A 230,686-nucleotide genomic window follows, 5' to 3' on the forward strand; every position below is an offset into this window, starting at 1 on the left:
CAGATAAACTTGGACTTTCCGCACCTACAAATACGGATGAGCTGTATGAAATGATGCGTGCTTTTACGGTAGATGATCCGGATGGAAATGGTAAAGATGATACGATTGGAATAACAGATCGTGGAATTTTAGGGACGTTTAGCAATTTTGCTACATGGCTTGGTTCGCCAAACTTATGGGGAGAAAAAGATGGTGAATTGTTGCCAGAATTTATGTTTCCTGAATATAAAGATGGAATGAACTATTTTAAAAAATTATTTGATAATGGCTATATTAACAAGGATGCTCCGGTTACAAGTAAAACGGATCAACAAGCGATGATTAAAAATGGGACAGCCGGTGTGTATGTTGGGACGATGGGTGACGTAATCACAATGTATGAAGATGCAAAAACGATAAATCCTGAGATAGAATTTGATGTTCATAATTATATTGAAGGTCCAAATGGAGAATATCGAACACGTTCTATTCCGGGCTATGGAAGTTTAGTCATGTTCCCGAAAGCAGCAGTGAAAACAGAAGAACAATTAAAAGATATTCTTGGATTCTTTGATTATTTAATGACTCCAGAAGGAGCGAATTTGTTAATCTGGGGGACTGAGGGTGAGCATTACGAAGTGATTGACGGTAAAGCCTCTATTATACAAGATAATCTGACAGCTTATGATCGCGAAGTCAGACCGTACACGCCATTTGAAATTGGTGAGCCAGAGACGAATGGAAGATACGACGGATATTTTGAATATGAACCAAGAGCAAAGGCAGATGAAATGTATAAAGATAATGATAATTATTTAGTGAAAGACCCGACGGTACCACTGGAATCAGAAACGTTTACACTTAATTCAGAACGACTAGGACAAATCATTGAGGATGCAACATATAAATATCTCCTTGGTCAAATAGATGAAGCAGGATTTGATGCAGCAGTGGAGAAGTGGAAAAAACAAGGAGGCGATAAAGTAATCGCAGAATTTAACGAATCATATAAAGCTTTGGAGTAAATGATTTTGAAAAATTTATAAAAAACCAAGGATTTTCTCGTAAATAGAAAATCCTTGGTTTTTATTGCAGATTAACGGGCAGTAAAACCTCCATTGCGTGGATTTTCACTTTATGTTGCGGCGTTTAATATACATCTAATCCTAGTTTCTATGATGAAATCTCACTCATTAAAGCATGTATATTGTCTTCTGTATCTTTAAAAAATGCCATCCAAGTTTCGGTTTGCCCCATTTTTGCTACGCGATGAGGTTCATTGATAAAAGAGACATCTTTATTTACAAAGTGTTCGAATGTTTCTTTTATATTTTCCATTTGAAAATATATGACAGAACTTGCATGGGCGAAATCCTCTTTTTCAGGCAGGCTGAGAAGCAAACGAACACCATTACATTCAAAGAATGCCATATTATCATTGTTAAATAGAAGTGGCAGATCTAAAATATCTTTATAAAACACGATTGCTCTCTCTAAATCCTTTACAGGTATCCCTATTTGCCCGATTTTTTGTATTGGTTGGTTTCTCAATATAAACGCCCCTTTATAGTTAAATTCCTTCTATATATCATTCGTGCAAAAGTTAAATTCCCCTTTAAAACTTTTCAAGAGAAAATGAACATGACATGAACTGTACAATTTAAATTGGTGTGCATAATAAAGAATATTCGACAAATTCCGAGGCGTGCCTGGCACCGATTGGTTAGGAAAAGTGATCATGAGGTCGGATTATAGAGTAAATATAGTTAAATATATAGATAACTTGATGAGAGGAATTTTTATGAAGGCATATGCGCTTATATGTTTGAACTTTCAATTTGTATTGATTGCAATATAACCGTAACATTAATAAGTAGCTAATTTGCACTTCTAAATCCTTTCGTTACTCCTCTTCCTTTTTCCCTGAATACGATGTTAATTATTCGTTACATTTTTTTCTAGGAGGATCGCTTGCTGTTTGTAATACATATGTATGTTAAATAAAAAATGATAAAAAAGGAGTTTTAACTTTTTATGCGTAAAATTATGGTTGTACTCTCCATTTGTATGCTTGTCTTATTAAGTGCATGTAGTGGAGGGGTAAGTAAAGACAGTATTAAGGTAATAAAGTTTGCTGATGCTGGTTGGGATAGTATTCGTTTTCATAATAGTGTTGCACAGCTCATTGTTGAGGAAGGATATGGGTACGATACTGAAGTGACAAGTGGAACGACTGCGGCTACCATCCAAGCATTGCAACAGGGAGATATTAACGTTTATATGGAGGCATGGACTGACAATATTAAAGATATATATGAAAAAGCGATCGAGAGCGGAGATATTATTAAAGTCTCAACAAACTTCGATGACAATGCACAAGGATTATATGTCCCAACATACGTCATAGAAGGAGATGCTTCTAAGGGAATTGAACCAATTGCACCTGATTTAAAGACAGTAGAGGACTTAGCGAAATATCCGGAAATTTTTGAAGACCCAGAGGATTCTACTAAAGGAAGAATCATTGGAGCACCTTCAAGTTGGGCTGTAAGTGAGCAATTAGATGAGAAGCTAAAAACATACGGGTTAGATGAGCAATACAATTACTTAGCACCAGGATCTGACTCAGCAATCGTTGCTTCTTTAGCAGGCGCGATCAAAAAGGGTGAGCCGTGGGTTGGCTATTATTGGTCACCGACTTGGGTAACAGCAAGCTTTGATTTAACACTTCTGGAAGACAATCCGTATGAAGAGGAAGTATGGGAGGAAAATCGAGGCACAGCATTTCCACCAAATGATGTGGTTGTAGCTGTTCATAAGGATTTGCCTGATCAAGCCGAAGATGTGGTGGAGTTTTTAAAAAAGTATGAAACAAGTAATGAGCTAACAGAAAGCGCACTAGATTATATGGAGGAAAAAGAAGTAGAAGCGGATGCTGCTGCTATCTGGTGGATGAAAGAATATGAAGATGTATGGACAAAATGGGTGTCAGATGAGGTTGCTGAAAAAGTATTATCAGCAATAAAAGAAAAATAATATAGGGGAGGGAGATAGCTGTAGATGAATTATGCTGCGGCTACTCCCATATTTGTAGCAAGACCCAAAACATAGACTAAAATAGTTTATTAGAGAGGTGAGGAAACGGCTGTTTTCTAACAGTCGATAATGTATGAATGAATTTCCCGATATACGCATACCGATTGGTACCGGCGTGGAAAAGTTTATTGATTTCTTAGCGGAAAATTTCTCCGCATTTTTCGATTTTGTATTTGTGATTGCTTCAGGTTCCATAAAGGGGCTTGAATCTATTTTACTATTTATTCCATGGTGGATCTTTATCATTATTATATTTTTATTAGGCTGGTATTTTACAAGCTTATATGGGGGTTTGTTATTTTCAGCTTTCATATTTTTAATAGGAACGTTCAATTTATGGTCCGAAACGATGACGACAATCTCCGTTGTCTTAATCTCAGTTATTCTAGCACTTTTGATAGGCATACCGTTGGGGATATTAATGACTTTTAATAAAACCTTCTCTAGCACGATGCGACCTGTGTTAGATGCGATGCAAACGATGCCTACCTTCGTTTATCTAATCCCTGTTATTTTCTTTTTCCCTTTAGGAAATGTTCCGGCAGTGATTGCTACGATCATTTATGCTCTGCCACCGGTCAGTAGGCTGACAGAGCTTGGGATTCGTAATGTCGATCAAGAGGTTGTTGAATCTGCCCAATCATTTGGTTCTTCAAGAATGCAAATGTTAATGAAGGTACAGCTTCCTCAAGCATTGCCGACGATTATGGCTGGAATTAATCAAACAACGATGATGGCACTGGCAATGGCGGTCGTTGGGTCAATGGTTGGTGCACAAGGACTCGGCGAGCGAGTTTTATATGCGATAAATCGGATAGATATATCACTAGGTTTTGAAGCAGGAGTTAGTATCGTTTTTCTAGCAATTATTATCGATCGGATTACAGGCGGAATTGCTGAGCGTCTTCAGAAACATAGGAGGAATGTCTCATGACAGTTAAATTGAAAGTTGAAAATGTATCAAAGATATTTGGATCACGAGCAAAGAAGGTCATCCCTATGGTTGAAAAAGGTGAATCCAAAAGTGATATTTTAGCAAAGACAGGTCATACAGTTGGGGTTTATAATGCATCAATGGATATTATGGAAGGTGAGACCTTTGTCATTATGGGACTATCAGGCAGTGGGAAGTCAACATTAATTCGCTGCTTTAATATGTTGAATCGGCCTACAGCTGGTGCCATTTATGTTGATGGTGAAAACATCGTCGAATATAATACGCAGCAACTGAAATATTACCGGCAAAAGAAAATTGCGATGGTTTTCCAGCACTTTGGGCTTTTCAGTCATCGTACGGTATTAGAAAATATCGAATATGGGTTGGAAATAAGAGGAATGTCAAAGGAAGAGCGTCAAAAAATTGCACAGTATCAATTAGAAACAGTTGGTTTAAAAGGCTATGAAGATCAGTACCCAGATGAGCTCTCTGGTGGGATGCGGCAAAGGGTTGGGATTGCTCGTGCATTGGCGAATGATCCAGATATATTATTAATGGATGAGCCATTCAGTGCCCTTGACCCATTAATTCGCAGAGAAATGCAACTAGAGCTCATAGACATTCAAAACCGATTGCAGAAAACAATTATTTTCATTACTCACGATGTCAATGAAGCTTTTAAAATTGGTGATCGCGTAGCAGTCATGAAGGATGGAAAGGTCGAGCAGATTGGTACACCTGAAGAAATTTTAGATCAGCCAGCGAATGACTATATTACGGAATTTATAAGAGATATCGATCGATCTAAAATTCTTCAAGCAGAACATATAATGACCAGACCACATGGTTTAGTCTCACTGAAGGATGGTCTAAATGTGGCGATTAAGGTGATGCGAGAACAAGGCATTTCCAGTGTTTTCGTTACAGACCGTCAGCGTCATCTACAAGGACTTGTAACGATTGATCGTGCGATAGAGGGCTTAAAACAAAGGAAAACCTTACAAGAGGTCTTGGAAATCGATGTTAATACAGTTGATCCAACAGAATACGTTCAGGCCATTATACCGAAAGCATTAGACTCAAAATACCCAATCGTAGTCGTGAATGAAGAGAAACATATTGAAGGAATTATCTTAAGGGTGCATGTATTGGCTAGTTTAATCGGGGAAAATGGTAATGGGGAACAAGATGAGGGTAAAGCAGTAGTAGATAAATAGGAAACATAAATATGAAACCAATAAACCAGGCACATCACTTGATTGAATTGATGTGCCTGGTTTTTGTTTATACAAGGGATGTTTATTACTGTGAGTGGAAAAAAGATGACATTTGTCATTTTATTCTCATGACATAATCTACTGATATTTAGAGATTGTGGAATATAAAATGTAAGTATAGATCAGTGGGGGTGAGCGAATGGAAAGTGTAGTGGAGATAAAACAACTAACGAAAGTGTTTAAAGGGAAGAAAGCGGTTGATCAAGTTTCTTTTTCGATAAAAAACGGTGAGGTTGTTGCTATATTAGGTCCGAATGGTGCAGGAAAGACGACGACGATGTTGATGGTGCTTGGTTTATTAAATCCTACAAGTGGTAAATCAAAGCTATTTAATCAAGATGCAAAAGAAAAAAGTGTCCGTGAAAGAATAGGAGTCATGCTTCAAGAAGTGAGCTTGATGGACGGCTTAAAAGTAAAAGAGATTATTCGACTATTTCGCAGCTATTATCCGAATCCTTTATCAATGGATCAGCTTATTAGTCTTACTGGTCTTAGTGAAGAAGATTTAAATAAGCGCACCGAAAAGCTTTCGGGAGGACAAAAACGGAGAGTTGGGTTTGCGTTAGCATTGGCTGGAAATCCAGACTTATTATTTTTTGATGAACCAACTGTAGGAATGGATATAACGTCGCGCAAAGTGTTCTGGGAGACAGTGAGAGAACTTGCCGATCAAGGGAAATCAATTATTTTCTCAACACATTATTTACAAGAGGCGGATGATATCGCCGATCGGATTATTTTATTCAATAAAGGGACTATTATAGCAGATGGAAAGCCTGCAGAAATAAAAAAGAGTCTGACGAAGCAATCGGTTTCGTTTATTACGTCTCCAAATATCCCGCTGAAAGATGTTCTACAACTACCACATGTATCAGAGGTATATGAGAAAGATGGCAGGACTTTCATTATTACAGACGAGACAGATTCCGTTCTATCTAGCGTTTTTGAGCATAAATGGCATGTAAAAGATATCCAAATTGAGAAGGGACGTCTCGAGGATGCATTCGAGCAATTGACAGAAGAAAGGGAGGAAATGTAAATGAAAATGATGGGGAACCAGTGTAAAGTGGAAGTTTTACGGATGTTTAGAAATCCATATTATATATTTTGGTCGCTTTTCATGCCACTTATTTTTTATATCATTTTCACGAAGGTAGTCAATATAAATGTTCCGGATAAAGGACTTTGGGATGCGCATTATTTAATGTCGATGGCTACTTTTAGTGTGATGGGAAGCGCGATTATGACAATGGGAATCCGGATGGTGCAAGAGCGTGCGGAAGGATGGACATCATTTATCAAGGTTACTCCATTATCGGGTTTTGTCTATTTTTTAGCTAAAATGCTTGGGCAGACACTTGTCCATGTATTTTCCATCTTCGTTATTTTTATTGCAGGAGCTCTGATAAATGGTGTGTCTTTAACAGCCCTCGAGTGGATGATGAGCGGTGGCTGGATACTGCTTGGTTCATTGCCATTTCTTGGTCTAGGCGTATTAGTAGGGACGATGAAAAGAGTGGATACTGCTTCAGGTGTAAGTAATGTTATTTATATGCTTCTAGCCATTACCGGTGGGATGTGGATGCCTATGGAAATTTTACCGAAAACAATCCAAACAATCGGGTCATGGCTACCTGCATATAACTTTGCTAATGGTGCCTGGGAGATTATTCGTGGGCATACACCTGAATTAAAAAATATAGTCCTGTTGGCGGGGTACCTTCTATTATTCATGGTAATATCAACATATATAAGAAGGAAACAGGAAGCGGTGTAATGCTTGAAGAAACTTCAGATTTTTCCTAAACAACTCGGTATGTTTCCCTACGTCTTTTTAATATATTTAGTTATGCCTTTGTTTTATGTGGCACAAGAAACAGGAATAAAAGAAATGATTGGCTATGCCTTAATACTGCTTTTTCTTGTGACATACAGACAGCTATATAGTCCATTACCAATTAAACCATATTCCTATTGGTTGGCAGTACAAATCAGTATTATTGTCATCCTCAGTTTGTGGTATGATCCCAATAATTTGTTTATGGGCTTCTTTCCAGCAAATTTTATTGGTTGGTTCGTAACTAAAAAGTACTTTTATCGTGCGTTAGTTTCTTTTATAGTGGCATTGATTATTACAACAATCATTACAGCGATACAAGGACTAATGGAAAATATGCTATATTTTTTCCCATTCTTAATCGTCATGTTTATATCTCCTTTTGGGATACGATCTATAAATAAACGCATGGAATTGGAAAAAGAGCTTGATCAAGCAAATGCACAAATAAAGGAGTTAATAAAACGCGAAGAAAGAGTAAGAATTGCTCGGGATTTGCATGATACTTTGGGGCATACATTAACTTTGATTACTTTGCAAAGTCAGTTGGTACAAAGATTAGCTGAGAAAAAATCAGAGCAGGCAAAAATGGAAGCAAAGGAAATTGAAATAACATCGCGTTCTGCATTGCGGCAGGTTCGTGAACTTGTTTCTGATATGCGGGCAATTACGATTGCTGATGAACTGGTGGATATGCAGCAAATTTTTATAGCTGCCAATATTTCATTTCAGATTGAAGGAGAATCAAACTTCTCTGAAATCCCATTACTGCAGCAAAATATTCTCGGTATGTGTCTTCGAGAGGCAACAACAAATATCGTGAAGCATAGTGCAGCTGAAAATTGCTTGATTACTTTTTATAAAACAAGAGGTAATTACACAATTGAAATCAAAGATGATGGTATTGGATTGATTGGTAAGGAAAGTATAGGAAATGGTTTGAAAGGTATGAAAGAACGTCTCGCTCTTATTGAAGGCGATCTTACCATCCATACTAAGGAAGGTACAGTACTTACGATGGCGATGCCAGTGATTATGAAGCAAGAGAAAGAAGGGATCTCCCTATGATACGAATTGTAATTGCGGAAGACCAGCGAATTTTAAGAGGCGCTCTCGGTGCTTTGCTCGATTTTGAGGAAGATCTTGAAGTGGTCGGTCAGGCAGGAAATGGTGAGGAAACATTGACGTTGGTAAAAGGGTTTCAACCGGATATATGTCTAATGGATATTGAAATGCCGTTGAAAAGTGGCCTTGATGTTGCGGCTGAACTAAAGCGGAGCGGTTCTAAATGCAGGGTGATCATGTTAACAACTTTTGCACGCCCAGGGTATTTTGAACGAGCAGTAAAAGCTGGTGTCCATGGTTATTTATTGAAAGACGGTGCAATTGAAGATCTTGCTGAATCGATTAGGAGAGTAATGCAAGGGAAGCGGGAATTTGCGCATGAGTTGATCATGAATTCTTATAATGAAGATAATCCACTTACCAAAAGAGAAATGGATATCTTGAAATTAGCTGCAGAAGGAAAAACATCAAAGGAAATATCGGGGGAGCTATTTTTATCAGCAGGTACAGTTAGAAACTATATGTCAGAGATTCTCCAAAAGCTAAATGCAAAAAACAAGATTGAAGCGATAAGTATTGCAGAGGAAAAAGGGTGGATTTAAGGCTGTTCCAAAATGAACAGCCATTATTTTACTAGGAGTAATTGATAGAAGATTAGAACATAAGTATACAAACTTCTAAATAGTCTTTTTAAAAGTCAAATAAGATAGGTAAATGACTTCTAAAATGCTAGTTAATCGCTACATAACAATATAAATAGTTGGAAATACAAAACTGGTAAAGGTGGGTTGAAATTTTTCATCTAGATGGCTTTTGCTTTAATGAAAAACCGATGCTGTTTCACATCAAAATAACCCTTTTCCTGGATTAATTCGTGAATTTTATATAAATTTGTTATGTTTTTTTCCATATTAAAATCGGGAACTTGCCATGGTATTGCTTTTAAATAATAAACTAGTGCCCCAATATCATAAAATCTTTGATTAGGGTACTCCTCCCGACATTGCAAAATATCAAATCCATGTTCTAATAATTCCATTTTAGCGCGTTCTAAGTTCCAATCGTAAAACTCCTCATTAATTGGCAACCCTAAAGCTTGATTGATTTCGTGACAATCATGCCCGCCGACTTGCTGTGTTAAGAATATGGCATTTGTGGACATTATTCTTCTTACTTCTTGATTGGAGTAAGCCTCATGCTTATTTAAAACCAAATCAAAATAGTTCGTCTCTAAAGGAAGACTTTCATCCTCTTCTACTTCAAATACTTTTACCCCAAGTGGTTCAAGGCGCTTTCTAGCAATAGGGACGTTTGGTTTATACGCCTCCGTTGCGAACACTACTTTTGGGAATGGTCTGACCTTCGATATAAATTCTCCTCCACCTGTACCCATATCCAACATGAAGTCAGCATGTTGGATGAGTGGTAATGCCATACTTGCATAAGACCATGTAAGGGGTTCACTATCTAATCTTCCTGTCCCTGTCACATAGGAAAAGTCCCATCCCGAAAAAGGTTGATCTAAGCTTTTGATTAATAATTCGAAATGTTTGTCAGTTAAAATGGTTTAGTCCCCCCAGTTTTTTATATGTACATTGTTTTTAAAAGGAAGTTCACATTGGTCTATATATGTAGGGCGATTCTGAAAATTAATTAGTTATTCGAACATTTTTAATTGGGAAGAATACGAGTTTACTTTTTCCAATAATATTTTTCTCATCGATATACCCCAATAAATTTCTGCTGTCACCACTTTCAAGTCGATTATCACCCATCACAAAATATTGTTTTGCAGGAATTGTTAAGGGGCCGAAATCGCCTGTCAAAAGCATCCCTTTTTTATCTGCAATAATTTTATTTTCCTTTAAATAAGGTTCCTTAACCTTTTTATTATTGATAAATAAAAGATCACTTTTCATTTCTAATACGTCTCCAGGTAAGGCAATCACTCTTTTTACATAATTGTTTTCTGTTCCTTTTATAATGATTATATCGCCTCTTTTGATTTCGCCAATCCAACTGGAGGTCTTACTTACAAAGATCCGCTCTCTATCATGAAGAGTAGGCTCCATTGAAGCGCCATCGACGATAAAGGGGGAAAATATGAAAGTACGAAGGATAAATACAATGACAACTGCTATTAAAATAGACTTTAACCAACTAGTTCCTTGTTCGTGTGTCGATTGATTTAGCATCTTTGTTCTCCTTTCATGTGTTTTGATTATTTACTTAATATTCTCCATGAAAACCGTTATCCCTGCAAGTATGATGGAAATGTATAGATTTGAAAGGAAGGAAAAACAATTGTTAGAGGGAATATTTAAAAAGGTGAAAAACTAGGAGTGGTATGGAAATGAAAAAAGCCATGATTTTCTGCCTTATATTCATTCATATGATTTTAATTGTAATTGGCTGTAATAAAAAAGAAGAACAGCATTTATTAACTCGGGTCGATGTCCAGCAAATAAATGCTGAAAGGGTATCAAGTGATGTTAAAATGATTGTGGAGCAAACGGAATTAACTGAGCTTGAAGATATTTTCAATGAAATAGAATGGGAGTCAAATGTGAAAATAGAAATGTCGCGAAGAGAGGATATCAAAGCAACTTTCTTTTACGAAATAGATAAAAATATGCCAGAAAGATTAGCAGAATATCGCATCTGGTTTCATGAAGAAAGTGGAACAGCGGAATTGACTAGCAATATTGAAAAAGAAAGCTATGGAAAATTGAATCGAGAGAATGCTGAAAAGTTAAAGGCATTGTTTTTACCATAAGCGTATTTATACTCTTGAAATATTTGTATCATTTTGTAGAATGATAGTACGCTTTTGAAAAGGAGAATGTGAAATGTGGGAGGATTTTAAGAAGTTTGCTATTCAAGGTAATGTAATGGATTTAGCGGTTGCAGTTGTAATTGGTGCTGCTTTTGGGAAAATCGTTGGATCATTAGTTAATAATATCATCATGCCACTTGTTGGAATATTGCTTGGTGGAAAAAGTTTTGAAAAACTTTATTATGCATACGAGGATACGAAGATTGAATACGGAATTTTTATCCAAAGCATTGTCGATTTCTTTATTATTGCTATTTCAATCTTTGTTTTTATCAAGATACTCGGTAGCTTGAAACAAAAGAAAGAAGAGGAGATCGAGGAAGAAGAAGAAGAGCCTACAGCTGAAGTCGCGTTATTGGTAGAAATTCGTGATCTGTTGAAAAATCAAAAGTAATATAAAAAACAAACCGGAGGCAGTTTAACTTGCTCCGGTTTGTTTTTTTATGCTTCTTTAGCAGCTTGAATTTCAAGTTGTATTTTTACATCATCACTAACAAGTACGCCACCAGTTTCAAGTGCTGCGTTCCAGTTCAATCCATATTCACTACGTTTTAGCTTACCTTCAACAGTGAATCCAGCTTTTTCTGCTCCGCTCATCGGATCTTTTGCAAGACCTTCAAAAGTAACTGTAAATGTTTCAGGTTTCGTTACACCGTGCAAGGAAACATCGCCTGTAAGGGCATATGTATCTTTGCTTTGTTTTTCAATTTTCGTTGAAGTAAAAGTCAATTCAGGATATTTCTCTACTTCGAAAAAATCAGCAGACCGAAGATGGTTGTCACGGTCCTCATTACGTGTGTCGATGCTAGCTACATCAATTTTGAAGCTTATGTTTGCAGATGTTAGATCGGTTGGATCTGCTTCAACCTTAGCACTGAATTCATTAAAAGATCCTCTTACTCTAGAAACCATCATATGTCTGATTGAAAAATCAACGTTACTGTGTGCAGTATCAACATTCCATGTAGAAATTGTCATGAAAAATCCCTCCAATAATTTTAATTACAAAAAGTAAGTAACTAACATTAATATACATGCCTTTGAAATAAATGTAAAGAACTTATTTTGATTTTGACTTTACCTTCAAAAGAAATGATAATTATGTTAAAGATGATCGCTTTACAATTCCCTAATAATAGCGTGATAAAACAAAATGTTTAAGGGCAAATATAATGTTAGATGAATTTACAGAAGCGGAGTGGATTATAGTGCGCATGGTAGATGTATTAGCGAAAAAACGTGATGGAATAGAGTTATCGACTGAAGAAATTCAGTTTGTTATTAATGGCTATACCAAAGGTGAAATCCCTGATTACCAGATGTCTGCCTTTTTAATGACCATTTATTTTCAAGGAATGACTGCAAAAGAAACGGCGGATCTAACAATGGCGATGGTCGATTCCGGTGATCAAATTGACCTGTCCAAGATTGAAGGTGTGAAAGTGGATAAGCATTCCACCGGCGGAGTTGGAGACACAACTACGCTTATACTTGCCCCACTCGTTGCAGCCGTTGGTGTTCCAGTCGCGAAAATGTCTGGTCGTGGACTTGGTCATACAGGTGGAACATTGGATAAACTTGAAGCTGTACCAGGTTTTCATGTTGAAATAACGGAAGAGGAGTTTATAAACCTTGTGAATACCAATAAAATTGCTGTCATTGGTCAATCAGGTAATTTGACTCCAGCTGATAAAAAAATCTATGGTTTGCGTGATGTGACAGCGACTGTTAATTCAATTCCTCTCATTGCCAGTTCGATTATGAGTAAAAAGATTGCTGCGGGTGCTGATGCGATTGTACTTGATGTAAAGGTGGGTGCCGGGGCCTTTATGAAAGATTTAGATGAAGCGAAGAAGTTGGCAAGCGCCATGGTTGATATCGGTAATAATCTAGGGCGTAAAACGATGGCAGTCATTTCAGATATGAGTCAGCCGCTCGGTTTTGCTGTTGGGAATGCGTTAGAAGTAAAAGAGGCTGTGGAAACCTTGCAAGGAAAAGGACCGGCTGATTTACTTGAATTGTGTTTAGTTCTTGGTAGTAAAATGGTCGTGTTAGCAGGAAAAGCAAATACGGAGGAGGAAGGACGGACGAAATTGCAAGCCGTGATTGCAAATGGAAAAGCATTCGACATGTTTAAGTTATTTTTAGGCGCACAAGGTGGAGACGTATCCGTTATTGATAATGTGGATAAGCTCGCTCAAGCAAAGTACGTGTTTGCAGTAGAGGCACCGGAGAGCGGGTATGTATCAGCGATTATTGCAGATGAGATTGGGATTGCTGCAAGTATGCTAGGAGCAGGACGAGCTACAAAAGAATCGGAAATTGATTTAAGTGTTGGTATTGTTTTACATAAAAAAATTGGTGACCAATTGGGAGCTAACGAGGCCATTGCAACAATCTACAGTAATAATGAGGAAATCAATATTGTAAAAGAACGCATTGTTCAAGCTTATCAATTTTCAAAAGAAAAGCCCGAGCCGTCCGTATTGATATATAAGTGATAAAATCGCATGGTCGAAATTTTAAAGTAGCTGTTTTAGGCTAGGAATTCCTAGTTTAAAACAGCCTTTTCCTTTGTCCAGCAGTATCAGCCAAGTCAGATAATTGTACACAAATTAAAATTGATTTCTTCCAAAAAATAAAAAACTCCACCAAATAAATCATTTCAAATATTCAATGGTTGTCAATGAAAGCAAAAACATGATATGATAAATGAAAATGATTCTCAATTATTGAGAGGCAATAATAGGAGGATATTAATATAATGATTGCAGCTACAACTAAATCGATTGCAAATGTGATTAAAGAAAGAACTTCTGTGAAAGCAGGGTATATTGATAAAGAAGTAAACGAGGATTTAGTATTGTCATTATTGGATAATGCGGTATGGGCGCCAACACATGGAGAACGTGAGCCGTGGCGATATATTTTTGTAGCAGGTGAGCGTAAGGAAGCTTTTATAGAAGCAGTGCTTCAATGTCATCCACTTAATAATCATGAAAATGTACGGAATAAATTTGTGAATGTACCAGCGTTTTTAGTTGTTGTTATGAACGAGGATCCGCGCCAAAAGGTGTGGGAGGAAGACTTTGCTGCGACAGCATCTATGTTGCAAAATCTCCAGTTACTTGCTTGGGATCAGGATCTCGGTATGGTGTGGAAAACACCAAATCATATTTATGATCCGAAGTTCCGTGGCGCAATTGGAGTAGAACGTGGCGAGAAAATCGTTGGTGTATTAAATATTGGATACTTTGACAGAGAGATTGTTGCGAAGAAAGTTCGCAAAAGAACAAATCCTGCAGAGAAAATGACTGCATTTTAAGCTAAATACAATAGCCACCGAGGCTCATCGGTGGTTTTTTGTTTTGTAGACTAAGGAGTTTATGCTAGAAAATAATGAGAAGTGGCTCATAAATTGGTTGAGTGGTTTAAAAAATAGCTGAGTGGCTTATAAATTGGTTGAGTGGTTTAAAAAATAGCTGAGTGGCTTATAAAATAGCTGAGCGGCCCATAAAATAGCTGAGTGGCTTATAAAATAGCTGACCGGCTCATAAATTGGTTGAGTGGCTTATAAAATAGCTGAGTGGCTTATAAATTGGTTGAGTGGCTTATAAATTGGTTGAGTGGCTTATAAATTGGTTGAGCGGCTTATAAAATAGCTGAGTGGCTTATAAATTGGTTGAGTGGTTTAAAAAATAGCTGAATGGCTTATAAATTGGTTGAGTGGTTTAAAAAATAGCTGAGTGGCTTATAAATTGGTTGAGCGGCTTATAAAATAGCTGAGTGGCTTATAAAATAGTGAGTGGCTTACAAAATAGCTGAGCGGCTTATAAAGTTGCTGAGTGGCTTACAAAATAGCTGAGTGGCTTATAAAATAGCTGAGTGGCTTACAAAATAGCTGAGCGGCCCATAAAATAGCCGAGTGGCTCATAAAATAGCTGAGTGGCTCATAAATCGGTTGAGTGGCTTACAAATTAGCTGAGTGGCTTATAAATTAGTTAGGTGTCTCGTAAACTCAGTTGAGTAGGCTGTGATTATAAACTTTTGGCAAATCAAAGCTTGGAATCTATGAAACTTTCATATAAAATAGGCCATTTTTATGTAATGGTAGATGAGCGAGAAGCTGAAAATTTTACAGTAGAAATGGTGGAGGAAAACTAGCAATTCCATTCGCCAAATAGCTAATCGATAGAAAACATTCAGAGAGGAGCTTGTTAGAAACAGCTTCTTCCTGAATGTTTTTTATGTTCAGTTACACATTATTTTCCACTAAGTTTAATGATTCACTTTTCTTTTCCGTTTTGGAAACGGTGACCACCAGTTCAAATCTCCAAGTAATTTCATCAAGGATGGTACAAGCACCATCCGAACGAGTGTGGCGTCGATAAAAATTGCCAAAGCAACGGTGACTCCCATTTGTTGAACAGGCACAATTCCAGTAAATGCAAATGCCCCCGTAATGACGATCATGATAGCGGCAGCGGATGTAATGATTTTGCTCGTGGAGATTAATCCTTCGAGTGTGGCTCTATCATTATCACCTGTTTCTTGATAAATTTCGTATATACGAGAAATCAAAAATACTTCATAGTCCATGCTGAGTCCAAAGACGATACTGAAGGCAAAAATCGGGATCATTAATGCGATATCAGCTGGACTACCTCCGAGATGTCCACCTTGGAATAGCCAAACGACAATTCCGAATGTACAGCTTAAGCTAATGATGTTCATTAATATTGCTTTAAGCGGAATCAGAACCGATCTAAATGCGATAAATAACACAATGTATGTTGATATTAAAATAAACGCTAGGCTATACCAAATTTTATTATAAATCTCATCAAAAATTTCTTGCTGGAATTTTGATGTTCCACCAATCTTTAGATCAAGATTGGTTTTATTATTATTTTCCCAATCTCTAACCCAATTTTTTGCTTCAGTAGAAGACCCTTCTGTATGTAACTGCACTTGTAATAATGCTAAATTATCACTTATTAACTGTTCAAATGCTGGTTCAAGCTGTGTTTTTATTTCAGGCACTTTGAGTGAAGTAATTAATTCCTCAGCGCTCATATCAGTTGCTGAAAAAATCGAATCGACACTTGAGACAAGTGGATCAGCTTCCAATTTCATTAAAAGACTCTCCAGTTTATTGAGAGAGTTAGTTTCTGTCATTCCTTCATCCGTACTAGCGATAATCTGGACGGTTGTCGTGTCATTATCTTGAAATGTTTCCTCAAACTTTTCAAAGGTTGTCCGTGATTCATATGATGTTGGAAGTGCATCCGCCTCGGGAATCACTAGATTCATATTGCTGAGGGGTAATGCGCCAATAATGAGTAAAGCCGTTGTAAGGGCAGACATAATGATCGGTCTTCTCATTACAAATGCCGCAAACCTATGCCAACTGCTCGTTTCTTTTTCTTTTGTTTTAAAAATTGTCCACTTATTGATATTAGGTCCTAAAATGGATAGAAGTGCCGGTAAAAATGTAATAGCTGCTAAAACAGATGTAAACACAACTGCTACACCACCAATTGCAACCGACTGGAAGACGCCAACTTGAATAAATAACATGGCAACTAGACCAAGTAATACACAAAAGCCTGAGAAAATGATTGCTCTTCCCGAAGTAAGCACCGTTTTATTATTTGCTGCTTCTTTTGTACTGCCAGCTAACTCTTCCCTAAAGCGATTTACGAAAAGTAAAGCGAAATCAATCCCGAGTGCAAGACCAATCATAGGTGCCGTATTCAAGACGAAAATAGACAGATTGACCTTTTCTCCCGTGAAATAAAGTAAGCCCATTGCAACGACTACACTGACAAATCCTGTCACTAGAGGAATAAGGGCAGCAACAACACCCCTAAAAGCAAATAAGAGAACGATGATAGCGATCGGAATTCCAATCAATTCGGCACGAACTAAATCATCCTGTGCAGCTTTATTCATATCTTCTTCAATAATTGACCCACCTGTAAGACCGGCAGAAAATAAATCATCGTTTGTGATCTGAGCGCGGATATTCTCGATGTTATCTGCTATTTCATCATCAGATCCATTAAATGCTAGAATGGCATATGCCCTATTGTCTTTCATTAATTCAGGCGATTCTAGTGGAGAAGTAAACACTTCGGAATGTTTCACTTTTTCCACATTGCTAAGCGTTTTTTCGATATAATCTGCGAATTCATCTTGTGCAGCTACTTCATCTTTTTCAAAAAGTAAAATCATCGAGGATGCAGGTATATCGAACTCGGATTCCAAAATATCCTCTACCTCTTGATATGTGCCATCATATTCAAAACCACTGCCATTGAGTACGGATGGCAGTTTTAGCGCAAAGAATCCAAAGAATAAGACGAGAGCTACCCAAAATAATACTACAAGTTTCCGATATTTATATGTAAATAATGCAAGGTTCTTCATGCAATTCCCCATTTCTTCAAGCATTCTGTACCATCATAATCGATAAAAGGTATATTGAAAAATAAATAAGCATCATAGCTACTAAAGGAATAAGGAAGGCATAAGGTGCTAAAAGAATAATGTAATTAAAACGAATACACTATAAACGGGCCATATGGGAAGACCTATCCTGTTTCGCTTTAACGCACCGGGGGTCAGACCCCTCTTAGCCAAATCGCCATTTGTAATGCAAATGCATCTTTGAAGTTTTGTGGATTGTAGCCGCTAATTTCTTGAATTTTATTAAGGCGATAGACAAGGGTATTACGGTGGATATAAAGTTTTTCCGCTGTATTTTTAATATGCAGGTTATTATCAAAAAACGCTTGTAGTGTATCAACATAATTATTTAGAGAGCCGTACAGAATTCTTTCGGAAAATTGTTCCGCAAGTTTGGGATTAATCTGGTGCACAAGTGCTTTTGGTTCTACATCAGTATAAGCTACTATTTTAATAATGGGATCAGTAATAGTTAGTGCTAATTCACATTCGCGATACCCTTGGGCAATACCGAAGATATCATCTACCTGCGGACTATAAGCTAACCGAATGTGAAATTTTTGTTTCTCAAGCTCTTGGAAAAGTGAAAGTAATTTTCTTTCCGTTTTAGAAATGGATGTACTTGAAATGATCAATAAAACTTTATTTACATGAACTAATCCTATAAGGACGTCTATACTATTCATTTTTTCTTCTATGCTATTTAAAAGCGAATGATTAGAAAACGAGGGATCAGTCCTTTCAATGAGAGCAGTGATGAATGGTCCTTCGATTGTCAGATTGAGTAATCCTAGCCAGCGATTAATACGATCAAGTGCTGGGCCATCTTTCAACAACTCTTCCATTATCATATCTTTTGTTCTTTGTATCCATTCTGTTTGTGTTGCCATATAAGCTTGCTTGATCAATAACTCGGCCATCATTTTTACGAGACCTCCCCGATCGCCGATTTCTTCGGGATCGCCAGTGATACCAATCACACCGACGATTTTATCCTGAAAATGGATGGGAAGATTGAGACCAGGTTGGGTTCCTCGCAGTAATTTTTTACTTTTTGTTGTGATTTCCACGTTTTTACTACTTCGAATTACTTCTAACGCACCTTCATGTATAAAATTTAACCGTGCAGGATCTCCAGTGGCTATAATCACTCCTTTTTCATTCATAATATTTATATTTAAGTGCAAAATGGTCGACGTTTCCTTTACAAGCATTTCTGCGATGTCGCGTGTGATCATTTGGATGCTCCTTTTGGAAATTATACTATTTGGCAAGCGTTTTCAAATTTTGAAGTTATAAAAAAGGATATTATTTCAAATTTATTGCGTTTTTTGTACAATGAAACTAACTAATTAAAATTTTTTGGTTGTTAATTTGTATTCTACACATAAAGATATCGCCGGACAATAGATTTATAATAGAAAAAAACAAGTAAGTGTAAACGTTTTCGGAGGGGAGATGGTAAAAATCAAAATTGTTATTGCTCCAGATTCATTTAAAGGCAGTATTACCGCGATGGAGGCGGCATTATCGATTGAAAAAGGCATAAAAAACGCTTTTCCTGAGGCAGAAACAGTGTTGGTTCCTGTTGCAGATGGCGGAGAAGGCACAATGGAAAATCTTGTAGCTGCAACGAATGGACGAAAAGTGTCGGTATTTGTGACAGGACCACTTGGAAAACCAGTTGAAGCGTATTTCGGAATACTTGGCGATAAAACGACATGTATTATCGAAATGGCAAATGCGTCAGGCTTAGATTTAATAAAACGGGAAGAAAGAGATCCTCTGAAAGCAACGACATATGGAACGGGAGAATTAATAAAACTTGCACTAGATGAAGGTTATAGAAAGTTCGTATTAGCGATTGGTGGGTCAGCAACGAATGATGGTGGAGTAGGTATGCTTCAAGCACTTGGCCTGAAGGCTACGGACAATGTAGGAAAAGAAATTGGTTTCGGTGGTGGGGAATTAAATCGTATCGAGAAGATTTCTTTGCAGTATTTTGACCAGCGGATACAGGAGAGCCAATTCTTAATCGCTTCTGATGTTGAAAACCCGTTTGTTGGTATAAATGGAGCTTCACATGTATTTGGACCCCAAAAAGGCGCAACAAAGGAAATGGTTCTACACTTGGATGAAAACCTCATCCATTGGGCGAATATTGTAGAAAAAGAAACGAATATAAGACTACATGAGATGCCAGGAGCTGGGGCAGCTGGTGGAATTGGCGGTGCTTTTCAAGCGTTTTTTCCTTCAACAACGAAACGAGGGGTAGACGTTGTGATGGAATACAGCAAATTAGAAGCAATAATCCAAGACGCGAATCTTGTAATTACTGGCGAAGGACAGGTCGATTTTCAAACGGCATTCGGAAAAACGCCGATGGGGGTCGCGCAGGTAGCTAAAAGCCAAAATGTTCCTACTGTTATTTTAGCAGGGTCAGTCGGCGAGAAAATTCAGGCGCTTTATGAATACGGTGTCATTGGTGTGTACAGCATTATTAACAGGCCAATATCATTGGAACAAGCAATGAAAGAAGCTAGTCTTTTATTAGAGCAATCAGCAGAACAAATATGCCGCACATATTTTTTACATCATGAAGGAGGTACGAAGTTATGAGAATCAAACAAACAATTGAAAAAGTGCCAGGAGGATTAATGGTAGTTCCTCTGATGCTCGGTGCCTTAATAAATACTGTTGATCAATTACACATTCCAGCGGTCATGAATTTCCTGAAATCGCTTGGGGTTGCAAAAACAGCCGATGGTTATTATGAATTATTAAGAATTGGTGGCTTTTCAGAGGAATTATTTAAAAATGGTGCACTTACTTTAATTGCTTTATTCCTATTCTGTGCAGGAAGTCAGATGAATCTTCGAGTTGGCGGAGTTGCCTTGAAAAAGGGTGTATTATTAACAACATCCAAATATTTTACCGGATTAGCGATTGGACTTATCTTTGGATTTTTCTTTGATCCAATGAATGGATTCCTTGGATTATCCACGATTGCAATCATTGCAGCAATGACAAATGGGAATGGTGGTATGTATGCAGCCTTAACAAGTCAATACGGAAACCGCTCAGATGTTGGCGCAGTATCCGTACTTTCACTAAATGATGGTCCGTTTTTCACTTTAATGTCATTAGGGCTTCTTGGTTCGAAATTCCCTGTAATCGCATTCATTGCTGTGCTTCTACCGATCGCAATTGGAATGATCCTTGGAAATTTAGATCCGGAAATACGCAAGTTTTTAAAACCTGGGGAAATTTTGCCGGTACCATTCTTTGCTTTTGCACTTGGTGCAAGTATGAACTTTGCTACTTTCTTCAATCCGAGTGTTGTCGGTGCAGGCTTACTCCTTGGATTTATGACTACAGTATTCACGGGACTAACGGGTGTGCTTGTATTTAAATTGTTTAAGGAAAAAAGTCAAATTGCTCCTGTTGCAGAAGCCTCGACTGCAGGTAATGCCGTAGGAACACCAGCAGCAATTGCCGCGGCAGCATCGGTAGCAGCAGGATCAGGAATGATGAGTACTGCAGAAGCTCAATCTTATGCAGATATTGCAAATTTAGCAACGATGCAAATTTCCATCTCTGTTCTAACGACAGCGATACTCTGCCCAATTGCTGTTATAATGATAGATAAATATCAAAGAAAAAGAGGAATTGATGCTAAGGACGAAAATCCTGGCCAGCCAGCATAAGTAGCATTTTTATTATAAGTGGATGTCCTAAAAGTAGCCAATTGATAATTGATTAATTTGGCATCCTTTGTGAACACACACTTTAAGAATTCCCCTGGCTGAAATCGTCAGGGGTGATTCTGTTTTTAAACTTCATTCAGCAGAAATCCCCCACTTCTATAAGTGAAGGGAGAAATGCGATTTACCCAATTCAGTGGGAGGCAAACTCCGGCTGAAGGAAGTTAAAGCCTCCGGCGGATGTCACAGATTTTCAGAGGAAGTTGTCGAGCGAACTCGATTAAATCTGGACGCAATTCCGCCGAGGCGAAATTGATCTAAAGTTTTGAAAGGAGATTATGATGAAAACAACACTTTTATATGGAAAAGATAATTTAACAATTAATTTACCGAAGGATGCGCATATTCTCGAACCAAAAAATTTACCTGCAGTTGCAGATGAAATGAAGGCGCTTGAGAAGGGGTTACAAAATCCAATTGGTTCTCCACCATTAAAAAAGATGGTAAAAGCAACGGATAAGGTGGCGATTGTTATCAGTGACATTACCCGACCGACACCGAATGAGAAACTCGTTCCCGCATTAATTAAAGAAATGGAGCATGTTCCATTGGAAAACGTTGTCATTATTAATGGAACGGGAACACATCGCGACCAGACAAGAGATGAGTTTGTTGAAATGCTTGGAGAATGGGTCGTTGACAATATTCGCATCATTAATAATCATTGCCATGATAAAGAGACACTTGTAAATGTCGGGCATAGTAAATTTGGTTGTGATGTTTATTTAAACAAGGAATATGTGGAGGCAGACTTCAGAATTGTTACCGGATTTATTGAACCGCATTTTTTTGCAGGGTTTTCTGGGGGACCAAAAGGGATTATGCCAGGAATTGCGGGCATTGAAACAATCATGACTTTTCATAATGCGCGGATGATTGGCGATCCACTATCCACTTGGGGAAATATGGTGAACAATCCATTGCAAGATATGACACGTGAAATCAATATGTTGTGCAAGCCGCACTTTATGTTGAATGTAACATTGAATCGTGCAAAGGAAATCACGAATGTATTTGCTGGGGAACTAATTGAAGCCCATGACAAAGGCTGTGCATATGCAAAAGAGCATGCAATGACGAAATGCGAAGAACGATTCGACGTTGTCATTACTTCCAATTCTGGTTATCCATTAGACCAAAATTTGTATCAAGCCGTAAAGGGCATGAGTGCTGCACATAAAATTGTTAAACAAGGCGGAACAATTATCGTTGCTTCAGAGTGCTCAGATGGGCTCCCTGATCATGGGAACTATGGCGATATTCTACAATTGGCAAGTTCGCCGCAAGAAATATTAGATTTAATTAACGATCCGAACTTTAAAAAGTTTGATCAATGGCAAGTACAAAAACAAGCTGTAGTTCAAGTGTGGGCGGATGTGTACGTGTATTCATTGCTAACGGACGAGCAAGTAACGCAAGCGATGTTAAAACCGTCCCATAATATTGAAGAAACATTGGAAAAGTTAAAAGAGAAATATGGAGAAAATATGACAATTGCAGTGCTACCTTTAGGCCCGCTTACAATTCCATATGTAGATTCTGAAGAATAAAAACTATTTAATTTGACTCCCAAACTTATTATTTAAACTTTGAAGTTAATATGGTATCTTTAAAATAGAGAAAGTGAAGATAATTTGGGAGGAGGCCGGAAGATGTCACAACAGTTTTCGGCTGTATTAATGAATGAGGAAGATAATGTAGCAACAGTTTTAGCTAACTTAGCTGAAGGGTCTAAAGTTAATGCGGTATATGGTGATGTTAGTTATGCGGTTGAATTATTGCAATCGATTCCATTTGGACATAAATTTGCGCTAGATCTAATTAATAAAGGTGAAAAGATTTATAAATATGGGGAAGTGATTGGCGTTGCATCAAGCGACATTTCAAAAGGTGAGCATGTCCATGTTCATAATCTTGAAGGAACGCGTGGTAGGGGTGATTTAAATGCAGAATGATCAGATGTTTTGGGGATATCGAAGGACTGATGGTAAAGTGGGCGTACGTAATCATGTATTAATTTTGCCTACAATTACTTGTGCTACTCAGGCAGCGCATCAAATTACACAGCTTGTTCATGGTACGGTAAGTTTTATCCATCAGCATGGCTGTACGCAAGTTGGCGATGACTATGAGCAAACATTCCGGACGTATCTTGGTATAGGGTTAAATCCTAACGTATATGGTGTAGTCGTTCTTGGATTAGGATGTGAAACCCATCAGGCGAGAAGCGTTGCAGATGAAATTGCAAAAAGCGGTAAACCTGTGGAAGTCGTGTCCATTCAAGAAAATGGGGGAACTCTACAAACAATTGCTAATGGGGCAAAAATTGCTGCGAAAATGGTACAAGATGCTTCAGCTGTTATGCGTGAGCAGTGTCATGTCAGTGAATTGATCATTGGTACGGAATGTGGCGGGTCAGATGCATGCTCAGGCTTATCAGCAAATCCAGCTGTGGGACACGTAAGCGATTTAATTGTTGAAGCGGGTGGTACGGCTATTTTGGCGGAAACGACAGAATTAATCGGTGCGGAGCATTTGCTAGCTAACCGTGCTGTTGATGATAAAACAGTAAAACGTGTATATGATGTAATCAAGCAAGCCGAAGGTAGAGCTCTTATGATGGGCGTCGATATTCGTACAGGAAATCCGACACCTGGAAATATTGAAGGTGGACTAAGTTCTCTTGAGGAAAAGTCACTAGGCGCATCAACGAAGTCTGGTACAAGTCCACTTCAAGAATTAGTAGACTATGCGGAAATTCCGACTAAAAAAGGCCTTGTTTGGATGGATACACCGGGTCAAGATATTGAGCAACTTACAGGTATGGTTGCTGGAGGTGCGCAAGTTGTTTTATTTACAACAGGGCGTGGAACACCAACTGGATCTCCGATCGCGCCCGTGATTAAGATATCAACAAACACAGCGATGTTTGAAAGCATGAACGATAATATGGATTTGAACGCTGGGACAATTATTGATGGAAAAGAAACTGTCCAGACAGTTGGTCAGTCCATATTTGATGAAATAAAATCAGTTTCATCTGGAAAACTAACAAAATCGGAAATTCTAAAACAACATGATTTCGGAATCTGGAGAATTGGACCGACATTTTAATCTAAATAAATTATGTAGGAATTCCAACTTAGGATGCGTAAAACGTCAAAAGACCCGTAATTGAAAGGGTCGATAGGAGGGCGCAAGATGAAACCGACATTGCAACAAAAGAAGGATCAACTAATTAATATTTTGCAAGAAATGGATAATGTACTAGTAGCTTTTTCAGGAGGTGTGGACAGTACTTTCCTACTTGCTGTGGCAAAAGAAGCACTTGGAGATAAATTACTTAGTGTTACTGCGGCATCTGATACTTTTCCAGACAGGGAATTTCAGCTTGCGAAGAGTCTAGCGGCGGAACTTAAGGTTGAGCATATCGAAACGCGAATAAGTGAGCTAACTAATGCGGAATTTGTTAAAAATGATTCCAATCGGTGTTTCCATTGTAAAAATGGATTGTATAATCATTTGTTGGAGCTAATCACCACATATGGAGACCGTTATACGATCATAGATGGATCTATTATGGATGACCTTGGTGAGCATCGTCCCGGAATGGATGCGGCACGTGCACTCGGTGTACGTAGTCCGCTTCAAGAAGCAGCATTTTTTAAAGAAGAAATTAGAGAACTCTCAAAAGAAATGGGCTTAAGAACATGGGATAAACCATCATTCGCATGCTTGTCTTCAAGAATTCCGTATGGCACTGTAATTACGAGAGAGAAGCTGAATCAGCTTGATTTGGCAGAGGATTTCCTTTTGGGGATTGGGTTATATCAAGTTCGCGTTCGCCACCATGATCAAGTTGCTCGGATTGAGGTAGATAAGCAGGATATGCTACGTGTTGTGGAGCAGCATGAAGTAATATCACGCGCGTTGAAGTCATTTGGATTTTCGTATGTTTCCCTTGATTTACAAGGATACCGTTCAGGCAGTATGAATGAAGTGCTACCAGAGGAAACAACTGTATGAGCAATGGTCTGAAAGCTGTTTTAAAACAAGTTGAACAAGGATTACTATCTGTAGAAGAAGCGATGAAAAAGCTTGAACCAGAGGAAGACTTAGGTTATGCGACACTCGATTTGCAACGGGAGGAACGCACTGGCTTCCCAGAAGTCATTTATGGTGAAGGCAAAACGCGTGAACAAATAGTAGGTATTTTTTCAAAGCTGATGGAACATCATCAAAAAGTATTGGCAACAAGAGTTGATATTGAGAAAGCAGTTTATATTTTAGCAGAATTACGTTCGATGTATCCAGAAGACATCTTTCATTATCATGAAGCTGCACGTACATTACACTGGATTGCTTCAGATTTTCAAGAAAGCTGGAAAGAAGGCTATATTGCTGTTGTTTGTGCCGGTACGTCTGATCTACCTGTTGCGGAAGAAGCGGCAATTACTGCGGAATTAATGGGAAATAAGGTGGAACGAATAAATGATATTGGCGTTGCAGGCTTACATCGGCTTTTAAATAAAGCTAAGCTAATTGAAGATGCCAATGTTGTAATTGTCGTTGCCGGCATGGAAGGAGCTCTCGCCAGTGTTGTTGGCGGTCTTGTATCTAAGCCGGTTGTGGCAGTTCCGACAAGTGTGGGTTATGGAGCGAGCATGAATGGACTTGCAGCATTACTTGCCATGCTTTCAAGCTGTGCGAGCGGCGTTTCTGTTGTAAACATTGATAATGGTTTTGGCGCAGGTTATTTCGCAGCTACGATGACAAATACGATTGAATCAGCTGTTCATACAGCATTGACCAGAAAGGGATGTAATGAGTGAAAGTTCTATACATTGACTGTTTTTCGGGAATCAGCGGAGATATGATGGTCGGTGCTTTAATTGATGCCGGCGCTTCTCCCGAACGGATTGAACGTGAATTAAAAAAATTAAATGTATCTGGATATAGCCTTGAATGGAAAAAGGTAATGAAAGAAGGAATCAGTGCGATCAAGTTTGATGTGATTTTGACTGATGAAGTGGCGGATAATAACAGCCATGACCATACACATGATCATCAGCATGAAGACTATCATAGCCACGATCATACCCATCAACACGAACACGGGGATCATGAGCACCATTCTCACGAACATAACCATGACAATCACGCTGATCAACATAGCCATAGTCAACATTCACATAGTCATAGCCCTCATAGCCACTATGCTGATATTATTAAACTAATTGATGAATCGGATCTGGATCAAGGCGTAAAGAGTCGAAGCAAACAAATTTTTGCTCCGATTGCCAAGTCAGAAGCGAAAATCCATGATATGCCACTTGAAGATGTACACTTTCATGAAGTGGGTGCCGTTGATTCGATCGTTGATATCATCGCGACAGCCATTGCACTTGAAGAATTAGAAATAAAAAAAATCGTTACGTCACATGTACCGCTTGGTTCTGGTCATATTCATATTGACCATGGTGTATATCCAGTTCCAGCTCCAGCAACGCTTGACATGATGAAAAATGTGCCGATTGCTCCAAGCAATTTGCCATTTGAATTGACGACTCCTACTGGAGCAGGGATTATTGTAAGCCAAACAGATTCCTTCGGTACGATGCCTGCGATGAAGGTGACTTCTGTTGGGTATGGAGCTGGTACGAAGAATATTCCAGGCCGACCGAATGTCTTACGTGTTATGGTTGGTGAACTTTTACAAGGAAATGAATATAGCTCAGGTCATTCTGAAACGATTACCGTACTAGAATGTCAGCTTGATGATATGACTGGTGAGGCTTTTGGTTATGTGATGGAAAAGTTGTTAAATGAAGGCGCACTTGATGTATATTACACGCCAGTTTTTATGAAAAAAAACCGACCAGGTATACTGATTACCGTGCTTGCTCCTAATGACCAAGAAGCTAGATTAACAGAAGTGCTTTTTCAGGAAACGACGACGCTCGGAGTGAGAAAAAATACTTGGTCCCGAAGCATTTTGGATCGGGAAATAGTAACTGCAGATACTCCTTATGGAAAAATTAAAGTGAAGCAAGCTTTGAAAAAGGGGACAGTAATGCGACAGGTTCCAGAATATGAAGATGTAAAACAGGTAGCACAAGCATTTGGAGCAACTTTTCAGGAAGTATATCAAGCTGCTATACAGGCAGCTAATAATTGAAAGTTTTCTGTAGTAAAATTACAATCGGAATTCTATAATTCTTCATCATACGAATCAAGAAAGCAATTTGCTAACTGTTGATCTTTGATCGGAAAAATAATTAGTCATATTCATGTTTAAACACTCGTCATAAAAGGTAATTGAGTAAGTAAAAGAAATTTTAGGGGCGATAAATATGAGTACAGTTTTTTCAAAATCAAATGAAGATTCGAAAGTAAAAGTTGGATCCAATCTACAGATCAAGGCGTTTATCAAAGGTGAACCATCACCATTTCTGAATCTAGATTATCAGAATACAAAGGTTTATGAACTCACAGATTATACGCTGCGAACACCATTTGAGAAGATGGACGTATTTAATGAATTGTTGCAGCTAGAACAAAATTGTGAGTTAGTAATTTTACCAGTTACGGAAGCGACAACAGCACTTTTGCGTGATATCCCGAAGGATGAAACATATGATAAAACGGCATCACTTTTCAATATGCTTTCGTCAGTCAAAGAAACAATAGAGCGAGATCGGTCGTTTATTATCGCAGAGAATGGAGTTTGTGCTGATCTACTACATAAACTTAAGGCATTAGGCTTTTCTTTAAAAGAGAAAACAGAAGCTGAGCTGAAGGCAATTGAATTAGCTTGATTGAACGAACCGATCTGACTTAAACGAGTTGATCGGTTTTTTGTGAAGTCAGAAAGTGTAAGTGAATTTTGTGTTAGCTCCAACAGATACTACGTACTTTAGTGCCGATACCACTGGTCGAGCGAACTTAGGAGATGTTCGGTAATGCACATATGTAGTGTTGAAGGCGCCTGCATTTTTCTGAAAGAGGGGATCACATGCATGTTGTTATTGCGGGAGGAAGTGGTTTTGTTGGCCAGGTGTTGCAAAATCGATTATTGCATGCTGGATATGAGGTAACAATTTTGACGAGAAGTCCTAATAAAGTGAAGCAAACAGACCGGCTTCATGCAGTTCAATGGCTTGCTGATCAAAGTGAGCCTGAAAATCATCTCACTAATGTAGATGCGATTGTCAATTTAGCAGGTGAGTCAATAAATGGATTGAGATGGACGAAAGCAAAGAAAATTCGAATTTTACAAAGTAGAATGATAGTGACAAAGGAAATTAATCGTATCATCAGTGTGCTTGATCAGAGACCAAAAGTGTTAATAAATGCATCTGCAGTCGGATTTTATGGTATGTCAGAAAAAAACACTTATACAGAGAAGGACGACTCTATTGCAACAGATTTTTTAGCGACTGTTGTGAAAGCCTGGGAAATTGAAGCGCAAAAAGCGGAACAATATGGTGTTCGGACAGTTATGGCTAGGTTCGGGATTGTACTTGGTTATGATGGGGCACTACCGCTAATGGTGCTTCCGTATAAATTATTTATTGGAGGCACTGTTGGAACTGGAAGGCAGTGGGTATCATGGGTACATGTTGCGGATGTGGCTGGATTAATTCAATTTTCGATCGAACATCACACTATTTCCGGACCGCTAAACGTGACTGCACCCGAGCCAATAAAAATGAAAGAGTTCGGAAAAACAATTGGGCATGTCCTTCATCGTCCACATTGGTTACCTGTTCCGAGCTTTGCACTACAAGTGCTATTAGGAGAAATGAGTGAAATACTAATTAACGGGCAACGAGTTCTTCCAGAAAAGGCGATGGAACATGGTTATTCGTATGAATATCCTACTTTGGAGAAGGCTTTAAGTAACTTATGGAATTAGCGTTGAAAGTTATAGAAATAATGGCGAAGGTTATAGAATTATGGATGAAAGTCACCGAAATAATCGTCCTAGTTAGGGAGTGATCAAGAAGAAGTAGATCATTTATCAACATAAGTTTTTAACTGGATTTTAATAATTATTCGTCATTTCAGTAATGGTTATAGCATTTAACTGGTTTATCCCTCTTAATCTGCTATAATGATGAAGGAAATATAAATATGTGAAATGTGGGGGAACCGGTTATGCTGGTTGAGATAGTATCCTTAAGATACTGACCCTTTGAACCTGCTCTGGCTCATACCAGCGAAGGGAACGTCAATTCATTCATTAATGAGTGTTCTTACAGACGCCCGGGTTCTTATCCCAGGGCGTTTTTTCGCATCTAGATCCAGCGTCTAACTAACACCTCGATTCACAAGTAGCTCTGATTCGTGGCAAACCGTGCAGATCATCATTTGCCTGTCAGAGCTGTTCAAGGCGCTTGTGCTTTTGTTGTTTTAGCGGTTCCTTTTCTCTATTTTATAGATTAGGAGGAAATAAGGAATGAAAAAGTGGTTAATTAGTATTATTGGACTGTTTTTATTAGTAGGCTGTGGCTCAGGCGCAGACGATATCAAAGGTAAGGGTGAAGATAATTCGCTAAAAAAAGTATCCCTCGTATTGGATTGGACCCCAAATACGAATCATACCGGATTATATGTAGCGAAAGAGAGGGGATTTTTTAAAGATGAGGGTCTGGATGTAGATATTATTATGCCTGGTGAAGCTGGAGCAGATCAACTCGTTGCCTCAGGTAAATCTGAGTTTGGTATTGGTTATCAAGAAAGCATTACGGAAGCAAGGGTGCAGGATGTACCAATCGTGTCGATCGGCGCTGTGATTCAGCATAATACATCAGGTTTTGCATCGCCTGTTGCTAAAAATATTCAATCACCAAAGGACTTCGAAGGGAAAGTATATGGTGGTTGGGGTGCACCTGTTGAGCAGGCCGTACTATCATCGTTAATGTCTTCAGAAAATGCCGATATTAAAAAGCTTGAAACGATTAATATGGGTGATACGGATTTTTTCACAGCGGTAAAAAGAGACATTGATTTCGCTTGGATATTTTATGCGTGGACTGGTGTAGAAGCTGAACTTCGTGGCGAGGAAATCAACATGATATATTTAACGGATTATACGGATAAACTGGATTATTATACACCTGTCATTACGACGAATGAAAAAATGATTAAAGACGATCCAGAGACGGTAAAAGCATTTATGGCTGCAACTTCCAAAGGCTATGAATTTGCCATTGATAATCCTCAAGATGCAGCGGATATTTTAATAAAAGCTGTGCCAGATTTAGATCCTGAACTTGTGAAAAAAAGCCAAGAATGGCTTGCGCCAAAGTATAAGGATGACGCTCCGAGATGGGGAGAGCAAAAACAAGAAGTATGGAAAAACTATACAGACTGGATGCTCGAAAATAAATTACTTGAAAAAGAGATAGATGTGGAAAAAGCATTTACAAATGAATTTTTACCTAAATAGGAGGGCTTTAATATGGCAAACGCATTAATTAGCATCCAAATTATACCGAAACCAAAGAATGGTGAAGATGTTTATCATTACGTGGATGAAGCGATCAAAATCATCGAGGATTCCGGAGTGAAATATCAAGTCAGTCCATTGGAAACAACAATGGAAGGTGAATTATATGAGTTAATGAATGTGATCGGGAAAATGAATGAGCGAATGACGGAAATGGGTAGTAGCAATGTTGTTTCGCAAGTTAAAATTTTATATCAGCCGACTGGGGTTGAAATGAGCCGACTAACGGAGAAATATCGCTGATGCTGTCTATGTTAAAAAAAGGATGGAAGCCGGTAGCGGTTCTCATCCTTTTATTAATCATCTGGGAGCTAGCAGTAAAATTGGCGGAGATTCCAAAATGGTTGCTGCCAGCGCCAAGCGTTATCTGGCATGAGGCGATTAATGGGTTCGATCAATTTCTACCCCATATACAGTCAACAATCGTGCTAGCATTAGTCGGGTTTATGATTGGTTGTTCGATCGGACTTTTTGTAGCGATTCTATTGCACTTGCTTCCCGGTGTACGAGAGGCCGTTTATCCGTTACTGATTTTATCGCAAAATGTACCTATTATTGTGCTCGCACCGCTGCTTGTTATTTGGTTTGGTTTTGGCCTTTTGCCGAAAATGATCGTCATCACGCTCGTATGTTTTTTCCCAGTGACGATTGCTGCCCTTGGTGGTTTTCGCAATCCACCTACTGAAATGAAGCATTATATGCTAATGGCTGGAGCATCAAAAACACAAATTTTTTCAAAATTGGAATGGCCTCATGCGTTGCCTGCTCTTTTTTCCGGTCTGAAAATATCTGCTACATATAGCATGATGGGTGCTGTAATCTCTGAATGGCTTGGTGCGAAAAAAGGGATAGGGGTATATATGACGCTTGCTTCCTCATCGTTCCGAACGGAGCGTGTATTCGTAGCGATTATGATAATCATGATTTTGAGCATGCTTTTTTTCAGTATCATTACTGCTGCAGAAAGATGGCTTGTAAAGTGGAACGGAAAGGGAGAGTGAGGCTATTTTGGGCACATTAGAAATTAACAAGCTCTCGAACAGTTTTGATGGGCGTGAAATATTAAAAGACATCAATCTTAACATAGAGGAAGGGGGGTTTCTAACAATTCTTGGTCCATCCGGGAGTGGGAAAAGCACATTATTCCATTTGATTGGCGGTTTACTTGAACCTGATCATGGTTCTATTGTTTTGGATGATGTAAACATTACCGGAAAACGGGGACTAATTAGTTATATGCCCCAACAACCTGCGCTATTTCCATGGCGAACAGTTTTACAAAATGTGCTGCTTGGTCAGGAATTGCAAGGGAAAATAGAAATGGATAAGGCTTTAAAAATGATTAAACGTGCTGGGTTGGAAGGCTATGAACAAGCATTTCCAGACGCGTTATCTGGTGGAATGAAGCAGCGAGTTGCGTTTATTCGTGCTTTATTAAGTCCACAGTCCCTCATTTGTTTGGACGAACCATTCTCTGCTTTAGATGATTTTACACGACTGGAAATGCATCAATGGTTGATGTCTATTTGGGCAGAGTATAAAAAAACTATTTTATTTGTTACCCATAATATTGATGAAGCGCTATTTCTTTCGGATCGTATTATAGTCCTGTCTTCTAATCCAGCTCAAATTGTAAATGAATTCGTGATTCCATTCGAGAGACCGCGAAAAGATGAATTAATATTATCTGATGAATTTCTTGAATGGAAACGAAAGCTAAGCAATAGTATTTTTCAAAGGCGGTAATATCATGGATAAAATAATTGATGCTCATATTCATCTGGATCATTATGATGACGATGAAATAGATCGGATTATAGCAACATTGGAACAAGTTCATTGTGATAAGATAATTACTGTTTCCTTTGATTTAGCGTCATGTAAGAAAAATCTGCTATTAGCGGAAAAGTATTCAAAGGTAGTGCCTGCTTTTGGGTTTCACCCGGAACAGGCTATACCTACTGACGTTCAATTTGCAGAATTGCTTGCCTGGATGGAAAAGCACCAAAATAAGATGTGCGCCATTGGGGAAATCGGCTTACCTTATTATTCGCGACCTGTTAGTATTGATCCATATGTGGAGTTGCTAGATACATTCTTGAAATTGGCGAAAAAATGGGACAAACCAGTTGTCCTTCATGCTGTATACGATGATGCGCCAATCGTGTGTGATTTGCTGGAAAAAAATAATATAGAAAACGCACATTTCCATTGGTTTAAAGGTGATGAGGTGACCGTTTCACGAATGATTAACAATGGCTACCATATTTCTGTCACTCCAGATGTTTTATATGAAACAGAAATTCAACAACTCGTACAAAAATATCCGCTTGGACAAATGATGGCTGAAACAGATGGACCATGGCAATTCGAAGACGTCTTTTCAAAGGAAATGACTCACCCGAAGATGATTCACCAATCGATTGCTAAGATAGCTACGATAAAAAAAGAATCATTGACGGATGTTTATCAGGTATTGTACGAGAATACAATAAAATTTTATAATATATAGCGAATGTTTCAACTCTACTTGATAGGGAAAAAGGATAGAAAAGAGTTGGAGGTCATTTGATGAGCCACGAACCAACACAAAATAAGATTAAGCGTGAGGAAACTTTAGCAGAGCGTAATGATAAAGACAAAGCATTTAAGACAGATAAAGAAAAACAAGCACAACGAGATCAGCTGCTCATGCCTATTGACGACATCTCAGATGAACTCATCGAAGAACGGGAGAAAAATGAGAAAGACAAACGTGGATCCGCAGGACTAAAGGATAACTAACAGAGTGACCGACATTACTTACTTAGGGATGTCGGCTTTTTAATGTGAGCGGCTCATAAAAACAGCGAGTGGCCAGTAAACCATGGTGAGCGGCTCATAAAAACAGCGAGTGGCCAGTAAACCATGGTGAGCGGCTCATAAAAACAGCGAGTGGCCAGTAAACCATAGTGAGCGGCTCATAAATACCGTGAGTGACCAATAAACCACTACAGGCTGCCAATCAAGTTGATAATTGTAGCGATTTGATGATTTTATTGCGATTATCCTCTTATGCTCGAATTGCCACATGCAAAATATCAAAAAAACGGTAACATACTAGAGGAGATTACCGTTTTACTCAATTATGAAGCGGATTGTAATTGTCTTCGCAATGCGTGTAATCTTTCTTTTTCCATTTTCTTCCGCTGGAATACATTGTTTAGCAAGAGGGCTGTGACTACGAGGAGCATGCCGATAAGATCATAAACAGTTAACGCGTATCCTTGAATAAAAGTGACTATAACTGTAGTAATTGGAACAAAGTTAATAAAAAGTAGTCCATTTACAGGTTTAATGATCCCTACGCCGATATTCCAGCCAAGTAGTGCGATTACGCCAGGGAAAATGATCATAAATGCAAGATCCCATTTTACCGAGTAAACGGCAGATATAGTTGGAACTTCTACCCACCCAATTACCGTAGCAATAAGTACAATAATCGTTGAAGTGATTGTTCCATATAAACATGTAAGTGTTGAATAACGAAGCGCGGACCAATTAGTGAATTTCCCGCCACCCATTGTATAAACAACCCAACCAATTACTGCAGCGAGAAGAGCAAGAATTGGAACAAGTTGATTGCGCATAGTCAATAAGCTCGACATATCGCCTTTTGTGATGACAAGTATTACGCCGATAAAAGCGATTAATATACAGCTAACAGTGTAAAAGTTAGGGCGTTTTCCTTGAAGCGCCCACAGAATTAGGACGGAGATCATTGGCATGAGTGATTCCATTATGGAAGCTAATAGCACTCCCGATTCTCCAATTGCATCTTGGCCCCAAAAGATGAATAAATTATAGACTGTAAATGCCATTGTGCCAAAGAACCAGAGAAAAAATCCTTTACCATCTGTTTTAAAAGCCTGTTTTCCTTCTTTTATCCACAACATGATTATTAATATAATAGCAACCGGAATATATCGTAAAATAGTAAAATACAAAGGTTCGATATATTGAAATGAATGATGGGCGACAGGAAACATCGCACCCCATGATACACTAGCAATTAAACATAAAAAAGCACCATATATAAAGCTCTTCCTCAATGTGTCCCCTCCTTCGCGTGTTAATTCGACCATAATCTACATACTATTTAACATTAGACTGACTATCATGTAAAATGATTAATAATGATGATGGATATCATTATTAATGATATCCATCATTGCACAAAAAAGATGGATCGAAGGTTTAGTCCCTATTTGGGATGATTAGCACTCAAATCAGTAGCATTATTATTGCTTGATTTCAAATGAATTAGCTATCAATTACGTTTTAACTAGTTTGGGAGGGGATTTTCCATGGAATTAAAAGATTTATATATTTTTATGAAAGTTGCTGAAAGTGGTAATATCAGCAAAGCAGCAAAAGAATTAAATTATGTGCAATCAAATGTGTCAGCAAGAATTCAGAGGCTAGAAGAAAAGTTGAATACACCGGTTTTTCATCGTCATAATCGGGGAATTACATTAACGCCTGAAGGAAAACAATTAATTACCTATGCGGAAAAAATCTTATCTTTGGTTTCCGATATGGAGAAAGCTTTTCAAAATTCGGACATGCCCACTGGGAAACTTGAGATCGGTTCAGTAGAGACGGTTATTCAATTACCATTAATATTGTCAAATTACAATAAAAAATATCAACACATCGATTTATCATTATCGACGGGAGTAACAGAACAATTAATTGATGAAGTGCTAAATTATCGATTAGATGGTGCATTTGTTACGGGCCGTAGTAATAGGGTTCATCCAGATCTAGTTCAGTATGATGTGTTTGAAGAAGAGCTTGTACTGATTTCCGATATAAATCCTGTAACGATTGAACAGTTAAAGGAGAAGCCATTTCTTGTATTTAACTCGGGATGTGGTTACAGGGCAAAATTAGAAGAATGGCTAAGAGATGAACAGGTTGCCACTTCGAAATTCATGGAATTGGGAACTTTGGAAACAATATTGGGAAGTGTATATTCAGGTTTAGGAGTTACTTTTGTTCCGCGCTCTTCCGTAAAGTATCATGAAGAGCGGGGATTAATTCAATGCCACAAGATCCCTGCGGAGTATAGTAAAATAAAGACTGTTTTTATTCGAAATAAAGAAGCATTTCTTACCTCTTCCTTGGAAAAATTTATTGAGACTATTGGAGAATGTAGACAGCAGGAAGCACATGGTTTTCCATTTATGTAGGATCGTACAGGCACAGGTCATGCGCTATAAGACTGTGGTGCTCCTCCTTTCCATGGATATAAATCTGAAGTTACTACGTAAAGTTAGAAAGGAGAGATGTAAAGAATGGTAAGGAAGGTTTCGAAAAAAGTGCATATTTTCGATTATGTACAAGTAATGTTTGGTGCGGGTCTTGTAGGATTAGCATATAATATATTTTTATTGCCTGCACGACTTGCTGCCGGAGGTGTTTCCGGAGTCAGTACGATTTTATACGAACTATACCAATGGAATCCAGCTATGGTGCAAATTAGTTTGAATTTGCCATTATTCCTCGTTGGTTTGCTGTTTCTTGGCAAAGAATTTAGTGCAAAGACATTGGTTGGTACAACGTTTGTTCCATTGGTTATCTGGCTGACACAAGGAATTGACTTACACCTTACTGAACCAATGCTCGGTGCTATTTACGGTGGTATCGTGTTAGGGATTGGACTTGGGATCGTATACCGCGGCGGTGGATCTACCGGTGGAACTGCGATGATAGCACAACTTTTGAAAAAGTATACAGGTTTTTCTAGTGGATTCGCGCAATTACTTGTTGATGGATTAGTTGTAGTAGCATCAGCACTTGTATTCAACTTGGAGCTCGCATTATTTGCTATGATCTCTATTTATGTAACAAGTAAAGTAATTGATTTCGTTCAATTAAATACATCACCAACAAAACTGGCGATGATTATTACGGAAAAGGAAGAAGCGATCCAACGTATTATTCGGGATGAAATTGATCGAGGATTAACGAAAGTAAAATCACTTGGAGGATACTCAAATAAAGAACGATCTATTATATTTTGTGTTGTCGAGCAGTCAGAAGCTGTTTATTTGAAAAAGATTCTCCAAGAAGAAGAACCTACTTCCTTTGTTATTTTTCTCAATGCATCTGAAATATTAGGCAGAGGATTTTCAAAAGAGAAAATATATGGAGGAGGCTAAGTAATGTTATCGGTTCAACCTATAAAAGTTGAAGATACGTATGCCATACGCCATAAGGTACTTCGACCGAATCAAACAATTGTTGACTGTCAATATGATGGAGATGAAGCAGAAAATACTTTTCATCTTGGTGTCTTCCATAAAAAGCAGAAATTGATTTGCATAGGGTCTTTTTTTCAAGAATCCCACCTAGAGCTACAACACCCAGTGCAATATCGTTTAAGAGGAATGGCGACGCTTGGAGAATTTAGAAATCAACAAGCTGGTAGTTTACTCATTTCTGAAGCGGAAAACATTCTCCGTTATAGAGGAGTAAATATATGGTGGTGTAATGCTAGAATAACGGCGAGTGATTATTATATTAAACAAGGTTTATCGCAGCTCGGTGATGTATTTGAGATTCATCCAATCGGACTTCATAAAGTAATGTATAAAATAATCTGTAAATAATACCTTGACATTTTACTCCTGAAAAGTTAAGATGATAAATAATTCTAACTTAATGAATATTTCTGGCAGTGATGAAGAAGAGTAGCTATTTTGTCGCACTTTAGAGAGCCGATGGTTGGTGTGAATCGGTGTGCAGAGATGGTGAATGGGCTTCTGAGCCTCCAAACTGAACCTTGTGAAAGCGAGCAGTAGGATTTGGCGTATATGTCTTGACGTTACTAAAGACGGGCATTTAGTGCCGACAAAGAGAGCTGAATTTCAGCTAATAAAGGTGGTACCACGGGTTCCTCGTCCTTTGGATGAGGGCCCTTTTTGTGTTTAGGCCTACAGGATGTAGGTCACACAGGCGTTGCCACACGACGTGGCGCTCTTAGCCTGTGATCCTATTTACCCAGTGATCCTTATCCAGTATCTTTTGCTTCATGATTATTAATAGGAATTCACGTACTTTAATTAATAAATGAGCGCTATAGGCTTTTATATCTAAATCGTTGAATAAGAATAGTACGCTTTGTTTATCGCTCCAAGAGAGCCGGTGATGGTGGGAATCCGGTGCGAATAGCTTAGGGGAATGGACTTATGAGAGATATCCTGAATGTCAGTAGGGATATCCGGCTTCCACCGTTAACAGGATAGGGTATCGAGTAATTATTCTGTACCCGATGAGATGAAGAATTCTTTTCTTCAATAGAGGTGGCACCGCGAACTAAACGCCCTCTGTAAACGCATATTAATTGTGTTTATGGAGGGCTTTTTCTATTGTCTAGCTTTCAGGCACCAGCGGCCCGAGGTTATAAGCTGAATCGCTGTGATGGCAGAAAAGCTGCATTGCGATTACTTTATTTATCTAACTAGCACATTTCTAATTTTATATAAAAAAGGAGAGATAGTAATGAAAGCATATTTGCAAAAACTAATGGTTGGAGAAAATTTAAGTAAGGATGAGATGATTCAGGTGGCACGTAAATTGTTTACGGGTGATACATCCGAAAGTGAATCAGGTGCTTTACTCGGGTTGCTTGCTCTAAAAGGAGAGACGGCTGAAGAAATTGCAGGGTTGGTTCATGCAATTCGTGAACGATCAACACCGATTAGTGGTATTCATCGTAATGTGACTGATAATTGTGGTACAGGTGGAGATGGTTCGAAAAGCTTCAATATTAGTACAGCATCCGCATTCGTCATTGCAGGTGCAGGAATTACGATTGCAAAGCATGGGAACCGAAGTGTCTCTAGCCAAACGGGTAGTGCTGACGTGCTAGAACAATTAGGTGTATCACTGAATAATAGTCCGGAAGAGACGGCAGAACTTCTCAGTGAAAATGGTATTACCTTCTTATTTGCGCCGAATGTGCATCCGGCAATGAAGGCTGTTATGAAGGTAAGGCAAGACCTTAGAGTGCCAACGATATTTAATTTAATTGGACCACTTACGAACCCGATTCAATTAGAAACACAGTTGCTTGGCATTTATCGTCGTGATAAATTAATGTTAATGGGAGAAGTCCTCAAGCAGCTTGGTCGTAAAAGAGCGGTTATTATTAATGGAGCGAATCATATGGATGAAGCATCACTCGCTGGGGAAAATCACTTGGTTATTTTAGAAAATGGTGAACTGAAGAAAATGACTTTACGACCTGAAGAAGTAGGTCTTCCAACATATACAATTGATGAAATTGCCGGTGGTGACTCAGATAGAAATGCTCGAATTATGATGAGCGTCTTACAAGGTGACGCGGGACCATTTAGAGATACAGTAGTATTGAATGCAGGACTTGGTATTTTTGCGCATGGAAAAGTAGATTCGATCCAAGCTGGAATTCAGCTAGCTAAGGAAAGTCTTGATACTGGAGCGGCATTAGCAAAACTAGAATTCTTAATCGAAAAAAGTAAGCAATCTGCAAAATTAGGAGTGGTTTAATATGACGATACTGGACAGAATAATTGCCCAAAAAGAAATGGAAGTAAAGGAATTAAAAGCAATTTATAGTGCACATCATCAGTTAGAAGCGATTCAAAAAAGACCTTCCTTGTACGAAAGTTTTCAACACGCAGAAAAAATAAACGTCATTGCGGAAGTGAAACGTGCTTCACCATCAAAAGGCGATATTAAAGAAAATGTCGATCCTGTTAGCCAAGCGAAACAATATGAGCAAGCCGGAGCAGGCGCGATATCGGTCCTAACTGATCAGAACTTCTTTAAAGGATCAATGGCCGATTTATCTGCAGTCGCAAAAGCGGTAAAAGTGCCGCTTTTATGCAAGGATTTCATGATTGATCGGATTCAAATAGATGTGGCAAAAGATCATGGAGCCAGTGTGATATTATTAATTGCAGCAGCAATGTCTGAAGAACGCCTTCAGGATTTATACAATTATGCGCGGTCACTTAATCTTGATGTTTTATTTGAAGTTCATAATGAAGAAGAAGCAGAAATAGCATTAAAAATTGGCGCACGAATTATCGGAATTAATAATCGAAACTTAAAAACATTTGAGGTAGATTTGGGTGTGACCGAGCGAGTTTCTACTATTTTGCAAAAAGAAGAGATACTACTAGTAAGTGAGAGTGGTATACGGACACGTGCGGATGTGGAACAAGTAACAGCTGCAGGTGCAAAAGCGATTCTTGTAGGAGAAACATTGATGCGTTCTACTGATATTGCAGAGACGATGGCAGACATCCGGATCCCTTTTCTAAAGGCGGTGAAATGATTGAAGGTTAAAATTTGCGGCATCACAACTGAAGAAGCCGCACGTACTGCTTGCGACTATGGAGCCGACTTGCTTGGATTTGTTTTTGCAAGCAGTACGAGGGAAATAACTGTCGAACGAGCACGCGAGATAATTAAGAAGCTTCCTAGACATGTAAAAACAGTTGGCGTTTTCGTTAATGAAACATATGAAAAAATTATACAAACTGCCGAGATTGCCGGTCTCGATTATATCCAACTTCATGGAGATGAATCAGCAGAGTTTTGTCGGAAAATTGCATTACCTGTGATTAAAGCTTTTTCTATAAAAGATAGTTCTGACCTGGATCCACTTGGTAATTATGATTGTGCATACTATTTACTAGATAGTCCTGGATTAAAGTTCCGCGGTGGAAGTGGGATTCCCATCGATTGGAGCTTGCTGATAGATCAGACAATACCACGGGAAAAGGTTATATTAGCAGGAGGATTAAATGAAGCAAATGTCATGGAAGCGATCAAAAAGGTTCGCCCCTACTGTGTAGATGTTTCTAGTGGTGTTGAAACAGATGGGAAAAAGGATGCTGAAAAAATAGCATTATTTATAAAAAAAGCAAAACATGAGGAGAGTGACAAGATTGACAGTTTACACAGCACCTAATCAAAAAGGCAGATATGGCGAATACGGTGGTAGATTTGTACCAGAAACATTGATGACTGCAGTACTTGAACTAGAAGAAGAATATGGAAAAGCGATAGCTGATCCTGCGTTTATAAAAAAAATGGATTATTATCTTAAGCAATATATTGGAAGGGAAACGCCGCTTTATTATGCTGAAAATTTAACGAAATTTGCTGGTGGTCCGAAGATCTATTTGAAACGTGAGGATTTAAATCATACTGGGGCACACAAAATTAATAATACAATTGGTCAAGCACTCTTAACTTTAAGAATGGGCAAAAAGAAAGTAGTTGCTGAAACTGGAGCAGGTCAACATGGTGTTGCAACAGCAACGGTTTGTGCCCTACTTGGTCTTGATTGCATCGTCTTTATGGGTGAGGAAGATATTCGCCGTCAACAATTGAATGTGTTCCGGATGGAACTTTTAGGTGCAGAAGTAAGAAGTGTATCTCAAGGCAGTGGAACATTGAAAGATGCGGTAAATGAAGCATTGCGCTATTGGGTCGCCAATGTGGAGGATACTCACTATATATTAGGTTCTGTTGTTGGGCCACATCCATTTCCACAAATTGTAAGAGATTTTCAAAGTGTCATTGGTAAAGAAACAAAACAGCAAATACTTGAGCAAGAAGGTAGATTACCTGATGCAGTCGTTGCTTGTATTGGCGGTGGTAGTAATGCTATGGGGATGTTCTATCCGTTTATTGAAGATCAAGATGTGAACATATTTGGTGTTGAAGCAGCGGGATCGGGAATTGAGACAGGCAAACATGCAGCAGTATTGACGGATGGTAAAGCGGGAGTTTTACATGGAACACTCTCCTACCTACTTCAAGATGACCATGGGCAAATCATCAGTGCACATTCAATCTCAGCGGGTCTTGATTATCCCGGAGTTGGACCTGAGCATGCTCATCTAAAGGATTCAGGACGTGTCACATATACTTCTGCTACAGATAAGGAAGCTTTGGAGGCTTTTCAGTTACTTACCAAAATTGAAGGGATCATTCCAGCATTGGAAAGTTCTCATGCTGTTGCATATGCAATTAAACTTGCAAAAGAAATGAAAGAGAATGAAATACTAGTGATCTGCTTATCCGGCCGCGGCGATAAGGACGTAGACGCAGTGAGAGATGTGATTGGAGGAGTGAACAATGGGTAAAAAGCGATTAGATGATTCATTTTCGGTGGTAAAGGATAAAGGCGATAAAGCTTTTGTTCCATATATAATGGCTGGAGACGGTGGACTAAATGCATTAAAGGAGCAAATCTTATTCCTTCAAGAATGCGGAGCAACAGCTGTAGAACTCGGTATCCCATTTTCCGATCCTGTTGCAGATGGACCTGTGATTCAGGAAGCCGGACTTAGAGCACTTGCAAACGGAACAACATTGGCTGGTGTTTTAGAAAACCTAGAAGAATGGAAAGAATCTAGAACGATTCCTATCGTACTTATGACGTATTTCAATTTGATTTTTGCTTTTGGCGTTGAAAAGTTTGCACAGCGTTGTGCTGAAGTTGGTGTCGATGGTTTGATTATTCCGGATCTACCAATGGAGGAAGAAGAGATTGTTGCTCCAGCATTTGTGGACAATCACATTGCATTAATCAGACTCGTATCACCAACAAGCCCAAAGAGCAGAATCGAAAAAATTGCTAAACAAACAGAAGGTTTTTTATACGCTGTAACAGTGAAAGGGACAACTGGTGCGAGGGCAAAATATGAAGAAGGATTATCGGCATACTTGCAGGAACTCCAGGAATTTTCCGCTGCTCCAGTGCTTGCAGGCTTTGGTGTATCTTCGCCTGAACAGGTAAAGGAATTAGGTGCATCTTGCGATGGAGTAATTGTTGGAAGTAAGATTGTGGACTTACTGGCTAAAGGTGAGCGGGATCAAATCGTTGAACTAATTGCTGCTTCTAAACAGAAAATAGAAATAATCAACACTATATCTTAAGGTGTTTTTCCTTTTTGTCTTTGTATTTTAATCTTATTGTCATAGTATTCCAGCTTACTAGTTGAAAAAATTGGGTATATATTATGCAAAGGTTAAAAAAGGAGGCCGATTTCAATGGCTAAAAGATTAAACTCATTACTTGTTTTAGGACTTGGCGTAGTCGGTGCTAAATATTTGTCTAAGCAAGAAAATAGAGCGAAGGCCATGGATGTATACCTCTCAGTTAAGGAAAAGATAATGGGATTGTGGTGCGAACAAAATCCAAGTGCATGTGAAGACCTTTTAGAGAAGGCGGGAAATCCAGATCCATATGATTTAGGTGATGCAAACATGGTTAGTGAAGGTGCTATGTACAGCGTTGATTATTATAACAAAGAGGAGCAACAACAATAATAAGAAAAGATGTCTCCCTTAGTGCATAGAATGCGCTAGGGGATTATTTTTTATTATCATCAAGTGTTATGATATAAGAGGACGTTCGAAAAGTCACCAAATGATAAACGGCGAATTTCTTCGTTGGGCATAGATACGTACTTCTACTAAGAAAAAGGAACCTCTGATAAGGGAAAGAGGAACCTCTGTTAAGGAGAGAGAGGACCCTCTGTTAAGATCGCTCACGTCCTGTGAGCAACACAGAGGTCAGCACGTCGTGTGCAAGTGCGTCCTGTGAGCAACACAGAGGTCAGCACGTCGTGTGCAAGTCTGACCCTCAAAACCTTCTCGCCTCGAACTTCTTCTAATTTGCACCTTTTTGAACACGCACTATAAGTAAAAAAACCATTAGAGGGGAGTTCTTCAATGAAGCGGAAAGGGATTATTTTTATTTTACTTATCGTTGTTATATGGACTTTTTTATATGTGAATAATAATTGGATTCAATCAACCTCATCTACTATTCAATCAAAACGACTTCCTTCAAAATTTGATGGCCTCATCATCGTTCAAATTTCAGATTTGCATGATGCTGTTTTTGGTGATAAACAATCCCGACTTGTAGAAAAAGTGAAAAAGCAAAAACCAGACCTTATTTTTTTAACAGGTGATTTAATTGATAGCAATCGTTATCACTTATCAAGAAGTTTAGATGCTGTGGAGCAGCTTGTTAACATTGCTGATGTGTATTATGTAACGGGAAACCATGAAGTGGCAGTAAATCAAGTTGATGAAATAAAAGATGCATTGGTATCTTTAGGTGCTAAACCACTAACAAATGAGACGGAAATAATTACCCGCGAAGGGGAAAAGATGGCTATTGTCGGCATTGATGATCCCCTTATAAGAGCAACTATTCCCGCTGATAAAACTGTTAATACCTTCGTTGACGAGGCTTTAGTTCATGTTCCAAAAGATATATTTAAGTTGTTGCTATCTCATCGCCCCGAGGTATTTGATGTATATGAGGATAAAGCAATCGACCTTGTTTTCACTGGTCATGCTCACGGTGGACAAGTACGTTTACCCGGAGTAGGTGGTCTTATCGCACCTGGTCAAGGCTGGTTTCCAGCATATACTGCTGGTAAACATGAAAAAGGGCAAACTACAATGGTTGTTAGCAGAGGATTAGGGAATAGTACTATCCCATTTAGAATATTGAATCGTCCTGAAATTATTGTCGTTACTTTAAAAAGACAATAGAGGTAAGGTAGGCATGTTGTTTATGCCAAATTAATTGGTAATGGGGGACAGTTGAGATGTGTGGACGGTATAGTTTATTTGTGAATAGTGAGCAGCTAATGGAACGGTTTAATCTTGATTTATCCGAGAAGTTTATTTTGGAGGAGAGATACAATATAGCCCCTAGTCAAGATGTGTTTGCATTGGTTGGTTCGAATACTGGAAAAAGAGCAGGTAAATTAAAATGGGGACTTGTTCCGTCTTGGGCAAAGGATCCAAAAATTGGCTATAAAATGATTAATGCAAGAGCGGAAACCGTTAATGAAAAGCCAAGTTTCAAAAAGCTGTTAAAAAGGCGTAGATGCATTATTATTGCTGATGGCTTTTATGAGTGGAAAAAAGAAGCGGCAACAAAACTTCCTTACCGCTTTCAGCTAAAGACGAGAGAGCCGTTCGCCTTCGCAGGACTTTGGGATAGATGGGAAAGCGATGGCCAATTGATTCACTCCTGCACAATCATCACAACAGAGGCAAATGCTGTCGTGAAAGATATCCATGATCGTATGCCAGTTATTTTGACAAAAGAAGCGGAAGAAGTCTGGCTTGATCGTTCCTTAGAAGATGACGCCTACTTAAAAGGCTTGCTCCGCCCTTATGCTGCTGAAGAAATGGAAAAATACCAAGTTTCCTCACTGGTCAACAGCCCGAAAAATGACACGAAGGAAATAATAAACTCATTATAAGAAAGCGAAGTTGTTTTTTAATAAGAAATGATAAATTCAATTTACTACAAAATTGCTCGAAATTTACTTTTTCACATGACAAAACCTCCTGTTAATCTACAGTTTTAGAGAAAGGACAAGAGCTTACACTTGTTGAATATAGTTAAGTAACGAAGAAGCAGGAGGGGATTCGATGGATCAGCATACTTTTTCATCCGAGGCAGCAAAGCAGGTAGGGATTGGAGTAAGCACCCTTAGAAATTACGCTGCCGTTTTGGAAAGCAAGGGTTATCAATTTGAACGGGGTACGAATAATGGCCGGATATTTCATAAAATGGATTTGCGTTTGATCACAGCATTGATTGAAAAGGTTACGAAAGAAAGTATGAAGATTGATTGCGCTGCCACGGCTGTATTAAGTGAAGCAAAATGGAAGAGAGAAGATAGCATTCCATTGGAGCAGGAAAAGGAAAAGGAAAAGGACATACAAAGGGAAAAGGATATACAATTGGAAAAATTGTATGAACAAATCAAACAATTAGAAGAACAGCAGATGAAATTTAGTGATATAAACGATAAATTAACACTTCGAGTAGAGCGATTAACTGAAAAGATCGAAGAACGTGAACGCGACCAAGAGTTATTGCAACGCCTCGAAAATACGCGGAATAAGAAGAAAAGAAAAGGAATTGCGCTTTTTCGACCTCTGACGGCGATAGCAGGTAAGAAATAATCATGTTTTAGAGGATGTTAAAAAAGTCACCAATTGATAAACGGCGAATTTCTTCGTTGCTTGGTTTTTCCAGTTCTCACGTATTAAAAGCATACGCTGTGATCCTCAAAACCTTCGCACCTCGAACTTCTTGTTTCTAATTTGGCACCTTTTTGAACACGCACTTTTAGAGTGAGCAATATATTATTGTTCGCTTTTTTTTATTGCAAATTAATGTTGTCTGTTATATTATATATATAACAGATTAGGTGAGAAAGAAGGTAGGTGATTTTGTGATACTAGCACTTGATCTACAATCAGAAACGCCGATTTATATGCAACTGCGTAATAAAATAATAGAAGGTATTGCTTCAAAGGAATTAAAACTGGGTGAGGCACTACCGTCTGTTAGGTCAATGGCTGCTGACCTTGGAGTGAATATGCATACAGTTAATAAAGCATATCAGCTTTTAAAGCAGGATGGATTTATATTGATACATCGGCAAAAGGGTGTAGTGATCAACCCAGATAAGATGCCAGTAATAGATGAGGCATATATCGCTAATTTGCGAGAGCAATTACGCCCATACATCAGTGAAGCTATCTGCCGAGGAATGGAAGAAAGTGAATTTGAAATACTCTGTAAAGAAATATTTACTGAAATTAAACGTTAGGAGTGTTTACTCATGGCATACCTTATGATTTTATTGGTGTTTGCACCGACAATATTCATCATGGCAATTACGCCATATATAACGCGAAGAACCGAGAGTTTTGGCGTGTCCATCCCTGAGGAAATATATGAGCGTTTTGAACTCGTAGAATTCCGGAAAAAATACGCTATCAAAACAAGTTTGTTAGGTGCAATTTTACTTGCTATGATATTGCTATCAGGACAAATTTTCAATGAGAATACGTGGATGTTTATTTTTATGGCAGGAATTATCTTTTTTATCATCGGTTCCTTTTTGATTTATTTTCAATATCATAAAAGGATGAAAAAAATGAAGTCTGCAAGTAACTGGAAGCAAGCTAAAGTTGTGACTACTATTATTGATACTAAATTCAGAAACAGAAAATTAACATATTCAAACGGTTGGTTTATCATTTCATTATTGCTAATAGTAGTTACATTTGGATTGACTATTATTTATTATGATCGGATACCGCTAAAAATCCCGATGCAATATGGGATGAATGGTGAGGTCACAAACTGGGCCGACAAAACATATGGAAGTGTGTTTTCATTGCCGCTTCTTCAAATATTTTTGCTGGGACTTTTCGTGTTTTTGAATGCAATAATCGGTCGCAGCCGCCAACAAGTTGATGTAGCTAATCCAGAAAAATCGATTAATCAAAATGTGATTTTTAGACGCAGATGGTCTATGTTTTCAATACTATCTGGATCAGCTTTAATTATTCTTTTTTCATGCATACAATGGTCCTTCATTTTTCCTTTTAATGTACAGATATTAATGTACGCTTCGCTCATACTTACTGGATGTATGGTTGTAGGTGTAATCATCCTATCTGTCATTACTGGGCAGGGTGGGAGCAGATTAAAAACGGCAGCTGGAAAAGAAGAGGAAATGATTAATCGGGATGAAGATCAGTTTTGGAAACTTGGAGTTTTGTATTTTAATCGTGCGGATCCGGCAGTATGGGTTGAAAAAAGGTTCGGAGTCGGCTGGACGGTCAATATGGCTAAACCACAAGCATGGCTATTTCTTATCATTATCTTGGCAATACCTATTTTAATTACAGTATTCGTATGATAAAAACCGCCTGGTTTAAGGGGATGCCACTGAAAAACATTTGGCTTTTCAAGGTAATTAATAGCAGGATTAAGAAAGGCTGGGCGAACATACCCCAGTCCTTTTATAACTATTCGAATATGAGTGTTGATTTGCGCTCCAGGCACGCCCCCCAGAAAAGCGCCGCATGGAGCGGATATCAACAGTATTCCGTAATAGATGCTTACATTAAATGGGGTTTTTCAGCGCCCTGGTTAAAGGGCGGTTTATTGATACTAATGACTGCTGTTCGCTGCAGCTGAATTCCGTTTAATAATCATATGCACTCCCATTACAACGGTAATCAATTCTGCATTAGTAAATAGTTCTGAATGATTTACTAGTTTAAACGTAGGAGACGCGAAGAAGCCACTCGCTTTTCGAAAATCGGCTGTTAACGCATCGTTCTGATGTAAAGTATATTCCTTTGAAAAAGCTTCTGATTCAATTGATATGACTCCATTATTATAAGATAAGTACTCAAAGTTCTTTTTGAAGAAGCTGAATTTCCGTTTTAACTCTCCAATCTCCGTTCCGTTCTCGCTAATTACCCATTTATTAGAAAATGTTCTAAACTTTCCTTCACAAATAGGATTACCTTCTAGATCTAAGATCGCCAAACTTGATGTAAATGCTGATTTTAAATCAAGATTACCGATAGACTCCTTATTCTCATTATAAATAGTAGTTATCCCTGAAGAGAAAAAGTTATCAGAAAAGTATATTGACTCAGTCACTCGATCAGCTCCTTTCTCTATAATAACAAGTACGCTTTTTACACGATAAAGGTTTCAATTATTGTCCGAAATAATACAAACCTGACTGTATTCAATAGGTTTTCATGCATTAGGAAAAATAAAACGATAGTGGAAATATGGTCATATATGTGCAAAGTTGGACTTGCGCTTAAATGAAGGCAATATACCATAAAAATGAAAATCAAAGGAAAGGTTTCATGTGAATTTTAAAGGGTAAACATTAAGTAATACAAGTTTTGTTTATTCTTTGAGGAGGGTATGTCAATGAGTAACGATGGAAAAAAAGAAAAATTAGAAGGTACATGGGATAAAGTCAAAGGTGAAACAAAATCTACTACTGGTGATCTAACCGATAATGAAAAATTAAAAGCGGAAGGTGAGGTAGACAAAGCAAAAGGTGAAGCGAAAAAGAAGTATGGGGAAGCCAAAGATAAAGTATCTTCTTTTTTTAATAAAGATTAATAATAAAATCAAAATCGTCCATTTTGGGCGATTTTTTGATTTTAAATTAAGATAATTGTTCATTTTTTTATATAATGAGGATAACTTGATTCATATTGGGTATAGTAAATATATATTAGGCTTAAAAGTTGACAAATTAATTACTAATTTGAAAAAGCAATATACAGCGAATAGTAATTAAGGTAAAATATGATTGAGATGTCAAATCTTAAAGAGGTGGTCTTCTTGCATAGAGATCATGATCAATTCAAGAAGTTAATAACAAGTCTGTCGGAGATAGGAGTCAAGATTTCTAAAACGAAATCCCGTCTTGAACTCATCAAGGTGCTAGAGGATGTTAAACCAGTCCAAAAGTATTCGGAACTTCACTCTTAAAGGCGAATAATCCAGGTATGCCATGCATACCTGGATTATTTTTCTGTGTTTTCCATGAAAAGTATGGAGTCTAGTTATTCAGCAATATTTCTTGGGAAATATTAGCGGAATATGCGAGAAAAATGAAGTTTTTGGTAAAGGGATTCCCACAAATAGAAGGTTAATCGTTTTTTTTGACAGCAATCTCACTAATATGCGATCCTTCCATGGTTTTTACATGGAAAATATAATCATCTGCTATAAGTGAGTCACCTTCTTTTAAGTCGTACTTCTGAGTCAAAAGCCAGCCACCTATTGTATCGACATCTTCATCGGATAATTCCGTTCCAAGTAAATCATTTACTTCCTCAATTAGAACTTTAGGATCTAAAATATATTGTTTGTCGGCTAATTTACGCACCTCAGGTATCTCATCTGCATCAAATTCATCTCTAATCTCACCAACAATTTCCTCAAGAATATCTTCTACAGTAATAATTCCTGCAGTTCCTCCATATTCATCAAAAAGTATAGCCAAATGGATGCGTTCTTTTTGCATTTTGACAAGTAAGGCCTGTATAGGAATTGTTTCAATTACTCCAATAACAGGTTTTACATAAGGAGTGATTGGTTCATGACCAATACAGTTATTTCCTATACAGTCTGTCAGAAACTCCTTCACATTTACAATACCAATGATATTATCTTTATCCCCATTAGTTATCGGGTAACGTGTGAAACGTTCATTCTTAATAATAGCGATAATTTCATCAATGGAAGCTGATTTATCTATACTAAAAATTTCAGTACGTGGAACCATGATTTCTTTGGCGATTCGGTTGTCGAATTCAAAGATTCGATCAACGTAGCTGAATTCTGTTTGGTTTATTTCTCCGCTTTTTAAACTTTCCGATAAAATAATTCGCAATTCCTCCTCAGAATGTGCAATCTCAACTTCTGAAGCGGGCTTTACCCCGAACAAGCCTACTATCAGCTTAGCGGCACCATTAAGTAGCCAAATTACAGGATACATGATGTTATAAAATATAATAAGTGGTGAAGCAAATGCAAGTGTAATTTCCTCCGCTTTATGAATGGCAAATGTTTTTGGCGCCAGTTCTCCGACAACTACATGGATAAATGTAATTGAACCAAAAGCAATGATAAAGGATAGTATTGTTGCTAATGATTCAGAGACGTTTAATTTGGTGAATAAAGGAGTTAGTATTACTTGTACAGTGGGCTCACCTAACCACCCCAAGGCTAAAGCTGTAACGGTGATTCCCAATTGTGTGGCAGAAAGGTATCCGTCTAAATTGGACAATAACTTTTTGGCATTTAATGCCTGCCGATTGCCTTCTGCGATGAGTTGATCAATTCTGGAACTACGGACTTTAACAATGGCAAATTCTGATGCAACGAAAAACGCTGTAAGTCCAATGAGCAATATAACGAGAAAAATTCTAAAAAATAGCATGGAGCATCTTGCGAACACTGAAGTAGTGCAGCAAGATTTCACCTCCCCTTTATTTCTGTAAATTAGATATGTATACTTTACCCATAATGAGTGGATATTTATCTCCTTTTTCAAAAAAAACTATTTTTATAGCATGGTAAAAGAAGTTAAATGTGTAACATATTTGATATAGTAAGGTTTTTAAAGAGGAAATTTGTTATGATTAGATTATCGATTGGTCAATATTAGGGGGGCTTTACGTGAATAAACATGATGGTGCTCGCGAGCTGATTTATGTTCATATGAATCATCCAGAGAAATATGTACTTACATACGGAATTGAGTTCCCTGAGTTCTTGAAAGGGTTACCTATTAAGCTTTCCAATCTATTGTTGCTCCGACATAATTTTGACGATGGGCACTTTAATATGCATACAATGCTTGATTATGTTGATTATGAAATGACCCCTAAATTGGCAGCTGAAGATGTATATGGATATGGGGATTTCTGTTGGATTGATTTTGAGGAAGAAGAGAACTTAAATCAATTAAACGGACAGGAAATGGCAGAGTTATTGTACTTAGGGCATTATAAAGACCATTTACGTTCCCCATTTTCCGGAAAAATAAGTAATCAAGTCGTCTATTTAGCTCACGATGATGGTTGGTACAATAAAACGTATTATCGATCATGGAATTATTTTTACTCCATGCTTGGTAATGTCATTTCAGAAAAAATTAATAATAAGAAAGAGAAATTAGTTTTCACTCTAAGGAAAAAGAAAGAAATTCCTGCTGTGCCCGCTGAAATTGTCCAATCTTTTATCAGTCATATGAAGGAAGGTATAGCCTTCTCGATTGAACATGCTGTAAAAAACAGACAGCAAATCGAAATTCCTGTTTGGGTAATGGGAGACTATTATGATATGGATGCGATGTACGAGGAATATGAAATGTTGAATGATCGCACCCCTGACGGGAAATTAGTCTATGATCGGAAAAGTGGAGAATGGCAAGCTTTTGCGAAGTATACATCATCATGAAATCAGCCCCTAGCTGCCTTAAACAAAAGCTAGGGGCTGATTTCTATTTATCAAGCGTTCGTATTTCTAATATTGGAGGTATTAATGGGTTCCTCTTTATCCTTACTAAAACGGTCAACGATAGCAGCAATAGCACCATCACCAGTCACGTTACAAGCAGTACCAAAGCTATCTTGTGCCATATAAAGGGCGATCATTAGAGCTGTCATTGTTGGGCCGAAGCCAAGCATGGACTCTAAAAGTCCAATAGCGGCCATGACTGCTCCACCAGGTACACCAGGAGCGGCAACCATTGTGATACCTAGCATAAGAATAAATGGAAAAAAGCTTGCGAAAGTGTAATTTTGACCTTGCATAAACATAACTGCCATGGAACAGCTAACTAATGTAATTGTGCTTCCAGATAAATGAATAGTTGCAAGAAGTGGTGTGGCAAATTCAGCTACATGTTCTTGTTTAACGATCTTTTTAGCATTTCTTAGTGTAACTGGAATAGTCGCTGCAGACGATTGTGTCCCGAGTGCAGTAAAGTATGCTGGACTCATTGTTTTTAACATGTTCAAAGGATTCTTTTGTTGTACCGAGCCTGCAATAGAAAACTGAAATAATAAATATAATAAATGTAATACAATAATCATGATAAATACTTTAGCAAATACACTCAGAATGGATCCAACTTGTCCAGCATTCGTCATGTTCGCAAAAATTCCAAAAATATGGATTGGTAATATCGGAATAACTACCTTTTCTATTAATAGCTGTACAATGTCTCGAAAATCGTTAACTATTATTAATAATGCATCACCTTTAATCGCTGCAATGCCAATTCCGATGATAAAAGAAATGAGTAGTGCTGACATTACACCCATCAGTGGTGGCATTTCAATAGAAAAGTATGCTTGGGCTAATGACTTTTCGGGATCAGTAAATTCTGCGACTGATAGGTTCGACAGTATCGAAGGATAAAGTGTTTTGGCTGTGAAAAATGCAAGTAATCCTGCACATATTGTTGAAATATAAGCCAATGCAGCCGTCCACCCAAGTAGTTTTCCAGCGCCCCTACCTAAGGCTCCGATCCCAGGGGTGATAAACCCGATAATAATTAACGGGATAACAAATCCAAGAAAATTACCAAATAGGCTATTAAATGTGGCGAATACGCGGACTAGTCTATCTGGTGCAATCATACCGATTACGATACCAAGGACGATAGCAATAATAATTCTTGGTAATAATCCAATTTTTTTCATGTGTTAGTAGCCTCCTAAGAAGTGAAAATGAATATAGAAAATAGTGAAATATTGCGAAAATGAGATGTGCAACATTGGGACACTACATGTCTCTTCAAATATATTAGCATATTTAATATTAAGTAGCTCTTACCAAACTTTTCCTAGCACCCGATGTGCTGGACTCAGAGGATACTTTACCTTAGTTACAAGTACCTAATTACCTACGAGAAATTTGCCGTTTATCATTTGGTCGCTATTTTTTAATCCCATCAATTTTAAATGGTTATCTTTGCATTAATAGGATCGTTATCTTCATGTCATTGGTTATGACTGAATCTGTTCACGCAGTGTTAAGTGACATATATAATGATGTATGCGCATACAAAATAAAAAGTTTAGATTATGCAATCTCCTCGTGGTAAAATAAAAGACATCTGTACATTATGGAGGATTAAAATGAAAATCAATCTTTGTTTATTATATGGAGGAAAATCAGCAGAACACGAAGTATCACTGCAAACAGCTAAGGCTGTTAGCCAAGCGTTAAATACAGATAAATTCGCTGTTTATCCAATTTATATTACTAAAGAAGGTAAGTGGACTAAGGGAAAAGAGTTAACTGAACCGGTCAGAGATGTAAAAGAACTTACATTTATTAATGATGGGGAAGAAATTGTTCCGCATGCATTGAATTCAAAATTAGTGTTAGGCGATAACGAAGATAGAGGATTTGATGTAGTATTTCCGCTGCTACATGGACCGAATGGGGAAGACGGGACAGTACAAGGAATGCTGGAATTGTTAAATATTCCTTATGTTGGGAACGGTGTTCTTTCTTCATCTGCAGCCATGGATAAGGTAATTATGAAAAATCTATTTGCCCAAGAAGGATTGGATCAAGTAAAATTTGTTTGGTTCATTCGCACTGCATGGGAATCGGCTCCGGAAACGGCGTATGAAAAAGTTGAAAGTGAGCTTGGATATCCTTGTTTTGTAAAACCTGCAAACCTAGGTTCAAGTGTGGGGATTAGTAAGTGTGAAAACCGAAATGAGCTTGAAATTGCTTTCTCGGAAGCATTTAAATATGATAGGAAAATTATTATCGAAGAAGGTGTCACAGCTAGAGAGATTGAAGTAGGGGTGCTTGGAAATGATGATCCAGAATGCTCTGTTGCTGGTGAAATTGTTCCGAAAAAAGGATTTTATGATTATCAATCAAAATATGTAGATGGAAATACCGCTCTTGTCATTCCGGCAGATATATCTGTACAACAATATACGGAATTAAAAGATATGGCAGAAAGAGCTTTTAAGGTACTCGATTGTTCTGGACTTGTAAGAGCAGACTTTTTTATCACAAGTGATGGTCGAACAATCATAAATGAAGTAAATACAATGCCAGGTTTCACTCCATTTAGCATGTTTCCACTTTTATGGAAACATACTGGATTGGAATATCCCGAACTGATCGAGCGAATGATTCAACTTGCATTGGAACGTCATCAAGAAAAACAAAATATCATCCATACTTTTTAAATGAAAAAGCGAAAAGCGCTAATCTGGAGGAGCATAAAAACTCGAGCATCTAGCGCTTTTCTTATGAGGAGGATTATTGTGCTTAAAAGAACAGTTAAACAGTTGGCTTCTATGATGAATGTAAAAAATGATGTATCAGGATTCGAAGGGATACAGGTTAAGGGTGTTAGTATCGACACAAGAAATATCTCTCAGGGGAATTTGTTTGTTCCTTTTAAAGGCGAGCATACAGATGGTCATAAGTATGTAGAAACAGCAATTGAAAATGGTGCTGTTGCAGTATTATGGCAGGAAGATGCTCCAAATCCGCCAACACATATACCTGTATTGATTGTCGAGAACACATTGATTGCTTTACAGGAGCTTGCACGTTCCTATCGGAATGAACTTACCGCAAAAATTATCGGGATTACTGGTAGTAATGGAAAAACGACGACAAAGGATATTGCCGCATCCATATTTTCAGAAGCATATAAGGTCCATAAAACAGAAGGGAACTTTAATAATCATATTGGTCTTCCGCTTACTATTCTCGCGATGGATGAGTCAACGGAAATCGCTATTCTCGAGATGGGAATGAGTGGAAAAGGGGAAATATCTTTATTGACGAAGCTTGCGCGACCTGATATTGCAATTATTACGAATATTGGGGAAGCTCATATGCAGGACCTTGGTTCACGCGATGCAATTGCTAACGCCAAATTGGAGATCGTCGCGGGCCTTCCAAAAGGCGGGTTGTTAATTTATCCGGGAAATGAACCACTGCTTATAAAAAAAGTTAGCAACTTAAAACAATTCCGGACATGCACTTTCGGTGAGACATGTGAAAACGACCTATATCCTGAAAATATTGAATTAAATGAATTAGGAAGTCGTTTTTTTGTGCGAGATATAGCAGAGGAACCTCTTTATCTTTCGATTCCTGGGAAACATAATATATTCAATTCATTGGCAGTTATGCTTGTAGCCAAAGAACTTTCTCTAGAGGAGAATGAAATAAGAAACGGATTGAATGCAGTTAAATTATCAAACATGAGAATGGAATGGCTGGATGGCATCAACGGAACAAGGATATTAAATGATGCATATAATTCTAGCCCAACTGCTACTCGCGCAGTCATATCTATGGTTGAAAATCTGGATAGTAAGCGCGAAAAAATACTTGTGCTTGGTGATATGTTAGAGCTTGGTGAACATGAAATAGCTTATCATGAACAAATTGGTGAGGAAATTAATTCCGAAAAAGTTAAATATGTGTTTACATATGGCGACCTTGGAAAATATATTATAGCAGGAGCAAGGAAACATTTTTCGGAAGAGCGTATTTTTCACTTTACTGATAAAGAACAATTAGTGAATGGTATTAAAGAAATAATCAATGGGAATGAAATTATTTTAATAAAGGCATCTCGAGGAATGAAGCTAGAAGAAACAGTTGAGGCACTTACTGTCATTGACCAAATACAATAATTGCAATAAATGAAAGACGAAACAATTGGTCATAATAACATTAATTCTAACTGACCATGGTTAGACTTCAATTGTAATTGTAAACAATTAATGGTAGAATTGGCTTTATCGTTTACAATTTTTCGCAGCAGCTCTGATACCCAGTTTTATTTCTGGGAGAGACATATGTCTCAAATCGAGGTATTAAAAGGAGATTGAGAAGCATTGACGAAGTTTTCAGATTTAAATTTAAGTCAGTCAATTTTAAAAGCCGTTAACAGAATGGGCTTTGAAGAAGCGACACCAATACAAGCAAAGACCATTCCACTAGGGTTGGAAGGAAAAGATATAATCGGGCAAGCACAAACAGGTACAGGTAAAACTGCCGCTTTTGGTATTCCGCTCATTGAAAAACTAGATATTAAAGCATCACATGTGCAGGGAATTATCATTGCACCAACGCGTGAGCTAGCTATCCAAGTATCAGAAGAGCTTTATAAAATTGGTACAGATGCTCGTGCGAAAGTGCTAGCAATTTATGGTGGTTCAGACATTCAACGTCAAATTAGAGCGTTGAAAAAGGGCCCACACATAATTGTTGGTACACCTGGTCGTATTCTTGATCATATTAATCGCCGCACACTGAAATTAGGCAATGTTCATACCCTTATCCTAGATGAAGCAGATGAAATGCTAAATATGGGCTTCATTGACGATATCGAATCGATTCTTGAAACGGTTCCTGCAGAAAGACAAACACTGTTATTTTCTGCTACAATGCCAACACCGATTCGTCGCATCGCATCTAGATTCATGAAAGATCCTGAAGTTGTGAAAGTTGAAGCAAAAGAAATGACAGTTCCTTTGATTGAACAATTTTTTGTAAAAGTTCATGAAAGAGAAAAGTTTGATGTACTGTCACGTCTAATTGATGTTCACTCACCTGAATTGGCGATCATATTCGGTCGTACGAAACGTCGTGTGGATGAACTTGCAAATGCTCTAACACTTAGAGGATATACTGCAGAAGGTATTCATGGAGACTTAACACAAGCGAAGCGTATGTCTGTCTTGAAAAAGTTCAAAGAAGGTAAAGTAGATGTACTTGTGGCAACAGATGTTGCAGCACGCGGTCTAGATATTTCTGGCGTAACACATGTATATAACTATGATATTCCTCAAGATCCTGAAAGCTATGTGCACAGAATCGGTAGAACGGGACGTGCGGGTAAAGAAGGAATGGCTATTACGTTTGTTAGTCCGCGTGAGATGGGTTATTTACGAATCGTAGAGCAGACAACGAAAAAACGTATGCAACCAATGCTTCCACCTACATGGGATGAAGCTTTGGAAGGTCAACAACAAATTACGATTCAAAAGATTGAAGATGCAATTAAAGAAGATAAGTTGGAAGGTTACACTGCAGCAGCAAATGATTTAATCACTCAACATGGTGATACTGTCGCTATCGTTGCAGCTGCTTTGAAAGCTTTGACGAAAGAACCAGATAAAACGCCTGTTCATATTACAGCAGAGCGCCCACTTCCTTCTAAAGGTGAAGGTCAGGGTGGTGGTGGTAACCGCAACAGACGTGGCGGGAAACCAAATCATCAGTCTTCTTATAAAGGAAATCGAAAACCACAGCGACGTACGGGTGGAAAAAGACCATAAATGAAAGATCCGCTCATGCGAAAAGAGCGGAGGCCTGCATGAAGCAGGCCAGGACGGTAGGGCTCACACGAGTGGGTCACGACAACGATGTCACGGATATGGCACGACCTTAGCCGTTCTTCCACTTATTATAAGAGCTCGCTCAAAAAGCGTAAGCGATCATGTATTATTGTACTTTCCATAATGCGTAAAAAAGCAATCGGACATATCGGTTGCTTTTTTTATATCAAAAAGTTGAAACCCTTAATTGGATCATCCGTATACATACTAATTGGCATGCTATAAAAGGACCAAAGATAGACCATTTTAGCCGCGCGTTATGTATTAGAATTGCCTATTCATCGAAACAGCAATCTGAACTTCATTTTTCAATGGACTAATTGAATGAGTTTATTAATATTTTTAATCATATATACATCACATCGGAGGTAAACGGATGAATGGGAAACAACCGAAAAATCAGATTTCAGAAAAAGGTTTAAAAGTTTGGCGCATTGTAGGAATGATTACATCAGGACTATTGTGGATTCCAGTTATTGCTTATGGTATTATATCTTACATTTTTAAATGGTCATTTTTATATCCAGGGATCACCGCAATTGCAGCTGTAATCATTTCCGTGTTATTAATAAAGACGATACCTTCTTTAAGATGGAATCGTTGGCGCTATGAAGTGAGGGAGCAAGAAATAGAATTGCAACGTGGAATCTGGATCATTACACGTACACTAGTGCCGATGGTTCGAGTTCAGCATGTAGATACACTTCAAGGACCGCTTTTGCGCAAGTATAAACTTGCGACAATTGAGATATCAACTGCTGCTACGAAGCATGAAATACCTGCAGTTGATATGAAAGAAGCAGAAGAATTACGACATGCTATTTCCAGATTGGCGAGGGTGGCTGAAGATGATGTCTGATCCGAAAAGACTCCATCCAATTTCTATTTTATTTGAATTTTTATCCTTTTTAAAGCAAGTGATTTTGCCTATGCTTCTTTGGATTTTTATCGCGACGAAGGGGGATGAAAAAACAGGTAAGATACTATGGGATTATGGCCCATGGATCGGTTTGGGAATGATAGTTTTGTTCACCATTGTGTTAAGCATCATTAAATGGTCAAGATATACATACAGGATTGAAGATATGGAATTAAGGATTGAACATGGTTTATTTATAAAAAAGAAGCGCTATATCCCATTCGAAAGGATTCAAAGTCTGGATTTTTCCGAAAGCATTATACATAGGCCGTTTGGACTTGTAAAAGTGAAAGTTGAAACAGCGGGTAGTAGTGATAATAAAGCCGAAGCAGAAATGACTGCAATTAATAAAGAAGCAGCATCTGCCATTAAAAGTATGATTGCTGAAGCGAAAAATAATGGTGATGTAATAAAAAAAGATATTGACGAGGTCCAAAAGGAAACAATTTTATACAAGATAACGCAACAACAATTATTATTTTTTGCATCTACATCCGGGAAAGCTGGATTGGTCATTTCTGCAGTCATTGCATTTGCAGCACAATTTGATGATTTGATTCCATTTGATAAATTATTTAACGAATTGGAAGGAATAGTCCAAGCTGGCTATTTTATTATTGCGTCCCTCGTGTTCATAGGGATTGTGATGGCTTGGGTTTTATCTGTAGTATTGGCATATTTAAAATATAATGATTTTACATTAAAGCAATTCGAAGATGATTTTGTCATTACGCGCGGGTTATTGGAAAAAAGGACAACAACGATTCCGATTCGTAGAGTACAAGCAATCAGAATTACAGAAAGCCCACTACGTCAACCATTTGGCTATGCGAGTGTGGTAGTGGAATATGCAGGAGGATCAAATTTAGACGAAAAGACAGAAGGTTTGCTCATGCCTGTTATTAAGAAAAAGGCCATTGCAACTTTATTACAAGATGCGCTTACAGATTATTCATTTCATGTTGATTTTATTCGTGCTCCAATAAGGGCGAAACGACGTTTTTATTTTTTGAATATAATACAAGCAGCTGTTGTTGTGACCGGGTTATCGATTTGGCTGTGGCCATATGGCGCTTTATCACTACTTTTGCTCCCGTTAGCATGGATTTTAGGCGTATGTCGGTACAGATCGGCTGGGTGGAATATTACCGGTAATCAACTTGCATTCAGGTATAGGGTAATAGGTCAGCAAACCGTTTTGTTGCGGAAAAACAGGGTGCAATCAATGGATGTGACAGTGAATTGGTTCCAAAATCAGGCAGACCTTGCCACAGTAAGCGCGGCGGTCATGAGCGGTGGTGACGCTGGAGCTGGTGTTACCCATATAGAAAAATGTGATGCAGCAACAATCTTTGAATGGTATTTACCAAAAGAACAATCAAAGCATATAGCAGAACCCGAGATAAGTGAGTGAAAAATCTCGGGTTTAGTTTATTTAGTGCCTATCCTGAGAAATCCTAGGTACTCTCTTAATTAAAGTGCATACCCTTCAATTATCATGAATAAGTTTTGTTGAAATCCATTTTTCCCAACTGAATGAGTAGTTTGCCGATAAGTATACCGCTAATTACCCCGAATATATGACCGGTAATATTTACACCTGATTGAAAAAAAGTCATAATTACGCTAATGACTGCGATAGGTATAATAACCTGACGACCTTGCTGAGGCATTGCTTCTTTTTTGAATAAGATGACTGCAAGATAAACGCCGAATAGCCCGAAAATTGCTCCACTCGCACCAATATGAACGTAGTATGGTGGATGAATAAATAATGTCGCGATATTAGCTCCTAGCCCACAAGTGAAATATACAATTAGAAAAGTAATTTTACCAAGTGCACGCTCCAGTGCCGGCCCGAATAGAATAAGTGAGAATGAATTGAAAAATAAGTGGGAAAAACCTACATGCATAAGTATGGGCGTAATTAAACGCCAGTATTCCCCTTCAAAGATAAACACATTCACCCCGGAAAATGATTCAAATATAAGATTATTAGGGAAGAATGGTATACGCATCATTAGGAAAAATACAATCTGAATAGCGATAATGATTGAAATGATAGGATAGTACTTTAGAAATTGTCCAAAACTTTCGGTTCTAACGAACATAATGAAGGCCTCCTTCGATATATAGATTAATGCTTGTACTTAGATTAAAGGAAGAAACCCCTTTGGACAACTATCTAGTTAAATATATGGATATATATATCATATTAGAAGGAGTTGAAATAGATGATTATTGGAATTGGTTTAGATCTTGTGGAAACGGACAGAATTGATAGGCTAAGAAAGAGACAAAAGCGATTTGCAGAAAGGATTCTGACGGAGGTTGAGCTTAGTGTATATGATTCATTAAATGAAAATAGAAAGACGGAATTTTTATCAGGTAGATTTGCTGCGAAAGAGGCGTATTCAAAAGCGGCTGGAACTGGAATTGGCGAAGCGTTATCCTTTCAAGATATTGAAATTATGTCAGATGAAAAAGGGAAGCCATGCATTGTTAAGCCCGCTAGGTACCGAATACACCTGTCGATTACACATACTAAATCACATGCAGCAGCTCAAGTGATCATTGAAACATCAAGGTGACGGTGTTGAATGGAAATGGTGGTGTGTGATCCAAAAATTTTACTATAGGCAATTTTTTTGGGTGCTTTTTATCCTCAGGTCGTTCGTATATAACAGAGCGAATGTCGATACTGTCATAAAAGCTAGTAGATTAATCCTTAACCATATTCACTCGCAGCTAAGTATCTTTTGCTTTTCTTTTTTTTAGGGGTATATTGCGAGTGGTTGTCTCATATATTTTTAATGCGTTAGAAGAGACAAGGTTGGGTATCGATGTGATTGCGACATTGTGCGGAGCGGCTCGCGTATTAACGATGAATTATGGCAATTGCGGTAGCTGCCCTTCTCTCTTCTTTTCATGTTTAAATGAGACAACGAAGGGGTTGAAGGAATGAGAAAGGGGATATGGCTCGTTTGGGCTTTGCTCACTGCCATTGTTGTGCTTTCCGCCTGCGGGACGAAATCGCAGGAAGATGTGACGAAGGGGTTGACTAAGAAAGCAGGAGATATAAAAGGGTATAAGGCTACGGCACAAATGACGCTGACCGTTGGTGAGGAACCGCAGTCTTATGAGATTGATGTCTGGCATAATAAACCAGGAGACTATCGCGTGCTTTTGAAAAATGAAAAGAAGGATCAAAGCCAGATGATTCTTCGTAATAAAAGTGGTGTATATGTGCTCACACCCGCATTGAACAAGAGTTATCGTTTCCAAAGTGAATGGCCGCAAAATAGTAGCCAGGCCTATTTGTATGAGTCTCTTGTAACGGATATTATGGAAGACAAGGGAGCAAAATTTACAGCAACAAAAGAGCATTATGTATTTGAAACAAAGACGAGATATCAAAATAATAAGATGCTCCCATCGCAAGAAATTACTTTTCAGAAAGATAGCTTAGAGCCAGTGAGTGTCAAAGTGATGGATACAGATCATAATGCGGTCATAACTGTCCAATTTTCAAAAGTAGATTTTAATGCGAAATTTGATAAAAATGCTTTCGAGACGAAAAAGAATATGACGAGTGCGCAGTTAGAATTACCTGTAATCGCTAGTAATAATGATAGTGAGTTTATTGTAAAATACCCGATGGCAGAAATTCCGGGAACTACACAGCTTGAAGAGAAAAGGATGGACACTGCAGATGGAAGTCGCGTATTACTTACGTATAGTGGAGATAAATCATTTACACTTGTACAAGAAAAAGCAACGGTACTCCCTTCTACATCCATGCAAGTAGTGGAGAGTAATGGTGAAATGGTAGATCTAGGTTTTGCTATTGGTGCAATGACAGAACAATCTATTTCCTGGAGTGAAAACGGAGTGGATTATTTACTTGCCTCAACCAATTTAACTCCTGAAGAAATGATAACGGTAGCCAAATCTGTACAAGAAGGCAGTGTTAAATAAGATTGTTACGACCTTGCAGCTGCGGGGTCTTTTTTTGTTGTTGAGAGGTAATGGATGTGAATAACCCCCTCCTTAACACCATCGCGGGTTGTTTGAACTACCTGTTTCCCGGACCATTGCGTAATGGTTATCCCATACGTCTTACATTGTCTCCACAGGCGTAGATATTATCCAGCTCGCGAAAAAGGCACGACCGGACCTGGTCATCGGACGCCATTCGAATGCCCCTCCGAGCAAAAAAAGCAGTGCTAAGGTAAATCGGACGCCATTCGAATGCCCCTCCGAGCGAAAAAAGCAGTGCTAAGGTAAATCGGACGCCATTCGAATGCCCTTCCTAGCGAAAAAAGCAGTGCTAAGGTAAATCGGACGCCATTCGAATGTCCTTCCCAGCGAAAAAAGCAGTGCTAAGGTAAATCGGACGCCATTCGAATGCCCCTCCGAGCAAAAAAAGCAGTGCTAAGGTAAATCGGACGCCATTCGATTGTCCTTCCTAGCGAAAAAAGCAGTGCTAAGGTAAATCGGAAGTCATTCGATTGTCCTTCCGAGCAAAAAAAGCAGTGCTAAGGTAAATCGGACGCCATTCGAATGCCCCTCCGAACGAAAAAAGCAGTGCTATGGTCAATTGGACGCCCCGCACTCGAATCAACTTACATTTTTTAAAAGTCAGAGCAAGATGAAAAATCAGCAAAATGCCGTTTTAAGGATTTTCCTACTTATCGGACAGGTCCGTTACATGCTTGAAGAGGGAGACTTCTTTTGGAAAAACGATAAAAGAGACAGGGAGGGGCGCGGTAAACTAATTTTTGCGTATACGTCGACGTGCATAACATCTTCCGCTAAAATAATTGACATATTGCGATGCTGGTTTGATAATTAATAATAGTTGAAAGTGAATGGGGAAGTGACACCTTTGAGTAAGACTACGCATTTTTATCGGGATACATGGGCAGAAATAAATTTAGAATCATTATATGAAAATACTGCAGCTATTTGTGAGCATCTACCAGAGAAAACATATGTCTTTGCAGCGGTTAAAGCGAATGCATATGGTCATGGCGATGTTCAAACAGCACATACGGTTTTAGAAGCAGGTGCTCATGGACTTGTCGTAGCATTTCTAGATGAAGCATTAGCACTTAGAGAAAATGGGATTACTGCACCGATTCTCGTGCTTGGTGTAACAAGTCCAAGTCATGCTGGGATTGCAGCAAAGCACCATATATCTCTTACCGTTTTTCAAGCAGCTTGGTTAAAAGAAGCGCAAGCAACAATTGCGTCTAGTGACCAACTATGTGTTCATATAAAATGTGATACTGGCATGGGGAGAATTGGTCTAAAGGAAGCAATAGAAATCCGTGAAATAGAACGGATTTTACTGACAGCGGATCAATTTGTGTTTGAAGGAATCTATACGCATTTTGCGACTGCAGATCAATTAGATACTAGTTATTATCAAAAACAATTAAAAACCTTTAAAGAGCTTTTAAATGCATTAGAATCAAAGCCAGCATATATACATGCTGCTAATAGTGCTGCAGCTCTCTTTCATACCGATGCCACCTTTAATGCGGTTAGAATCGGAATCGCACTTTACGGACTCTCACCATCAGAAGAAATGAAATCACTTTTTCCATTTCAAAGAAAAGAAGTATTATCATTACAATCGAAAATAACACATATTAAACAATTACGAGCAGGAGAAAGTGTCGGTTATGGTGCAGTCTATACGGCAGCTTCTGATGAGTGGGTCGCCACGATTCCAATTGGCTATGCAGATGGGTGGATCCGGAAGTTACAAGGCCAAGAAGTGATTGCAGAAGGAGAAAGGGTACCGATTGTCGGGCGAATATGTATGGATCAAACGATGATTAAGCTACCACGTTATATGCCCTTAGGTACAAAGGTGACATTGATTGGTGAACAGGCAGGACAATTTATTTCAATAGATGAAATTGCTGAAAAGATTGATACAATTAACTATGAAGTAACATGCATGATTACGCCTCGAGTACCTCGTGTTTACCTCGGTGGGAATCTTCTATAGTAACTTGCAGTTATGTCGAAAAAAAATAATTAATTTAGCGAAAATAGCAGGAGTTTTGCGATAAACGTAGAATTAAAAGTATTAGTAATAGATTTCATGGGACAATATATAGAAGTATTGTGGAATTTACCTTTTCAGAAACGCTGTTTGATGGTATGATTAAGCTTAATTAATAATAGTATTGGCTTGTAGTAATGGTGGAGGTGTGGTTGGTGTCAGAATCCAGCGCAACAACAGAAATTATTATACGACTGCCGCAGCAACTGATCGCGGAATTGGACGGCTATGCCGAACAAGAAAATGTGAATTGCAATGAAATTATTTACCGTGCCACTAAGGTGTATCTTCGCGAACGAAAAAAACGCCAAATCATTGAGTCTATGAGACGCGGATATATGGAGATGGCCAAAATTAATTTGGCGATCTCATCTGAAGCTCTCCAAGCGGAGTACGAGGCAGAAAATACAGTCGAACGGCTTGTAAGCGGAGGGTAAGTCCTTGGCCGTAAAGCGTGGTGACGTGTATTTCGCCGACTTATCTCCAGTGGTCGGTTCAGAGCAAGGCGGCGTCCGGCCAGTGCTGGTAATTCAGAATGACATTGGGAACAGATTTAGCCCTACTGTAATTGTTGCTGCAATTACAGCACAGATACAAAAAGCAAAACTGCCTACTCATGTGGAAATTGATTCGAAGCGTTATAGTTTTGAGAGGGACTCTGTCCTTTTACTTGAACAAGTAAGAACAATTGATAAGCAACGTTTAACAGACAAGATTACACATCTTGATGAGGAAATGATGGCAAAAGTAGATGAAGCCTTACAAATTAGTCTTGGACTCATCGATTTTTAGGGCGCTCTGCTATATTAGCAGCGTCTTTTTTATGTTAGTGAAGTGATATTCTGTGAATATTGCTAATTTTTGATATGCGAAAGGTGTGAAAGCCTTTTTTACTATAAGCAAAGTAGAACGGAGTGGGATCAATGAATAAAGAAGTTGCTTGTTATATGCAGGATCATGAAGAAGAGTTACTTGAAGCCTGGATGAAAGAGATGCAAAAGCATGGTATTGAACGAGAACGGAACATAGTTTCTAATGAAATGTACTATAACACAAGCAAAGCATTCATTAACATTACCATCTCTAATGTCATAGATACAAAAGATATCTATACTAAAAAAATGGACAGCTTCGTTGTGGATATTGTGCAATTGGGCTGGCCGCTTATATTTATAACTAAAGGTTTGAGAGTGCTTAACACGCTTGTTTATGAGCGGATGATTGATGAAAATGAATACACTGCTAAACAAAACAACGAATTGCTACTGGGCATAAATAAATGGATCGAGCCAATTCACGATGAAATGGTAGAAAGATATTCAGCGACTTGGGAGAAGACAGTTTCATTGCAAAAAATAGCTTTACAAGAATTATCCGCTTCTTTAATTCCTGTGTTTGAAAAAATTTCCGTCATGCCGTTAGTTGGAACCATTGATACTGACAGGGCAAGACTCATCATGGAAAACTTATTAGAGGGTGTCGTCAAGCATCGTGCAGATGTTGTGCTTATAGATATAACGGGTGTGCCTGTAGTGGATACTATGGTTGCTCATCATATTATACAAGCGGCGGACGCTGTTAGACTTGTTGGAGCGAAATGCATGTTAGTTGGCATTCGGCCAGAAATAGCCCAAACAATTGTCAATCTTGGGATTAACTTGAATCAAGTTACAACAACCAGCACATTAAGAAAAGGAATTGAGAAAGCATTAGAATTCACAGACAGAAAGATCGTGAAATTGGAGGGTATGCATTGAATATGAGAATACCGATTTTAAAATTAAAAGATTGTTTGTTGGTGTCTATTCAATGGGAACTTGATGACCACACGGCGTTAGAGTTTCAAGAGGATCTTTTGCAAAAAATCCATGCGACTAGCGCAAGAGGTGTTGTCATTGACATTACATCTATTGATTTTATCGATTCTTTTATTGCAAAAGTACTCGGTGATGTAATGGACATGTCTAAGTTGATGGGGGCTAAAGTTGTTGTTACCGGAATTCAACCTGCAGTTGCTATTACTTTAATTGAACTAGGCATCCGCCTAGAAGATGTCATGACCGCATTAGATTTAGAAAACGGTTTGGACAAATTACAAGAAGAACTGGGGGGTTAGCCGATGGAGCTGCAGTCCTGCGTACAAATATTAAATGAATGGGACATCGTAGCTGTTCGCCAATTAGGTAGAAATGTGGCGAAAGAGGTCGGATTTAGGACGGTAGACCAGGCTAGGATTACAACAGCGATTAGCGAATTGGCACGTAATATTTTTTTATATGCTGGTCGGGGAGAAGTTTGCATCAAAAAGGAGTATTTGGACGGTAAAATAGGCTTGATGATTATTGCCAAAGATCAAGGCCCGGGAATAGCGGATATACGTAGAGTGATGGAAGATGGATATACAACATCGGGCGGGTTGGGAGCTGGATTACCAGGGGTAAAACGGTTGATGGATGAATTTGATATTCAATCTAAAGTGGATGAGGGCACGGAGATAACTGCAGTTAAGTGGCTCCGGTAGAAGGAGTGGACTGTGTGGAGTTTAAAGATTTGTTTGAACTGAAATATAGAGAAATTATTAATGGGTATTTAAAAAGTCAAAATGAACAAAGTCTATATCAGGGGCAAAAATTAAGTAGAAAATTAATTGAACATAATATTTCGCCAGAAGATGTTATTAGCTTACATAAGTCGATAATGATTGAAAATGAAGCTACGCAAGAAAAATTAATAGATTCTTTTGATGTTTTACTAGAAGTAATGATTGGCTATGGTCTGGCTTACCGAGAACATCAAAGTTTACGAACAGAACAATTAGCGATAAAAAATGAGATAGGATTAGCGGCGAATATGCAGCAAACACTGCTTAAAACGTCGATACCGCAAATGGATGGCGTGGATATTGGCGCGCTAAGTGTACCGGCGAGACAAATGAATGGGGATTATTATCACTTTGTAAAAGATGAAAGAAATTGTATTGCTATCGCAATTGCGGATGTAATTGGAAAAGGTATTCCTGCCGCATTGTCCATGTCGATGATCAAATATGCAATGGATAATATGCCTAATAACCGACAATCTCCAAGTGATATTCTTGAAAATTTGAATAGAGAAGTAGAACATAATGTAGAACCGGGTATGTTTATTACAATGTGCTACGGGGTTTATGATCCATCAGAATGTACATTCCGTTATGCGAATGCTGGTCATGAACCAGGTTTTTTTTACGACTCGGAAAATCAGCAGTTTCAAGATTTAAATGGAAAGGGATTATTGTTAGGTATTGATAAACAAACTACATATAATGAGTATGAAAATATACTTGCGCCAGGAGATATGGTCATCCTTTTTTCAGACGGAGTAAGTGAATGTCGTACGGATGAGGGATTTTTTGAGCGAGAAGATATTATTGATGTAATGAAAGAATATATACACCTCCCAGCACAAGATATAGTGACGAATGTTTATAAAGACTTGGAAAGAATCCAGGATTTCGAACTTCGAGATGATTTTACGTTAATTATTTTAAAAAGAACGGAATAAAAATGTTTAACGTTATTTACAACCGGGTATATGATAATGGCACTATAAAAGTGTTAAAAGGGGTGGATAAAATTGAATTTATCAATTGATGTGAGAGAAAGTGGTCAAGAAGTATATGTGAAGCTTAGTGGAGAAATAGATGCATATACTGCTCCGCAAGTAAGAGAAGAGCTAATGAATGCCGTAGAAAGTCCAGGAATAAGGATGGTTGTTGATTTATCTGAGGTAACCTATATGGACAGTACAGGCCTTGGTGTATTTGTAGGATTATTTAAATCTTTAAAAGCGAATGAAGGTCAACTGGATTTTACAGGAATGACTGATCGACTAAAGCGCCTGTTCGAGATTACTGGGTTAGCCGATGTGATGGACATTAATACCGAGGTAGAGGGTGGAGTATAATGAGAGAAGCTTTTGACTACGTTGAAATGAAAATCCCAGCAAAAGCGGAGTATGTCGGTGTAATTCGATTAACACTATCCGGAATTGCAAGTAGAATGGGATTTACTTATGAATTAATAGAGGATTTAAAAATCGCTACTAGTGAGGCAGTTACGAATGCAGTTCAACATGCATATAAAGCGAATGAGGGGGGCGAAATAGTTGTTGGTTTTGCCCTGTACGTAGAAAGACTGGAAGTAATGGTATCAGATTCTGGGAAAAGTTTTAATTTAAAAAAGACGCTTGAAGAAACGGGTCCTTACCAAGAAAATACCCGAGTAGAATTTTTGCGTGAAGGAGGCTTAGGCCTTTACTTGATTGAGAGCTTGATGGACGAAGTGAAAGTTCATCAAAATGAAGGGGTAACTGTATTCATGACAAAATACCTCGATGGAGAGCAGGTGGAGAGGGATGTCGAAACAGTCTCAACCTGATCATTTGAAAAGTGATGTGAATAAGTGGATTAAAGCATACCAACAACATGAAGATGCAGACGCTCAAAATCAACTTGTTTTACATTATAAGAATTTGGTCGATTCTATTGCCCGTAAATATTCAAAAGGAAAATCATTTCATGAGGATATATACCAAGTAGGGATAATTGGGCTTCTTGGTGCAATCCGCCGATATGACGAATCATTTGGGAAATCATTTGAAGCTTTTGCTATTCCGACTATAATTGGTGAAATGAAACGATTTTTACGGGATAAAACATGGAGTGTCCATGTTCCACGTAGAATTAAGGAACTAGGTCCAAAAATTAAAAATGCTAACGAAACATTAACGAGGGAATTACAACGATCTCCGCAAATTCATGAGATTGCTTCTTACTTGGATGAATCGGAAGAAGTAATACTTGAAGCAATGGAGATGGGAAAAAGTTATCAAGCCTTATCTGTCGATCATTCAATTGAAGCAGATTCTGATGGCAGTACTGTTACTCTACTTGATATTGTAGGAAATGTAGACACAGGCTATGAAAAGGTGAATCAGCGTCTTGTCTTGGACAAGGTTTTACACGTTCTATCAGAGAGAGAGAAAAACATAATCCAATATACTTATTTGGAAAATATGAGCCAGAAAGAGGCGGGGGAAATGCTAGGTATTTCACAAATGCATGTATCTCGTTTGCAACGACGTGCAATTAAAAAGTTGCGAGAAGCTATTCAGACGGATTCTCTAAATGCGGAGAGCGCTTCTTCATGATTCATATTGAGAATAACTTTGTTGAAGCGCATGGTTTTCAAACTTCCAAGGATGATAATACTTTTTGTGGAGATAGCTTTTATATGAAAGCAACGGATGAGCATTTTCTTTGTGTCGTTGCTGATGGCCTTGGTAGCGGAAAGTATGCTTATGAATCATCTTACGCTGTTACTTCAGTTGTTCAGTCAAATCCTGATGAAAATGTTGATACGCTAATGGCCTATAGCAACATGGAAACGCGGCGAAAACGCGGTGCAGCAGTAGCAATCTTTAAGGTTGATTATGCTCTTAAGCAGTTTGAATACAGTTGTGTAGGCAATATTCGTTTTTATGTGTATTCACCATCTGGAAAATTGACTTACCCGATGCCTGTAACAGGGTATCTTTCGGGCAGACCTCAAAAGTTTCGTACACAAAAATTCCCATATGAATCAAAATCTAAATTTCTTATTCATTCTGACGGGTTTATGAATGTAAATACGAGAGCATTGTTAGGTAGCGGCCTTCCTGTTGCTTCGCTGACTGAACAACTGAAAGTAAAACAAGTGAATGCAACAGATGATATGACATTTATCGTAGGAAGCCTGCTCTGATTTGGTGGGCTTTTTTGTTGTGTGGTTAATATGTTAAAATGGAATAATGATACTGGGAAATGAGGGAAGCTCATGATTCAAATAGAACAACAGGATGATTTGCTTATTAAGCAACTATCTGATGAATTGAAATTAGCAAAAAAACAGGTGCAAAGCGTGATTGAATTACTTGAAGAAGGTAATACAGTTCCGTTCATTGCGCGCTATCGTAAAGAAATGACAGGTGCTCTCGATGAGGTTCAAATTAAATCAATATTGGATAATTGGCAGTATTTACAAAACCTTGAGCAGCGAAAGATTGATGTCATTCGTTTAATTGAGGAACAAGGCAAACTGACAGAGGAATTACAACAAGAGATAGTCAAAGCAAAGAAATTGCAAATTGTAGAAGATTTGTATCGTCCATATAAGCAGAAAAGACGTACAAAAGCTACGGTAGCTAAAGAAAAAGGTCTGGAGCCTTTGGCTGAATGGCTACTAAGCTTATCTGATGAAAGTTCTGTCGAATCAGAGGCCAAGCGATATGTTTCAGCTGAGAAGGAAGTGCTATCGGCAGAGGACGCTATTAAAGGCGCGCAAGATATTATTGCAGAACAGATTTCAGATGATCCAAATATACGTCAATGGGTGCGAAAGGAAACATTCCAATCTGGTAAAATTGCTTCGCTCGTTAAGGATGCGGAAAAAGACGATAAAAGCATTTTTGAAATGTATTATGAATATGAAGAACCAATCAAGAAAATCGTTCCACATCGTATACTAGCATTAAACCGCGGTGAAAAAGAAGATATTTTACGTGTATCATTAAAATTAGATAACCGAAAGGTATTGCAGTACATAAATAAATATTTTATCAAAAAAGAACATGCAAATGCTGCGCCAATTGTAGTTGAGGCGATAGAAGACGGTTATAAAAGGTTAATTGAACCTGCTATTGAAAGGGAACTTAGAAACGAGTTGACGGAAAAGGCAGAAAATCAAGCAATACATATCTTTTCCGAGAATTTAAGAAACCTTTTACTTCAACCGCCATTAAAAGGGAAAGTTGTTCTTGGATTAGATCCAGCGTATCGAACTGGTTGTAAGCTTGCGGTAGTGGATGAAACGGGGAAAGTACTTGAGATAGATGTTATTTTTCCGCATCCACCAAAGGCAAAACAAGCGGAAGCGAAAGATAAAATGATGAATATCATTAGGAAATATCATGTTGAAATTATTGCGATTGGTAATGGGACTGCCTCTCAAGAATCAGAACAATTTACCGTTGATGTGTTAAAAGAACTTCAAACAGACCTTGCGTACCTCATCGTAAATGAAGCGGGGGCGAGTGTTTATTCTGCATCCGACCTTGCAAGAGAAGAATTTCCTCATTTGCAAGTAGAGGAAAGGAGTGCGGTTTCCATCGCAAGAAGATTGCAAGATCCACTTGCTGAATTAGTGAAAATTGACCCTAAATCAGTAGGCGTGGGCCAATACCAGCATGATGTTACACAAAAAAAATTAAATGATTCTCTTTCGTTTGTTGTAGAAACCGCGGTTAACCAAGTAGGGGTAAATGTAAACACTGCCTCATCATCCTTACTTCAATATGTATCAGGACTTAGCAAGACGGTTGCTAATAATATCGTCAAGCAACGTGAGGAGACTGGAAAGTTTGCCAATCGGAAGCAATTAAAAAAGATTCCACGTCTTGGTGCAAAAACATATGAACAAGCCATCGGATTCATGCGAATTTTTGATGGGGAAGAACCGCTAGATTTAACCCCAATCCATCCTGAAAGTTATGGAGAGGTACAACGTCTATTGACGAAACTAGGATTTTCCACGTCGGATCTTGGAACAGAGGCGTTAATAGAAGCGCTCAGGGGAATAAATGTAGATGAATTAGCTGCAGAATTGGATCTTGGGGTATTAACATTAACGGATATCATAGATGCCTTAATGAAGCCTGGAAGAGATCTTAGGGATGAGCAGCCAAAGCCACTTCTTAAAAAAGACTTGCTAAAATTGAATGATTTACTGCCGGGAATGGAACTACAAGGAACAGTCCGGAATGTTGTTGACTTTGGTGCATTTGTTGATGTGGGTGTGAAGGAAGATGGTTTAGTCCACATATCAAAATTGAGTAATCGATTTGTCAAACATCCACTTGATGTCGTGTCTCTCGGTGACGTTGTAACTGTGTGGGTAGAAAAAGTGGATGTGCAAAAGGGACGTCTATCACTAACGATGCTAAAAACAACTAATTAGAATGGAAGTTCATACCATAATAGAGCTTGTAGAGATAGTAACACGCAATTCTACAAGCTATACACTGCTCAAGTTAGCGGTGTTTTTTTCTGTAAAAGAACCAACATTGATTAAGTAATTGGACTTGATGACGATCTTTTTGCATAAATGCTTTCTTTATTTGATTTTGAAACCAGGCAGGCATACAAAGGACCCCCTAGTAAAAGTATTTGTTCATTTTAATGTATGGTAAAATAGGTTGTCATGTTCTGAAAAATTTTCTGGAGGATATCTTCGATGACGAACGAGCAATTACAGCTGTTAACTGAAAGTATTTCTATAAAACTTTTCAACAAAACCTTCAAACACGCTGCATACTTTAATCCTCGTCTACGAACGACGGGTGGTCGTTACATGCTTTCTTCGCATGACATAGAAATTAATAGAAAGTATTATGAGGAACATGGATTAAAAGAAATGGAAGGTATTATTAAACATGAATTATGTCACTACCATCTTCATATTGAAGGTAGAGGTTATAAACATAGAGATAACGATTTTCGAACACTACTAAAAAAGGTGGGAGCACCGAGACATTGCACTCCGTTAGCAGAAGAAATAAAAAGAAAAATGTATGTGCCCCGCATTTATGAGTGTACAAATTGCAGATTTATATTTGAACGTAAGAGGAGAATAAATACAGATCGGTATGTTTGTGGAAGATGTAGAGGGAAGCTTAAAGAAAAGATGTAGCAATGATTCTAAAAAAATAAGAAAAAGACAAATATCTCTTGACAGTTTAGTGATTGATAACTATAATCAGAAGAGTCATTATTCCGCAGTAGCTCAGTGGTAGAGCTATCGGCTGTTAACCGATCGGTCGTAGGTTCGAATCCTACCTGCGGAGTTATATGGAAAAGCGCAAAGCGCCCGTTTAGCGCATGAAACTAGACCTAGACGTGGATTGCTAGTCGATGTGGGCTAGACAAGAAAGACAAAACTGTATATAAATTTTATAAATTTTATAAATTTTATATATTTTCTTATTTTTATGGGGAAGTACTCAAGAGGCTGAAGAGGTGCCCCTGCTAAGGGCATAGGTCGCGTAAGTGGCGCGAGGGTTCAAATCCCTCCTTCTCCGCCATATAAATTTTTATATTGGCCCCTTGGTCAAGCGGTTAAGACACCGCCCTTTCACGGCGGTATCACGGGTTCGAATCCCGTAGGGGTCACCAATTTATTTCATTATCGCGGGGTGGAGCAGTTCGGTAGCTCGTCGGGCTCATAACCCGAAGGTCGCAGGTTCAAATCCTGCCCCCGCAATCATTAATCTTTCAAGATTTAATCTTGAATTGTCTGGTCCCGTGGTGTAGCGGTTAACATGCCTGCCTGTCACGCAGGAGATCGCGGGTTCGATTCCCGTCGGGACCGCCATTTTTACATACTAATAAATATAGTGATTTTAATTTCATGAGTGGGCTATAGCCAAGCGGTAAGGCAACGGACTTTGACTCCGTCATTCGTTGGTTCGAATCCAGCTAGCCCAGCCATGAGCCATTAGCTCAGTTGGTAGAGCATCTGACTTTTAATCAGAGGGTCGCAGGTTCGAATCCTGCATGGCTCATCATTAATTAACTTAAATGCGTGTTGAATATCCTCTATAAAGGAAGTTAAAATGTTATTGACAAGATAATAGTATCTTGATATGATTTAACTTATTCTTTTACAAAGCGGTCGTGGCGGAATGGCAGACGCGCTAGGTTGAGGGCCTAGTGGGGGAAACCCTGTGGAGGTTCAAGTCCTCTCGGCCGCATCATAACTAATCAAACTAAGGAAGCTGGGACATAACTAGCTTCCAAATAGTGAGAAAGGTGAAATTGAGCGCGCTCAATTTCACCTTTCTCTTTTATCGTTTGTTATTTATGTTCGAACCAATGTGTTGACCGTGAATTTTCGTAAATTCACGGCCATTAATGCTAGGCCCATTTCATTTTCGACCTTCGATTTTCCGCGAACTGAAAATCGAGTGAAACACAAATTAGCCTTCAAGAATCCAAAAACTGGTTCTACATCGATTTTGCGTCGACGGTAAATAGAATTCGTTTTTTCTTCTGAAAGCTTCGCTCTCACATATTCTTTTTGTTGTTCCCATTTCTTGTTCACCATTATCTTTCGATGATTTCCTTCTTTTGCTTTCGTACATAATGAACGGAATGGGCAATCTGAACAGTCTTCACACTCATAGATTTTAAATTCTCGCTCGAAACCTGACTTATCTGTACGAACAGAATGATATTTAAAGACAACGCGCTGTTGATTAGGGCAAGTATAGGTATCTTTCTCTTCATCGTAAAGCCAGTTAACTGAATTGAATTCGTTTTGTTTATATTTTTTATTTTGTTCTTTCAAATACATGTTATACGTAATTAACGCTTCTCGTTTACGATTTGAAAGAATATCATCATAATTTTGTTCACTACCATATCCTGCGTCCGCGACAATGTACTTCGGTAATGGAAGATAATGTTGCTCGATTTCATCTAGGAATGGAATTAATGTACGTGTGTCTGTTGGATTCGAAAATAAACTATAGGCAAGTGTATATTGACCTTCGGTCGAAATTTGTACATTATAACCAGGTTTCAATTGACCATTTTTCATATAATCATCTTTCATACGCATGAACGTCGCATCATGATCTGTTTTCGAATAACTATTACGCGTGCCAAAGATTTCAAAATGTCGTTCATATTTCTGTTTACGAACGATGTAATCCAGTAACTGTTTGCGGACCTGTTTTGGGAACTTCCGTTCACTCCTTAACGTTTTTCTTTCTGTATTGTCTGAAGATGCTTCAATCTTTTTGTCATAGTCGTTAATGACATCGTCTGCTTTTTGAACTATGCGGGCGAGTTCCTCAAGGGTTAATTCTTCTTCGCTTTCACGCTCAATTTCGGGTAAAATCTCTTTCTCAAGTAGCTCATTGTAGAGTTGATTTTTCAATTAATCCCTGATGATATTTCTCAATTGATTTTTTCCAGACAAATGTAAATTTATTCGCATTCGCTTCAATTTTTGTACCATCAATAAAAATTGCTTCTTGGTCAATAAGCTTTTCTTGGACTAACTGACAGCGAAATTGTACAAAGCATTGACGAATTAATTCTTTAACTTCAGGTTGCACACGAAAGCGATTAATTGTACGATAGCTCGGTTCGTATCCTTGTACGAGCCACACCATGCGAATACTGTCTTTTAAAAGTGCTTCAATTTTACGACCCGAAAATACAGATTGAGTGTAGCCACATAAGATGATTTTAAGCATCATGCGGGGGTGATAGGCAGGACATCCCTCATTTCGAAGAAATGGTTCAAAGGCTTCCTGCGGGATGCTTTCAACTAAACAGTGAATGTGGAAGGCAATATCGTTATTTTGCAAATTTACTTCTAAATCTAAAGGTAAAACTAATTGATTCATGTTATAATTTTTAAACATAAGGATCCTACTTTCTGATTGGATTTAGTGTGGTAACTTAATTTTATCAGAAGTAGGCCTTTTTTTATTAAAAAAATAATTAAAGCCGGAGAAATTTTACTCATCGTAAAATTTCTCCGGCTTTTTCGTTTCAGAGGTAGGTTTTGTCCCAGCCTCTTTTTTTGTTTTTCCTACTAGGTTTTTTTTTGGAAAATAGCGGGAGCTTCTATTGAGTGGGAATAGGAAGAACAGAATTGGCCAGAGCACATTGAAAAATTGTATATAAGGCAAATAGGACAGATTATGAATGAGCGGTAAATGAAGAAAGGGGTTTTCTGTTTTAGAGCCTGAAGGGATGCTGTCCTTATAAAAAGGTAAGCAAAATAAAAGGATGTCTTGTGTACCTTTCTACAGCTATTGTTTATAATCAAATTTATATAATGTGGGAGGGATTTAACAATATATGAAAAAGGTATCCATTGTATTAATAATAGTTATCGGTTTTGCTGTAATTTCAATTGGAACTTATTCTATTCTAGATACACCAAAAGAAGAGATAAAACAGGAAATAAAACAAGGTAAAGAAAAGGTGGATACGCTAGAAGGAAAAGCGATTGTTGAAGAAGTAAGTGAAGTTGAAACAGATCAGTCTAAAAAAATTGGCGGCATTGAGGTAGAACTTGACGTGAATGTTAACTCGAGTCAAGATCAAGTTCTTGATGTGATGCATAAAATGACTCATCAAAAAATTAAAGCTGAGGATAAATGGGGTGCTGTGCCAATGATCAAGAGCAGCATCGAAGGTATCTATGATATTGTAAGTCAGAGTGATTTTGAAGAAAAATTGGCGTTAATGGAAATTGTAACTAGGTGGAAAGAAGGAGACTTTAGTAAAGTTGACGATGACCATAACTTTTTTTGGGGAATTCAGGGTGGTACACTTGGTAAAGCTTTTGGAATAATGGATGAAACGGAAGAAAAAGAATTCATTATTATTAACTTTGGAGAAAAGTTCGTAACGGAAGTTGATATTCAATAAAAAACTAAGCCTTCCTAACTCTAATAGCTTTAGGGAAACCTTTATTTTTAGATTTAAGGAAGGGTTTATAAATTCGAAGAGCTACTTGAGAATTGTGTGGAATGAACATAAATTCTTATGTGTGGATGTTGTATTTGAAGTAAGTGAAAAAACGTCCCTTGATATGCTCGTAACTATAACGAATGAACAGTGCGAGCAAAATCATATCGGATTACCATATTCATGTGTTATTCAACTATATCATTTAATGAGGAAGGTTCGTATTATATCAGTTTTAGCCAGGGTTTTTTAAAAAAGTCGAGAAATGATGTTGACAGATCTCTTATGATAGTTTAATATAGGTCTAGTCGCTGTTAATTGATAGCGAATGAGAATAATCTATGGTTAATTATATATTACCTACCATTATAAAGCGCCCGTAGCTCAATTGGATAGAGCGTCTGACTACGGATCAGAAGGTTGTGGATTCGACTTCTGCCGGGCGCGCCATTTAAAACGGGAAGTAGCTCAGCTTGGTAGAGCACTTGGTTTGGGACCAAGGGGTCGCAGGTTCAAATCCTGTCTTCCCGACCATGTATCACAACATATTATATTGCGGGTGTAGTTTAGTGGTAAAACCTCAGCCTTCCAAGCTGATGATGAGGGTTCGATTCCCTTCACCCGCTCCAAAAAAAGTGTTGACAGGAACTTTTCGACATGTTATGATATAAAAGTTGCTGTTAGGACAAGCAGATGAATTTGATCTTTGAAAACTGAACGAAACAAAACGTCAAAAAGTAATACATGTAAGACCAGCAAATGAGCTACAAACACTTTAACGAGAGTTTGATCCTGGCTCAGGACGAACGCTGGCGGCGTGCCTAATACATGCAAGTCGAGCGAATGGAAGGGAGCTTGCTCCCGGAAGTTAGCGGCGGACGGGTGAGTAACACGTGGGCAACCTGCCTGTAAGACTGGGATAACTTCGGGAAACCGGAGCTAATACCGGATAATTTCTTTCTTCTCATGGAGGAAGGTTAAAAGATGGCTTCGGCTATCACTTACAGATGGGCCCGCGGCGCATTAGCTAGTTGGTGAGATAACGGCTCACCAAGGCAACGATGCGTAGCCGACCTGAGAGGGTGATCGGCCACACTGGGACTGAGACACGGCCCAGACTCCTACGGGAGGCAGCAGTAGGGAATCTTCCGCAATGGACGAAAGTCTGACGGAGCAACGCCGCGTGAGTGATGAAGGTTTTCGGATCGTAAAACTCTGTTGTCAGGGAAGAACAAGTATCGGAGTAACTGCCGGTACCTTGACGGTACCTGACCAGAAAGCCACGGCTAACTACGTGCCAGCAGCCGCGGTAATACGTAGGTGGCAAGCGTTGTCCGGAATTATTGGGCGTAAAGCGCGCGCAGGCGGTCCTTTAAGTCTGATGTGAAAGCCCACGGCTCAACCGTGGAAGGTCATTGGAAACTGGGGGACTTGAGTGCAGAAGAGAAGAGCGGAATTCCACGTGTAGCGGTGAAATGCGTAGAGATGTGGAGGAACACCAGTGGCGAAGGCGGCTCTTTGGTCTGTAACTGACGCTGAGGCGCGAAAGCGTGGGGAGCAAACAGGATTAGATACCCTGGTAGTCCACGCCGTAAACGATGAGTGCTAAGTGTTAGAGGGTTTCCGCCCTTTAGTGCTGCAGTTAACGCATTAAGCACTCCGCCTGGGGAGTACGGCCGCAAGGCTGAAACTCAAAGGAATTGACGGGGGCCCGCACAAGCGGTGGAGCATGTGGTTTAATTCGAAGCAACGCGAAGAACCTTACCAGGTCTTGACATCCTCTGACCACCCTAGAGATAGGGATTTCCCCTTCGGGGGACAGAGTGACAGGTGGTGCATGGTTGTCGTCAGCTCGTGTCGTGAGATGTTGGGTTAAGTCCCGCAACGAGCGCAACCCTTAATCTTAGTTGCCAGCATTCAGTTGGGCACTCTAAGGTGACTGCCGGTGACAAACCGGAGGAAGGTGGGGATGACGTCAAATCATCATGCCCCTTATGACCTGGGCTACACACGTGCTACAATGGATGGTACAAAGGGTTGCAAGACCGCGAGGTTTAGCTAATCCCATAAAACCATTCTCAGTTCGGATTGCAGGCTGCAACTCGCCTGCATGAAGCCGGAATCGCTAGTAATCGTGGATCAGCATGCCACGGTGAATACGTTCCCGGGCCTTGTACACACCGCCCGTCACACCACGAGAGTTTGTAACACCCGAAGTCGGTGGGGTAACCCTTACGGGAGCCAGCCGCCGAAGGTGGGACAGATGATTGGGGTGAAGTCGTAACAAGGTAGCCGTATCGGAAGGTGCGGCTGGATCACCTCCTTTCTAAGGAAACTGTTGGCCGCGGTGCCAACATAAACAGACGTTTTTGTTTCGTTCAGTTTTGAGAGGTTAAACTCTCTTATTATTCGTTCTTTGAAAACCAGATAAAATGAGAAGCAATAAACCGAGAAACATCACCTTATGGATTGTATCCGTAAGTATGTATGACCTTTTTTATGATCAGGCAATGAGAAGCTGACGCAGCAATGCATCGCTTATCATGGACCAAATGATTAAGTTAGAAAGGGCGCATGGTGGATGCCTTGGCACTAGGAGCCGATGAAGGACGGGACTAACACCGATATGCTTCGGGGAGCTGTAAGCAAGCGTTATATCCGAAGATTTCCGAATGGGGAAACCCACTGCTCGTAATGGAGTAGTATCTATTTCTGAATACATAGGAAATAGAAGGCAGACCCGGGGAACTGAAACATCTAAGTACCCGGAGGAAGAGAAAGAAACATCGATTCCCTGAGTAGCGGCGAGCGAAACGGGAAAAGCCCAAACCAAGAGGCTTGCCTCTTGGGGTTGTAGGACACTCTATACGGAGTTACAAAGGAACGGGGTAGACGAAGAGGCCTGGAAAGGCCCGCCAGAGAAGGTAACAGCCCTGTAATCGAAACTTCGTTCCCTCCAGAGTGGATCCTGAGTACGGCGGGACACGAGAAATCCCGTCGGAATCTGGGAGGACCATCTCCCAAGGCTAAATACTCCCTAGTGACCGATAGTGAACCAGTACCGTGAGGGAAAGGTGAAAAGCACCCCGGAAGGGGAGTGAAATAGATCCTGAAACCATGTGCCTACAAGTAGTCAGAGCGCGTTAATGCGTGATGGCGTGCCTTTTGTAGAATGAACCGGCGAGTTACGATTTCATGCAAGGTTAAGTTGAAGAGACGGAGCCGCAGCGAAAGCGAGTCTGAATAGGGCGAATAAGTATGAGGTCGTAGACCCGAAACCAGGTGATCTACCCATGTCCAGGGTGAAGGTAAGGTAACACTTACTGGAGGCCCGAACCCACGTACGTTGAAAAGTGCGGGGATGAGGTGTGGGTAGCGGTGAAATTCCAATCGAACCTGGAGATAGCTGGTTCTCTCCGAAATAGCTTTAGGGCTAGCCTCATGGTTAGAGTCTTGGAGGTAGAGCACTGTTTGGACTAGGGGCCCTCAACGGGTTACCGAATTCAGACAAACTCCGAATGCCAAAGACTTATCCATGGGAGTCAGACTGCGAGTGATAAGATCCGTAGTCGAGAGGGAAACAACCCAGACCGCCAGCTAAGGTCCCAAAGTATACGTTAAGTGGAAAAGGATGTGGAGTTGCTTAGACAACCAGGATGTTGGCTCAGAAGCAGCCATCATTTAAAGAGTGCGTAATAGCTCACTGGTCGAGTGACTCTGCGCCGAAAATGTACCGGGGCTAAACGTATCACCGAAGCTGCGGATTGACACCTCTGGTGTCAATGGTAGGAGAGCGTTCTAAGGGCTGTGAAGCTAGACCGGAAGGACTAGTGGAGCGCTTAGAAGTGAGAATGCCGGTATGAGTAGCGAAAGAAGGGTGAGAATCCCTTCCACCGAATGCCCAAGGTTTCCTGAGGAAGGCTCGTCCGCTCAGGGTTAGTCGGGGCCTAAGCCGAGGCCGAAAGGCGTAGGCGATGGATAACAGGTTGATATTCCTGTACCACCTTATTTCCGTTTGAGTAATGGGGGGACGCAGGAGGATAAGGTAAGCGCGCTGCTGGATATGCGCGTCCAAGCAGGTAGGCTGGAGTGGAGGTAAATCCTTCACTCTAAGGCTGAGCTGTGATGGCGAGGGAAATTTAGTACCGAAGTTCCTGATTCCACACTGCCAAGAAAAGCCTCTAGCGAGGAAATAGGTGCCCGTACCGCAAACCGACACAGGTAGGCGAGGAGAGAATCCTAAGGTGATCGAGAGAACTCTCGTTAAGGAACTCGGCAAAATCACCCCGTAACTTCGGGAGAAGGGGTGCTCATTTGGGTGAATAGCCCAGATGAGCCGCAGTGAATAGGCCCAGGCGACTGTTTAGCAAAAACACAGGTCTCTGCGAAGCCGCAAGGCGAAGTATAGGGGCTGACGCCTGCCCGGTGCTGGAAGGTTAAGAGGAGCGCTTAGACTTCGGTCGAAGGTGCGAATTGAAGCCCCAGTAAACGGCGGCCGTAACTATAACGGTCCTAAGGTAGCGAAATTCCTTGTCGGGTAAGTTCCGACCCGCACGAAAGGCGCAACGATCTGGGCACTGTCTCAACGAGAGACTCGGTGAAATTATAGTACCTGTGAAGATGCAGGTTACCCGCGACAGGACGGAAAGACCCCGTGGAGCTTTACTGCAGCCTGATATTGAATGTTGGTGCAGCTTGTACAGGATAGGTAGGAGCCGTAGAAACCGGAGCGCTAGCTTCGGTGGAGGCACTGGTGGGATACTACCCTTGCTGTACTGACATTCTAACCCGCAGCCGTGATCCGGCTGGGAGACAGTGTCTGGCAGGCAGTTTGACTGGGGCGGTCGCCTCCTAAAGAGTAACGGAGGCGCCCAAAGGTTCCCTCAGAATGGTTGGAAATCATTCGCAGAGTGTAAAGGCACAAGGGAGCTTGACTGCGAGACCTACAAGTCGAGCAGGGACGAAAGTCGGGCTTAGTGATCCGGTGGTTCCGCATGGAAGGGCCATCGCTCAACGGATAAAAGCTACCCCGGGGATAACAGGCTTATCTCCCCCAAGAGTTCACATCGACGGGGAGGTTTGGCACCTCGATGTCGGCTCATCGCATCCTGGGGCTGTAGTCGGTCCCAAGGGTTGGGCTGTTCGCCCATTAAAGCGGTACGCGAGCTGGGTTCAGAACGTCGTGAGACAGTTCGGTCCCTATCCGTCGTGGGCGCAGGAAATTTGAGAGGAGCTGTCCTTAGTACGAGAGGACCGGGATGGACGCACCGCTGGTGTACCAGTTGTTCCGCCAGGAGCATCGCTGGGTAGCTATGTGCGGCAGGGATAAGTGCTGAAAGCATCTAAGCATGAAGCCCCCCTCAAGATGAGATTTCCCATAGCGCAAGCTAGTAAGATCCCTGAAAGATGATCAGGTTGATAGGTCCGGCGTGGAAGTGTGGTGACACATGGAGCTGACGGATACTAATCGATCGAGGACTTAATCAAATATGAATTAAATCGATGTTTCACACGTTTACCTTCTCATTTATCTGGTTTTGAAAGAATGAAAAGTTCTTTTCAATGATCTTCTGTTAAGATCGCCACGTCATGTGGCAACACAGAAGTCAGCACATCCGTGTGCAAGTCTGGTGGCGATAGCGAAGAGGTCACACCCGTTCCCATCTCGAACACGGTAGTTAAGCTCTTCAGCGCCGATGGTAGTTGGGGGTTTCCCCCTGCAAGAGCAGGACGTTGCCAGGCATATCTAAATACGACACAATTCAAATTGTGTCGTATTTTTTTATAAAGTGTGTATCGTTAACAATTGAAAGCTTACACAAATTAAGATATATAAAGCTTGCTATTTAAAAGCCAGCGGGTTATAATAAAAGATGTTGCTAGTTGGGAAACAATCGTTTAATCGTCGCGGGGTGGAGCAGTGGTAGCTCGTCGGGCTCATAACCCGAAGGTCGTAGGTTCAAATCCTACCCCCGCAATCATTTTTACTCAAGGCATAATGCTATGCCACTAAGGTCCCGTGGTGTAGCGGTTAACATGCCTGCCTGTCACGCAGGAGATCGCGGGTTCGATTCCCGTCGGGACCGCCATAATACTATTTATAACTCAAAACGAAACTTGGTTTCGTTTTTTTGCATTTAAAGAAAGAAATCTCTTTATTAGGCTGTTATTCTGGATATATACCATTTGTTGATGTTCCAATTCGATTCATGGGAATACGCCACTTAAGGGTGATCTTTGTTTTCATTTTTTTGCTCATTTTTTTCATATCATGTACACTGTTTATATGGTAAATAAGAAGGAGATTTTCATGCAAACATTTGATAAATTGTCTAGTAATTCGAGCGAAACTCATGCTATCGCAAAAAAGCTAGGGAATCTGCTTCAAAAAGGTGATGTGGTTTTACTTGAAGGAGATCTTGGCGCAGGTAAAACAACGTTTACTAAAGGTCTTGCTGACGGATTAAATATAAAAAGAAATGTGAACAGTCCAACCTTTACAATCATAAAAGAGTATATGGGAAGACTACCTCTTTATCATATGGATGTTTATCGGGTAGCAGATTCGTATGAAGATCTTGGGCTTGATGAATATTTTTATGGTGATGGTGTCACAGTGGTTGAATGGGCCCAGTTAATTGCAGAACAGCTCCCGGAAGAGCACTTGACCATCTATTTGCATCATGCAGGAGATGATCATAGAAAATTATTATTTAAGCCGGTAGGTGTAAGATACGAAGTCTTATGTAAGGAGTTATGGGATGAAAATTCTAGCGATTGATACGTCTAACGAGGTACTGGGTATCGCAATGTTAAGTGAAAAGGTTATTATTGGAGAGTATATTACGAATTTGAAAAAGAACCACAGTGTTCGACTGATGCCAGCAATTGAGCAGTTTCTTTCAGATTGTGAGACTACTCCGGCTGAAATAGATAAAATTGTTGTTGCTCAAGGGCCGGGGTCATATACAGGGGTCCGAATTGGTGTAACTGTTGCAAAATCTCTTGCATGGAGTCTAGGTATTCCATTGGTTGGTGTATCAAGTCTCGCAGTTCTAGCCGCAACTCCGCGTTTTTTCAAAGGGTATATTTCTCCTTTATTTGATGCAAGAAGAGGATTGATTTATACCGGTCTTTATCGTTATAATCAAGGGATTCTCGAAGCGATTCGACCAGATCGAAATATGTTAGCAGTAGATTGGGCAACGGAGCTAAAGGATTTACAGGAGCCTGTTCTTTTTATTGGAAATGATGTACCAATTCATCAGGAAATTTTTCAATCGGAGTTATTAGAGTTTGCTCATTTTGCCGAAGTTACTGAATGTAATCCACGCCCCAGTGAACTTGGGAAACTTGGTATGGATTTGCCAGCTGAAGATATACATTCCTTTACTCCTAATTATATCCGACTTGTAGAAGCTGAGGCAAAGTGGTTGGAAAAGCAGGAGAGAGAAAATGATGAATAAAACTCCAAGTATATATGATATATCATTTAAACGTGCAACTGAATTAGATATTGATCGACTTGTGGAAATAGAGCAACAGTCCTTCACAGTTCCTTGGCCTGAAGAAGCTTTTTATAATGATATTGTTCATAATCGCTTTGCCGTTTATATCATGGTTGAGTGTAATTGGGAGGTTGCTGGTTATTGCGGTATGTGGCTAGTAATGGATGAGGCACATATTACGAATATCGCCCTTCTTCCACAATTTCGAGGATATAAGCTCGGTGAAGCGCTGCTACGGAAAGTTATGTTCCTTGCCAAGGAAGCAGGGGCGGAAACAATGTCGCTTGAAGTGAGAGTTAGCAATAAACCTGCAAAGTCTCTGTATAAAAAACTAGGCTTTCAAGAAGGCGGTATTCGCAAGAATTACTATACGGATAACTATGAAGATGCTTTAGTAATGTGGGTGAATTTATGATGGAAAAAGAATTAATCGTAATGGGGATTGAAACAAGCTGTGATGAAACGGCCGCATCTGTTGTGAAAAATGGAAAAGATATACTATCCAATGTTGTTGCATCCCAAATTGAAAGTCATAAGCGATTTGGCGGCGTAGTGCCCGAGCTTGCTTCTAGGCATCATGTAGAACAAATCACGCTTGTCATGGAAGAGGCTTTAAATCATGCTAATGTAACATTTAATGATATTGATGCCATTGCTGTAACAGAGGGTCCTGGTCTTGTAGGTGCATTACTTGTAGGAGTTAGTGCAGCGAAAGCAATAGCTTTTGCCCACCAAATTCCTTTAGTAGGTGTACATCATATTGCCGGTCATATTTATGCAAATAGGTTAATTACAGAAATGAAGTTTCCCTTGCTCGCTTTAGTGGTTTCTGGTGGACATACAGAGCTAATATTGATGGAAAAGCATGGATCATTTAGAGTGATTGGAGAAACGCGTGATGACGCAGCTGGTGAGGCCTACGACAAAGTTGCGCGCACACTACAGTTACCATACCCAGGTGGGCCACATATTGATAAATTAGCACATGAAGGCAATCCAGTATTAAAACTTCCTAGAGCATGGCTAGAAGAAGGATCATATGATTTTAGCTTTAGTGGTTTGAAGTCAGCTGTGATTAATACCCTCCATAATGCGGAGCAGCGTGGGGAAAAAATCTCCCCTGAAGATTTAGCCGCAAGTTTTCAAGCGAGTGTAATTGATGTCCTGACGGAAAAAGCTGTTCGTGCTGCTAAGCAATATGGAGTAAATCAAGTCTTGCTTGCAGGCGGAGTGGCAGCTAATAAAGGACTACGGGCATCATTAACTGCTGCATTTGCTGAATTACCTAATATGGAGCTTGTTATTCCACCGTTACACTTATGCACGGATAATGCAGCTATGATAGCAGCGGCGGGGAGTATGTCCTATCAGTTAGGAAAAAGAAGTAAATCAGATATGAATGCCAATCCAGGTCTAGATATAGAAATGGGATAAAACTCCGGGACAACCGGAGTTTTTCGTATGAATATGCACATCTGTATATGTTGTGTATATTCCGCTAAGTTTTTATAAAAAACAGTTTGTGGATAAAATTGTGAATAATATTGGTAATCCACTTTTTTATTGGTATTACTATGTTTATAAGTTGTGGGTAATGTGTATAACTAACTATCTAATTGTGAGTAATGTGGAAAACAACAGAAAACATTATTAAAACACTGTTAATAATGTTGATAACCCTGTGGAAAAGAAAAACACCCATAAAGGGCATTTTTCATGTCTAGAGAAACTATCTAGTAGAGGTTCACATCGGAATTGTCTGACTTTCCAATATTTTACTTGTCCATTTTTCTTAAAGTAGTTCTGATAGTTCTGTCCATTCTTCCAAAAGCTGATTAATTTGTGCATGTAAATTCTCTAAGCTGTGATTGATTTCTAATACACGCTCATGGTCTTCGAAAACATCTGGTAGACATAATAGCTCCTCTTTATTGGCCACTTCCGCTTCCAAATCAGCTAACAAGCTTTCAATGTCCTCCACACGTCTCTTTCGTTGCCTTTCTAACTTTTTTAATTCCTTATCCTGTTGATAAGAATCTTTATTAGAATTTATTATTGTCTGAACATGTAATGACTTTTCTTCTGCTTCAAGTCTAGCAAGTTCGAGCATTTCTTCTTTTTTCTCCACGTAATAATTATAGTCTCCTAAGTACTCCTGCGTGCCATTTTTAGAAAGCTCGATGACTTTTGTTGCAAGTCTATTAATAAAATAACGGTCATGCGATACGAATAAAATAGTTCCTGGATAGTCTATAAGTGCGTTTTCAAGTACTTCTTTGCTATCTAAGTCTAAATGGTTTGTCGGCTCATCAAGGATTAAAAAGTTTGCCTCTTGTAACATCAGGATAGCAAGTGCAACGCGGGACTTTTCACCACCACTTAGCATGGACACTGTTTTTTGTACATCATCACCACTAAATAAAAAATTGCCAAGAACAGTTCTAATTTCCTTCTCCTCTTTATGCGGATAAAGATCCCATAGTTCTTGAAGCACTGTTTTATTAGATGAGAGCTCTGCTTGCTGCTGGTCGTAATATCCAACCTCTACATTTGTACCAAATGCTAGCGAACCTTCTAGCAAAGATAATTTTTTAATGATCGTTTTTAATAAAGTAGATTTGCCAACACCATTTGGACCAACTAACGCAATGCTATCTTTCCGAGAAATATTAACATTAATATTTTCCGAGAGCATATTATCTTTTTCATAGCCAATTCCTGCGTCTGTTATTTTTAAGACATCATTTCCACTGGGACGGTCTATTCCGAATGAGAAGTTAGCAGATTTTTCACCGCTGGTCGGCTTATCTAAAAGCTGGATTTTATCTAGCTGTTTACGGCGACTCTGTGCTCTTTTGGTTGTGGATGCACGTGCCAAATTCCGCTGGATAAAATCTTGCAGTTTCGAAACCTCTCCTTGTTGCTTCTCAAATTGTTTCATCTCACGTTCATATGTTTCAGCTTTATGGATTAAATATTTGCTGTAATTACCATGGAATTTTATCATTTCATGTCTTGAGAGCTCGTACACTTGGTTCACGACTTTATCTAAAAAATACCTGTCATGCGATACGATTAGGATAGCGCCTGCGTAGCCTTGTAAATATTGCTCTAACCAAGATAGGGTTTCAATATCCAGGTGATTGGTAGGTTCATCTAGGATGAGAATATCTGGTTTTGTAAGTAATAGCTTTGCTAGTGCGAGACGTGTCTTCTGGCCACCACTTAAAGTTGAAATTAAAGTATCATAATCTTGTTCATAAAATCGTAATCCATGCAAAACGGATCGAATGTCTGATTCATATTGATATCCACCACTATCTTTGAATGTAACTTGTAGTTGGTCATAATCATGTAAAAGCCGTTCATATTTATCTTCCTGTTTATAGCTGGTGGGATCTGATAATTCTTGCTCGATTTTTCTGATTTCTGTTTCCATCTTCATTAAATCAGTAAAAACGGTAAGCATTTCATCCCAGATGGTTAGTGTTGATTCGAGTCCGGTATTTTGTGCTAAATAACCAATCGATACATCTTTTGGCCTGACTATTTGTCCGGAATCATACGATAAATGACCTGCAATCATTTTTAATAGCGTTGATTTTCCAGCGCCGTTTCTACCGACAAGTGCGATTCGATCTTTTGATTGTATTTCTAATTTTATATTCGATAAAATTAACTCTGCACCAAAGTATTTTGTCAATTGTTGTATTTGTAATAACATCATGTTAATTCACCTCAAGTACTACCTAGTTTAACGCATATTCACTAATTACGGCAATCTTCCTCTATTTTGTTTTGCAAAAAAGACAGTTCGATTGAAATAGTGTATTATAGTGAAGAGGTGTTGGTTGTGAATAAATTGACGCATTTTAATGAAGATGGTCGGGCGAAAATGGAGATGTTAGTGGGAAACCTGAAACTGTTCGGACAGGATGGGGCCTACTTTACTTATAGAAAAAACAGGTGGGGTATCAAGTAATAATTTTCAACGCGAAAGCGGAAGTGGTAAGGGGGACAAATAAATGAGCGAAGAAACAGTTAAAATTCCACATGCAACGGCAAAGCGGTTACCACTTTATTATAGATTTATTAAAAACCTTCATGCATCTGGCAAGCAACGTGTTTCATCCGCGGAGTTAAGCGAAGCAGTAAAAGTAGATTCCGCCACGATTCGTAGAGATTTTTCTTATTTTGGCGCGCTGGGAAAAAAAGGATATGGGTATAATGTGAATTATCTGTTAAATTTCTTTTCCAAAACGTTGGACCAAGATGAGTTAACAAAAGTTGCGTTAATTGGGGTTGGAAATCTGGGAACAGCTTTTTTAAATTATAATTTCCTCAAAAACAATAATACGAAGATTACGATGGCGTTTGAAGTGGATTCGGACAAAGTGGGTACAATGATGGGTGAGGTACCAATATATGATATGCGAGAACTCAAGGAACGTCTTCAAGAGGATGATATTTCGGTCGTGATTTTGACAGTACCTGCGAATGCCGCTCAGCAAATCACTGATGAATTGGAAAAAGCCAATGTGAAAGGAATATTAAATTTCACACCTGCAAGGCTTACAGTTCCATCTTCCGTTCGTGTTCACCATATTGACCTAGCTGTGGAGCTACAGTCACTTATTTACTTTTTGAAAAATTACGCCGATACAGACACGGAAATTTCACAGGAATAGGGTAATTAGAATAGCTAAGTTAGGATCAATCCGTTAAAATAAACAATAAGAGGATGTTCAAAAAGTCACCAAATGATAAACGGCGAATTTCTTCGTTGCTCGGTTTTTCCGGTTCTCACGTAGCTACAGGAAGGATCTTCTGTTAAGCTCGCTCACGTCCTGTGAGCAACACAGAAGTCAGCACATCCTGTGCAAGTCAGATCCTCAAAACCTTCTCGCCTCGAACTTCTTGTTTCTTATTTGGCACCTTTTTGAACACGTACTATAAGGAGGTGGGCGCAATGCCAGGACCGGGTAGTTGGATTTTAATTGCACTTGTTGCTTTATTGATTTTTGGACCTAAGAAATTGCCAGAGCTTGGAAAAGCAGCGGGTAATACATTACGTGAGTTTAAGAACGCGACAAAGGGACTTGCTGATGAAGATGAAAAAGAGAAGAAGCAAGACGCCGACCAATGATAGGATGACATATTATGAGTCAGAATGATATGACGATTTATGACCATATAGAAGAATTAAGAAAACGGCTGATCATTATAGTCGTTTTCTTAATGTTTGCAGTGATCGGCGGATTTTTCCTTGCACAGCCACTAATTAAAATCATACAAAGTGCGGATATTGTGCAAGATTTAACGATGAATGCATTTCGAATCACAGATCCATTTAAAGTATATATGCAAATGGCACTTTTACTTGCATTCATCATTACTTCACCGCTGATTTTATATCAGTTGTGGGCATTTATTAGCCCGGGGCTTCATGAAAAGGAACGTAAAGTAACACTAGGATATATCCCTGTTTCCGTGTTTTTATTTTTATTGGGTATCTCTTTTGCTTACTTCATTTTGTTTCCATTTGTCATCCAATTCATGCTTACGCTTTCGGGGAATATGGATATCCAAACGACAATCGGAATTAATGAGTATTTTCAATTTTTATTCCAAATTACAATTCCATTTGGCATACTATTCCAATTGCCAGTTGTCTTACTGTTTTTAGCAAGGTTGGGAATTGTCACACCATCTTTTTTGTCGAAAATTAGAAAATATGCATACTTTATCTTATTTGTGATTGCTGCATTTATTACACCACCTGATATCGTATCGCATTTATTGGTAACCGTACCGCTCTTTATCTTATATGAAATTAGTATATGGATTTCGAAAATTGGATATAAAAAAGCGCAAGCTGCGGAAAAAAAGTACGAACACAAGCAGAATAAATGATAAAAGAAGAACCGTGGTTTAGAAAAGATGGAAAGTGTCTTAATATCTAGACATGATGATAAATGCATACTTCAAAGAAAAAAAAGAGACTTTCGCTTAAAGTCTCTTATTTTTTCACCTTTTTTAATTTGAAGTGTATAGAAAGTAATCGAAACCCCGCCCCGAAATCAAAGGTAGCGAGAATGACTAGTAAGTAAGCGAAGATATTCCAATCATTTGCTGTAACTTGTTGAATGGCAAAGAAGGTAAAAATAGCTCCTAGGACTATATATATGAATCCAGAGAATAACGGTGACCTCATTAGAATAAACCTCCCATCCAGCTATGCAACAATCCTACTACTTCTTGATTAGTTGGTAATTTAAACTGTCCAATTGTCACTATTGTATTCATGGCTACATGAGAAATAATAGGAACAATAATTCTTCCCGTTTTTACATAAAGGAAAGAGAAAGTAAAGCCCATCGCCGCATAAATAATTAAATGCTTTGGCTCTTGGTGTGCTAAAGAAAAGATTAGTGCACTAATCAATGCTGAAACCCAGAAAGGAAATCGATTATAAAGGGTTCCGAAAATGACTTTACGAAAGACGATTTCTTCTAGTATTGGACCTAAAATAGAACTAGCAATGACAACCATGGGCACAACTCTGATCAAGTTCATGATATTTTGTGTATTTTGTGAACCAGCTTCAATTCCAAGGACCTGTTCTACTAAGACAGCAGCAATTTGTGAGATAAAGGCAAGGAAAATTCCGCCAATTGCCCAATTAATAGATGAGCTAGCGGATAAAGGCTTAGACTTTTCAATTTTCGTGTAAGGAGTTGCTTTCTTTAAAAGTAAAAGCACGATAGCCAATCCGACCGAAAAGCTAATAACAACCCAAAGTCCCGCTGCAAGAACCTTCATATCGTTAAGATCAGCATGGAAAACCTTTGTGCCTATGAGCAATAGCAAAGGAAATCCAATATATGTGGACAGATGCATAGATATAAACGTGATAACGATGTATATATATCTTTTTTTCATAAAATAACATGTTCCTTCCCGACTTATATAAGTAGACAATCTTAATATTACTAATAATCAGGTGTGCATTCAATTAGGAAGGCTTTTTTACAGACTTTGTAGAAGTTTGGCGAAAGGTTTTTAAGGAAAAGAAAGCAGGAGACTTGCAATAAGTTCCCAAATTTAATATTATAATAATTGTGTTAGCACTCGATTAGGTAGAGTGCTAATAATTAAACTACATATTTTATTTAGGGAGGTTGTTTCACTTGTTAAAACCATTAGGTGATCGCGTTATTATTGAACTGGTAGAAGCAGAAGAAAAAACAGCAAGCGGTATTGTACTTCCAGATTCGGCTAAGGAAAAACCACAGGAAGGTAAAATTGTTGCTGTAGGTACTGGTCGTGTTTTAGACAACGGCGAGCGTGTTGCTCTTGAAGTGTCAGAAGGCAATAAAATTATCTTCTCTAAATACAGTGGAACCGAAGTTAAATATGAAGGAACAGAATACTTGATTCTACGTGAATCTGACATATTGGCTGTTATTGGATAATCACTTTTCAAAAGTAAAGAAAGCATCAAGTTAGATGAACAATTATTGAAAAGAAGTCTGTTTATATCTAAATCAAATGTTTTTCTTAATTTCAAAAACGATGAGGAGGTCATTTTAAAATGGCAAAAGATATTAAGTTCTCAGAAGACGCACGTCGTTCACTGCTACGTGGTGTAGATCAGTTAGCAGATGCAGTTAAAGTAACTTTAGGACCAAAAGGACGTAATGTTGTTCTTGAGAAAAAATTCGGTTCACCTCTTATTACAAATGACGGTGTAACGATTGCTAAAGAAATCGAACTAGAAGATGCATTCGAAAACATGGGTGCTAAACTTGTTTCTGAAGTTGCAAGCAAAACGAATGATGTTGCTGGTGACGGTACAACAACTGCAACAGTTCTTGCGCAAGCAATGATCACAGAAGGCTTGAAAAACGTAACAGCTGGAGCTAATCCTGTAGGCGTTCGTAAAGGGATTGAAAAAGCAGTGGCTACAGCAGTTGAAGAACTAAAAGCGATTTCTAAGCAAATCGAAGATAAAGAATCTATTGCTCAAGTTGCATCTATTTCTTCAGGAGACGAAGAAGTTGGTCAATTGATCGCAGAAGCAATGGAGCGCGTTGGAAACGACGGTGTGATTACGATTGAAGAATCAAAAGGATTCACGACAGACCTTGATGTAGTAGAAGGTATGCAATTCGATCGCGGTTATTCTTCAGCTTACATGGTTACGGATACAGACAAAATGGAAGCTGTTCTTGAAGATCCATATATCTTAATTACGGATAAGAAAATTGGAAATATCCAAGAAATCTTACCAGTACTTGAACAAGTTGTTCAACAAGGTAAGCCATTGTTACTGATCGCTGAGGATGTTGAAGGTGAAGCATTGTCTACACTTGTTGTAAACAAACTACGCGGAACATTCAACGCTGTAGCTGTTAAAGCACCTGGCTTCGGTGACCGTCGTAAAGCAATGCTTGAAGATATCGCTATCCTAACGGGTGGAGAAGTCATCACTGAAGAGCTTGGACTTGACTTAAAATCGGCTACACTTGAATCACTAGGACGTGCTTCAAAAGTAGTTGTTACTAAAGAAAATACAACTATTGTTGAAGGTGCTGGAGATTCTGCCAACATTGTTGGACGTGTAAACCAAATCCGTGCGCAAATGGAAGATACTACTTCCGAGTTCGACCTTGAAAAACTTCAGGAGCGTTTAGCTAAACTGGCTGGCGGCGTAGCTGTTATCCAAGTTGGTGCTGCAACTGAAACAGAATTGAAAGAGCGTAAACTTCGCATCGAAGACGCTTTGAACGCAACTCGTGCAGCTGTCGAAGAAGGAATTGTTTCCGGTGGTGGAACTGCACTTGTGAATGTATATAAGAAAGTAGCAGCAATTGAAGCACAAGGCGATGTGGCAACTGGTGTGAAGATCGTTCTTCGTGCACTTGAAGAGCCTGTACGCCAAATCGCACACAACGCTGGTCTTGAAGGATCTGTTGTTGTTGAGCGCTTGAAGAAAGAAGAAATCGGAATCGGCTTTAACGCCGCTACTGATGAGTGGGTTAACATGATCGACGCTGGTATCGTTGATCCAACTAAAGTTACACGCTATGCACTTCAAAATGCAGCTTCTGTTGCAGCTATGCTTCTTACAACGGAAGCAGTTGTAGCTGACAAACCAGAAGAAGGCGGCGCTGGCATGCCCGATATGAGCGGAATGGGTGGCATGGGCGGAATGGGCGGCATGATGTAATAAACTCTTACCACCCTTGATATGTAAGGGTTTGTGAGAAGGTTATTCATGAAATGCTAACTTTTTGCTAACTTTCGGTAATCGAAATAAATTAATAATGAGTTTTTATAAAAGACCTTTCGTGAGTTCACTGAACTTATGAGAGGTCTTTTCTTCGATGTTTTTGGTCATATGAGCATAGATGTTCATTGTTGTGTTGACATCGCCATGACCTAATCGCTCTTGGATTTCTTTTACACCTGCTCCAGCTTCGATAAGAAGGGAAGTATGCGTATGTCTAAAACCATGCGCCGTAATGTGTTTGTCTGTATCCATTCGTTTCATCAATCGTTGCAAACGCAAAGCTACCTGCTTCATGACCCTTGGTTGCCCCGTGTTTTCCGCAAAAATGAAATTCTGATCGTCATAGACCAAACGTTGTTTCATTTTCAACTCCATTTGCTCACGCCTATGTGCTTTGAACAAAGCAATAAGTCTATCGTCAATCATGATTGTCCGGACAGACTTTTTTGTTTTTGGAGTCAAAAGTTCATAACTTATCTTTTTATTACTTGGGTTGTAGTAAGTCTTTGTGATTCTTATTGTTTTCTTTGTGAAATCCAAATCAGACCATTTCAATGCAATCATTTCGCCTAAACGCATACCTGTATATGCCAATGTGACAAAAGATAAATAATCCATATATAGTCCATGTTCTTTAGTGATGGTTAAGAAGTTTTTTAGTTCATCTAACTCAAGAAACTTCTCTTGAATGTCTTCATCTTCAATATCTTCAACAGTTACTTGTTTTTTCGGCATAACAAATCCATCAGTTGGGTTTGCACGTATCAAATCTTGACGGATTGCATGTTTGAAGATCATGTTACCGGTCGTGTGAATACTGTCGATATAGTTTTGGCTAAACTCTTTCCGGGATTGATACATATGTCTTGTAATCCTTTTTAAAGGAAGATGACCCCAAGCTGATACAAGATGCTTCATAGCAATGCTACGTGCTCTAACGCTACTTATTTTAGCTTGTGTTGCATAATAATCCACCCAATCGTTCGTGAATTTCCCAAAAGTGATATTTGATTCTTGAATAAAACTACCTTCTGCAAGAGCTTCTTCAACTTTGTTTGCTGCAAGTTGGGCTTCTTTTTTCGTACGGAAACCTGACTTTGTTAGCTTTGGTGGTCCCCCTGTAACCATGTACTTCGCATTATTGACGACATAAGCCCACTTGTTGCCACGTTTATGGATGTGTGCCATTGATTTTCACCTCCCTTTAAATGTTCCTACTCATTTTTCTAGAAAAAACATATCTAAGAACAATTCAAGTTTTTCAATGTCACGTTCTGTAAAAGGCTTGCCTTTATAAAATTTTAATGCACTATTATCCAATAGTATTTTTTCAAGATCATATCTTTCTTGAACGAAGTCCATATTAGGAAGCGTTAAATAAAGTGCTTCATTATCCAAATACCCTGCTTTTTTCATTAGAACTCCGACATCCATCTTCAATGCGCTGGCTAATTTTTGTAACGTATTGGCCTTTGGTTGCTTTACCCGATTGTTTTCAATCTGCGATAAATAAGACTTTGAAATATCTGTGGTTGCAGATAGTTCTTCTAACGTCATTTTTAAATCCTTTCGCTTTAACCTAATAATAAGTCCAATCGATGAGTCCATCATTTCACCTCCTATAATTACAAGCATAAAGTATGCTTATGATTTTTTCAATAAATAAGTTTAACTAAATACAAACATTATAAACAGGTGTATTCCATTCGATTGTACTGCAAACCACTTGTGGTTTATGGTTTAGTACCACGTATATTTTTTGGTGTGGCATTTAAAAAATAAAACATTTGAGGGGAAAAGGTTTACAAAATATAAACATTGATTTATTATGATTGTAATCTATTGGTTATATATGGTCTGATAGATTGTGATTTTTACTGGAGGTGGGAAAATGATAAGAGTTGAGATTGATGAGCAAGAATTGAAGAATATTTACTTGCAAAAAGTAGAGGAAAGATTAGAAGAGTTGGAGTCGGTAGTGTTTTTTATGAATTCAAAGCAACTATGCGAGTACTTAAACATGTCGTGGAATACGATAGTTGATTCATTCTTATACGATGAAGAATTTCCAAGTTTAAAGGTAGGCACGAAGTGGTTGTTTAATAGAAAAGAAGTGCAAAAGTATATGGAAAAGTATTATGACGAAGTTAAAATTAACGGAAAAGATATTTTGAAATATCGTAGGAAGGGATGAGAAGATGTTTGAACATAAAAAAAGCCCTTTAACTCACGGCAATGAGTTAGAAGGGCATATGAAAATAAACCTATTATCATTTTATAACATACGCTCAACATTCGCAATCACTCCGATTCATGGGAAGTGTTGTGATTGACTGTCTATGAAACATTCCTTGAAGAAGTGAAGGGGTTTGGTATTCCAAACCCTTTCTTCACTAAAGACAATAAGTTATATAGAATAGATGCAAAAAATGATGAAGAACACTTTGTAAGTAGACAGGTTCCATATATTACAAAGTGTTTTGATGACATTGAAAAGAACAACGTACAGTATGAATTGAAGTGGTTTAACGATGGTAAGGTTTATGATGAAGTTGTACCTGCTACAGCACTGGCAACAAAGCGTGAGGTGATTTCATTAGCCAATAAAGGGTTGAGTAGCAATGACCGAAATGCACGCTACCTTATTGAGTATTTTGATTTGTTCCTAGAAAAAAATAGATTAAATCGTTCTCTTGTTGTCAGTCATCTTGGTTACGTAAGTGGGCATTTTATTCATCCATTACTGGAATCAAAGTTTCGTATTGTACCCCCAGATGAAGGAGAATTACAGCGTTTAAATGCCATCAGGTGTAAGGGTACTGTACAAGAATGGATAAACAATGTCTTAGCGCCACTTTACGATAATCCGAAGGCTTTATTCCCTGTAGTGTCTTCGTTTGCATCTGTGTTGTTCAAGCCGCATGATTTAACCCCAATACTTGTAGACATTTCGGGTGTATCCTCAAGTGGCAAGACGAGTGTCCAGAAGGCATGTGCAAGCGTTTGGGGGAAGCCAAGTGAATATATAAGTTCTATGCTAACGACAAAAATAGCAATCGAGCGTATGGCTGCCTTTTTAAATGCTTATCCTTTAATCCTTGACGACACGAATACAGCGCATGATACAAAAGCATTGCAACAGATGATTTATATGTTTGGCAATGGTACAGGTAAGATGAGGGGTAGCTTAGACGGGAGCAGGGGGACAAGTAGTTGGCAGTCAGTGTTCATTACAACAGGAGAAAACAATATTCTGGAGTATACGAATTCACAAGGAAGCGCAGCCCGTGTTATTCCAATGACCAATTTTAAATTCGTGAATAAAAACGCGGATTATTTTGCTTTCTTAAATCAAAACGTGGAAAAGTATTATGGAAGTATTGGGTTGGAATTAATAAAGCGGTGGAAACAGCATGGTAGGCAATTTGACGGTCGTTTTAAGGAGTTGGCTACGTTATATCAATCATCTGCTACAAACAATAATATAATGCGTAGAATCGCTTTACACTACGCCTTCATTGCATTTGTCGCAGAGGTATTAAATGATTTATTTAAAGGAGAGGGGATGGCAATTCCAGTAGACGATTTTGCAGAACTATTTTTGGTTATTTGTTCCGAAAACAGTCACGTGGATCGGGCTAAAAGTGTTCTGACGGAAATACTAGAAGAGTTAGACGCAAACCGAAACCGCATATACGGTGAATTTGAGCCTTCAAACGGCATACATGCCATTGTAAATGCGAACGGACTTTTCTTGACCATTGATTACTTAAAAAATAAATTGCAAGTCGATGCAAGACAAATTAGAGAAGCATGGAAAAATCAGCGATTTACAGTACTTCAAAAGAATAACGGTAAATCGGTTGATTATTTATCAATCACACATAAAGGACAATCCTTTCGTGTTGTACAAGTAAATCAAAAGTTCTTAGAAGAACAAGGCTTTAATTTTTCTAGAAACAGATTTTAAATACTTAGGGGTGTAAAGTGTATTCTTGTAATTTTGTAATTGAGCGCTTATGAAGCTAGTACTATCAATTGATTGATTAATTACAAAGTCAGTGACAACAAAGATGTTGTTAAAAAAAATGACAAATAAAATATGTGGGGATTACAAGTCAAATGACAACTTGTAATTCTCTTTTTTGTGGATATAATAAGGTTTTTTAGTAGTAATTACAAAATTACAAGTTTTCAGGGTATAGAGGTACTTAAAAATTGAAGAGGTAGCATAGAGAAATAGACAAATAATTGTTTTAATTATATTTAACGGTAAAATAGTAGTAGGTACATTTTCACCGTTAACATAACAATGAGTCTAAATGAATTTTAACAAGTATTATTCCTCTAATAAAATACATTGTAAAAGGAGTGCGAAATGAAAATAATAGAGCACATTATTGAAAGTCGCCTAAATAGTACCGAAGAAATAGATGATGAAAGAGAAAGACATTTTACACAGATCAATAATAAAACCAGTAGTGAAATAGCTACTTATTTAACAAATATCCCTCCAGGTGAAATTGGGGGATTAACTGCATTATCGGGATTCTATTATCAATTCTTAGTTACAATAGAATACATTATAGAAATGCTAGAAGGTAAATGGGATTATGTAATTATGGAAGGCCATGATGATGTGGTTGTAGGGAAAAATAATAAAATTAGGTTCATTCAAGTGAAAACTAGTGGGAAAGTAAAGCTAAACGTTACCGAGAGTCCGGCTTCAGCATTGTATAGTAGGGGAACAAAAACCATCAGTGGTACTTCTTTCAAAAGAAATAATAGTTGGGTTGATAAATTATTATCTAATGCTGAATTAGCCCCGAAATCCGAGGGATTTATCACGGAATTTCAGTTATATGCTAGTTACCATTTTACAAAAACGGAAAATTATAATTTTGATATATATACTGATAATAAAAATTACGATAAAGATATTACAAATAAAGACGATTTGTTTAAAAAGATAGTGGTTCCGTCATTTACTATAAAAGGCGAACCTTATGTATATGAGGAAAGATGTGGAGAAACACTAAATAAGTTATTAAGTAGATTGTTTATACGTCCAGGTATAAGTTTGAGTGACATAGATATATATAAGAATCACTTATGCATGAGACTTAATAATTATTTGTTTAAGGATATAGGCGATAATATAACAATGAAGGTGGAAGATCTTCACATGTTAATTGGTGAATTATTCACCAATTGCACTTATAAAGGTAACCAGAAAATATTAATGATTACAGAAGAGTCAGTAGAAAGAATATTAAGTGGAATACGTGCAAAGAGTATAGAGAAGGCTAGTACTTCTGCAGAAAAACATGATAGTGGAAGAGTAATAAATAAGGTTATAGAGGAGTTACTAAATGAGTTTGAAGACTTCGAACATGCTGGATTTATTCAAGACAAGATTTATACTTACAGAGATTATATTTTAAGTTGGATTTCTAATGGAGGAAATATAAGACAACTCTTAGAAAGGTACATAGACGGCACTACCAAAACTCAGATATATGCCAAGATTAGAGATCTTGATAGGTTGAATAGATTGAAGGAATTGTATTGCTCGATAATTATTTTATTTATTGGAAGAGATTCTTTAATAAAATTTGCAGATAATAATGGCATTCTTTCTAAACAATGCGAAACTACAAATGAGATTATTTCTTTTTTAAGTTTAGAAAAAAAGAGAAAATTAGCTGATGGCTTAGAGAAGCTAGAATCCATCATCTATAACAGTGAAGTAGATGAGCAATTATTTTTACTAGATAAAAAATTGCATGTAATTATACAAAATTACAACGATAGAGATTTTAATGTATCAAAGGAGCATGAGATCAATTTAAGACAAGATACAAGCATTACTGAATTTGAAGTTTATTCTAAGCTAAACCAAGTTCCATTAATAGCAAATATTATACCGGGAAATATGTTAAATGCCGATTTTTTGGAGGCTATCGATATTGATGATGATATCCAAAGTAGCCTTCAAGATATTTGGGCAAAATATCAAAGAGGTGAAGTATAATGGATATTTTTAATCTCACAAATAATCGATTAATAGAAATGGGATTTGAGTCTATTGATTCAGAGGGAATAGAGAATATAGGGGGGGTCATTTATAGATCACCTATTAATTATGTAGTATTAAAGAAAGCTTATACCTATGAGGAATTAAAAAATGTTAATACTTATTCAACTGAAATCAGAAAAATAATGCTTGATTATAAGTTGAATATCAACAACACTTATTTGATTTTATGTACAAATATCAAAATAGATTATGAGACTTTTTTCATGATTGAAAGAGATACTAAAGCGTTGAGAAAATATGTAATAAGAAATGAAAAAGATTTAAATAGAATACCATTTTTAGATAATACAGAGGGGAGTAAAGGCGAAAGTATACAGATGAATTATGAGGTTGAGGAAAATGATTATTTAAAAGAAATATTAAATTACATTAAAGAGAACTCAGGACAACATAACAAATTAAATACACAGCAAATTGATTACTCGGTGGAAATGATTATGAAGTTGGTGGGTGAAGAGATTGAGGATTAAGAAGGTTAAAATAAGTAACTTCAAAAATTATTATGGAGAAATTATTTTTGATCTTACTAAACAAATTACAATATTGCATGGTAATAATGGGTTTGGAAAAAGTTCTTTTTTTGACGCGATTGAGTGGTGTTTAACTAATAATATCGATCGTTACAATGGAACTGATGCAGAAATCAAAAAAGATATTATTAATAGAAATTGTGATTTAAGTAATCTGACAGTTTCAGTCGAAATAGAATTTGGAGGAATTAAGTTATTAAGATCCTTTAATGTATTAAATGATGAAGTTAAAAATACACAAGTGATAATTACGAGTGAAGAAGGAGTAGTTTATCGCGGGCAAGAAAATGTGGAAAATTATTTAAAAAAAGAAAATTTTAAGGATGTCAATTTTGGTAAAGGTATTTATGGACAATTAATTAAGCAAACGTATATCCTCTCTCAGGATCAAGTAACAGAGTTCATAAATAGTGAGGATAATGGTGGTCGGTATAGGGCTCTAGCAAATATTATGGGTCTAAAATCAATGTTGAACGAAACAGATAATACTAAAAAAATACTTTCTGCTCTTAAAACAAAAGAAAAGGAAATTGAAGTAGAGTTAGAGAAATATAAAAGTACAATTAAAAGTAAGGAAGAAGTTAAGCGTGTCGTTGATATTTATTCTTTAAACTCAAAATTAACCCGATTAGGAATAACTATTTCAGAAAATAATCTTGATGATGAATGTAGAAAAGTGGAAGAAAATTTAATTAATGAAAGAAACCAAAATGAAAAGTTTTTAAGGCTTTACAAAGAATTCGAATTAGATAATTACACATCAATTGAACTGATGAGAAAACAAGTTTTTCATTACGAGAAGAATGAAAAGAGTCATCGAAATAAAATTAAAAAGCGTGAAGATTTATTATCTGAAATTCAAAAACAAATAAAAGGTCTGGAAAAAGAGAAAGAAGACTTACAAAAATATAATCAAATTAGATCGGATATCAGAGAAAATGAAATGAAGTTAGATGAGTTAGACATAAATGAAAAAAATATCGAAGAAATTAACATTAAATTGGAGTCAAAGAGGGATGATGCTTCAAAGTTAGAATATCAATTATCCGTTAGGAAATTGTTAACTATAAATAATGAAAGAATAAAAGAATTAAAATCTGAGAACGTTATTTTGCAAAAGAAATCTGAAATGTTAATAAGGAGAAGAGCGAAACTTACGCAAATTGAACAAAAGTTGTCGTTATTAGTGGATAGCAGCAAGAATAAGATTATGGCACAATTAATTTCCAGTATTAAAGATATTAAAACTCATGTGAAAAAAAGTGAATTAAAACAATGCCCTGTATGTTCTTCGATACCAGAACAAGACCTTGAAGAATGTATTGATAAAAACATCATTCTTTTAAATGCGCAAGTACAAGAAGATACAAACTATCTGGAAAAATCTATGCATCTTTTAAGGGGAATTGAGCGAAAGGTCGATAAACTTGTAAGTGAAATAAATAAAATATCTTCACGGATCGAAGGCGATCAATTAACTTTAAATAGATTGACTGAAGAAGTTGTTAATATTAAATTAAATGTTTCATATGAATCAAGTCTTGAAGCTTATTCAGATGAAAACATAAACGATAATTTAAATGAAACCCGAAAAAGCATTGGTTTACTCCAAGATAGTTTTAATATTTTATTTAAGTTGAATAAGCTATACGAACAATTAAATAACAAAGAGGAATTTGGAAATCGGATAAATTTAACTGAACATAGAAAAGAAAGTGAAATAGATATAATTTTAGTGAGATTTAACTCAGTAAAGGAAGGACTAGCAAAGCGAATATCAAATAACCAAAAAAAATTAGAAGAAATAAAGATGGAGATGAAAAACTTAGAATCAATAGTATTAAGAGTCGTAGACTGTATTACTTTGGAGGAACATAACAAAAAGTTTATTGATATTTTCTTAATCACAACCAATAATAAAATCGAATTGAATGAAAAGTTATCTATATTATCATATGTAAAAGAGATGTCTTCTGATATGAAGATAAATAAAGAAATAGAACAGCAAATTTCTGAAGTCGAGAAGAAAAAATCAATTCAAGTTAAAACAAAAAATGAAATGAAATTAATAATTGAAGTTTTAGATAATCATTTACAACAAAAGGCTGAAAAATTCGGTAATGAAGCAAAGGACTTCCTTAATAAAGATAACTCATCGATACAGAAGTTCTTTAGATACCTAAACCCATTGCCTTCAAATAGTATTTTGACTTTTGAAGGTATAGATGAAGATTTAAATATAAAGATTGATTTTGATAAGGAATATTCTCGTAATAAGTTAATGAGTAACGCTAAAAATGTATTAAGTTCAGGACAGCTAAATGTACTAGCAATATCAATATTTTTAGCAATAAATGAAGGACAGAAAACACATCCACTTGATTTTGTAGCTATTGATGATCCTATTCAAAACATGGATGATGTAAATCAGTATTCTATTTGCGATGTATTGGGGAGCATCGATAAACAACTAATTTTTTCTACGCACGACTTAGAATTCCTGAAATTATTTATTAAAAAAAATGAACATAAAAAAGAAAATATTCAAGTCTATAGTTTCATGAGCCCTTATTTAAATATAGATAAGGTAAATAAAATAATCTTTACTTAGGATAAATATTTTAATGGTAAGTAATATAGAAGGGATATCTTTTTTTCACAATAAATCAATTTGATTTATTGTACAGTAATGAATGGCGAGTAGTTTACAGCTTCTTGATCATACATCTTGTCATTTTGTATATTTATTTTTCTAATTTGGTTTGTTAATATATTTTGAAAAAAGCATTAGAGAAAACTGTTTGCACTTTACGTGATAGACTACGCAGAGCCTTGTACTTTTTTTGCTGTCAATAGTATAAATCTTGTCACCTTGCTGTGACAGTGCGCTGTATTTCTGTCACAGCAAGGTGACACTTTTGAAAAGAATGGCCCCATAGAAATATCAGGCTCAGCCTGATCCCACACCGAGAGTGGGGGCACATTTCCCTTATGCTCTTTCTACCTAATATTAGCAACCTTGATGTAATGGAAATAAAATAGCGCTCGTGTGGCATTGAAATAAAGTCACGATGATAAAAAAAAGACGCGAAGTTTTGAATAAAGTTGTACCGTTTTCCCCCTTTGGATATGGTTATCTAATGCAAGTTTGAAATAAAGCCGTACTGTTTATAAAAATGATGTACCGTTTTGAAAAAAGATGCACCGTTTTCCCCAATTGGATGTGATTCTGAAGGGGGTTCTTATGGAAAAATGAAGGTTCTATCAGTACTAGATGAAAAATTTTTAACATTGAAAGAGGGTAAACATGATTATTAAAGCAATAATAAAATTTACACTTAAGATTGTTGGTTTTTTATTAATAATTTTAGGACAGGGTTTAATATTACTCGCAACAATTTCAGGCTGTTTAATGAATGTTATTACTGGATTTTTATTTCTTGCGGCAATCATACTTAGTTTTTCAGATTTGACTTTGGGTCAAAAAATTTTTTTCTGGGTTATAGCTATAATTTCCGGTGCCATTTCAACTAACATTTATACAATACCTGAACGACTAGTAGATACAGGAACATATTTAATTAATTATGATTTTAATTAAACGGTCTAAAGACTAAAAAGAATCCATTTTGATCAATCTTTTTTTCAAAACGGATTCTTTTTATTTGCCCTAAAATGTGGTTCTGCGAGATACTTTTGAGCAAATTTTATTTCAAAGCTACATCTAAAGGGGTGTTTTTATAGTGAAAAGGAAAAGAACATCTGAATTGAATGGTGGATTAAGGAACTGTTGAGTTACAATGGAGTTGTTCCTTAAAAGGGCCAGATTCTTAAGTGAGTGTTGTAATGTAATGGACATACTTTGCCCACAATCCACTTTTATATTTTTATAGTTAAAGAAAAATTAATTCAAGTTGAGGAGTGGTCGAATGGATGCATTTCAAGCGAATAGTTCTATTGAACAAATATTAGAAAATACGAATAGAATTAAAAACAAAACCTTATGCACTTTAGTTGATGGAGATTGGGGAATAGGTAAAACAAATCTTATTCAAAATTATTTTGTCCAAGATTTGCGATATGAAGTAATATACGTTTCTATATTTGGTAGGAACTCTGTCAAAGAAATTGAAAATACACTCTTAATGAACTTAATACCTGGGTTTAAGGATGCTAAGGAGCTTGGTGGGGTTTCAAAATTATTGGGAACCTTTGCAAAAGATCTTGCTGAAAAGTTTGCTGGAGTTAATATTGAAGATTATATAAACTCATTTTCAATAGAAGACATTAGAAGTAGTAAGAAAGATAGTGTGAAAAAAGTAATTTGTTTTGATGATTTAGAAAGAAAATCTGACTCAATTAATATGAAAGATATGCTTGGTCTTATAGAAAGAGCGACAGTAAATTTCGATGTGATACTTATTGCAAATACAAAAGAATTCGAAGAAGACGAATTAGTTTTATTTAATAAATACAAGGAAAAAGTAATTGATCATATTATTAAAATCGATAAGTTAAATAGAAATATATTAAATCAAATATTAGAAAGTATAGATGAACTTAATAAAGATGAAGTAATTGATGTATATCTTGAAAATACATTAGGATTTGACTCGTCTTCAGAGGGGTATTTAGCAGAAAAGATAAACAACTTGAGGGTATTTTTAAAATATCTTGAATTAACTTTACGTGCAAAAGAACATATAGGAGTTGAAAATATTGATTTAGAACTTTTAAGATTATGTAAAGCAGTTGTATACGATTACTTTTTCAAAAATAAAACTAAGAAATCTAAGTCGATGAACTTTGACAAATTTAATATATATAATGATCTGAAAAAGCTTTTTTTATTCGAAAAGCTATCTGAGGATTCATTTAAATCTTACATTAGTGAAAGGTCGGAAATTCGACGGGATATAAAAAAATTGTACAACCTATACCGTTTGAATGAAGAAGAACTGAATGTGCTTATTAAGGAAATTGATGAAAAGATTAGAAATGTAGAAATTGAATATTTTATAGATCAAACAAGTATAATCTCTCTTGGGAGTGCATTGGAAGAGAACGGTATGCTTAAAGGAAAAAGATATAAAGAATTATTGCAAATTGCTATAGATATTTATACACCTAAAGAAAACTCTGAGTATGTTTCTATTGATCACACCTCATGGAATGATTTTGATGTGTTCGGAAACGAAATTGAATGTGAAATTGAAATTAAGTCCTTTATTGATGAATTGAATAGTAGATGTAAAGAAAAATATAGTACGTTTTTGAATGGGGAAATTAATGATTGTATTCAAAGGAAAGATTATGACAGAATATTAAACTTACTTAATTATAATGAAATTGTTGAGGTTTCACAGTTTGAAGATATATTTTATTACTATTTTTGTGAATTAGAAAAGCAATATTTGCAGGAAACTAAAGATAAAATTGAAAAGCTTGTTCAGGTAACTAAAAGCGAGGTAATACAGAACTTCTTTGTAGAGGCTGCTAGCAAAGAAAAATCCATTACTAATAAAAAAAAATATCAGCATTTTGAAAGTGTTTTAGAAATGAAAATGTACCATGAATCTCAATTAGAATCTATTTCGAATTATCTAGGGGATAATTCATAAGACGCTTGTAGAGCGTTCTCACTATAGATCCTTTCGAGTGTTTATCTTCATACAATAAAGCCATCAAAAAGAACTTCAACAATCGGGCGCTCTTGTGAAGCAACATAAGTAGAAAAAGAGCAAACTTTTTTATTAAACCGAAACTTAAATCTGCTGGACAAGAATCCATTTTGATTAATTTTTTTTTAAAATGGATTCTGTTTAGTTATAGTGAAATACTGGTTTGTGAGGTATTTCTGATCAAACATTATTTCAAATAAACACTTCGTTCTAAAAATCACTTTTTAGAACGAAGTGCTTATTTAGATTATTACTATTTTCGATCTTGCGCAGTAGTTTCAACTAATTTTAAACATTGTATGCAAAGATTAAGTGCTTGCCGAAGTTCTTCATTTTGTTTTTGCATTGTTTTTTGATGTTCTTTAAGATCATGAGCAATTCTATAAATGGCTACATAGCTATCAGCAAATAAATCTAATGCATTTCCAATGTCATGGTTAATTTTCTTTTTAATATCATCGGCGGTAAACAAATCGAATTCGTTATAATTCATGTTCGTATAGAATCCTTTCTTTGCTTCATCATAGTTATCTTTTCTTGCACTAAACTTTCAGCGTCTGTTAAAAAAACAGGTTTGTGTAAGTCGGTTGTCATGATGTGTTCTATGTTTTGCATTTGCATAAATCCTTGAAGCAATTCAATGAGAATTTGTGTGTTTCGATCTGCGTTGTTTGTTCCAAGACGAACCCGATTCAATTCATTAGAAATTGTTTCATTTACTTGGGTCGCTACGGTATGAGTGATGTATTGGAGATTCCAATTGTTTTTCTTTAACTCTTTATGTTCTTGTAAGATGACATCAAGCGTTTCACTAATATTGCTGAAATCATTCGTAATTTGATAGTCCTCCAAGTACTCATAGTTAACATTTTTTACACGCGCTCTAAATTGATGTTTGGTATTTATGGTAATCATCCTTTCTTTATAAAGTTGCTAGAAAAAAGGGTTACTTATTTCTAGTAAAATAATAAGCGTTCTTATCGACACCGGAATTACTTGGAATCGCATACGTACTCGGTCTACGTTTAACAGAAGTAATGTTTCTTTGTTTTTCGTTAATAGATGTCACTCGGTTAACGGCTTCACTTTGAGTGATAACCTCTATGTCTGTTGGTACAACTGACTGTCCAGTGTGAACGCTGTGAGAACCATTTACAGATTGATTACTACCGGATTGATTTGATGTGTTAATTTGATTAGACCCGGGGTTAACGCCTGATTGAACGTTCCGAATTGTTGTGTTTCCTTGTGTTTGATCTACAATGTTTGTAATGTCTGTATCTGTTTGTGCGTTCGAGTGTTGAACACTTTGCGCTCTTAGGACACTATTTGAACCACTTGTAGTAGGTGCATTAACCCCACTTGTTGAAGCGTTTGCGTGACCTGCTGTGCTTGGTGAAGATGCGCCACCAGAATTAACAATGCTAACCGATGAATTGCCTTGCACTTGATCAGAAATGCTTGTAATATCTGTCTCCGTTTGAATACTCGATTGTTGAACGCCTTGCGTCCTCTGTACACTATTTGAACCATTTGTCGTTGGAGCATTAACCCCACTTGCTATAGCGTTTAAGTGACTTGCTGTGCTTGGTGAAGGTGCGCCACCAGCATTAACATTGCTAACCGATGAATTGCCTTGCACTTGGTCAGGAACGCTTGTAATATCTGTCTCCTTTTGTGCGCTTGGATGTTGAACGCCTTGCGTCCTTTGACCATTGTTCAAACCACTCATGGTTGGTATATTACCAGTGCCACCTTGACTTTTTTGTGAAAGGCTTGCATGTTCAGCATCATTCGGTGAAGGAACTTTTGTTTGTGAAGGTGTTTCTCCTTGCTTGCTGTCCAATTGTGAGGATACACTTGCCGTTCTTCCTGTTCCTATTTCATTAGTTGTTCCAGTTTCTTTCGATTCACCAGATTGCTCATTACTCGAATTACCTTTACTTTTACTATTTTGAATACCTGCAATGCCACCAGAACCGTCTTTAGTTGTCTTATCATCCTTTTCACCATCATCCTTGCTGCCATTAGGTGATGGAGCTTTTTCACTGCCTAGTCTTGATGGTTTTTGTTGTTGGAATTTTGATTCAGCAGAACCATCTTTCATTAAACTACTTAGTCCTTTACCAAGCCCCGAAGCCATTTTTCCACCTGCGTATGCACCTGCAAGGACTCCCCAACCATTTTTAAGCCCTGCATCAATCCCGAAAAGTCGTTCTACGATATTCGGTCCATCCACAACAGCTAGAGAAAATGCAATTAGAGCTATCAGGTAAGGGAGGGGGGAGAGTGTACTCTCTAAATATGCTGTTCCAATCATGTATACTTTCATTGATAGAAAAATTAGGATGGTTGCAAAGAAGGTATTCAAGATGGCTGAAATGATTTTCTTTGTTTTCTGCCCGTCATGAATATCAGCAGGTGCTACGATCAATGCTAAAATATAGTTGAATGTTAGTTCGAAAAACAACTTGGCAAGCTTTAACGCAATTGAGAAGAGCGTGAAGGCAATAATTCCTAGAGTGACGAAAATCGTAAACCAATTAATCGAATATCGGAAATAGTACTCGTTGTTCCACTCTAACCCCGACTGATCAAACTTTTCCGCGCGGTATTCACCAACATTGTTAAGAGATAGCATGTACTTTGAAATGTCTTGTCCTTCACTAGAAATGCCTTCTGTATCTTTTCCGTACTTTTCACGGACATTGATATTCGCAATTCTGCTCGGTGGTGTACTGTTTGGAACGTTTATGTCAGTTGTAGACCAGTTACTTTTATCAATTTCAGTAAGGTCATTTACGTTTCGTTGAATAATTGAACCACTTAAAGTTGATTCATCGTGTGGAAAGAGTGATTCGACCTTTATAGCGTCAATTGCAACGTCTGTAAATTCACTTGCCTTGTCCATTCCAGTGTTTAGCGAAAGAATGATGATGCAGGCTATGAAAAGATTTATTGCGATTCCTTCACGGTTAAACTTCTTTTGAAATATTAGCAAATAGCCTGTATAGAGAAGGGAAAAGGCTAAAAAGATATACAAAATCGGTTTGATTGTATCGACAAAAGCTACAATTTCTGGGTGATTGTAAAAGGATTTAATCCATAATATGTCATCAGTCAATTTTTCGAGAGCGTCAACAATCCATGCCAAAACTTGAACAAACGCCCATGCAATCCATCTAAAAATATCCGTGAAGATGCTCGAAATACTAAGGTAGTCTTGAAATTCTTCAAGTTTACGAGCGATTTCTTCATTACTCATTTGAATCACCTGTAGAGTTCGACATCTTCTTCATAAAGTAAGCCAATTCTTCCTGTTGTCGAATGCCTTCATATACTTCTAGATTAAATTCGTCATACACAGTTCCATCTTTTATATAGTAGATGGCATTTACATGGGGCATTACTGTTCGAAATGGGTTTTTACTTAATCCATCTGTATTTTCATTTTCACCATCATTACGAAATACGTTGAATAGCAAGGCGTTTTCCTTTTTTTCTAGTAATGCTTTTTGAACTTCATCAAGGAAAGTCGCATCTGTTTCATTTGTGATGATGACGAAGCCTGTTTGTTGGTCATCAATTAATTGTTGTATATCTTCGGTTGGTACAATTATTGCTCCGTAGCCATGGCTACAACCTGATACAATCAGTGCTATACTAAAAGCAATAAAAGCCCATTTAATCAACTTCATTCTGCTCACTCCTCACACGATATGCTAACTTTTGTGCTAACTTCTTTTTGCTTTTGATAGCATTTCATGTGATTGTAAAACGAACGAAGCGTTGTTAAATCAACATCTGCCAAGCCCATTCGAGCGTAAAAAACGCTATCATTGATGGGCGGCATGATGTAATAAACATCATAAGAAACAACGCTTAAGAGTAATTAAGTTTACTGTTGGAGTTTATGTTTACTGGAATGTTATGCAAGAGGCTTCATTAAGTGATCAAAACTTAATGAAGCCTCTTTTTTCTGTTTTGTCTCAAAAGGATATTGGTTAGTATATAATGTGGCATACAAATATGGACTATTTTGTACAAAGAAGAAGTACTAAGTGAAGAAATAAGTTATGAAGGGTATGGGAATAACATAAAAGTCCATTATATACATATATCACAATTATCTTTGTTAAATTCCAATCTGTAAGGACCATAGTATAAGTAATGAGTCATGGAATTTATTTCCGTTCTGACATCACGACATAATAGCAAAGGAAGATTTTATGAAAAATACCTGGAATATATTTACTTCCGATGTCAAAAACATAAGTAGGAATTGGGTTGCTGCTGTTCTGATTGGTGGGTTAATTTTTCTACCTTCACTTTATGCATGGCTCAATATCATCGCTTCGTGGGATCCTTATTCGCAGACTGATCAAATGCCGGTCGCTGTCGTAAATGAAGATGTTGGAGCCACGGTGAGAGATAATCAAATCGATGCCGGAGAAGAGCTTGTAAAGACGTTAAAGACGAATAAGGACATGGGTTGGGAGTTTACAAATCGGAAAAAGGCGATGGAAAAACTTGAATACGGTGATTATTTTTCCGTGATTATTATTCCTAAAGACTTTTCTGAGAAGCTAGCCTCCGTTATTTCGGACAAACCTGAGAAGGCAACAATGGAATACTATGTGAATGAAAAAATCAATTCGATCGCACCGAAAATCACAGGAAAAGGTGCAAGTGTCATCGTGGAAAAAATGAGTGGACAGTTTATTTCCACGGTCAATGGTGTCATTTTTGACTTGTTTAATGATCTCGGTATTGAAATTGAAAACGACTTACCAGATATTAAAAGGTTTGAACAGTATATTTTTGATGTAGAAGCAAACCTGCCAGAAATTAATCAGAAGCTAAAGGAATCATTAACAGACGCAACATCCGCACAAAATATTTTACGAAAAGCCCAGAACCTTATGCCAGAGGCTCAGCGCTTAACAAATGAGGGTCTTGGAACGATCAATAGTACAACAGAGTTTCTCACAAAAGCGGAGAATAGGCTGAATGAAATGGCACCGAAAATTAATGAAGATTTGCAGAAGGTACAAAGCATATCTAAGGAATCAAATGAATTTTTAAAAGAAATTCAGTCTGTTGACCTTGATTTTACCGAACTAGAAAATGTAAAAAAACAAATGAACGACAAAATGAGTAGTGCAATTAATACAGTTGAGACAATTGAAGCGGATCTTAAACATTTAAGGGATATAAATAGTGTGGAGCCTTCGACACCGACGGAAGAAGGGGAGAATGAAGTACCCTCTGCTCCGATTGGAGGAGCAGAGCTTGATAGTGCCATTGAGAAAACAGCAGCCTTAAAAGCAACCCTTGTGGAAGTTCAAAGCAATGTGGAAAATGTCAATGGATTAGTAGAAGGGAAACAACAGCAATTGAAGCAAGCGATTGACGACTTGCAACAAATTGCAGCCGGCACTTCTGTCAAATTGGATACGTTCATCAAAGATTATAAAGAAACGATTGAACCTAAGGTGTTTAGTGAAGTGGCAAATGCAAAGAAAACATTGCTAGACGCGAAAGAAGTATTAGTTGGGATACAATCCACTATTCCTGAAGTAGAACGAATCATAAATAATACAGATGGGCATGTAAGTGATGGAACAGAGATGATCGAGAAAATCCTTGGAGAGTTCCCTTATGTGAACGATAAAGTGCGACAACTTGCTGATAGAATCAGGAAAGTCCAAGGAGAAATGGACATCGGCGATATAATAGAGCTACTGCAAAACGATCCACAAGCAGAGCGTTCCTTTTTCGAAGAACCGATTGTTTTGAATGAAAACAAACTGTTCCCGATTGAAAACTATGGAACCGGGATGACTCCATTCTATACGGTGCTTGCGATTTGGGTTGGTTGTCTACTGTTGATTTCCTTGCTTGCTGTCGATGTTAAGCATGAAGGCAACTACTTCGCAAGGGAAGTCTATTTTGGACGCTTATTTACATTTGTAACAATTGGCATTCTACAAACACTAATTGTTACAATCGGCGATATGGTTCTTCTCGGTGTGAAAGTCCAAGAGCCATTCTGGTTTATCTTTTTTGGACTATTCATCAGTCTCATTTTTATGTCTATCGTCTATACATTGGTTTCTGTATTCGGAGATGTTGGAAAGGCACTTGCTATTATCATGCTTGTCTTGCAGATAGCTGGATCTGGCGGTACTTACCCGGTTGCATTACTACCGGAATTCTTCCAATGGATCAATCCTGTACTTCCATTTACGTATGCAATCGATTTAATGCGTGAAGCGGTAGGTGGTATTGTATGGCGAAGAGTAGCTACTGATATTCTATACCTAGCCTGTGTGGGCATAGCGTTCCAACTATTTGGCGCCTTTTTAAAAGAGAAGGTTAATAAACAAACAAATAAACTCTTGAAAAAATCTAAAGAATCAGGTCTATTTCATTAAGACAGGGAAACATCAAGCTATAAAAATGCCTATTATAACAAAAAAGAAGGACAGATGAAGCAAAAATTATGCTTCATCTGTCCTTCTTTTTTTAAATATCTACTATGATTAGTAACTAACACTTTTTTGGTTTTTTCTAGCCAATCCATAAAAAGACAGGAGGGCCAGTGTACTAGCTGAAAAGATAATGACACCCATTGGGACGGCTGTATTTTCTCCGGCAACCCCGACAAGCGGTGCCGAAATCGAGCCCAATATAAATGGGAGCAAACCTAAAAGTGCAGCTGCACTACCAGCCATATTCCCCTGCGAGTCCATAGCTAGTGAAAACGAAGATGTGGAGATAATACCAATTGATGAAACAAAAAAGAAAATTGAAATGACAACTGCAAAGAGTGGTCCATTAAAAAGTACAACAATTAATAAAGCGATACTTGCCAAGCTGGACATCAATAAGCCAATTTTTAAGAAGCGTTCTTCAGAAACAATATCTGCAAATCGACCGACAAGCTGTGTGCCGATCATAATTCCAATTCCGTTCATACCGAATAAAATACTGAATACTTGTGGAGATACACCGTAAATATTTTGGTATACAAAAGGTGTACCAGAAACATAAGCAAAGATACCAGCAGTGATAAAGCCCTGTGTAAGTGCATATCCAGCAAATTGGCGATCCTTAATGAGTGACATGAAATTTCTCAACGTTTGCCCTATATTACTTGGCACTCGCTGTTCTTTTGGCAGTGTTTCTTCAAGTTTCGATGTCACTAGGATTACGAGGAGGATACCAATCGCAGCTAACACGATAAACACACCGTTCCATTTGGTAAATCTAAGAATGCCTCCTCCTGCAATTGGTGCTAATATCGGTGCAAGATTGTTAATGAGCATGAGCAATGCAAAGAACTTCGTTAACTCTCGTCCACTATATACATCACGGACAACAGCACGTGAAATCACAATTCCAGCAGCTGCTGAAAAACCTTGCATAAAGCGGGCACCGATGAACACATAAATAGACGGTGCAAAGGCACAGGCAATGGAAGATATGAAATACAATGTAATAAAAATTATCAGCGGTTGACGCCGTCCCCTTACATCACTCATCGGCCCGATAACCAGTTGACCGATACCAAGTCCAAGTAAACAGGCGGTTAAGCTGAACTGGACAAGAGAGGCATTTGTACCATAGTCATTTGCAATGGTAGGAAATGAAGGTAAATACATATCAATCGTGAGAGGACCGAGTGCTGCAAGCGAACCAAGCAGTAAAGCCAGTCTAAATCGTTTATTATCTATTAATCTATTCAAATATAAGACTCCATTCCTTTAAAAACATAATAATAACAAAATAAAAACGAGAGAGGAACCGATGAAGGTTCTTCTCTCAAGAGATCAGATAGATCTTGAGTGATGTCTTTTTTACTTAACTCATAAAAAGATTTTATATAAATAGTTTATAATAGAAGAATTAATGCCTGAATGTTTATTATACGACAAGAAAACCTGTTTGACATGCAATAAGTCTTAACATGCAGTTTATCTATTTGAACCATGACCATTTGGCGGAAAAGTACGTTTTTTATTCATAATAGTAATTCTTTGTTAAAGACACATATATCGGTTGACAAACATGAGTTCAAAAGGGTTGAAGTTAGTAAAAATAGAACCGGCATTGTTGATTAGAATATTTTAATACGAGAGTAGATATTTATTGTTACAGTCCGTTAGTACTATAAAATGTGGTACATAAAACAAAGACCTAATAGAAAGTGATTTTGATTTGAAGGATAGCAGTTACATATTCGTTAAAAAAGAAGTAATTCACGATGTAAATAAAATAACATATGTAATCAGAAGTTATGCCCTCCGCAAATTTAAGCGAAGGGCATTTTTTTGTCCAATATATAACGAATTACTTCTATAGAAAAAAATAATGCATGTGATGGAAAGACTTTAAGATTTAATCCTTAAAGTATATTAAATAAATTTCGATTTTCATCAAACTTTCATATTGCTTATGTAGTATGGTGGTTGAATAGTTTTGAACTGGGGGGATATCTATCGTATTAGCAAGTGCACAAATATCCATTGCAATTATTATCATAAGTTTGATTGTGGGATGTCTTTCTTTTTATTTAATTAATAATTTGCCAAAAACACAAAGGAAAAAATATATTGGTGAATTGGCATCACAACTTATTAATTTTGTTCTTTTTATTTGGATTGGAAAAATTCTATTAAAATTTCCCGTATTCCTGAAGGATCCATTGGCTATATTAGCCTATCCAAGTGATTCAGCAGCATTTTATTTAGCCGTGTTCTTTAGCGTATGCACAATAGCTGTTAAAACTAAACGACAACAAATTGATGTTCTTGCATTTTTAGATTCATTTATTTATGTATTTTTAATAGCGTCATTTACGTATGAATTCATTCAGATTGTTTGGAATAACAATACATATTCAATCGCATATATGGTTTTCTTGACTTTGCTTATTATTGGGTTTCTATTTGCCCGTGACCGTATAGCAACGAATACGTTAATTTTTATAATGTTAATCTGTTGGGCTGTGGGTTCGTTAGGTTTGACGTTTATTATGCCGTTTATTATGGTATTCGGCTATACAATAGCGCCATGGTTTTTGGGTTTGTTTATGATAAGTTGTTTAACATTACTCATTTTAAAACAAAGAAAGAAGGTGTCGTAATTGGGTGGAATTGAGACGGATACGATGTTGGTGGTAGGGATGTTTCTCGCAGTAGGAGCAGGGGCATTATCCTTCTTTTCACCTTGTGTGCTGCCAATATTTCCAGCATATTTATCGTATATTACAGGAATTAGTGTGAAAGAACTGCAAGGGAATCATGACGTTAAAATACGTAGTAAATTACTGAGTCATTCAGTGTTTTTTCTATTAGGTGTTTCACTTATCTTTATAAGTTTGGGTGTCGGAGCTTCATTTTTAGGTCAATGGATTCAAAAGTTATTAGTAGGTGATACAGGGCTACTAATCCAACGCATAGCGGGCGTATTTATTATATTAATGGGGCTTTTTGTTGGTGGTTGGATTAACATTACAGCGTTAATGAAAGAAAGGCGTTTCCAATACTCCAAGAAACCTGTTGGCTATATAGGTACTTTTTTTGTTGGAATGGGTTTTGCCGCTGGATGGACGCCATGTATTGGTCCGATATTCGGATCCATTTTATTTCTTGCAGCAAGTAATCCAGGACAAGGAATAGTGTACACAGTGATGTATGTCATAGGATTTGCATTACCGTTTCTTGCCTTAACCTTTTTCCTTGGATCAACTAAATGGATTGTTCGCCATAGTCAAGTGATTATGAAAGCAGGGGCCATTATTATGGTTCTTATGGGTTTGATTTTATTTACTGGTCAAATGCCACGGATCACCGAGTTTCTACTGAAATTAGTACAAGATACATGGTTCGAAAAATTAGGATGATAACGGAGGTAATGATTAGTGAAAAAGGCAATTTTTGTTATGATTGTAGTTGGTATGCTAGGTTGGGCGGTGTATGAGTTCGTATTTACGACCGATGATAACAAAGTTCAAGAAGATAATAAAGTAATTTCGCAGTCTAAAATACGGGACATTAACGAGGAAGAAACTGAGTCCAATGTTATAGGGATTGGTAAAGGAGAAATGGCCCCTGATTTTGAACTTACGACACTAGAAGGAGAGATAGTAAAACTGTCAGATTTTAAAGGCCAACGCATAATGTTGAATTTCTGGGCAACATGGTGCCCACCATGCCGCGCAGAAATGCCTGATATGCAAAAGTTTCAGGAGAAAAAAGATGTGAAAATTTTAGCTGTGAATTTACTGGAGACAGAATCAAATCCAGATAAAGTTCAGAAATTTATAGATGATTTTAATTTGACACTCACCGTTCCTCTTGATGAAGAATCTGTTGTCTCAGACCAATATCAAATTATGGCCTATCCTACATCATTTATGATTGATTCAAAGGGGCGGATTCAATTTATAGCGTTAGGTGCATTAAACTATAATTTAATGGTACAGGAGTTTGAAAAGATGCAATAATTCCCTTAGGTTGTGTAAACTTGTAGCGGGGTGATTCTGTGAAACAAATAATTATGGTTGTTGAAGATGATAAAATGATTCGAGATCTTATACGAATTTATTTGAAGAAAAATAAATATGAGGTCGTGGAAGCAAGTGATGGAGAAGAGGCGAAACAAGTTTTTCTTGAATTCCAACCATGTTTAATCATCTTGGATTTAATGCTTCCAAAAATAAGTGGAGAAGAATTTTATGTATGGGTTCGTAAGCAGGAGCAAAGTGAAGTTTCGGTTATTATGCTTTCGGCTAAAGCACGAATTGAAGATAAAATTTCTGGATTAAATTTAGGTGCAGATGCGTACATGACTAAACCATTTGATCCAAATGAACTTATCGCAAATGTTGAAGCGGTACTACGCCGTACTGATATGTTTTGCCAAAAAATTGTACGTGAAGGGCTATGCATCATGCCTAAAAAGGGAGTAGTTTTACTTTATGGTAAAAATATAAAACTGACGAAATTTGAATTTAACCTTCTTTATTACTTTATGCAAAATCCAAATATGGCTTTGTCACGGGAACAGCTTATCATGCAAATGTACCCATATGTAGAACATACAGTAATGGATCGAACGATTGATGCGCATATAAAAAAGCTCCGTGAAAAAATTGAAGATTATCCAGCGAATCCGAAGCGGGTACAAACCGTTCGGGGAATGGGGTATAAATTTGTCACGGCTAAGTAAATATTTAACCTCTTTCATTCCCTCTGGATTCCTTTGGCGCTTAACGTTATTGAACATATTAGTTATTGTAGCGGCAACTGCTATCAGTGGTTGGGCTATTTATAATACAGCTTGTTTTCTGGCGGCAGGAGTAGGGGGATTTGATGCAGAACGACAGCAGCAATTTAATAGTACCCTTCTAAGTTACTTATGGATTTTCATGATCACGGCAGTCTTTGCAGGAAGTGTGCTTCATTTTTATTTAATAAAACGCCTCATTAAACCAATTCGAAGTTTAATTCGATCTACTGAACAACTGAGAAACGGTCAATATCCTGAACCAATAAAAATGTACAAGCAAGATGAAATCGGTCAATTGGTTATACAGTATAATGGGCTCATTTCACAGTTACAAATGAATGAACAACAACGGAAAAAGCTTGTCTCAGATTTATCACACGAAATTAGAACCCCTTTAACGAATATTAATGGTTATCTGCAAGCATTGAAAGATGGAGATATAATAGGCGATAAAATACTGTTTGCCTCCCTTCATCAGGAATCAAACCGATTATCGCAAATGCTTGAACAACTAGAACAATTAAAGGAATGGGATTATTTATCGGCCCAATCAATAGTTAAAAAAGAAACGTATGAGATAGAAAACCTACTAAGTCAATGTGTTGCTATGTTTGAAAGAACATGGGAGCAGAAAAATATTCCGATACAGCTTGAAGCCGAATCATGCAAACTATCTATTCACGTTGAAGGAATACAACAAGTTATTAGTAACTTGATTGATAATGCTATTTGTTATTATGAAGGAACTGGACCGATTTTACTAACAGGAAAGAAACAAAAGAATGATTATCGTATTTCTATTACAGGACCTAGCAAACCTATACCAACTGAAGAATTAGAAAAAGTATTTAACCGGTTTTACCGACTTGATTCTTCTCGTAGCCGTATGACTGGTGGTTCAGGATTAGGACTTGCGATTTCAAAGGAAATCGTGGAACGCCATCATCAAGGTAAGATAGGAATTGAAACAAGTATAAATAGTAATACATTCTGGATTTTAATACCGAGGTAGTGAATAAATAATGTACTACTATCTATCACGAAGCAATCTTATAATGGTTAATATGTCCGGCCATGTACTATTAATAGGTATTGACAATTGTGAAGTGGAAATGATAACCTCAAGAGGTTATATATTCAAAATAGGAATGGAGGTACGGAAAATGCTTAAATTTAACACTAACCATCATAATTGTATAATGATTCCGTGCCAAACCGGACTTTATTTTTCTATGAATAAATAATTCGGAATGGCTGGTCTGCCGTTCTTTTCTATGAGCACACGCTTATGTAAAAAGGCGTGTGCTTCTTTGTGTTCATTTTTGATGAAATGGGTGTTTTCACGCATTGCGTGTTAATAAATAACAAGAAAAGGAGTGCTGATGATGGTAATGATGAAACAGCAAAGAAAACTATTAAAAAAGGAATCTCTCGAAAGTGGGTAGTGTGAAGGAGAGAAACGGATAAGGCGCTTTTAATTAGATCTTAAATGACAACATGCACGAAGAAGTAAAAATATTCAGCGAAGGAGGAAAAAATATGATTACGCAAAATGTAAGAAAGCAGAACAAAGAATCGGAAGAAAAAAATAAATTGGAGTCTTCGGTAGTATATATACAGGGTAAATGGCGAGCGAGAATGGTGTGTGTCATTCCCTGATAATGGTATTAGAGGCTTCTTCTAAAGGAGCAAGGGAAATGTTTAGAATAGATAAAGAGGTTGTGCAACAACATATGATGGACTTACGGAAGGAAGCAAGACAATATGAACTGGCACGTCGTAATATAGCCATGAAAAAGGAAAAGAGAAAATCCTTTTTAGGAATCCTAATGATCATTTTTCGCAAATGACAAATGGTCTGAAAGTGTGTGGAATGCGCATTATTATATAGTAAAAGTAACAGAACCCACCACGCCTCTTAACAATGCGTACCAAGGTGGGATTTTTTATTATATAATAAGCTTTCATCGGATTCATTAAGACCATTCAAAGGATAACCCACTAGAGGGAATAGGGGTTATCCATTTGTTACTTATATCGGATTCCATTGGACAATTCTTCTAAATTAGTCCAATTTAATATACGAATAAAACTTTTGTCTTTCTCAATAATATTCTTACGAGAAAGAGAATGAATAACTCGATTTAGATGGCGATATGTTGTGCCAATTAAATCAGCAATCTCTTGAATATTTGAAGTCTTTATCTCTATTCCAAAGTTATTATCAGACTCAGGTGATATGGTGGACATAAGATAACTCGCAAATTTGTTTTCCACAGATGCTAATAAATTTACACGAGAAGCTGTTGTACAAGTTTGAAGCTTATAGCTTACATGTTCTAAAAGTGTATGTAAAAACTTTGGGTTATCCATTTCATGGTGTTTTATATAATCAAAATGTAGTCCAATCAACAAGCATGGATCAACTGCTTTAACTTGTGATTGGACGGGAACGTCACGAATTAGTTCGATATCACCAATAATGGAAAACGGTTGAACAAATCTTAGTAATAATGACTTTCCAGTTTCGACACTTGATGTTATTTTCACCTTCCCTTCCACTAAAAATAACAGTGATTTCGCCTCCATCCCTTCCAGTAGAATAACTTCATCTGGTTCATATTGCTGCAAAGTAAACGGGAGTTGTTTTGCTTGGTCAAATATTTTCTCCATATTAAATTCGCGTAGTTTTAATTTAAGTAGCTTCGAGTCTAGAATATATTTCATATAGAAACTCCTTTTGGGACGTATGTCCTTTTCATTATAAAATAAATTGATATGATAAGAAAAATAAAAAGATGTGGGAGTGGCGTAGAATGAAATTTGTATTTGATTTAGATGGGACAATTTGCTTTAAAGGTCAGCCAGTTTCCGAAAAATTATTAATTGCATTAGAAAAATTAGTAGGGCAAGGGCATGAAGTCATTTTTGCTTCAGCTAGACCAGTACGCGATTTACTCCCCGTCCTGCATGAACGTTTTCATCAATACCCAATGATCGCGGGTAATGGCTCAATGGTTGCAATAAAGGGGAAAACCATATCAACGGTCAGTTTTGATGAAGAGACACTCGAGAATATTGTTCATTTAATAAGAGCTTATAATGTTTCTTATTTGATAGATGGTGATTGGGATTATGCCTATACAGGACCAGGTATCCATCCAATTTTGAATAATCTTGATCCACAAAGACGTGCTAAAAACGTTAAATTGGATGAATTAGAGTCAATCTTAAAAATTTTAATGCTTACTTCAGATAATATGGAAGCTATCCAAAAACGGCTTAGCAAACTTGATGTTGTTGTTCACTCACATGGAAATGAGAGAGTTTTAGATATAAGTCCAAGCGGCATAGACAAGTGGAGTGGATTGCAAAAATTGGGTGTACAAGAAGGAGAATATATAGCGTTTGGTAATGATGCGAATGATATTACAATGTTTCAACATGCAATGTATTCAATTATGATTGGTGAAAGTCAACAACTAGCCCCGTATTCATCTGAGCAATTGTCAATAAGTGAAGATATAGAAAACCTTCTAGTGCAAAAACTTAATGAATTGGGAGATACAAATTCAATCATTAAATTAGTAAGTTTATAAGCATTAACCTATACTTTTATGAAATTACTAAAGCCTACATTATCGTCATAGATGTTGGCAACGTTCTTGGTGAGTTGCTGCTTACAGAAAGGGTGTATTTGATAAAGTTCTTTTCCCGAAGCAAAGGCTGATGATTGCACGATTTTTTTATTTCCGAGGTGCATATCGCCGATGAAACAACATCGATGGTGGATGCTGGTTCTCACTCTACGATTCTTGATATGCTTATGAAGCTATAATATGACGTTTGTTTTTTCACTCATGAGATGTAGGATTAGCTTATTATGTAGGCGATACACTCTATATCGTGTTCTACTTAACTCTCCACATCCATATACTCAACAACTCATTCCTGAAATTCCAAAACTGCGTGAAGGATAGCAGTTATATTGATGGTTGATACTTAGTATGTGATCTTGAAAATAAACTATAAAATACAAGATTAGAGAAGCAATTTCATAATAGAGATTTCCGTATTAAAATCCGAACAATGTTGTTTTGCGCTCCAGGCGGTGAGCCTTCTCGATTGCTTCGCGCCCTGCGGGGTCTCACCTGTCCCTCTAATCCCGCAGGAGTCGCCGCCTTTCGCTCCAATCATCTAAATTGAAAACTTCTATTTACTAAAAATTTATTTACCCTGAATCTTAATGTTCACGTATTTCACTTAAATAGTCATTTATGGAATTGATTCTAGAAAGTAAAAAAAATTGATTTATTACAAGAATGTTTCTTAAATAGCTGGATGCAGAGGTTCTTTTCTTTTCTTGATAGAGTGCTATAATTTTTCTATTAAGCAATAAGAAAGAATTTTTTGAAATGGTAGGGAGTGAGTTAAATGTTATTTCCAAGGATGGCGAAAATAAAACAGAATTTTGTAGTTAAGAGTATAGATGACATAGCGGGAAAAATAGCAGAAGAAGTAATCCACGTCCAAATCGATGAGAAAATAAAAGCGAATATGGAGATTGCGATTACAGTAGGGAGTCGCGGAATCGCCAATATCCCGCTCATAGTTAAAAGTGTTGCAGATGAGGTGAAACAAAGGGGAGCGATCCCATTCATCATTCCTGCAATGGGGAGTCATGGTGGCGCTACTGCTGAAGGACAAGTGGAAATTCTTGAGAGTTTAGGAGTAACTAAGGAGTCAACAGGATGTGAAATCCGTTCATCGATGGAAGTTGTCGACTTAGGGAAAACAGAAGAAGGAATTCCTGTATATATTGATAAACATGCATATAAAGCGGACGGAATTATTATTATGGGACGAGTAAAACCACATACAGATTTTAGTAGTGACATTGAAAGTGGTCTCTTAAAAATGGCTTCAATTGGGATGGGGAAGCATAAACAGGCACTCACACTTCATTCACATGGAATTAAAGGGATACGCGACATGATGCCAGCAGTTGGGAATGTAGTACTTGAAAAGTCTAAAGTCTTATTCGGAATCGCGATTGTGGAAAATGCTCATGAAGAAACCGCAATAATAGAAGCCATTGAAACCGCAAATGTTGAACAGCGGGAAAGAAAACTAATTAAAGCAGCATATGGATTAATGCCAAGCTTACCAGTAAAGGAATTAGACATTTTAATTGTCGATGAAATTGGGAAAGATTATAGTGGGACAGGGTTAGACACTAATATTATTGGTCGCCTTCGCGTATTGGGTGTAGATGAACCAGAAATTCCCAAGATCAACTATTTAATTGCTTCGGATTTAAGTGAAGCGAGTCACGGAAACGCGCTGGGAATTGGGCTTGCAGACATAACAACAAAACGATTATTTGAAAAAATTGATATAAAAGCGATGAACGAAAATGTGATTACAAGTACATTTCTAGATAGAGCGAAAATTCCAATTGTCCTTGATAACGATATAGAAGCCTTGAAAACGGCCCTCCGCGCAAGCTGGGGAATGAACCCTAAAGAAGCGAAAATTCTTCGTATTCCTAACACACTACATATCGGTGAATTATATGTTTCAGAAGTGCTTTTTCAAGAGTTGAAAAATGAAAGGAATATTGAAGTATTGGAAGAACTGCAAGAAATGACATTTGATCAAGATGGTTATTTTTTACCGCTGAAATAGAAGTAGAATGTATGAAGACTTTTGATCTAAGCTCAAAGATTACTATGATTCGGACAATTTTTTTGGCTGATATATTTTAAAAAATATAAAAAGCAGTATAATTAACAGAGGTAGACTTGATTTTTTGATTAGAGGAGCATAAAGATGAAACTAAATAACGATGAAATTGAGATTTTATCTATACTGGAAGAGAATCATAAACTTCCTATGCAAGATATTGCCATGATGATGAATACAAGTGTTGAAAACGTTGAAAATACGATCAAAAAATTAGAAGCAGAAAAAATCATTGTTAGTTATCCAGCATTAATTAATTGGAGCAAAGTAGAAGGAAAAGAAGTCATTGAAGCGATGATTGATGTAAAAGTAACGCCTAAACGTGGTGTCGGATTTGATGAGGTTGCGGAAAGGATTTATCGCTTTCCAGAAGTAACCTCATTATATCTCATGTCAGGTACATATGATTTATCCATCACGATTGAAGGTAGAACGATGACAGAGGTAGCTAAATTCGTCTCCAATAAATTATCAACAATTGATAATGTTGTATCAACAACTACTCACTTTATGTTAAAAAGATATAAGCATGATGGTGTAATATTGGAAGATAAAGATGATACTGACCGCAGAATGGTGGTATCTCCGTGAATTATCAAGGTTATTTGTCAGAAACAGCTAAGCAGATTCAACCATCAGGGATAAGGAAGTTTTTTGATCTAGCATCTAGTATGAAAGATGTTATTTCCTTAGGGGTTGGTGAACCTGATTTCATTACTCCCTGGAATGTAAGGGAAACAACGATTGCCTCCTTAGAAGAAGGCTACACTTCCTATACAGCTAATGCTGGATTAATGGAATTGAGACAGGAGATTTCTGCTTACTTAAAAAGACGTTTTCATGCTAGTTACGCCGCAGAGGACGAAATCATCGTGACCGTTGGAGCTAGTCAAGCATTAGATTTAGCTTTTCGTACGTTATTAAACGAAGGTGACGAAGTATTAATAGTAGAACCAGCATTTGTTTCCTATGCCTCTCTCGTTACAATGGCTGGCGGAACACCGATCCCGATTTCAACAAATGCCGACAATGGTTTCAAAGTAACACAAGAACTAATGGAAGAAAAGATTACGGATAAAACGAAGGCGATTTTATTATGTTCACCAAATAATCCCACAGGGACTTATTTAAACGCTGAAGAACTGACAGAAATTGCAGAAGTAGTAAAAAAACATGATTTGATTGTCGTTTCAGACGAAATTTACGCTGAATTAACTTATGATGAGGTGTATTCAAGCATCACCTCGATTGAAGGAATGTTCGAAAGAACGATTTTAATCAATGGTTTCTCCAAAGGATTTGCGATGACAGGGTGGAGACTAGGTTTTGTAGCGGCTCCTAGCGAAATTACACAAGTGATGCTAAAAATTCATCAATTTACTACGATGTGTGCGCCACATATGCTACAACACGGTGCGATCGAGGCATTACGCAATAGTGATGACATTGTAGAAAAGATGAAAAACAATTACCGCAGAAGAAGAAACTATATCGTCCAATCACTAAACATGATTGGCTTAGATTGCCATACACCAGGTGGCGCCTTTTACGTCTTCCCTTCGATTAAAGGAACAGGACTAACTTCCAATGAATTTGCTGAACAATTATTGAAACAGGAAAAAGTAGCAGTAGTTCCTGGAAGTGCATTCGGTCAAAGCGGAGAAGGGTATGTAAGATGCTCCTATGCAACATCGATGGAGCAGTTGCAAGAGGCGATGAAACGAATACAGAGGTTTGTGGATGCGTTAGTTCACTAGAGGGTATTACATATTCCGATAGAGAGGTTACAAGCTCAGCGTTTTTTGGTGGTATTTCGATTGCTGATGCACGAGTAAAACGCTGGATAAAAGTTTGTGGGGAGAAAATTAGTGCAATGCTAACTTTTTGCTAACCTCTGATTTCGGAACGCTTTACACTTTACCTTTAGAATAGTCTTTTATAAAGGTATTTTGGCCATGTGCGCGTATATGAGGAACGCTCATCACTTTCCGGAGGTTTTTTTCAGTAGGGAGCGATATGGTTTTGTATGTGGTAGAGAGCAGCTCGGTTTAGAAGCAAAAAAGCGGACTATACAAACGATGGAATATGAAGTGAACATGAAATACCCGCTAAACATTATTTAGTGGGTATTTCGCATTGCTGTCGATTGAATAATAGAATCTAGCTATAAAAAGCCTGCTGGAGAAGATATAACGTTGAATGTGTTAGTGACAATAAAATAAGCCGCTTTTCCATATTTATGCTCATATGTGAAAATGCCTTCAAAAGTATCTTTGGTATTTTTTTAGCACAACTGTAAAATAGTTCTCATTTACCAACCTAAATGATTAAATATAGACTATCTACAAAAAGTCAGAACGGTCCATTATTTTTATACATAAATTATTTATATGCTCTAGATCCGTGCAACAAACAGCAACTATATAATTTTTCCCTAATTGATATAATCGGAAATAAAACTGACTAAAAGAAAGATTAGTGTTTCTAATCGAAATTTTATTTTGAGACCAATCATCCATATCAAACCCAAAACTATCCATAGGAAATAGAAGACCTTGTCCGATTGCTTTAACAAATGCCTCTTTTAAGGTCCAAATACTAAAGAAAAATGATAACTGTCTTTCAGGAGGGGTGTTTTGTAAATGATCAATCTCTTCTTGAGTTAAGCATAGTTTTGATATGGAAAGATCTATGGGACGAACTTCTTCAACATCAACACCAATTCTTCCAGTTGTAGTAACTCCAGATATAATCCATTCGCCGGAATGGGATAGATTAAAATCGCCTTCCCATCCGTAAAAATTTTCCAGATAAGGCCGCCCATTTTGATCTCTCTTAATAGAGAGATCATGTACTGGTAATGGTAACAATATCCGTAAGCGCTTTCTGATAAATAAACTAGCAAATAATGTTCTTTGTTGATCTTCTAATTTATGGAACCTCAAAATTCTTTGTCTCTCATTGTTTGGTAATTCCTTAAGTTTCATTTCAATACATTTGTATGGCAGTGGACTTCCTAACTTAAATGCAATAATTTCTGAATAACGATCAGTTTTCTTCATGACTACCTCACTATTACCACGATTAAATGGTTTTTATATATTCTTAATTTATAATTAGTTTCACTTTTTATCAACATTTTATTAATTCTTTTGAGAGTAATATATGACTTTCTTAGCAGGAAAGATGAATATCTACTAATAAATCTTCAAGATAAATTGGATAAATTTAGGTCTTTGTAACCCTTGTTAATTGAAATTTAAAAGGTTAAAATTACCAGTGTGAATAGTTAGTTAATTGACAAAATTGAGAAGGGTTGTATTTGATGGAAAATTCAAAGAACATAGAAGAGCTTGTGATGAATATTGATGACAGATTACCATTCTCTGGTGCAATTTTAATTCAAAGTGAACAAAATATCTTTGAAGGTGGGTTTGGCTATGCAAATCGAAGTGAACAAATCCCGATTTCGTCACTTACTAGATTTGGTATGGCATCCGGTTGTAAAGTTTTCACCTCAGTAGCTATATGTCAACTAGTTGAGAAGGGGATTTTAACTTTTGAAACCTGTCTCAAAGATTGTCTGGAGATCCCATTTCCACATTTTCATCCAAATATTACAATTCATCATTTATTAACTCATACTTCAGGTATACCTGATTACTTCGATGAAGAAGTGATGAGTGATTTTGAAGAGTTATGGAAAGCTATTCCTGTGTATTCTATTAAATCGCCTAATGATTTTTTACCTATGTTCCAGGATGATCGTATGAAGTTTGATCCTGGAAGTAAGTTTTCTTATAGTAATGCAGGATTTATTTTACTTGGATTGATTCTAGAAAAAGTGACAGGCATGACGTTTCCAGAGTATGTTAGGGAAAATATATTTGGAGTTTGTGATATGTCAGACTCAGGGTATTTCCGGATGGATCAACTGCCTGAACGGACCGCTTTAGGATATATTGATAGCGAAGATGATAATACTTGGAGAACAAACATCTATTCCGTACCTATAGTAGGGGGGCCAGATGGGGGAGCATATACAACAGTATTAGATTTATCAAAGTTTTGGGATGGATTATTAAATATGAAACTACTAGGTAGAGAGTATACGGATAAGTTATTGACCCCCTATGTGAAGAGCAACAAGAATATATATTACGGATATGGGGTTTGGATATCAATGAAAAATGATGATGTGCTCGAATATTTTATACTTGGATTTGATCCAGGTGTTAGAATGCATTCATCTGTCAATGTGAAAATGAAAATACAGTCTCATGTCATGTCGAATATTGATCAAAGTATAGGTGAAATTGTAGCTGGAATCGATAAGCTGGTTTTTGAAAAATGGACTTAGGTTTTATTGTGAAAAAGAAATGTTCTTTCTTATGGATATCTAAAGAATAAGGAAATAGATGATTAGGTCGTAATTGAAAATCATTGATTTCTAAATAAAAGGAGTTATAACATGACTGGTAAAATTGACCAATTAGAAGCGATAATCCCACCGCAAGGGTTAGAGAAGCATCGTTTTTCCCGAGAAATTACGTTGAAAATTCGTGAATTACAACAACGTAATAATTGGTATAACTTTTTTGCTATAGGATTGGATTGGCTTATCATCTCCTTGGCAATTGTCCTCAATTACTTTATACCAACTGTTTGGATGTATTTAATTAGTCTTGTTATCATTGGGAGCCGTATGCGTGGCTTGGATATCATGATGCATGAGTCAAGTCATCGTATGCTTTTTAAAAATCGTAAATTAAATAAATGGGTTGCATGTTTTTTTGCAGCTTATCCAATTATGATTTCTCACAAAGCCTACTGCAAGAGTCATATGGATCACCACAGATATTTGTGGAGTGAGGTAGACCCTGATAAACAAAGATATCGAATAGTTGGATTGGATAAACCACCTAAAAATAGAATGCAATTTTTCATACATCATTGCTTAAAACCTCTGTTCTTAGTACATGTGCCCAACTATTTAATCGGAATGATTAAAGTAACAGCGTATGCAAAAGAGGAACCTCGTTTTGAACAGATAATCCGGACTTTATATTGGGTAGTTATTATTATTAGTTCTATTATTTTTGGTTTTTGGCAGGAGTTAATCTTATTTTGGTTTATTCCATTTTTAACAACATTCCAAGTATTAAAGTATTGGGCTGAAATGGCTGAACACGCTGGATTAGAGTCTGAACATGAGATATTTGCATCAAGAAATTCTTTTGGGAATTGGTTTGAGCGTATGTTAATCCATCCTCACCGAAATTCCTATCATTTAGTTCATCACCTTTTCCCAGCTGTTCCACACTACAATATAAAGAAGGTCCATCTCATATTATTAGAGGATTCGGAATATCAAAAGGCACACCATTGTACGGGCTTCTTTCTGGCATCAGCACCAGGGTTTTCTTCCGTAATTGATGATATTCAAGGTCGTATTCCATTCTGGAATAAAAAATTTAAGGAAAAATAGTTATCACTCCACAGTTAAATATAGATTTTAAAGGGAGGTGTAGGATAACATATTGAACTCTATAAAGCATTTTAAATCTATTATTTAGGAAGGAATAATAAATGAGTAAATTGGTCCTTTTTTGTTTTCCCTACGCTGGTGGATCTGAGTCAATATATAATAAGTGGCGCAATTATTTACATCCTAACATTGAGTTACAACCAATTTACTATGCAGGGAGAGGGCGAAGATTTCAAGAGGGTTGCTATCATGATATGGATGATGTGACAAACGATATATTCGAAAACATAAATCGTTATATTTACAAAAGTAATTATTCTTTTTTTGGACATAGTATGGGAGGGCTTATTGCCTATGAACTTTGTAAGAAAATGGTTAGAGAAGGCTTTCTTCCACCTACACATATTTTTCTATCAGGCATAAAACCTCCCAATCATGTTAGAAGAAAGAAAGTTCATAACTTACCAGAAAAGGAATTCAAAAAAAAAATATTTGAGCTAAACGGCACTCCAAAAGAAGTTCTTAATAATCTGCAATTGATGGATATATTTTTACCGATTTTAAGGTCTGACTTTAAATTGATAGAAGAATATAAGTTTAGCAAGGAAGGATACAAATTGAATACTAGTATTACCGCCTTGTACGGTGAACAGGATGATATTACTAAGGAAGATATGAAAAAATGGACCGACTTTACTACGAAAGATAGTCGAGTCCTTGGCTACCCTGGAGGACACTTTTTTATTAATGAAAATTATATTAATATCATAGATCTGATCAATCGGACATTGATTCGAAGCGGAGGTTATTATGGATAAGGATGCTTATCAAACAGATTCGTTAACTGAAGAAGAAAAGTTTTGGTTGAGTCAACTATCGGCGGATTTAAATATGAGTAGTTTTACACATGATAATAAAAAACTTGATTTAGAAGATTATGAACGTAATTCATTTACATATAAAATCCCAAGTGAAATATCGAGTAAAATCATCAAAATGAGTGATCAATCTGAATATGGATTATTTATCATTCTGATGTGCGGGGTAAAATACTTACTTTCAAAATATACGGGTAATAGAGATGTCTCGATCGGAACCCCAGTAATCCAATCAGAATCTGGTGTAGCCTATCAAGATCATCACTTGATTATACGAAGTGATATCCATAGCGAAATGTCATTTAAAGAGCTTCTATTGAAAGTGCAGCGAAATATTTCAGAGGCCAATAAAAACCAGAAAGTATCACATGATAAATTAGCAAGACTGCTAGGTTTTGAATCTACAACTACTAATAGATTGAAGCCCCGTACGGTTATCCAGCTTACAAATATTCAACACAACAGTTCTAATCACTATTCCTATGCAGACACAGTCTTTAATTTCACTTGGCATGGAAGCAATATTGAATGCTGTATTACTTGTAAAGAAAGCGTAGGAGAAATGATCGGAAAAGTTACAGAGCAACTGACTCACTTTTTTAGAGCAGTAGTTGACAACCCCTATATCCGTCTTTCCGAAATAGATATTTTATCCAAAGAGAGGAATCGAATTTTATATGAGTTCAACAACACTTCTATAGAATTTCCAAAGGACAAGTCGGTTGTTGAATTGTTTGAATTACAAGTGTTAAAAACCCCTCAAGAGATAGCTGTCGTTTATCAAGGGAAAAAATTAACTTATCAGGAATTAAATATAAAAGCGAATCATATAGCAAATGAATTGGTTAAGTCGGGAATTAAAGAAAATTGTATAGTAGGAATTATGTTGGATAGATCGCTGGAGCTTCCAATCGGTATTTTAGGCATTTTAAAGTCGGGAGCAGCTTATTTACCTATTGATCCAAACTATCCAAATGAACGGATCAAATATATTTTAAACAATTCCAACGTAGAAATAATTTTGAAATGTAGCCATCATCAACGGAAGCCCACTAATCAAAATATTTCATTTACTGATATCGATATAATTATGGGTAAGGAAACACCAGCAGCAATGGAAAAGAATCTCGAGCTGAAAATATCATCAGAAAGTTTAATGTATGTCCTTTACACCTCGGGAAGTACTGGGGAGCCTAAAGGGGTAATGGTAAAAAGAAATTCATTTGTAAACCTGCTCTTCTGGTATATTGATGAATTTGATATAAGTGAAACTGACAATTTATTATTAATTGCCCCAATAAGTTTCGATACGGCGCATAAAAATATAATTGCTCCATTAATAAAAGGGGGAACATTACACCTCTTTGAGCCGGGTATGTACGATTACAATAAGATGTCAGATTATATTTACTTTCATAACATCACAACTATAAATTGTACACCAAGCGGTTTTTACCCATTGGTTGATTATAATGAAGAGTCGGATTACAGCAGATTAACATCATTGAATCATGTCTTTTTAGGTGGTGAATCTATTAATTGTAAAAAGTTGATACCGTTGGTAGAATCATCTAATTTTAATAGTGAAATTGTGAATACTTATGGTCCTACTGAATGCACGGATATATCCACATTCTACAGAATCAATGATCAAGAAGTGAGGGAACTTCAGACAATACCTATTGGAAAGCCAATCTATAATGCGGAACTATACATTGTTGACCAAGAAATGGACCTTCTGCCTATTGGTATAACGGGAGAAATATGTATTGCTGGAGTGGGATTGGCACAGGGTTACTGCAATGCACCAGGTTTAACTAAAGAAAAATTTGTTGAGTTTCCGTCTATTCCCGGGAAAAAGGTTTATAAAACCGGGGATATGGCAAGGTGGATGCCTGATGGTAAACTTGAATTTATTGGCAGAAAAGACAATCTTACAAAGATTAGAGGTTTTCGGGTAGAAGTAGGTGAAGTTGAAACTTGTCTTATGAAACACCATGATGTTGTGGAAGCAGTTGTCATTGCTATGGAAGATACTCATGGTGCCAAAGAATTAAGCGCTTATTTTGTTGCCAAGAAGGATATAGCAAATTCGGAGTTGAAAAATTTCCTTCTTAAAAGATTGCCAGATTTCATGGTACCTGCTTTTTTCACTCAACTGAAAAAAATGCCTCTCAATCAAAATGGGAAAATTGATCGAAAAGCACTCCCTGTGCCCAATTTGGATACAGCATCAAGCTCAAGTTATGTTGCACCTGAAGGTGAAATTGAAAGAAAAATTGTGGGTATTTGGGAAGAAGTTCTTAACATTGAAAGAATAGGAGTATATGATAACTTCTTTGAATTAGGTGGCCATTCGCTAAAGGCGGCTTCAATTGTACTAAAAATTAACCGAGAATGTGATACAAACCTGCAATTAAGCGAAATGTTTAAACAACCTACAATAAAAGAAGTTGTTAATCTAATGATTATGAAGCAAGAACATGAACGCCCAGCAATATTGCCTGTCAAAGAAAGAGAATATTATCCCGTCTCATCACAGCAGAAAAGATTATTTATCATGTGGCAGCTTAATCGGGACTCTGTGGCCTATAATTTGCCATCCTCAATAATTATAGAGGGTAAGCTTAATTCTGATAAGCTGGTGAAAGCCTTCCAGCACCTTGTTAATTGTCATGAATCATTGCGCACATCATTTTCATTTGTCGATGGTCAACTGGTTCAGTATGTTCATCCTAAATTAGATGTTACTGTCGATATTGTGGAAGCCCAAGAAGATGGAGTAATGGAATTTGTTAACAGCTTAGTTAAGCCTTTTAACCTAGAAAAACCACCTCTTTTTAGAGTAAAGGTTCTTAAGATTGAACCAAATAAGCATTTGTTGTTCACAGATGCCCATCATGCTGTTTTTGATGGCATCTCGATGGATATTATTATGGAGGAATTTACTGATTACTATTTAGACAAGAAAGTACCTCATCCTAAGTTACAGTATAGAGATTATGCAGTATGGCAGGAGGGATTTTTTCAAACTGATGATTTCAAGCGTAAAGAGATGTATTGGTTAGACCTGTTTAAAGAAAAGATCCCCGAACTTGAATTAAATACGGATTACCCGCGTCGGCCAATTCAAAATTATGTAGGTGATCATGTATCTATTACGGCAAGCACCGATTTGACATCACGCTTGAGAAGAGTAGCAGTGGAGAATGGGACAACTCTTTATATGGTGTTGCTTTCTGCTTTGAATGTTTTGTTATTCAAATATACCGGTCAAGAAGATATTACGATTGGTTCACCGACAGCGGGTAGATCCCGCCCTGGTTTGGAGCGTGTGATCGGCATGTTTGTGAATACGGCGGTAATGAGAAACTTTCCATGTCGAGAAAAAACATTCCGAAAATTTTTAAATGAAGTAAAAGATAATACTCTGAAGGCACTTGATCATGAGGAATATCCGTTTGAAGTATTGGTTGATCAATTAGGCGTTCATCGAAATCCGGGAAGAAATCCGGTGTTTGATATTATGTTTTCTCTGGACAACGATGAGAATTTCTTCAAGGATACTGAGAAATTGTCCTTTTGTAAATACCCGATAGAAAGTAATATGACTCAATTCGATATGTTCATTCATGCATTGGAAACGAACAATAGTATTGAAATTAAATTCAAGTATCGTACATGTGTATTTAACAAAGATACAATGCAAAGGATGGCCGACCATTTTATTCTTTTACTTGATGTAATTACCCAAACTATGAATATACCATTGCAAAAGATTCAGATCATGTCCGAACTAGAAAAGCAAACCATTCTTTCTGGATTCAACAATACGGAGGCTGAATACTCATACCAAAGGACTGTACATGAAATATTTGAGCAACAGGTGAAAGAGACTGCTTCGGAAACTGCTATCGTATGTAAAGAAATTCCACTAACTTACTCTGAGTTAGATGCGAAAGCCAATCAACTGGCACGCATGTTAAGAAAAAAAGGAGTGCAAAGAAATACCATCGTAGGAGTTATTGCAAAGCCTTCCCTGGAAATGGTCATAGGAGTACTTGGAGTGTTAAAGGCAGGGGGCGTATTTTTACCGATTGATCCCAGCTTTCCAATAAGCAGGATAAACTATCTTTTGGAAGACAGTAATTGTCAGTTGATCTTGGTCCAACATCATAATATGAAGGGAAAGTTTGCTTTTGAACAGGATATGGTTGGACTGGATGATGAAACGATCTGTAAAGAAGATGATTCCAGCCCTGAAAATATAAATCAGCCTGACGACTTGGCATATGTGATTTATACGTCCGGAACCACTGGTAATCCAAAAGGTGTTATGATCGAGCACAGAAATCTTGTCAATCAGTTGGTTGGATTGATAGAAAATTTGGAGTTTGATCAAACGTTCCATCATTTGTTGCTTGCAAAAGTTACATTCGATGTTTCCGTACAACAGATCTTTCTCCCAATCCTTTCTGGAGGGAAGCTGTATATTCCTGAGGAAAAGTTAATTACGGAGCCGAGGGGACTTTGGAGCTTTATTGAGCAAAAAGAAATTAATATTTTGTGTGCTGTCCCTGCACATTTAAAGGTTTTGATCAATAGTACCGTTACAAACCAACGCCTTCGCTACGTTTTTGTAGCAGGTGAGGTTTTCACAAGGAATCTTTATGATAAATTACGGGATACAGTTAATGCCGATATAGTTATGAATCTTTATGGTCCAACTGAGACAACGATCTTTTCAACCATTTATATTTGCAGTGAAGAAGAAGGTTCAGGGGGCTTGCCCATAGGTAAACCTTTAAGCAATTATCGAGCGTATATTTTAGATCGAGATCATTGTCCCGTTCCTCTGGGTGTAACTGGAGAGTTATGTATTGCTGGAGCTGGAGTAGGGAGAGGATATATCAACAATCCGGTTTTAACAAATGAACGGTTCGTCCTTGATCCTTTTGTTCAGGGTGAAAGGATGTATAAGACTGGGGATCTCGCCAGGTGGGCTGCAGATGGGAACATTGAGTATATCGGAAGGGTTGACCACCAGGTGAAGATTAAAGGAGTCCGAGTAGAGCCAGACGAAATAAAAGACCATATTCTAAACCATAGCGCCGTTGAGGACGCGGTTGTTGTAGCAAAACAGAATCATAGTGATGAAAGTTACTTGTGTACGTATTTGATTACAAATCAAGATGTTACTACCTCAGAATTAAAGGATTACTTGAAAAATAAGTTGCCCGAATACATGATTCCAGCACACTTTGTAAAATTGGGTAGTATGCCCTTAACGAACAGTGACAAAATTGACATAAAAGCGCTGCACAAAAGAAAAGATGAGGAATATATGTTGTCAGGAACTGTTATTAAAGCACCTGAAACACATATAGAAAAAAAGATAGCGGAAATATGGAAACAGGTACTTGATGTGAAACAAGTAGGTATTCATGATTATTTTTTCGACCTTGGTGGAAATTCGCTTAATATTGTTCAAGTAAATGAACGGTTGAAAGAAGATTTAAACATCGACATACCTGTAGTGGCGTTATTCAGATATACCACTATTTATTCTCTGGCACAACAATTAAAGCTGATTGATGAGAAAGGTGCGCCGGAAAAAGTGAATGTAGATAGAGTACAGGTGATGGAGGAATCGAGAAATAGGCTACAGCATAGAAGACAAAGGAGGAGGGATTCGAATGAATTATAGTGTGCAACCGTCGGTAAGAAATGGTATGGAGATTGCTATTGTCGGAATGTCATGCAGATTTCCCGGAGGAAATAATATAAATACATTCTGGGAAAATCTGAAGAATGGCACAGAATCGATATCCATTTTCTCGGATGAGGAGTTGCGAGAAGCAGGAATCGACCGAGAAACAATCCTGAGTCCCAAATATGTGAAGGCTGGAGGATCCATCACTGGTACGGAGTGGTTCGATACTCATTTATTCAATTACTCGCCCCGGGAAGCAGAGGTAATGGATCCACAATTAAAAATTTTACACGAATGTGCATGGGAAGCGCTTGAAAACAGCGGCTACTGTTCAGATGCCTTGAAAGGCTTGGTAGGTACTTATATCGGAAGCTCAACAAATTTGTATTGGATGAGCACGGTTTACCAACAAGCGAATGACTTTATAAAAGAAGCCGAACTATTGAATGGTTCACAATTTTTCAGTACAAGATTGTCACATAAATTGAATTTGAAAGGCCCAAGCTACACCGTTCAAACTGCGTGTTCATCTTCGTTGGTTGCTGTTCACTTGGCATGTCAAGCTCTTTTAAGTGGTGACTGCGACATGGCTTTGGCTGGGGGGGTGTCCCTCACATTACCTGAGAAGAGAGGCCATTTCTATCAGGAGGGTATGATTCTTTCACCAGATGGACATTGTAGACCTTTTGATGCCAATGCAAGGGGAACGGTTAACGGCAATGGCGTGGGCATCGTTGTTTTGAAACTGCTTGAGGATGCTATTGTTGACGGAGATTATATCCATGCTGTTGTGAAAGGATCCGCGATAAATAATGACGGTTCTAATAAAGTCAGCTTTACTGCACCAAGTATAGAAGGACAAGCCGCTGTTATCAAGGCAGCGCATCTCATGGCGGAAGTCGAACCCGAAAGTATTTCTTACGTAGAGGCACATGGTACTGGAACCATGTTAGGAGATCCAATAGAAATTGAAGCTTTAAAACTGGCGTTTGACACGGAAAAACGAGGGTTTTGCGGAATCGGATCTGTCAAAGCGAATATTGGGCATCTCGATAACGCCTCAGGTGTGGCCGGTTTGATTAAAACCGCAGTTGCCTTAAAACATCGAATGATTCCACCAAGTATTAATTACGAGAAACCAAATGAAAAAATTGACTTCGATAATAGCCCATTTTATGTGAACAATAAATTGAAGGAATGGAAGAACTCAGAGTTTCCTTTAAGAGCTGGTGTAAGTTCCTTTGGTATGGGAGGGACTAATGCTCATGTCGTACTTGAGGACGCTCCGGAAAGAGAGGCCTCTGATCGGAGCAGAAGATATCAATTACTTTCCTTTTCCGCACAAACGGAAAAATCTCTTGAAGAACAAACTAAAAGGTTAGCTGATTATTTGAATCAAAACACTAACGTGAATTTGGCAGATGTAGCCTTTACTCTTTTAAACGGTAGAAAAAGTTTAAAATATCGAAGAATGTTAGTGGTTTCTGATATAGATGAAGCGAAGCGTGACCTTTACAGCATGAACCCTAATAAAGTTCAGAGTAAGATTTATGATGGCATTAGCGCCAGTAAGCAAATAATTTTTATGTTTCCTGGACAAGGGGCACAATACGTAAATATGGGGCTGGATTTGTACACAGAAGAGAAGATATTTCGGGATGAAGTAAATCGATGCTGCCAAATTTTAAAGGAAATTAGTGGAGATGATTGGAAAGAATTATTATATCCATCGAATCCAGAGGCTAGAGCCAGTGACGAGATTAATCAGACATCCAATACTCAGCCTGCAATTTTTATTTTTGAATACTCATTGGCACAAATGTTAATAGAATGGGGCATTCATCCGGATGGCATGATCGGTCACAGTATAGGAGAATATGTAGCTGCTTGCTTGTCCGGGGTGTTTTCACTAAAGCACGCACTGAAGTTGGTTTATGAACGCGGGACTTTAATGCAGCAATTACCTAAAGGAAGTATGGTAAGCGTACTGGCTTCGAAAAGTGAAATTTTACCATTAATGAATCATAATTTATCCATTGCTGCGGTGAATGGTCCACAATCATGCGTTGTTTCGGGTTCAAATGAGGAGATGAATATTTTAGAAACCAGATTGAATCGTGAAGGCTTTCCATTTAAAAAACTGTCAACTTCTCATGCCTTCCATTCATCCATGATGGATCCGATCTTAATTGCTTATAAAGAGAAGGTGAAAGAAATTGATCTTCACAATCCGAAAATTCCCTATATATCTAATTTAACAGGACGTTGGATAACAGCAGGCCAAGCAACAAGCTCCGATTATTGGGTGAATCATCTGCGTCAAACAGTAAGGTTTTCTGACGGTATCAAACATCTAATAGCGGGTATGGAAAACATCTTTGTTGAAGTCGGACCTGGTGGAACATTAAGTTCTTTCGTTAGACAACAAAAGCTGGGAGAATCAGCTGCCGTGATGGTAAAAACTGTACGGCATTCCAAAATAAGAGTCTCAGATGATAGATATTTGCTTCAAAATATTGGGAAGCTTTACATTCATGGTGTGAACATTGATTGGTCGAAATACTTTTCACTAGAAAGAAGGCATCGGGTTCCGTTGCCTACATATCCTTTTGATCGGCAATTCTTTAGTATTTATAAGGATTTTGAAAAAGGTGGGAGTGTATCCATACCTCATAGTACACCCGTAACCGAATCGAAGCGCAAAATATCTCCTCAAGATGATAAAGTGCAGAAAATTATAGAATCATATAAAGATGTTATTGGATTAAAGTATATCAGTCCTCATGATGATTTTTTTGAAATTGGAGGTAGCTCACTGACAGCTGTCAATGTTGTTGCTAGATTACAGAAGGATTTTGAAATCTCCATTAATCATTTATTTGAATTTCCCAGTGCGTCTGACCTAGCACAGCATATGAGATATAAGGAAGAACGGAATAAAATCGATAAAGACGCGTTAGCAAGTTATCTTATTGCTAGGAGGGAAAGGCACCGCTTAGTAAGGGATAAAATGCAGAAGTTTGAAGAAACACGCAATTTATATAACGACAGAAACAGAAAATATTATGAAGCAAATCTTTCCTACCGACTGAACTATCAGGATATTCTATTAACAGGAACCACGGGATATTTGGGAGTTTACTTGCTTCATGATCTATTAACCAATTTGAATAGCAATGTGCATCTAATCGTAAGAAGCGGGAATCGGATAGAAGCAGAAGATCGCATTAAAGAAAAAGTTAGTACTTACTTTGGTCTTTCCTTTTATAACGCATATAAACAAAGGATTTTTGTATACAGCGGGGACCTGACAAAAAGTAATATGGGCGTCGGTATGAATAATTATCAATATCTTAGCGAAACGATCCAATGTATCATACATTCAGCTGGTAATGTTAGTCATTATGGAAACTATTATAAATCTTACGACGCGAATGTTTTGGCTACAAGAAATATAATCGATTTTTCGCTTAAAGGAATACAGAAAGATGTTAACCATATTTCCACGTTGGCTGTAGCTTCAGGTGCAGTGAAGAATAAAAAAGATATATTGTATACGGAATACGATAATGATTTGGGACAAATTATTGAAAATCCTTACCCAAAGACAAAGCTAGAAGCTGAAAGGATTGTAATGGAGGCAAGAAAAAAAGGAGTAAATGCAAATATTTTTCGAGTGGGAAATATTGTTTTTGATTCTAAATCTGGAAGGTTTCAAGAGAATATAGAGCATAACGCTTTATATTCTATGATGAAGTCCTATATTGAAATTGGTCTGGTTCCAGAAATGGAAAAAGACACTGATTTTTCATGTGTTGATGATGTTAGTCGAGCAATTATCAGTCTGTTTGATAGAGAAGAATTACTGAATGAAATTCACCATATCTTTAATCCAAATCGTATAAGTTTATCAGATCTTCTAACAACTCCCAACTTGAATATAGATGTGAAAGAGACGTCAATCAACAAATTCTTAGATTATATCTTTGATGAAAAGCAAGTTGAGCGACATACATCAGAAATTTATAACATTCAACTACATAGCATAGGAGACGAATTGAAAACCTTTGATGATACTGATCTAACAGTATTTCATATCACTGGTGATAAAACCAATATATTATTAAACAGAACTGGTTTTATATGGAATGATGTAAATGATGAATTGATAAGAAAAATGATAGAGTATGGTCAGCAGATAAAATTTTTCTATAAATCTAAAGTATAAAGTGGTGATTTTATATGAATAGGACGGAATATTTTCCGCTAACTCATCCTCAAAGAAGAATTTGGTATATGGAGAAAATCAACCCACATCAACCATTGCATAATATTGGTGGAATCGTAAAGATAAAAGGGCAGATAGATTTTAAATTTTTAGAGACAGCAATAAATTGTTTTGTGGAAAATAACGATGGAATCAGGCATCGTTTTGTAGAAACAGATAGAGATGTACAGCAATATGTTGGAAAGCACTATAATAATCACATTCGTTATGTTGTTTTTAATAATCAGGAGAATTTGGACACCTGGGTTCAACAAGAGGCAGAGAAACCTTTCCCTATTCATGATTGCGAGCTATTCGATTTTGCTTTGTTTAAGTTGCGAGATACCGAAGATGGCGGATACTTTGTTAAGGTACATCATATAATTTCTGATGGATGGTCTATGAATCTTTTAACAGAACAGATATGCAATACGTATATGAGGCTTTTGAAAGGTGAAAAAATAACCGAACAGCACAGGTGCTCCTATATTTATTGTCTCAAAAAGGAACAATCATATTTAGCATCTAAACGATTTATGAAGAATAAACAATTTTGGAATGATAAATTCCACACACTTCCATCTTCGATCGAGAAGAGGGGGGAGTTAGAGTGTGCAAAGGGGAATAGAAAGACACACTGTTTTTCTAGTAGTCAATCTAATGGAATTAAACAATTTGCTACTGACTACAATGTTTCTGTGTATGCCTTTTTTGTCGCTTTGTATTATATTTACCATTATAAATTAACGAAACAGGATGATTTGATTGTTGGAATGCCAGTACTTAATCGATCGGGAAAAAAAGAAAAAAGTATTGTAGGGATGTTAACGAGTACTATGCCATTTCGACACAATGTGGATGCTGGAATGACAGTCGGAGATTTCATCAAGGATATTAATCGTGAATTAATTCGCTGTTATTACCATCAAAAATATCCTTACGATTTGCTAGTGCAAGATTTGGAATTAAAGAGAAAAGACTATGGTGATTTGTTTGATACTAGTATCAATTATTACAATACAAACCTTCCGAATGAACTTGATGGTACTGCTGTAGAAAATGAAGAGTTTTACAACGGCAATCAGATTTATTCGCTCCAACTGATTATTCGAGAATGGTCTAGATCGGGAGGATTCAATCTAGATATCGACTATAAGATCGAAAAATATGAAGAAAAACAAATAGATCAAATGTATCTTTGCTTCATTCATTTAGCAGATCAAATGCTCCAGTTTTCGGATAAAACTTTAGGGGAATTGGAACTTTTACCAGTCGATGTAAGGGATAAATTGATTTACGAATTCAATGCCACGGATAAGGTTTACCCCAAGGATAAAACTATTTACCAGCTTTTTGAGGAGCAGGTAGAAAGGACACCGGACAGGGTTGCTCTTTGCCTGGAAAACGAGGAACTTACTTTCAGTCAATTAAATGAAAAGTCAAATCAATTGGCAAGGTATATATTAAAGAAAAATGTAAAAAAAGGCACAATTGTCGGAATTTCAACCAAGCATTCTTTAGAAACAATTATTGGTATTCTAGGGATTATGAAAGCGGGTGCAGCATACTTACCTATCGATCCCGACTATCCATTAGAACGGGTCAATTATATGTTAAAAGATTCGGGTATCTCTATCCTATTAACTAACTTTGACATCCTAAATCAATGGAACATTTCTTCGTACAATGTGGAGGTAGTTCAGCTTAATTCAGCAAACTTATATATTGGTAATGCTTCTAACCTTAGGGCTCTGAGTGACCCATCCGACCTTGCATACGTCATATACACATCTGGTTCAACCGGAACACCTAAAGGTACGATGATTGAGCATCAAGGATTGGTTAACTATACTTGTTGGGCGAAGAATCTATATGTGGGATCGAGTAAAGAAGAAGTTTTTCCATTCTATTCTTCTCTTGCTTTTGATCTCACGGTTACATCTATTTTTACACCACTAATCAGCGGTAATCAGATTGCCATTTATCCTGCTGATGAAAACGAATATGTTCTATATAAGATATTTAGGGAAGGAAAAGCAAGTATTATCAAATTAACTCCGTCCCACTTATCCCTCTTACAAGATATAAAGCCCGAAATGTGTTCTATCAAAAAGTTTATTGTTGGAGGAGAAGATTTAACGGTAAGTCTTGCCAAAAGCATTCAGAATCGGTTCGGTAGTTATATAAAAATATACAATGAATACGGACCCACGGAAACAGTTGTAGGGTGTATGATTCATCAATTCAATGTTGAAAAGGATATTGGGACATCAGTGCCAATTGGCATGCCTGCACAAAATACGAAAATATACGTATTAGACTCTGATCTCCGCCCTGTGCCAGTGGGGGCTGTTGGGGAGATCTATATTTCTGGGGACGGCGTTACGAGGGGGTATCTAAACAAACAAGATTTGACAAATGATAGATTTATTGTAAATCCATATTCAGCGGGAGAGAGGATGTATAGATCAGGTGATCTAGGGAGATTTATCGACGAGGGAAAAATTGAATACCTGGGTAGAGCGGATAATCAAATAAAAGTGCGCGGATTCCGTATAGAACTGGGTGAAATTGAAAAAGGTTTACTAAACCATCCGAGGATTAGAGATGCAGTAGTGGTTGATCGGGAAGACCATGATGGAAATCACTATCTTTGTGCTTATTACACGGAGAAAGATGGGGTTTCTGCTTCCGAATTATTTAGGTTTCTAGAAAAAACTTTGCCGACATATACTATTCCTTCACATTTTATTCCGTTGAAGGAAATTCCGCTGACGATTAACGCAAAGGTTGATAGGGATGCGTTACCTGAACTTGAAATTGCAATACGCGGAGCAACTGACGTTGAAATAGAAGATCTAGTATGTATTATCCGACAGGTGTTAAATGTTGATGAAGTAAGTTTGCGGGACAACTTCTATCATCTGGGTGGAGATTCAATCAAAGCGATTCAGATGGCTTCTAAGCTAAGTGAGAAGGGGCTTAAGATAAGAACAAAAGATATTTTGGCTAATCCGGTAATTGAAGACATGGCTTTGCACCTGGAAACAACCGGTAAAAAGTTGCGTGACAGTAAACAACCATGCGTTGGTAGTATTCAGTCGCTTCCATCTGCTTCTAGGTTTTTCTCACAAAACTTTGATAACATCCATCATTATACGCAGTCTGTGTTACTAAAAGTAAAAGATGATATTAACATGGAACTGCTAGAAAAAGCTTTGCAAATATTGTTTTGTCATCACGACTCTTTTCGATTGAATTATCGGATCCAAACAAAAGAGCTATATTATAACCCGAAACATACCGATCAAAAAATTGAAATGAAATACTTTAATTTATCAGGCTATTCGGATCTAGATCAGATTGTTCAGATAGCTGAAATTGGGGAAATGTTAAAATCGAGCTTTAATATTGAAGATGATATTCTCCTTAAAGCATGTATGTTCGATTTGGGGAATCAGGGGAAACGGTTTTTGATGACGGCGCACCATTTGGCTGTTGACGGGATATCTTGGCGAATTATTTTTGAAGATATGAACCAATTATATAATCAGATGGAAAATAAGGAGAATGCATTATTGCCACCAAAAGATAATTCGGTGCAAGAATGGGCAATTGAGTTGGAAAAATTCAACGAAAAAATCCCAGTTAAGGAAAAAGAATATTGGAATCATATTTATCAACATCGAGAGGAAACATTTATTGACTATGATTTAGGTCCGGATAGCATGGAGTTTTGCGAGACATTGGTTCAGAAATTAACAGAAGAAGAATCGACGAAGCTGTTCCAAAAAGCAAATGAAGCCTATCGAACAAAAGCTGACGAATTGATGATTATAGCACTGTCAATAGTGATGGCTGATTATTTTAAAAAAAATGATGTGGTTATTGAAATTGAAGGGCATGGGCGTGAAGACTTAGCTGATGAAATCGATGTATCAAGAACTGTTGGATGGTTTACGAGCATATATCCGATTTTGTTGAAGGTAGAGAATACTGATATATCACAGCGAATTAAGCAAATAAAAGATCAATTGCGTAGTATTCCCAGTAAAGGATTGAGTCATGGAGTTTTGAAATACATTTCAGATGAATGGAGTAAGGACAATCAAAAATTCGTCCGATTTAACAATCTTGGTGATTTTAACGCTTCATTTTCAAATGGAATATTTGACTTTGCGGATGAATACTCCGGTAGAGATAACAGTATTACAAATGAAATGGATTGTTTAGTGGATATCGTTGCATATACAGTGGATAAAAAGCTGAGTTTATCTATCACGTATAGCCAAAACAAGTTTAAACGTGAGACAATCTTGCAATTTATCGACGATTACACGAATCAATTACGAGATTTGATTCAACACTGTTGTCAGAGAAAAAATACTGAATTTACGCCATCCGATTTTGAAACTGCAAATCTTTCAAGTGAAGAGCTTGAAAATATATTTAACATATGATGCAGGGAGGAGTGAATCAGTCTTGATTAGAATAAAATTCTTTTTAATTACCTTTGTCGTATTATTGCAATTGCAGATGACAACTGGAATTCAAGTTGCAAATGCGGAGAATGAAAGAGTATCTACAGGTTTATCGGATGACTATGAAGAACAACTGGACACATTCATTGAAAAGCAAATGGAAGATGGCAAAATTCCAGGAATGTCGGTGGTAGTAGTTAAGGGAGACCAAGCTGTTTATAAAAAGGGCTTTGGGTATTCCGACCTTAAAACAAAACAACCAGCAACGGAACAAACCTTATTTGAAATCGGTTCAAATAGTAAGGCATTTACGGCACTTGCAATATATCAACTTGTCGATGAAGGCTTAATAGATTTGAATGATCCAGTCAATAAGTATTTGCCATGGTTTCAAATGAAATATGTAGGTGAGAATAGAGGTAAGCAACTCAATAAGAATGTTGAAATAACACTTGAACAGCTTTTACATCATACAAGTGGAATTCCGTTTCATACGATTGGAGACATCCCGATCGCAAATGATGCTGATGCGCTGGAAAACACTGTTAGAGATCTAATAAATCAAAAATTGGCGACTTATCCGGGGGAGCAATTCGCTTACGCTAGTATTAACTATGACATTCTAGGCTTGGTTATACAAAAAGTTACGCATCAATCATTTGAGAAATATATTGAGAAAAATTTATTAGACCCATTTGAAATGGATAATACATATTTGTTCAGAAAAAAGGCCGCCAAATTTAATATGTCTAAAGGTTACAAAATCGGTTTTTTAAAACCTCAAGAGTTCGATGCACCTATTTATCGGGGTAATACCCCGGCGGGTTATTTTATTTCAAATGCGGAAGACATGGAACAGTGGCTTCGAATCCAACTTGGGACGTATCGGTTAAGTGATAGTCATCATGAGGTGATTCAAAAAACACAAGTACCAAGCCGATCGGTTCCACCATCTTCTGATGGCTCGTCCTATGCGGGAGGTTGGGAAGTATACCAAAACGGTACCGGTGAGATATCCCATACCGGAAGCAATCCGAATTTTTCTTCTTTTATCGTTTTTCGTCCTGAGGAAAAGCTAGGTGTTGCAGTGATGGCCAATATGAACTCCGCTTTTACTCAAAACATTGGCCAGGGAATTATCGATATTCTCTCAGAGAAGGCATTAGTAATTAATACAACAGATACGTATAAGAGCATTGATGCCTTTTCTTTTACCGTACTTTTGTTTATGATCCCTTTTTCATGCCTTACCTTATATTTTATTTTTCTAGTCATCATTCAGCTGTTTCAGAAAAAAAGGAATCTGGAAGAGAACAAAATTAAACGTATTGGTGTTCCATTCATAACGTTCTTGTTTACTTTGGTGGCTGGGTATTCCCTTTATAAAATTCCGTATATATTCTTTACTGAGCTTTCTTGGGATTTTGTTAAAGTATGGGCACCTCTCAGTTTGAGTTTGGCGGCTTGGGCCACTCTATCTGGTATTATACTGTTTTGCATTTACCTGTCGCTTATATCTATATTTTCGTTAAATAAAAATAAGAATTTATTCCCGCTTTTTGTGTTAAGTGTGGCCAGTGGTTTTGGGAATGCGATGATCATATTTATCATCAACGAAGCCTTAAACAGGTCAAATGGTTCAAACAATAGTCTATTTTTATACTTTTTTCTGGGAATCATCATTTATGTACTGGCCCAAAAGCTGGTACGAACACAGTTAATCACTCTTACAAATAACCTGATTTATGAGCAAAGGCTTGCTTTATTAGACAATATCTTAAATAATTCATACGAGAAAATCGAACGGACGGAATCTGAAAAAATTCAAACCGTATTAAATAATGATACGGAATCTATTAGTAACCATGCTCCAACAATAATCACTGGTCTAACCGATTCAATAACACTCTTGTGTTGTTTGGCTTATCTGGGAGTAATAAATGTGTACGGCCTTCTTATTTCCATTGCGGTCATTCTAGTCGCAGCAGGTATGTATTATGTAGCCGGAAGATCAGCCAATAATCTTTGGGAACAAACAAGAAATATTCAAAATATCTTTTTTAGATATATCAACGACCTTATTGGCGGTTATAAAGAGTTGAGTATCGGAAGGTCAAAACGAGAAGAGTTTAGAGAAGACATGAAAGAGAGCTGTAGTGAGTATAAGGACAAACGGATTAAGGGAGGCCTTAAATTTGCTAACGTCTTCATTATTGGTGAATTACTATTTGTTATGGTGATTGGGGCTGTTACATTCCTATTTCCCGTGCTATTTAAAGAAGTACAGAGCGATTTTTTAAGGAGTTATGTTTTTGTTTTTCTTTATATGACAGGACCAATTCATAGCATACTTAATGCAATTCCCAACGCTATTCAGATGCAAATCAGTTGGAAGAGAATTAAAGCACTTTCTAAGTATCTAACAGGGGCTGAAGCTGATAAAAATGAAGTAGTAGGTATTGTTAAACTTCCCGGTAGGATGGAAATGGAGTTAAAAGGTATAGAATATCAATACGATAGTGAGCATGGAGAATCTTTTGAGGTGGGACCGATTGACTTCCATTTCAAATCAGGTGAGGTTGTTTTCATAACGGGAGGGAATGGAAGCGGCAAATCAACTCTTGCAAAACTGATTACTGGTCTGTATACCTGTAAGAAAGGGGCGATATTCGTCAACAATCAAAAAATAGGACAAGAAGAGTTAAATGAACTATATTCGGTGATATTTAGCGATTACTACTTGTTTACAAAAGTCTATGGAATTGATTGTAGCACGAGGGAAGAAGAAATCAAAAAGTATTTAAAAATACTACGTATTGATGAAAAAGTACAAATCAAGAATGGGAAATTTAGCACAACAAAACTTTCAACGGGTCAAAGGAAAAGATTAGCCTTGTTAATCTGTTATTTAGAAGACAAGCCTATCTACCTATTTGATGAATGGGCAGCGGATCAAGACCCTGAATTTAGATATTTTTTCTACAAGGAACTATTGACTGATTTAAAAGCCAAAGGAAAATGTGTTATTGCTATTACACATGACGACAGGTACTTCCATCTGGCGGATAAGGTGATCAAGATGGAGCGAGGGAAGGTTGTGAAAGAAGCACAAACACATGATTACATGGAACAAGTTTGAACGACAAAAGGAGGAGCTCACTGGTGGCAAAATTGGATAAACAAAATGTGGAAGACATTCTTAGTCTAACACCGATACAGGAAGGGATCTTGTTCCATTATTTAAAAGATCCACAAAGTGATGAGTATTTCGAACAGATACGTTTAGTGATTTCAGGCGACGTTAACGCGTCATTTTTTACGGAAGCTTGGGAGTCAGTTATCCAAACCAATGAGCAACTGCGTACATTGTTTCGGTGGGAAAAGTTAAAAGCTCCCGTTCAGATCGTGTTGAAAGAACATAGACCTTATATAGAAATAATTGACCTTCAGTATAAGGATGAAACAGAAAAACATGCTCTACTTGAGGAAATAATAATCAAGGATCAAGAAACAAAATTCGATCTTAGAGATGTACCGTTCAGGATCACGTTGTGCAAATTAGCGGAAGGTAAATCTGAAATGGTTATTAGTAATCATCATATTTTATATGATGGTTGGAGTAATGGGATTATTTTGAAAGAGTTTTTAAAAGCTTACCAATGTCTCAGTAATTCAGAAACTTACAAAATTCCTGCCAAGAAGAAATATAAGGATTTTATAAAATATATCCAAAATCAGGATAAAGATAAGCAAAAGTCATTTTGGCAAGATTATTTAAATGGCTTTGACTCACAAACGAGACTGGAATCAAAAAAGAGAAAAGATCAATCGATTCGAAAGGATCGTCATTATCGTATTCGACTTTCAAAGAATGAACTGCAGGGATTTGCAAACAAAAATGAGATTACCCTTGCCTCACTTATCTATAGCCTGTGGGGGATTGTACTACAAAAGCACAATAATTGTGATGATATCGTTTTTGGCTCAACTATTTCCGGTAGAGCAGGAACCTTTAATGGAATTGAAGAAATGGTCGGACTATTTATCAATACGGTTCCATTAAGAGTAAGAAGATCTCCTGGTGAAACATCTATAGAACTTATCAAAACGGTTAACAGAGCATTACAGAACTGGGAATTGTATGGAACTACTCCTTTAACGGATATAAAAAGACATAGTGAGTTGGATGTGCAAACGGATCTCTTTGACACAATTGTCGTTTTTGAAAACTACCCTCTAGATCAGACAGTACTAAACAAAGAAAATGGAATCGCCTTTAACTCCTACTCCGCCTCTGAAATGACGAATTATGGTTTATCTATCACCATAAGTGTGTTTAAAGATGTTGAAGTGTGTTTCAGCTACAATGAACAACTATATGACTTAACTACAATTAAGCGATTGGCTCAACACTTTACTTTAATCACAGAGGAAGTGATAAAAAGCCCGGATAAGAAGATAGAACAAATCGAAATTATATCGACTGAAGAGAAACAGCAAATCCTTTGTGACTTTAATAATACCCAGACAACATTTTCAAATCAGTTGACGATTAGCAAGTTATTTGAATTGCAAGTGGCGAAAACACCGAATAATATTGCAGTGGTATATAAAGAGAGATCTGTTACTTATAAAGAGCTAGATGAGATGTCCAACAGCTTGGCGAATGTGCTCCTTAGAAAAGGAGTAATAAAAGGTGAAATTGTTGCCATGATGACAGAACCATCTATTGAAATGATAGTGGGAATCATTGCTGTTTTAAAAGCGGGAGGCGCATATTTACCGGTTGATCTGGAATATCCTAAAACTCGGAAAAGGCTTATGATGCAGGATAGTGGGACCAGGTTTATACTGACTGATGAAAATTCAATTAAAAAAAACGACTACATGATCAAGGAATTTACTATGGATGGTATTCTTTTGTTGGACGATAGTAAACTATTTTCGGGTGAGACAATTAGTCCGGAATTGTATCTCAGTCCTACTGACTTGTGTACCGTCTTTTATACATCTGGTACTACGGGAAAACCTAAAGGGGTAATGGTAGAGAATCGAAGTGTAGTAAATCTAGTTCAGTGGTTTGGAAAAACATTTGATATGACGGAAAATAGGAATCTATTACAATTAACAAATTATGTATTTGATCCAAGTATTGAAGACTTTTTTGGCACACTTCTTTACGGTGCCACATTACATATAGCTGAAAAGAATTTAATATTAAACCAAGAGCTTTTCTGTGATTATGTCAATCAGCATCAAATCCATATTATTAATTTTATACCAACTGTTTTAAAAGAATTATTATGTCATAATCGGAAGTTACAGAGTTTACGCACAGTCATCTCCGGAGGAGAGATACTGGAAGAATCATTGAAAGATGAACTGATTCATAAAGGTTATGAACTGTATAATAATTACGGGCCCGCAGAAACAACAGTTGATGCCTTAAGCATAAAATGTTCTGAAGATAAAGTGTCTTTAGGGAAACCAATTTCAAATGTGAGATGCTATATCCTGGATAAAGACAAAAACCTTAGCCCAATTGGAGTTCCTGGGGAGTTGTATATCGCGGGAGCTGGAGTGGCCAGAGGATATTTGAATATGGCCGAATCCACAAACCGCAAGTTCATGAATGATCCTTTTATACCCGATGATCGAATGTATAAAACAGGAGACTTGGGAAGATGGTTTCCTAATGGAGAAATTGAGTTTCTTGGGAGAGCGGATCACCAGGTCAAAATCAGAGGATACCGGATTGAACTTGCAGAAATTCATAATCTGCTTTTAAAACATAGTCAGATTCAAGATGTGGCTGTAATTGATTGTGAAAATGATAAGGGTAAAAAAGTGCTTTGTGCGTATATCGTTTCAAAAGCTCAGATCAATACGAAAAGTCTAAGAGAATATTTATCTGATGAATTACCGGATTATATGGTTCCTTCTTACTACATCCAACTAGAGAAACTACCTTTAACATCGATAGGAAAACTTGATCGAAAAGAGTTACCGGCTCCGGAAATCCAGACCTACAAAGATTATATTGCTCCTACCAATGAGATCGAGAAAGATCTGGTCGAAGTATGGTCTTCCGTTTTAGGTATTGAACAGGAAGCAATCAGTATAGAAGATAACTTCTTCGAGCTGGGCGGAGATTCAATTCTAAGCATTCAAATAGTAGGTAAAGCGCTTCAAAAGAATATACAAATTACTGTAAGTCAGATGTTTCAGCATCAGACGATTTTAGAACTCTCAGCGGATGTTGTGGAAAGAAAAGATAGTAAGCAACCGGAGGAGGCTATGCCTCCTGAGGCAGGAGAAGTGCCTCTTACACCAATTCAAAAGTGGTTCTTTGAACAGGATTTAGAAAACTATCATCAATGGAACCAATCAATTCTACTGGAAACAAAGCCTGGTATGAACCCCGCACTATTACGTCAAAGTTTTTATATATTGACAAGCTATCACGATAGCTTCAGACTCCGATATTACCAAAGAGATGAAGAGTGGGTGCAAGTTTATTCAGAATCTAAAGAGCATGTATTATTTGATGTATATGGTCTTGACCAGCCGGATGATCAAATGCATGAAATCTTATCAGAACTACAGTATGGGTTGAATATCACGGATGGACCTTTAATTCGAGCGGCATATTTTGATTTTGGAAATCAGGAAAAAGGAAGGCTGTTTGTAACAGCTCATCATCTGGTAGTAGATGGATATTCGTGGAGGGTTATGATGGATGATCTACAAGCTATTTATGAACAGCTTGAAAACAGTAGCTCTGTTCAACTCCCATTGAAAAGCCTTTCCTTTAAGAAATGGTCGGAGTATCTTTACGAGTATGCCCATTCGGATCATCTAAAGGGTGAGCTCGCCTATTGGCTGATCAATACACCATCTTCCTCCAAGCCCATACCTGTCGATAAGGAAGGTGGGCTCAATACTGAAGAGTCTGCTCGTACCATCTCACTTATGTTGACGAAGGAAGAGACAGATTATCTATTGCATGATATTCACCATTCTTTCAATACAAGAATCGATGATATTCTCCTTTTCTCCCTTTCTAAAACATTGGCAAATTGGAGCGGGACAACCCTGGTCGATCTGGAAGGGCATGGCAGAAAACCATTATTAAAAGAGCATGATATTTCTCGAACAGTAGGCTGGTTCACCTGTGTATATCCGATGATCTTAGGAGATATAGAACCGGAAAAAAATGTGGGAGAAGTACTGAAACAGCTGAAAGAACGATATCGTGATATACCTAATGGCGGGATTGGGTATGAAATTTTATACTACTTGGCAGATAAGGGTATACGTAAACAAATTGGATCTAAGCCAAGAGCACAAGTAAGCTTTAACTATCTAGGCCAGTTTGAACAAGCACTTAAGAAACATCAGTTATTTAAAATCTCTGAGGTGAATACTGGACCTAGTCGCGACTTAATTGGAATCAGAAGCCATTTAATTGAAATCGATTGTATGATTATTGATAAAAAGTTATATATAGAATGGAAATATAGTTCTAATAAACATTTGCATGAAACAATTCAACGATTAGGAAGCGACTTTGTTCATACTCTGAAATATATGATCGAGTATTGTCAGACGAATGATAATAAATATTTTACACCATCTGATTTCCCACTTGCTTCTATTAATCAAAAGAAGCTTGACCAATGGGGTGAGGGATATAAGAGTATGGAAGATATTTATACGCTTTCACCTGTACAACAAAGCATGATTTTCCATCATATCTACTCACCTGATTCATCAGTAACGGTAGAGCAAACCGTATTTTCAATAGAATCTAACATTGATATCGAGGTATTTGAAAGGGTTTGGCAAACGATCCTAGATCGGCATGAAAGCTTAAGGGCTTCCTACCACTGGGGGGAACTGGAAGAACCCGTGCAGATTATTCATAAAAATATAAAAGTACCTTTTCAAGTCTTGGATTGGACAAATTTTTCGGAAAATGAGGGAAATCAGAAATTGGAACTGCTGATAGAGGAAGATCGTAAGAGAGGGTTTGATCTTTCTAAACCGCCGTTAATGCGAATTTTAGTAGTTAAACGGGACGAGTCACTCTATGATGTGATTTGGACCCATCACCATCTACTGCTGGATGGTTGGTGTAATAGTATACTCTTTAAAGAGATCGGGGCGCTCTATAAAGCCTATTGTGCTGGTGAAAAAGTAGAATTGGGAAATGCACTTCCATTTAAGGATTATATAAAATGGTTACGTAGACAAGATAGGAAGAAAGCGGAACAATTTTGGAGAAAAGCGCTAGATGGATTAAAAACGCCTATACGGTTCAATAATATTTTCCCTGTTAAAGCAGGTTCAGACGAGTTATCCACTTTTGGAGATGTGGTATACGAATTGTCTCAAGAAAAGCAGCAGGTGATACAAAACTTCGCTAGGAAGCACCGGATCACACTAAATACCATGGTCCAAGGAGCATGGGCTATTCTTTTAAATCGCTATTCTGGGGAAAAGGATATTACTTTTGGTGTTACGTCATCAGGTCGCCCAGCTGATTTAAAAGGCTCCGATTCTATGATCGGATGCTTTATGAATACTCTTCCTTTCAGGGTAAAGGTAAACCCGACCTTAAATTTGATACCATGGCTTAAGGATTTGCAATTGAAACTAGCTGAAATGCGTCAATATGAGTATACTTCTCTAGCCGATATACGAAGTTGGAGTGATGTGTCTAGGAATTCTGCCTTATATGATCTGTATGAAAGTATCGTAATTGTTGAAAACTATCCCTTTGATGCTGCATTAAAAGATGGGATTGGTTCCTTGCACGTAAAATCAATACGTATAGAGGAACAAATGGATTACCCTTTAGTTGTTTATTGCAATTTACAACCTGAGCTCCATTTTAAGCTTTTGTTTGATAGTCGCTTTTTAGACGAAACGGAAGCCAATCAGATACTTGCACATTTAATAAACATCTTATGTGAAATGATCAACACTGAAGATGGTCAATTAGGTGAAGTTTCGATGATATTAGAAAAAGAGCTTAGACATATTTTAATTGATAGTAATTCTACCTCGATGGATTATCCTATAGACCAGTGCTTTCAAGACTTGTTTGCAGCTCAAGTGAAAACACGGTTAGATCAACCTGCAATTATTCAGAATGGTGAAGGATTTTCCTACAAAGAGCTAGATATACTCTCAAACAAGCTAGCTCATAAGCTCATAAATCTAGGGGTTGCACCTGAGATACCTGTGGGTTTGTACGTCGAACGTTCATTCAAAATGGTTGTAGGGATTTTAGGTATTCTAAAAGCAGGAGGAGCTTTTCTACCCATTGACGCTGATTATCCCGGCGATAGGGTAAATATGATGTTGAAAGATGCTCAGGTACCTGTGTTGCTTACCCAAGCCGATCTTGTACAAAAGATCCGAAGCTATGAAGGTCGCACTGTTTGCCTTGATTCGGAATGGGATTTAGTGCTTAAAGAGCCAGGAGATCAACCGATTTCTAGGGTTAATCCGAAGAATTTAGCATACATCATTTATACTTCGGGGTCATCTGGAAGGCCAAAAGGTGTGATGATGCCGCATGAAGCTATTGTAAGCCACTCTATCGATATCATCAAACGCTTTGAGCTTACACCAGAGGATCGGGTTCTTCAGTTTTCTTCGATTAGTTTCGATATTTCGCTTGAGCAAATTTTTACGACACTCGCTGCGGGAAGTGCTCTCGTTCTGCGTGATAAGGATATTTGGACTCCTTACCAGTTTTCCAAAAAGTGTGTGGAACTCGGGCTTTCTGTTGTAAATCTACCTACTTCTTATTGGGCTGAAGTTGTACAAGAATGGCATATAAGGCCTGAAATAATTCCAGGTAGTAAGCTGAGACTTGTTATAGTAGGTGGGGAACAAATGTCGGCAGAGAAAGTAGAAATGTGGGAAAATACGCCTTTAGACCACATCATTTTATTAAATGCCTACGGACCAGCTGAAACAGCAATGACAAGCACCTTGTATAGAGTATCTGGAAAAGGAACAAAGAGTGCCAAATTAAGGTTTATTCCTGTTGGAAAGCCCCTTGCAAATAGACGGGTCTATATATTTGATGAAAACATGCAGCCACTGCCAATTGGTGTGAAAGGAGAAATATTTATTGGTGGCCTCTCCTTGGCCAGAGGTTATTTGAACAAACCTGAGATGACGAAAGATAAGTTTATTCAAGATCCGTATTACCACGATTACGGAAACAGGCTCTATAAAACCGGGGATCTGGGGAAACTTCATCGTGATGGCAACATTGAAGTGCTGGGACGAAAGGACGACCAAACAAAAATTCGTGGTCATCGAATCGACATTGGTGAAATTGAAGTTGTTTTAAACCAATGCGATAACATAAAAGATTCTGTAGTTGTAGTGAAGAAAGGAGAAACGAAGGAGAAGCACCTTGCTGCATTTTACGTCTCAGCCCCATATATGACAAATGATTTATCCAGTATTAGGAAGTTTTTACGTAATAAAATCCCAGAGTATATGATTCCTTCCTTTTTTATAGAGCTGGAAAAACTACCACTGAGTCCAAATGGGAAAATTGATAGAAATTCGCTTGCTAATATCGAAATCGAGGTGGATATTGGTAATGGATACGAAAAACCATATAATGAAATACAACAAAAACTCGTTCGTATTTGGGAAAAAGTACTGGGTGCCGATAGTGTGGGAATCAATCATCATTTTTTTGAAATCGGAGGTCAATCACTAAAAGCGATTACGCTAGTCTCAGAAATTCATAGGGAATTTGACGTAGAGATTCCTCTTGGGGAAGTGTTTGAGTCTCCTACTATCAAAGAGTTGGCAGTATTCATTGAAAAGTCAATAGATAGGAAAGAAACATATCAATCTATCCAGCCGGTAGCACAGCAGGAGTACTATGAAGTTTCCGCCGCACAGAAAAGAATGTATATCATCAGCGAGTTGAGCGGTGCTAGTAGTAACTATAATATAAATGGAGCTGTATTTCTTGATGGCAAAGTCAATGTGTTACAGCTGGAAAGGGCATTTGAAGCTTTAATCAATCGGCATGAAAGTTTACGAACATCGTTTGAACAGGTGAATGGGCGGATAATTCAAAAAGTCTATCAGGACGTCGAATGGAACATGGAACATCTGTATGCGAATGAATACAATCTTGATAGTGTTGTCGAAGATTTTATTCAACCATTTGATTTAGGTAGAGGCCCCTTGTTCAGAGTGGCAATTGTAGAAATGTCATCATCAAAATACTTACTTGTTTATGATATGCATCATATTGTGTCCGATGGTTTATCGATCGGAGTTTTGATCAGAGAGTTTGTCAGCCTATATAAAGAGAAAATCTTGCCAGATGTAAAAATTCAATATAAAGATTTTTCTGCCTGGCAAAATCAAATGATAGAATCTGATGTATTCAAACTTCAGGAGGGATATTGGCTTAAAACATTTTCACAGGAAATACCGCTGTTGGATCTACCAACCGATTATCCTAGATTAGATGAACCGATGTTTGAAGGTGATAATGTACAATTTGATTTAGAAGACAGTTTTACATCTAAATTAAATCAAATCGCAATTGAAAAAGGGGTAACTCTATACTCCCTATTATTCACGGCATTCAATGTTTTACTTTCTAAATACAGCGGACAAAAAGATATTGTAGTTGGAAGCCCCGTAGCAGGAAGACTACACTCCGAATTAGAAAATGTAGTAGGTATGTTTGTAAATACACTTGCACTTAGAAATTATCCTGATCCAGAAAAGACGCTTGAAAGCTTTGTGAAAGAAGTGGCGAATCAAACACTTCAAGCTCTTGAACATCAAGAATACCCATTTGAGATGTTAGTTGATAAGTTACAATTGCGAAAGAATTTAAACCGTCACCCCCTATTTGATGTGATGTTTGCATTTGAAAACGTTGACGGAGCAAAGGCACAAATTGATGATTTTGAGATCACCCCTTATGAACATACCCATCGAACAACTAAATTTGACTTGGAGCTAAAAGTAACCGAACAGGAAGGCAAACTTCACTTTGTTTTTGAATACAGTACTGCGTTGTTTCATAAAGATACAATTAAACGAATGGCTAAACATTTGGTTAAAATTATCGAGGTCATTGCGGATGAAATCACTGTTTTAATTGAAGAAATTGACCTAGTAACAACAGAAGAAAAAAATATGATAATGGATTTCAATAATACTGATACCAAGTTCCCAAAAGAAAAAAGCATCAAAAGTATATTTGAAGAACAGGTGGTAAAACATTCTTCTCGTACTGCAGTGGTGTATGGTCAAAGAAAACTAACTTATAAGGAATTAAACGAGAAAGCGAATCAACTTGCTAAGTACTTGATCGAGAAGGGCGCAAGACCGAATACTGTGATTGGTCTAATGGCTGAGCCTTCTATTGAAATGATTGTTGGACTATGGGGGATTATTAAAAGTGGAGCGACTTATTTACCCATTGATCCCGAGTTTCCGAATGAACGTATAAATTTTATGATCGAAGCTAGTGGTGCCATTGCTCTTTTGACTCAGTCTCATTTATTAACCGCAAATTATTATTATACTTGTAAAATTATGGAATTGGAAAACGAAGAGTTATTTTCTAAAGATACTTTAAACCCAGAAGACATTACTACATTTGATGACCCAATTTATATTATTTTTACTTCTGGTACTACTGGTACACCGAAAGGAGTTCCAATTAAAAATCAAAGCTTGGTCAATTACATTTCATGGTTTACACGAGAAGCAAGTATAACGTATAGCGATAAAACAATGCTGTTATCTTCCTTTGCATTTGATTTAGGATACACAAGTTTGTATACAGCATTATTGAATGGGTGTGAGCTACACTTGGCACCAAAGGAATGTTATACAGTCCCAGAAACTCTTCTAACCTATTTAAAAGATCAGAAGATAAGCTTTATAAAACTAACTCCTTCACTCTTCACCCTATTAGTTAACAACCGTATGATTGAGAATGACCAAAATCGTATGGTGTTAAGGCTGGTGGTCTTGGGTGGGGAAGAAATGAAATCAGCTGATATCGGGACGTTTAACAGTTTATACCCTAACACTGAAGTTATTAATCATTATGGGCCAACGGAGACTACCATCGGTTCTATAGCCCAAAAGATTGAATTTGCCAAACTTAATCCTTTTTCCTTGGGAACAGTCATAGGAAAACCGATCGATAACGTAAAAATATACATCCTAGATAAGCTTCAGAAACCAGTGCCAATCGGGGGAATTGGAGAAATCTGTATTGCCGGAGTAGGATTGACGGAAGGATACTTGACTCAAACTGAGCTGAATACCGATAAGTTTATTGAAGGTTCATTTTTTGACAATGAGAAAATAAAACTGTATAAAACTGGGGACTTAGGCAGGTTTACAGCTGATGGAGTAGTTAAATTCCTTGGAAGAATGGATAATCAGCTGAAAATTCGAGGATATAGGGTAGAACCGGAAGAAGTGACTTCGGTACTCCTAGGGCATGATTCGGTGGTAGATGCAATTGTAGCAACCAAAGAAGATCAGGAGGGTAACAATGATTTATATGCCTATCTTGTTTTAAAAGAGGGCGAGAATGGATTAGGAGTCAAAGAATATCTTTCTAGTAAAATCCCTTACTACATGATGCCGTCTATTTTTGTCAAGTTGGATAAAATTCCATTGACCTCGAATGGTAAACTTGATGTTAAAGCCCTTCCAGAAATTGATGATTCATCATCAATAAGGGCGGAGTACGAAATGCCTCGAGATTCGGTTGAACGAAAGATTGCAGAAATTTGGGAAGAAGTCCTTGAGGTCGAAAAGGTTGGTGTGAATGACTCATTTTTTGAAATGGGTGGAAACTCATTGAAAGTAATGTTTTTAACTGCGGAGATTCATAGGCAATTCAATGTAAATATCCCGATGCGAGAATCATTCAATGCACCAACTGTTAGAGGAATGAGTGAGTATATAAAGAAAGCATCAGAAAATAAGTATTCGTCGCTGCAACCGTTAGAAAACCGTGAATACTATGAACTGTCATCAGCGCAAAAAAGGTTGTATACACTTAATCAGATGGAAGGGATTGGCACGACTTACAATATGCCGAGAGCAACCTTATTAGAAGGCGAAATTAATCTGGATAAACTGAAAAAAGCCTTTTGTGAAATTGTAACGAGGCACGAGGCATTGCGAACTTTCTTTGAAGTAGTTGAGGGTGAACCAAAACAATTAATTCAAGAGAATGTGGAAGTAGAAATCAAGTATTCTTTTTTAGAAGAGGAATTATTTCTCGACTCAATGGGCGAACCTAATGCTGAATTGATTTATTTGATTGATGAATTTATAAAGCCTTTTGATCTAAGCAGAGCTCCTTTAGTTAGAATTAGTCTTATTTGTTTACGTAGTGATAAACATATCCTGCTGACGGATATGCACCATTTGATTTCAGATGGATATTCAGTCAATATTCTGTTACATGAGTTATCCAAGTTATATCAAGGAGAGCAGCTACAGGGGAATCGTATCCAGTATAAGGATTTTGCTGGTTGGCAGAACGAGTTTTTGAAAACCAGCACTGCACTTGAGCAGGAAGACTACTGGTTAGATATACTCTCAGGAGATCTTCCAGTATTGGATATGCCTACGAATTTTCCTAGGCCACTTATGCAAAGCTTTGAAGGTGACCGGTTTACATTTGAAAGTGGAAAGGAATTAAAGCAGCGTTTAGACAAGCTATGTTTGGAAACGGATACGACACTGTATATGGTTTTTTCGGCAACTTATAGTATGCTTTTAGCCAAATATTCTTCACAGCAAGATATTATAATAGGCTCGCCTATTTTAGGACGAACGCATCCTGATTTAAAAAGTACTATCGGTATGTTTGCTAATACTATTGCAATACGGAGCTTGCCTAACGGGAATAAACAATTTGTGACATATTTAGCGGAGGTTAAGGAGTATTTGCTTAAAGCGTATGATAATCAAGATTATCAGTTTGATATGCTCTTGAATAAATTGAAAATTAAGAGAGAGCCGGGAAGAAATCCTATATTTTCTACAATGCTTGCTCTTCAAGATGTTCAAATCGACAAGAGTATCATCGGAAACATGAAATTGACTCCTCTCAAATATAGAAATAAGGTGTCGAAATTTGATTTATCACTATTTGTGGAAAATCAAAAGGAAGATATACTTTTTGAATTGGAATATGCAAGTAATTTGTTTGAAATTGAAACCATTAAAAAATTTGCGCAGGACTTCCTATTCATTTTGGACAAGGTTAGTTTTGATAAAGAAATAAAGCTAAAAGAGATTGAAATTGAAGGGCTAGTAGTTGAAAACACAGAAATTGAAAATGTTACATTTAAATTCTAAGATTAGTAACTAAAGAGTCAGCAGCATACAATCATGAAGCTGTTGTTAAAATCCTTCGGAATACAAGAGGCAAAGGTTTTAGCCTTCCATCAGTTTTTAAAACTGATGGAAGGCCTTTTTCTGCTTTTGGTGCAATAAGAATAAAAGGTGATTACAAAAAACAGAAAAGAAAACGCGTGTAATGATTTTTAACATACCTGTCATACATAATCTTAAAAATTATTAATAGTAAGGCGAAATCAGAATATAAACTAAAACACCAGTTAAACTAACGTATAGCCAAATTGGCATTGTCCAGCGGGCGATTTTTTTATGGCGTTCGTTTTCCATATTCCAAGCTCGTGCAACACTTGTAAGTGCAAGTGGAACGATTGCTGCAGCTAGTAAGATATGTGTAATTAAAATAAAATAATAAAAGCCTGCCATAAAGCCTTCTCCACCATAGGGTGTGGAAGGTGATAAATAGTGAAAAGCGACATATGTTACGAGAAAAAGAGACGTTGTTGCAAACGCCGCATAAATAAAACGACGATGAATCTTTACGTTTCGTTTTAGAATGGCAATCAAAGCACCGACTAAGAACAAAAATGTAAAGCTATTGAGAATCGCATTAATGAGAGGTAGGATCGTCACATCAAATGCATCAAAGTCTTCAACACCTTGCATTCCTGAAAGAACACCAATCGCACCAATCAAGATAATAGAGATCGTTACGATTGCCGGTCTATAATTACGTTTTTCATGTCCAATTACCGTATTATTACTGTTATTCATCATTTTATACTCTCCACGATCGTATTGTATAATCTACAAACGTAGTGTACCACAACTATATCCTCTATAGCGCTTGTTCTTACAAGGTTCACAGTCTTTTCGATATTTAAGTTTGAAGAAAAAATTATTACTATCAAGTGAATCCTTGAAGAAGGCAAAGACACGCACTCACTTAAACCTGTAATTGGCGACCATTCTTTTAAAAACGTCATCCCCGATACAATTTATCCATACATTTTGTAGACAATCGTACTGGCCGCAATGTGGAGCATAAACATAGTGGTAGTTATCAAGTTTATGATCCATAAATTATCCTTTCGGGCGACCTTCCATTCTACGAAAGTCCGTAACAATGAAACGATAAAAAAATAGCTAAGTATGGTAAACATCCATCTCCCGTCACCAAAAAGAATATCATTTTTATCCTTAAACAAAAGAAAGAAACTGATAGTGATTAGACCTTCCAGCACAAAATGCAATGTATGGCGGTATTGATAGAAACGCCCTTTTGGTTGTTGAACAATCCAGTTCTTTCTGATGAACCTCTCAGAAATTATTGAAATTATTATAAAGATAATTCCGATGATAACAATCACCTTGTATAAGATATTTTCACTCCCTGTTCGCCCTTGTGACTACCATGATTCGTAAAATAGTTAGCTAGTTAATTATATATTAACATGTCACTCTATTTTTAAAGCGTAATAACAGTCCAATATAAATCAACGAGATAATTTATATTGTTATTCAGTTTGCTAGAAGGAGATTTTATGTACTGTACATCAATTTTTACAGTAATAAAACAAGGATAATACAAGGTATATATAAGATTTGTTAAAAGAAATAGAATTGCTAAGTATTAAATCAAAAAGAGAAGCATAAGTTTGTACAAAACCTTGATGATGCTTTTCGGGAGCATCCACCAAGATTTATTCAATTGGAGGAGAAAAAATGAATATCGGAGTTAATTATTCACCTGGCTTGGATGGAATTATTGCAGCGGAAACAAAGCTATCTTTCTTAGATACCGTTCAAAGTGAGATTGTCATACAAGGATATGACCTCATTAAATTATCTGAGGATAAACAATACTTAGATATAGTGTATTTACTACTCCATGATAGACTTCCAATTTTGGAAGAAAAAGTATTACTGGAACAAGAATTGAAGAATGAATATGAAATACCGGAAGATATCATAAATATTTTAAAACTGTTAGTAAAGGAAACGCATCCAATGGATGGGTTAAGAACAGGTATTTCTGCATTAGCAGGCTATGATTCGCAATTGGATGATCGTTCACCTGTTGTAAATAAAGCGCGTGCTTACAAATTATTAGGGAAAGTACCTAATATCGTGGCCAACAGCTATAGAATACTAAATAAACAAGCAGTTGTTCTTCCAAGAAAGAGTTTATCCTATAGCGCAAATTTCTTTTACATGATTACAGATAGGGTGCCTTCCGCAATGGAGGAAAAAATATTTGATCAATCTTTATTGTTGTATAGCGAACACGAGATGCCGAATTCCACTTTTACAGCTCGAGTCATTGCTTCAACTCAATCAGATTTATATGGTTGCTTAACTGGTGCAGTAGCTTCATTGAAAGGTAGTTTGCATGGAGGGGCTAATGAAGCAGTCATGTATATGCTTATAGAAGCTGGTACAGTTGAGCAGTTTGAGATATTACTTGAAAAGAAATTAGCAAATAAAGAAAAAGTGATGGGATTTGGTCATCGTGTTTATATGAAGAAGATGGATCCGAGGGCGCTCATCATGAAACAAGCATTGAAACAGCTTTGTGATGTTAAAGGAGATGACATACTTTATCGAATGTGTGAGGCTGGTGAAGCTGTTATGGAGAAAGAAAAAGGCCTTTACCCTAACTTGGATTACTATGCAGCACCAGTATACTACATGATGGGACTCCCAATTGAAATATATACACCGATTTTCTTTAGTGCTAGAACAGTAGGTTTATGCGCGCATGTAATTGAGCAACATGCAAATAATCGACTTTTCCGGCCTCGCGTAAATTATACAGGCGAACGCCATAATCGCAATTCTTTATCAAACTAGCATACGTAATTAAGGCTCGCAATACGGACGAACTAAACAACTTCCAACATGAAAATAAAAACAAGGGGGAAGAGAAGTATGCTAAAAACCAACAGAATAAACGAAACAGATGTGTTATTAGAAGAAATAGCAGATTATGTATTAGACAAAGAGATTAATAGTAATGAGGCTTTTGAAACGGCACGTTATGTTCTACTTGATACAGTTGGCTGTGGTATTTTAGCGCTTCAATATCCGGAATGTAGGAAATTATTAGGGCCAGTCGTTCCAGGTACAGTTGTTCCAAATGGGGCTCGCGTTCCAGGTACTTCTTATGTACTTGATCCAGTTAAAGCTGCATTTAATATCGGCTGTATGATTCGCTGGTTAGACTATAACGATACATGGTTAGCTGCTGAGTGGGGACATCCGTCTGATAATTTGGGTGGTATTTTAGCAGTAGCAGATTATTTAAGTCGTGTGAATATTGCTGAGGGAAAAGAAGCATTAACAATAAAAGAAGTGCTGGAAATGATGATTAAAGCACATGAGATTCAAGGTGTATTAGCATTAGAAAATAGCCTAAATCGTGTTGGACTTGACCATGTTTTATTCGTAAAGATAGCGACAACTGCAGTTATCACAAAAGCCCTAGGAGGTACAAAAGAAGAAATTATTAACGCATTATCTAATGCATGGCTAGATAATGCAAGCTTACGTACATATCGGCATACTCCAAATACGGGATCACGTAAATCATGGGCAGCTGGGGACGCTACAAGTCGGGCTGTCCACTTGGCAATGATGGCTGTGAAAGGAGAAATGGGCTATCCAACGGCTCTCTCTGCACCGAACTGGGGATTCCAAGATGTGTTATTTAATAAGCAAGAATTAAAGCTTGCTCGTCCACTAGATTCATATGTAATGGAAAATGTATTATTCAAAGTATCTTATCCAGCTGAATTCCATGCACAAACAGCTGCAGAAAGTGCCGTGAAATTACATGATGAGGTAAAGGATCGCCTCGATGAAATTGATGGAATTATCATTAAAACACATGAATCAGCTATTCGAATTATCGACAAAGAGGGACCCCTAAACAATCCTGCAGATCGTGACCACTGTATTCAATACATTACAGCTATCGGTTTAATTTATGGTGATATTATAGCTGATCATTATGAAGATGAAGTGGCGGCTGATGTGAGAATCGATCAATTACGGGATAAAATGGTCGTTGTTGAAAACAAACAATATACGGTTGATTACCTTGATCCGAATAAACGCTCCATCGCTAATGCTCTACAAATATTATATAACGATGGAACGGGTTCAGATATTGTGGAATGTGAATATCCTTTAGGACATCGTTTTAGAAGAGAAGAAGCGTTTCCGAAAATTATCAAGAAATTCACTGATAATATTCGTACGCATTATTCACAAAAGCAACAAAATACCATTCAAGAGGTCTGCTTAAATCCAAATGTATTAACAAACTTAAAAGTAAATGAATTTATAGATTTATTTATCGCAGATTAACGGGCAGTAAAACCCCCTACTTCAAGGATTCAAGTTTAAGCAATGAAGAGTAAGTGGGGGATCAACTGCCCGTAAAAGCCCGATTGGTTCAGGCCAAAAGGATGTTGGTCACTCAGGCGTTGCCGCAGGACGCGGCGACCTTAGCCTGAGTTCCTTAACAATCAGTGAGGATGATAGAAAACCCCCACTGATTGAAGTTTCACTTTATAACTTAAGGAGGAATTTTAAGTGGCTTGGATCGTAAATGAACAGTCAACACAAGCGGAATTAGCAGAGCGTTTTCGAAAATTAATAGAAGCACCAGGTATTTTGCAAATACCTGGAACCCATGATGCGATGGCGGGACTTGTCGCAAAAAAATCCGGTTTTCAAGTGCTCTACTTATCAGGAGCAGCTTATACAGCAAGCCGTGGTTTACCTGATTTAGGTATTGTATCTTCAAATGAGGTAGCGGAACGAGCAAGGGATATCGTTCGTGCGACAAATTTACCAATACTTGTTGATATCGATACAGGTTTTGGTGGTGTACTGAATGTGGCACGTACGGCGAGGGAAATGCAAGAAGCCGGTGTAGCTGCCGTTCAAATCGAAGATCAGGAACTTCCAAAGAAATGTGGTCACTTAAATGGGAAAAAGCTTGTATCAATGGAAGAAATGATGCAGAAAGTTAAGGTAATTAAACAGATTGCACCTTCACTCATTGTAGTCGCTCGTACTGATGCACGGGCAGTAGAAGGGATGGAAGCAGCAATCGATAGAGTACATGCATATATGGAAGCAGGCGCGGATGCCATATTCCCAGAGGCACTGCAATCGGAAGAGGAGTTCCGACAGTTCGCTAAGAGAGTGAAAGTGCCATTACTTGCTAATATGACCGAATTTGGCAAAACGCCTTATTATACAGCAGATGCCTTTGCAGATATGGGATATCAAATGGTTATTTATCCTGTAACTTCCCTGAGGGTAGCAGGTAAAGCATATGAGCGAGTCTTTGATCAAATTAGGCAGGAAGGTACGCAGGCAAGTGCTTTACAAGATATGCAAACGCGATGTGAGTTATATGAGAGGATTGCATATCATGATTTTGAAGACCTAGATAAAAATATCGCAAAAACAATTTTAACGAAGGAACAATAACTTAATGCAAATGAATCCTTTCAACGAAAGATTGGTGAAGGGATTCATTTTTTATTGATACACGTTAAGTTATATGGCACTGACTATACGATTGCGAATATAGTTAATCCAATAAAATAAAAAATATTAGCATTACTGGTTGCTTTTTTATAAAAAATAAAGTAAGCTAATTTTTGTGGTATAAATCGTAATGGTTCTTATTTATAAATAGGGAGGTAGAATAAATGGGGAAAAAGATTTATATAATAATTACCGTCTTTTTACTTATGCTCGTTGCTGGTTGCCAAAACAGTCAAATGGAAAAGGAAGGGGAAGAAGGCCAAGGGGAAAAATTAAATGTGTACACAACCGTTTATCCACTTCAATTTATTACAAAACAAATTGGTGGCGACAGTGTAGACGTTAAAACAATTTATCCGCCAGGATCGGATGAACATACGTATGAGCCATCGCAAAGAGACATGATAAATTTAGCTGATTCAGATTTATTTTTATACATTGGTCTTGGGCTTGAAAGTTTTGTAGGAAAGGCAGAGTCCACTTTAAAGAACGAGCATGTTACACTGGCGCCTGTTGGAGAAGATCTCCTTGTAACAGAAGAAGTAGCTCATGAAGACCATAACCATGGGGAAGAGGAAGCAGACAGTCATGCAGAGGCAACCCATGAGGAACATAACCATGGAGAAGAGGAAGCAGACAATCATGCAGAAGCAACTCATGAGGAGCATGATAATCAAGGTCATGACCACGGAGATGTAGACCCTCATGTTTGGATCGATCCAGTGCTTATGAAAGAGCTGGCTAGCAATGTACTCGTTTCTATGACGGAAAAAATGCCAGAGCAGAAGCAGGCATTTGAAAAGAACTATCAATCTTTAGCAAAAGAATTAGATAAATTAGATGTACAGTTTAAGGAAATAGCAGAAAATGCTAAACGCAAAAAAATTATTGTCCCACATGCGGCATATGGATACTGGGAACTTAGATATGGTATTGAACAAATTGCAATTTCTGGCCTTTCTTCCGCGAACGAGCCTTCACAAAAGAAATTACAGAGTATTATTGATGTCATTAAGGAAGAACAAGTTCCATACATTTTGTTTGAACAAAACAGCCATTCAAAACTTGCTGATGTTGTCCGTAAGGAAACAAAGGTGGAAGCATTACACATTCATAATCTTGCAGTATTAACAGAAAAGGATATTAAAAATAAAGATGATTATTTAACGCTCATGGAACGGAATTTAAAAGTGTTAGAAAAAGCACTAAATTAAATAGCTAAGCAAAAAAATAAAAAATTTTATTAGTTAAATCGTAATGATTATTATTATCATTTTGGTGAAAGGGGTGAATAGATTGGCAAAAAGATCAAAGATAGTAAAGGAAAAAAAACGACAGGCAATGGTAGAGAAATATGCCGCCTTGAGAAAAGAATTGAAAAAAAATGGTGATTATGAAGCATTAAGAAAATTGCCAAGGGATTCATCTCCAACAAGAATGCATAATCGATGTGAATTGACAGGAAGACCGCGTGGTTTCATAAGGAAGTTTAATATGTCTAGGATTGCATTTAGAGAGTTAGCGCATAAAGGCCATATTCCAGGAGTAAAAAAATCAAGCTGGTGAGACTACCTTGTTGAGAGTCAAATTAGGTTATTGGAAACTTTGTTTTAAATGAAAAGCTACATCAAATATGATTCAGTAAAAAGGTGGGAGACTAATGAAAAAAAAGATACCAGTAACAGTATTAAGCGGATATTTAGGATCAGGTAAGACCACGCTTTTAAATCATATATTGGCAAATAAAGAAGATAAAAAAGTAGCTGTGATTGTAAATGATATGAGTGAAATAAACATTGATGCAGAGCTGATTAAACAAGGAGGATTTTCCCGTACCGAAGAAAAAATGGTAGAGCTACAAAATGGTTGCATCTGTTGTACCCTTCGAGAGGATTTAATGGTTGAAGTAGAAAAGTTGGTAAAATCAGGAAATATTGATTATATCGTGATTGAATCGACTGGTATATCAGAACCGATTCCTGTTGCCCAAACATTTACGATCGAGGACGAATCTTTGGGAATTCATTTGGCTGACATTTGCAGGCTGGATACAATGGTTACAGTCGTGGATGGCAACCGATTTTGGGCTGACTTTTCCTCTGGAGAAAACCTAATTGACCGTAAACAAGGGATGAATGAAGTTGATACAAGAGAAGTCGTGGATCTACTTATAGACCAAATAGAATTTGCGGATGTCCTTTTGCTTAATAAAACGGACCTTATTGATGAGAAGGCGATACGGGAGTTAATGTCCGTATTGAAAAAATTGAATCCTAGAGCCAATATTTATATTACTTCACATGGTGAAATCTCATTAGACAAAGTGTTGAATACATATTTATTTGATTTTGAGTCTGCTAGTCAAGGTGCAGGCTGGATAAAAGAATTAAATGAGGAACATTTTCCTGAGACGGAGGAGTATGGTATTTCATCTTTTGTCTATAGAAGAAATCGACCATTCCATACTGAAAGATGGACAAACTGGCTCAACGAATGGCCAGAAGATATTGTGCGTGGAAAAGGATTTTTCTGGGTTGCTACTAGAAATGATATGGTTGGACTCGTGTCACAGGCCGGTCCGTCTGTCGTAGTTCAAGCAGCAGGAAATTGGCTCGCTACTTTTCCAGAATCTCAGAGAAATGAGATTCTAAATCAGGAACCGGATCTGCTTAAAGACTGGGATGAAGAACATGGTGATCGAAAGACAGAGCTGGTCATGATTGGCCTTCACATGAATCAATTAGAAGTGATTGATTCGCTTGATGCTTGTCTGTTAACTGATGAAGAAATGAAACAGGATTGGACAAAATTCACTGATACATTTCCCACAGTTGAAGAAGATTATATACATTAATGAGGAGTTGAAATGAAGATGCGGGTGAATATCACTTTAGCATGTACGGAAACAGGGGATCGTAATTATATAACAACAAAGAATAAACGTAATAATCCAGAAAGGTTAGAACTGAAAAAATATTCGCCTAGATTAAAACGAATTACGTTACATCGAGAAGTTAAATAAAATCTAAAAAAAGTCTGTAGACAAGTAGTTGTGAAACTTATTGTCTACAGTCTTTTTTTTGCATATGAGAACGAAATGAAATGATAAAAAAGCAAATGAATGAAATATTACATGGGTCATGATAATGTTTTTAAGCTCTAGACGATGTATATCATTACTGGTAAGATAGTGAATACTTGTATCAAAATTCAAATAATGCTGAAAGAATGGAAGATTATATATACATAGGAGAATGAAATGAAAAAATTTGTTTGGATTGCTTGTCTTATATACTGCTTGAATGGATTTGGCCATATCATCATAGGCACGGTTTTAGAACCAATGGTTCAATCTTACGGCATTAATTATGGTGATGGTGGACAGCTGATCATGAATCAGTTTTTAGGTTTTTTACTAGGAGTTCTAGTCGCTCCGATCATAGTAAATGGAATTGGTCGGAGGTTAACTATATTTATCGCCTTACTTTGTTTTGCCATCTCCCAATTTGTGTTTAGCGCTTTGCCTAATTGGAATGTACTATTATTCACGGCTCCTATCGGAGGGGCTGGGATAGGGATTGCTGAAACGGTAGTTGCTGCACTTATCATAGGTCATCTTAAAGAGAAAAAAGCAACGATACTTGTCTTGGTTGAAGTGTTTTTTGGAGTAGGAGCCTTGGTAATTCCGGTTATATCTGCATTTCTTATTATGACAGGAGTATGGAATGCTTCCTTTACATTTGTTGCTGTGATTACTACCGTAGCAACATTTACGTGGTTATTCCTTCCATTTGGAGAGATAGATTCTATTTTAAAAAAACAACCAAAAGTCCTTACACAGGATGGAAAGAAGCCCAGGAGAATGCGATACTCTCGTAAACAGATCCCAATTGTTGCAACTGGCGCATTCTTTTTCTTTATGTATGTGGGAACTGAAATGATGCTGCCAAATTATTTACCAACGATATTAGGTAAAACAACAGATTTAGCTGCATCCTCCCTTGCACTAAGTATTACAGTATTTTGGGCGGCAATGACAGTTGGACGTCTCAGCATGGCATTCATTATTGATAAAATAGGATATAGTAAACTATTCATTATTTGCTGTATTGGACAATTCTTTAGCTTACTGCTATTTGCGAATTCATCTTCTGCTATCTTTAGCTTTATCTCTATCTTTTTAACAGGATTGTTAATGGGAGGAATATTCTCTATTGGCCTACTGCTTGTGAATGAAACGTCATTAGGATTAGAAGAATGGACAACAAGCTTGCTTGTTGCTATGGGAGGATTAGGTGGTGCATTATTACCTAAGTTCGCTGGTGAATTGATAGACCGTTATTCTATATCGATTACTTTATGGACACTTGTAATGTGCGGATTCATACTAGTAACCTCTATGGCACTCATCTTTTATTTCAGAAAAAAAGCGGGAGAACTTCCTGGTGTGGGTATTGCTATCAATCAAGAAGAAAACTCCAAAGGCGTGATGTAATAACACGCCATATATTATATTTATAAGAAAAAAACAAAGATTCTATCAAGGTTGAAATGATGGGATCTTTGTTTTTTATATACTTGCAATTTCTGTCAATCAATCCAAGTAGTTAATTCCTTATAATGAGTTTTAGTAAGGGATTTAGGCTCGATGGCCGAATAACCTAGATAAATAAAACCAATGATTTCTCCTTTTTCGGATAAATGAAAGAATTCGCCTACTTTTGGATGATAACAAATTGCGCCTGTCCGCCAAATTGCGCCAAGTCCGAGCGCATGGATGGTTAACAGCATGTTTTGCACGCCACTATTTACAGCGGCGTATTCTTCTTTAAGAATGACATTATTTCTTTCACTTGGTTCTACACCAACTGCAATAATAACGGGTGCGCGTAAAGGATTTTTTGCGCTTCTTACCACTTTTGCTTTACTACTATCAGAATATACATCTTCCTGCTGAGAGCGTGTGATTTCCGCGAAGACTTTTCCTAATTTAACTCTACCATCTCCTCGAAGTACGTAAAATCTCCAGGGTTCCGTTCGAAAGTGATTTGGAGCGTATGTGCCTGCTTCGATAATCTTTTCAATGAGATCTGTTGACACTTCTTCATCCGTTACAAGTGAAATACTTCTTCGTGTTTTAATCGCTTCGTGTAGGTTCATAGTTATTTGCCTCCTTCTATATAAAATACAAGCTCTACTAATAAGTATCGCTAATCTAGCAAACTCATCCATGATTTGGAATCTAACTATTTTAATCATTTGTTTTTTGTCGAAACCTATAAATTATAAAAATTAGCAAAGATGTTTTTAGGCATTAAGCGAACCGATTGGAAAGTCATTAATCTTATTGGTATGCTTTGTTTTAGCTTGATCTTCTTTATGGTTTATCACTCCACCTCTAAGCGAAACGTAGGTGGGATTTACCAATCAGGTGGCTAGAATCCCCTACAGATTCCCCGATGCTTCAGCTTTGCTGAAATGAGTTCACTCGGATATTAAATAAGGGAAGAAGCCTTAAGAATACGCTGGAATGGTCAGTAATTTTTTTGCGAATGATCTATAAGACTTTAATACAAATAAAGACAATGCAATCGATCTCAGAACCACTTATGGTATAATAATCCATAAAAGTGAAAAATAGAACTGGAAAATAGAATAGGAGTGAACTTGTCATGACGAAGAATATCCGTACAAATAATGTGGAGCGCTTTGCTGGATTTAGTATGCTGTATGACCAAAATCGGCCAAGCACACCGATAGAGGTTGTCAAAATTCTGACCAGGTATTTATCTCATAAACCGCAAAAAGTTGTCGATGTCGGATGCGGAACAGGTCTTTCTTCATTTATATGGTTAAATCATGCGGATGAAATCATTGGAATTGAACCGAACAATGATATGCGTCAAGTCGCTCTCGCTAATTGGCTTGCACAGCAAAAGCCGGCTAACCTTCAATTTGTAAAAGGTTTATCACATCAACTTGGCATGGAATCTGAAAGCGTGGATATTGTCACATGTTCTCAATCTTTCCATTGGATGAACCCGCAGTCAACGCTTAAAGAATTTGCGCGCATACTTCGCCCTGGTGGGGTGTTTGCTGCTTATGATTGTGACTGGCCGCCAACTTTTAATAAGGAAATTGAAGAAAGTTATAAGCGTCTCATTGCACTTGCTGATACACGTGTAAGGCAATTGGCACCTGAAGAGAAACAGGCATACAAATGGAACAAGGATGAACATCTTCAACAAATATGCAATTCAGGTCTATTTCCATTTTCTAAAGAGATCGTCTTTCATCATTGGGAATTCTGTGCTGCAACCCGATATTCGAATATCGCATTAAGCCAAGGTGCCCTTCAAACCGCTCTAAAGTTAGGTGCTGACGAGTTGCTTTCAGAGGTTACTGAATTCCAAGAAAAGGTAGAGCAAGCTTTCGGTGGTGAATCTCAGGAAATACTTTTCAGCTATCGCATGCGACTAGGTATAAAATGATTGTTTATGCTTTATTACTAATGTTGCATAAATAATCATTTGCTAGAAATATCGATCGTACCAATAATAAATTTTATTAGTATGATCGATATACTTATGATATATGAACGAAAATCAGTACTTTTAGTAGGGCGATTCCGAATTTACATGTATCAGATTATGCCAGGAGTATGACATATTATACTGATACTGAAACATTAGAGTTTGGAAAAAAGGAATGAAGTGGGCCTAGTAACGGAAAGAAGCGTTGGCGAATTACATAAGGAATATTACTCGCGATTTAGGTGCTTGAAGGGCAGGAAGTCCGAGTCCCTCGTTCAGTATATACATACTAATTAATTGGGAAATTTAAAGGTGCAAATCAGATTACGATGCGCATGGCACAGGTAGTTTTAGTGAAGAAGATAAATAACATACAGATAATATAAGAGGCATTAGTTGCATCTCCTTGCTTTTTCAAGCAATCATAGGAACTATAAAAATTGAAATTTTTATGGGGACATGAACAGAAGTACCTTTTCTTTAGATTTTTGCTTTTACTTCAAAATCACAGGTGAAAAAGTATGGAGAAACTAAAAGTGTCTCTCCACACCCAAAACATTTATTTTCAATGTTTTAATAAAAGAAAATTCCAAGACAGACTACAAATACGATTAGAGCCAAACCAATATAAATCCACGTTAATGATTTTATGTTTACACGTATTGAACTAGTTTCATATTCATGTGATCTTGCTAGTTCACTTTCAAGCGTATCCTCTTTTTCTTCATAACTTTTTTGTTGTGAACTAATATCTTTCCCAACTAATAATGTTCCAACAAGTGCTATGATACTTACCAAAACCGCTGCGATAATCATAAATGTGGTCATTTTCGTTCACTCCTAAATTGCAAGATAAGCAGATTTTAAAGCTCATCTATTTATAGATTTTTGTTTTTTTGAAAAACACTGTATATTAATATAAAGCGGAACTGTGAATTTCAATCATTGATGATGGAAAGCATTTCTACCTTTTCATCATAATATATTTGCGGATAATTAGACCATCCAATTGCTGGTTTCTTTCGCCATCCACTTCCATTCACAATGAAAAAGAGGATGAGTAAGAGTAATAGTATATCGGGTCTCATTTATTTTTATAAAGATATAGGAGGAAAAAGAGGATGGATTGGAAGCTGGATCGAACATCTAAGAAACCTATATATAAGCAAATTGCCGATTTTATCGAACAGGGAATATCAACAGGAATGTTTGTACTGGAGAGTATGTTGCCGTCGGAGCGCGTGCTTGCGAAAGAACTAGGTGTCAACCGTAGCACAGTGGTTGCGGCTTACGATGAACTTCAGTCACTCGGTATTGTTGAGCGCAAAATAGGAAGTGGGACACGCATCAGCACGGACATTTGGGGAGTTTCCCACAAGCGTATTCCAAACTGGGGGCGTTATATGGAAGACGGCTCTTTTTTGCCTAATTTGCCATTCGTACAACGCATTCGTACCGAGATTAGAAAAAATAATATTGTTAATTTATCTAGCGGTGAATTATCGTCCAGTTTATGGCCAAGTGAACAATTCCGTATGATATTTACAGAGCACCCATTTATGGAGCCTCTTGGGTATGATCACCCAAAGGGAAATGCATCACTTCGAGAAACAATCTCTGCACATGTAAGAGAGTACAGAAATATAAAGATTCCATCTTCATCGATTTTAATTACGTCTGGCGCTCAGCAAGCACTTCATCTAATTGTGCAATGTTTATTGAAGCCGGGTGATTCGATTGCGATAGAAGATCCTTCCTATTTTTATTCATTACCACTTTTTCAATCGGCGGGTGTAAAAATACATTATTTAGGGGTTGATCAGCATGGCATCAATCCTGACGATGTGGTTGAACTTTATAAAAAACATAGAATCAGAATGATCTTTTTGAATCCATCTTATCAAAATCCGACAGGCGCAAGTTTGCATCATGCACGCAAAAAAAAGATATTGGATATATCGTATGAACTCGGTATTCCTATTGTAGAAGATGATCCGTACTCACTCACATCTTTTAACGGGGAAAAAGGTACTACACTAAAGTCGATGGACGAAAATGGGAATGTCCTTTATATAAGTTCTTTATCGAAAATTGTAGCTTCAGGACTTCGGATTGGTTGGGTAATAGGTCCATCTAAAGTAATAGATCGTCTGGCAGACGCTAAGCAACAAGTGGATTTCGGCCATAGCATTTTTCCACAATGGGCAGCCAATGAGTTTTTAAAGTCTTCTTATTTTGATACACATATTTCCATGTTAAGGCGGGAACTAAAAGAACGTCGAGATGAAATTATCGCCAGTCTAGATGAATATTTAGATGGAGAAATTGAATTTAATCCACCAGAAGGCGGTATTCATATATGGTGCCGACTTAAAACCGCATTTAATGAAAAACAGCTTCTCGAGGAATCGATGAAAAGGGGTGTTTCGTTCATTCCGGGTAGTATTTACGGGTCTGGAAAGGGTTATGTTCGGTTTACTTATGGAAGAGAAGAAACGCAACTCATTCGCGAGGGGATTTTAAGATTCGCAGAAGCACTAAAAGCATGCAAGCAACAATAGTCTAAAATAGAAGGCCTCTTTCTAACTGTACATGGCTAATCCACGTATAGATAGAACGGAGGGCCTTCTTTTTATCATATTGATTATTCATAGTGGTTAATTCCTCTCTATTACCTCTTTTAAATAAGAGGCTGAGAGTGGATGGTCAAATTCATACACATTTGGATGGTCACTATTCTTTGCTTTTCTATAAGATAAGAGAAGAGAAGTGTAAAAAAGCTTTTGCATAAATGAAAACTTAATAATAGTTAATACCAAATTTAGGTTGGTTATTAGAAAGGGCGTTACAAAATGTTTACTAACACCGTCATCCGCACACGTAAAACACTTGATAAAATACAACCATATTCTCCCGGAAAGCCGATATGGGAATTACAACTTGAACTGGGCCTGGAAGGCGTTATTAAAATGGCATCAAATGAGAATGCCTTAGGTCCGTCAATCAAAGCGGTTGAAGCAATTACACGCAATGTTACGCAAATAAATCGTTATCCAGATGCTGACGCTGTCCGCTTAAAAGAAATGATAGCATTGAACTTGAATCTTAGGCAAGAGCAATTAATCATAACAAATGGTGCAGATGAACTGATTACGCTTATCTCGGAAACATTTTTAGAAGCAGGTGATGAAATAGTCGTGCCATTTCCTGCTTTCAGCGAATACGAATTTGGAGCGCATTTAATGGGGGGGAAAGTTGTTCACGTTGCACTTGGAGAACTTTTTGAGTATGAGGTTGAACCTATATTGTCGGTAATTACAAATCGGACCAAAATTGTCTATATTTGTTCACCAAACAACCCAACAGGTACTTATCTTCCGAAAAAGTCGCTCGAACACCTTTTAAAGAGCTTGCCTAAAAACGTTCTAGTTGTGTTTGATGCAGCATATTGGCACTATGCTACTGCTGAAGACTATACGAATGGTATAGAATATATTACATTAAATTACCCAGTTATCGTGCTGCAAACTTTTTCGAAAATATATGGACTTGCAGGGGTTAGAGTAGGGTTTGGGGCAGCCCGAGAAGATATTATTCAAAGTATATTAAAGGTGAAAGAACCTTTTAACGTCAATTCTCTTGCTCAAGCTGCAGCGGTTGCAGCGGTGATGGATGACGAGCATGTAAATAAATCTAAGAAGTTGAATTCTCAAGGCAGAAATCAACTATATAAAGCTTTTTCAAATATGAATCTACGATATATAGAAAGTATGAGTAATTTTATTCTTGTGAAAATTGGTCCAGAGGCCGAATCTTTTTATAATCAATTGCTCCTAAGAGGAATTATCGTCCGTTACGGAGCTATTTGGGGACTTCCGGAATACATTCGAATTTCACTAGGTACATTAGAGGAGAATAGAGTATTAATAAAAGCAATGAACTCGATACTTAATGAAGTTGCATGGTGATAATATGATTATTTTCTATTTATTTGACTTTGTTTCACTATGGAGCCCATTTTTCGCATTATATATGCTTTTAATAATATTAGCTTATTATTTCATTACTGTAAGATATAGAAAATACTTTAAAGAGAGTACGCCTCTTGCGAAAAAACAGGCAATTTCATTTATTTTATTTATTGTCCTCTTATATATCATAAAGGGATCGCCAATTGATTTGATGAGTCACATGATGTTAACGATGCATATGCTTCAGATGGCATTTTTGCTTTTAATCCTACCCATTTTATTTATTAAGGGGATACCAAATTGGCTTTGGAGAGTGGTATTAAATAATAGAATCATAAAAGCTTTGGTTCGGTTCTTTACAAAACCGGTAATTGCATTACTTCTATTCAATGCAATGTTTTCGCTTTATCATATACCGCTTATTCTTGATTTTTCAAAGACAAGTAACTTTTACCACGCTTTAATTCACACATTATTATTCTTGCTCGCGATTTTAATGTATTGGCCTTTGCTTAATAGTTTGGAAGAGTACAATACCATGTCGGGTCTACAAAAGGTAGGCTATATTTTTGCCAACGGTATGTTAATGCTACCCCCTTGTGCACTTATTATCTTTGCGGACACACCTTTATATGCAACATACTCTGATCCTGAAACCTGGATAAATGCACTTTCTTTATGTGCGACACCATCTTCAATGGCTGGATTGGGTTCAGTTGGACCAGAGATACTAGAGATGTTTAATCCATTAGGACTCCTATATGACCAACAGCTTGGCGGAATTATTATGAAGGCTGTCCAAGAAACTGTATATGGCATCATATTAGCTATGATTTTTAGAGCGTGGTATCGCAAAGAGCAAGAAATAAGCGATCATGAAGAAAACACACCTTTACTGCAAAGGTAAACAATGAATATCGAGGTATATCAATGACCAATGCTTCTAAAAACGTGCTCGTTACAGTCGTTCAGGCGGCGTCTGTCATCATGAATGAAAAAGCCATTGAGCATACACATCCGAAAGTCAAAAAAAGTTGATGAATGAAAATAAGTAGTGGAGGAATGTAAGTTGAACTTGAACGATCTTGCAGCTCAACTGAAAGAAGCTATAAAAAATGAAAATTTATATATTTACGAAATGTTATCGCCGTTAGGAAAGAAACTATATTATCCAAAAGGCATACTGAGTCAAAGTTCAGAAGCCATCGAGAAGGCAAACCGCTTTAATGCCACTATCGGTATTGCTACAGAAGAAAATGAGCCTATGTACTTTCAACATATTCAAGAGCATTTTATGGGATATGATCCCAAAGATATTTATCCATATGCACCACCTGCAGGCAAACAAGAGTTAAGGACGGCATGGAAAGAAAAAATAATAAAAGACAATCCTAATCTACGAAATGAAGTCTTTGGATTGCCTATTGTCACCAATGCACTTACTCATGGTTTGAGTATCGCTGCGGATCTGTTTACAGATATTGGTGATTCGGTTTTAGTGCCTGATAAATATTGGGGAAACTACCAATCGATATTTCATATTCGAAGAGGTGCTAACTTAATAACTTACCCTCTTTTTAATGATAATGGGGAGTTTGATGTTTCCGCTTTTAAAGATACTCTATTCAAACAAAAAACAGCAGGGAAAGCAGTAGTTTTATTGAATTTCCCGAATAATCCCACTGGCTATTCTCCGTATTCTAAAGAAGTGGAAGGCATTATTACTGCTCTATACGAGGCAGCTCAAGAAGAATTGAATATTGTGGTGATTCTGGATGATGCATACTTCGGCTTGTTCTATGAAGACTCTGTAAAAGAATCTTTATTCGGTTATTTATCAGGTTTACATCCGCGGATCCTGCCCATCAAAATAGATGGTGCGACAAAAGAAAACTATGTTTGGGGACTAAGAGTAGGTTTTATCACATTTGCGTCCGAAAGTCCTGTTATCTTGGAAGCTTTAGAACAGAAAACAAAGGGATTGATACGTGGAACAGTTTCTAGCGGTTCGCATTTGTCTCAAACCGTCATTTTGAAGTCACTCCAATCAAAAGAATTTGATCTGGAAAAACAGCAAAAATACAAGATTATGGAGCGAAGAGCGAAGAAGGTAATACAGGTACTAAACCAAGAAAAGTATAATAACTACTGGTCTTGTTACCCTTTCAATTCCGGTTATTTTATGTGTTTGCAGCTAAAAACTGTCGACGCGGAAGAATTAAGGGTGCATTTACTAAATCAATATGGAGTAGGTACAATCGCTATTAATTCTACCGATTTAAGAATTGCCTTCTCCTGTGTGGAAGAACGAAATATTGAGGAACTATTTGATCTTATTTACAAAGGTATAAAAGATCTATTAGCATTCGTGTGATAAATTTATTACATTTTTATATAGTCTGGTGATGGATTTACGTCTATCATCTGTTTTTTTGACTGCTTAAATAAAATTACTAGCTAGTAGGTAATGAGGGTTTTATCTTGAAGAAATACGTATCAACTTTATTAAGTTTAGGATTTTCCCAATGCTTTGTGCCTGCCCGTCTATTGAAATTAATAATAGAGCTGATTAATATTTATCGCAGATTAACGGGCAGTAAAACCCTCACTTCAAGGATTTGAGTAAAAACAATGAAGAGTAAATGGGGATCAACTGCCCGTAAAGGCCCGATTGGTTTAGGCCTACTGGATGTTGGTCACTCAGGCGTTGCCGCAGGACGCGGGGACCTTAGCTAAGTTCCTTAACAATCAGTGAGGGATGATAGAAAAACCCCACTGATTGAAGTTTCACTTTATGGTCAAAAGCAAATGAATGTATATAAATTTGATTGGACTTACCAACAGTATGAATGTAATTCATGAAAGAATTACTATTAAGTATTTTTAGTATCAAAAAAAGTAAAGAATGTTTCATATATCATTGGGTAATCGTTATTATAAATTCGTAAACGAGTGATGGACAAGAAGCATTTAGAGTACTAATAGGTTATCTTTTTCAGGGGACTACTTGATCAGTGGTCCTTTTTGAGTTGTTTATTCCCACCGATAATCAACTATCATTATAATCTTTATCCAAAAACATCATAATGAAAGCGATGTAAATAAAATTATTGACATAATACATTATAATGTTATCATGTAATTAAGATATTATTTACAAATACATCATAATGAAAGGGCGGGGGATGTTGCAAAAACAAACGTTAAGTAACAAATCGAAGTTACCTTTGTATAAACAATTGAAAATTTCCCTAATGAAATATATAGAAGAAAATCTATTAGAAGGGGATGTTCTACCAATTGAGCCTGAGATCGAAAAGATGTATGGTGTGAGTCGGATTACGGTTCGAAGGACAATTGACGAATTGGTAGCAGATGGAATAGTTAAGAAGATTCAAGGGCGGGGTACATTTGTAGAGTCAAAAAGTATAGTACAGACTGCTGGGACAATTACTAGTTGGACCGAAGAAATGCGACATAAAGGGAAAAAAACTCATACTGAAAACTTGGTGTTCATGGAGATTGATCCTACACCTAAACTAAAAAAAGAATTACAACTTACTTCTAATGAAAAAGTACTTTGCCTAAAAAGGATACGCTTTGCTAATGGGGAACCTATTGCCATTATGATCAATTATATGCGTGCTAAATTTGTTCCAAATCTACTTGAAAATGGACTTCAGGGAGAATCATTGTATGAAACTCTGGAGGAAGAGTACGATATCCGTCTTAACAAAGCACACGAACGAATTCAAGCTAGAATTGCGACTGATTTTGAAGCCATTGAGCTAAGGATACCACCTCAGTCTGCTTTGCTCCATTTAACTAGACTATCTTTTTTGGAAGATGGCACTCCATTTGAGCTAGTCGAGATGTCGAATAGAGGGGACCGTTATCAATACTCCATTGACTTGGATGGAAGGAATAAAACAAAAACGTTTTAATGAAAGGAATGAAAGACAATGCTAACCCTATCTGAAGGTTTAATTGAATTAGATGTCAAAGCCTCAGACGCTGAGGATGCGATAAGAAAAGCAGGACAACTATTAGTAAATGAAGGACTAGCGGAAGAAAGATATGTAGATGCAATGGTCAAGGGATTTCAAGATATAGGTCCATATATTGTTATCGCACCAAATATTGCATTTCCACATGCTAGACCTGAATTGGGTGCCAAAGGCAAAGGGGTTTCAATGATTAGATTAAGTGAGCCTGTTGTTTTTGGTCACCCGACAAATGATCCAATTACACTAGTTTGTGCGCTATGTGGTACAGATAATACGAGCCATATCGAAATGCTTCAGGCACTTGCGAATGTACTAAGAGATGAGGAAAAGCTTGACATCATCATGAATAAGGCAATTTCAAAGCAGGAAATTATATCTATTATTTAAATTATGAGGAGGATGTTTTATATGAAAATTGTAACCGTTTGCGGAATGGGATTTGGAACTAGTTTAATGCTACTTATGGATATTCAGTCTATTGCCAAGGGTCATGGTTATGAATTAGATGGAGAAGCAGTTGATTTAGGATCGGCGAAAGGAAAGCCATGCGATTTCATGGTGGCATCCAGTGAAATATCTGCAGAGTTGATAGATGAACCTGTGGAAGTAATCTCTATTAATAATTTATTAGATAAAGAAGAAATTGAAAGTAAGGTCATGCCAGTCATTCAAAAACTAGCCAAAAAGGGGTAATGAAATATGTTAGATACCATTGTATCGATTTTAAGTAATCCAGCTATCATATTAGGGTTAATCGCCTTAGTTGGATTAGTTGCCCTCAGAAAATCAACTTCTGACATTATTAAAGGAACGCTAAAAACCATTTTCGGTTTTATCATTTTGCAACAAGGATCTAATATTATTGTATCAGCGCTGCTACCGTTTAGTACCATGTTCACTGAAGCATTTGGTTTGACGGGCATAGTAGCCGAGGATAATGCATTGGTTGCTGCTGTACAAACTGTATTAGGAAAAGAAACGGCTTTAATCTTAGTGTTTGCGTTTTTAATAAACTTATTGATTGCAAGAGTAACGAAATGGAAATATATCTTTCTCACAGGCCATATGATGTTCTCGTTCGCAGGTACAATGGCTATCGTCTTTAACCAAATGGGCTTATCTAGTACAACTACCATTGTTCTAGGTTCCGTTATTCAAGGGATTTCAATGGTCCTTTTCCCTGCTATTTCTCAACCATTTGTTCGTAAAATTACGGGCAATGATAATATTGCATTTGGCTTCTGGGGAAGTTCATGGATTAGCATGTCAGGATGGATTGGCGGTAAGCTAGGAAATAAAAAGCATTCTACGGAAGATGTCAAAGTACCAAAATCACTTGATTTCTTAAAAGATATGAGTATTCTAATGGGAATCATTATGATTGTAATCTATTTATTTACTGCCATGTTTGTCGATTCCGCAACAATGAATGAAATATCAGGAGGAACAAACTTATTTCAGTTTGCCTTAATGAATGCCCTAACATTTGTTGCAGGTATTCTAATACTTCTACAAGGTGTGCGCATGTTTCTCGGTGAGATTGTTCCTGCATTTAAAGGGGTAGGAGAGAAAATAGTTCCAGGCGCAAAACCTGCACTAGACGTTCCGATTTTCTTCTCTTTTGCTCCAATTGCTGTAACAATCGGCTTCCTTTCAGCGTTAGTAGGAGGACTTTTGGTTACAGTGATATCAGGTATATTACCAGTAGTTGTTTTACCTTCGGTTATCGGATTATTTTTCATGGGTGGTGCTGCTGGAGTTTTCGGTAATGCGACTGGTGGAAGACGTGGGGCAATCATTGCGGGACTCTTCTTAGGGATTTCGTGGTCATTACTCGTAGCACTTGCATATCCGTTAGTTGATATGACCGCTTATGGTGTTGAAGGGCTTTGGTTTGCGTCACCAGATGCGATTATCGTGGTTGTATTAATAAGATTAATAGGAATGTTATTCGGGATAGGGTTATAAGGCCAAGATTATAACATATAGGAGGAATTATTGATGGGAAAAGTGAGAACAGTTTTAGGCGATATAGATGCAAAAGATCTTGGGTTTACTTACAGTCATGAACATTTATGGACTTGCCCACCTTCAGGTCAAAAAGATCGTGATTTAGAGCTTTCAAACTACGAAGCCTCTACTAGTGAACTTTTGAGATTTAAAAGGGCTGGGGGAAATACATTAGTAGAAGCTTCTACCTTAGATTATGGAAGAGATGCATCCAAACTAAAACGGATGGCAGCCGAAACCGGTGTGAATGTTGTTGCAACTACAGGTTTTAATAAGCATATTTATTTCCCGGCATGGGTAGAGGCCTTAACAATGGAAGAAATTCAAGAAAAATTAGTAAGAGACGTAACAATTGGCATGGACGGAACAGATGCAAAAGCTGGGTTTTTAAAAGCTGGATCCTGGGATCAATTAATACATCCTCTGGAGGAAAAAGTTACTAGAGCTGTTTCCCGGGCCCAAAAGGAAACAGGGGCACCTGTTTGGCTGCATACGGAAGCAGGAACAATGGGTGAAGAAATGCTTGATATTTTGGAAGAAGAGCAAATCGATCTATCAAAAGTGGCAGTGGGCCATAGTGATCGAAATGCGGATCCATATTATCATTTACAACTTGCCAAAAGAGGGGCATATGTTCAATTTGACGGGGTAAGTAAAATAAAATATTATCCTGACAGCGTTAGAGTGGAGCTCATTAAAAATATGATTGAAAACGGATATGTGAAACAACTACTTATTTCTGCCGATATGGGACGACAAGTTTATTTACAAGCCTATGGTGGAGGGCCTGGATTTGAATACATCTTGAAAAAGTTCATTCCACGTTTATTAGATGAAGGGGTAAGCCGAGATGATATTCATACAATCTTTGTAGAAAATCCTGCCCGTTGGTTAGGGCAATTTGAAGGGTGAATAAAATGACGACATTAAAAAATGGAGCAATCTGTGCCATTCTTCGCGGGGTAGATCCCGAAGATGCTATCGCAATTACAGAAACCTTAGTTGAAAATGGAATTACTATGCTTGAAGTGTCACTTAGTGAGGAAGAAAAAGCGCTTGGCTGTATTCAAAATATCCGTTCCACCTTTCAAGATGCTGTTTTTTTAGGAGCAGGTACCGTTATTCATCCACATCAGGTTGATCTTGTATTAGAAGCAGGTGCAAAATATATTATCACTCCAGGGTGGGATAGAGAGTTAGTGCGCTATGTAAAATCAAAGCAAGTAGATGTATTCCCAGGTGTTTTTACTCCGGGAGAGATTATGCAAGCCTCTCAAGATGGAGTAAATGTGGTGAAGCTATTTCCAGCAAATGCACTTGGGGTATCTTATGTAAAAAGTCTTCAAGGACCTTTTCCAAAGGTGCATATTATGGGAGTAGGCGGCATTGATTTAACAAATCTAAACGATTATTATGATGCAGGGTGTTCTTCATTTGCTATTGGAAGCGATCTTGTGCCAAGAGGTGCTACGACAAAAGACTTGAAGGCCATTGGACAAAAAGCAAAACAGTATGTAGAGCTTATGCAAAAGCTAGGGAGCTGATTTATATGGCAGAGGTAAAAGAAATGATCAACTTGACTAGGGATCAAGTTAAAGCCGCTATAGAGGAATTTCCAGTTGCGATTTTACCTTTAGGTGCCACTGAACAGCATGGTCATCACCTTCCTTTAGGTGTCGATATATATTTAGCTGAAGGGATCGCAAAGAAAATTTGTGAAAAAACAGGTGCGCTTTTATTACCAGCTCTTCCGTTTGGTTATTCGTGGGTATGGCGTGATATTCCCGGTACAGTTTCACTACAACAACACCATGTTGAAGCAGTGATCAAAGATGTGGCTCATAGTGTTAGTCGATATGGGGTAAAGACACTCATCCTAGTGAATGGACATGATGCAAATAATGCAGCAATGAAATATGCAACTAGAGAGTTAATGGATGAATTAAATATGAATGTGGTTTATTTGTTTTATCCTGACCTCAATCAAGTAATGAAAGAACACTGTGATTCTCAACCTTGGCACGGTATGATTCATGCATGTGAATTGGAAACTTCCCTTATGCTCGCTATAAAGCCTGACCTAGTAGATATGTCTAAGGCAGTAACAGAATATCCAGATAAACCAGCTTTATATGGAAGATCAACACTATCATTGGGAGAACTAAGTAAAAGTGGAGTATATGGAGATGCCACTGTTGCTAGTAAGGCAAAAGGGGAAAAGCTTCTAAATAGCTTTGTTGATAGGATGGTTGAGTTAGTACAATTGGCTACAGATGATGTAGGGGATAAGTAATACCACTTCAAATATATACTTAATGGAGTGAAAAATAGAGGCTTTTCATAAGTTCAAAAAACTTTTGAAGAGCCTCTATTTTATAATTCTTATAGCTTTATTGTCCAACTATTAACTAATTCCATGTCCGTTATAAATTTTAAGTATATATGAATATGTAATGACTAATGCACATAATAATTAAACTTACGTAAGTCGCGACTCATTTTTCCTTTTAAGAAATGTTGCATTACCGAAAACAATCCCCGCTAAAATGAGGGATACTCCACTCCACTGTATCAAAGTGACGTTCTCACCTAAAATAATAGCCGACATAATCACAGCAACTGGGAGTTCAGAAGCAGATAATATCGTGCCAAGTCCTGGTCCTACATATGGCATCCCGATTGAAAAAAGTAAAGGTGGCAGAAAGACGCCAAAAAAGCCAAGTAATAAACCATAAGGTGCTAATCCAAGAAGCACAGGAATATTAAATAAAAACATTGGTGGAAATAGAATCATCACAATACTTAATGCGCCTGTTGATAGAAGTGCACTTTTGAAAATGGGCGGAACGTTATTTCCAACTGCACCACTCACTAAAATAAAGATTGAAAATGTACAGGCTGAAAGCATTCCCCAAATCATACCAATTAAAGAAAGTTCTTTAATCCCATCTACAATAAAACCTGCAGCCAAAACGGAACCCACAAGAAGAATAATAATTGAAATGAGTTTGCTTTGATTAGGCTTATTTTTATAAAAAATCCATTCAATCAATGTTCCGATCCAGATAAATTGAAATAAAAATATGATGGCAAGTGATGCATCTACGGTTTGTAAGGACTTATAATAAAAAATTCCAGTTAAACCCATAGGAAATCCTGATATGAGCAGCTTACATACTTGCAGCATACTAATATTAAACTTCTTCTTTTTGGTAATAAGAACAATCAACCAAATAAAGATTGTTCCAAATAAAAATTGACCTCCTGCTACTTCCGCCATAGAAAAACCTGCGGAGTAAGCTAGTTTTACAAATGTTGATAAAATCCCGAAACAGCATCCTCCCAAAAAGACGATGGTTGCATATTGCCAAGTCTTCATTTCCATTACTCCTTTTATGAAAAACACGACTATCTACTATTTTGAAATATAAGGTGATAAGATCCCCCCTACTTATCTAGGCATTAACAAAGTAAGACCGATAATTGATATGAGAGGAATGGAAAGACATAATGCACTCCCAATAAAAGCGAATGTAGTTACGATATTTTTATTTTCCTTTGTCACATCCACTTTAGTTTGTAAGAATATGTAAAAGGGAGCGAATGCCAATGCTAAAATAATGACGATTGCTGGTACAAATAATTCATTGATTATGGCGACAGGCTCGCTCATTATAAATCCAAAGACAATGAGTATAATTGGAATTGTTTCAGCAATTGCTACTCCGATGAAAAAATTTGTTTGATGCGTATTACGACTCTCAGGATTTCGTTTAATTTTATCCATGAAAATTTTAAAAACTATTAAAATGGAAATAACAGCAAGAATAGAAGCGAACATGAACAAGTATGCAGCAGACAATGAAATAACCCCCAACTATTTAAATATTAAAATCAAACATAGATAGATACCTTATTTAGAAGGTAAGAACTACTAATTCTATTATTATACAGTAAACTCAAACAATTCATAGCAGTATAAGAAGCCTAGAGGTCTGATTGTATAGTGAAAGAAATACCAAGGGTTAATATTAAAATTCCTAATAAATAAAAAACATATTTCACTTTACTCGACCTCTTTATCATTATTTTTGTTGTAAATGCAACAAAACAAGGATAAACTTAATATATGTTGTTTTTATTGCATTTGCAACAAAAATATATTCTAAGGAGTTAAGTTATGAAGGGAATTCTTCGTGAAATTGGAATGATAGCAAGGGCATTAGACTCTATAAGTAATATAGAATTTAAAGAATATGACCTTACAAAAGGGCAGTATTTGTACCTTGTACGAATATGTGAAAATCCAGGGATCATTCAAGAAAAGTTAGCTGAGATGATAAAGGTAGATCGAACAACAGCAGCTCGTGCTATAAAAAAACTTGAAATTAATGGCTTTATTGAAAAGAAGGAAGATGCACATAACAAAAAAAATAAAAAACTCTTTCCGACAGAGAAGGGGGAGAATGTTTATCCTTTCATAAAAAGTGAAAATGATTATTCCAATACTATGGCATTAGAAGGATTTTCCGAGAAAGAAGCAGAAACCGCTTTCGATCTTCTTCAAAGAATAAGAAAAAATGTAGAAAAAGACTGGGGATTTGTAAAAAAAGGAAACAAGAGAAATTATTGATTATATAAAGGAGCGATATATTCAAATGGTTATAAGTATAAAAAAGTGTGCCCTTGAAGATTCACTTGAACTTCAAGAAATTAGTCATGAAACATTTAATGAGACATTTAAGCATCAAAATTCACCCGAAAATATGAATGCCTATTTGGAAAGGGCATTTAACTTAATACAATTAAAAAAAGAATTATCCAATCCTTCTTCGCAATTCTTTTTTGTTTATTTTAATAATGAAGTCGCTGGATATTTGAAGGTTAACACTAATAATGCTCAGTCTGAAGAAATGGGCGATGAATTACTTGAAATTGAGAGAATTTATATTAGGAATAAGTTTCAAAAACATGGGCTTGGTAAGTGCCTCCTAAATAAAGCGATGGAAATTGCGATGGAATGTAAGAAAAATAAAATCTGGCTAGGCGTATGGGAAAAAAATGAAAATGCTATTGTTTTTTATAAGAAAAAGGGGTTTGTTCAAACTGGAGCCCACTCTTTTTATATGGGTGATGAAGAACAAGTGGACTTTATAATGACCAAAACACTCATATAACTTGCTTTTATATTCAAAAATGGCTTTTAAATTTTTGGAAAAAGGTATAGTAGCAAAATAAAAAGGCGTCAAAAATGTGTGGAATCAGCATTTTCCCCAGGATGTTTAACGCTATTTCCAAGATTACTTTATCTTGCTTTTATATTGTGCAAATGTTTGTATATCACGATTATCGTATATAATTATGTAAGAGGTGAACACGGTGAAAGTGAAAAAATCAAATATTCCTGCTGAATATTGGAAAGCCATCATTGAATGTGATCCAGCGTATGATGACACGTTTTTTTATGCGGTACAAACGACGGGAATTTTTTGCAGACCATCTTGTAAATCGAGGGAACCAAATAGAGATAATGTGCGCATCTTTCAAAATGCATACATGGCATTAGAGGGGAAATTCAGGCCGTGCAAGCGATGTAAACCAGACAACTTAACCTTGCCTGCTGATGAGTGGATTAAGCAAATCACTGAATGGATCGACCACTATTATTCTGAACGACTCACTTTAGACGTTTTAGCAGATATTTTCCATGGTAGCCCTTATCATTTACAACGACTATTTAAACAAGTGAAGGGCATATCACCAAATGAATATACGCAGCAGGTTCGATTAACAAAAGCAATCGAAAAATTAGAGACTACCAAGCAATCGGTGGCAGATATCGGAATGGTAATCGGATTTTCAAGTACACCGTATTTTATTACTTTGTTTAAGAACAAGTTAGGAGTCACACCGGCAGGTTATCGAAAAACATATGAGAAAAACTTGATAAAGGAGCGGGGAAACAAATGAAAGATAAGCATGAACAAATAATTGAATGGTCCATTCTAGAATACGACCGATGGCATTTATATATAGCCAAGACAGAAAAGGGGCTTTGCTATATTGGTTCACCTGGACAATCGTATGAGGGGCTTGGGGCATGGATACAAAAACATTTTCCAAAAGCGACCCTTGTGGAAAACGAGGAGGCTTTGAAACCATATATCACCGAACTAAGTGAATACTTTGAGGGAAATCGGCAGTTATTCTCTTTGCCAATTGATATAAAAGGAACACCATTTCAAGAAGAAGTTTGGGAAGCGTTACAGCAAATACCTTATGGAAAAACATACTCCTATTCAGATATTGCTGAACTTATTCAAAGGCCTAAAGCAGTCCGTGCGGTTGGATCGGCTATAGGCTCCAACCCAGCACTTATTACGGTACCATGTCATCGTGTGATTGGAAAAAATGGAGCAATAACAGGTTACCGGGGAGGCACGGAAATGAAGCAGTATCTTCTTCAATTAGAAGGAGGTAAGGTAAATAGGAAAGATAGTTAAAAGTACAATTGAATCCTAATCTTGACATCTCATAATTAAACTTTGTAGTAAAATAATTAATATACTCTTATCTAAAAATTGCAGGAGTAGTTTAATGAGTAAGGGGACGATTTTTTTATGGATGCAGAAGTAGCAGTAATTGGTCTTGGGACAATGGGGAGTATGGCGATGTGGCAGCTTGCTCGAAGAGGGGTTTCCGTTTTAGGTTTTGAGCAGTTTGGGATTGGGCATGATCAGTCCGCTGCTGGAGGAGAAACACGTCTTTTTCGAACTGCCTATTTTGAAGGTGCTGAATATGTGCCATTACTTCAAGAAGCATATAATCAATGGAGAGAGCTTGAAAAGGAATCTGGATATGATTTACTTACTATCAATGGCGGGCTTATGATCGGTGATCCTGAAAGTGAATTCATAAAAGGGGTGATGAATAGTATTCACACGCATCATCTTGTTCATGAAGTTCTCGATGAAGAGGCAGCGAAGGAACGCTTTCCCCAGCATCGTTTATTACCGGGAGAAATCATGGTTTTAGATAAGCAAGCTGGGTTTCTGCGACCGGAACTTTCCGTTTTGGCGGCAGTGCAATCTGCTGAAAAGCTCGGAGCAACTGTGCATAAATATTCGCAAGTTCAAGAAATTGAACCGTTTGAAAATGGTGTGAGAATTAAAGCTAACAATACATATTATCGAGTGAAGAAGGTTATTATAACGGCGGGCCCTTGGACAGGTACGCTTCTTCCCGAGCTCCAAAAGCAGCTTACAATTCAGAGATTAGTGATGACATGGTATCCTTTATTGGAAAAAGAAAAGTTTAGTGTCGCTAATTTCCCAACTTTTATTAGGATGAGTCGTGGTGTTAACATTTTTGGTACCCCGACGCTAGATGGTAGCATGGTAAAGGTAGCGCTCGGTACTTTTTATGGGGAGGTTGCTAATGCGGATGCCCTTGATCGAAGTGTAGATGTTCATAGTCTGAAAAAAGTGAATGATGCAGTGCGAGAGCTTATGTCAGGATTAAATGCTGAACCAACCCGTGTAAGTGCATATATGGATGCATATACACCTGATAATGATGCTATCATAGGAACACATCCTCAATTTAAAGATGCTCTTATATTATGTGGATTTTCAGGACATGGTTTTAAAATGGCCCCAATCTTTGGTCAAATTGCCGCGGATCTTATTACTACTGGAAAAACGGAGTATTCAATTGATCATCTGTCGCTGACCAGATTTTTATAACCAAAAAGCTGAACAAGAGTCAGTATTTTAAAATTATTTTTTTATCAATGATTTCAACTTCCTTAGAAAATAGGGAAGTTGTTTTTTCGTTTAAACTAAAGCTAAAAAGGTAATAGTTTAGACAGGAGGATGAAAAATGAAACATTTTGATGCAGTAATAATTGGGTTTGGTAAAGCTGGTAAAACGCTAGCGTCAATGCTTGCTAAGAAAGGAAAAAGCGTTGCAATGATTGAAAAATCAGCCGAAATGTATGGTGGAACATGTATTAACATTGCTTGTATCCCAACAAAATCGCTCGTTTATCAATCCAATCAACGTAAATATTCTATAAACATGCAATAGAAGAAAAAGATGACTTAACTTCACTTTTACGCGACAAGAATTTTCATATGCTAGATGATCTAGAAAAGGTTACGATTTATACAGCAGAAGCAAGCTTTATAGATGAAAGCAAGGTTCAAGTAAAAACAGACAATGAACAGTTTGAGATATCAGCAGATCGTTTTTTTATTAATACTGGTTCCTCGCCAATCATTCCATCAATTAAAGGGTTGGAGCATACGGATTTTGTTTATCATTCAACGACACTACAGGCATTGGACAAGCTTCCAGAAAAGCTAATTATCATTGGTGGCGGCTATATTGGGCTAGAGTTTGCTTCGATATATGCAAACTTCGGCTCAGAGGTAACAATAATTGATCGATCTTCAGAGTTTTTACCGAGGGAAGATCGCGATATAGCAGAAGAAGTAAAAAAAGTACTCGAGGCGAAGAATATTAAAATAGAAGTAGGTAGCAAAGTAGAATCAGTAGAAAATCATGATGGAGGTGTGATTGTCTCCTATCAAACGAGCGAGAATAATCGTGTAGAAGCATATGGAGCAGCAGTGCTACTTGCTACAGGAAGAAAACCAAACACAGATGGACTAGGACACGAAAATACATCTGTAGAAATAGATGATAAGGGTGCAATTGTTGTTAATGATTTGTTAAAGACCACAGTCGATCACATTTGGGCATTAGGTGATGTGAATGGCGGTCCACAGTTTACCTATATTTCTTTAGATGATTTCCGGATTATTAAAGACGGACTTTTCGAGGATGGGAAATATACGAAGAAAAAGCGTAGCAATGTACCATATTCGGTATTTATTGACCCTATTTTATCGCATGTAGGATTAAATGAAAAAATGGCGAAGGAAAAAGGTGTTAATTACAAAGTGGTAACATTACCAGCGGCCACGATTCCACGTGCCCGTATTGTAAAACAAACAGATGGACTTTTAAAGGCACTTATAGATCCCAGCACAAATGAGATTTTAGGTTGCACATTATATTGCGCTGAATCAAGTGAAATGATCAATACAGTACGAATCGTAATGGAAGCAAAATTGCCATACACATTTTTACGCGATAATATTTTCACACATCCTTCGATGAATGAATCACTTAACGATTTGTTTTCTCAAATGGAATAGTTAACAAACTTTTGGAGAGTTAATATCAGGTTTTTATTTACCTATATTATTTCCTGTTTTCCATAGTTAACTATGGTTTCAAGATGTCGATATTGTATAAAAAGAGACAAATTTGGGGATAAGAAGGGCAATCGGGTTCATGAAGGAGGAACACTTTTTTGCATAAAGCTTTTTCAGAAACAGTTCAACGCCCATTTCCTTTGCCAAGTAAACCATGGGTGATGACACAAATGTGGGAAAATCTATTATTTAGCCACTGGCCTATACCCTTAGATATTATTAGAAAGCACGTCCCACCATCACTCAAGATGGATCTTTATCAAGGGAGTGCCTGGTTAGGGGTAATCCCATTTTATGTGAACCATATGAAATTGCGTGGGGTGCCTGAGATCCCCTATCTTCGCTCATATATAGAGTTGAATGTGCGTACGTACGTCACTTATCAAGGGAAACCGGGCATTTACTTTTTTAGACTTGACGCTAATAAGTGGCCCGCTGTTATAGGAGGCAGAATAGTGGCATTCCTGCCATATCGGCTTGCCCAAATGAATATGAAAATTACTGATAACAAGATTTACTTTCAAAGTGAAAGCCAAAATCCTTCGGGTTCAAAAAAAGTTCTTAATCTCACTTACAGTTCTACTTCTAAAGCATATTTACCACCACAGAACAGTCTTGAATATTGGTTATTTGAACGCTATTGTTTCTTTACTGCTCGTGGTAACCATTTGTATCGTGGTGATATTCATCATGATCGGTGGCGGGTCTGTTCAGCGGAAGCAATGGTGCACACTAATACCATTGCTTCTTTTTTACCGCATAGTTTTTTTGAAAGTAGTCCTCTTGTACATTTCACTGCTCAAAAAAAGGTTTTTATTTGGCCGTTAAATAAGCTAACGTAATTGGGAGTATACCATAAGAAGAACAGGATGTTCTGTTTTTCTTGTTAAGGATTCATTTTAGCGGAGCACTACTTAAAAAAGAAAAAGCATATGCTATTTTATGAGCAAAGTTTAAAGGTGGCTCGATCGATTGAAGGTGGATATACATGATCATTGGCTTCATATATAACCAATGATTATGCAAGGCACTTACAATGATCCCTTGCTGAGTAACGGCCTGCATAAATGCCGGTATTTCTTCCTGTAGGATAGCGATTTCTGCTAAGTTTAACGAATTGCCATTGTGGTCCAATGATTCATATAAAACACCTACTGGTATAACTGTTGTGCTCGGGCGCCCTTGAATAATTACGTTAATATTTCGATGCATAGAAACAGAACAAACCCCTTTTTCAATCTTGCTAGTTCCTTTTAGGATCCTAGCAAATTGTTCACAAAGCGATGGATCATTATTTACTGGAATATCACATTGGTTATCAGGGTGTACATCTACAATCATCTCCACATGTACAATTTGGATGATAGCAATAAGGGTTTAGGCAAGGTTTAGAAATAGGTTGTTGATCTTGCAAAAAACAGTTATACATATTCATCCTGAGTCCCCCAATCATTATGCTAATCAAGATATTCAACCATGTTAATGAAAGTTCCATAGTTAACTGCAAATAAAACCAAAAGCAATCTTGGTCTACTTTCCCATTTAATATGTTGGAAGGAACAAATATATCTTCCATTTTACAATTAACTATTCATTGCCTGTTATAAAGTTCAGATTAACTTTACTTATCATCATCATGCCTTTTTTGGTATATAATATAAAAGGTCTATGAAGCTATTATATAAGGAGAAGCCAATATTGGGTATTGTAAAAATCACGATTCAGATTATTTTATTATTCGTCATGTATCAAGTAGGTGTATGGATTCAAGAGATATTTCAACTTATTATTCCTGGAAGCATCATTGGAATGCTCCTTTTATTCTTGTTATTATTAACAGGAATTGTAAATGCGAAATGGGTAGAAAGCGGAGCACTTTTATTAATTAAATACTTACCATTATTATTTCTACCAATCACAGTAGGTATCATCACTTTTTTTAATATATTTATAGGGAAAGGGTTTTTTATTATTATTATTGTATTGATCAGTACTGCGATAGTCATGGTTGGTAGCGGAATAATTAGTCAATTGTTGTTGAAAGAAAAGGTATATGAAAATGAATGACATATTAATTGGGCTACTCTCTATTTTTGTTACCATTATTGTATTCTTTGCTTCGAAATGGCTAAATAATAAATATCCCCATCCTTTGACAATACCGATATTAATTTCAACAATAATAATTGTTATTGGACTATTAGTGTTTAATATAGCGTATGAGACTTACTTTATTGGGGGCCAATGGATTGACCATTTACTAGGACCTGCTGTAGTAGCACTTGCTTTTCCTCTTTATCAACAAAGGTTTACTTTAAAGAAAAACGCTATTCCTATTATTATAGGAGTCTCTTTTGGTTCAATTATTGGTGTGGCAAGTGGATTCATTATGGGAAAGTGGTTAGCATTAGATCCACTTATTATTAGTTCACTTTTGCCTAAATCTGTAACCTCCCCAGTAGCGATGGATATCGCCCACACTGTAGGTGGTTCCCCAGCTTTAGCAGCTGTCTTAGTGATGATTGCGGGAATTGGCGGAGCGGTGATGGGTCCGTCTTTATTAAAATGGGTCCATGTTAATCATTATTTAGCAAAAGGTGTAGGGATGGGAAGCGCATCACATGCCATCGGAACAGCAAAAGCAATGGAGAGTGACGTAAAAGCAGGAGCTGTAAGTACCGTTGCAATGGTTCTTAGCGCAATCATCGTTTCGATTATTACTCCACTTCTTGTTATTTTTTTTATGTGAAAATATGAATCAATTAGTTATTCTTTATAGTGCGCGTTCAAAAAGTCCGATAAAAATTCACAGTGTCATTTTTATCGGACTTTTTGAACAACCGCTTATAGCCAATAAAAGTCAGTTATTTTGAGGTATGAATCGTAAACTACTTGCATATTTTCAGAGGTGATCTACCTTTAAACTAATAATGTAAGCGGTTTAAAAAAAGAAGGAGGGATTACATTTGCTAAAGATGAAAAATGGCCGAGTTTTTTTTATAACCTTAATTATGTTTCTCTTATTCCATACTTCTATGAACGCTTCATTGACAGGAGCTGAAGGTAAGGTAGCTAATTTGGATGATGATTATTCGATTGAGGCGGAGGCGCCAAGTAATCAGTTGAGTGGTAAGTCAAAAATTAAAGATTGTGATACTTCAGTTGTGTGTTCAGGAAATCAATTGGTAGGTGACTTATGGGGCGGGTCAGCCTTACAGTTTAATGATGTGTATGTAGGGGTGGATGGTGTTTATATAATGACTGTGCATTATATTTCGGGTGATCCTAGATCCTTGGCAGTTACTGTAAATAGTGGAGAAAGTGAGCACTATGATCTTCCGAAAACGGTAGATTGGAATACAGTAGGCACGTTTGAAATCCAAATTCAATTGAAGGAAGGTGAGAATACAATTAGGATTGATGATGAGGGTGGGTACTCCCCAGATATTGATAAGATAGATTTACGTCTACTAAATTCTGATACAGGCGAACAAGAGGAAAAGTTCTCACAAGTATACGAAGCAGAAAATTTGACAAATGTTGTAAATGGTAACGCGAAAATTAGTATATGCAAAGTAGAAAGCAATTGTTCCGGAGGAAAGAAGATAGGGGATATATGGGGTGGATCGACACTGCAATTTAACAATGTAATCGTACCGTTGACAGGTGTCTATACCTTAAAGCTATCCTATATTTCAGGCGATTCACGACCAATAACCGTACATGTGAATGAAGATGAGGCAGAAAAATATTCACCACCTCAAACGGCTAACTGGAATACAATCGGTGTTTTTGATTTTGAGGTACATTTACAGGAAGGGAGCAACACGATTAAATTCGATGACAACGGTGGATGGTCGCCTGATATTGATAAAATTGAAATTATTGGATTGGAAGATCCGGATGAAGACACGGGAAATGTCGATGAGATTGGCAATATTGGTCCAGAAGTAGATTCCTCCAAATTTGGTACTATCAAGATTGTGGAGCATGAAAATGGCGCGACAATTTCCAATAGTGAGTACAAAATTACCTATAATACTGACTCTGGCCTTGCAGCTTACGATTGGAAAGGAAAGACAATTGCCGAAGGTGTGTATAGTAGTGTAAAACTTGACAAAGAGTTAGATAGTAGAAGTTACGATGAACATGTCTTCAAGATAAGTAATGTAGAACGGATTAAAGATGGACAAGGCAAAGGAATTCGAATAACGATAGTGAATCTGAAAAAGGGTCTTCCTACCATAAAGCAAATATACCAATTGTATGATCAGCAACCTTATTTTCTGACTAGCCAACAGGTTGAAAGTGAAGAGGAGCTGAACATAAGCGAGATGGCACCTATGGTTCTCAATTCAATAGGTGGAATCGATATTAATAGTCATGAGGATAATAGAGTACTTGTTACTCCCTTTGATAATGATATGTGGTCCAGATACCAATCTCGAACAATTAACACAAGCTTGAATAATAATAACTATGTTAGTTCAGAAATGACAGCAATTTATGACAATGCAAATAGAAACGGCCTAGTGATCGGCTCAGTTACGCATGATACATGGAAAACAGGTATTTATTGGAGTGGCTCTAATGATCGCCTGAATAAATTAAAGGTATATGGAGGATTTACTTCTCCTACATCAACACATGATACACTTCCTCATGGGAAACTTACGGGAAAAAAGTTTACATCTCCACAAATTTTTGTAGGCTTCTATGAGGATTATCGTGAAGGTTTGGAAGAATACGGAAATGCAAACGCAGCAGTTGCACCACCACTTAAATTTAAACGGGGTGTACCTAAAGGTGTTCCAGTGGGATGGAATAGCTGGGGGGCTTACGATAGCCGTTTGAGTTACGAAAAAGTTGTAGATGTGTCCAATTTTTTCGCGAAAGAGTTTAAGAAAAGCACTTTCGAAAATAAAGGTGATATCTATATCAATATGGATTCCTATTGGGATAACTTATCAGAGAAAGAGCTTAAGGATGCCGTTTCAGTCATTCGCAAAAATAAACAAAAACCCGGAATTTATTACGGGCCGTTCGTTTATTGGGGCAACGATATGGATCAATCTGTCGAAGGAACCAATGGAAAATATTCATACGGCGATATTATTTTACGGGATTTTGAAGGAAATCCGCTACCGACAGTGGATGGCGCATATGCAGTTGACCCAACGCATCCCGGAGCGAAGCAACGTATTGATTATTATTTCAAGCGTTTTCTTGATTATGGTTTTGAGTATATTAAAATAGACTTTTTAAGTCATGGGTCATTAGAAGGGAAGCACTATGATTCGAATGTTCAGACGGGGATTCAAGCATATAACCAAGGAATGGCTTACATTAACAAAGTGCTTGATGATAGAATGTTTATCAGTATATCCATTGCTCCGCTATTCCCAAGTCAGTATGCCCATTCTAGACGTATTTCTTGTGACATCGACGGTACACTTGGTCAAACAGAGTATCAATTGAACAATTTGACCTACGGATGGTGGCAAAATGGAACGATTTACCCATATACTGATCCTGATTACATGACGCTTTCTAAAGGAGGTTCCTTAGAGGCAGCCCAGACAAGAGTTAATTCTGCCGTCATTTCAGGTACGGTATACATGAATTCCGATGATGTGAACGACCCAGTAGCTCAAGAATATATGAGGACATTGTTAACTAATAAGAAAGTAAATGAAGTTGCGCTTAAAGGTAAAGCGTTTAGGCCAATCGAAGGCAATACGGGTGTGGGTGCTTCCAATATATTTGTACTTCAGGATAAAAAGGATTATTACTTGGCTGTATTTAATTTTACTAATGACGATATAACTAAAACAGTTGATTTTAATCGGGCTGATATTCCGGATGATTCCAAACTAGAGATACTGGATCTATGGACAAATGAGTCTACACAAGTGACTGAACAATTAACAGTTAATTTAACGGGGGCACAATCAAAGTTGTACAAAATCACAGTAAAATCAAATGGGAAGAAATAGGAACTGATTAAAGCGAAGCCTAGCAGACCAATCACCATAGGTCTGCTAGGCTTCTTTTTTGGCTAATTGTAGGATGGAGGAACTTAATCTGTTACTTTGGACTATGATTCGGAAAAAAGAGATATATAATAAACGTAAGTCTTTAATATTACAATTTATTTAAAATATAAATGAATGCGTTTTCCAAACTAAGTGAAAGAGGGCTGAAAATGAATATATCAGAAATGAAAGCAACTAAAGTACGGAATGATTCTTTATTAAAGATAACAATCCAATTTGATAGTAATAAGAGAGTATTAAATACAGTGTAAGAAACCCATAAAAATACAATTATTAATTTGGACCTCAAAAAATAGAAGAAATTATTTCTATTCAAGTTGGTTGAATGATGAGTAATATGTCTAAGTATTTATTTGTTCAATAATTTGTAATAGTTGCATAGAACATAGTGAAAAAAATCAGGTATACTATGAGTATAGAATATATTTGTAACAAGCTAAATCTTTTTTTGCAATTACTTGTGAAAATGTTCACAAGGGAATAGCGATACTTTATTTGTACACCTCACATAGTAAATTTTTAAAATAACTTGTGAAAATATTCACATGAAGATGGTGGAGGAACAAAATATGAAAAAGAAGCTAGTAATGATCGGAAATGGCATGGCTGGAGTTCGTTGTATGGAAGAGATATTGAAAAGGGATCGAGAAGCGTTTGAGATTACTATTATTGGTGATGAACCACATCCGAACTATAACAGGATTATGCTCTCCAATGTTTTACAAGGAAAAAATGAGATGAACGATATCAATATGAATGAATGGGATTGGTACGAAAATAATCAAATTACACTGTATACAGATGAAAAGGTCATTGAGATTGTGGCTGAAAAAAAGGAGATTAAAACGGATAAAAGGAGAAGCATTGTCTATGATGAACTTATCATCGCTACAGGCTCAAGTGCATTTATTCTACCAATACAAGGACATCAACTTGAAGGAGTTATTGGTTTCCGGACAATTCAGGATACGGAGTACATGATCGAAACGGCGAAACAGTATAAAAAAGCAGTCGTGATTGGTGGTGGTCTACTCGGCCTTGAAGCCGCAAGAGGATTAATCGATCGAGGAATGGATGTTCAGGTCGTGCATCTCCTACCGAGTTTAATGGAGCAACAATTGGATGCTACCGCGGCAAAAATGTTGAAAAAGGATTTAGAAGCACAAGGAATGAAGTTTTTAATGGAAAAACAAACGACGGAAATATACGGAGATGGACGAGTAGAGGGAATTACATTCTCAGATGGAACGTCTATTGAATGTGATCTTGTTGTAATGGCTGTAGGGATCCGACCGAATATTGATTTAGCAAAGGATGCAGGATTGAATATCAATCGAGGCATCATCGTGAACGATTTTATGCAAACATCAATCCCTTCTATTTATGCCGTTGGCGAATGTTCTGATCATAATGGAATTACTTATGGATTGGTTGCGCCGCTTTATGAGCAAGGCATCGCGCTCGCAGACCACATTACCGAAACAAAAACAAATGGTTACCAAGGAAGCATTTTGTCCACCCAATTAAAAGTAGCCGGATGTGACTTGTTCTCAGGTGGACAAATTCATGAAGATGACGATACACAGGCAATCATTGTGCAAGATCAATTTGCAGGGCTTTATAAAAAGGTGCTTGTTAAAGATAACAATGTTGTCGGCGTTGTTCTTTACGGAGATTCATCAGATGGTACTCGATTGTTTTCCATGCTAAAAAAAGGAACAGATATTAGTGCATTCACGAGTGCTGCGGTTCTCCAAAAAGCAGGTGAAGATGCAGTCGGAGAAATGATTGCAGAGATGAGCGCTGAGGAAACAGTGTGCGGATGTAATGGTGTAACGAAAGGTACCATTGTTCAAGCGATATTAGAACAGGAATTAAATACGTATGAAGAAGTAAAGACATGCACAAAAGCAGGAGCGTCTTGCGGAAAATGTCGCGGTGTTGTTGAGAGTATTCTTGCTCATACATTGGGTGATAGCTTTGATGCTGCAGCAGAGAAAACAGGTATGTGTGTTTGTACAACATTCACACGTGATGAAGTAGTTTCAGAAATAAAAGCCAAAGGATTGCAAACGCCAAAAGAAGTGCGCAATGTACTTGGATTTATAAATGAGGAAGGTTGTCCAACTTGTCGTCCAGCACTCAATTACTATATGAGAATGCTGCGACCAGAAGAGTATGGAGATGATAAAGCATCAAGATTTGTCAATGAACGGATGGAAGGGAATATTCAAAAAGATGGGACATTCTCCGTCATCCCTCGGATGTATGGTGGAACGACAACAGGTGAAGAGCTAATTCGTCTCGGCGAGGTTGCCAAAAAATATAATGTACCGTTAGTGAAGATTACAGGTGCGAGCCGGGTTGGGCTTTATGGGGTGAAGAAGGAAGATGTCCCGCAAGTATGGGAAGATCTTGGAATGCGCTCTGGATATGCCTATTCTAAATCATTACGAAATGTAAAATCATGTGTTGGATCACGATTTTGCCGCTTCGGAACCCAAGATGCTTTAGGATTAGGGATTAAGTTAGAGAAAGCAATTGAAATGGTTGATACACCACATAAAATGAAAATGGGGGTCTCAGGCTGTCCACGGAATTGTTCTGAAGCTTTGACAAAGGACTTTGGGGTCGTATGTGTAGAACATGGCTATCAGTTATATTTGGGCGGTAATGGTGGGACGGAAGTTCGCGAATGTGATTCTTTCATTACCGTGAAGACGGAAGAAGAAGTAAATGCTATGGCAAAAGCTTATACACAATATTATCGTGAGACAGGGATTTATAACGAGAGAACAGCCCCTTGGATGGAACGTATAGGTGCAGAAAATATAAAAGAAGTATTACTAAATGAAAAAATGAGCGGTGAATTAGCGGCAAGCTTTGACAAAGCAAAAAATACGTATGAAGAAGCTTGGAGTAACGCGCTTCATAATAAGCAGAAAAAAGATATGTTTGAAATTATAAAAAAATAGGGGGATGTTCAATGGAAACAGAGAAACAGAAAGTAAAAATAGCTGAACTGGATCATTTACCGAAACAAATCGGAAAAGAAGTGCATGTAAATGGAAAGTCCATTGCCCTTTTTCACTTGGAAAATGGAGCTATACGGGCAATCGGAAGTACGTGTCCACATACAAATGGACCACTAGCAGAAGGGATCGTTTCAGGAGAATATGTTTTTTGTCCATTGAAGAATTGGAAGGTTTCACTGATTACTGGAGAGGTACAAAAACCAGATGATGGCATTGTGGAGACGTACAAAACAGAAATCCATGATGGCTTCGTATATATTGAGGTGTAGAGAATGAAAAATAAAAAAGGCTTTGTTTCATTTGTCGGAGCTGGACCAGGAGATATTGGGTTAATAACGCAAAAAGGTATGCAATGCATAGAAAAGGCGGACGTTCTTTTATACGACCGCCTCGTTAATCCGAGATTATTACGATCTGCAAAGGCTACATGTGAATTTGTGTACTGTGGGAAATTACCGAAAAATCATATAATGAGACAAGAAAAGATCAATGAAATGCTCGTTCAACTAGCACAACAGGGGCAATATGTGGTTCGCTTAAAAGGTGGTGACCCATCAGTATTTGGCAGAGTTGGTGAAGAGGCAGAGGAACTGGGAAAGCATGGTATATTATACGAAATCGTTCCTGGGATTACCTCAAGTATTGCAGCTGCGACCTATGCGGGTATTCCTGTTACCCACCGTGATTATAGCAATAGTTTTACGCTTAGAACAGGACACTATTGTGCGAATAATGAAAGAGTGATTTCCACGGGACAGCAAATGGGAGATACGATTGCCTATTATATGGGGATTAAAAACCTGCTGATCAATTGTAAGAGGTTGATAGAACAAGGTAAAGCGGTCGATACAAAAGTAGCAATTATTCAATGGGCTACATTAGGTAAACAAAAAGTGGTAGAAGGCACACTAGAGACAATCGCCGATATTGTCAACGAAGAAAATATTGAAAATCCTGCAATGATGATTGTTGGCGATGTTGTTTCATTAAGAGATTCACTTGCTTGGTTTGAAAAGAAAAGACTCAATGGAAAGCGAGTAATCATTGCAAAATCAACTGCAGGTGAGTATGGATTAGAAAGTTATTTTTCAGCACAAGGGGCAGAGGCTTATTCATTCCCGATTTTACAAAAGAAAGAGAGGAATTTTACAGAGAATGAATTAGCAATGATAATGAAGAGTGAACGGCTCGTTTTTGCTACTCCTGATAGTGTAGGAATTCTGCTTGAGCAATTAATGGAAGCGGGCTATGATATTCGGGATCTGCCTAGAAACATAGCGTGTCGTTCAGACAAAACAAAGACAGTACTAGCCAAAAGAGGAATCATCGCTGACAAACTAAAAGACAGTGACGAATCGATGGTAATAATTGCTCCAACGGGTTATAAAGTAATTGGCCTAAATGTAGATTTATATTTTTCTCATGAAATACTTGTTGATCAGCGTTTTAATGAGATCAACGAGCGAATATTGAGGGAGGATGAATGGGCTACTGTTATATTTCCAAATAAAGCTACAGTTGATTCATATGTAAATGAACTGGTTAACCTGAATATCGAGCATATGCAAAACATCAAATTTGCATATATCGGAGAAACAGTAAAGGAGTATGCTAATAGGTTTGGTTTTTCAACAATCGATGAAGACATTCAAAGTGAATTAGATTGTAATGAATGGAGGCGAGGTCAATGATGGATGCCGTTGTTTATATCGGTCATGGTAGCCGGCGTGCGGAAGGGAATGCCCAGTTTATTAGATTTGTAGAATCAGTCATGAAGGAATTTCCTTATAAGATACAGGAAGTAGCTTTCTTAGAATTAACAACTCCAACGATTTCTGAGACGCTAACGAAGCTTATTACAGCTGGGGCTAAGCGAATTCTAGTTGTTCCCGTTCTATTATTTGCAGCAATCCACCATAAGCAAGATATTCCCGAAGCATTAAAAGCTGTCCAAAATAGGTATCCTCATGTTACTTTTATGATGACAGAACCATTTGGTGTTCATGACAATATGATTAAGCTTGTGGTGAAACGAGTGGAGGCTGAGATAAGTGAAAGGAATGCGGCCATTTTACTAGTTGGGAGAGGAAGCAGTGATCCAGAGCCGATTGAAAAGCTTTATCAAATTAGTCGGAATATTGAACGAATAATAGGGTTGCCGGTATATACGGCATTTCTAACATCCTTTGCTCCAAAAATGAACACGGCCATCTTAGATATCCAGAATAGATATAAAAAAATCTATGTAATGCCGTATTTATTATTTACTGGATTATTACTTAAGAAAATAGAAAGGACAATTGCCGCTTATTCACAAAATATTATACTCTGTAAAAATCTAGAATTTGATGAATTAATGAAGCAAACTTTAATTGAGCGAATCGAGGAGAAATACGATGGATAATCTGTATCCCGTAATGATGAAAATGAAGGGGAAAAGAGTAGTAATTGTTGGTGGTGGTCAAATTGCATTGCGTAAAGCGAAGGGATTGGAAGAATCAGGTGCCGATATTACGATTATCAGTCCTAGTATTCACAAGGAATTTCTGCAGCTACCTTATATAAAATGGAAACAAAAGGTGTTTGAAGCAGAAGATATAAAAGAGGCACATCTTATCTTAGCAGCGACTAATATTAAAACAGTGAATGAATACGTTTGTCAATGTGCTACAGAAAGTCAATGGATAAACGATACGAGTAATAGTGAAAACTCTAACTTTATAACTCCAGCAGTTGTAAGAAGAGAAAAGTTCGTCCTCTCTGTATCCACATCGGGGGCAAGCCCAATCCTCGCAAAAAAAATAAAAAAGGAGTTGGAAGAACGATACGATGATCATATAGTGGAAATGCTTGAAGACTATGAAAGGAGGAGAGAAAAAAGATGAAAGAAACGATCGATATATTTGCCAACACAGCTGTTTCAAAGGTAAACCAATTAAAGACTAGTAAAAGTAAATATATTACGTTAGCAATGTTAGCTGGAATTTTCGTAGGTTTAGGAATTATTCTTATTTTTACAATTGGCGGTTTACTAGCTCCTACTGATTTTGTTGGTACAAAAATTGTCATGGGAATTTCATTCGGCATAGCGCTGAGTTTAGTAATCATGGCTGGAGCAGATCTTTTTACAGGTAATAATATGATTATGACAATTGGTACTATGATGAAAAAGACGACATGGTATGAAACGATAAGGATATGGGTTTATAGCTATTTTGGTAATTTTGCCGGATCGATTCTTTTAGCGGTCCTCTTTTTCTATTCGGGGTTGGCTACGGGCGATACGGCGGAATTCATTACAGGAACAGCAAGCGCCAAAATGAATGCGCCTTTTATGGAATTACTTGTTCGCGGGATTTTATGTAATATTCTTGTATGTTTAGCCGTCTGGTGTTCTGTAAAGCTCAAGGATGAAACAGCAAAATTAATTATGATTTTCTGGTGTTTATTTGCTTTTATCACATCAGGTTTCGAGCATAGTGTTGCCAACATGACTTTGCTATCCATCTCCCTAATGGTCCCACATCCCGAAACAGTTTCGCTAGCTGGCATGGCAGCAAATCTAATTCCGGTTTCAATTGGTAATATCATTGGCGGAACCATTTTCATTGGGGCCGCGTATTGCTACGGGATTACTGAAAAAAAATCAAAAGTTCAACCAGTGATGAACAATGAACTTAGAAAAGATGCGTAACTAATACATCGTATGATTTTATGAATGTATAAAACATAAAAAAAAGCTCAAGACATAACTTGAGCTTTTCTACTTATTCCATTGTTAAGCCTTTTTCCTCGTAATATTTCTTAGCACCTTCATGCAATGGTATACCAGCAAGGTCTGTGGTCGCATTCTCGAATTCCATCTGTTTTACGATGGCGTGAGTTGACTCTAATTGGTCTAGGTTTTCCCAGAAAGTTTTTGTCATTTCATAAATGGTATCATCGTCCACAGATGCGTCGGCGATAAGCATCATTTTGATTGCTAGTGTATCAATATCTTCTTCTTGTTTTTCATAAGTTCCTGTAGGTATTGTCATTTCAGAATACCATGGATACTTATCCATTAGTTGTTTGCGAATTTCCGGCTCGATACCAATTAATTGACTGTTTGCAGTAGAAATCATTTCAGTCACAGCAGCGGTAGGTAATCCTGCTTGAATTAACGCACCATCGATTTGTTTATTTCTCATTAAATCAATTGCCTCTGTGAATCCAACGAAGTTTTCTTTAATATCATCTGGATAGCTTATTCCATAAGCTGGAAGGATGATGCTAGACTCCACCTCTGGAGTGCTTCCAACAGATCCCGGGGCGAACCGTTTTCCTTTTAAATCTCCCAATGAATTGATATCAGCGCCTTTTCGCACAACAAATTGATTTGGATTGTAATAAAGTCCTGCTATAATGCGGACATCATCATATTTACGATCTTTAAAGCCTCTTTCTCCGTTATAAGCTTCCCAAATGATACCGGCAGTTGCGAATGAAATTTCCGCTTCTCCTTCTTTCATTAAGTTTAAGTTATTAACGCCACCATTTGAGGCTTGTGTATTTACACGTAGGCCATCGACTTCTTTCCCCCATAAATTTGCCATCGCAGAGCCTAACGGATAAATGGTTCCAGTTGTAGCTGCAGTCGGGAAGTTCAAATTTATAGCTTTTTGTTTTTCTTGTCCATTTTCAGAATTGCTATTTCCACAGCCACTTAGTATAAGAATCATAGATAATAAACCCAAACATAAAACACTTTTCCATCTTCTACTTAACAATTTTATCTTCCTCCGATTTTTTATATAAAACTGAATTTTTCTAAAAGGCGGGACGCTTTCGTATTTCGTATTAAATGACTAGACCAGCATCAAGTTTTTTCTTTTTTATAAAACTTTGCCAAACAAATACGATAATTAATAAGCCAATTCCTATAAAGTCAGTTAAGTAATCAGGTGCAATCATAAGCAATCCGACAATTACTAAAAGTACTCTTTGACCCATTGATGCCCGCATGAGAAGCCAGCCTTGTAAGCCAGCTGCCAGTGAAACGACTCCCACTGTAGCTGTTAACCCAGGAATAATACTTGTTGTATAACTAGCTTCGCCAAGTAGCAGTGCCGGTTCAAATATAAAGAAGAATGGTAATATAAAACCGGTGATCCCAAGTTTGACTGCTGTCATGGATACTTTGTGTTGATTTGTCCCAGCGATTCCTGCCGCAACGTAAGAAGCAAGTGCTACTGGTGGCGTAATATTTGATAAGCAGGCATAAAAAAGAACAAACATATGCGCAGCTAGCGGTGCAACCCCGAGATCGATTAAAACTGGAGTTCCAACGGTTGCAACGATCACATAGGCTGCAACGCCGGGAACGCCCATTCCTAAAATGATACTCATTAGCATGACAAGGAAAGCCGCAAAGAAGATATTATCATTCGTGTAATTCATCACACTATAGCCAAAATTTAGTCCAAGGCCAGTTAAGGAAACAGTACCGATGATCACGCCAATTATTGCACAGGCAACAGCAACCCCAACTGCTCCTTTCGCTCCTTCTTCAAGCGCCAATATAATGTCTTTTAAGCGCATCCTTGTTTCTTTGCGGAGCCAACTTGCAACTACACAGGCAATGATGGAAAATACTGCTGCATACAAAGGAGTAAATCCAGTAAATAAAAGCCCCAATAAAACAAATAATGGAAGAGATAAATGACCTTGCTTCTTTAATACTTCCATCGCTTTTGGAATATTCTCTCGAGAAAGTCCTTTTAAGCCAAGTCGTTTCGCTTCAAAATGAACGACCATAATTAGAGCTAAATAATAAAGTATTGCTGGAATGATGACCGCGATCATGACAGTTGTATAAGGTACACCTAAATACTCAGCCATTACAAATCCTGCTGCACCCATAATCGGAGGTGCGAATTGTCCGCCAGTAGATGCAACAGCTTCAACAGCAGCAGCAAAATGAGCTTTATAGCCGTTTTTTTTCATTAAAGGAATCGTTAATGTACCTGTAGTCGCCACGTTCGCTATCGCACTACCATTGATCATTCCCATTAAAGCACTTGCAATGACCGCAACTTTAGCCGGTCCACCAGGAGAGCGTCCAGCGATTGTTAAAGCGAAATCATTAATAAATTGACTAAAACCACTTCTGTTTAAAAATGCGCCAAATAAAATAAATAAGAAAACAAATGTGGCAGAAACCCCAATTGCAATTCCAAATACACCTTCACTACCCCAAAAAATGTAATCTACTATTCTTTTAATACTAAAACCGCTATGTCCGAATATACCAGGGATCCAAGGGCCGATAAAATTATATAAAAGAAAGATTAGTGCTAAAATTGCAAGATTTCCAACGACACGCCGAGCTGCTTCGAAAATAATTAAAATTCCTATTGCTCCGAATATGTAATCAGGTGTTAATAAAAATCCGCCCCGAAGGACAATGTTCTTATAATTAAATAATAAGTAACCTATCGATAGGATGCTTAACAATATACATATTGTATCGATTAGGGATGGATAGCGAACATTTCTTTTTACCTTTTTTGTTGCAGGGTATAACAGAAAGGTCATGACTAAGAGAAATACTAAATGCCAACCCCTTAATGTCATTGCGTCAAATACTCCTGCACCGGCAGAAAATATTTGAAAAATAGACCAAATTACAGCAATTCCTGTTACTACCTTAGCGAATTTTCCGACATATTCTTTTACACGAAATTCGCTATCTGCTTTCTCCATTAACTCAGTGGGCGATTCTTCTACTTTAACCAAATTCGTCTCTCCCTTTTCGCTTTAACGCTGTAAAGTAATGATATTTAAAAGATGTATATTATTATATCAAAAAAATTTCGACAAGGGAACATACATTTTTCTGAATATGAATTAGACCAATCCTACATCATATTTCTATAGTCATACATTTTGTTGCATAACTTTATTGATAAGGCAGCTAGTGACACAGGTTAATGATTTTGGTATTCAAGTTATTCAAGTTATTCTAGTATTGCTGAATTTGACCCTTTTTTCATGTTTTATTCAGGTATTTTTAGATGACTTTTGAAGATAGAAAAACGTTAGCTTGGCATGAAACACTTGAAATTCATGAATTGGTTGCTTCTCAATCAAATGGATTGATGAAACTCAAAATGGCGATAAAAAAATTGATGATCCTGAATTAAAAACAATTTATAATCAAGCTATTCAAGATATGGAATTAAATTTGAATGAATTGGTGAGATTTTATCCTTTTACACCAAGGGAAGATCGGGGAGAAATGACAAAAGAAGAGTTCGATTTACCATAGTCCTGCTTTTTTCGTAGTGAGGGTAAATCGGTAGACGTTCGATTTACCATAGTCCTGCTTTTTTCGTAGTGAGGGTAAATCGGTAGACGTTCGATTTACCATAGTCCTGCTTTTTTCGTAGTGAGGGTAAATCGGTAGACGTTCGATTTACCATAGTCCTGCTTTTTTCGCAGTGAGGGTAAATCGGTAGGCGTTCGATTTACCATAGTCCTGCTTTTTTTGCAGTGAGGGTAAATCGGTAGGCGTTCGATTTACCATAGTCCTGCTTCTTTGCAGTGAGGATAAAATGGAGAGGGAATCCTAAAAAGCCAAATATATGACTTTTTGGACACCCCCTTTTGACTGCGTGAAATACGGAACCAAATAATCTCATAGAATTTTAATGTATAATGTAGATCACAGTTCATTCATATATTACAAACCTAGAAAAATAGTGAGCTTTTAAATAGAAGTTAATTTTAGAAAGAAAAGGAAAGCATACGAGTACGAAGAAGGAAGCAAGACGGATCGATTGGCAATAGAAATATTTATTCGTCGGGAACAGAAATATTTAATTACTCGTTATCAATATGAGCAGATACTGGAACAGATATCTTCTTATATGAGGCCAGTCAAATATGGTCGAGACGGTAGGAATACGGTCACAAGTCAATATTTTGATAATCAAGATCATCAAATTTATTATGAGACGAAAAATAAACTCAAGTTTGAACAAAAGCTTTGACTGCGTGTGTATGACAAAACCAATAGGGAAGGTATCGCATTTTTTGAAGTAAAGCAAAAGCATAAAAATGTTGTTAATAAAAGACGGATGACGATGCCACTATCGGAAGCCTAATTCGCTATTTTAAGCATGTTCCGTTGATTGGAGCAGAAGGCGGCGACTCCTGGGGGATTAACGTGACAGGTGAGACCCTGCAAGGAACTATTACGGAACGAAGCCGTCGCCACATCGTGTGGCAACGGCTTCGTGACCAACATCCTGTTGGCCTGAAGCTGCTCAACGCACGCCCCCCGGAGCGGAAATCAACAGTATTTATAGATCCTTGCATTAGGAGGACTTTTTCAGTGCCCTCGCGCAGCGTAGGTGGGAGTCCTCGATGATTCAGTTTGTTGAACACTTAGCCGCTAACTGGAAATATATTTTTGCTTTCCTAGACCAATTTTCCAAGGTTGTCCAAAGGTCAGTAACATTATGACTTATTGGACAGTCTTTTTAAAATCATTCAGTCTTCAAATAATTTAAATCGATATAATAGAGGGAAATAGCTTCTATTTGGCGTATGTGTTAAAGGAAGAGAAAATAAAAAGGCGGTAATAATTATGAATACTCACTTAAAGTTTGATTATCATACGCATCATTATCGTTGTGGACATGCAAGAGCAAATATTAAAGATTATATTGAAGCGGCTATTGATATTGGCCTTGATATGGTTGGAATATCTGATCATTCGCCATATTTTGGGAGGGAAGAAGATCAAGCATATCCAAGGATAGCAATGGGGAAAAGTGAATTTTCAAAGTATGTTTCCGAAGTTTTACAACTAAAAGAAGAGTATAATGGAAGAATTGATGTGCTTTTAGGTGTTGAATCAGATTTTTTTCCGGAACATATACATACCTACCGTTATCAATATGAGAAGTATCCATTCGATTATATAATCGGTTCTGTCCATCAGGTTAATGATATTAGTATTTTTGATAGAATGCGTTGGGAAAGCCTATCAACGCAAGAAAAAGTAAAAACGAAAGAAAGGTATTATGAGCTCATTGCCCAATCAGCTCAAAGTGGTTTGTTTCAGATTATCGGACATATGGATGCGATGAAGGCATTTTATCCGTCTTTCTCCTCTATTCAAACGGCTGCAATGGAACACACTTTAAAAATAATTGGTCAGTTTAATATTGCGATCGAAATAAATACGTCTGGTAAAACAAAAGATTGTGGTGGATGGTATCCTGCTGAGGATATTCTTGAAAAGGCTCTTTATCATGGAGTAAAAGTAACTTTTGGATCTGATGCACATGATCCCGAAAGAGTAGGCGATGAATTCGAATCTGTAGGAAAGAGACTGAAGGAAATCGGCTTTAAAGATTGGACTTATTTTAAAGAAAAGAAAATGTTTCATTCTCCATTGAGCATATGAACTGTGCTGTGGATCTTAAGATATGCAATGGATTCATCCGTGCGGTATCAGATTATTAATAATAAGTATCACCACTTTTATCTCCATTAATAAGAGGTAAAGTAATTCTGAGCGAGAAAGGTTAGTGAAGTAGTATGTATAAAGTAACCCAGAAAGATGATGGAAAATATAAAGTATATGAATTAAAAGATATTGAAACTAATTCCATATTGAAAGTTGCTCCTGAAAGAGGTGGCATCATTACAGGATTTGCTGTACAAGGTGAAGAGATTTTATTTTTAAATAAGCAGACTTTTCATGACGAAACAGCGAATGTTAGAGGAGGAATTCCAATTCTATTCCCGATATCTGGTCAATTGGAGAATGGTGAGTATAAATGGGAAGGTAAGAAATATAAGATGAAAAACCATGGATTTGCTAGAAACTTGCCTTGGGAAGTCATTGATACTAATGTCGATGGACATGCCTCTATGACTATACGTCTGGGAAGTAATGATGAAACGAAAGCAGCTTATCCATTTGATTTTGAAGTAATATTTACATATGTTTTAAAAGGGAATACCCTAACCATTCATCAAGAGTATACAAATAAATCGAATGCTGAAATGCCGATGTATGCCGGCTTTCATCCTTATTTCAAAAGTAATGAGAAAAATATTGCATATGATACAGATGCGAAAACCTATCTTGATAATGATGAGTTGGAGGTTAAAGAAGTCCATCATAGAATAGATTTATCAAATAAAAAAGAAGCGTTCGTATTATTAGATGCAAGGAAAAAAGAAATTGCGTTTGAATTACGAGATTTAAATAAGAAAGTAAGCATGACTTATGGAGAAGAATTCAAATATATATATATATGGACAGAGCAAAATCAAGATTTTATTTGTGTAGAGCCATGGATGGCAATGACAAATGAATTTAATCGAAAAGATGAATTATATATAGTCGATCCAAAAGAAACAGTTACAACAGAAATGACCATTTCGGTTGTTTGAGAATACCCCGACCTTGTACACGTGTCTAAGAACGGTGCGAGGTCTTTTTTGATCTTGACAAAGGGCAAATATGGAGTAAAATGACTGTTAGTCACATATTGGTGATTAACAGTCATTTTTGAGTTTTAATATTACAATCTAGTGAAAAAAACTTTTTTATATCTTATTTGAGGTGATTGATTTGAAGAAAGATGAGTTAATTTTACAAGCAGCAATTGAACTAATTAAAGAAAATGGATTTGAAAAAACCTCCATTTCATCGATTACGAAAAAGGCTGAAGTTGCTCATGGAACATTTTATCGCTATTTCAAAAGCAAAAATGAGATTGTACCAGCGATCGCTGAACTTATATTTGAGGACTTACTAACTACAGCGCAGACGAGGGTCGATCCCTCAATGCACTTTTCTGAAAAAGTAGAGTGCCTTGTATCTGTTACTTTGCAAAAAACAACTGAGTATAAGGAAATGTTGATTTTTTGTTATTCTGGAATGGCGTTACATTCTTCTTTTGAAAAGTGGGAAGAGATCTATAGTGATTATTATGATTGGGTTGGTGGGCTTTTATTAGATGCGCAAATAAAGAATGAAATTGATTTAACCGCATATCCGGAAGCGAAAATGCTCCCGAAAATGATTATTACTTCTATTGAAAGTATTACGGAAAATTACTTATTCTCTATAAGTAATGATGAAACAGAGGATAATGAATTACTTAAGCGACATATCATTACCTTTTTGACACAAGCATTAAATATTAAGAAAAAATAAGGGGAATTCAACATGGGATGGCTATTATTAATCATTGCAGGTTTTGGCGAAATTGTTTGGGCGAGCTTTTTAAAGTATGCAGATAGTATTACAGATTGGGCAATCATTGCAGCGATGGTTGCAGGAAGTTTTATATTACTTATAAGATCGTATAAAACAATTCCGATTGCTGTTGCTTATACCGTGTTTGTTGGTATTGGGACAATTGGCACATACTTTGTTGGGATCTATTTAGGGGAGCCATATAATATGAAGCAAATTATTTTTCTATTCATCCTGATGACTGGGATACTCGGTCTTAAATTAACGACGGAAGAAAAGGAAGTGGCTTAATTGGCTTGGATATTGTTAGTAATTGCAGGAATTGAAGAAGTTGTAGCTGTATTTTTTATGAAACATATAGATGGATTTAAAAAGAAGTGGCCGTTAATCGGCATGACAATTGGGTTTATACTAACTTTCTATTGCTTGTCTGTGGCGATGCAAGAGATTCCAGCAGGGGTAGCCTATGGTGTATGGGCCGGTGTAGGGACTGTTGGTATTGTTTTATTAGGAAGATTTGTATTTAAAGAGAAATATAACATGGTTCAATGGTTGTTTTTAAGTTTTGTTGTAATAGGTATATTTGGAATGAAAATGACCGTGTGAAAGTAAAGGTTTTAAAAATATATACAAATTCTACCTTATTAAGATAGCTCTTATCTGCTAGAATATATTGCATAGATAACTGAAGAGAGGCACCACATATGAGAGAAATAATGAATTCGGATCAGATGAAGCAAGCCCTGCTACACGAGTCGCTTTCTATGTTTGCGAAAACTACGAAAGAAATATTGATATTATTAGATTCGCAAGGGAAAATCAAATATATAAATGCATCACTAGAAAAAGAGTTGCAATATCATTTATTTGAATTGGAAAATAAGAGCTACCTGGATCTTGTTCACGAAGATGATCGGAATAAAACACGTGAGTTGATGTATGCTTTCCGAAATAATCAATTCTTCTCTCCTTATACAAATAGATATTATAAGAAGGATGGAACATGTACAAAATTGTTTTGGCGCTATGGCAATGTGACGAAGGAAGGCTGGGTTCAAGTGATAGGCCGGCTTGTTGAAGGTAGTACTGATAAACTTGAGAATTGTATTACAAATTCGGATGGACTGAATGTTTTTTTTGACATGACGGATGAGGCGGGAGATATTTGTGATCTGCAAGGGCGTGTCATTTTACTGAACACTGCGTTTGAAAATTTGTATGGATGGAAGAGGGAAGAGATAGTTGGGAAGACCCTACCAATTTTCCCGAAACATCTACAACATGAATTACAAAGTGTAAAAACGGAGTTGTTAAGTGGGAAAAAAATAGTACATTTCCAAACCTTTAGGATGAAGAAAGATGGTTCGATTTTTCCAGTTACACTAATTGCTTCACCGATTATTGATGAAAACGGAGAGATCATCGCTCTGTCTGCTATTACAAAAGACCTTACTGAGTTAATGGAAAAAAAGAGAATGATTGAAAAACAAAATGAAATGATTGCGGAGCAAGAAGAGCTACTTCTTTATTTAAGCGAGAATATTACTGAGGTCATTTGTTTATTTGATATTACTCAATGTAAATTTCTATATATTAGTCCTTCGCTTGAACCACTATGGGGAATATCTGTTGAAAAACTGTATGAAAACCCAAAAGCCATGATGGACAAGATTTATCCGGAGGATTTGAAGAAGATGAAGGATGTTTTTTCATCTACTAATTCAAGCACATTAGAAATTGAATATAGGATCAAGGATGATAATGCGGTAGAAGAAAAATGGGTGAGAACAAAAATAACTCCTATTATTAATAAAAGTGGATATGCAACTCAAAGTATCAGTGTTTCTCAAGATATTACAGAGTGGAAAAAACAAGACGAGATCTTAAAGAAACAAGATAAATTAGGAGTGATGGGGCAATTAGCGGCAGGCATCGCCCACGAAATAAGAAATCCGTTAACAACGATTAAAGGTCTGACACAGCTACGCGCACAGGAATCAAAAGACACTTATGATGGAGTTATCCTCAAGGAACTTGAACGGATTGAGTCAATTGTGACCGAATTTTTAATGCTTGCAAATCCCCATCAAAAATTAAAGTTTGAAAATGAAAATTTGAATGACATTTTAGTAGAAGTTATTCACTTTATGCAACCAGAAGCATTACTGAATAAGGTTAAAATGATAACAATACTGCAAAATACCATGCCAAATGTAAGATGTGAACCAAAACAAATTAAGCAAGTGCTCATTAATGTCATTAAAAATGCAATCGAGGCTATGCCTGCAGGAGGTACCATTACTTTTACTACTGCCTTATTGCCCAGTGGTCTTGTAGCTATTGAAATTAAAGATGAAGGAATAGGCATACCGAAGGAAATGATCGGACGATTGGGAGAACCATTTTACTCAAATAAAGAAAGAGGTACGGGACTTGGGTTAATGGTGAGCTTGAAAATTATTGAAAATCATCACGGAACTATATTGTTTGACAGTGAAGATGGTGGTGGTACAGCAGTAAGGATATCCCTTTTAGCAAGCAATCAAATTAAATAAGCTAAAACCATAAGTTCCGATGAGCTTATGGTTTTTGTTCTTTTTAGGCTGAAAAGTAGTATTACCGAAAAATAGACGATATTATTTAAGCAATAATACTGATTTCTTATTGTTTAATCCAGCCTTGAGCAGGCCTGTTAATGACAACTATAAAAAGGCAGCTGAACCCTTTTTAGTCGTTCGATCTACTGGTATGATGTATGTGTAAACAAATGTTACAGGGGGTAAAGATGGACAATCAAGATTATTTGGAATTACTTAAAAAGACATTTACAGATCATCGTAATCCAGAAAATGCCGCTCCGATGGAAAAGTATATGAAAGGGTTATATCCTTTTCTTGGTGTCAAATCACCTGAAAGAAAAGAATTATCCAAGCATTTCATTAGAAATTTCAGTTTTCAATCCGAAGAAGATGTAGAGCCTATCATTAAAAAATTATGGGAAATGCCCGAAAGAGAATTTCAATATGTGGCAGTGGATGTGCTTGTTAAAAATAAAAAGTATATAAGTGAAGATTATCTAGATCTCTTGGAATATATAATTACTACTAAGTCGTGGTGGGACACGATTGATACGATCGCTAATCATTTGGTAGGGGCTCTGTTTTTAACATGTCCATATTTAATAGATGAACGAGGGGAAAAGTGGCTTCAATCTGAAAATATATGGCTGCAGCGCACAATGATTCTTTTTCAATTAAAATACAAAGATAAAACGGATACTGAGTTATTATTTTCTATCATTAAGCGAACCTCCCATATTAATGAGTTTTTTATCCAAAAAGCAATCGGTTGGTCCTTGAGGGAATATTCGAAAACAAACAGGAATGCAGTCATTCGTTTTATTGAAAACTACGAACTATCTAACCTAGCTAAAAGAGAAGGATTGAAATATATATACAAAAATAAGGAAGTATATAAAAATTATGATAATATTTAAGTAATAAGATAGAAAAAACAATGGAGGAGAAGTAATGAAGTTATTATGGGATTTAGATGGGACGATTTTCGATACTTATCCGGCCATACTGAATAGCTTTTGCGCGGTTCATGAAGAGGCACTTGGAAAAGCGGTTGATAGAGTAGAAGCACTACGCTGGCTGAAAAGGACTTCAAAGGAGGCATTCGCCCACTATGGAATTTCCGAGGATTTCCGAGATAGATTTAAAGAATTAGATCATGCTGGCGCTGAAGCGGGGAGTCCGCCATTTGAAGGGATAAAAACCATTTTATCTACTGCGGAAGTGAATGTAATTGTGACACATCGCACAAGGGCATCGACAAATGAATTACTTGAAAAATGGGGTCTGCTCAAATATTTTGTTGAGATAGTTAGCCCAGATGATGATGGATATCCAAGAAAGCCCGATATAGCGGCTTATAAATATTTGCATGAAAAATATGAATTAGATTGGGCGATTGGAGATCGTGCGCTTGATTTAATACCAGCAAAAGCAGTAGGGATGAAAACATGTGCCTTTCAAAATCCTGACATCGAGGCAGATCTTCATATTGATGTATATACAGAAACACTAATTGAAATGATGGAATCAATTGGGGGTAAATGAAATGGCAAGTAAAGCCTTATTAAATGTCGATTATACATATGATTTTGTTGCGGAAAAAGGGAATCTCACTTGTGGAAAACCTGGTCAGGAAATTGAACATGCCATTGTTCGTTTGACGAAGGAATTTATTGAAGCGGGAGACTATGTTGTACTGGCGATCGACAAACACAGCGAAAACGATGAATTACATCCGGAAATGAAATTATTTCCTCCACATAATATAGAAGGAACTTATGGTCGAGATCTTTATGGGTCACTCGCTGATTTATACAATCAACATAAAAACGATTCAAACATATATTATATGGATAAAACAAGATATAGTGCTTTTGCAGGAACGGATCTTGAAATGAAACTACGTGAGCGTGGAATAGAAGAAGTTCATATATGTGGAGTTTGCACAGATATTTGCGTATTACACACTGCTATTGACGCATATAACAAAGGCTTTGCAATTATTATTCATGCAGATGCAGTGGCCAGCTTTAATGAAGCTGGACATGAGTGGGCGCTAGGTCATTTTACTAATACACTGGGCGCACTAGTATTAAGAACAGGAAACTAAGGAGTGTAAATAATGAACCACCATTATGATGATGATAGTTTAATGCTACATACAGATTTATATCAAATTAATATGGCGAAGTCATACTGGCAAGATGGAATCCATAATAGAAAGGCAATATTTGATCTTTATTTTCGGAAACTCCCTTTTGCTAATGGGTATGCGGTTTTTGCCGGTTTAGAAAAAGTTATTCAGTATCTTCGTGATTTTCGTTTTAGCGAAACAGATATTGCCTATTTACAAAATGAACTTCATTATGAAGATGACTTTCTAGAGTATTTGCGTAATCTAAAGTTTACTGGTTCGGTGCGTGCCATGAAGGAAGGAGAAATTGTTTTTAGTAACGAACCTATACTAGAGGTGGAAGCGCCGCTTGCAGAAGCACAATTAATTGAAACAGCACTGCTTAACATTGTGAACTATCAAACATTAATTGCGACGAAAGCTTCGCGGATTAAACAAGTTGTAGGTGAAGAAACAGCTTTAGAATTTGGAACGAGAAGAGCACAGGAAATGGATGCGGCACTTTGGGGTGCTAGAGCGACTTTTATTGGTGGTTTCGATGCAACAAGTAATGTGCGCGCGGGGAAATTATTCGGCATGCCTGTAGCTGGGACACATGCTCACGCTATGGTTCAAGCATATCAAGATGATTATACAGCATTTAAAAAATATGCCGAAAGTCATCATGATTGCGTATTCCTTGTTGATACCTATGATACTTTGAGATCCGGTGTTCCAGCGGCAATCAAAGTGGCTAAAGAGTTCGGTGATAAAATTGAATTTAAAGGAATTAGACTCGACAGCGGTGATATGGCCTTTTTATCAAAAGGGGCGCGTAAACTACTTGATGAAGCGGGATTTGTTGATACAAAAGTCTTTGCGTCAAGTGATTTGGATGAATATACAATTTTACATCTAAAAGCCCAAGGTGCCAGAATTGACTCTTGGGGTGTTGGAACGAAGCTGATTACAGCCTATGATCAACCCGCTTTAGGTGCAGTGTATAAACTTGTTTCTATCGAGGATGAGCATGGCGAGATGCAAGACACAATTAAGATATCTGCTAATGCTGATAAAGTGACTACACCGGGTCGGAAAAAGGTGTATCGAATCATTAATCGCACAAATGATAAATCAGAAGGTGATTATATTTCATTGTGGGAGGAGACTCCAGAAGAAGAATCCCGATTGAAAATGTTCCATCCAATTCACACATATATTAGTAAGTTTGTGACAAATTTTGAAGCGAGGAATTTACACCATCCCATTTTTGAAAAAGGTAAACTTGTTTATGAATTGCCTGAATTACTAGAGATTCAAGCATATGCGAAGCAAGGTCTCGGTTTACTTTGGGAGGAATATAAAAGGTCACTTAATCCGGAAGAATACCCGGTCGATTTGAGTCAAGCTTGTTGGGATAATAAAATGAGGAATATTGAAGTAGTAAAAGATAAAGTGAAAAAGTTAAAAAATAAAACAAATGGATAGGAGTGCTAACAATGGATGAACTCCAACGTCAAATAATTGAAGAGCTAAAAGTTCAACCGGTAATAGATCCAAAGACAGAAATTCGTAGAAGCATCGACTTTTTGAAAGCTTACATCGAGAAATATGGATTTTTTAATGGTTTTGTTTTAGGTATATCAGGTGGACAGGATTCTACCCTTGTTGGTAAATTAGCACAAATGGCTGTAAATGAATTGAATGAAGGTCGTGACTTGGATAAATTTACATTTATTGCAGTACGGTTACCATATGGCATTCAATCAGATGTGAACGACGTAGAAGATGCGTTAGCTTTTATTCAACCGAGCGAGACATATGAAATAAATATTAAACAAGCGGTGGATGCAAGTGCAAATTCATTAAAAGCCGCTGGAGTGGAGATTACTGATTTTACAAAAGGTAATGAAAAGGCCCGTGAACGAATGAAAGCTCAGTACAGTATTGCCGCAACATATAATTGCGTAGTGCTTGGAACAGACCAAGCAGCTGAAGCGTTATCCGGATTTTTCACAAAACACGGTGATGGCGCTGCTGATATAGTACCTATTTTCCGACTGAATAAAAGACAAGGCAGGCAACTGTTAAAAGAACTTGACTGTCCGGAGCATTTATACACGAAGATCCCTACGGCAGATTTAGAAGATGATCGACCAATGCTTCCTGATGAAGTAGCGCTTGGCGTATCTTATGAAGAGATAGATGATTATTTAGAAGGTAAACAAGTAACAAACACTGCCAAAAATCGGATCGAAGCACTCTACCTTAAATCACAACACAAACGGCACTTGCCAATAAATGTGTTTGACCAATTTTGGAAATGATAATAAGAAAAGCTTAAGGCGCCTATGGGCATAGATGATGTGGTGAGTAGTGGAGGTAGTAAGAGCAAGAAAAGGAAAAGGAACATCGGCTATTTTTGCCACGTCCTGTGGCAACGCCGATGTGACCTACATCGTGTAGACCTATTTCCGCCACGTCCTGTGGCAACGCCGATGTGACCTACATCGTGTAGACCTATTTCCGCCACGTCCAACAGTACCGCTGGTGTGACTTATATCGTGTGGGCCTTGGCTAAGTTAAGGTTGTTCATATTTGAGACAGGTTATCCTGTCTCTTTTTTTTGAATATCATTTAGGAAATTGAGGAAAAGGGCTAGATTTTTGTATTTTGTCCCCTAGATTTACTTCTCCATGTATAATAAAGGAAAAACTCTTATTTGATGAAATCACTGATATTCTAAAGGATTTTACAATTATAGACAGAATGTTATGTATTATATGAAAAAAATAATAGATGGCGGTGCAATAGATGAACAGCGATATGATGCAGCAACAGATAAAGAAAGTTATCCATAATATTGAGAAAGTCATGATTGGAAAGATAGATGTGGCAAGGCTTAGTGTCGTCGCTCTTTTAGCAGAAGGACATGTATTATTAGAGGATGTGCCAGGTGTCGGAAAAACAATGATGGTACGCGCTTTAGCAAAGTCTGTCAATGCATCTTTTAAGAGGATTCAATTTACTCCTGATCTATTGCCATCGGATGTGTTAGGTGTTTCTATATACAATCCAAAAGAAATGGAATTTACATTCAGGCCTGGTCCCATTGTCGGAAATATCATTCTAGCTGATGAAATTAATCGGACATCACCTAAAACACAGTCGGCATTATTAGAAGGGATGGAAGAAAAAAGTGTTACAGTTGATGGAGTAACATTAAAACTAGATAAACCATTTTTCGTTATGGCGACTCAAAATCCAATCGAATACGAAGGAACTTATCCATTGCCAGAAGCACAGCTAGATCGTTTCTTATTAAAAATGAAAATGGGTTACCCTTCTATCAAGGATGAAGTGGAAGTATTAACAAGGTCTCAAAAGTTGCCTCCAATTGAGGAAATTGAACCTGTTATCACCCTTGATGAATTAAGGCAACTTCAGCAGCAAGTGAAAGAAGTTTATGTGGAAGAAACAATCAAACAATATATTGTGGAACTGGCTAATAAAACAAGGAACCACCCAAATATATATCTAGGCGCAAGCCCAAGAGCATCCATTGCATTGATGAAAGCTTCGCAAGCATTTGCATTCTGTTCGGGAAGGGATTATGTGATTCCTGATGACGTCCAATATTTAGCCCCTTTTGTTTTTTCTCATCGGATTATTTTGAAATCAGAAGCCAAGTATCAAGGTGTGATAATAGAAACGCTAATTGAAACTATTATTTCTGAAATACATGTGCCAGTTAAAAGGGCCGTAGAATAAACATGGGAAGAAAATGGAGAAAAAGACGAAGCTTAAGGATATTTAAACCTGTATTAAGTGCTTTATTACTACTTGTTTTACTTGGCCTGTCATTTGTCTATGCGATGTTTCAAGGTGGGTTTGTCAGCTGGTTTTTATTTTATAGTTTTCTCCCGTTTGCAGTTTATTCAGGTCTATTGTTTATGTATCCAATGCAAGGATTCAAGGTCACTAGAAAGGTTAGCGCTCATAAGGTCAGTGCTGGCAACCATTTAACTATTATCATTAAATTTAAGAGAAAAGTCCCTTTTCCATTGCTATTTTTAATCATCGAGGACGTGATTCCCGATGAATTATATAGCGAAACTAGCAAACAAATAATCTTTCTGGGGTTTAAGCGGGAATATAAGATTACTTATCATATTGAAAGGGCAACAAGAGGAGAACATAGATTTGAAGCCATTCGCCTGAAAATAGGGGATGCCCTTGGTATTGTGGAAAAAGAACGTTATTTTGATTGTCAAAATACAATTCTAGTATATCCGCAAATGGAAGATATGATATATAGGCCTTTTGAAAGCCAATTTGAGCAAGGGGGAACTCTCTCGGCCATGCAATTTCAAAAAAACACATCACTTGTTGCTGGTATTAGACAGTATCAGCCAGGAGATCGCTTTGCTTGGATTGATTGGAAGTCGACAGCTAGAACGAATGATATGATGTCTAAGGAATTTGAGATTAGGCAATCGAATGATTTACTTATCGTTTTAAATCGAACACCGACGGATCAATTTGAAGCAATCGTTAAGTTTGCTGCATCGGCAATACGGGCTATTTTAACCCATGGTGGCCAAGTCGGGTTATTTTCAGCTGGAGAAGACAGGACGTTTATTCCGATTAAAGGCGGAGAACAGCAGCAAGCGAGACTATTAGATCATCTAGCTAGAGTGAAAGTTGCTAAAGGACTTCATTTTGCAAAGTTTTTTTCTGAAGAAGCAGTCCTCTATCAACAACCCGCAAATTTGCTGATAATCACAGCTAGTTTAGACAGAGATATGATCGAGAGTACCTCTTCTTATATGAGGCGAAGGGGAGCATTATTCATTTATTTAATTAAAAAAGATGGTGAGGTTTCACTAGGAGAAGAAGAGAGTCTAATAGCATCTGCACTTCAAAGCGGTATCATCATCAAAACTGTGTACGAGTCCAATTTCCGGACCGCTTTTTCGGAGGTGAGTCGCGCATGAGTTCTGAACGAAATGTTTACACATTTATATTATATTTATTTGGATTTTTTATACTCGCGGAGTGGGTACGACCACTTTCTGAAATTACTCAAACCGGTGGCTTACATTATTTTCTATTATTTATTGCATTTTCAGCGTTGTTAAATTATTTACAACTTAGGTGGTGGCTAAGCATCCCGTTAAAAACAGCCATTATTTTAATTTTTTTATATCGCATATTTTTCATGAGAATGCCAAGTGAATTCCCATGGATGCAAGTCCTTTTGTCCGATGTGATCGATAATATGAAGAGCATCGCATCTGGTCACTGGTATGATTTATCTGATCTGTCAAGAAGTCTTCTTTTCTTTATTTTACTATGGTTAATGACATATTTACTTCAATATTGGTTGACGATAAGGAAAAGCATTTTCGTTTTTTATGTAATGACAGTTATATATATTGCTGTTCTAGATACGTTTACTGTATATATAGGTAAATGGTCAATGATTAGGATTGTGACTTGTGGCTTTGCTTTATTAGGATTGCTATATTTTCAAAGATTATTGGAAAAGGAACAGATTGAAACAAAACAAATGAAGATTGCCAAATGGGCTTTTCCACTAGCAATCATGATCGGTGTAAGTGTATGTATCGGTTACATTGTACCTAAAGCCGATCCTAAATGGCCTGATCCTGTTCCTTTTATTCAATCGACTGCGGAAAATGTTCGATCTGAGTCTTCTGTTTCTAAGATTGGTTATGGGGCAGATGACACCCAATTGGGTGGACCATTTGTTGGCGACAGTACAGTGGTTTTCGAAGTGGAAACGCCAGCAAAACAATATTGGAAAGTAGAAGTAAAGGATGTATATACGGGAAAAGGCTGGATCACTTCAGATACTTCCGATCCACCGATACCGATTGAATCGGGAAGTGTTTTTGCAATGGATCCCACTTCATTGGCGGATAAACCGATTAGCGAAGCAATATTTGAAATGAATATCCCATACAGTCACATCATACGGCCATATGGATTTTTCTCAGTGGAAGGAAATGAGCAAGGCTATTTCGAATATGATTCTAGTTTGGATAAAATCAATTCCTTTACAATGGAAAATGAGCTTATACCATTGGAAGCATACGCTGTACAGTATAAAAAAGCTGCTTATAGTATGAAGGAAATGCGTGCCACAAAGATGCTTCCTAATGAAGTATATTTTGACATGATGAAGAAGCAGTATACACAGTTGCCTGAAACATTGCCGGACAGAGTTCGTGAGCTTGCTAAAGAAATAACTGCTAATGAAAATAATTGGTATGATCAGGCTAAGGCGATTGAACGTTATTTTCAATCTGGGAAGTTCTCTTATGACCAAAATGATGTTGCTGTTCCTATAGGGGACCAGGATTATGTGGATCAATTTCTTTTTGAGACATTTCGCGGATATTGTGATAACTTTTCAACCTCAATGGTGACGATGCTTCGGGCAGTTGGTATTCCTGCTAGATGGGCGAAGGGGTATAGCGGAGGAAATTACAAGGGCAGTGCAGAATCTCATAATATATTATATGAAGTGACAAACAATGAAGCCCATTCGTGGGTGGAAGTATTATTTCCAACGGAGGGCTGGGTCCCGTTTGAGCCAACAATCGGCTTTGATAATTTTGCCACATATGTACAAGACGAGGAGAAGGCTGACGCTGCCCCTGCTCCGCCGAAAGAGGAAAAAGATAAACCGGAGGCACCGAAAACAAACGCAAAGGATACAGAAAAGAAAGAGCAAAAGGAATATAGGAATTCTATCTCTATATGGCCAAAAGTTCAGTCTTTTATAGCAAAGAATTGGTTGGTTTTTGTCGTGCTATTAGTAGTGATCGTTAGTGGGTGTATTTGGATGATATGGAAGCGGAGCAAATGGATTCCATATGTCTTAATTAGAATATATAAAAAGAAAAATGAAAAGGATATATTTGCTCATGCCTATAATGATTTACTAAGACAGCTAGAACGCTATGGTTTGAAGCGTGAACCAGGGCAAACCCTTAGAGAATACGCAATTTATATTGATGGATATTTCGATATAAATGATATGATTATACTTACGGAGTATTATGAACGAACGGTTTATCGAGGAGATTCAATGGTTGACGAATGGGAACAGCTTCAAAAGCTATGGGAAAACGTAATTAGAAAGACAACAGATCGACCCAAATAAGGAAAAAGGTATAAAAAAATAGGCTGCCACACAGCCTATTTTCTGTTTTTAGATCAACTTACTGCTTATAGATGTTAAGAATTTGTTTGGGCGATGTGTTCAATTTTCATGAATGACTTTTGACAGAAATAATAGACAAAATAGACGGCAATACTCCATACAATGATAGATGAAATAGGAATAACTTTGCTTACTAAAGCAGCCAATAATAGGATTATTCCACAAAGTAATGTTATCCAAAGTTGGCTAATAGATATCAAAACAGAATTTTTAAGTAACACAGTCAAACGCATTTTATAGTGAACCATAACAGGAAATAAAAATATGGTTGTCATAATAAAAAACAAACTAAAAAATAAAAAGGACGAGATCATAATGATTTTTAGTGCACCAGTCATATGTAAACTGATATTAATATTGTAGTAAAGTATAAAAGCAAGTATCATCCAAACAATGCCTATTAAAAAGCTTTGTAAGAAGTTTTCTTTAAAAAATGAAAAAAAGTTTCGGAATACACCATCATCCTTTTTTTGGACCCATTGTCTAACGACGCCAAACATTGCGGCTGTCGCTGGAAAAATAGTGATAATCGGTATACACATGATAATCCAAAGCAAATTTAATAATATGAAATTGGTAAATCTCTCTAAGAAACGATAGAAGCCACTGTCTAAACTAAATATATTCATTGATTTACCCCCTATCTATTTCATAGCTGCTAAAAAGGTTATTCTAATATAAATTATCATAATTTTTTATGAAATACAATATTCAGAATTAAAGTTTTTATTTTTAAGGGTATAGTTCTTTTTAACTATTGCATAATTCAGACATATGTTTTATATTCAATTTGTAACCGCTTTCTGAAATCGATATCATGTTTGTTATCGAATATGTTAGAAATGAGGGAGGAGGATATGCCGACAATCTCCGATGTAGCTAAATTAGCTGGGTTATCAAGGGCGACTGTATCACGTGTGATTAACGACCATCCATATGTTTCTGAAGAGAAGAAAGAGCTTGTAAATGAAGCAATGAAACACTTGGGATATATACCCAATACCCATGCGCAGAATTTGCGAAAACAAAAAACGAATATTATTGCTGTTCTAGTACCCAGATTGAGTAACCCATTTTTTGCATACTTAGTTGAAAGTTTAGAGAGAAATGCGCTTGGAACAGGATTTCAAATATTAATTTGCAATACATTGTACGATAAACAACGTGAAATTAATTTTTTAAATTTATTAAAAGCAAAACAGGTAGACGGAATTATTATGACTTCCATTGAAAATGATTGGAAAAGGATTCAGTCCATTCTCCTGAATGGGCCGATAATATTTTGTAATGAGTATGTTACGGAAACAAATGTTCCAACTATACGCTTGAATCAAAAAGAAGGTGCCTACATTGGAACCCGTCATTTGATTCAAAGGGGACATACAAAAATAGGTTATTGCTGGGGTGGGTTCCTTAGTGGTCTTTCTAAAGATCGATTGGAAGGCTATCAAAAAGCAATGGCAGAACAAGGGTTAGATATAAATGAAAACTGGATTTTTTCAGACGCCTTCAATAGTAATGATGGCAGAAAAGTAATGAATACTGTTGTTAAAATGGAAGATAGACCAACGGCTTTTTTTACAGGTAGTGATGAAGTCGCTGCTGGTATTATTTCCGAAGCGAAACAACTAGGTTTAAGCGTCCCGCGTGATATTGCTGTAATTGGATTTGATGACCAGCCGATTGCGCAGGTAGTAGAGCCTCCATTGACAACCATTCGCCAACCAATTGAAGAAATTGGAGAAAAGACGATGGAAATAATGATTGACTTGATAACAAATAAAGTGAAAATGGGCGTACAAAAAGTTTATGAGTTACCTTTCAAATTAGTTGTGCGTGGTTCAAGTTGAACAAGCAAACAAAATTAGTGTAGGGGGAGTGCTCAATGAGAAAGAAATGCTCGTATATCAAAGTTATTCCGATGCTGCTTATATTGTTACTCATTATTTCAGGATGTAGTTCAGGTGGTGGGAAAAAATCAGGTGGAGATTCCGGTGGAAAAGTAAAACTTACGATGTCAGCATGGGGAAATCCCGCGGAAATAAAAGTGTATCAGAGGGCACTTGATGAGTATCAAAAACAAAATAAAAATGTAGAAATTAAACTAATACCAGTACCTGGTGATAACTATGAACAAAAGTTAATGACTGAGTTATCCGGTGGATCAGCAAATGATATCTTTTATGTTGGTTCGGAAACGATTTCGAAACTAATCGAAACAGGTAAAATCGCAGATCTAACTGATTTTCTTGATAGCTCGGGAAGCTTTGTAAAAGCTGACGAGTTTGCAGATGGTTTATGGGGAGCTGCTAAAAAAGACGAGAAAATATACGGAGTTTCCGTAGATAATAACCCCTTTTTAATGTACTACAATAAAAAAGTACTTGCGGAAGCAGGAGTGGAGAAAACTCCGCAAGATTATTTTGATGAAGGCAAGTGGAATTGGGAAGCATTTGCTGAAATTACAGGGAAGATAAATGCTGCTGGAAAAAAAGGATTTGTAGCGGAAAATAATAGTGGACATCTATTCTCCTGGGTTTGGTCAAATGGTGGCCAATTATATGATGACGAAGGCAATTATATATTAGAAGAAAATGAAAAAGCACAAGAAACATTTAAATATCTTGCGGATTTAGTGAAAGATGGCAATGTAACCTATGCTGGATCATTGCCGAAGGGTCAGGGTGCAGATGCGATGTTCATGTCCAACCAAGTTGGATTTGTGGCAGCTGGTCGGTGGTTAACTCCAATGTTTAGTGAAAATAAATCATTAGAATTTGATTATATTCCATGGCCGACTAATACAGGCAATAAAATGGAGCCTGCGGCAATTGCGATAGCATATATGTCAGTGAGTAAGAATTCGAAACATATTGAAGAAGCAATGAAATTCATGTCATTCTATACCTCAGCTGAAGGTCAAAAATCTCGTCTAGCTGATAATGGTAATGCTGTTCCATCTGTAAGTGGGGTAGATGAGATTATTACAGCAGATGCAGTTCCAGAGCATGCAAGCTACTTAGTTGATGCTCGGGAAATCGGTCGAGTTGAGGACAAACAAGTAGTAATCCCAGGCTTGGATAAAGAAATTTCAGATATTATGGACCTCATGTATCTTGGTAAAAATGATGCTGAAAAGACAATAGAAGCTGTGACTAAAAAAGCGAAAGAAATGATAGAGGAATATAGACAGCAATAATAGTAATCTACTGATAAAAAATTTGGAAGAAAGGGAGAATTTACATTTTCCCTTCCTTTCAATAGTTGAGAGGGTGATTTCAATGAGACGGAATAACGCACTCTGGGGCTATGCTTTTTTAGCACCCCAATTAGTAGGATTAATTGCTTTTTCCTTAATTCCACTTGGTTTTGCAGTCGTATTAAGTTTTATGAAATGGGATGGATTTGGGGAAAAAACGTTTGTAGGTTTTAGTAATTTCATTGGTCAATTCTCGAATCCTACCTTTTGGAAAGCTTTAATAAATACTGCGTATTATACGGTATTATATATTCCTATTGGAATAGTCATTTCGTTAGTATTAGCGATAGCATTAAATAAGATAAAAGGAAAAGAACTGTACAGGGTATTCTTTTTCATGCCAGTCATCACTAGTTCCGTATCCGTCGGTGTGATATGGATGTGGATATTAAATGGTGATTTCGGAATTTTAAACCAATTCCTTGGTTATATAGGGATCGATGGTCCTCAATGGTTAACGGATACGAAATGGGTCATGATTTCAATTGCGATGCTTAGTATATGGTGGCAGCTTGGTTATAATATGGTTATTTTCCTTGCAGGTCTACAAGGTATTTCTAATAGTTATTATGAAGCAGCCGAAATAGATGGTGCATCAAAATTTCAAAAGTTTTTACATATCACTTTACCATTGCTATCACCGACAACGTTTTTCGTCGCAATCATGTCGATCATTAGCTCATTCCAGGTATTTGATCAGGCCTTTGTTATGACGAGTGGTGGACCAGCGAAATCAAGTTATACTCTAGTGTATCACGTGTATGAAAGTGGTTTCCGTAACTTTAAATGGGGGGAAAGTTCTGCCGCAGCGATGATATTATTTGTCATCATTTTGATTTTCACTTTAATTCAATTTAGAATGTCGAAAAGGTGGGTTCATTATGAAGAGTAATATACTGAGTAAAGACACCGTCCCAGTGAATCCAAATACGAACCAAAGAAAGAAAAAGAAGATCAGTTTATCAGGATTAATTGTCCATTTTTTAATTATTATCGGTTCACTTATTATGATTTTTCCTTTTATATGGTCCATTACTAGTTCCTTAAAGGATATTTCCCAAATCTTTTTAGTACCACCTGAATTTATACCGAAACCTTTCGTGTGGTCAAACTATCCTGCGTCTTTACAGGCTATGCCATTTGGACAAGCTTATTGGAATAGTTTTTATATTACGGTGCTTGTCGTAGGCATTCAAATACTTACTGCTTCGATGGCAGCCTATGCCTTTGCGAAAATTCGTTTCCCAGGCTCTAACTTTTTATTTGTATTCTTTTTGGCCACGATGATGATTCCGAAGCAAGTTACAATGATCCCGACCTTTATGATTATGGAAAAAATCAACTGGTTAGATACCCACCTACCATTAATTATTCCAGGTGCCTTGTTTAACGCATTTGCTGTATTTTTATTAAGGCAATTTGTAATGGGGATACCGAAGGATTTGGAAGAGGCAGCAGTTATTGATGGAGCAAATCCATTGCGTATATACTGGCATGTCATATTGCCGCTTATAAGACCAGCTATGGCTGCAGTAGGGATTTTCATTTTTATGGGAACATGGAATAACTTTTTAGAACCATTAATCTATCTTAGTACGCCTGAACTTTTTACAGTACCTCTACTATTGAATTATTTTAAAGGGCTGTATGTAACAGATTGGGCACTAATGATGGCAGGATCTGTAATATCAGTCATCCCAGTACTTATCATTTATATTTTCGCCCAAAAGCATATTATAGAAGGTGTAGCATTAACTGGAATGAAAGGCTGACTTATAATAAGAAGTGAAAAATACACATTAAATGATGGGGCGTCCAAAAAGCCATATAATTGGCTTTTTAGGAGCCCCTCTCAATTTTATTCTCATCGCGAAAAAGGCACGAGCTGGTCATTGGACGCACTTCGATGTCCCTTCCAACGAAAAAAGCAGAGGTAAGGTAAATCGAACGCCTCCCGATTGCCCCAGCCAACGAAAAAAGCAGGGATAAGGTAAATCGAACGCCTCCCGATTGCCCCAGCCAACGAAAAAAGCAGGGATAAGGTAAATCGAACGCCTCCCGATTGCCCCAGCCAACGAAAAAAGCAGAGGTAAGGTAAATCGAACGCCTCCCGATTGCCCCAGCCAACGAAAAAAGCAGAGGTAAGGTAAATCGAACGCCTCCCGATTGCCCCTACCAACGAAAAAAGTAGGATTAAGGTAAATCGAACGCCTACGGATTGCCCCTCCCTACGAAAAAGGCACTCCCAAGGTCAATTGACCCCCACTCAAATCAAATTACATTTTTTTAATTCAGAGCAAGATGAAAAATCAGCAGAAAGCCGTTTTATCGATTTTCCTACTTTTCGGACAGCTCCATTTAGCAACTAAAAAGCTTTTGATCTAAGAATTATGGGAAAATTAAATTAGAATGACAACAGGTTGACCGAGATATCAAACAGGTATAAAATGAAAAATAATTATAGATGATACGGTGCCAGTGAAATATGCCAGCTGGCGGCCCTTCATATAATTCCGCAAATAAGGTGCGGAAGTCTCTATGTAGCCACCCTAAACGGCTCGGCTATGAAGGCAGTTTTCTAAAAGATAAAAAGATATGATGATACTACGATCTAACTCTTTTTGTCGGAAACGCTACTGGATTGCTGCCTTCTTAATGTGAGGCAGCGTTCTAATTATATATATATCATGTGATGGAGGGTCTAAGATGCCAGGGAAAATAGAGTTGCAAGATCAAGAAATGATAATTGTACTTGATTTCGGTAGTCAGTATAACCAGTTAATAACTAGAAGGATCCGCGAATTCGGTGTATATAGCGAATTGCATCCTCATACGATCACAGTCGAAGAAATAAAAGAATTGAATCCAAAGGGAATTATTTTATCGGGTGGGCCGAACAGTGTTTATGATGAAAATTCCTTTCGATGTGATGAGCGTTTATTTGATTTAGGGATTCCAGTCCTAGGTATTTGTTATGGAATGCAACTTATCACTACTCATTTCGGTGGTAAAGTTGAAAAAGCGAGAAGTCGTGAATATGGAAAAGCATCTATTCAGGTTCAGGACAATTCGGTTTTATTTTCTGAGCAACCAAATGAGCAAATCGTTTGGATGAGTCATGGCGATTTAGTGCAAACAGCACCAGAAGGATTTATTGTGGATGCTACAAGTGGGGCATGCCCAATTGCAGCTATGAGCAATCAAGACAAACATTTATATGCTGTTCAATTCCATCCCGAAGTTCAACATTCTATTTATGGAAATGAATTATTGAAGAACTTTGTGTTTGGAATCTGTGAATGCAAAGGTGATTGGTCAATGGGGAACTTTATTGAAATCGAAATGGAAAAGATCCGTAATGAAGTGGGAGATAAACAAGTATTATGTGCGTTAAGTGGCGGTGTCGATTCTTCTGTAGTAGCTGTCTTGATTCACAAAGCTATCGGCGATCAATTAACATGTATTTTTGTTGATCACGGTCTACTTCGAAAAGGCGAAGCTGAAAGTGTCATGAAAACATTTACGGAAGGCTTCCATATGAATGTTATTAAAGTGGATGCGCAAGATCGCTTCCTTAATAAGCTCAAAGGTGTTTCAGATCCTGAGCAAAAACGGAAGATCATTGGCAATGAATTCATTTATGTGTTTGATGATGAAGCGACAAAACTTGAAGGCATAGATTTTCTTGCACAAGGGACTCTTTATACAGATATTATTGAAAGTGGTACGGCTACTGCCCAGACAATCAAATCGCATCACAATGTGGGTGGACTTCCCGAAGATATGCAATTTTCATTGATTGAACCGCTAAATGCACTATTTAAAGATGAGGTTCGTGCTGTTGGATCTGAACTTGGTATCCCTGATGAGGTCGTTTGGCGCCAACCATTCCCTGGTCCGGGTCTTGGTATTCGGGTATTAGGAGAGATAACTGAAGAAAAGTTAGAAATAGTCCGTGAGTCAGATTTTATTTTACGTGATGAAATCAAAAAAGCCGGATTAGACCGCGAGATATGGCAATATTTCACGGTGCTACCGGACATTCGTAGCGTAGGTGTAAAAGGTGATGCTCGGACATATGATCACACAATTGGTATTCGTGCGGTTACCTCAGTTGATGGAATGACTTCAGATTGGGCAAGAATACCGTGGGATGTGCTTGAACT

General features: G+C 37.3%; 192 protein-coding genes, 13 tRNA genes, 3 rRNA genes, 2 pseudogenes, 2 riboswitches and 2 other annotated features (2 of these 214 running past the window's edge). Of the genes and pseudogenes, 174 read left to right on the plus strand and 36 right to left on the minus strand.

The window, feature by feature from the left end; translation table 11 throughout:
- On the plus strand, nt 1-1,004 hold the 3' portion of the coding sequence (locus tag MHB53_RS19530; RefSeq protein ID WP_340921555.1) for an extracellular solute-binding protein. It extends 520 nt beyond the left edge of the window; only the last 1,004 of its 1,524 coding nucleotides appear in the window; its start codon lies off the left edge, out of view; it ends in the stop codon at nt 1,002-1,004.
- A 148-nt stretch (nt 1,005-1,152) separates the two neighbouring features.
- On the opposite strand, the gene MHB53_RS19535 is transcribed toward MHB53_RS19530, so the two are convergent.
- Nucleotides 1,153-1,530 carry a VOC family protein gene (locus MHB53_RS19535; RefSeq protein WP_340921556.1) on the minus strand — a complete coding sequence of 126 codons (378 nt, stop codon included), beginning with the start codon at nt 1,528-1,530 and terminating at the stop codon, nt 1,153-1,155.
- Between the two features lie 483 nt (nt 1,531-2,013).
- On the opposite strand from MHB53_RS19535, the gene MHB53_RS19540 reads away from it, so the two are divergent.
- The 7 genes from MHB53_RS19540 (at nt 2,014) to MHB53_RS19570 (ending at nt 8,793) form a co-directional block, all read left to right on the plus strand.
- Nucleotides 2,014-3,015, plus strand: coding sequence for an ABC transporter substrate-binding protein (locus tag MHB53_RS19540; protein ID WP_340921559.1), 1,002 nt, complete (start codon nt 2,014-2,016; stop codon nt 3,013-3,015).
- Nucleotides 3,016-3,148: 133 nt separating this feature from the next.
- A complete protein-coding gene (locus MHB53_RS19545) occupies nt 3,149-4,009 on the plus strand; it encodes an ABC transporter permease (RefSeq protein WP_340921562.1) in 861 nt (286 codons plus the stop codon).
- Nucleotides 4,006-5,229, plus strand: coding sequence for a quaternary amine ABC transporter ATP-binding protein (locus MHB53_RS19550; RefSeq protein ID WP_340921564.1), 1,224 nt, complete (start codon nt 4,006-4,008; stop codon nt 5,227-5,229). The genes MHB53_RS19545 and MHB53_RS19550 overlap by 4 nt, the downstream gene beginning before the upstream one ends.
- Before the next feature lie 199 nt (nt 5,230-5,428).
- Nucleotides 5,429-6,328, plus strand: a complete 900-nt coding sequence (locus MHB53_RS19555; protein WP_340921566.1) for an ABC transporter ATP-binding protein — start codon at nt 5,429-5,431, stop codon at nt 6,326-6,328.
- Nucleotides 6,329-7,066, plus strand: coding sequence for an ABC transporter permease (locus MHB53_RS19560; protein WP_340921568.1), 738 nt, complete (start codon nt 6,329-6,331; stop codon nt 7,064-7,066). It begins immediately after the preceding gene.
- A gap of 3 nt (nt 7,067-7,069) precedes the next feature.
- The gene (locus MHB53_RS19565; RefSeq protein WP_445661459.1) at nt 7,070-8,194 is read left to right on the plus strand and encodes a sensor histidine kinase; all 1,125 of its coding nucleotides are present in this window, start codon (nt 7,070-7,072) and stop codon (nt 8,192-8,194) included.
- A complete protein-coding gene (locus MHB53_RS19570; protein WP_340921569.1) occupies nt 8,191-8,793 on the plus strand; it encodes a response regulator transcription factor in 603 nt (200 codons plus the stop codon). The genes MHB53_RS19565 and MHB53_RS19570 overlap by 4 nt, the downstream gene beginning before the upstream one ends.
- 200 nt (nt 8,794-8,993) lie before the next feature.
- Here the strand turns inward: MHB53_RS19570 and MHB53_RS19575 are convergent, their stop codons facing one another.
- Nucleotides 8,994-9,755, minus strand: a complete 762-nt coding sequence (locus MHB53_RS19575) for a methyltransferase domain-containing protein (RefSeq protein WP_340924859.1) — start codon at nt 9,753-9,755, stop codon at nt 8,994-8,996.
- 85 nt (nt 9,756-9,840) lie between these two features.
- Entirely contained in the window at nt 9,841-10,386 is a 546-nt protein-coding gene (gene lepB / locus MHB53_RS19580; protein WP_340921571.1) for a signal peptidase I, read from the minus strand.
- A 158-nt stretch (nt 10,387-10,544) separates the two neighbouring features.
- Between lepB and MHB53_RS19585 the strand changes: the two genes are divergently transcribed.
- Together MHB53_RS19585 and mscL are read left to right on the plus strand one after the other, a co-directional pair.
- A complete protein-coding gene (locus MHB53_RS19585; RefSeq protein WP_340921574.1) occupies nt 10,545-10,967 on the plus strand; it encodes a hypothetical protein in 423 nt (140 codons plus the stop codon).
- Between the two features lie 73 nt (nt 10,968-11,040).
- A complete protein-coding gene (gene mscL / locus MHB53_RS19590; protein ID WP_340921576.1) occupies nt 11,041-11,421 on the plus strand; it encodes a large conductance mechanosensitive channel protein MscL in 381 nt (126 codons plus the stop codon).
- 47 nt (nt 11,422-11,468) lie between these two features.
- Here mscL and MHB53_RS19595 read toward each other — a convergent pair whose 3' ends face one another.
- A complete protein-coding gene (locus MHB53_RS19595) occupies nt 11,469-12,005 on the minus strand; it encodes a YceI family protein (protein ID WP_340921578.1) in 537 nt (178 codons plus the stop codon).
- A gap of 230 nt (nt 12,006-12,235) precedes the next feature.
- Between MHB53_RS19595 and MHB53_RS19600 the strand changes: the two genes are divergently transcribed.
- Both MHB53_RS19600 and MHB53_RS19605 read left to right on the plus strand, forming a co-directional pair.
- On the plus strand, nt 12,236-13,528 hold the full coding sequence (locus tag MHB53_RS19600) for a pyrimidine-nucleoside phosphorylase (RefSeq protein ID WP_340924861.1): 1,293 nt from the start codon (nt 12,236-12,238) through the stop codon (nt 13,526-13,528).
- A gap of 263 nt (nt 13,529-13,791) precedes the next feature.
- Nucleotides 13,792-14,352: a nitroreductase family protein gene (locus MHB53_RS19605; protein ID WP_340921579.1), complete on the plus strand. Its 561-nt coding sequence runs from the start codon at nt 13,792-13,794 to the stop codon at nt 14,350-14,352.
- Nucleotides 14,353-15,305: 953 nt separating this feature from the next.
- Here the strand turns inward: MHB53_RS19605 and MHB53_RS19610 are convergent.
- Both MHB53_RS19610 and MHB53_RS19615 read right to left on the minus strand, forming a co-directional pair.
- Nucleotides 15,306-17,459: an MMPL family transporter gene (locus tag MHB53_RS19610; protein ID WP_340921582.1), complete on the minus strand. Its 2,154-nt coding sequence runs from the start codon at nt 17,457-17,459 to the stop codon at nt 15,306-15,308.
- A gap of 194 nt (nt 17,460-17,653) precedes the next feature.
- A complete protein-coding gene (locus MHB53_RS19615) occupies nt 17,654-18,736 on the minus strand; it encodes a CdaR family transcriptional regulator (protein ID WP_340921584.1) in 1,083 nt (360 codons plus the stop codon).
- Between the two features lie 229 nt (nt 18,737-18,965).
- On the opposite strand from MHB53_RS19615, the gene MHB53_RS19620 reads away from it, so the two are divergent.
- The 16 genes from MHB53_RS19620 (at nt 18,966) to MHB53_RS19695 (ending at nt 33,560) form a co-directional block, all read left to right on the plus strand.
- Nucleotides 18,966-20,117 (plus strand): glycerate kinase, encoded by a 1,152-nt coding sequence (locus tag MHB53_RS19620; protein ID WP_340924864.1) that lies wholly within the window; start codon nt 18,966-18,968, stop codon nt 20,115-20,117.
- Complete coding sequence (locus MHB53_RS19625; protein ID WP_340921586.1) at nt 20,114-21,205, plus strand: 2-keto-3-deoxygluconate permease; 1,092 nt, start codon at nt 20,114-20,116, stop codon at nt 21,203-21,205. Before MHB53_RS19620 ends, MHB53_RS19625 begins: the two co-directional genes overlap by 4 nt.
- A 338-nt stretch (nt 21,206-21,543) precedes the next feature.
- A complete protein-coding gene (gene larA / locus MHB53_RS19630; RefSeq protein ID WP_340921588.1) occupies nt 21,544-22,812 on the plus strand; it encodes a nickel-dependent lactate racemase in 1,269 nt (422 codons plus the stop codon).
- A 102-nt stretch (nt 22,813-22,914) separates the two neighbouring features.
- Nucleotides 22,915-23,217 carry a UxaA family hydrolase gene (locus MHB53_RS19635; protein WP_340921589.1) on the plus strand — a complete coding sequence of 101 codons (303 nt, stop codon included), beginning with the start codon at nt 22,915-22,917 and terminating at the stop codon, nt 23,215-23,217.
- On the plus strand, nt 23,207-24,376 hold the full coding sequence (locus MHB53_RS19640) for a UxaA family hydrolase (protein WP_340921592.1): 1,170 nt from the start codon (nt 23,207-23,209) through the stop codon (nt 24,374-24,376). The genes MHB53_RS19635 and MHB53_RS19640 overlap by 11 nt, the downstream gene beginning before the upstream one ends.
- An 87-nt stretch (nt 24,377-24,463) precedes the next feature.
- Nucleotides 24,464-25,288 (plus strand): ATP-dependent sacrificial sulfur transferase LarE, encoded by an 825-nt coding sequence (larE, locus tag MHB53_RS19645; protein WP_340921594.1) that lies wholly within the window; start codon nt 24,464-24,466, stop codon nt 25,286-25,288.
- A complete protein-coding gene (gene larB, locus MHB53_RS19650) occupies nt 25,285-26,094 on the plus strand; it encodes a nickel pincer cofactor biosynthesis protein LarB (protein WP_340921596.1) in 810 nt (269 codons plus the stop codon). The genes larE and larB overlap by 4 nt, the downstream gene beginning before the upstream one ends.
- Nucleotides 26,091-27,440, plus strand: a complete 1,350-nt coding sequence (larC, locus tag MHB53_RS19655; protein ID WP_340921598.1) for a nickel pincer cofactor biosynthesis protein LarC — start codon at nt 26,091-26,093, stop codon at nt 27,438-27,440. The genes larB and larC overlap by 4 nt, the downstream gene beginning before the upstream one ends.
- A 175-nt stretch (nt 27,441-27,615) precedes the next feature.
- Nucleotides 27,616-28,080, plus strand: a complete 465-nt coding sequence (locus MHB53_RS19660) for a hypothetical protein (protein WP_340921600.1) — start codon at nt 27,616-27,618, stop codon at nt 28,078-28,080.
- A 197-nt stretch (nt 28,081-28,277) separates the two neighbouring features.
- The gene (locus MHB53_RS19665; RefSeq protein WP_340921602.1) at nt 28,278-29,180 is read left to right on the plus strand and encodes a TIGR01777 family oxidoreductase; all 903 of its coding nucleotides are present in this window, start codon (nt 28,278-28,280) and stop codon (nt 29,178-29,180) included.
- A gap of 219 nt (nt 29,181-29,399) precedes the next feature.
- A riboswitch (TPP riboswitch) is annotated at nt 29,400-29,509 on the plus strand.
- A gap of 214 nt (nt 29,510-29,723) precedes the next feature.
- Nucleotides 29,724-30,716, plus strand: coding sequence for an ABC transporter substrate-binding protein (locus MHB53_RS19670; protein WP_340921604.1), 993 nt, complete (start codon nt 29,724-29,726; stop codon nt 30,714-30,716).
- A gap of 12 nt (nt 30,717-30,728) precedes the next feature.
- On the plus strand, nt 30,729-31,019 hold the full coding sequence (locus tag MHB53_RS19675; RefSeq protein WP_340921606.1) for a thiamine-binding protein: 291 nt from the start codon (nt 30,729-30,731) through the stop codon (nt 31,017-31,019).
- Complete coding sequence (locus tag MHB53_RS19680; protein WP_340921608.1) at nt 31,019-31,777, plus strand: ABC transporter permease; 759 nt, start codon at nt 31,019-31,021, stop codon at nt 31,775-31,777. The genes MHB53_RS19675 and MHB53_RS19680 overlap by 1 nt, the downstream gene beginning before the upstream one ends.
- A 7-nt stretch (nt 31,778-31,784) precedes the next feature.
- Nucleotides 31,785-32,522, plus strand: a complete 738-nt coding sequence (locus MHB53_RS19685; protein WP_340921609.1) for an ABC transporter ATP-binding protein — start codon at nt 31,785-31,787, stop codon at nt 32,520-32,522.
- A gap of 4 nt (nt 32,523-32,526) precedes the next feature.
- Nucleotides 32,527-33,288 (plus strand): TatD family hydrolase, encoded by a 762-nt coding sequence (locus tag MHB53_RS19690; protein WP_340921611.1) that lies wholly within the window; start codon nt 32,527-32,529, stop codon nt 33,286-33,288.
- A 59-nt stretch (nt 33,289-33,347) separates the two neighbouring features.
- Nucleotides 33,348-33,560 carry a hypothetical protein gene (locus MHB53_RS19695; RefSeq protein WP_340921614.1) on the plus strand — a complete coding sequence of 71 codons (213 nt, stop codon included), beginning with the start codon at nt 33,348-33,350 and terminating at the stop codon, nt 33,558-33,560.
- Between the two features lie 341 nt (nt 33,561-33,901).
- Here MHB53_RS19695 and MHB53_RS19700 read toward each other — a convergent pair whose 3' ends face one another.
- The gene (locus MHB53_RS19700) at nt 33,902-34,867 is read right to left on the minus strand and encodes a DMT family transporter (RefSeq protein ID WP_340921617.1); all 966 of its coding nucleotides are present in this window, start codon (nt 34,865-34,867) and stop codon (nt 33,902-33,904) included.
- Between the two features lie 255 nt (nt 34,868-35,122).
- Here MHB53_RS19700 and MHB53_RS19705 point away from each other — a divergent pair, with 255 nt between their 5' ends.
- The 14 genes from MHB53_RS19705 to MHB53_RS19770 all read left to right on the plus strand — a co-directional run bounded on the left by MHB53_RS19705 (nt 35,123) and on the right by MHB53_RS19770 (nt 47,587).
- Complete coding sequence (locus MHB53_RS19705) at nt 35,123-36,010, plus strand: LysR family transcriptional regulator (protein ID WP_340921619.1); 888 nt, start codon at nt 35,123-35,125, stop codon at nt 36,008-36,010.
- A gap of 105 nt (nt 36,011-36,115) precedes the next feature.
- A complete protein-coding gene (locus tag MHB53_RS19710; RefSeq protein ID WP_340921621.1) occupies nt 36,116-36,982 on the plus strand; it encodes a YitT family protein in 867 nt (288 codons plus the stop codon).
- A gap of 3 nt (nt 36,983-36,985) precedes the next feature.
- A complete protein-coding gene (locus MHB53_RS19715) occupies nt 36,986-37,432 on the plus strand; it encodes a GNAT family N-acetyltransferase (RefSeq protein WP_340921623.1) in 447 nt (148 codons plus the stop codon).
- 59 nt (nt 37,433-37,491) lie between these two features.
- Nucleotides 37,492-37,731, plus strand: a binding site (T-box leader).
- 183 nt (nt 37,732-37,914) lie between these two features.
- Nucleotides 37,915-38,153: a binding site (T-box leader), on the plus strand.
- 171 nt (nt 38,154-38,324) lie between these two features.
- Nucleotides 38,325-39,353 (plus strand): anthranilate phosphoribosyltransferase, encoded by a 1,029-nt coding sequence (trpD, locus tag MHB53_RS19720; RefSeq protein ID WP_340921626.1) that lies wholly within the window; start codon nt 38,325-38,327, stop codon nt 39,351-39,353.
- 1 nt (nt 39,354) lies between these two features.
- Nucleotides 39,355-40,146, plus strand: coding sequence for an indole-3-glycerol phosphate synthase TrpC (gene trpC / locus MHB53_RS19725; RefSeq protein ID WP_340921627.1), 792 nt, complete (start codon nt 39,355-39,357; stop codon nt 40,144-40,146).
- Entirely contained in the window at nt 40,147-40,785 is a 639-nt protein-coding gene (locus MHB53_RS19730) for a phosphoribosylanthranilate isomerase (RefSeq protein WP_340921629.1), read from the plus strand. It abuts the gene before it with no gap.
- The gene (trpB, locus tag MHB53_RS19735; protein WP_340921631.1) at nt 40,763-41,968 is read left to right on the plus strand and encodes a tryptophan synthase subunit beta; all 1,206 of its coding nucleotides are present in this window, start codon (nt 40,763-40,765) and stop codon (nt 41,966-41,968) included. Before MHB53_RS19730 ends, trpB begins: the two co-directional genes overlap by 23 nt.
- Nucleotides 41,961-42,764 (plus strand): tryptophan synthase subunit alpha, encoded by an 804-nt coding sequence (trpA, locus tag MHB53_RS19740; RefSeq protein WP_340921633.1) that lies wholly within the window; start codon nt 41,961-41,963, stop codon nt 42,762-42,764. Before trpB ends, trpA begins: the two co-directional genes overlap by 8 nt.
- A 114-nt stretch (nt 42,765-42,878) precedes the next feature.
- Nucleotides 42,879-43,157: a hypothetical protein gene (locus tag MHB53_RS19745; protein WP_340921635.1), complete on the plus strand. Its 279-nt coding sequence runs from the start codon at nt 42,879-42,881 to the stop codon at nt 43,155-43,157.
- A gap of 405 nt (nt 43,158-43,562) precedes the next feature.
- Nucleotides 43,563-44,399 carry a metallophosphoesterase gene (locus MHB53_RS19750; protein WP_340921638.1) on the plus strand — a complete coding sequence of 279 codons (837 nt, stop codon included), beginning with the start codon at nt 43,563-43,565 and terminating at the stop codon, nt 44,397-44,399.
- A 56-nt stretch (nt 44,400-44,455) separates the two neighbouring features.
- The gene (locus MHB53_RS19755) at nt 44,456-45,121 is read left to right on the plus strand and encodes an SOS response-associated peptidase (RefSeq protein ID WP_340921639.1); all 666 of its coding nucleotides are present in this window, start codon (nt 44,456-44,458) and stop codon (nt 45,119-45,121) included.
- A 172-nt stretch (nt 45,122-45,293) separates the two neighbouring features.
- Nucleotides 45,294-45,833 carry a hypothetical protein gene (locus tag MHB53_RS19760; protein WP_340921641.1) on the plus strand — a complete coding sequence of 180 codons (540 nt, stop codon included), beginning with the start codon at nt 45,294-45,296 and terminating at the stop codon, nt 45,831-45,833.
- Between the two features lie 272 nt (nt 45,834-46,105).
- Nucleotides 46,106-46,486: a GntR family transcriptional regulator gene (locus MHB53_RS19765; RefSeq protein WP_340921644.1), complete on the plus strand. Its 381-nt coding sequence runs from the start codon at nt 46,106-46,108 to the stop codon at nt 46,484-46,486.
- A gap of 12 nt (nt 46,487-46,498) precedes the next feature.
- A complete protein-coding gene (locus MHB53_RS19770) occupies nt 46,499-47,587 on the plus strand; it encodes a DUF1648 domain-containing protein (RefSeq protein ID WP_340921646.1) in 1,089 nt (362 codons plus the stop codon).
- 254 nt (nt 47,588-47,841) lie between these two features.
- Here MHB53_RS19770 and MHB53_RS19775 read toward each other — a convergent pair whose 3' ends face one another.
- Nucleotides 47,842-48,342 (minus strand): hypothetical protein, encoded by a 501-nt coding sequence (locus MHB53_RS19775; RefSeq protein WP_340921649.1) that lies wholly within the window; start codon nt 48,340-48,342, stop codon nt 47,842-47,844.
- A gap of 285 nt (nt 48,343-48,627) precedes the next feature.
- Between MHB53_RS19775 and MHB53_RS19780 the strand changes: the two genes are divergently transcribed.
- Nucleotides 48,628-48,825 carry a CsbD family protein gene (locus tag MHB53_RS19780; protein WP_445661460.1) on the plus strand — a complete coding sequence of 66 codons (198 nt, stop codon included), beginning with the start codon at nt 48,628-48,630 and terminating at the stop codon, nt 48,823-48,825.
- Nucleotides 48,826-49,023: 198 nt separating this feature from the next.
- Nucleotides 49,024-49,200 (plus strand): Lmo0850 family protein, encoded by a 177-nt coding sequence (locus MHB53_RS19785; protein ID WP_340924867.1) that lies wholly within the window; start codon nt 49,024-49,026, stop codon nt 49,198-49,200.
- 160 nt (nt 49,201-49,360) lie between these two features.
- Here MHB53_RS19785 and MHB53_RS19790 read toward each other — a convergent pair whose 3' ends face one another.
- Nucleotides 49,361-50,656, minus strand: a complete 1,296-nt coding sequence (locus MHB53_RS19790; protein ID WP_340921655.1) for a hemolysin family protein — start codon at nt 50,654-50,656, stop codon at nt 49,361-49,363.
- Nucleotides 50,657-50,895: 239 nt separating this feature from the next.
- Between MHB53_RS19790 and MHB53_RS19795 the strand changes: the two genes are divergently transcribed.
- Nucleotides 50,896-51,678 carry a hypothetical protein gene (locus MHB53_RS19795; RefSeq protein WP_340921658.1) on the plus strand — a complete coding sequence of 261 codons (783 nt, stop codon included), beginning with the start codon at nt 50,896-50,898 and terminating at the stop codon, nt 51,676-51,678.
- A gap of 50 nt (nt 51,679-51,728) precedes the next feature.
- Here the strand turns inward: MHB53_RS19795 and MHB53_RS19800 are convergent, their stop codons facing one another.
- Nucleotides 51,729-52,928: a dicarboxylate/amino acid:cation symporter gene (locus MHB53_RS19800; protein ID WP_340921661.1), complete on the minus strand. Its 1,200-nt coding sequence runs from the start codon at nt 52,926-52,928 to the stop codon at nt 51,729-51,731.
- Between the two features lie 438 nt (nt 52,929-53,366).
- On the opposite strand from MHB53_RS19800, the gene MHB53_RS19805 reads away from it, so the two are divergent.
- From MHB53_RS19805 to MHB53_RS19825, 5 genes are all read left to right on the plus strand, one after another.
- On the plus strand, nt 53,367-54,446 hold the full coding sequence (locus MHB53_RS19805; RefSeq protein ID WP_340921665.1) for a D-alanine--D-alanine ligase: 1,080 nt from the start codon (nt 53,367-53,369) through the stop codon (nt 54,444-54,446).
- A 78-nt stretch (nt 54,447-54,524) separates the two neighbouring features.
- Entirely contained in the window at nt 54,525-55,916 is a 1,392-nt protein-coding gene (locus MHB53_RS19810; protein WP_340921669.1) for a UDP-N-acetylmuramoyl-tripeptide--D-alanyl-D-alanine ligase, read from the plus strand.
- Nucleotides 55,917-56,120: 204 nt separating this feature from the next.
- A complete protein-coding gene (locus MHB53_RS19815) occupies nt 56,121-57,566 on the plus strand; it encodes a DEAD/DEAH box helicase (protein ID WP_340921672.1) in 1,446 nt (481 codons plus the stop codon).
- Nucleotides 57,567-58,002: 436 nt separating this feature from the next.
- Nucleotides 58,003-58,485 carry a PH domain-containing protein gene (locus tag MHB53_RS19820; protein ID WP_340921675.1) on the plus strand — a complete coding sequence of 161 codons (483 nt, stop codon included), beginning with the start codon at nt 58,003-58,005 and terminating at the stop codon, nt 58,483-58,485.
- Entirely contained in the window at nt 58,475-59,959 is a 1,485-nt protein-coding gene (locus MHB53_RS19825; RefSeq protein ID WP_340921678.1) for a PH domain-containing protein, read from the plus strand. The genes MHB53_RS19820 and MHB53_RS19825 overlap by 11 nt, the downstream gene beginning before the upstream one ends.
- Before the next feature lie 82 nt (nt 59,960-60,041).
- Here the strand turns inward: MHB53_RS19825 and MHB53_RS19830 are convergent, their stop codons facing one another.
- Nucleotides 60,042-60,656 (minus strand): rhomboid family intramembrane serine protease, encoded by a 615-nt coding sequence (locus tag MHB53_RS19830; RefSeq protein WP_340921681.1) that lies wholly within the window; start codon nt 60,654-60,656, stop codon nt 60,042-60,044.
- A gap of 123 nt (nt 60,657-60,779) precedes the next feature.
- Here MHB53_RS19830 and acpS point away from each other — a divergent pair, with 123 nt between their 5' ends.
- The 14 genes from acpS (at nt 60,780) to MHB53_RS19900 (ending at nt 72,657) form a co-directional block, all read left to right on the plus strand.
- Nucleotides 60,780-61,136 (plus strand): holo-ACP synthase, encoded by a 357-nt coding sequence (gene acpS / locus MHB53_RS19835; protein ID WP_340921683.1) that lies wholly within the window; start codon nt 60,780-60,782, stop codon nt 61,134-61,136.
- Nucleotides 61,137-61,506: 370 nt separating this feature from the next.
- Nucleotides 61,507-62,523: a LolA family protein gene (locus tag MHB53_RS19840; protein WP_340921686.1), complete on the plus strand. Its 1,017-nt coding sequence runs from the start codon at nt 61,507-61,509 to the stop codon at nt 62,521-62,523.
- Nucleotides 62,524-63,433: 910 nt separating this feature from the next.
- Nucleotides 63,434-64,567: an alanine racemase gene (alr, locus tag MHB53_RS19845; RefSeq protein WP_340921690.1), complete on the plus strand. Its 1,134-nt coding sequence runs from the start codon at nt 63,434-63,436 to the stop codon at nt 64,565-64,567.
- A 212-nt stretch (nt 64,568-64,779) separates the two neighbouring features.
- Nucleotides 64,780-65,061, plus strand: coding sequence for an antitoxin endoai (locus MHB53_RS19850; RefSeq protein ID WP_340921693.1), 282 nt, complete (start codon nt 64,780-64,782; stop codon nt 65,059-65,061).
- Between the two features lie 4 nt (nt 65,062-65,065).
- Nucleotides 65,066-65,416, plus strand: coding sequence for a type II toxin-antitoxin system PemK/MazF family toxin (locus MHB53_RS19855; RefSeq protein WP_340921696.1), 351 nt, complete (start codon nt 65,066-65,068; stop codon nt 65,414-65,416).
- A 131-nt stretch (nt 65,417-65,547) separates the two neighbouring features.
- A complete protein-coding gene (locus tag MHB53_RS19860) occupies nt 65,548-66,381 on the plus strand; it encodes an STAS domain-containing protein (protein ID WP_340921699.1) in 834 nt (277 codons plus the stop codon).
- Between the two features lie 2 nt (nt 66,382-66,383).
- On the plus strand, nt 66,384-66,740 hold the full coding sequence (locus MHB53_RS19865) for an STAS domain-containing protein (protein WP_340924869.1): 357 nt from the start codon (nt 66,384-66,386) through the stop codon (nt 66,738-66,740).
- A 3-nt stretch (nt 66,741-66,743) separates the two neighbouring features.
- Nucleotides 66,744-67,145, plus strand: coding sequence for an anti-sigma regulatory factor (locus tag MHB53_RS19870; protein ID WP_340921702.1), 402 nt, complete (start codon nt 66,744-66,746; stop codon nt 67,143-67,145).
- Between the two features lie 14 nt (nt 67,146-67,159).
- A complete protein-coding gene (locus tag MHB53_RS19875; RefSeq protein WP_340921705.1) occupies nt 67,160-68,167 on the plus strand; it encodes a PP2C family protein-serine/threonine phosphatase in 1,008 nt (335 codons plus the stop codon).
- A 72-nt stretch (nt 68,168-68,239) separates the two neighbouring features.
- On the plus strand, nt 68,240-68,569 hold the full coding sequence (locus tag MHB53_RS19880) for an STAS domain-containing protein (protein WP_340921708.1): 330 nt from the start codon (nt 68,240-68,242) through the stop codon (nt 68,567-68,569).
- The gene (gene rsbW / locus MHB53_RS19885) at nt 68,569-69,042 is read left to right on the plus strand and encodes an anti-sigma B factor RsbW (protein ID WP_340921710.1); all 474 of its coding nucleotides are present in this window, start codon (nt 68,569-68,571) and stop codon (nt 69,040-69,042) included. The genes MHB53_RS19880 and rsbW overlap by 1 nt, the downstream gene beginning before the upstream one ends.
- Complete coding sequence (sigB, locus tag MHB53_RS19890; RefSeq protein ID WP_340921712.1) at nt 69,020-69,814, plus strand: RNA polymerase sigma factor SigB; 795 nt, start codon at nt 69,020-69,022, stop codon at nt 69,812-69,814. The genes rsbW and sigB overlap by 23 nt, the downstream gene beginning before the upstream one ends.
- On the plus strand, nt 69,811-70,407 hold the full coding sequence (locus MHB53_RS19895; RefSeq protein ID WP_340921714.1) for a PP2C family serine/threonine-protein phosphatase: 597 nt from the start codon (nt 69,811-69,813) through the stop codon (nt 70,405-70,407). Before sigB ends, MHB53_RS19895 begins: the two co-directional genes overlap by 4 nt.
- A 72-nt stretch (nt 70,408-70,479) precedes the next feature.
- On the plus strand, nt 70,480-72,657 hold the full coding sequence (locus MHB53_RS19900; protein WP_340921715.1) for a Tex family protein: 2,178 nt from the start codon (nt 70,480-70,482) through the stop codon (nt 72,655-72,657).
- A 73-nt stretch (nt 72,658-72,730) separates the two neighbouring features.
- On the opposite strand, the gene cmpA is transcribed toward MHB53_RS19900, so the two are convergent.
- Nucleotides 72,731-72,841, minus strand: coding sequence for a cortex morphogenetic protein CmpA (gene cmpA, locus MHB53_RS19905; protein ID WP_340921717.1), 111 nt, complete (start codon nt 72,839-72,841; stop codon nt 72,731-72,733).
- A gap of 92 nt (nt 72,842-72,933) precedes the next feature.
- On the opposite strand from cmpA, the gene MHB53_RS19910 reads away from it, so the two are divergent.
- The 9 genes from MHB53_RS19910 to MHB53_RS19950 all read left to right on the plus strand — a co-directional run bounded on the left by MHB53_RS19910 (nt 72,934) and on the right by MHB53_RS19950 (nt 74,449).
- Nucleotides 72,934-73,389: a SprT family protein gene (locus tag MHB53_RS19910; RefSeq protein ID WP_340921719.1), complete on the plus strand. Its 456-nt coding sequence runs from the start codon at nt 72,934-72,936 to the stop codon at nt 73,387-73,389.
- Between the two features lie 82 nt (nt 73,390-73,471).
- Nucleotides 73,472-73,543, plus strand: a tRNA-Asn gene (locus MHB53_RS19915).
- 146 nt (nt 73,544-73,689) lie between these two features.
- Nucleotides 73,690-73,780: transfer RNA gene (locus MHB53_RS19920), tRNA-Ser, on the plus strand.
- 16 nt (nt 73,781-73,796) lie between these two features.
- Nucleotides 73,797-73,871: transfer RNA gene (locus MHB53_RS19925), tRNA-Glu, on the plus strand.
- A 14-nt stretch (nt 73,872-73,885) separates the two neighbouring features.
- A tRNA-Met gene (locus tag MHB53_RS19930) sits at nt 73,886-73,959 on the plus strand.
- Nucleotides 73,960-73,994: 35 nt separating this feature from the next.
- Nucleotides 73,995-74,070 (plus strand) — tRNA-Asp (locus tag MHB53_RS19935).
- Nucleotides 74,071-74,111: 41 nt separating this feature from the next.
- Nucleotides 74,112-74,186, plus strand: a tRNA-Gln gene (locus tag MHB53_RS19940).
- Between the two features lies 1 nt (nt 74,187).
- Nucleotides 74,188-74,260, plus strand: a tRNA-Lys gene (locus MHB53_RS19945).
- 106 nt (nt 74,261-74,366) lie between these two features.
- Nucleotides 74,367-74,449, plus strand: a tRNA-Leu gene (locus tag MHB53_RS19950).
- A gap of 107 nt (nt 74,450-74,556) precedes the next feature.
- Here the strand turns inward: MHB53_RS19950 and MHB53_RS19955 are convergent.
- Nucleotides 74,557-76,132: pseudogene (locus tag MHB53_RS19955) on the minus strand (IS1182 family transposase).
- 442 nt (nt 76,133-76,574) lie between these two features.
- Here MHB53_RS19955 and MHB53_RS19960 point away from each other — a divergent pair.
- The 13 genes from MHB53_RS19960 to tsaD all read left to right on the plus strand — a co-directional run bounded on the left by MHB53_RS19960 (nt 76,575) and on the right by tsaD (nt 86,131).
- Nucleotides 76,575-77,150, plus strand: a complete 576-nt coding sequence (locus tag MHB53_RS19960; protein ID WP_340921721.1) for a DUF6241 domain-containing protein — start codon at nt 76,575-76,577, stop codon at nt 77,148-77,150.
- Between the two features lie 412 nt (nt 77,151-77,562).
- Nucleotides 77,563-77,639, plus strand: a tRNA-Arg gene (locus MHB53_RS19965).
- A gap of 7 nt (nt 77,640-77,646) precedes the next feature.
- Nucleotides 77,647-77,723, plus strand: a tRNA-Pro gene (locus tag MHB53_RS19970).
- Between the two features lie 21 nt (nt 77,724-77,744).
- Nucleotides 77,745-77,818, plus strand: a tRNA-Gly gene (locus MHB53_RS19975).
- Between the two features lie 145 nt (nt 77,819-77,963).
- Nucleotides 77,964-79,515, plus strand: a 16S ribosomal RNA gene (locus MHB53_RS19980).
- Nucleotides 79,516-79,743: 228 nt separating this feature from the next.
- Nucleotides 79,744-82,676 (plus strand): 23S ribosomal RNA (locus MHB53_RS19985).
- A gap of 139 nt (nt 82,677-82,815) precedes the next feature.
- A 5S ribosomal RNA gene (rrf, locus tag MHB53_RS19990) occupies nt 82,816-82,931 on the plus strand.
- The 16S, 23S and 5S rRNA genes sit together here with 5 tRNA genes alongside, the layout of an rRNA operon.
- Nucleotides 82,932-83,095: 164 nt before the next feature.
- Nucleotides 83,096-83,167 (plus strand) — tRNA-Met (locus MHB53_RS19995).
- Nucleotides 83,168-83,202: 35 nt separating this feature from the next.
- Nucleotides 83,203-83,278 (plus strand) — tRNA-Asp (locus MHB53_RS20000).
- A gap of 221 nt (nt 83,279-83,499) precedes the next feature.
- Nucleotides 83,500-83,970: a tRNA (adenosine(37)-N6)-threonylcarbamoyltransferase complex ATPase subunit type 1 TsaE gene (gene tsaE, locus MHB53_RS20005; protein WP_340921723.1), complete on the plus strand. Its 471-nt coding sequence runs from the start codon at nt 83,500-83,502 to the stop codon at nt 83,968-83,970.
- Complete coding sequence (tsaB, locus tag MHB53_RS20010; RefSeq protein ID WP_340921725.1) at nt 83,951-84,655, plus strand: tRNA (adenosine(37)-N6)-threonylcarbamoyltransferase complex dimerization subunit type 1 TsaB; 705 nt, start codon at nt 83,951-83,953, stop codon at nt 84,653-84,655. Before tsaE ends, tsaB begins: the two co-directional genes overlap by 20 nt.
- Entirely contained in the window at nt 84,648-85,112 is a 465-nt protein-coding gene (rimI, locus tag MHB53_RS20015; RefSeq protein WP_340924872.1) for a ribosomal protein S18-alanine N-acetyltransferase, read from the plus strand. Before tsaB ends, rimI begins: the two co-directional genes overlap by 8 nt.
- A complete protein-coding gene (tsaD, locus tag MHB53_RS20020) occupies nt 85,112-86,131 on the plus strand; it encodes a tRNA (adenosine(37)-N6)-threonylcarbamoyltransferase complex transferase subunit TsaD (RefSeq protein WP_340921727.1) in 1,020 nt (339 codons plus the stop codon). Before rimI ends, tsaD begins: the two co-directional genes overlap by 1 nt.
- Nucleotides 86,132-86,489: 358 nt before the next feature.
- Here tsaD and MHB53_RS20025 read toward each other — a convergent pair whose 3' ends face one another.
- Nucleotides 86,490-88,424 (minus strand): ABC-F family ATP-binding cassette domain-containing protein, encoded by a 1,935-nt coding sequence (locus tag MHB53_RS20025; protein WP_340921729.1) that lies wholly within the window; start codon nt 88,422-88,424, stop codon nt 86,490-86,492.
- Between the two features lie 298 nt (nt 88,425-88,722).
- On the opposite strand from MHB53_RS20025, the gene MHB53_RS20030 reads away from it, so the two are divergent.
- From MHB53_RS20030 to tatC, 3 genes are all read left to right on the plus strand, one after another.
- Entirely contained in the window at nt 88,723-89,385 is a 663-nt protein-coding gene (locus MHB53_RS20030) for a redox-sensing transcriptional repressor Rex (protein WP_340921731.1), read from the plus strand.
- Between the two features lie 281 nt (nt 89,386-89,666).
- Entirely contained in the window at nt 89,667-89,843 is a 177-nt protein-coding gene (locus tag MHB53_RS20035; protein ID WP_340921734.1) for a twin-arginine translocase TatA/TatE family subunit, read from the plus strand.
- Between the two features lie 14 nt (nt 89,844-89,857).
- Complete coding sequence (gene tatC / locus MHB53_RS20040; protein WP_340921736.1) at nt 89,858-90,610, plus strand: twin-arginine translocase subunit TatC; 753 nt, start codon at nt 89,858-89,860, stop codon at nt 90,608-90,610.
- Between the two features lie 106 nt (nt 90,611-90,716).
- On the opposite strand, the gene MHB53_RS20045 is transcribed toward tatC, so the two are convergent.
- Nucleotides 90,717-90,911 carry a YdiK family protein gene (locus MHB53_RS20045; RefSeq protein ID WP_340921738.1) on the minus strand — a complete coding sequence of 65 codons (195 nt, stop codon included), beginning with the start codon at nt 90,909-90,911 and terminating at the stop codon, nt 90,717-90,719.
- Complete coding sequence (locus MHB53_RS20050; RefSeq protein WP_340921740.1) at nt 90,911-91,639, minus strand: CPBP family intramembrane glutamic endopeptidase; 729 nt, start codon at nt 91,637-91,639, stop codon at nt 90,911-90,913. The genes MHB53_RS20045 and MHB53_RS20050 overlap by 1 nt, the downstream gene beginning before the upstream one ends.
- Before the next feature lie 248 nt (nt 91,640-91,887).
- Between MHB53_RS20050 and groES the strand changes: the two genes are divergently transcribed.
- Both groES and groL read left to right on the plus strand, forming a co-directional pair.
- Nucleotides 91,888-92,172, plus strand: coding sequence for a co-chaperone GroES (groES, locus tag MHB53_RS20055; protein WP_340921743.1), 285 nt, complete (start codon nt 91,888-91,890; stop codon nt 92,170-92,172).
- 119 nt (nt 92,173-92,291) lie between these two features.
- Nucleotides 92,292-93,929, plus strand: a complete 1,638-nt coding sequence (groL, locus tag MHB53_RS20060) for a chaperonin GroEL (protein WP_340921745.1) — start codon at nt 92,292-92,294, stop codon at nt 93,927-93,929.
- Nucleotides 93,930-94,034: 105 nt separating this feature from the next.
- Here the strand turns inward: groL and MHB53_RS20065 are convergent, their stop codons facing one another.
- The gene (locus MHB53_RS20065) at nt 94,035-95,180 is read right to left on the minus strand and encodes a site-specific integrase (protein ID WP_340921747.1); all 1,146 of its coding nucleotides are present in this window, start codon (nt 95,178-95,180) and stop codon (nt 94,035-94,037) included.
- Nucleotides 95,181-95,210: 30 nt separating this feature from the next.
- Nucleotides 95,211-95,600 carry a helix-turn-helix domain-containing protein gene (locus tag MHB53_RS20070; RefSeq protein ID WP_340921749.1) on the minus strand — a complete coding sequence of 130 codons (390 nt, stop codon included), beginning with the start codon at nt 95,598-95,600 and terminating at the stop codon, nt 95,211-95,213.
- 283 nt (nt 95,601-95,883) lie between these two features.
- Between MHB53_RS20070 and MHB53_RS20075 the strand changes: the two genes are divergently transcribed.
- The 7 genes from MHB53_RS20075 (at nt 95,884) to MHB53_RS20105 (ending at nt 106,243) form a co-directional block, all read left to right on the plus strand.
- Nucleotides 95,884-96,186: a helix-turn-helix domain-containing protein gene (locus MHB53_RS20075; protein ID WP_340921750.1), complete on the plus strand. Its 303-nt coding sequence runs from the start codon at nt 95,884-95,886 to the stop codon at nt 96,184-96,186.
- A gap of 135 nt (nt 96,187-96,321) precedes the next feature.
- Complete coding sequence (locus tag MHB53_RS20080) at nt 96,322-97,962, plus strand: DUF927 domain-containing protein (protein WP_340921752.1); 1,641 nt, start codon at nt 96,322-96,324, stop codon at nt 97,960-97,962.
- Nucleotides 97,963-98,370: 408 nt separating this feature from the next.
- Nucleotides 98,371-100,026 carry a dsDNA nuclease domain-containing protein gene (locus tag MHB53_RS20085; RefSeq protein ID WP_340921754.1) on the plus strand — a complete coding sequence of 552 codons (1,656 nt, stop codon included), beginning with the start codon at nt 98,371-98,373 and terminating at the stop codon, nt 100,024-100,026.
- Nucleotides 100,026-100,562: an ABC-three component system middle component 1 gene (locus MHB53_RS20090; RefSeq protein WP_340921756.1), complete on the plus strand. Its 537-nt coding sequence runs from the start codon at nt 100,026-100,028 to the stop codon at nt 100,560-100,562. Before MHB53_RS20085 ends, MHB53_RS20090 begins: the two co-directional genes overlap by 1 nt.
- Entirely contained in the window at nt 100,552-103,233 is a 2,682-nt protein-coding gene (locus tag MHB53_RS20095; RefSeq protein WP_340921758.1) for an AAA family ATPase, read from the plus strand. The genes MHB53_RS20090 and MHB53_RS20095 overlap by 11 nt, the downstream gene beginning before the upstream one ends.
- A gap of 696 nt (nt 103,234-103,929) precedes the next feature.
- Nucleotides 103,930-104,223, plus strand: coding sequence for a hypothetical protein (locus tag MHB53_RS20100; RefSeq protein WP_340921760.1), 294 nt, complete (start codon nt 103,930-103,932; stop codon nt 104,221-104,223).
- Between the two features lie 328 nt (nt 104,224-104,551).
- Nucleotides 104,552-106,243 (plus strand): hypothetical protein, encoded by a 1,692-nt coding sequence (locus MHB53_RS20105; protein ID WP_340921762.1) that lies wholly within the window; start codon nt 104,552-104,554, stop codon nt 106,241-106,243.
- Nucleotides 106,244-106,556: 313 nt separating this feature from the next.
- On the opposite strand, the gene MHB53_RS20110 is transcribed toward MHB53_RS20105, so the two are convergent.
- The 4 genes from MHB53_RS20110 to MHB53_RS20125 all read right to left on the minus strand — a co-directional run bounded on the left by MHB53_RS20110 (nt 106,557) and on the right by MHB53_RS20125 (nt 110,001).
- Nucleotides 106,557-106,796, minus strand: a complete 240-nt coding sequence (locus MHB53_RS20110; protein WP_340921764.1) for a hypothetical protein — start codon at nt 106,794-106,796, stop codon at nt 106,557-106,559.
- A complete protein-coding gene (locus MHB53_RS20115; RefSeq protein WP_340921765.1) occupies nt 106,793-107,155 on the minus strand; it encodes a hypothetical protein in 363 nt (120 codons plus the stop codon). Before MHB53_RS20115 ends, MHB53_RS20110 begins: the two co-directional genes overlap by 4 nt.
- 94 nt (nt 107,156-107,249) lie before the next feature.
- Nucleotides 107,250-109,568, minus strand: coding sequence for a pLS20_p028 family conjugation system transmembrane protein (locus MHB53_RS20120; protein WP_340921766.1), 2,319 nt, complete (start codon nt 109,566-109,568; stop codon nt 107,250-107,252).
- Entirely contained in the window at nt 109,561-110,001 is a 441-nt protein-coding gene (locus tag MHB53_RS20125; protein WP_340921768.1) for a hypothetical protein, read from the minus strand. Before MHB53_RS20125 ends, MHB53_RS20120 begins: the two co-directional genes overlap by 8 nt.
- Before the next feature lie 531 nt (nt 110,002-110,532).
- Between MHB53_RS20125 and MHB53_RS20130 the strand changes: the two genes are divergently transcribed.
- Complete coding sequence (locus MHB53_RS20130; protein WP_340921770.1) at nt 110,533-112,740, plus strand: YhgE/Pip domain-containing protein; 2,208 nt, start codon at nt 110,533-110,535, stop codon at nt 112,738-112,740.
- Nucleotides 112,741-112,848: 108 nt separating this feature from the next.
- Here the strand turns inward: MHB53_RS20130 and MHB53_RS20135 are convergent, their stop codons facing one another.
- Entirely contained in the window at nt 112,849-114,054 is a 1,206-nt protein-coding gene (locus MHB53_RS20135) for a Bcr/CflA family multidrug efflux MFS transporter (RefSeq protein ID WP_340921772.1), read from the minus strand.
- A 959-nt stretch (nt 114,055-115,013) separates the two neighbouring features.
- Between MHB53_RS20135 and MHB53_RS20140 the strand changes: the two genes are divergently transcribed.
- From MHB53_RS20140 to MHB53_RS20165, 6 genes are all read left to right on the plus strand, one after another.
- Nucleotides 115,014-115,454 (plus strand): hypothetical protein, encoded by a 441-nt coding sequence (locus MHB53_RS20140; protein ID WP_340921773.1) that lies wholly within the window; start codon nt 115,014-115,016, stop codon nt 115,452-115,454.
- Entirely contained in the window at nt 115,455-116,213 is a 759-nt protein-coding gene (locus MHB53_RS20145) for a cytochrome c biogenesis CcdA family protein (protein ID WP_340921775.1), read from the plus strand.
- An 18-nt stretch (nt 116,214-116,231) separates the two neighbouring features.
- A complete protein-coding gene (locus MHB53_RS20150; protein ID WP_340921777.1) occupies nt 116,232-116,816 on the plus strand; it encodes a TlpA family protein disulfide reductase in 585 nt (194 codons plus the stop codon).
- A gap of 38 nt (nt 116,817-116,854) precedes the next feature.
- On the plus strand, nt 116,855-117,541 hold the full coding sequence (locus tag MHB53_RS20155) for a response regulator transcription factor (RefSeq protein ID WP_340921779.1): 687 nt from the start codon (nt 116,855-116,857) through the stop codon (nt 117,539-117,541).
- A gap of 49 nt (nt 117,542-117,590) precedes the next feature.
- Complete coding sequence (locus tag MHB53_RS20160) at nt 117,591-118,613, plus strand: sensor histidine kinase (protein ID WP_340921781.1); 1,023 nt, start codon at nt 117,591-117,593, stop codon at nt 118,611-118,613.
- Between the two features lie 685 nt (nt 118,614-119,298).
- Complete coding sequence (locus MHB53_RS20165; RefSeq protein WP_340921783.1) at nt 119,299-119,451, plus strand: hypothetical protein; 153 nt, start codon at nt 119,299-119,301, stop codon at nt 119,449-119,451.
- 178 nt (nt 119,452-119,629) lie between these two features.
- On the opposite strand, the gene MHB53_RS20170 is transcribed toward MHB53_RS20165, so the two are convergent.
- Nucleotides 119,630-120,328 (minus strand): Crp/Fnr family transcriptional regulator, encoded by a 699-nt coding sequence (locus tag MHB53_RS20170; protein WP_340921785.1) that lies wholly within the window; start codon nt 120,326-120,328, stop codon nt 119,630-119,632.
- Between the two features lie 89 nt (nt 120,329-120,417).
- On the opposite strand from MHB53_RS20170, the gene MHB53_RS20175 reads away from it, so the two are divergent.
- The 4 genes from MHB53_RS20175 to MHB53_RS20190 all read left to right on the plus strand — a co-directional run bounded on the left by MHB53_RS20175 (nt 120,418) and on the right by MHB53_RS20190 (nt 125,103).
- Nucleotides 120,418-121,200, plus strand: coding sequence for an HAD-IIB family hydrolase (locus tag MHB53_RS20175; protein ID WP_340921787.1), 783 nt, complete (start codon nt 120,418-120,420; stop codon nt 121,198-121,200).
- An 835-nt stretch (nt 121,201-122,035) separates the two neighbouring features.
- A complete protein-coding gene (locus MHB53_RS20180; RefSeq protein WP_340921789.1) occupies nt 122,036-123,289 on the plus strand; it encodes a lactate racemase domain-containing protein in 1,254 nt (417 codons plus the stop codon).
- Nucleotides 123,290-123,433: 144 nt separating this feature from the next.
- Nucleotides 123,434-123,937, plus strand: coding sequence for an Lrp/AsnC family transcriptional regulator (locus MHB53_RS20185; RefSeq protein ID WP_340921791.1), 504 nt, complete (start codon nt 123,434-123,436; stop codon nt 123,935-123,937).
- The gene (locus tag MHB53_RS20190) at nt 123,928-125,103 is read left to right on the plus strand and encodes an aminotransferase (protein ID WP_340924875.1); all 1,176 of its coding nucleotides are present in this window, start codon (nt 123,928-123,930) and stop codon (nt 125,101-125,103) included. The genes MHB53_RS20185 and MHB53_RS20190 overlap by 10 nt, the downstream gene beginning before the upstream one ends.
- Nucleotides 125,104-125,688: 585 nt before the next feature.
- On the opposite strand, the gene MHB53_RS20195 is transcribed toward MHB53_RS20190, so the two are convergent.
- The gene (locus MHB53_RS20195; protein WP_340921794.1) at nt 125,689-126,408 is read right to left on the minus strand and encodes a 4'-phosphopantetheinyl transferase family protein; all 720 of its coding nucleotides are present in this window, start codon (nt 126,406-126,408) and stop codon (nt 125,689-125,691) included.
- Nucleotides 126,409-126,671: 263 nt separating this feature from the next.
- On the opposite strand from MHB53_RS20195, the gene MHB53_RS20200 reads away from it, so the two are divergent.
- The 8 genes from MHB53_RS20200 to MHB53_RS20235 all read left to right on the plus strand — a co-directional run bounded on the left by MHB53_RS20200 (nt 126,672) and on the right by MHB53_RS20235 (nt 159,584).
- Nucleotides 126,672-127,706, plus strand: a complete 1,035-nt coding sequence (locus MHB53_RS20200) for a serine hydrolase domain-containing protein (RefSeq protein ID WP_340921795.1) — start codon at nt 126,672-126,674, stop codon at nt 127,704-127,706.
- A 111-nt stretch (nt 127,707-127,817) separates the two neighbouring features.
- Entirely contained in the window at nt 127,818-128,834 is a 1,017-nt protein-coding gene (locus MHB53_RS20205; RefSeq protein WP_340921796.1) for a fatty acid desaturase family protein, read from the plus strand.
- A 101-nt stretch (nt 128,835-128,935) separates the two neighbouring features.
- Nucleotides 128,936-129,652, plus strand: coding sequence for a thioesterase II family protein (locus MHB53_RS20210; RefSeq protein WP_340921797.1), 717 nt, complete (start codon nt 128,936-128,938; stop codon nt 129,650-129,652).
- Nucleotides 129,645-135,419 carry an amino acid adenylation domain-containing protein gene (locus MHB53_RS20215; RefSeq protein WP_340921799.1) on the plus strand — a complete coding sequence of 1,925 codons (5,775 nt, stop codon included), beginning with the start codon at nt 129,645-129,647 and terminating at the stop codon, nt 135,417-135,419. Before MHB53_RS20210 ends, MHB53_RS20215 begins: the two co-directional genes overlap by 8 nt.
- Nucleotides 135,409-139,653 (plus strand): beta-ketoacyl synthase N-terminal-like domain-containing protein, encoded by a 4,245-nt coding sequence (locus tag MHB53_RS20220; RefSeq protein WP_340921801.1) that lies wholly within the window; start codon nt 135,409-135,411, stop codon nt 139,651-139,653. The genes MHB53_RS20215 and MHB53_RS20220 overlap by 11 nt, the downstream gene beginning before the upstream one ends.
- 14 nt (nt 139,654-139,667) lie before the next feature.
- Entirely contained in the window at nt 139,668-144,152 is a 4,485-nt protein-coding gene (locus MHB53_RS20225; protein ID WP_340921803.1) for an amino acid adenylation domain-containing protein, read from the plus strand.
- Nucleotides 144,153-144,330: 178 nt separating this feature from the next.
- Nucleotides 144,331-147,312 carry a cyclic peptide export ABC transporter gene (locus MHB53_RS20230; protein WP_340921805.1) on the plus strand — a complete coding sequence of 994 codons (2,982 nt, stop codon included), beginning with the start codon at nt 144,331-144,333 and terminating at the stop codon, nt 147,310-147,312.
- Nucleotides 147,313-147,335: 23 nt separating this feature from the next.
- Nucleotides 147,336-159,584 carry an amino acid adenylation domain-containing protein gene (locus MHB53_RS20235; RefSeq protein ID WP_340921807.1) on the plus strand — a complete coding sequence of 4,083 codons (12,249 nt, stop codon included), beginning with the start codon at nt 147,336-147,338 and terminating at the stop codon, nt 159,582-159,584.
- A 222-nt stretch (nt 159,585-159,806) separates the two neighbouring features.
- Here the strand turns inward: MHB53_RS20235 and MHB53_RS20240 are convergent, their stop codons facing one another.
- On the minus strand, nt 159,807-160,358 hold the full coding sequence (locus MHB53_RS20240; protein ID WP_340924878.1) for a DUF420 domain-containing protein: 552 nt from the start codon (nt 160,356-160,358) through the stop codon (nt 159,807-159,809).
- Between the two features lie 224 nt (nt 160,359-160,582).
- Nucleotides 160,583-160,954 carry a DUF4181 domain-containing protein gene (locus MHB53_RS26465; protein ID WP_445661461.1) on the minus strand — a complete coding sequence of 124 codons (372 nt, stop codon included), beginning with the start codon at nt 160,952-160,954 and terminating at the stop codon, nt 160,583-160,585.
- A 355-nt stretch (nt 160,955-161,309) separates the two neighbouring features.
- Between MHB53_RS26465 and mmgD the strand changes: the two genes are divergently transcribed.
- The 8 genes from mmgD to MHB53_RS20280 all read left to right on the plus strand — a co-directional run bounded on the left by mmgD (nt 161,310) and on the right by MHB53_RS20280 (nt 169,647).
- Nucleotides 161,310-162,437, plus strand: a complete 1,128-nt coding sequence (gene mmgD, locus MHB53_RS20245) for a citrate synthase (protein WP_340921809.1) — start codon at nt 161,310-161,312, stop codon at nt 162,435-162,437.
- Nucleotides 162,438-162,515: 78 nt separating this feature from the next.
- Nucleotides 162,516-163,955, plus strand: a complete 1,440-nt coding sequence (gene prpD / locus MHB53_RS20250) for a 2-methylcitrate dehydratase (RefSeq protein ID WP_340921811.1) — start codon at nt 162,516-162,518, stop codon at nt 163,953-163,955.
- Between the two features lie 228 nt (nt 163,956-164,183).
- Nucleotides 164,184-165,092, plus strand: coding sequence for a methylisocitrate lyase (gene prpB / locus MHB53_RS20255; RefSeq protein WP_340921813.1), 909 nt, complete (start codon nt 164,184-164,186; stop codon nt 165,090-165,092).
- A gap of 224 nt (nt 165,093-165,316) precedes the next feature.
- Nucleotides 165,317-166,366 carry a metal ABC transporter solute-binding protein, Zn/Mn family gene (locus MHB53_RS20260; protein ID WP_340921815.1) on the plus strand — a complete coding sequence of 350 codons (1,050 nt, stop codon included), beginning with the start codon at nt 165,317-165,319 and terminating at the stop codon, nt 166,364-166,366.
- A gap of 82 nt (nt 166,367-166,448) precedes the next feature.
- On the plus strand, nt 166,449-166,718 hold the full coding sequence (gene rpsN, locus MHB53_RS20265; RefSeq protein ID WP_340921817.1) for a 30S ribosomal protein S14: 270 nt from the start codon (nt 166,449-166,451) through the stop codon (nt 166,716-166,718).
- Between the two features lie 94 nt (nt 166,719-166,812).
- Entirely contained in the window at nt 166,813-168,006 is a 1,194-nt protein-coding gene (locus MHB53_RS20270) for a GTP-binding protein (RefSeq protein ID WP_340921819.1), read from the plus strand.
- Between the two features lie 18 nt (nt 168,007-168,024).
- The gene (rpmG, locus tag MHB53_RS20275; protein ID WP_340924881.1) at nt 168,025-168,174 is read left to right on the plus strand and encodes a 50S ribosomal protein L33; all 150 of its coding nucleotides are present in this window, start codon (nt 168,025-168,027) and stop codon (nt 168,172-168,174) included.
- A gap of 237 nt (nt 168,175-168,411) precedes the next feature.
- Nucleotides 168,412-169,647 (plus strand): MFS transporter, encoded by a 1,236-nt coding sequence (locus MHB53_RS20280; protein ID WP_340921821.1) that lies wholly within the window; start codon nt 168,412-168,414, stop codon nt 169,645-169,647.
- A 95-nt stretch (nt 169,648-169,742) separates the two neighbouring features.
- On the opposite strand, the gene MHB53_RS20285 is transcribed toward MHB53_RS20280, so the two are convergent.
- Nucleotides 169,743-170,312 (minus strand): nitroreductase family protein, encoded by a 570-nt coding sequence (locus tag MHB53_RS20285; RefSeq protein WP_340921823.1) that lies wholly within the window; start codon nt 170,310-170,312, stop codon nt 169,743-169,745.
- A 512-nt stretch (nt 170,313-170,824) separates the two neighbouring features.
- On the opposite strand from MHB53_RS20285, the gene MHB53_RS20290 reads away from it, so the two are divergent.
- Nucleotides 170,825-171,643 carry a class I SAM-dependent methyltransferase gene (locus MHB53_RS20290; protein ID WP_340921825.1) on the plus strand — a complete coding sequence of 273 codons (819 nt, stop codon included), beginning with the start codon at nt 170,825-170,827 and terminating at the stop codon, nt 171,641-171,643.
- Nucleotides 171,644-172,258: 615 nt separating this feature from the next.
- On the opposite strand, the gene MHB53_RS20295 is transcribed toward MHB53_RS20290, so the two are convergent.
- Nucleotides 172,259-172,513: a hypothetical protein gene (locus MHB53_RS20295; RefSeq protein WP_340921827.1), complete on the minus strand. Its 255-nt coding sequence runs from the start codon at nt 172,511-172,513 to the stop codon at nt 172,259-172,261.
- A 293-nt stretch (nt 172,514-172,806) separates the two neighbouring features.
- Here MHB53_RS20295 and pdxR point away from each other — a divergent pair, with 293 nt between their 5' ends.
- The 11 genes from pdxR to MHB53_RS20350 all read left to right on the plus strand — a co-directional run bounded on the left by pdxR (nt 172,807) and on the right by MHB53_RS20350 (nt 183,966).
- The gene (pdxR, locus tag MHB53_RS20300) at nt 172,807-174,246 is read left to right on the plus strand and encodes a MocR-like pyridoxine biosynthesis transcription factor PdxR (RefSeq protein WP_340921828.1); all 1,440 of its coding nucleotides are present in this window, start codon (nt 172,807-172,809) and stop codon (nt 174,244-174,246) included.
- Nucleotides 174,247-174,537: 291 nt separating this feature from the next.
- Nucleotides 174,538-175,653 (plus strand): histidinol-phosphate transaminase, encoded by a 1,116-nt coding sequence (gene hisC, locus MHB53_RS20305; protein WP_340921830.1) that lies wholly within the window; start codon nt 174,538-174,540, stop codon nt 175,651-175,653.
- Between the two features lie 4 nt (nt 175,654-175,657).
- Nucleotides 175,658-176,563, plus strand: coding sequence for a cytochrome c oxidase assembly factor CtaG (ctaG, locus tag MHB53_RS20310; RefSeq protein WP_340921832.1), 906 nt, complete (start codon nt 175,658-175,660; stop codon nt 176,561-176,563).
- A 168-nt stretch (nt 176,564-176,731) separates the two neighbouring features.
- Complete coding sequence (locus MHB53_RS20315; RefSeq protein WP_340924884.1) at nt 176,732-178,030, plus strand: aminotransferase class I/II-fold pyridoxal phosphate-dependent enzyme; 1,299 nt, start codon at nt 176,732-176,734, stop codon at nt 178,028-178,030.
- Between the two features lie 814 nt (nt 178,031-178,844).
- The gene (locus tag MHB53_RS20320; RefSeq protein WP_340921835.1) at nt 178,845-179,600 is read left to right on the plus strand and encodes a GntR family transcriptional regulator; all 756 of its coding nucleotides are present in this window, start codon (nt 178,845-178,847) and stop codon (nt 179,598-179,600) included.
- 18 nt (nt 179,601-179,618) lie between these two features.
- Nucleotides 179,619-180,050, plus strand: coding sequence for a PTS sugar transporter subunit IIA (locus MHB53_RS20325; protein WP_340921836.1), 432 nt, complete (start codon nt 179,619-179,621; stop codon nt 180,048-180,050).
- 21 nt (nt 180,051-180,071) lie between these two features.
- Complete coding sequence (locus MHB53_RS20330) at nt 180,072-180,356, plus strand: PTS sugar transporter subunit IIB (protein ID WP_340921839.1); 285 nt, start codon at nt 180,072-180,074, stop codon at nt 180,354-180,356.
- Nucleotides 180,357-180,362: 6 nt separating this feature from the next.
- Nucleotides 180,363-181,631 (plus strand): PTS ascorbate transporter subunit IIC, encoded by a 1,269-nt coding sequence (locus MHB53_RS20335; RefSeq protein ID WP_340921841.1) that lies wholly within the window; start codon nt 180,363-180,365, stop codon nt 181,629-181,631.
- A gap of 30 nt (nt 181,632-181,661) precedes the next feature.
- Nucleotides 181,662-182,585, plus strand: coding sequence for a phosphotriesterase family protein (locus tag MHB53_RS20340; RefSeq protein WP_340921843.1), 924 nt, complete (start codon nt 181,662-181,664; stop codon nt 182,583-182,585).
- Nucleotides 182,586-182,590: 5 nt separating this feature from the next.
- Nucleotides 182,591-183,217, plus strand: coding sequence for a bifunctional 4-hydroxy-2-oxoglutarate aldolase/2-dehydro-3-deoxy-phosphogluconate aldolase (locus MHB53_RS20345; protein ID WP_340921845.1), 627 nt, complete (start codon nt 182,591-182,593; stop codon nt 183,215-183,217).
- A gap of 5 nt (nt 183,218-183,222) precedes the next feature.
- Entirely contained in the window at nt 183,223-183,966 is a 744-nt protein-coding gene (locus MHB53_RS20350) for a creatininase family protein (protein WP_340921847.1), read from the plus strand.
- Nucleotides 183,967-184,152: 186 nt separating this feature from the next.
- Here MHB53_RS20350 and MHB53_RS20355 read toward each other — a convergent pair whose 3' ends face one another.
- The 3 genes and pseudogenes from MHB53_RS20355 to MHB53_RS20365 all read right to left on the minus strand — a co-directional run.
- Entirely contained in the window at nt 184,153-185,052 is a 900-nt protein-coding gene (locus MHB53_RS20355) for an EamA family transporter (protein WP_340921849.1), read from the minus strand.
- A gap of 72 nt (nt 185,053-185,124) precedes the next feature.
- On the minus strand, nt 185,125-185,535 hold the full coding sequence (locus MHB53_RS20360) for a hypothetical protein (RefSeq protein ID WP_340921850.1): 411 nt from the start codon (nt 185,533-185,535) through the stop codon (nt 185,125-185,127).
- Nucleotides 185,536-185,663: 128 nt separating this feature from the next.
- Nucleotides 185,664-185,738 (minus strand): annotated as a pseudogene (locus MHB53_RS20365) (YitT family protein); the annotation flags it as partial.
- Nucleotides 185,739-185,853: 115 nt separating this feature from the next.
- Between MHB53_RS20365 and MHB53_RS20370 the strand changes: the two are divergent.
- The 8 genes from MHB53_RS20370 to MHB53_RS20405 all read left to right on the plus strand — a co-directional run bounded on the left by MHB53_RS20370 (nt 185,854) and on the right by MHB53_RS20405 (nt 191,799).
- Nucleotides 185,854-186,306 (plus strand): MarR family winged helix-turn-helix transcriptional regulator, encoded by a 453-nt coding sequence (locus tag MHB53_RS20370; RefSeq protein ID WP_340921851.1) that lies wholly within the window; start codon nt 185,854-185,856, stop codon nt 186,304-186,306.
- Between the two features lie 25 nt (nt 186,307-186,331).
- Entirely contained in the window at nt 186,332-186,850 is a 519-nt protein-coding gene (locus tag MHB53_RS20375) for a GNAT family N-acetyltransferase (protein ID WP_340921852.1), read from the plus strand.
- Between the two features lie 202 nt (nt 186,851-187,052).
- Complete coding sequence (locus tag MHB53_RS20380; RefSeq protein WP_445661462.1) at nt 187,053-187,643, plus strand: bifunctional transcriptional activator/DNA repair enzyme AdaA; 591 nt, start codon at nt 187,053-187,055, stop codon at nt 187,641-187,643.
- On the plus strand, nt 187,640-188,176 hold the full coding sequence (locus tag MHB53_RS20385) for a methylated-DNA--[protein]-cysteine S-methyltransferase (RefSeq protein WP_340921856.1): 537 nt from the start codon (nt 187,640-187,642) through the stop codon (nt 188,174-188,176). Before MHB53_RS20380 ends, MHB53_RS20385 begins: the two co-directional genes overlap by 4 nt.
- 117 nt (nt 188,177-188,293) lie before the next feature.
- A complete protein-coding gene (gene solA, locus MHB53_RS20390; RefSeq protein ID WP_340921858.1) occupies nt 188,294-189,418 on the plus strand; it encodes an N-methyl-L-tryptophan oxidase in 1,125 nt (374 codons plus the stop codon).
- A gap of 136 nt (nt 189,419-189,554) precedes the next feature.
- Nucleotides 189,555-189,761, plus strand: coding sequence for an FAD-dependent oxidoreductase (locus MHB53_RS20395; protein WP_340921860.1), 207 nt, complete (start codon nt 189,555-189,557; stop codon nt 189,759-189,761).
- Between the two features lie 47 nt (nt 189,762-189,808).
- Nucleotides 189,809-190,897, plus strand: a complete 1,089-nt coding sequence (locus MHB53_RS20400; RefSeq protein WP_340921861.1) for an FAD-dependent oxidoreductase — start codon at nt 189,809-189,811, stop codon at nt 190,895-190,897.
- Between the two features lie 158 nt (nt 190,898-191,055).
- The gene (locus MHB53_RS20405) at nt 191,056-191,799 is read left to right on the plus strand and encodes a YqjF family protein (RefSeq protein ID WP_340921864.1); all 744 of its coding nucleotides are present in this window, start codon (nt 191,056-191,058) and stop codon (nt 191,797-191,799) included.
- 52 nt (nt 191,800-191,851) lie between these two features.
- Here MHB53_RS20405 and MHB53_RS20410 read toward each other — a convergent pair whose 3' ends face one another.
- On the minus strand, nt 191,852-192,298 hold the full coding sequence (locus MHB53_RS20410; RefSeq protein WP_340921866.1) for a DUF1259 domain-containing protein: 447 nt from the start codon (nt 192,296-192,298) through the stop codon (nt 191,852-191,854).
- Nucleotides 192,299-192,655: 357 nt separating this feature from the next.
- Here MHB53_RS20410 and MHB53_RS20415 point away from each other — a divergent pair, with 357 nt between their 5' ends.
- The 9 genes from MHB53_RS20415 (at nt 192,656) to MHB53_RS20455 (ending at nt 203,742) form a co-directional block, all read left to right on the plus strand.
- Nucleotides 192,656-193,024, plus strand: coding sequence for a CidA/LrgA family holin-like protein (locus tag MHB53_RS20415; protein WP_340921868.1), 369 nt, complete (start codon nt 192,656-192,658; stop codon nt 193,022-193,024).
- Entirely contained in the window at nt 193,017-193,706 is a 690-nt protein-coding gene (locus MHB53_RS20420) for an LrgB family protein (RefSeq protein ID WP_340921869.1), read from the plus strand. The genes MHB53_RS20415 and MHB53_RS20420 overlap by 8 nt, the downstream gene beginning before the upstream one ends.
- A gap of 226 nt (nt 193,707-193,932) precedes the next feature.
- Entirely contained in the window at nt 193,933-196,953 is a 3,021-nt protein-coding gene (locus MHB53_RS20425) for a carbohydrate-binding protein (protein ID WP_340924886.1), read from the plus strand.
- 629 nt (nt 196,954-197,582) lie between these two features.
- A complete protein-coding gene (gene nirB / locus MHB53_RS20430) occupies nt 197,583-199,988 on the plus strand; it encodes a nitrite reductase large subunit NirB (RefSeq protein WP_340921871.1) in 2,406 nt (801 codons plus the stop codon).
- Nucleotides 199,989-199,999: 11 nt separating this feature from the next.
- On the plus strand, nt 200,000-200,317 hold the full coding sequence (gene nirD / locus MHB53_RS20435) for a nitrite reductase small subunit NirD (protein ID WP_340921873.1): 318 nt from the start codon (nt 200,000-200,002) through the stop codon (nt 200,315-200,317).
- Between the two features lie 3 nt (nt 200,318-200,320).
- Complete coding sequence (cobA, locus tag MHB53_RS20440) at nt 200,321-201,739, plus strand: uroporphyrinogen-III C-methyltransferase (protein ID WP_340921875.1); 1,419 nt, start codon at nt 200,321-200,323, stop codon at nt 201,737-201,739.
- Nucleotides 201,739-202,452 carry a sirohydrochlorin chelatase gene (locus MHB53_RS20445; RefSeq protein WP_340924888.1) on the plus strand — a complete coding sequence of 238 codons (714 nt, stop codon included), beginning with the start codon at nt 201,739-201,741 and terminating at the stop codon, nt 202,450-202,452. The genes cobA and MHB53_RS20445 overlap by 1 nt, the downstream gene beginning before the upstream one ends.
- Nucleotides 202,445-202,933 carry a precorrin-2 dehydrogenase/sirohydrochlorin ferrochelatase family protein gene (locus tag MHB53_RS20450; protein ID WP_340921877.1) on the plus strand — a complete coding sequence of 163 codons (489 nt, stop codon included), beginning with the start codon at nt 202,445-202,447 and terminating at the stop codon, nt 202,931-202,933. Before MHB53_RS20445 ends, MHB53_RS20450 begins: the two co-directional genes overlap by 8 nt.
- Nucleotides 202,930-203,742 carry a formate/nitrite transporter family protein gene (locus MHB53_RS20455; RefSeq protein ID WP_340921879.1) on the plus strand — a complete coding sequence of 271 codons (813 nt, stop codon included), beginning with the start codon at nt 202,930-202,932 and terminating at the stop codon, nt 203,740-203,742. The genes MHB53_RS20450 and MHB53_RS20455 overlap by 4 nt, the downstream gene beginning before the upstream one ends.
- 73 nt (nt 203,743-203,815) lie before the next feature.
- Here MHB53_RS20455 and MHB53_RS20460 read toward each other — a convergent pair whose 3' ends face one another.
- Nucleotides 203,816-204,817, minus strand: coding sequence for a TAXI family TRAP transporter solute-binding subunit (locus tag MHB53_RS20460; protein ID WP_340921881.1), 1,002 nt, complete (start codon nt 204,815-204,817; stop codon nt 203,816-203,818).
- Nucleotides 204,818-204,887: 70 nt separating this feature from the next.
- Entirely contained in the window at nt 204,888-206,825 is a 1,938-nt protein-coding gene (locus MHB53_RS20465; RefSeq protein ID WP_340921883.1) for a TRAP transporter permease, read from the minus strand.
- Nucleotides 206,826-207,868: 1,043 nt separating this feature from the next.
- Here MHB53_RS20465 and MHB53_RS20470 point away from each other — a divergent pair.
- The 15 genes from MHB53_RS20470 (at nt 207,869) to MHB53_RS20540 (ending at nt 223,201) form a co-directional block, all read left to right on the plus strand.
- Nucleotides 207,869-208,081 carry a VTC domain-containing protein gene (locus tag MHB53_RS20470; RefSeq protein WP_340921884.1) on the plus strand — a complete coding sequence of 71 codons (213 nt, stop codon included), beginning with the start codon at nt 207,869-207,871 and terminating at the stop codon, nt 208,079-208,081.
- A gap of 599 nt (nt 208,082-208,680) precedes the next feature.
- Nucleotides 208,681-209,505: a histidinol-phosphatase gene (locus MHB53_RS20475; RefSeq protein ID WP_340921887.1), complete on the plus strand. Its 825-nt coding sequence runs from the start codon at nt 208,681-208,683 to the stop codon at nt 209,503-209,505.
- A 134-nt stretch (nt 209,506-209,639) separates the two neighbouring features.
- The gene (locus MHB53_RS20480; protein WP_340921889.1) at nt 209,640-210,503 is read left to right on the plus strand and encodes an aldose epimerase family protein; all 864 of its coding nucleotides are present in this window, start codon (nt 209,640-209,642) and stop codon (nt 210,501-210,503) included.
- A gap of 181 nt (nt 210,504-210,684) precedes the next feature.
- The gene (locus MHB53_RS20485) at nt 210,685-211,272 is read left to right on the plus strand and encodes a TetR family transcriptional regulator (protein WP_340921890.1); all 588 of its coding nucleotides are present in this window, start codon (nt 210,685-210,687) and stop codon (nt 211,270-211,272) included.
- Between the two features lie 12 nt (nt 211,273-211,284).
- Nucleotides 211,285-211,605 carry a DMT family transporter gene (locus MHB53_RS20490; protein ID WP_340921893.1) on the plus strand — a complete coding sequence of 107 codons (321 nt, stop codon included), beginning with the start codon at nt 211,285-211,287 and terminating at the stop codon, nt 211,603-211,605.
- Entirely contained in the window at nt 211,606-211,920 is a 315-nt protein-coding gene (locus tag MHB53_RS20495; RefSeq protein ID WP_340921895.1) for a DMT family transporter, read from the plus strand. It abuts the gene before it with no gap.
- Nucleotides 211,921-212,018: 98 nt separating this feature from the next.
- On the plus strand, nt 212,019-213,869 hold the full coding sequence (locus tag MHB53_RS20500; protein ID WP_340921897.1) for a PAS domain-containing protein: 1,851 nt from the start codon (nt 212,019-212,021) through the stop codon (nt 213,867-213,869).
- A 230-nt stretch (nt 213,870-214,099) separates the two neighbouring features.
- Nucleotides 214,100-214,810 carry a DNA alkylation repair protein gene (locus MHB53_RS20505; RefSeq protein ID WP_340921899.1) on the plus strand — a complete coding sequence of 237 codons (711 nt, stop codon included), beginning with the start codon at nt 214,100-214,102 and terminating at the stop codon, nt 214,808-214,810.
- A gap of 34 nt (nt 214,811-214,844) precedes the next feature.
- On the plus strand, nt 214,845-215,438 hold the full coding sequence (locus tag MHB53_RS20510) for an HAD hydrolase-like protein (protein ID WP_340921901.1): 594 nt from the start codon (nt 214,845-214,847) through the stop codon (nt 215,436-215,438).
- A gap of 1 nt (nt 215,439) precedes the next feature.
- Nucleotides 215,440-216,003 carry a cysteine hydrolase family protein gene (locus MHB53_RS20515; protein ID WP_340921902.1) on the plus strand — a complete coding sequence of 188 codons (564 nt, stop codon included), beginning with the start codon at nt 215,440-215,442 and terminating at the stop codon, nt 216,001-216,003.
- A gap of 12 nt (nt 216,004-216,015) precedes the next feature.
- On the plus strand, nt 216,016-217,494 hold the full coding sequence (locus MHB53_RS20520; protein ID WP_340921904.1) for a nicotinate phosphoribosyltransferase: 1,479 nt from the start codon (nt 216,016-216,018) through the stop codon (nt 217,492-217,494).
- An 11-nt stretch (nt 217,495-217,505) separates the two neighbouring features.
- Complete coding sequence (gene nadE / locus MHB53_RS20525) at nt 217,506-218,333, plus strand: ammonia-dependent NAD(+) synthetase (RefSeq protein ID WP_340921906.1); 828 nt, start codon at nt 217,506-217,508, stop codon at nt 218,331-218,333.
- 487 nt (nt 218,334-218,820) lie between these two features.
- Nucleotides 218,821-219,777, plus strand: a complete 957-nt coding sequence (locus MHB53_RS20530) for an AAA family ATPase (RefSeq protein WP_340921908.1) — start codon at nt 218,821-218,823, stop codon at nt 219,775-219,777.
- A 2-nt stretch (nt 219,778-219,779) separates the two neighbouring features.
- Nucleotides 219,780-221,003, plus strand: coding sequence for a DUF58 domain-containing protein (locus MHB53_RS20535; protein WP_340921910.1), 1,224 nt, complete (start codon nt 219,780-219,782; stop codon nt 221,001-221,003).
- Nucleotides 221,000-223,201, plus strand: a complete 2,202-nt coding sequence (locus tag MHB53_RS20540; protein WP_340921912.1) for a DUF4129 domain-containing transglutaminase family protein — start codon at nt 221,000-221,002, stop codon at nt 223,199-223,201. The genes MHB53_RS20535 and MHB53_RS20540 overlap by 4 nt, the downstream gene beginning before the upstream one ends.
- A gap of 74 nt (nt 223,202-223,275) precedes the next feature.
- Here the strand turns inward: MHB53_RS20540 and MHB53_RS20545 are convergent, their stop codons facing one another.
- Complete coding sequence (locus tag MHB53_RS20545; protein WP_340921915.1) at nt 223,276-223,890, minus strand: YesL family protein; 615 nt, start codon at nt 223,888-223,890, stop codon at nt 223,276-223,278.
- Between the two features lie 228 nt (nt 223,891-224,118).
- Here MHB53_RS20545 and MHB53_RS20550 point away from each other — a divergent pair, with 228 nt between their 5' ends.
- The 5 genes from MHB53_RS20550 to guaA all read left to right on the plus strand — a co-directional run.
- Nucleotides 224,119-225,111 (plus strand): LacI family DNA-binding transcriptional regulator, encoded by a 993-nt coding sequence (locus MHB53_RS20550; RefSeq protein ID WP_340921917.1) that lies wholly within the window; start codon nt 224,119-224,121, stop codon nt 225,109-225,111.
- Nucleotides 225,112-225,146: 35 nt separating this feature from the next.
- Complete coding sequence (locus tag MHB53_RS20555; protein ID WP_340921920.1) at nt 225,147-226,460, plus strand: ABC transporter substrate-binding protein; 1,314 nt, start codon at nt 225,147-225,149, stop codon at nt 226,458-226,460.
- A gap of 82 nt (nt 226,461-226,542) precedes the next feature.
- Entirely contained in the window at nt 226,543-227,412 is an 870-nt protein-coding gene (locus MHB53_RS20560) for a carbohydrate ABC transporter permease (protein ID WP_340921921.1), read from the plus strand.
- Entirely contained in the window at nt 227,402-228,292 is an 891-nt protein-coding gene (locus MHB53_RS20565; RefSeq protein WP_340921923.1) for a carbohydrate ABC transporter permease, read from the plus strand. Before MHB53_RS20560 ends, MHB53_RS20565 begins: the two co-directional genes overlap by 11 nt.
- A gap of 711 nt (nt 228,293-229,003) precedes the next feature.
- A riboswitch (purine riboswitch) is annotated at nt 229,004-229,105 on the plus strand.
- A 121-nt stretch (nt 229,106-229,226) separates the two neighbouring features.
- Nucleotides 229,227-230,686 carry the 5' portion of a glutamine-hydrolyzing GMP synthase gene (gene guaA / locus MHB53_RS20570; protein ID WP_340921925.1) on the plus strand. Its footprint extends 94 nt past the window's final position, so only the first 1,460 of its 1,554 coding nucleotides appear in the window; it begins with the start codon at nt 229,227-229,229; its stop codon lies off the right edge, out of view.

The sequence above is a fragment of the Bacillus sp. FSL K6-3431 genome (genome assembly GCF_038002605.1).
GTDB lineage: Bacteria > Bacillota > Bacilli > Bacillales > Bacillaceae_C > Lederbergia.

What these genes read in the sequence shown, in the direction of transcription:
- MHB53_RS19540 (WP_340921559.1), top strand. Translation starts at nt 2,014, where the DNA reads ATGCGTAAAATTATGGTTGTACTCTCCATTTGTATGCTTGTCTTATTA.
- MHB53_RS19545 (WP_340921562.1), top strand. Translation starts at nt 3,149, where the DNA reads ATGAATGAATTTCCCGATATACGCATACCGATTGGTACCGGCGTGGAA.
- MHB53_RS19550 (WP_340921564.1), top strand. Translation starts at nt 4,006, where the DNA reads ATGACAGTTAAATTGAAAGTTGAAAATGTATCAAAGATATTTGGATCA.
- MHB53_RS19555 (WP_340921566.1), top strand. Translation starts at nt 5,429, where the DNA reads ATGGAAAGTGTAGTGGAGATAAAACAACTAACGAAAGTGTTTAAAGGG.
- MHB53_RS19560 (WP_340921568.1), top strand. Translation starts at nt 6,329, where the DNA reads ATGAAAATGATGGGGAACCAGTGTAAAGTGGAAGTTTTACGGATGTTT.
- MHB53_RS19570 (WP_340921569.1), top strand. Translation starts at nt 8,191, where the DNA reads ATGATACGAATTGTAATTGCGGAAGACCAGCGAATTTTAAGAGGCGCT.
- lepB (WP_340921571.1), bottom strand. Translation starts at nt 10,386, where the DNA reads ATGCTAAATCAATCGACACACGAACAAGGAACTAGTTGGTTAAAGTCT.
- MHB53_RS19585 (WP_340921574.1), top strand. Translation starts at nt 10,545, where the DNA reads ATGAAAAAAGCCATGATTTTCTGCCTTATATTCATTCATATGATTTTA.
- mscL (WP_340921576.1), top strand. Translation starts at nt 11,041, where the DNA reads ATGTGGGAGGATTTTAAGAAGTTTGCTATTCAAGGTAATGTAATGGAT.
- MHB53_RS19595 (WP_340921578.1), bottom strand. Translation starts at nt 12,005, where the DNA reads ATGACAATTTCTACATGGAATGTTGATACTGCACACAGTAACGTTGAT.
- MHB53_RS19605 (WP_340921579.1), top strand. Translation starts at nt 13,792, where the DNA reads ATGATTGCAGCTACAACTAAATCGATTGCAAATGTGATTAAAGAAAGA.
- MHB53_RS19610 (WP_340921582.1), bottom strand. Translation starts at nt 17,459, where the DNA reads ATGAAGAACCTTGCATTATTTACATATAAATATCGGAAACTTGTAGTA.
- MHB53_RS19615 (WP_340921584.1), bottom strand. Translation starts at nt 18,736, where the DNA reads ATGATCACACGCGACATCGCAGAAATGCTTGTAAAGGAAACGTCGACC.
- MHB53_RS19625 (WP_340921586.1), top strand. Translation starts at nt 20,114, where the DNA reads ATGAGAATCAAACAAACAATTGAAAAAGTGCCAGGAGGATTAATGGTA.
- larA (WP_340921588.1), top strand. Translation starts at nt 21,544, where the DNA reads ATGAAAACAACACTTTTATATGGAAAAGATAATTTAACAATTAATTTA.
- MHB53_RS19635 (WP_340921589.1), top strand. Translation starts at nt 22,915, where the DNA reads ATGTCACAACAGTTTTCGGCTGTATTAATGAATGAGGAAGATAATGTA.
- MHB53_RS19640 (WP_340921592.1), top strand. Translation starts at nt 23,207, where the DNA reads ATGCAGAATGATCAGATGTTTTGGGGATATCGAAGGACTGATGGTAAA.
- larE (WP_340921594.1), top strand. Translation starts at nt 24,464, where the DNA reads ATGAAACCGACATTGCAACAAAAGAAGGATCAACTAATTAATATTTTG.
- larB (WP_340921596.1), top strand. Translation starts at nt 25,285, where the DNA reads ATGAGCAATGGTCTGAAAGCTGTTTTAAAACAAGTTGAACAAGGATTA.
- MHB53_RS19660 (WP_340921600.1), top strand. Translation starts at nt 27,616, where the DNA reads ATGAGTACAGTTTTTTCAAAATCAAATGAAGATTCGAAAGTAAAAGTT.
- MHB53_RS19665 (WP_340921602.1), top strand. Translation starts at nt 28,278, where the DNA reads ATGCATGTTGTTATTGCGGGAGGAAGTGGTTTTGTTGGCCAGGTGTTG.
- MHB53_RS19670 (WP_340921604.1), top strand. Translation starts at nt 29,724, where the DNA reads ATGAAAAAGTGGTTAATTAGTATTATTGGACTGTTTTTATTAGTAGGC.
- MHB53_RS19675 (WP_340921606.1), top strand. Translation starts at nt 30,729, where the DNA reads ATGGCAAACGCATTAATTAGCATCCAAATTATACCGAAACCAAAGAAT.
- MHB53_RS19680 (WP_340921608.1), top strand. Translation starts at nt 31,019, where the DNA reads ATGCTGTCTATGTTAAAAAAAGGATGGAAGCCGGTAGCGGTTCTCATC.
- MHB53_RS19690 (WP_340921611.1), top strand. Translation starts at nt 32,527, where the DNA reads ATGGATAAAATAATTGATGCTCATATTCATCTGGATCATTATGATGAC.
- MHB53_RS19695 (WP_340921614.1), top strand. Translation starts at nt 33,348, where the DNA reads ATGAGCCACGAACCAACACAAAATAAGATTAAGCGTGAGGAAACTTTA.
- MHB53_RS19705 (WP_340921619.1), top strand. Translation starts at nt 35,123, where the DNA reads ATGGAATTAAAAGATTTATATATTTTTATGAAAGTTGCTGAAAGTGGT.
- MHB53_RS19710 (WP_340921621.1), top strand. Translation starts at nt 36,116, where the DNA reads ATGGTAAGGAAGGTTTCGAAAAAAGTGCATATTTTCGATTATGTACAA.
- MHB53_RS19715 (WP_340921623.1), top strand. Translation starts at nt 36,986, where the DNA reads ATGTTATCGGTTCAACCTATAAAAGTTGAAGATACGTATGCCATACGC.
- trpD (WP_340921626.1), top strand. Translation starts at nt 38,325, where the DNA reads ATGAAAGCATATTTGCAAAAACTAATGGTTGGAGAAAATTTAAGTAAG.
- trpC (WP_340921627.1), top strand. Translation starts at nt 39,355, where the DNA reads ATGACGATACTGGACAGAATAATTGCCCAAAAAGAAATGGAAGTAAAG.
- trpA (WP_340921633.1), top strand. Translation starts at nt 41,961, where the DNA reads ATGGGTAAAAAGCGATTAGATGATTCATTTTCGGTGGTAAAGGATAAA.
- MHB53_RS19745 (WP_340921635.1), top strand. Translation starts at nt 42,879, where the DNA reads ATGGCTAAAAGATTAAACTCATTACTTGTTTTAGGACTTGGCGTAGTC.
- MHB53_RS19750 (WP_340921638.1), top strand. Translation starts at nt 43,563, where the DNA reads ATGAAGCGGAAAGGGATTATTTTTATTTTACTTATCGTTGTTATATGG.
- MHB53_RS19755 (WP_340921639.1), top strand. Translation starts at nt 44,456, where the DNA reads ATGTGTGGACGGTATAGTTTATTTGTGAATAGTGAGCAGCTAATGGAA.
- MHB53_RS19760 (WP_340921641.1), top strand. Translation starts at nt 45,294, where the DNA reads ATGGATCAGCATACTTTTTCATCCGAGGCAGCAAAGCAGGTAGGGATT.
- MHB53_RS19770 (WP_340921646.1), top strand. Translation starts at nt 46,499, where the DNA reads ATGGCATACCTTATGATTTTATTGGTGTTTGCACCGACAATATTCATC.
- MHB53_RS19780 (WP_445661460.1), top strand. Translation starts at nt 48,628, where the DNA reads ATGAGTAACGATGGAAAAAAAGAAAAATTAGAAGGTACATGGGATAAA.
- MHB53_RS19785 (WP_340924867.1), top strand. Translation starts at nt 49,024, where the DNA reads ATGTCAAATCTTAAAGAGGTGGTCTTCTTGCATAGAGATCATGATCAA.
- MHB53_RS19790 (WP_340921655.1), bottom strand. Translation starts at nt 50,656, where the DNA reads ATGCTATTTTTTAGAATTTTTCTCGTTATATTGCTCATTGGACTTACA.
- MHB53_RS19800 (WP_340921661.1), bottom strand. Translation starts at nt 52,928, where the DNA reads ATGAAAAAAATTGGATTATTACCAAGAATTATTATTGCTATCGTCCTT.
- MHB53_RS19805 (WP_340921665.1), top strand. Translation starts at nt 53,367, where the DNA reads ATGAAAATCAATCTTTGTTTATTATATGGAGGAAAATCAGCAGAACAC.
- MHB53_RS19820 (WP_340921675.1), top strand. Translation starts at nt 58,003, where the DNA reads ATGAATGGGAAACAACCGAAAAATCAGATTTCAGAAAAAGGTTTAAAA.
- MHB53_RS19825 (WP_340921678.1), top strand. Translation starts at nt 58,475, where the DNA reads ATGATGTCTGATCCGAAAAGACTCCATCCAATTTCTATTTTATTTGAA.
- MHB53_RS19830 (WP_340921681.1), bottom strand. Translation starts at nt 60,656, where the DNA reads ATGTTCGTTAGAACCGAAAGTTTTGGACAATTTCTAAAGTACTATCCT.
- acpS (WP_340921683.1), top strand. Translation starts at nt 60,780, where the DNA reads ATGATTATTGGAATTGGTTTAGATCTTGTGGAAACGGACAGAATTGAT.
- MHB53_RS19840 (WP_340921686.1), top strand. Translation starts at nt 61,507, where the DNA reads ATGAGAAAGGGGATATGGCTCGTTTGGGCTTTGCTCACTGCCATTGTT.
- MHB53_RS19860 (WP_340921699.1), top strand. Translation starts at nt 65,548, where the DNA reads ATGAATAAAGAAGTTGCTTGTTATATGCAGGATCATGAAGAAGAGTTA.
- MHB53_RS19865 (WP_340924869.1), top strand. Translation starts at nt 66,384, where the DNA reads ATGAGAATACCGATTTTAAAATTAAAAGATTGTTTGTTGGTGTCTATT.
- MHB53_RS19870 (WP_340921702.1), top strand. Translation starts at nt 66,744, where the DNA reads ATGGAGCTGCAGTCCTGCGTACAAATATTAAATGAATGGGACATCGTA.
- rsbW (WP_340921710.1), top strand. Translation starts at nt 68,569, where the DNA reads ATGAGAGAAGCTTTTGACTACGTTGAAATGAAAATCCCAGCAAAAGCG.
- sigB (WP_340921712.1), top strand. Translation starts at nt 69,020, where the DNA reads ATGTCGAAACAGTCTCAACCTGATCATTTGAAAAGTGATGTGAATAAG.
- MHB53_RS19895 (WP_340921714.1), top strand. Translation starts at nt 69,811, where the DNA reads ATGATTCATATTGAGAATAACTTTGTTGAAGCGCATGGTTTTCAAACT.
- MHB53_RS19900 (WP_340921715.1), top strand. Translation starts at nt 70,480, where the DNA reads ATGATTCAAATAGAACAACAGGATGATTTGCTTATTAAGCAACTATCT.
- cmpA (WP_340921717.1), bottom strand. Translation starts at nt 72,841, where the DNA reads ATGCCTGCCTGGTTTCAAAATCAAATAAAGAAAGCATTTATGCAAAAA.
- MHB53_RS19910 (WP_340921719.1), top strand. Translation starts at nt 72,934, where the DNA reads ATGACGAACGAGCAATTACAGCTGTTAACTGAAAGTATTTCTATAAAA.
- MHB53_RS19960 (WP_340921721.1), top strand. Translation starts at nt 76,575, where the DNA reads ATGAAAAAGGTATCCATTGTATTAATAATAGTTATCGGTTTTGCTGTA.
- tsaE (WP_340921723.1), top strand. Translation starts at nt 83,500, where the DNA reads ATGCAAACATTTGATAAATTGTCTAGTAATTCGAGCGAAACTCATGCT.
- tsaB (WP_340921725.1), top strand. Translation starts at nt 83,951, where the DNA reads ATGAAAATTCTAGCGATTGATACGTCTAACGAGGTACTGGGTATCGCA.
- rimI (WP_340924872.1), top strand. Translation starts at nt 84,648, where the DNA reads ATGAATAAAACTCCAAGTATATATGATATATCATTTAAACGTGCAACT.
- tsaD (WP_340921727.1), top strand. Translation starts at nt 85,112, where the DNA reads ATGGAAAAAGAATTAATCGTAATGGGGATTGAAACAAGCTGTGATGAA.
- MHB53_RS20025 (WP_340921729.1), bottom strand. Translation starts at nt 88,424, where the DNA reads ATGATGTTATTACAAATACAACAATTGACAAAATACTTTGGTGCAGAG.
- MHB53_RS20030 (WP_340921731.1), top strand. Translation starts at nt 88,723, where the DNA reads ATGAGCGAAGAAACAGTTAAAATTCCACATGCAACGGCAAAGCGGTTA.
- MHB53_RS20035 (WP_340921734.1), top strand. Translation starts at nt 89,667, where the DNA reads ATGCCAGGACCGGGTAGTTGGATTTTAATTGCACTTGTTGCTTTATTG.
- tatC (WP_340921736.1), top strand. Translation starts at nt 89,858, where the DNA reads ATGAGTCAGAATGATATGACGATTTATGACCATATAGAAGAATTAAGA.
- MHB53_RS20045 (WP_340921738.1), bottom strand. Translation starts at nt 90,911, where the DNA reads ATGAGGTCACCGTTATTCTCTGGATTCATATATATAGTCCTAGGAGCT.
- MHB53_RS20050 (WP_340921740.1), bottom strand. Translation starts at nt 91,639, where the DNA reads ATGAAAAAAAGATATATATACATCGTTATCACGTTTATATCTATGCAT.
- groL (WP_340921745.1), top strand. Translation starts at nt 92,292, where the DNA reads ATGGCAAAAGATATTAAGTTCTCAGAAGACGCACGTCGTTCACTGCTA.
- MHB53_RS20065 (WP_340921747.1), bottom strand. Translation starts at nt 95,180, where the DNA reads ATGGCACACATCCATAAACGTGGCAACAAGTGGGCTTATGTCGTCAAT.
- MHB53_RS20070 (WP_340921749.1), bottom strand. Translation starts at nt 95,600, where the DNA reads ATGGACTCATCGATTGGACTTATTATTAGGTTAAAGCGAAAGGATTTA.
- MHB53_RS20075 (WP_340921750.1), top strand. Translation starts at nt 95,884, where the DNA reads ATGATAAGAGTTGAGATTGATGAGCAAGAATTGAAGAATATTTACTTG.
- MHB53_RS20085 (WP_340921754.1), top strand. Translation starts at nt 98,371, where the DNA reads ATGAAAATAATAGAGCACATTATTGAAAGTCGCCTAAATAGTACCGAA.
- MHB53_RS20090 (WP_340921756.1), top strand. Translation starts at nt 100,026, where the DNA reads ATGGATATTTTTAATCTCACAAATAATCGATTAATAGAAATGGGATTT.
- MHB53_RS20100 (WP_340921760.1), top strand. Translation starts at nt 103,930, where the DNA reads ATGATTATTAAAGCAATAATAAAATTTACACTTAAGATTGTTGGTTTT.
- MHB53_RS20105 (WP_340921762.1), top strand. Translation starts at nt 104,552, where the DNA reads ATGGATGCATTTCAAGCGAATAGTTCTATTGAACAAATATTAGAAAAT.
- MHB53_RS20110 (WP_340921764.1), bottom strand. Translation starts at nt 106,796, where the DNA reads ATGAATTATAACGAATTCGATTTGTTTACCGCCGATGATATTAAAAAG.
- MHB53_RS20120 (WP_340921766.1), bottom strand. Translation starts at nt 109,568, where the DNA reads ATGAGTAATGAAGAAATCGCTCGTAAACTTGAAGAATTTCAAGACTAC.
- MHB53_RS20125 (WP_340921768.1), bottom strand. Translation starts at nt 110,001, where the DNA reads ATGAAGTTGATTAAATGGGCTTTTATTGCTTTTAGTATAGCACTGATT.
- MHB53_RS20130 (WP_340921770.1), top strand. Translation starts at nt 110,533, where the DNA reads ATGAAAAATACCTGGAATATATTTACTTCCGATGTCAAAAACATAAGT.
- MHB53_RS20165 (WP_340921783.1), top strand. Translation starts at nt 119,299, where the DNA reads ATGTTTAGAATAGATAAAGAGGTTGTGCAACAACATATGATGGACTTA.
- MHB53_RS20170 (WP_340921785.1), bottom strand. Translation starts at nt 120,328, where the DNA reads ATGAAATATATTCTAGACTCGAAGCTACTTAAATTAAAACTACGCGAA.
- MHB53_RS20175 (WP_340921787.1), top strand. Translation starts at nt 120,418, where the DNA reads ATGAAATTTGTATTTGATTTAGATGGGACAATTTGCTTTAAAGGTCAG.
- MHB53_RS20180 (WP_340921789.1), top strand. Translation starts at nt 122,036, where the DNA reads ATGTTATTTCCAAGGATGGCGAAAATAAAACAGAATTTTGTAGTTAAG.
- MHB53_RS20185 (WP_340921791.1), top strand. Translation starts at nt 123,434, where the DNA reads ATGAAACTAAATAACGATGAAATTGAGATTTTATCTATACTGGAAGAG.
- MHB53_RS20195 (WP_340921794.1), bottom strand. Translation starts at nt 126,408, where the DNA reads ATGAAGAAAACTGATCGTTATTCAGAAATTATTGCATTTAAGTTAGGA.
- MHB53_RS20200 (WP_340921795.1), top strand. Translation starts at nt 126,672, where the DNA reads ATGGAAAATTCAAAGAACATAGAAGAGCTTGTGATGAATATTGATGAC.
- MHB53_RS20205 (WP_340921796.1), top strand. Translation starts at nt 127,818, where the DNA reads ATGACTGGTAAAATTGACCAATTAGAAGCGATAATCCCACCGCAAGGG.
- MHB53_RS20210 (WP_340921797.1), top strand. Translation starts at nt 128,936, where the DNA reads ATGAGTAAATTGGTCCTTTTTTGTTTTCCCTACGCTGGTGGATCTGAG.
- MHB53_RS20215 (WP_340921799.1), top strand. Translation starts at nt 129,645, where the DNA reads ATGGATAAGGATGCTTATCAAACAGATTCGTTAACTGAAGAAGAAAAG.
- MHB53_RS20220 (WP_340921801.1), top strand. Translation starts at nt 135,409, where the DNA reads ATGAATTATAGTGTGCAACCGTCGGTAAGAAATGGTATGGAGATTGCT.
- MHB53_RS20225 (WP_340921803.1), top strand. Translation starts at nt 139,668, where the DNA reads ATGAATAGGACGGAATATTTTCCGCTAACTCATCCTCAAAGAAGAATT.
- MHB53_RS20230 (WP_340921805.1), top strand. Translation starts at nt 144,331, where the DNA reads ATGGAAGATGGCAAAATTCCAGGAATGTCGGTGGTAGTAGTTAAGGGA.
- MHB53_RS20240 (WP_340924878.1), bottom strand. Translation starts at nt 160,358, where the DNA reads ATGAATAACAGTAATAATACGGTAATTGGACATGAAAAACGTAATTAT.
- mmgD (WP_340921809.1), top strand. Translation starts at nt 161,310, where the DNA reads ATGAATATCGGAGTTAATTATTCACCTGGCTTGGATGGAATTATTGCA.
- prpD (WP_340921811.1), top strand. Translation starts at nt 162,516, where the DNA reads ATGCTAAAAACCAACAGAATAAACGAAACAGATGTGTTATTAGAAGAA.
- MHB53_RS20260 (WP_340921815.1), top strand. Translation starts at nt 165,317, where the DNA reads ATGGGGAAAAAGATTTATATAATAATTACCGTCTTTTTACTTATGCTC.
- MHB53_RS20270 (WP_340921819.1), top strand. Translation starts at nt 166,813, where the DNA reads ATGAAAAAAAAGATACCAGTAACAGTATTAAGCGGATATTTAGGATCA.
- rpmG (WP_340924881.1), top strand. Translation starts at nt 168,025, where the DNA reads ATGCGGGTGAATATCACTTTAGCATGTACGGAAACAGGGGATCGTAAT.
- MHB53_RS20280 (WP_340921821.1), top strand. Translation starts at nt 168,412, where the DNA reads ATGAAAAAATTTGTTTGGATTGCTTGTCTTATATACTGCTTGAATGGA.
- MHB53_RS20285 (WP_340921823.1), bottom strand. Translation starts at nt 170,312, where the DNA reads ATGAACCTACACGAAGCGATTAAAACACGAAGAAGTATTTCACTTGTA.
- MHB53_RS20290 (WP_340921825.1), top strand. Translation starts at nt 170,825, where the DNA reads ATGACGAAGAATATCCGTACAAATAATGTGGAGCGCTTTGCTGGATTT.
- MHB53_RS20295 (WP_340921827.1), bottom strand. Translation starts at nt 172,513, where the DNA reads ATGACCACATTTATGATTATCGCAGCGGTTTTGGTAAGTATCATAGCA.
- pdxR (WP_340921828.1), top strand. Translation starts at nt 172,807, where the DNA reads ATGGATTGGAAGCTGGATCGAACATCTAAGAAACCTATATATAAGCAA.
- hisC (WP_340921830.1), top strand. Translation starts at nt 174,538, where the DNA reads ATGTTTACTAACACCGTCATCCGCACACGTAAAACACTTGATAAAATA.
- ctaG (WP_340921832.1), top strand. Translation starts at nt 175,658, where the DNA reads ATGATTATTTTCTATTTATTTGACTTTGTTTCACTATGGAGCCCATTT.
- MHB53_RS20325 (WP_340921836.1), top strand. Translation starts at nt 179,619, where the DNA reads ATGCTAACCCTATCTGAAGGTTTAATTGAATTAGATGTCAAAGCCTCA.
- MHB53_RS20330 (WP_340921839.1), top strand. Translation starts at nt 180,072, where the DNA reads ATGAAAATTGTAACCGTTTGCGGAATGGGATTTGGAACTAGTTTAATG.
- MHB53_RS20335 (WP_340921841.1), top strand. Translation starts at nt 180,363, where the DNA reads ATGTTAGATACCATTGTATCGATTTTAAGTAATCCAGCTATCATATTA.
- MHB53_RS20345 (WP_340921845.1), top strand. Translation starts at nt 182,591, where the DNA reads ATGACGACATTAAAAAATGGAGCAATCTGTGCCATTCTTCGCGGGGTA.
- MHB53_RS20350 (WP_340921847.1), top strand. Translation starts at nt 183,223, where the DNA reads ATGGCAGAGGTAAAAGAAATGATCAACTTGACTAGGGATCAAGTTAAA.
- MHB53_RS20355 (WP_340921849.1), bottom strand. Translation starts at nt 185,052, where the DNA reads ATGAAGACTTGGCAATATGCAACCATCGTCTTTTTGGGAGGATGCTGT.
- MHB53_RS20370 (WP_340921851.1), top strand. Translation starts at nt 185,854, where the DNA reads ATGAAGGGAATTCTTCGTGAAATTGGAATGATAGCAAGGGCATTAGAC.
- MHB53_RS20375 (WP_340921852.1), top strand. Translation starts at nt 186,332, where the DNA reads ATGGTTATAAGTATAAAAAAGTGTGCCCTTGAAGATTCACTTGAACTT.
- MHB53_RS20385 (WP_340921856.1), top strand. Translation starts at nt 187,640, where the DNA reads ATGAAAGATAAGCATGAACAAATAATTGAATGGTCCATTCTAGAATAC.
- solA (WP_340921858.1), top strand. Translation starts at nt 188,294, where the DNA reads ATGGATGCAGAAGTAGCAGTAATTGGTCTTGGGACAATGGGGAGTATG.
- MHB53_RS20395 (WP_340921860.1), top strand. Translation starts at nt 189,555, where the DNA reads ATGAAACATTTTGATGCAGTAATAATTGGGTTTGGTAAAGCTGGTAAA.
- MHB53_RS20400 (WP_340921861.1), top strand. Translation starts at nt 189,809, where the DNA reads ATGCTAGATGATCTAGAAAAGGTTACGATTTATACAGCAGAAGCAAGC.
- MHB53_RS20410 (WP_340921866.1), bottom strand. Translation starts at nt 192,298, where the DNA reads ATGATTGTAGATGTACACCCTGATAACCAATGTGATATTCCAGTAAAT.
- MHB53_RS20420 (WP_340921869.1), top strand. Translation starts at nt 193,017, where the DNA reads ATGAATGACATATTAATTGGGCTACTCTCTATTTTTGTTACCATTATT.
- MHB53_RS20425 (WP_340924886.1), top strand. Translation starts at nt 193,933, where the DNA reads ATGAAAAATGGCCGAGTTTTTTTTATAACCTTAATTATGTTTCTCTTA.
- nirB (WP_340921871.1), top strand. Translation starts at nt 197,583, where the DNA reads ATGAAAAAGAAGCTAGTAATGATCGGAAATGGCATGGCTGGAGTTCGT.
- nirD (WP_340921873.1), top strand. Translation starts at nt 200,000, where the DNA reads ATGGAAACAGAGAAACAGAAAGTAAAAATAGCTGAACTGGATCATTTA.
- cobA (WP_340921875.1), top strand. Translation starts at nt 200,321, where the DNA reads ATGAAAAATAAAAAAGGCTTTGTTTCATTTGTCGGAGCTGGACCAGGA.
- MHB53_RS20445 (WP_340924888.1), top strand. Translation starts at nt 201,739, where the DNA reads ATGGATGCCGTTGTTTATATCGGTCATGGTAGCCGGCGTGCGGAAGGG.
- MHB53_RS20450 (WP_340921877.1), top strand. Translation starts at nt 202,445, where the DNA reads ATGGATAATCTGTATCCCGTAATGATGAAAATGAAGGGGAAAAGAGTA.
- MHB53_RS20455 (WP_340921879.1), top strand. Translation starts at nt 202,930, where the DNA reads ATGAAAGAAACGATCGATATATTTGCCAACACAGCTGTTTCAAAGGTA.
- MHB53_RS20475 (WP_340921887.1), top strand. Translation starts at nt 208,681, where the DNA reads ATGAATACTCACTTAAAGTTTGATTATCATACGCATCATTATCGTTGT.
- MHB53_RS20480 (WP_340921889.1), top strand. Translation starts at nt 209,640, where the DNA reads ATGTATAAAGTAACCCAGAAAGATGATGGAAAATATAAAGTATATGAA.
- MHB53_RS20490 (WP_340921893.1), top strand. Translation starts at nt 211,285, where the DNA reads ATGGGATGGCTATTATTAATCATTGCAGGTTTTGGCGAAATTGTTTGG.
- MHB53_RS20500 (WP_340921897.1), top strand. Translation starts at nt 212,019, where the DNA reads ATGAGAGAAATAATGAATTCGGATCAGATGAAGCAAGCCCTGCTACAC.
- MHB53_RS20505 (WP_340921899.1), top strand. Translation starts at nt 214,100, where the DNA reads ATGGACAATCAAGATTATTTGGAATTACTTAAAAAGACATTTACAGAT.
- MHB53_RS20510 (WP_340921901.1), top strand. Translation starts at nt 214,845, where the DNA reads ATGAAGTTATTATGGGATTTAGATGGGACGATTTTCGATACTTATCCG.
- MHB53_RS20515 (WP_340921902.1), top strand. Translation starts at nt 215,440, where the DNA reads ATGGCAAGTAAAGCCTTATTAAATGTCGATTATACATATGATTTTGTT.
- MHB53_RS20520 (WP_340921904.1), top strand. Translation starts at nt 216,016, where the DNA reads ATGAACCACCATTATGATGATGATAGTTTAATGCTACATACAGATTTA.
- nadE (WP_340921906.1), top strand. Translation starts at nt 217,506, where the DNA reads ATGGATGAACTCCAACGTCAAATAATTGAAGAGCTAAAAGTTCAACCG.
- MHB53_RS20530 (WP_340921908.1), top strand. Translation starts at nt 218,821, where the DNA reads ATGAACAGCGATATGATGCAGCAACAGATAAAGAAAGTTATCCATAAT.
- MHB53_RS20535 (WP_340921910.1), top strand. Translation starts at nt 219,780, where the DNA reads ATGGGAAGAAAATGGAGAAAAAGACGAAGCTTAAGGATATTTAAACCT.
- MHB53_RS20540 (WP_340921912.1), top strand. Translation starts at nt 221,000, where the DNA reads ATGAGTTCTGAACGAAATGTTTACACATTTATATTATATTTATTTGGA.
- MHB53_RS20545 (WP_340921915.1), bottom strand. Translation starts at nt 223,890, where the DNA reads ATGAATATATTTAGTTTAGACAGTGGCTTCTATCGTTTCTTAGAGAGA.
- MHB53_RS20550 (WP_340921917.1), top strand. Translation starts at nt 224,119, where the DNA reads ATGCCGACAATCTCCGATGTAGCTAAATTAGCTGGGTTATCAAGGGCG.
- MHB53_RS20555 (WP_340921920.1), top strand. Translation starts at nt 225,147, where the DNA reads ATGAGAAAGAAATGCTCGTATATCAAAGTTATTCCGATGCTGCTTATA.
- MHB53_RS20560 (WP_340921921.1), top strand. Translation starts at nt 226,543, where the DNA reads ATGAGACGGAATAACGCACTCTGGGGCTATGCTTTTTTAGCACCCCAA.
- MHB53_RS20565 (WP_340921923.1), top strand. Translation starts at nt 227,402, where the DNA reads ATGAAGAGTAATATACTGAGTAAAGACACCGTCCCAGTGAATCCAAAT.